This is a genomic window from Mycobacterium sp. NGS51, assembly GCF_059812525.1.
The window spans coordinates 1-224,770 of sequence record NZ_JCALCV010000004.1; the positions used below are offsets into that span (position 1 = coordinate 1).

220 protein-coding genes, 3 tRNA genes and 6 pseudogenes (1 of these 229 cut by a window edge) are annotated in these 224,770 nt (G+C 65.6%); 129 read left to right on the forward strand and 100 right to left on the reverse strand.

What is annotated here, in order from left to right:
• Window positions 1-48: 48 nt before the first annotated feature.
• The 4 genes from AC5Y5W_RS06080 to AC5Y5W_RS06095 all read right to left on the reverse strand — a co-directional run bounded on the left by AC5Y5W_RS06080 (window position 49) and on the right by AC5Y5W_RS06095 (window position 2,080).
• On the reverse strand, window positions 49-195 hold the full coding sequence (locus AC5Y5W_RS06080; RefSeq protein ID WP_500010613.1) for a hypothetical protein: 147 nt from the start codon (window positions 193-195) through the stop codon (window positions 49-51).
• Between the two features lie 176 nt (window positions 196-371).
• The gene (locus tag AC5Y5W_RS06085) at window positions 372-620 is read right to left on the reverse strand and encodes a hypothetical protein (RefSeq protein WP_500010612.1); all 249 of its coding nucleotides are present in this window, start codon (window positions 618-620) and stop codon (window positions 372-374) included.
• A 234-nt stretch (window positions 621-854) separates the two neighbouring features.
• Window positions 855-1,496, reverse strand: a complete 642-nt coding sequence (locus AC5Y5W_RS06090; protein WP_500010611.1) for a hypothetical protein — start codon at window positions 1,494-1,496, stop codon at window positions 855-857.
• 98 nt (window positions 1,497-1,594) lie between these two features.
• Window positions 1,595-2,080, reverse strand: coding sequence for a universal stress protein (locus AC5Y5W_RS06095; protein ID WP_500010610.1), 486 nt, complete (start codon window positions 2,078-2,080; stop codon window positions 1,595-1,597).
• Window positions 2,081-2,509: 429 nt separating this feature from the next.
• On the opposite strand from AC5Y5W_RS06095, the gene AC5Y5W_RS06100 reads away from it, so the two are divergent.
• Window positions 2,510-2,890 carry a DUF732 domain-containing protein gene (locus tag AC5Y5W_RS06100; protein ID WP_500010609.1) on the forward strand — a complete coding sequence of 127 codons (381 nt, stop codon included), beginning with the start codon at window positions 2,510-2,512 and terminating at the stop codon, window positions 2,888-2,890.
• Window positions 2,891-2,922: 32 nt separating this feature from the next.
• On the opposite strand, the gene AC5Y5W_RS06105 is transcribed toward AC5Y5W_RS06100, so the two are convergent.
• Window positions 2,923-3,375, reverse strand: coding sequence for a DUF1942 domain-containing protein (locus AC5Y5W_RS06105; RefSeq protein ID WP_500010622.1), 453 nt, complete (start codon window positions 3,373-3,375; stop codon window positions 2,923-2,925).
• A 212-nt stretch (window positions 3,376-3,587) separates the two neighbouring features.
• Here AC5Y5W_RS06105 and AC5Y5W_RS06110 point away from each other — a divergent pair, with 212 nt between their 5' ends.
• Together AC5Y5W_RS06110 and AC5Y5W_RS06115 are read left to right on the forward strand one after the other, a co-directional pair.
• Entirely contained in the window at window positions 3,588-4,442 is an 855-nt protein-coding gene (locus tag AC5Y5W_RS06110; protein ID WP_500010608.1) for a mycofactocin-coupled SDR family oxidoreductase, read from the forward strand.
• A gap of 88 nt (window positions 4,443-4,530) precedes the next feature.
• The gene (locus AC5Y5W_RS06115) at window positions 4,531-5,988 is read left to right on the forward strand and encodes a phospholipase D-like domain-containing protein (RefSeq protein WP_500010607.1); all 1,458 of its coding nucleotides are present in this window, start codon (window positions 4,531-4,533) and stop codon (window positions 5,986-5,988) included.
• Between the two features lie 7 nt (window positions 5,989-5,995).
• On the opposite strand, the gene AC5Y5W_RS06120 is transcribed toward AC5Y5W_RS06115, so the two are convergent.
• Window positions 5,996-6,850 (reverse strand): phytanoyl-CoA dioxygenase family protein, encoded by an 855-nt coding sequence (locus AC5Y5W_RS06120; protein ID WP_500010606.1) that lies wholly within the window; start codon window positions 6,848-6,850, stop codon window positions 5,996-5,998.
• A 712-nt stretch (window positions 6,851-7,562) separates the two neighbouring features.
• Window positions 7,563-8,351: an enoyl-CoA hydratase gene (locus tag AC5Y5W_RS06125; protein ID WP_500010605.1), complete on the reverse strand. Its 789-nt coding sequence runs from the start codon at window positions 8,349-8,351 to the stop codon at window positions 7,563-7,565.
• Between the two features lie 111 nt (window positions 8,352-8,462).
• Between AC5Y5W_RS06125 and AC5Y5W_RS06130 the strand changes: the two genes are divergently transcribed.
• Entirely contained in the window at window positions 8,463-9,050 is a 588-nt protein-coding gene (locus AC5Y5W_RS06130) for a LemA family protein (RefSeq protein ID WP_499900007.1), read from the forward strand.
• Between the two features lie 3 nt (window positions 9,051-9,053).
• Window positions 9,054-10,949, forward strand: coding sequence for a M48 family metallopeptidase (locus tag AC5Y5W_RS06135; RefSeq protein ID WP_500010604.1), 1,896 nt, complete (start codon window positions 9,054-9,056; stop codon window positions 10,947-10,949).
• On the opposite strand, the gene AC5Y5W_RS06140 is transcribed toward AC5Y5W_RS06135, so the two are convergent.
• Window positions 10,942-11,562, reverse strand: coding sequence for a TetR/AcrR family transcriptional regulator (locus AC5Y5W_RS06140; RefSeq protein ID WP_500010603.1), 621 nt, complete (start codon window positions 11,560-11,562; stop codon window positions 10,942-10,944). The genes AC5Y5W_RS06135 and AC5Y5W_RS06140 overlap by 8 nt on opposite strands.
• Window positions 11,559-12,887: an aromatic ring-hydroxylating oxygenase subunit alpha gene (locus tag AC5Y5W_RS06145; RefSeq protein ID WP_500010602.1), complete on the reverse strand. Its 1,329-nt coding sequence runs from the start codon at window positions 12,885-12,887 to the stop codon at window positions 11,559-11,561. The genes AC5Y5W_RS06140 and AC5Y5W_RS06145 overlap by 4 nt, the downstream gene beginning before the upstream one ends.
• 77 nt (window positions 12,888-12,964) lie before the next feature.
• On the opposite strand from AC5Y5W_RS06145, the gene AC5Y5W_RS06150 reads away from it, so the two are divergent.
• On the forward strand, window positions 12,965-14,725 hold the full coding sequence (locus AC5Y5W_RS06150; RefSeq protein WP_500010601.1) for an N-acyl-D-amino-acid deacylase family protein: 1,761 nt from the start codon (window positions 12,965-12,967) through the stop codon (window positions 14,723-14,725).
• Between the two features lie 4 nt (window positions 14,726-14,729).
• Complete coding sequence (locus AC5Y5W_RS06155; protein WP_500010600.1) at window positions 14,730-15,143, forward strand: DUF4267 domain-containing protein; 414 nt, start codon at window positions 14,730-14,732, stop codon at window positions 15,141-15,143.
• Here the strand turns inward: AC5Y5W_RS06155 and AC5Y5W_RS06160 are convergent.
• Entirely contained in the window at window positions 15,095-15,244 is a 150-nt protein-coding gene (locus AC5Y5W_RS06160) for a hypothetical protein (protein ID WP_500010599.1), read from the reverse strand. The genes AC5Y5W_RS06155 and AC5Y5W_RS06160 overlap by 49 nt on opposite strands.
• 9 nt (window positions 15,245-15,253) lie before the next feature.
• Window positions 15,254-15,820 (reverse strand): hemerythrin domain-containing protein, encoded by a 567-nt coding sequence (locus tag AC5Y5W_RS06165; protein ID WP_500010598.1) that lies wholly within the window; start codon window positions 15,818-15,820, stop codon window positions 15,254-15,256.
• A 140-nt stretch (window positions 15,821-15,960) separates the two neighbouring features.
• On the opposite strand from AC5Y5W_RS06165, the gene AC5Y5W_RS06170 reads away from it, so the two are divergent.
• Window positions 15,961-16,305, forward strand: a complete 345-nt coding sequence (locus tag AC5Y5W_RS06170) for a DUF488 domain-containing protein (protein WP_500010597.1) — start codon at window positions 15,961-15,963, stop codon at window positions 16,303-16,305.
• Here the strand turns inward: AC5Y5W_RS06170 and AC5Y5W_RS06175 are convergent.
• The 3 genes from AC5Y5W_RS06175 to crcB (AC5Y5W_RS06185) are packed head-to-tail and all read right to left on the reverse strand — an operon-like array spanning window position 16,302 to window position 18,132.
• Window positions 16,302-17,381, reverse strand: a complete 1,080-nt coding sequence (locus AC5Y5W_RS06175) for a DUF190 domain-containing protein (protein WP_500010596.1) — start codon at window positions 17,379-17,381, stop codon at window positions 16,302-16,304. The genes AC5Y5W_RS06170 and AC5Y5W_RS06175 overlap by 4 nt on opposite strands.
• The gene (gene crcB / locus AC5Y5W_RS06180) at window positions 17,378-17,737 is read right to left on the reverse strand and encodes a fluoride efflux transporter CrcB (protein WP_500010595.1); all 360 of its coding nucleotides are present in this window, start codon (window positions 17,735-17,737) and stop codon (window positions 17,378-17,380) included. The genes AC5Y5W_RS06175 and crcB (AC5Y5W_RS06180) overlap by 4 nt, the downstream gene beginning before the upstream one ends.
• Window positions 17,737-18,132 (reverse strand): fluoride efflux transporter CrcB, encoded by a 396-nt coding sequence (gene crcB / locus AC5Y5W_RS06185; RefSeq protein ID WP_500010594.1) that lies wholly within the window; start codon window positions 18,130-18,132, stop codon window positions 17,737-17,739. Before crcB (AC5Y5W_RS06185) ends, crcB (AC5Y5W_RS06180) begins: the two co-directional genes overlap by 1 nt.
• Before the next feature lie 38 nt (window positions 18,133-18,170).
• Here crcB (AC5Y5W_RS06185) and pgm point away from each other — a divergent pair, with 38 nt between their 5' ends.
• The 6 genes from pgm (at window position 18,171) to AC5Y5W_RS06215 (ending at window position 24,569) form a co-directional block, all read left to right on the forward strand.
• Window positions 18,171-19,805, forward strand: coding sequence for a phosphoglucomutase (alpha-D-glucose-1,6-bisphosphate-dependent) (pgm, locus tag AC5Y5W_RS06190; RefSeq protein WP_500010593.1), 1,635 nt, complete (start codon window positions 18,171-18,173; stop codon window positions 19,803-19,805).
• Complete coding sequence (locus tag AC5Y5W_RS06195; RefSeq protein ID WP_500010592.1) at window positions 19,802-21,028, forward strand: MFS transporter; 1,227 nt, start codon at window positions 19,802-19,804, stop codon at window positions 21,026-21,028. The genes pgm and AC5Y5W_RS06195 overlap by 4 nt, the downstream gene beginning before the upstream one ends.
• Before the next feature lie 40 nt (window positions 21,029-21,068).
• A complete protein-coding gene (locus AC5Y5W_RS06200) occupies window positions 21,069-22,622 on the forward strand; it encodes a PucR family transcriptional regulator (protein WP_500010591.1) in 1,554 nt (517 codons plus the stop codon).
• 63 nt (window positions 22,623-22,685) lie between these two features.
• The gene (locus AC5Y5W_RS06205) at window positions 22,686-23,924 is read left to right on the forward strand and encodes an NAD(P)/FAD-dependent oxidoreductase (protein WP_500010590.1); all 1,239 of its coding nucleotides are present in this window, start codon (window positions 22,686-22,688) and stop codon (window positions 23,922-23,924) included.
• A 59-nt stretch (window positions 23,925-23,983) separates the two neighbouring features.
• A complete protein-coding gene (locus AC5Y5W_RS06210; RefSeq protein WP_500010589.1) occupies window positions 23,984-24,433 on the forward strand; it encodes a GreA/GreB family elongation factor in 450 nt (149 codons plus the stop codon).
• A gap of 63 nt (window positions 24,434-24,496) precedes the next feature.
• Window positions 24,497-24,569: transfer RNA gene (locus tag AC5Y5W_RS06215), tRNA-Ala, on the forward strand.
• A gap of 192 nt (window positions 24,570-24,761) precedes the next feature.
• On the opposite strand, the gene AC5Y5W_RS06220 is transcribed toward AC5Y5W_RS06215, so the two are convergent.
• Window positions 24,762-27,515, reverse strand: a complete 2,754-nt coding sequence (locus AC5Y5W_RS06220; protein ID WP_500022261.1) for a type ISP restriction/modification enzyme — start codon at window positions 27,513-27,515, stop codon at window positions 24,762-24,764.
• Window positions 27,516-27,520: 5 nt separating this feature from the next.
• Complete coding sequence (locus AC5Y5W_RS06225; protein ID WP_500010588.1) at window positions 27,521-29,704, reverse strand: restriction endonuclease; 2,184 nt, start codon at window positions 29,702-29,704, stop codon at window positions 27,521-27,523.
• A gap of 131 nt (window positions 29,705-29,835) precedes the next feature.
• On the opposite strand from AC5Y5W_RS06225, the gene AC5Y5W_RS06230 reads away from it, so the two are divergent.
• From AC5Y5W_RS06230 to AC5Y5W_RS06245, 4 genes and pseudogenes are all read left to right on the forward strand, one after another.
• The gene (locus tag AC5Y5W_RS06230; protein WP_500010587.1) at window positions 29,836-30,324 is read left to right on the forward strand and encodes a hypothetical protein; all 489 of its coding nucleotides are present in this window, start codon (window positions 29,836-29,838) and stop codon (window positions 30,322-30,324) included.
• Between the two features lie 24 nt (window positions 30,325-30,348).
• A pseudogene (locus AC5Y5W_RS06235) lies at window positions 30,349-30,861 on the forward strand (terminase large subunit domain-containing protein); the annotation flags it as partial.
• 139 nt (window positions 30,862-31,000) lie between these two features.
• On the forward strand, window positions 31,001-31,855 hold the full coding sequence (locus AC5Y5W_RS06240) for a protein kinase domain-containing protein (RefSeq protein WP_500010586.1): 855 nt from the start codon (window positions 31,001-31,003) through the stop codon (window positions 31,853-31,855).
• Window positions 31,852-33,018, forward strand: a complete 1,167-nt coding sequence (locus tag AC5Y5W_RS06245) for a hypothetical protein (protein WP_500010585.1) — start codon at window positions 31,852-31,854, stop codon at window positions 33,016-33,018. Before AC5Y5W_RS06240 ends, AC5Y5W_RS06245 begins: the two co-directional genes overlap by 4 nt.
• Here the strand turns inward: AC5Y5W_RS06245 and AC5Y5W_RS06250 are convergent.
• Window positions 32,980-33,732 (reverse strand): winged helix-turn-helix domain-containing protein, encoded by a 753-nt coding sequence (locus AC5Y5W_RS06250; protein WP_500010584.1) that lies wholly within the window; start codon window positions 33,730-33,732, stop codon window positions 32,980-32,982. The genes AC5Y5W_RS06245 and AC5Y5W_RS06250 overlap by 39 nt on opposite strands.
• 1,309 nt (window positions 33,733-35,041) lie before the next feature.
• Between AC5Y5W_RS06250 and AC5Y5W_RS06255 the strand changes: the two genes are divergently transcribed.
• A complete protein-coding gene (locus AC5Y5W_RS06255; protein WP_500010583.1) occupies window positions 35,042-36,049 on the forward strand; it encodes a hypothetical protein in 1,008 nt (335 codons plus the stop codon).
• A gap of 390 nt (window positions 36,050-36,439) precedes the next feature.
• Here the strand turns inward: AC5Y5W_RS06255 and AC5Y5W_RS06260 are convergent, their stop codons facing one another.
• The 3 genes from AC5Y5W_RS06260 to AC5Y5W_RS06270 form a co-directional block, all read right to left on the reverse strand.
• A complete protein-coding gene (locus AC5Y5W_RS06260; RefSeq protein WP_500010582.1) occupies window positions 36,440-37,078 on the reverse strand; it encodes an 8-oxoguanine DNA glycosylase OGG fold protein in 639 nt (212 codons plus the stop codon).
• Window positions 37,079-37,185: 107 nt separating this feature from the next.
• The gene (locus AC5Y5W_RS06265) at window positions 37,186-37,470 is read right to left on the reverse strand and encodes a CDGP domain-containing protein (RefSeq protein WP_500010581.1); all 285 of its coding nucleotides are present in this window, start codon (window positions 37,468-37,470) and stop codon (window positions 37,186-37,188) included.
• A 419-nt stretch (window positions 37,471-37,889) separates the two neighbouring features.
• Entirely contained in the window at window positions 37,890-38,396 is a 507-nt protein-coding gene (locus tag AC5Y5W_RS06270) for a peptidoglycan recognition protein family protein (RefSeq protein ID WP_500010580.1), read from the reverse strand.
• 473 nt (window positions 38,397-38,869) lie between these two features.
• On the opposite strand from AC5Y5W_RS06270, the gene AC5Y5W_RS06275 reads away from it, so the two are divergent.
• On the forward strand, window positions 38,870-40,384 hold the full coding sequence (locus AC5Y5W_RS06275; RefSeq protein WP_500010579.1) for a serine/threonine-protein kinase: 1,515 nt from the start codon (window positions 38,870-38,872) through the stop codon (window positions 40,382-40,384).
• A gap of 283 nt (window positions 40,385-40,667) precedes the next feature.
• Here the strand turns inward: AC5Y5W_RS06275 and AC5Y5W_RS06280 are convergent, their stop codons facing one another.
• Entirely contained in the window at window positions 40,668-41,744 is a 1,077-nt protein-coding gene (locus tag AC5Y5W_RS06280; RefSeq protein ID WP_500010578.1) for a sodium:calcium antiporter, read from the reverse strand.
• A gap of 156 nt (window positions 41,745-41,900) precedes the next feature.
• Between AC5Y5W_RS06280 and AC5Y5W_RS06285 the strand changes: the two genes are divergently transcribed.
• The gene (locus tag AC5Y5W_RS06285) at window positions 41,901-42,278 is read left to right on the forward strand and encodes an ArsR/SmtB family transcription factor (RefSeq protein WP_500010577.1); all 378 of its coding nucleotides are present in this window, start codon (window positions 41,901-41,903) and stop codon (window positions 42,276-42,278) included.
• 57 nt (window positions 42,279-42,335) lie between these two features.
• Window positions 42,336-42,677 carry a YnfA family protein gene (locus AC5Y5W_RS06290; protein WP_500010576.1) on the forward strand — a complete coding sequence of 114 codons (342 nt, stop codon included), beginning with the start codon at window positions 42,336-42,338 and terminating at the stop codon, window positions 42,675-42,677.
• Window positions 42,678-42,728: 51 nt separating this feature from the next.
• Here AC5Y5W_RS06290 and AC5Y5W_RS06295 read toward each other — a convergent pair whose 3' ends face one another.
• A complete protein-coding gene (locus AC5Y5W_RS06295; RefSeq protein ID WP_500010575.1) occupies window positions 42,729-43,142 on the reverse strand; it encodes an ArsR/SmtB family transcription factor in 414 nt (137 codons plus the stop codon).
• An 88-nt stretch (window positions 43,143-43,230) separates the two neighbouring features.
• Between AC5Y5W_RS06295 and arsM the strand changes: the two genes are divergently transcribed.
• Both arsM and AC5Y5W_RS06305 read left to right on the forward strand, forming a co-directional pair.
• Window positions 43,231-44,025, forward strand: a complete 795-nt coding sequence (gene arsM, locus AC5Y5W_RS06300; protein WP_500010574.1) for an arsenite methyltransferase — start codon at window positions 43,231-43,233, stop codon at window positions 44,023-44,025.
• Window positions 44,026-44,035: 10 nt separating this feature from the next.
• Complete coding sequence (locus tag AC5Y5W_RS06305) at window positions 44,036-44,254, forward strand: hypothetical protein (protein WP_500010573.1); 219 nt, start codon at window positions 44,036-44,038, stop codon at window positions 44,252-44,254.
• 13 nt (window positions 44,255-44,267) lie between these two features.
• Here the strand turns inward: AC5Y5W_RS06305 and AC5Y5W_RS06310 are convergent.
• Window positions 44,268-45,185: pseudogene (locus AC5Y5W_RS06310) on the reverse strand (NAD(P)-dependent oxidoreductase); the annotation flags it as partial.
• A 94-nt stretch (window positions 45,186-45,279) separates the two neighbouring features.
• Here AC5Y5W_RS06310 and AC5Y5W_RS06315 point away from each other — a divergent pair.
• Window positions 45,280-45,759, forward strand: a complete 480-nt coding sequence (locus tag AC5Y5W_RS06315) for a VOC family protein (RefSeq protein WP_500010572.1) — start codon at window positions 45,280-45,282, stop codon at window positions 45,757-45,759.
• Here AC5Y5W_RS06315 and AC5Y5W_RS06320 read toward each other — a convergent pair.
• On the reverse strand, window positions 45,719-46,483 hold the full coding sequence (locus AC5Y5W_RS06320) for an SDR family NAD(P)-dependent oxidoreductase (RefSeq protein WP_500010571.1): 765 nt from the start codon (window positions 46,481-46,483) through the stop codon (window positions 45,719-45,721). The two genes, AC5Y5W_RS06315 and AC5Y5W_RS06320, sit on opposite strands and share 41 nt — an antisense overlap.
• 1 nt (window position 46,484) lies before the next feature.
• Window positions 46,485-47,456, reverse strand: coding sequence for an enoyl-CoA hydratase/isomerase family protein (locus tag AC5Y5W_RS06325; RefSeq protein WP_500010570.1), 972 nt, complete (start codon window positions 47,454-47,456; stop codon window positions 46,485-46,487).
• A gap of 115 nt (window positions 47,457-47,571) precedes the next feature.
• Here AC5Y5W_RS06325 and AC5Y5W_RS06330 point away from each other — a divergent pair, with 115 nt between their 5' ends.
• Entirely contained in the window at window positions 47,572-48,507 is a 936-nt protein-coding gene (locus tag AC5Y5W_RS06330; RefSeq protein ID WP_500010569.1) for a D-2-hydroxyacid dehydrogenase family protein, read from the forward strand.
• On the opposite strand, the pseudogene AC5Y5W_RS06335 reads toward AC5Y5W_RS06330, so the two are convergent.
• Both AC5Y5W_RS06335 and AC5Y5W_RS06340 read right to left on the reverse strand, forming a co-directional pair.
• Window positions 48,493-49,479, reverse strand: a pseudogene (locus tag AC5Y5W_RS06335) (phosphatase PAP2 family protein); the annotation flags it as partial. The gene AC5Y5W_RS06330 and the pseudogene AC5Y5W_RS06335 overlap by 15 nt on opposite strands.
• Window positions 49,480-49,706: 227 nt before the next feature.
• A complete protein-coding gene (locus tag AC5Y5W_RS06340; RefSeq protein ID WP_500010568.1) occupies window positions 49,707-51,245 on the reverse strand; it encodes an ATP-dependent DNA ligase in 1,539 nt (512 codons plus the stop codon).
• An 87-nt stretch (window positions 51,246-51,332) separates the two neighbouring features.
• Here AC5Y5W_RS06340 and AC5Y5W_RS06345 point away from each other — a divergent pair, with 87 nt between their 5' ends.
• Window positions 51,333-52,091, forward strand: a complete 759-nt coding sequence (locus tag AC5Y5W_RS06345; RefSeq protein WP_500010567.1) for an SDR family NAD(P)-dependent oxidoreductase — start codon at window positions 51,333-51,335, stop codon at window positions 52,089-52,091.
• A 74-nt stretch (window positions 52,092-52,165) separates the two neighbouring features.
• The gene (locus AC5Y5W_RS06350; protein ID WP_500010566.1) at window positions 52,166-54,331 is read left to right on the forward strand and encodes an acyl-CoA dehydrogenase family protein; all 2,166 of its coding nucleotides are present in this window, start codon (window positions 52,166-52,168) and stop codon (window positions 54,329-54,331) included.
• Here AC5Y5W_RS06350 and AC5Y5W_RS06355 read toward each other — a convergent pair.
• The gene (locus AC5Y5W_RS06355) at window positions 54,324-54,662 is read right to left on the reverse strand and encodes a Zn-ribbon domain-containing OB-fold protein (RefSeq protein WP_500010565.1); all 339 of its coding nucleotides are present in this window, start codon (window positions 54,660-54,662) and stop codon (window positions 54,324-54,326) included. The genes AC5Y5W_RS06350 and AC5Y5W_RS06355 overlap by 8 nt on opposite strands.
• Before the next feature lie 50 nt (window positions 54,663-54,712).
• Here AC5Y5W_RS06355 and AC5Y5W_RS06360 point away from each other — a divergent pair.
• The 3 genes and pseudogenes from AC5Y5W_RS06360 to AC5Y5W_RS06370 all read left to right on the forward strand — a co-directional run.
• A pseudogene (locus tag AC5Y5W_RS06360) lies at window positions 54,713-55,058 on the forward strand (thiolase family protein); the annotation flags it as partial.
• A 59-nt stretch (window positions 55,059-55,117) separates the two neighbouring features.
• Window positions 55,118-55,888: pseudogene (locus AC5Y5W_RS06365) on the forward strand (thiolase family protein); the annotation flags it as partial.
• A 64-nt stretch (window positions 55,889-55,952) separates the two neighbouring features.
• Entirely contained in the window at window positions 55,953-56,909 is a 957-nt protein-coding gene (locus tag AC5Y5W_RS06370) for an anti-sigma factor RsbA family regulatory protein (RefSeq protein ID WP_500010564.1), read from the forward strand.
• Here the strand turns inward: AC5Y5W_RS06370 and AC5Y5W_RS06375 are convergent.
• From AC5Y5W_RS06375 to AC5Y5W_RS06425, 11 genes are all read right to left on the reverse strand, one after another.
• The gene (locus tag AC5Y5W_RS06375; RefSeq protein WP_500010563.1) at window positions 56,860-57,159 is read right to left on the reverse strand and encodes a HypC/HybG/HupF family hydrogenase formation chaperone; all 300 of its coding nucleotides are present in this window, start codon (window positions 57,157-57,159) and stop codon (window positions 56,860-56,862) included. The genes AC5Y5W_RS06370 and AC5Y5W_RS06375 overlap by 50 nt on opposite strands.
• 3 nt (window positions 57,160-57,162) lie before the next feature.
• Complete coding sequence (locus AC5Y5W_RS06380) at window positions 57,163-57,654, reverse strand: hydrogenase maturation protease (protein WP_500010562.1); 492 nt, start codon at window positions 57,652-57,654, stop codon at window positions 57,163-57,165.
• Between the two features lie 19 nt (window positions 57,655-57,673).
• A complete protein-coding gene (locus tag AC5Y5W_RS06385) occupies window positions 57,674-57,793 on the reverse strand; it encodes a DUF6893 family small protein (protein WP_500010561.1) in 120 nt (39 codons plus the stop codon).
• Window positions 57,781-59,127 carry a hypothetical protein gene (locus tag AC5Y5W_RS06390; protein ID WP_500010560.1) on the reverse strand — a complete coding sequence of 449 codons (1,347 nt, stop codon included), beginning with the start codon at window positions 59,125-59,127 and terminating at the stop codon, window positions 57,781-57,783. Before AC5Y5W_RS06390 ends, AC5Y5W_RS06385 begins: the two co-directional genes overlap by 13 nt.
• Entirely contained in the window at window positions 59,124-59,771 is a 648-nt protein-coding gene (locus tag AC5Y5W_RS06395) for a DUF6084 family protein (RefSeq protein ID WP_500010559.1), read from the reverse strand. The genes AC5Y5W_RS06390 and AC5Y5W_RS06395 overlap by 4 nt, the downstream gene beginning before the upstream one ends.
• Window positions 59,771-60,394 (reverse strand): DUF5947 family protein, encoded by a 624-nt coding sequence (locus AC5Y5W_RS06400; RefSeq protein ID WP_500010558.1) that lies wholly within the window; start codon window positions 60,392-60,394, stop codon window positions 59,771-59,773. Before AC5Y5W_RS06400 ends, AC5Y5W_RS06395 begins: the two co-directional genes overlap by 1 nt.
• Window positions 60,391-61,320, reverse strand: a complete 930-nt coding sequence (locus tag AC5Y5W_RS06405) for a NifU family protein (RefSeq protein ID WP_500010557.1) — start codon at window positions 61,318-61,320, stop codon at window positions 60,391-60,393. The genes AC5Y5W_RS06400 and AC5Y5W_RS06405 overlap by 4 nt, the downstream gene beginning before the upstream one ends.
• 13 nt (window positions 61,321-61,333) lie before the next feature.
• Entirely contained in the window at window positions 61,334-63,133 is a 1,800-nt protein-coding gene (locus AC5Y5W_RS06410) for a nickel-dependent hydrogenase large subunit (protein WP_500010556.1), read from the reverse strand.
• A gap of 37 nt (window positions 63,134-63,170) precedes the next feature.
• On the reverse strand, window positions 63,171-64,226 hold the full coding sequence (locus AC5Y5W_RS06415) for an NADH-quinone oxidoreductase subunit B family protein (protein WP_500010555.1): 1,056 nt from the start codon (window positions 64,224-64,226) through the stop codon (window positions 63,171-63,173).
• 290 nt (window positions 64,227-64,516) lie between these two features.
• A complete protein-coding gene (gene hypB, locus AC5Y5W_RS06420; protein WP_500010554.1) occupies window positions 64,517-65,296 on the reverse strand; it encodes a hydrogenase nickel incorporation protein HypB in 780 nt (259 codons plus the stop codon).
• Window positions 65,297-65,305: 9 nt separating this feature from the next.
• A complete protein-coding gene (locus AC5Y5W_RS06425) occupies window positions 65,306-65,641 on the reverse strand; it encodes a hydrogenase maturation nickel metallochaperone HypA (protein WP_499885078.1) in 336 nt (111 codons plus the stop codon).
• Window positions 65,642-65,792: 151 nt separating this feature from the next.
• Here AC5Y5W_RS06425 and AC5Y5W_RS06430 point away from each other — a divergent pair, with 151 nt between their 5' ends.
• On the forward strand, window positions 65,793-66,200 hold the full coding sequence (locus tag AC5Y5W_RS06430; RefSeq protein WP_500010553.1) for a DUF302 domain-containing protein: 408 nt from the start codon (window positions 65,793-65,795) through the stop codon (window positions 66,198-66,200).
• A gap of 162 nt (window positions 66,201-66,362) precedes the next feature.
• On the forward strand, window positions 66,363-66,860 hold the full coding sequence (locus AC5Y5W_RS06435) for a homocitrate synthase (protein ID WP_500010552.1): 498 nt from the start codon (window positions 66,363-66,365) through the stop codon (window positions 66,858-66,860).
• Between the two features lie 4 nt (window positions 66,861-66,864).
• On the opposite strand, the gene AC5Y5W_RS06440 is transcribed toward AC5Y5W_RS06435, so the two are convergent.
• The gene (locus AC5Y5W_RS06440; protein WP_500010551.1) at window positions 66,865-68,340 is read right to left on the reverse strand and encodes a cytochrome P450; all 1,476 of its coding nucleotides are present in this window, start codon (window positions 68,338-68,340) and stop codon (window positions 66,865-66,867) included.
• A 100-nt stretch (window positions 68,341-68,440) separates the two neighbouring features.
• The gene (locus AC5Y5W_RS06445; protein WP_500010550.1) at window positions 68,441-69,919 is read right to left on the reverse strand and encodes a cytochrome P450; all 1,479 of its coding nucleotides are present in this window, start codon (window positions 69,917-69,919) and stop codon (window positions 68,441-68,443) included.
• 106 nt (window positions 69,920-70,025) lie between these two features.
• On the opposite strand from AC5Y5W_RS06445, the gene AC5Y5W_RS06450 reads away from it, so the two are divergent.
• Together AC5Y5W_RS06450 and AC5Y5W_RS06455 are read left to right on the forward strand one after the other, a co-directional pair.
• Window positions 70,026-70,685: a TetR/AcrR family transcriptional regulator gene (locus AC5Y5W_RS06450; RefSeq protein ID WP_500010549.1), complete on the forward strand. Its 660-nt coding sequence runs from the start codon at window positions 70,026-70,028 to the stop codon at window positions 70,683-70,685.
• A 22-nt stretch (window positions 70,686-70,707) separates the two neighbouring features.
• A complete protein-coding gene (locus AC5Y5W_RS06455; protein ID WP_500010548.1) occupies window positions 70,708-71,568 on the forward strand; it encodes an SDR family oxidoreductase in 861 nt (286 codons plus the stop codon).
• Window positions 71,569-71,652: 84 nt separating this feature from the next.
• Here the strand turns inward: AC5Y5W_RS06455 and AC5Y5W_RS06460 are convergent, their stop codons facing one another.
• Window positions 71,653-72,690, reverse strand: coding sequence for a DNA polymerase IV (locus AC5Y5W_RS06460; RefSeq protein WP_500010547.1), 1,038 nt, complete (start codon window positions 72,688-72,690; stop codon window positions 71,653-71,655).
• On the reverse strand, window positions 72,687-73,289 hold the full coding sequence (locus AC5Y5W_RS06465) for a TetR/AcrR family transcriptional regulator (protein ID WP_500022234.1): 603 nt from the start codon (window positions 73,287-73,289) through the stop codon (window positions 72,687-72,689). The genes AC5Y5W_RS06460 and AC5Y5W_RS06465 overlap by 4 nt, the downstream gene beginning before the upstream one ends.
• 92 nt (window positions 73,290-73,381) lie before the next feature.
• Here AC5Y5W_RS06465 and AC5Y5W_RS06470 point away from each other — a divergent pair, with 92 nt between their 5' ends.
• The 5 genes from AC5Y5W_RS06470 (at window position 73,382) to AC5Y5W_RS06490 (ending at window position 78,040) form a co-directional block, all read left to right on the forward strand.
• Window positions 73,382-73,936 (forward strand): NAD(P)H-dependent oxidoreductase, encoded by a 555-nt coding sequence (locus AC5Y5W_RS06470; protein WP_500010545.1) that lies wholly within the window; start codon window positions 73,382-73,384, stop codon window positions 73,934-73,936.
• 426 nt (window positions 73,937-74,362) lie between these two features.
• Window positions 74,363-74,602, forward strand: coding sequence for a glutaredoxin-like protein NrdH (gene nrdH, locus AC5Y5W_RS06475; RefSeq protein WP_500010544.1), 240 nt, complete (start codon window positions 74,363-74,365; stop codon window positions 74,600-74,602).
• A gap of 17 nt (window positions 74,603-74,619) precedes the next feature.
• Window positions 74,620-75,069: a class Ib ribonucleoside-diphosphate reductase assembly flavoprotein NrdI gene (nrdI, locus tag AC5Y5W_RS06480; RefSeq protein WP_499885103.1), complete on the forward strand. Its 450-nt coding sequence runs from the start codon at window positions 74,620-74,622 to the stop codon at window positions 75,067-75,069.
• Window positions 75,036-77,207, forward strand: a complete 2,172-nt coding sequence (gene nrdE / locus AC5Y5W_RS06485) for a class 1b ribonucleoside-diphosphate reductase subunit alpha (protein WP_500010543.1) — start codon at window positions 75,036-75,038, stop codon at window positions 77,205-77,207. The genes nrdI and nrdE overlap by 34 nt, the downstream gene beginning before the upstream one ends.
• 92 nt (window positions 77,208-77,299) lie before the next feature.
• Window positions 77,300-78,040 carry a TetR/AcrR family transcriptional regulator gene (locus AC5Y5W_RS06490; RefSeq protein WP_500010542.1) on the forward strand — a complete coding sequence of 247 codons (741 nt, stop codon included), beginning with the start codon at window positions 77,300-77,302 and terminating at the stop codon, window positions 78,038-78,040.
• Here the strand turns inward: AC5Y5W_RS06490 and AC5Y5W_RS06495 are convergent.
• Window positions 78,037-79,608 carry an MFS transporter gene (locus AC5Y5W_RS06495; protein ID WP_500010541.1) on the reverse strand — a complete coding sequence of 524 codons (1,572 nt, stop codon included), beginning with the start codon at window positions 79,606-79,608 and terminating at the stop codon, window positions 78,037-78,039. The genes AC5Y5W_RS06490 and AC5Y5W_RS06495 overlap by 4 nt on opposite strands.
• Before the next feature lie 103 nt (window positions 79,609-79,711).
• On the opposite strand from AC5Y5W_RS06495, the gene AC5Y5W_RS06500 reads away from it, so the two are divergent.
• Both AC5Y5W_RS06500 and AC5Y5W_RS06505 read left to right on the forward strand, forming a co-directional pair.
• A complete protein-coding gene (locus tag AC5Y5W_RS06500) occupies window positions 79,712-80,377 on the forward strand; it encodes a TetR/AcrR family transcriptional regulator (RefSeq protein ID WP_500010540.1) in 666 nt (221 codons plus the stop codon).
• Between the two features lie 39 nt (window positions 80,378-80,416).
• Window positions 80,417-81,961 (forward strand): flavin-containing monooxygenase, encoded by a 1,545-nt coding sequence (locus tag AC5Y5W_RS06505; protein ID WP_500010539.1) that lies wholly within the window; start codon window positions 80,417-80,419, stop codon window positions 81,959-81,961.
• On the opposite strand, the gene AC5Y5W_RS06510 is transcribed toward AC5Y5W_RS06505, so the two are convergent.
• The 3 genes from AC5Y5W_RS06510 to AC5Y5W_RS06520 are packed head-to-tail and all read right to left on the reverse strand — an operon-like array spanning window position 81,929 to window position 83,885.
• A complete protein-coding gene (locus tag AC5Y5W_RS06510) occupies window positions 81,929-82,486 on the reverse strand; it encodes a TetR/AcrR family transcriptional regulator (RefSeq protein WP_500010538.1) in 558 nt (185 codons plus the stop codon). The genes AC5Y5W_RS06505 and AC5Y5W_RS06510 overlap by 33 nt on opposite strands.
• Entirely contained in the window at window positions 82,470-82,916 is a 447-nt protein-coding gene (locus AC5Y5W_RS06515) for an SRPBCC family protein (protein ID WP_500010537.1), read from the reverse strand. Before AC5Y5W_RS06515 ends, AC5Y5W_RS06510 begins: the two co-directional genes overlap by 17 nt.
• A gap of 51 nt (window positions 82,917-82,967) precedes the next feature.
• Complete coding sequence (locus AC5Y5W_RS06520) at window positions 82,968-83,885, reverse strand: tocopherol cyclase family protein (RefSeq protein WP_500010536.1); 918 nt, start codon at window positions 83,883-83,885, stop codon at window positions 82,968-82,970.
• 228 nt (window positions 83,886-84,113) lie between these two features.
• Between AC5Y5W_RS06520 and nrdF the strand changes: the two genes are divergently transcribed.
• The 3 genes from nrdF to AC5Y5W_RS06535 all read left to right on the forward strand — a co-directional run bounded on the left by nrdF (window position 84,114) and on the right by AC5Y5W_RS06535 (window position 87,153).
• Window positions 84,114-85,088 carry a class 1b ribonucleoside-diphosphate reductase subunit beta gene (gene nrdF / locus AC5Y5W_RS06525; RefSeq protein ID WP_499885123.1) on the forward strand — a complete coding sequence of 325 codons (975 nt, stop codon included), beginning with the start codon at window positions 84,114-84,116 and terminating at the stop codon, window positions 85,086-85,088.
• An 89-nt stretch (window positions 85,089-85,177) separates the two neighbouring features.
• Window positions 85,178-86,719 carry an adenylate/guanylate cyclase domain-containing protein gene (locus tag AC5Y5W_RS06530; RefSeq protein ID WP_500010535.1) on the forward strand — a complete coding sequence of 514 codons (1,542 nt, stop codon included), beginning with the start codon at window positions 85,178-85,180 and terminating at the stop codon, window positions 86,717-86,719.
• 101 nt (window positions 86,720-86,820) lie between these two features.
• Window positions 86,821-87,153 (forward strand): DUF3349 domain-containing protein, encoded by a 333-nt coding sequence (locus AC5Y5W_RS06535; RefSeq protein ID WP_500010534.1) that lies wholly within the window; start codon window positions 86,821-86,823, stop codon window positions 87,151-87,153.
• Here AC5Y5W_RS06535 and AC5Y5W_RS06540 read toward each other — a convergent pair.
• Both AC5Y5W_RS06540 and AC5Y5W_RS06545 read right to left on the reverse strand, forming a co-directional pair.
• Window positions 87,150-88,190 (reverse strand): NAD(P)-dependent alcohol dehydrogenase, encoded by a 1,041-nt coding sequence (locus AC5Y5W_RS06540; protein WP_500010533.1) that lies wholly within the window; start codon window positions 88,188-88,190, stop codon window positions 87,150-87,152. The two genes, AC5Y5W_RS06535 and AC5Y5W_RS06540, sit on opposite strands and share 4 nt — an antisense overlap.
• Window positions 88,191-88,327: 137 nt before the next feature.
• Window positions 88,328-89,437, reverse strand: coding sequence for an iron-siderophore ABC transporter substrate-binding protein (locus AC5Y5W_RS06545; RefSeq protein ID WP_500010532.1), 1,110 nt, complete (start codon window positions 89,435-89,437; stop codon window positions 88,328-88,330).
• Window positions 89,438-89,591: 154 nt separating this feature from the next.
• Between AC5Y5W_RS06545 and ctaD the strand changes: the two genes are divergently transcribed.
• The 5 genes from ctaD (at window position 89,592) to AC5Y5W_RS06570 (ending at window position 95,091) form a co-directional block, all read left to right on the forward strand.
• Window positions 89,592-91,337, forward strand: coding sequence for an aa3-type cytochrome oxidase subunit I (ctaD, locus tag AC5Y5W_RS06550; protein WP_500010531.1), 1,746 nt, complete (start codon window positions 89,592-89,594; stop codon window positions 91,335-91,337).
• Window positions 91,338-91,362: 25 nt separating this feature from the next.
• Entirely contained in the window at window positions 91,363-92,598 is a 1,236-nt protein-coding gene (gene serB / locus AC5Y5W_RS06555) for a phosphoserine phosphatase SerB (RefSeq protein ID WP_500010530.1), read from the forward strand.
• 131 nt (window positions 92,599-92,729) lie between these two features.
• Entirely contained in the window at window positions 92,730-93,551 is an 822-nt protein-coding gene (locus tag AC5Y5W_RS06560) for an ABC transporter ATP-binding protein (protein WP_500010529.1), read from the forward strand.
• On the forward strand, window positions 93,548-94,342 hold the full coding sequence (locus AC5Y5W_RS06565; RefSeq protein WP_500010528.1) for an NUDIX hydrolase: 795 nt from the start codon (window positions 93,548-93,550) through the stop codon (window positions 94,340-94,342). The genes AC5Y5W_RS06560 and AC5Y5W_RS06565 overlap by 4 nt, the downstream gene beginning before the upstream one ends.
• Entirely contained in the window at window positions 94,339-95,091 is a 753-nt protein-coding gene (locus AC5Y5W_RS06570) for an enoyl-CoA hydratase (RefSeq protein ID WP_500010527.1), read from the forward strand. The genes AC5Y5W_RS06565 and AC5Y5W_RS06570 overlap by 4 nt, the downstream gene beginning before the upstream one ends.
• 13 nt (window positions 95,092-95,104) lie before the next feature.
• Here AC5Y5W_RS06570 and AC5Y5W_RS06575 read toward each other — a convergent pair whose 3' ends face one another.
• Complete coding sequence (locus AC5Y5W_RS06575) at window positions 95,105-95,965, reverse strand: enoyl-CoA hydratase/isomerase family protein (protein WP_500010526.1); 861 nt, start codon at window positions 95,963-95,965, stop codon at window positions 95,105-95,107.
• Between the two features lie 196 nt (window positions 95,966-96,161).
• Here AC5Y5W_RS06575 and AC5Y5W_RS06580 point away from each other — a divergent pair, with 196 nt between their 5' ends.
• The 4 genes from AC5Y5W_RS06580 (at window position 96,162) to AC5Y5W_RS06595 (ending at window position 99,685) form a co-directional block, all read left to right on the forward strand.
• Window positions 96,162-96,707: a VOC family protein gene (locus AC5Y5W_RS06580; protein WP_500010525.1), complete on the forward strand. Its 546-nt coding sequence runs from the start codon at window positions 96,162-96,164 to the stop codon at window positions 96,705-96,707.
• 101 nt (window positions 96,708-96,808) lie between these two features.
• Entirely contained in the window at window positions 96,809-97,777 is a 969-nt protein-coding gene (locus AC5Y5W_RS06585) for a class I SAM-dependent methyltransferase (protein WP_500010524.1), read from the forward strand.
• On the forward strand, window positions 97,774-98,934 hold the full coding sequence (locus tag AC5Y5W_RS06590; protein WP_500010620.1) for a class I SAM-dependent methyltransferase: 1,161 nt from the start codon (window positions 97,774-97,776) through the stop codon (window positions 98,932-98,934). Before AC5Y5W_RS06585 ends, AC5Y5W_RS06590 begins: the two co-directional genes overlap by 4 nt.
• Window positions 98,935-98,992: 58 nt before the next feature.
• The gene (locus AC5Y5W_RS06595) at window positions 98,993-99,685 is read left to right on the forward strand and encodes an esterase (protein ID WP_499900081.1); all 693 of its coding nucleotides are present in this window, start codon (window positions 98,993-98,995) and stop codon (window positions 99,683-99,685) included.
• 130 nt (window positions 99,686-99,815) lie between these two features.
• On the opposite strand, the gene AC5Y5W_RS06600 is transcribed toward AC5Y5W_RS06595, so the two are convergent.
• Complete coding sequence (locus tag AC5Y5W_RS06600; RefSeq protein WP_500010619.1) at window positions 99,816-101,069, reverse strand: outer membrane protein assembly factor BamB family protein; 1,254 nt, start codon at window positions 101,067-101,069, stop codon at window positions 99,816-99,818.
• A gap of 203 nt (window positions 101,070-101,272) precedes the next feature.
• On the opposite strand from AC5Y5W_RS06600, the gene AC5Y5W_RS06605 reads away from it, so the two are divergent.
• Window positions 101,273-102,010 carry an acyltransferase gene (locus AC5Y5W_RS06605; protein WP_499900082.1) on the forward strand — a complete coding sequence of 246 codons (738 nt, stop codon included), beginning with the start codon at window positions 101,273-101,275 and terminating at the stop codon, window positions 102,008-102,010.
• Window positions 102,011-102,025: 15 nt separating this feature from the next.
• Here the strand turns inward: AC5Y5W_RS06605 and AC5Y5W_RS06610 are convergent, their stop codons facing one another.
• The 3 genes from AC5Y5W_RS06610 to AC5Y5W_RS06620 all read right to left on the reverse strand — a co-directional run bounded on the left by AC5Y5W_RS06610 (window position 102,026) and on the right by AC5Y5W_RS06620 (window position 103,900).
• Window positions 102,026-102,346 (reverse strand): J domain-containing protein, encoded by a 321-nt coding sequence (locus tag AC5Y5W_RS06610; protein ID WP_500010523.1) that lies wholly within the window; start codon window positions 102,344-102,346, stop codon window positions 102,026-102,028.
• A 319-nt stretch (window positions 102,347-102,665) separates the two neighbouring features.
• Window positions 102,666-103,088, reverse strand: coding sequence for an Hsp20/alpha crystallin family protein (locus AC5Y5W_RS06615; RefSeq protein WP_499900084.1), 423 nt, complete (start codon window positions 103,086-103,088; stop codon window positions 102,666-102,668).
• A 128-nt stretch (window positions 103,089-103,216) separates the two neighbouring features.
• The gene (locus AC5Y5W_RS06620) at window positions 103,217-103,900 is read right to left on the reverse strand and encodes a PAS and ANTAR domain-containing protein (RefSeq protein ID WP_499900085.1); all 684 of its coding nucleotides are present in this window, start codon (window positions 103,898-103,900) and stop codon (window positions 103,217-103,219) included.
• Window positions 103,901-104,021: 121 nt separating this feature from the next.
• Here AC5Y5W_RS06620 and AC5Y5W_RS06625 point away from each other — a divergent pair, with 121 nt between their 5' ends.
• From AC5Y5W_RS06625 to AC5Y5W_RS06645, 5 genes are all read left to right on the forward strand, one after another.
• On the forward strand, window positions 104,022-104,357 hold the full coding sequence (locus tag AC5Y5W_RS06625; RefSeq protein WP_499900086.1) for a heat shock protein transcriptional repressor HspR: 336 nt from the start codon (window positions 104,022-104,024) through the stop codon (window positions 104,355-104,357).
• Between the two features lie 190 nt (window positions 104,358-104,547).
• Window positions 104,548-105,441, forward strand: coding sequence for a DUF1295 domain-containing protein (locus AC5Y5W_RS06630; protein WP_500010522.1), 894 nt, complete (start codon window positions 104,548-104,550; stop codon window positions 105,439-105,441).
• Window positions 105,438-106,571, forward strand: a complete 1,134-nt coding sequence (locus AC5Y5W_RS06635; protein ID WP_500010521.1) for an FAD-dependent oxidoreductase — start codon at window positions 105,438-105,440, stop codon at window positions 106,569-106,571. Before AC5Y5W_RS06630 ends, AC5Y5W_RS06635 begins: the two co-directional genes overlap by 4 nt.
• 84 nt (window positions 106,572-106,655) lie before the next feature.
• Window positions 106,656-107,270, forward strand: a complete 615-nt coding sequence (locus AC5Y5W_RS06640; protein WP_499900089.1) for a hypothetical protein — start codon at window positions 106,656-106,658, stop codon at window positions 107,268-107,270.
• 28 nt (window positions 107,271-107,298) lie between these two features.
• The gene (locus tag AC5Y5W_RS06645; protein ID WP_500022235.1) at window positions 107,299-107,622 is read left to right on the forward strand and encodes a DUF3253 domain-containing protein; all 324 of its coding nucleotides are present in this window, start codon (window positions 107,299-107,301) and stop codon (window positions 107,620-107,622) included.
• A 116-nt stretch (window positions 107,623-107,738) separates the two neighbouring features.
• Here the strand turns inward: AC5Y5W_RS06645 and AC5Y5W_RS06650 are convergent, their stop codons facing one another.
• Window positions 107,739-109,886, reverse strand: coding sequence for an MMPL family transporter (locus tag AC5Y5W_RS06650; RefSeq protein WP_500010519.1), 2,148 nt, complete (start codon window positions 109,884-109,886; stop codon window positions 107,739-107,741).
• Window positions 109,887-109,940: 54 nt separating this feature from the next.
• On the opposite strand from AC5Y5W_RS06650, the gene AC5Y5W_RS06655 reads away from it, so the two are divergent.
• From AC5Y5W_RS06655 to AC5Y5W_RS06675, 5 genes are read left to right on the forward strand one after another with little or no spacing between them, the layout of a single operon-like run.
• Window positions 109,941-110,531, forward strand: coding sequence for a MarR family winged helix-turn-helix transcriptional regulator (locus AC5Y5W_RS06655; protein WP_499900092.1), 591 nt, complete (start codon window positions 109,941-109,943; stop codon window positions 110,529-110,531).
• A complete protein-coding gene (locus AC5Y5W_RS06660) occupies window positions 110,491-111,129 on the forward strand; it encodes an SOUL family heme-binding protein (protein WP_500010518.1) in 639 nt (212 codons plus the stop codon). Before AC5Y5W_RS06655 ends, AC5Y5W_RS06660 begins: the two co-directional genes overlap by 41 nt.
• Before the next feature lie 21 nt (window positions 111,130-111,150).
• Complete coding sequence (locus tag AC5Y5W_RS06665; RefSeq protein WP_499900094.1) at window positions 111,151-111,654, forward strand: TspO/MBR family protein; 504 nt, start codon at window positions 111,151-111,153, stop codon at window positions 111,652-111,654.
• Window positions 111,651-112,697 (forward strand): type 2 isopentenyl-diphosphate Delta-isomerase, encoded by a 1,047-nt coding sequence (gene fni / locus AC5Y5W_RS06670; RefSeq protein ID WP_499987309.1) that lies wholly within the window; start codon window positions 111,651-111,653, stop codon window positions 112,695-112,697. The genes AC5Y5W_RS06665 and fni overlap by 4 nt, the downstream gene beginning before the upstream one ends.
• A 4-nt stretch (window positions 112,698-112,701) precedes the next feature.
• Window positions 112,702-113,940 (forward strand): nucleotide disphospho-sugar-binding domain-containing protein, encoded by a 1,239-nt coding sequence (locus tag AC5Y5W_RS06675; protein WP_500010517.1) that lies wholly within the window; start codon window positions 112,702-112,704, stop codon window positions 113,938-113,940.
• A gap of 9 nt (window positions 113,941-113,949) precedes the next feature.
• On the opposite strand, the gene AC5Y5W_RS06680 is transcribed toward AC5Y5W_RS06675, so the two are convergent.
• From AC5Y5W_RS06680 to AC5Y5W_RS06690, 3 genes are all read right to left on the reverse strand, one after another.
• Entirely contained in the window at window positions 113,950-114,516 is a 567-nt protein-coding gene (locus AC5Y5W_RS06680) for a MarR family winged helix-turn-helix transcriptional regulator (RefSeq protein ID WP_499900096.1), read from the reverse strand.
• Window positions 114,517-114,667: 151 nt separating this feature from the next.
• Window positions 114,668-115,057 carry an SRPBCC family protein gene (locus tag AC5Y5W_RS06685; protein ID WP_500010516.1) on the reverse strand — a complete coding sequence of 130 codons (390 nt, stop codon included), beginning with the start codon at window positions 115,055-115,057 and terminating at the stop codon, window positions 114,668-114,670.
• Between the two features lie 41 nt (window positions 115,058-115,098).
• Window positions 115,099-115,644 carry an STAS domain-containing protein gene (locus AC5Y5W_RS06690; RefSeq protein WP_500022236.1) on the reverse strand — a complete coding sequence of 182 codons (546 nt, stop codon included), beginning with the start codon at window positions 115,642-115,644 and terminating at the stop codon, window positions 115,099-115,101.
• A 228-nt stretch (window positions 115,645-115,872) separates the two neighbouring features.
• Here AC5Y5W_RS06690 and AC5Y5W_RS06695 point away from each other — a divergent pair, with 228 nt between their 5' ends.
• Window positions 115,873-117,231, forward strand: coding sequence for a cryptochrome/photolyase family protein (locus tag AC5Y5W_RS06695; RefSeq protein WP_500010514.1), 1,359 nt, complete (start codon window positions 115,873-115,875; stop codon window positions 117,229-117,231).
• A gap of 33 nt (window positions 117,232-117,264) precedes the next feature.
• Here the strand turns inward: AC5Y5W_RS06695 and AC5Y5W_RS06700 are convergent, their stop codons facing one another.
• On the reverse strand, window positions 117,265-117,480 hold the full coding sequence (locus AC5Y5W_RS06700) for a hypervirulence associated TUDOR domain-containing protein (protein WP_499900100.1): 216 nt from the start codon (window positions 117,478-117,480) through the stop codon (window positions 117,265-117,267).
• A gap of 242 nt (window positions 117,481-117,722) precedes the next feature.
• Between AC5Y5W_RS06700 and AC5Y5W_RS06705 the strand changes: the two genes are divergently transcribed.
• From AC5Y5W_RS06705 to AC5Y5W_RS06715, 3 genes are all read left to right on the forward strand, one after another.
• Window positions 117,723-118,673, forward strand: a complete 951-nt coding sequence (locus tag AC5Y5W_RS06705) for a methylenetetrahydrofolate reductase (protein WP_500010513.1) — start codon at window positions 117,723-117,725, stop codon at window positions 118,671-118,673.
• Window positions 118,670-119,425 (forward strand): class I SAM-dependent methyltransferase, encoded by a 756-nt coding sequence (locus tag AC5Y5W_RS06710; RefSeq protein WP_500010512.1) that lies wholly within the window; start codon window positions 118,670-118,672, stop codon window positions 119,423-119,425. Before AC5Y5W_RS06705 ends, AC5Y5W_RS06710 begins: the two co-directional genes overlap by 4 nt.
• Before the next feature lie 121 nt (window positions 119,426-119,546).
• Complete coding sequence (locus AC5Y5W_RS06715; RefSeq protein ID WP_500010511.1) at window positions 119,547-120,173, forward strand: flavodoxin family protein; 627 nt, start codon at window positions 119,547-119,549, stop codon at window positions 120,171-120,173.
• A 21-nt stretch (window positions 120,174-120,194) separates the two neighbouring features.
• Here AC5Y5W_RS06715 and AC5Y5W_RS06720 read toward each other — a convergent pair whose 3' ends face one another.
• A complete protein-coding gene (locus AC5Y5W_RS06720) occupies window positions 120,195-121,676 on the reverse strand; it encodes a cryptochrome/photolyase family protein (RefSeq protein WP_500010510.1) in 1,482 nt (493 codons plus the stop codon).
• Between the two features lie 195 nt (window positions 121,677-121,871).
• Between AC5Y5W_RS06720 and AC5Y5W_RS06725 the strand changes: the two genes are divergently transcribed.
• Window positions 121,872-122,258, forward strand: coding sequence for a PPOX class F420-dependent oxidoreductase (locus AC5Y5W_RS06725; RefSeq protein ID WP_499900453.1), 387 nt, complete (start codon window positions 121,872-121,874; stop codon window positions 122,256-122,258).
• Here AC5Y5W_RS06725 and AC5Y5W_RS06730 read toward each other — a convergent pair.
• The 9 genes from AC5Y5W_RS06730 to AC5Y5W_RS06770 are packed head-to-tail and all read right to left on the reverse strand — an operon-like array spanning window position 122,242 to window position 130,154.
• Window positions 122,242-122,682, reverse strand: coding sequence for a DUF2784 domain-containing protein (locus AC5Y5W_RS06730; protein ID WP_500010509.1), 441 nt, complete (start codon window positions 122,680-122,682; stop codon window positions 122,242-122,244). The genes AC5Y5W_RS06725 and AC5Y5W_RS06730 overlap by 17 nt on opposite strands.
• Before the next feature lie 11 nt (window positions 122,683-122,693).
• Window positions 122,694-123,695 (reverse strand): DUF5914 domain-containing protein, encoded by a 1,002-nt coding sequence (locus tag AC5Y5W_RS06735; RefSeq protein ID WP_500010508.1) that lies wholly within the window; start codon window positions 123,693-123,695, stop codon window positions 122,694-122,696.
• The gene (locus AC5Y5W_RS06740) at window positions 123,692-125,215 is read right to left on the reverse strand and encodes an FAD-dependent oxidoreductase (protein ID WP_500010507.1); all 1,524 of its coding nucleotides are present in this window, start codon (window positions 125,213-125,215) and stop codon (window positions 123,692-123,694) included. Before AC5Y5W_RS06740 ends, AC5Y5W_RS06735 begins: the two co-directional genes overlap by 4 nt.
• On the reverse strand, window positions 125,212-125,937 hold the full coding sequence (locus tag AC5Y5W_RS06745) for a class I SAM-dependent methyltransferase (RefSeq protein WP_500010506.1): 726 nt from the start codon (window positions 125,935-125,937) through the stop codon (window positions 125,212-125,214). The genes AC5Y5W_RS06740 and AC5Y5W_RS06745 overlap by 4 nt, the downstream gene beginning before the upstream one ends.
• Window positions 125,924-126,235 (reverse strand): lycopene cyclase domain-containing protein, encoded by a 312-nt coding sequence (locus AC5Y5W_RS06750; protein WP_499900448.1) that lies wholly within the window; start codon window positions 126,233-126,235, stop codon window positions 125,924-125,926. The genes AC5Y5W_RS06745 and AC5Y5W_RS06750 overlap by 14 nt, the downstream gene beginning before the upstream one ends.
• A complete protein-coding gene (locus tag AC5Y5W_RS06755; protein ID WP_499900447.1) occupies window positions 126,232-126,561 on the reverse strand; it encodes a lycopene cyclase domain-containing protein in 330 nt (109 codons plus the stop codon). Before AC5Y5W_RS06755 ends, AC5Y5W_RS06750 begins: the two co-directional genes overlap by 4 nt.
• Window positions 126,558-127,493, reverse strand: a complete 936-nt coding sequence (locus tag AC5Y5W_RS06760) for a phytoene/squalene synthase family protein (RefSeq protein ID WP_500010505.1) — start codon at window positions 127,491-127,493, stop codon at window positions 126,558-126,560. The genes AC5Y5W_RS06755 and AC5Y5W_RS06760 overlap by 4 nt, the downstream gene beginning before the upstream one ends.
• A complete protein-coding gene (gene crtI / locus AC5Y5W_RS06765) occupies window positions 127,490-129,010 on the reverse strand; it encodes a phytoene desaturase family protein (RefSeq protein ID WP_500010618.1) in 1,521 nt (506 codons plus the stop codon). Before crtI ends, AC5Y5W_RS06760 begins: the two co-directional genes overlap by 4 nt.
• Window positions 129,011-129,038: 28 nt before the next feature.
• Window positions 129,039-130,154: a polyprenyl synthetase family protein gene (locus tag AC5Y5W_RS06770; protein ID WP_500010617.1), complete on the reverse strand. Its 1,116-nt coding sequence runs from the start codon at window positions 130,152-130,154 to the stop codon at window positions 129,039-129,041.
• A 332-nt stretch (window positions 130,155-130,486) separates the two neighbouring features.
• Here AC5Y5W_RS06770 and AC5Y5W_RS06775 point away from each other — a divergent pair, with 332 nt between their 5' ends.
• Complete coding sequence (locus AC5Y5W_RS06775) at window positions 130,487-131,830, forward strand: DUF2867 domain-containing protein (RefSeq protein WP_500010504.1); 1,344 nt, start codon at window positions 130,487-130,489, stop codon at window positions 131,828-131,830.
• 47 nt (window positions 131,831-131,877) lie between these two features.
• On the opposite strand, the gene AC5Y5W_RS06780 is transcribed toward AC5Y5W_RS06775, so the two are convergent.
• The 5 genes from AC5Y5W_RS06780 to AC5Y5W_RS06800 form a co-directional block, all read right to left on the reverse strand.
• Window positions 131,878-132,273, reverse strand: a complete 396-nt coding sequence (locus tag AC5Y5W_RS06780; RefSeq protein ID WP_500010503.1) for a hypothetical protein — start codon at window positions 132,271-132,273, stop codon at window positions 131,878-131,880.
• A gap of 128 nt (window positions 132,274-132,401) precedes the next feature.
• Window positions 132,402-133,763: a TIGR01777 family oxidoreductase gene (locus AC5Y5W_RS06785; RefSeq protein ID WP_500010502.1), complete on the reverse strand. Its 1,362-nt coding sequence runs from the start codon at window positions 133,761-133,763 to the stop codon at window positions 132,402-132,404.
• A 27-nt stretch (window positions 133,764-133,790) separates the two neighbouring features.
• Complete coding sequence (locus tag AC5Y5W_RS06790; protein ID WP_500010501.1) at window positions 133,791-135,014, reverse strand: glycosyltransferase family 4 protein; 1,224 nt, start codon at window positions 135,012-135,014, stop codon at window positions 133,791-133,793.
• Window positions 135,015-135,120: 106 nt separating this feature from the next.
• Window positions 135,121-136,656, reverse strand: a complete 1,536-nt coding sequence (locus tag AC5Y5W_RS06795) for a 1,4-alpha-glucan branching protein domain-containing protein (protein ID WP_500010500.1) — start codon at window positions 136,654-136,656, stop codon at window positions 135,121-135,123.
• Complete coding sequence (locus AC5Y5W_RS06800) at window positions 136,653-137,441, reverse strand: class I SAM-dependent methyltransferase (RefSeq protein ID WP_500010499.1); 789 nt, start codon at window positions 137,439-137,441, stop codon at window positions 136,653-136,655. The genes AC5Y5W_RS06795 and AC5Y5W_RS06800 overlap by 4 nt, the downstream gene beginning before the upstream one ends.
• A gap of 208 nt (window positions 137,442-137,649) precedes the next feature.
• On the opposite strand from AC5Y5W_RS06800, the gene AC5Y5W_RS06805 reads away from it, so the two are divergent.
• The 5 genes from AC5Y5W_RS06805 to AC5Y5W_RS06825 all read left to right on the forward strand — a co-directional run bounded on the left by AC5Y5W_RS06805 (window position 137,650) and on the right by AC5Y5W_RS06825 (window position 143,807).
• Complete coding sequence (locus tag AC5Y5W_RS06805) at window positions 137,650-138,450, forward strand: electron transfer flavoprotein subunit beta/FixA family protein (RefSeq protein ID WP_499885218.1); 801 nt, start codon at window positions 137,650-137,652, stop codon at window positions 138,448-138,450.
• A 33-nt stretch (window positions 138,451-138,483) separates the two neighbouring features.
• Entirely contained in the window at window positions 138,484-139,440 is a 957-nt protein-coding gene (locus tag AC5Y5W_RS06810) for an electron transfer flavoprotein subunit alpha/FixB family protein (protein WP_500010498.1), read from the forward strand.
• A gap of 43 nt (window positions 139,441-139,483) precedes the next feature.
• Window positions 139,484-142,240 (forward strand): helix-turn-helix transcriptional regulator, encoded by a 2,757-nt coding sequence (locus tag AC5Y5W_RS06815; protein WP_500010616.1) that lies wholly within the window; start codon window positions 139,484-139,486, stop codon window positions 142,238-142,240.
• Between the two features lie 101 nt (window positions 142,241-142,341).
• Complete coding sequence (locus tag AC5Y5W_RS06820; protein ID WP_500010497.1) at window positions 142,342-143,085, forward strand: SDR family oxidoreductase; 744 nt, start codon at window positions 142,342-142,344, stop codon at window positions 143,083-143,085.
• Entirely contained in the window at window positions 143,082-143,807 is a 726-nt protein-coding gene (locus AC5Y5W_RS06825; RefSeq protein ID WP_500010496.1) for an SDR family NAD(P)-dependent oxidoreductase, read from the forward strand. The genes AC5Y5W_RS06820 and AC5Y5W_RS06825 overlap by 4 nt, the downstream gene beginning before the upstream one ends.
• On the opposite strand, the gene AC5Y5W_RS06830 is transcribed toward AC5Y5W_RS06825, so the two are convergent.
• Window positions 143,804-145,609, reverse strand: coding sequence for a flavin-containing monooxygenase (locus AC5Y5W_RS06830; RefSeq protein WP_500010495.1), 1,806 nt, complete (start codon window positions 145,607-145,609; stop codon window positions 143,804-143,806). The two genes, AC5Y5W_RS06825 and AC5Y5W_RS06830, sit on opposite strands and share 4 nt — an antisense overlap.
• Window positions 145,610-145,661: 52 nt before the next feature.
• Entirely contained in the window at window positions 145,662-146,513 is an 852-nt protein-coding gene (locus tag AC5Y5W_RS06835; protein ID WP_500010494.1) for a metal-dependent hydrolase, read from the reverse strand.
• A gap of 74 nt (window positions 146,514-146,587) precedes the next feature.
• Here AC5Y5W_RS06835 and AC5Y5W_RS06840 point away from each other — a divergent pair, with 74 nt between their 5' ends.
• The 3 genes from AC5Y5W_RS06840 to mnmA are packed head-to-tail and all read left to right on the forward strand — an operon-like array spanning window position 146,588 to window position 149,508.
• The gene (locus tag AC5Y5W_RS06840; protein ID WP_500010493.1) at window positions 146,588-147,226 is read left to right on the forward strand and encodes a TetR/AcrR family transcriptional regulator; all 639 of its coding nucleotides are present in this window, start codon (window positions 146,588-146,590) and stop codon (window positions 147,224-147,226) included.
• A gap of 21 nt (window positions 147,227-147,247) precedes the next feature.
• Window positions 147,248-148,426, forward strand: a complete 1,179-nt coding sequence (locus AC5Y5W_RS06845; protein ID WP_500010492.1) for a cysteine desulfurase family protein — start codon at window positions 147,248-147,250, stop codon at window positions 148,424-148,426.
• A complete protein-coding gene (gene mnmA, locus AC5Y5W_RS06850) occupies window positions 148,423-149,508 on the forward strand; it encodes a tRNA 2-thiouridine(34) synthase MnmA (RefSeq protein WP_500010491.1) in 1,086 nt (361 codons plus the stop codon). The genes AC5Y5W_RS06845 and mnmA overlap by 4 nt, the downstream gene beginning before the upstream one ends.
• A 50-nt stretch (window positions 149,509-149,558) precedes the next feature.
• Here the strand turns inward: mnmA and AC5Y5W_RS06855 are convergent, their stop codons facing one another.
• On the reverse strand, window positions 149,559-150,176 hold the full coding sequence (locus AC5Y5W_RS06855; RefSeq protein ID WP_500010490.1) for a sensor domain-containing protein: 618 nt from the start codon (window positions 150,174-150,176) through the stop codon (window positions 149,559-149,561).
• 40 nt (window positions 150,177-150,216) lie between these two features.
• On the opposite strand from AC5Y5W_RS06855, the gene AC5Y5W_RS06860 reads away from it, so the two are divergent.
• From AC5Y5W_RS06860 to AC5Y5W_RS06870, 3 genes are read left to right on the forward strand one after another with little or no spacing between them, the layout of a single operon-like run.
• A complete protein-coding gene (locus AC5Y5W_RS06860; protein WP_500010489.1) occupies window positions 150,217-151,230 on the forward strand; it encodes a uroporphyrinogen decarboxylase/cobalamine-independent methonine synthase family protein in 1,014 nt (337 codons plus the stop codon).
• A 39-nt stretch (window positions 151,231-151,269) separates the two neighbouring features.
• Window positions 151,270-153,336: an NAD-dependent DNA ligase LigA gene (ligA, locus tag AC5Y5W_RS06865; protein ID WP_500010488.1), complete on the forward strand. Its 2,067-nt coding sequence runs from the start codon at window positions 151,270-151,272 to the stop codon at window positions 153,334-153,336.
• 38 nt (window positions 153,337-153,374) lie between these two features.
• Complete coding sequence (locus AC5Y5W_RS06870; RefSeq protein WP_500010487.1) at window positions 153,375-154,265, forward strand: metal-dependent hydrolase; 891 nt, start codon at window positions 153,375-153,377, stop codon at window positions 154,263-154,265.
• 9 nt (window positions 154,266-154,274) lie between these two features.
• On the opposite strand, the gene AC5Y5W_RS06875 is transcribed toward AC5Y5W_RS06870, so the two are convergent.
• A complete protein-coding gene (locus AC5Y5W_RS06875; protein ID WP_500010486.1) occupies window positions 154,275-154,934 on the reverse strand; it encodes an ACT domain-containing protein in 660 nt (219 codons plus the stop codon).
• Window positions 154,935-155,019: 85 nt separating this feature from the next.
• Between AC5Y5W_RS06875 and gatC the strand changes: the two genes are divergently transcribed.
• From gatC to AC5Y5W_RS06945, 14 genes are all read left to right on the forward strand, one after another.
• On the forward strand, window positions 155,020-155,319 hold the full coding sequence (gatC, locus tag AC5Y5W_RS06880; protein ID WP_500010485.1) for an Asp-tRNA(Asn)/Glu-tRNA(Gln) amidotransferase subunit GatC: 300 nt from the start codon (window positions 155,020-155,022) through the stop codon (window positions 155,317-155,319).
• A complete protein-coding gene (gene gatA, locus AC5Y5W_RS06885) occupies window positions 155,316-156,797 on the forward strand; it encodes an Asp-tRNA(Asn)/Glu-tRNA(Gln) amidotransferase subunit GatA (RefSeq protein WP_500010484.1) in 1,482 nt (493 codons plus the stop codon). Before gatC ends, gatA begins: the two co-directional genes overlap by 4 nt.
• Before the next feature lie 96 nt (window positions 156,798-156,893).
• Window positions 156,894-157,925: an ATP-dependent 6-phosphofructokinase gene (locus AC5Y5W_RS06890; RefSeq protein ID WP_499900419.1), complete on the forward strand. Its 1,032-nt coding sequence runs from the start codon at window positions 156,894-156,896 to the stop codon at window positions 157,923-157,925.
• A gap of 234 nt (window positions 157,926-158,159) precedes the next feature.
• Window positions 158,160-159,239, forward strand: coding sequence for a MinD/ParA family ATP-binding protein (locus tag AC5Y5W_RS06895; protein WP_500010483.1), 1,080 nt, complete (start codon window positions 158,160-158,162; stop codon window positions 159,237-159,239).
• 192 nt (window positions 159,240-159,431) lie between these two features.
• A complete protein-coding gene (locus AC5Y5W_RS06900) occupies window positions 159,432-160,136 on the forward strand; it encodes a PAS and ANTAR domain-containing protein (protein ID WP_500010482.1) in 705 nt (234 codons plus the stop codon).
• 14 nt (window positions 160,137-160,150) lie between these two features.
• Window positions 160,151-161,653 carry an Asp-tRNA(Asn)/Glu-tRNA(Gln) amidotransferase subunit GatB gene (gene gatB / locus AC5Y5W_RS06905; RefSeq protein WP_500010481.1) on the forward strand — a complete coding sequence of 501 codons (1,503 nt, stop codon included), beginning with the start codon at window positions 160,151-160,153 and terminating at the stop codon, window positions 161,651-161,653.
• A 183-nt stretch (window positions 161,654-161,836) separates the two neighbouring features.
• The gene (hypF, locus tag AC5Y5W_RS06910) at window positions 161,837-164,161 is read left to right on the forward strand and encodes a carbamoyltransferase HypF (RefSeq protein ID WP_500010480.1); all 2,325 of its coding nucleotides are present in this window, start codon (window positions 161,837-161,839) and stop codon (window positions 164,159-164,161) included.
• On the forward strand, window positions 164,158-164,886 hold the full coding sequence (locus AC5Y5W_RS06915) for a HypC/HybG/HupF family hydrogenase formation chaperone (protein WP_500010479.1): 729 nt from the start codon (window positions 164,158-164,160) through the stop codon (window positions 164,884-164,886). The genes hypF and AC5Y5W_RS06915 overlap by 4 nt, the downstream gene beginning before the upstream one ends.
• Window positions 164,883-165,539, forward strand: a complete 657-nt coding sequence (locus AC5Y5W_RS06920) for a D-sedoheptulose-7-phosphate isomerase (RefSeq protein WP_500010478.1) — start codon at window positions 164,883-164,885, stop codon at window positions 165,537-165,539. The genes AC5Y5W_RS06915 and AC5Y5W_RS06920 overlap by 4 nt, the downstream gene beginning before the upstream one ends.
• Window positions 165,536-166,648 (forward strand): hydrogenase expression/formation protein HypE, encoded by a 1,113-nt coding sequence (hypE, locus tag AC5Y5W_RS06925; RefSeq protein WP_500010477.1) that lies wholly within the window; start codon window positions 165,536-165,538, stop codon window positions 166,646-166,648. The genes AC5Y5W_RS06920 and hypE overlap by 4 nt, the downstream gene beginning before the upstream one ends.
• A gap of 31 nt (window positions 166,649-166,679) precedes the next feature.
• Window positions 166,680-166,952 (forward strand): HypC/HybG/HupF family hydrogenase formation chaperone, encoded by a 273-nt coding sequence (locus tag AC5Y5W_RS06930; RefSeq protein ID WP_500010476.1) that lies wholly within the window; start codon window positions 166,680-166,682, stop codon window positions 166,950-166,952.
• Window positions 166,953-166,962: 10 nt separating this feature from the next.
• Window positions 166,963-168,093, forward strand: a complete 1,131-nt coding sequence (hypD, locus tag AC5Y5W_RS06935; RefSeq protein ID WP_500010475.1) for a hydrogenase formation protein HypD — start codon at window positions 166,963-166,965, stop codon at window positions 168,091-168,093.
• An 8-nt stretch (window positions 168,094-168,101) separates the two neighbouring features.
• Window positions 168,102-168,833, forward strand: coding sequence for a DUF6390 family protein (locus AC5Y5W_RS06940; RefSeq protein WP_500010474.1), 732 nt, complete (start codon window positions 168,102-168,104; stop codon window positions 168,831-168,833).
• Window positions 168,834-168,857: 24 nt separating this feature from the next.
• Window positions 168,858-169,346 (forward strand): flavin reductase family protein, encoded by a 489-nt coding sequence (locus AC5Y5W_RS06945; RefSeq protein ID WP_500010473.1) that lies wholly within the window; start codon window positions 168,858-168,860, stop codon window positions 169,344-169,346.
• Between the two features lie 13 nt (window positions 169,347-169,359).
• On the opposite strand, the gene AC5Y5W_RS06950 is transcribed toward AC5Y5W_RS06945, so the two are convergent.
• Entirely contained in the window at window positions 169,360-170,481 is a 1,122-nt protein-coding gene (locus AC5Y5W_RS06950; protein WP_500010472.1) for a PQQ-dependent sugar dehydrogenase, read from the reverse strand.
• A 136-nt stretch (window positions 170,482-170,617) separates the two neighbouring features.
• Here AC5Y5W_RS06950 and AC5Y5W_RS06955 point away from each other — a divergent pair, with 136 nt between their 5' ends.
• Both AC5Y5W_RS06955 and AC5Y5W_RS06960 read left to right on the forward strand, forming a co-directional pair.
• Window positions 170,618-171,505, forward strand: a complete 888-nt coding sequence (locus AC5Y5W_RS06955; protein WP_500010471.1) for a DoxX family protein — start codon at window positions 170,618-170,620, stop codon at window positions 171,503-171,505.
• A 101-nt stretch (window positions 171,506-171,606) separates the two neighbouring features.
• A complete protein-coding gene (locus AC5Y5W_RS06960) occupies window positions 171,607-172,482 on the forward strand; it encodes a DoxX family protein (RefSeq protein ID WP_500010470.1) in 876 nt (291 codons plus the stop codon).
• Between the two features lie 15 nt (window positions 172,483-172,497).
• Here the strand turns inward: AC5Y5W_RS06960 and AC5Y5W_RS06965 are convergent, their stop codons facing one another.
• The gene (locus tag AC5Y5W_RS06965) at window positions 172,498-172,839 is read right to left on the reverse strand and encodes a PH domain-containing protein (protein ID WP_500010615.1); all 342 of its coding nucleotides are present in this window, start codon (window positions 172,837-172,839) and stop codon (window positions 172,498-172,500) included.
• 329 nt (window positions 172,840-173,168) lie between these two features.
• Here AC5Y5W_RS06965 and AC5Y5W_RS06970 point away from each other — a divergent pair, with 329 nt between their 5' ends.
• From AC5Y5W_RS06970 to ilvC, 3 genes are all read left to right on the forward strand, one after another.
• Complete coding sequence (locus AC5Y5W_RS06970; RefSeq protein ID WP_500010469.1) at window positions 173,169-175,028, forward strand: acetolactate synthase large subunit; 1,860 nt, start codon at window positions 173,169-173,171, stop codon at window positions 175,026-175,028.
• Window positions 175,028-175,546 carry an acetolactate synthase small subunit gene (gene ilvN, locus AC5Y5W_RS06975; RefSeq protein ID WP_500010468.1) on the forward strand — a complete coding sequence of 173 codons (519 nt, stop codon included), beginning with the start codon at window positions 175,028-175,030 and terminating at the stop codon, window positions 175,544-175,546. Before AC5Y5W_RS06970 ends, ilvN begins: the two co-directional genes overlap by 1 nt.
• Before the next feature lie 92 nt (window positions 175,547-175,638).
• Window positions 175,639-176,640, forward strand: coding sequence for a ketol-acid reductoisomerase (gene ilvC, locus AC5Y5W_RS06980; RefSeq protein WP_500010614.1), 1,002 nt, complete (start codon window positions 175,639-175,641; stop codon window positions 176,638-176,640).
• A 24-nt stretch (window positions 176,641-176,664) separates the two neighbouring features.
• On the opposite strand, the gene wrbA is transcribed toward ilvC, so the two are convergent.
• Together wrbA and AC5Y5W_RS06990 are read right to left on the reverse strand one after the other, a co-directional pair.
• Window positions 176,665-177,264 carry an NAD(P)H:quinone oxidoreductase gene (gene wrbA, locus AC5Y5W_RS06985; RefSeq protein WP_500010467.1) on the reverse strand — a complete coding sequence of 200 codons (600 nt, stop codon included), beginning with the start codon at window positions 177,262-177,264 and terminating at the stop codon, window positions 176,665-176,667.
• Window positions 177,261-178,691: a phytoene desaturase family protein gene (locus AC5Y5W_RS06990; RefSeq protein WP_500010466.1), complete on the reverse strand. Its 1,431-nt coding sequence runs from the start codon at window positions 178,689-178,691 to the stop codon at window positions 177,261-177,263. Before AC5Y5W_RS06990 ends, wrbA begins: the two co-directional genes overlap by 4 nt.
• Window positions 178,692-178,753: 62 nt before the next feature.
• Here AC5Y5W_RS06990 and serA point away from each other — a divergent pair, with 62 nt between their 5' ends.
• Window positions 178,754-180,340 (forward strand): phosphoglycerate dehydrogenase, encoded by a 1,587-nt coding sequence (gene serA / locus AC5Y5W_RS06995; RefSeq protein WP_500010465.1) that lies wholly within the window; start codon window positions 178,754-178,756, stop codon window positions 180,338-180,340.
• A gap of 44 nt (window positions 180,341-180,384) precedes the next feature.
• Complete coding sequence (locus AC5Y5W_RS07000; protein ID WP_500010464.1) at window positions 180,385-181,398, forward strand: 3-isopropylmalate dehydrogenase; 1,014 nt, start codon at window positions 180,385-180,387, stop codon at window positions 181,396-181,398.
• Between the two features lie 133 nt (window positions 181,399-181,531).
• Here AC5Y5W_RS07000 and AC5Y5W_RS07005 read toward each other — a convergent pair.
• From AC5Y5W_RS07005 to AC5Y5W_RS07030, 6 genes and pseudogenes are all read right to left on the reverse strand, one after another.
• Window positions 181,532-182,587 (reverse strand): annotated as a pseudogene (locus AC5Y5W_RS07005) (MFS transporter); the annotation flags it as partial.
• 54 nt (window positions 182,588-182,641) lie between these two features.
• Window positions 182,642-183,541: an ectoine hydroxylase gene (gene thpD / locus AC5Y5W_RS07010; RefSeq protein WP_500010463.1), complete on the reverse strand. Its 900-nt coding sequence runs from the start codon at window positions 183,539-183,541 to the stop codon at window positions 182,642-182,644.
• A complete protein-coding gene (locus AC5Y5W_RS07015; RefSeq protein WP_499885312.1) occupies window positions 183,538-183,942 on the reverse strand; it encodes an ectoine synthase in 405 nt (134 codons plus the stop codon). Before AC5Y5W_RS07015 ends, thpD begins: the two co-directional genes overlap by 4 nt.
• Complete coding sequence (ectB, locus tag AC5Y5W_RS07020; RefSeq protein ID WP_500010462.1) at window positions 183,939-185,222, reverse strand: diaminobutyrate--2-oxoglutarate transaminase; 1,284 nt, start codon at window positions 185,220-185,222, stop codon at window positions 183,939-183,941. Before ectB ends, AC5Y5W_RS07015 begins: the two co-directional genes overlap by 4 nt.
• Before the next feature lie 279 nt (window positions 185,223-185,501).
• Entirely contained in the window at window positions 185,502-186,008 is a 507-nt protein-coding gene (ectA, locus tag AC5Y5W_RS07025) for a diaminobutyrate acetyltransferase (protein ID WP_499885317.1), read from the reverse strand.
• Between the two features lie 16 nt (window positions 186,009-186,024).
• Window positions 186,025-187,218, reverse strand: a complete 1,194-nt coding sequence (locus tag AC5Y5W_RS07030; protein WP_500010461.1) for an MFS transporter — start codon at window positions 187,216-187,218, stop codon at window positions 186,025-186,027.
• A gap of 86 nt (window positions 187,219-187,304) precedes the next feature.
• Between AC5Y5W_RS07030 and AC5Y5W_RS07035 the strand changes: the two genes are divergently transcribed.
• The 4 genes from AC5Y5W_RS07035 (at window position 187,305) to AC5Y5W_RS07050 (ending at window position 189,870) form a co-directional block, all read left to right on the forward strand.
• Window positions 187,305-188,096: a fumarylacetoacetate hydrolase family protein gene (locus tag AC5Y5W_RS07035; protein ID WP_500010460.1), complete on the forward strand. Its 792-nt coding sequence runs from the start codon at window positions 187,305-187,307 to the stop codon at window positions 188,094-188,096.
• A complete protein-coding gene (gene gltX / locus AC5Y5W_RS07040; RefSeq protein ID WP_500010459.1) occupies window positions 188,093-189,556 on the forward strand; it encodes a glutamate--tRNA ligase in 1,464 nt (487 codons plus the stop codon). The genes AC5Y5W_RS07035 and gltX overlap by 4 nt, the downstream gene beginning before the upstream one ends.
• Window positions 189,557-189,653: 97 nt before the next feature.
• Window positions 189,654-189,725 (forward strand) — tRNA-Gln (locus tag AC5Y5W_RS07045).
• A 72-nt stretch (window positions 189,726-189,797) separates the two neighbouring features.
• Window positions 189,798-189,870, forward strand: a tRNA-Glu gene (locus AC5Y5W_RS07050).
• A gap of 20 nt (window positions 189,871-189,890) precedes the next feature.
• On the opposite strand, the gene AC5Y5W_RS07055 is transcribed toward AC5Y5W_RS07050, so the two are convergent.
• Together AC5Y5W_RS07055 and AC5Y5W_RS07060 are read right to left on the reverse strand one after the other, a co-directional pair.
• Window positions 189,891-190,397, reverse strand: coding sequence for a pyridoxamine 5'-phosphate oxidase family protein (locus AC5Y5W_RS07055; RefSeq protein WP_500009115.1), 507 nt, complete (start codon window positions 190,395-190,397; stop codon window positions 189,891-189,893).
• 51 nt (window positions 190,398-190,448) lie between these two features.
• A complete protein-coding gene (locus AC5Y5W_RS07060) occupies window positions 190,449-191,150 on the reverse strand; it encodes an IclR family transcriptional regulator (RefSeq protein ID WP_500009116.1) in 702 nt (233 codons plus the stop codon).
• A 44-nt stretch (window positions 191,151-191,194) separates the two neighbouring features.
• On the opposite strand from AC5Y5W_RS07060, the gene leuC reads away from it, so the two are divergent.
• The 3 genes from leuC (at window position 191,195) to AC5Y5W_RS07075 (ending at window position 194,062) form a co-directional block, all read left to right on the forward strand.
• The gene (leuC, locus tag AC5Y5W_RS07065; protein WP_500009117.1) at window positions 191,195-192,601 is read left to right on the forward strand and encodes a 3-isopropylmalate dehydratase large subunit; all 1,407 of its coding nucleotides are present in this window, start codon (window positions 191,195-191,197) and stop codon (window positions 192,599-192,601) included.
• 22 nt (window positions 192,602-192,623) lie between these two features.
• The gene (gene leuD, locus AC5Y5W_RS07070; RefSeq protein WP_499885330.1) at window positions 192,624-193,220 is read left to right on the forward strand and encodes a 3-isopropylmalate dehydratase small subunit; all 597 of its coding nucleotides are present in this window, start codon (window positions 192,624-192,626) and stop codon (window positions 193,218-193,220) included.
• A gap of 200 nt (window positions 193,221-193,420) precedes the next feature.
• Complete coding sequence (locus tag AC5Y5W_RS07075; protein WP_499885331.1) at window positions 193,421-194,062, forward strand: HU family DNA-binding protein; 642 nt, start codon at window positions 193,421-193,423, stop codon at window positions 194,060-194,062.
• A 63-nt stretch (window positions 194,063-194,125) separates the two neighbouring features.
• On the opposite strand, the gene mutT1 is transcribed toward AC5Y5W_RS07075, so the two are convergent.
• The 3 genes from mutT1 to cofC form a co-directional block, all read right to left on the reverse strand.
• Complete coding sequence (mutT1, locus tag AC5Y5W_RS07080) at window positions 194,126-195,118, reverse strand: 8-oxo-(d)GTP phosphatase MutT1 (RefSeq protein ID WP_500009118.1); 993 nt, start codon at window positions 195,116-195,118, stop codon at window positions 194,126-194,128.
• A 73-nt stretch (window positions 195,119-195,191) separates the two neighbouring features.
• On the reverse strand, window positions 195,192-197,390 hold the full coding sequence (locus AC5Y5W_RS07085; protein ID WP_500009119.1) for an RNA degradosome polyphosphate kinase: 2,199 nt from the start codon (window positions 197,388-197,390) through the stop codon (window positions 195,192-195,194).
• A 55-nt stretch (window positions 197,391-197,445) separates the two neighbouring features.
• A complete protein-coding gene (gene cofC, locus AC5Y5W_RS07090) occupies window positions 197,446-198,099 on the reverse strand; it encodes a 2-phospho-L-lactate guanylyltransferase (protein ID WP_500009120.1) in 654 nt (217 codons plus the stop codon).
• Between the two features lie 66 nt (window positions 198,100-198,165).
• Between cofC and AC5Y5W_RS07095 the strand changes: the two genes are divergently transcribed.
• The 3 genes from AC5Y5W_RS07095 (at window position 198,166) to AC5Y5W_RS07105 (ending at window position 201,441) form a co-directional block, all read left to right on the forward strand.
• The gene (locus tag AC5Y5W_RS07095; RefSeq protein WP_500009121.1) at window positions 198,166-199,170 is read left to right on the forward strand and encodes an NAD(P)H-dependent glycerol-3-phosphate dehydrogenase; all 1,005 of its coding nucleotides are present in this window, start codon (window positions 198,166-198,168) and stop codon (window positions 199,168-199,170) included.
• On the forward strand, window positions 199,167-200,270 hold the full coding sequence (locus AC5Y5W_RS07100) for a cystathionine gamma-lyase (RefSeq protein ID WP_500009122.1): 1,104 nt from the start codon (window positions 199,167-199,169) through the stop codon (window positions 200,268-200,270). The genes AC5Y5W_RS07095 and AC5Y5W_RS07100 overlap by 4 nt, the downstream gene beginning before the upstream one ends.
• Before the next feature lie 61 nt (window positions 200,271-200,331).
• Window positions 200,332-201,441, forward strand: coding sequence for a D-alanine--D-alanine ligase family protein (locus tag AC5Y5W_RS07105; protein ID WP_500009123.1), 1,110 nt, complete (start codon window positions 200,332-200,334; stop codon window positions 201,439-201,441).
• 11 nt (window positions 201,442-201,452) lie between these two features.
• On the opposite strand, the gene AC5Y5W_RS07110 is transcribed toward AC5Y5W_RS07105, so the two are convergent.
• Entirely contained in the window at window positions 201,453-201,980 is a 528-nt protein-coding gene (locus AC5Y5W_RS07110) for a DUF3515 domain-containing protein (RefSeq protein WP_500009125.1), read from the reverse strand.
• A gap of 51 nt (window positions 201,981-202,031) precedes the next feature.
• Here AC5Y5W_RS07110 and AC5Y5W_RS07115 point away from each other — a divergent pair, with 51 nt between their 5' ends.
• Genes AC5Y5W_RS07115 through AC5Y5W_RS07130 form a run of 4 tightly spaced genes read left to right on the forward strand, consistent with a single transcriptional unit; the run spans window position 202,032 to window position 204,776 of the window.
• Window positions 202,032-202,976: a thiamine-phosphate kinase gene (locus AC5Y5W_RS07115; protein WP_500009126.1), complete on the forward strand. Its 945-nt coding sequence runs from the start codon at window positions 202,032-202,034 to the stop codon at window positions 202,974-202,976.
• 9 nt (window positions 202,977-202,985) lie between these two features.
• Window positions 202,986-203,276 carry a DUF1330 domain-containing protein gene (locus AC5Y5W_RS07120; protein ID WP_500009127.1) on the forward strand — a complete coding sequence of 97 codons (291 nt, stop codon included), beginning with the start codon at window positions 202,986-202,988 and terminating at the stop codon, window positions 203,274-203,276.
• Window positions 203,273-203,956, forward strand: coding sequence for a uracil-DNA glycosylase (locus AC5Y5W_RS07125; protein WP_500009128.1), 684 nt, complete (start codon window positions 203,273-203,275; stop codon window positions 203,954-203,956). Before AC5Y5W_RS07120 ends, AC5Y5W_RS07125 begins: the two co-directional genes overlap by 4 nt.
• 40 nt (window positions 203,957-203,996) lie before the next feature.
• Window positions 203,997-204,776 carry a DUF2127 domain-containing protein gene (locus tag AC5Y5W_RS07130; RefSeq protein WP_500009129.1) on the forward strand — a complete coding sequence of 260 codons (780 nt, stop codon included), beginning with the start codon at window positions 203,997-203,999 and terminating at the stop codon, window positions 204,774-204,776.
• Here AC5Y5W_RS07130 and rpmB read toward each other — a convergent pair.
• The gene (rpmB, locus tag AC5Y5W_RS07135; protein WP_065014327.1) at window positions 204,773-204,967 is read right to left on the reverse strand and encodes a 50S ribosomal protein L28; all 195 of its coding nucleotides are present in this window, start codon (window positions 204,965-204,967) and stop codon (window positions 204,773-204,775) included. The genes AC5Y5W_RS07130 and rpmB overlap by 4 nt on opposite strands.
• A 241-nt stretch (window positions 204,968-205,208) precedes the next feature.
• Here rpmB and AC5Y5W_RS07140 point away from each other — a divergent pair, with 241 nt between their 5' ends.
• The 3 genes from AC5Y5W_RS07140 to AC5Y5W_RS07150 all read left to right on the forward strand — a co-directional run bounded on the left by AC5Y5W_RS07140 (window position 205,209) and on the right by AC5Y5W_RS07150 (window position 209,909).
• Window positions 205,209-206,894, forward strand: coding sequence for a DAK2 domain-containing protein (locus tag AC5Y5W_RS07140; RefSeq protein WP_500009130.1), 1,686 nt, complete (start codon window positions 205,209-205,211; stop codon window positions 206,892-206,894).
• A gap of 2 nt (window positions 206,895-206,896) precedes the next feature.
• Entirely contained in the window at window positions 206,897-209,116 is a 2,220-nt protein-coding gene (recG, locus tag AC5Y5W_RS07145; protein WP_500009131.1) for an ATP-dependent DNA helicase RecG, read from the forward strand.
• A 79-nt stretch (window positions 209,117-209,195) separates the two neighbouring features.
• The gene (locus tag AC5Y5W_RS07150) at window positions 209,196-209,909 is read left to right on the forward strand and encodes an HNH endonuclease family protein (protein WP_500009132.1); all 714 of its coding nucleotides are present in this window, start codon (window positions 209,196-209,198) and stop codon (window positions 209,907-209,909) included.
• 8 nt (window positions 209,910-209,917) lie between these two features.
• Here the strand turns inward: AC5Y5W_RS07150 and AC5Y5W_RS07155 are convergent, their stop codons facing one another.
• From AC5Y5W_RS07155 to AC5Y5W_RS07170, 4 genes are read right to left on the reverse strand one after another with little or no spacing between them, the layout of a single operon-like run.
• Entirely contained in the window at window positions 209,918-210,577 is a 660-nt protein-coding gene (locus tag AC5Y5W_RS07155; RefSeq protein ID WP_500009133.1) for a DUF5134 domain-containing protein, read from the reverse strand.
• A 31-nt stretch (window positions 210,578-210,608) separates the two neighbouring features.
• Window positions 210,609-212,708: a heavy metal translocating P-type ATPase gene (locus AC5Y5W_RS07160; protein WP_500009134.1), complete on the reverse strand. Its 2,100-nt coding sequence runs from the start codon at window positions 212,706-212,708 to the stop codon at window positions 210,609-210,611.
• A 60-nt stretch (window positions 212,709-212,768) separates the two neighbouring features.
• A complete protein-coding gene (locus tag AC5Y5W_RS07165) occupies window positions 212,769-213,614 on the reverse strand; it encodes an aldo/keto reductase (protein WP_500009135.1) in 846 nt (281 codons plus the stop codon).
• A 4-nt stretch (window positions 213,615-213,618) separates the two neighbouring features.
• Complete coding sequence (locus AC5Y5W_RS07170; RefSeq protein WP_500009136.1) at window positions 213,619-214,452, reverse strand: aldo/keto reductase; 834 nt, start codon at window positions 214,450-214,452, stop codon at window positions 213,619-213,621.
• On the opposite strand from AC5Y5W_RS07170, the gene AC5Y5W_RS07175 reads away from it, so the two are divergent.
• Genes AC5Y5W_RS07175 through coaD form a run of 6 tightly spaced genes read left to right on the forward strand, consistent with a single transcriptional unit; the run spans window position 214,451 to window position 221,411 of the window.
• A complete protein-coding gene (locus tag AC5Y5W_RS07175) occupies window positions 214,451-215,518 on the forward strand; it encodes an alpha/beta hydrolase (protein WP_500009137.1) in 1,068 nt (355 codons plus the stop codon). The genes AC5Y5W_RS07170 and AC5Y5W_RS07175 overlap by 2 nt on opposite strands.
• 58 nt (window positions 215,519-215,576) lie before the next feature.
• Window positions 215,577-216,332 (forward strand): DsbA family protein, encoded by a 756-nt coding sequence (locus tag AC5Y5W_RS07180; protein WP_500009138.1) that lies wholly within the window; start codon window positions 215,577-215,579, stop codon window positions 216,330-216,332.
• Window positions 216,329-216,955, forward strand: coding sequence for a vitamin K epoxide reductase family protein (locus AC5Y5W_RS07185; protein ID WP_500009139.1), 627 nt, complete (start codon window positions 216,329-216,331; stop codon window positions 216,953-216,955). Before AC5Y5W_RS07180 ends, AC5Y5W_RS07185 begins: the two co-directional genes overlap by 4 nt.
• A 15-nt stretch (window positions 216,956-216,970) precedes the next feature.
• A complete protein-coding gene (locus tag AC5Y5W_RS07190; RefSeq protein WP_500009140.1) occupies window positions 216,971-220,354 on the forward strand; it encodes a pyruvate carboxylase in 3,384 nt (1,127 codons plus the stop codon).
• Window positions 220,351-220,905 (forward strand): 16S rRNA (guanine(966)-N(2))-methyltransferase RsmD, encoded by a 555-nt coding sequence (gene rsmD, locus AC5Y5W_RS07195; RefSeq protein WP_500009345.1) that lies wholly within the window; start codon window positions 220,351-220,353, stop codon window positions 220,903-220,905. The genes AC5Y5W_RS07190 and rsmD overlap by 4 nt, the downstream gene beginning before the upstream one ends.
• A 23-nt stretch (window positions 220,906-220,928) precedes the next feature.
• A complete protein-coding gene (gene coaD, locus AC5Y5W_RS07200) occupies window positions 220,929-221,411 on the forward strand; it encodes a pantetheine-phosphate adenylyltransferase (RefSeq protein WP_500009141.1) in 483 nt (160 codons plus the stop codon).
• Window positions 221,412-221,415: 4 nt separating this feature from the next.
• On the opposite strand, the gene AC5Y5W_RS07205 is transcribed toward coaD, so the two are convergent.
• Window positions 221,416-222,789, reverse strand: a complete 1,374-nt coding sequence (locus tag AC5Y5W_RS07205; protein WP_500009142.1) for an HNH endonuclease signature motif containing protein — start codon at window positions 222,787-222,789, stop codon at window positions 221,416-221,418.
• Between the two features lie 338 nt (window positions 222,790-223,127).
• On the opposite strand from AC5Y5W_RS07205, the gene sepIVA reads away from it, so the two are divergent.
• The 3 genes in view from sepIVA to rnc are tightly spaced (at most 44 nt apart) and all read left to right on the forward strand, a layout consistent with a single transcriptional unit that may run on beyond the window.
• Window positions 223,128-223,865 (forward strand): cell division protein SepIVA, encoded by a 738-nt coding sequence (gene sepIVA, locus AC5Y5W_RS07210; RefSeq protein ID WP_500009144.1) that lies wholly within the window; start codon window positions 223,128-223,130, stop codon window positions 223,863-223,865.
• 44 nt (window positions 223,866-223,909) lie between these two features.
• Window positions 223,910-224,494: a YceD family protein gene (locus AC5Y5W_RS07215; RefSeq protein ID WP_500009145.1), complete on the forward strand. Its 585-nt coding sequence runs from the start codon at window positions 223,910-223,912 to the stop codon at window positions 224,492-224,494.
• A protein-coding gene (gene rnc, locus AC5Y5W_RS07220; protein ID WP_500009146.1) for a ribonuclease III crosses the window boundary here: on the forward strand, window positions 224,491-224,770 show its start. 401 nt of this gene lie beyond the right edge of the window; the window shows 280 of its 681 coding nt (coding positions 1-280); it begins with the start codon at window positions 224,491-224,493; the stop codon falls past the right edge of the window. The genes AC5Y5W_RS07215 and rnc overlap by 4 nt, the downstream gene beginning before the upstream one ends.

The following is a 224,770-nucleotide window of genomic DNA, read 5'->3' on the forward strand; positions in this document are numbered from 1 at the left end:
TCCGACCAAGGGGACTTTTTGCGTTACGCGCGGCCAGATATCCGGTGGCTATGACGGGCTATCTTCAACTGGCTCAACGGTGATAGTGCTCTGGTCGACGGGGTGTGCGACGCCCTCGATGCTGCCGCGCAAGATCTCCTCGGCCTCTTCGCGTGAGTCGGCCTTCACGGTGACGGCAAAGCGAAACGATTCCATTTGCCGCATTCCTCTTGGTCAGCCAGCCGTAGCTGACGGATAGTCTCCGTATACGCCGCGGTCATCGCCGCTCATCAGCCACTGATGCTGTTGATCGGCTCGTACGACGACCAGGCCGGCGATGTCGCTGCCGTGCCGACGGCCCGCACGGCGACCGGCGTAGAACAGGGCACGATTCACGGCGTCACGTACTGCTGACACCGGTAGGTGACCGGGTCGCAAATCAGCGGGTTGGTTGTCGCGCCGCCGTAGGTGCCCGGCACATCCCAAGTGTTGAGCCCCGGGCCGTTGTATGTCGGGCAGGTATCACAGATCGGACTACCGGTGCCCCCATCGTCAGGGTCGGCATACGCGGCCGGAGCCAAGCCCAGAAGCCCCGGCGTCACCGAAACCGCCCCGAGCGCGGCCAGAACAGTTCGTCCCATATGCGGTCTTCCTTTCAGCACGTGTTGTCGTTGGGGAACCGCACGCACAGTGGTGGCAGCATCTGGTTGGGCCCATAGCCGTCGCCGCTGTCTGGGGTGAACGTCGCCGCCGGTGCCGCCGGCTTCGGCGGCGGCGATTGCCGGGGCGGAGGCCACGGGACACCTGGGTCCAGGACCTGACCCGGAGGGTCCGAGCAGTGCCCCGCGACAAAAGGCTCGCTAATGGACTCCGGCTCATCTAGCTGGCGCAGCGCCATATTGCCCGCACTTCTTAGGTCTTTTCCGGAACCGCTGGCCCACTTGGTACGCGAGCGCGATCATCGCATAACTGACGCAACCGTGATACATCCCGCCATTGATCAGTACGCAGTCGTCATTCCCGGCACCCTGACACAAGCCCAGTGCAATCTTGTTGGCTTTGTCCTGGCTGCCGGCGTCGCCATACCAGCCGTTCGCCTTGCCGAGCGAACCTAGCGATAGCGCCATTGCGACGTACTCGTTGCTGTCGGGTGGGGGCGCTGGCGCGGCAGCCGGGCCCGAAGCCTGCGGTGCTGGTGCTGCGGGCGGTTTAGGCGCCGGCTCTTTCCCCACAACCGCCACGTCGGTCGCTTGACGATCTTGACGATGTTGCCCGAAAGCGAACGCCCCTAACGCCACCGCGGCGACGGCCACGGCGCAGAGAAGCATCTTCAACGTACGCGGCAGCGGCCGCCGGTTGTCCTCGGTGAACTCGACGGTCGACGCGTCCTCGAGTTCGTACGCCAGTGGCGTGTCGACGGTCGGGCGTCCACCGAGGCTTGTAGTCGGGAGCGGGTCGACGGCGGCGCCACTACGGGTGTCATCGGCAGGGGAAGGTTCAGGGTCTTCCGACGTCACGAGAGCAGCGTAGTAGACTCCGGCAGCTTCACTGAGAAGGGCGGTCAGACGCCTTTCAAGCTCATCGGCCGCGCTCCACCGAAGACGCCCGCTCGCACCTATCCGGCGGTGTGGACGATCAAGATGTCTACTTTGGTTCTGCGGGCGACGGTGGCGGGCACTGAGCCCAGTAGCCGCCCGGCGACCGTGTCCAGTCCCACGTCGCCGACGACGAGCAGGTCCGCCTTGACCTCCTCGACCAATTTCACGAGCGCGTCGACTGCCGCACCGACGATCGCCCGCTCTGCGATGTCCGTGGCGCCGGCGGCTTTCGCCCGTTCGCGGGCGTCCTGAAGGATCGCATATACCGGGGCACTGCCATGCATCTTGTATCCCGCGTCCCCGAGGCTGTCGGAGGCGCGGGGGTCAGTCACACGATCGGGCGCAGGCGGTCGTGACCAGCCGCCCTTCTCCGCAGTCGAGAGATGCGCGCTCGCGATAATCAGCGTTGCGTTATCTTGCGCCGCGACCATGCCTGCGCGTTCGACTGCACGGAACGACGACGTCGAGCCGTCCGTCCCGACAACAATTGTCCGATAGCTCATGTCGCCTCCCAGCAGTCGGTTAACGACGACAACAAAACACTAATCTGCCCGACTTCGTAAATGAAGCTCATTGGGCTCATCTCGGCGACAACGTGCTATCTGCCCCGGCGTTCGTGACGCCGTCCCGCCTTGAGTTGCGTTCCCATATTCAGCCATGTGGGGCTGGTCAAAACCTTCCATGGCGTGATGTGGCGGAGCAGAATCTGATGCGTAAGGCCCCGAAAGGCCTGAACTCAGAGCCCTTAGCCGGGTGGCTGCCTCGACAGGAGGGAGTCATGACAACTCGTCGTCGAGCTAGCAGCAGGCTGTCAGTGACCTTGGGAGACAGCGCCGCCCGGCATATTTGCGCCTATTGAACTAGTGAGTGCCGCCGCCGGTCACCGACATCTCAGCCACTTTGGAACCACTCAATTGGTCAGGTGAGGACACATGACTACCCGAAACTGGAAGAGCAAGCTTATTTGGGCGGCCTCGGTAGTTTCAGCAGTCGCCCTCATCATCGTCGTGGTGTGGGCATTGGCTACCCGAACCGACAAGGCTCAGCACCCCTCGACGTCCCCGGAGGCAGTGCTCGTGCAGAAGGACTCCCGGTTTCTGGCCATTATGAGAGACAACGGGATCGTTGCCCGCGACGGCAACTCACAAGAACTCACGAGTACGGGCTACAAGATATGCAATGCGCTAGCCAACGATGAGGGACTAATTCTTATCGAGCAAGACATCCAGGAGAATGCCCCGTCGCTCAGCGACGCTCAGGTGGACACTCTCGTCGACACCGCGATCAACATCTACTGCCCGGGGGAGGGCTGAACGCGGCGTAGCGCTGAGTCAGGATGCGGCAGTTAGCCTTTCCAGACGACCTTGTCGACGCCGGCGGCATCCCGGTAGACGACGCTGTCGGGCGTTGTGCCGCCTCGAACGTCGAAGTAAAGCTTCCCGGTTGTTTGGCTGCCCGGCGCGATCGGTTGGTTGGGCAGGCCGTCGACCTCGTTCCCCTTCATCACCGCATAGGTCGAGCTGTTAACGGCACGCGCGTTGAAGTCGGCGATGACCGGAGTCGGGGAGCCGCTAACACCTTTGGCCGTGACATCGGAGTACCAGACGCCATCGTTGTGACCGCTGGGTTGCAAGTCGCCCACGGTGTAGTCGATGACTCCACCTGAGCTGGGAATTTCTGCCGATTGGCCAAACTGGACGACTTGCGGGTCGGCGAACGCCGGCGTCGCCGTCAGGATCCCTGCCGTCGCGATGCCGGCCGCAGCTGCCGTCGCCTTCATGGCGACCTTGGAGAACATCACGTCAGACTCCTTCGCTATGTTCCTGTGATCTAAAAAGTGGTAGCTGGTGCCTATCCAAATTCGCAGATTTCAAACCTGCCCGAACATTTTCATGGGGTTGACCTGTGACGATGGACGCGGTTCCGGTGAATTTATTCGCAATGCCATGCCATGCAATATCCACGTTCGCGGCAGAAACTCAACTGTAAGAAGGAAGAATTGAGCCAATCATGGCTGGGCGAGTGGATGGCAAGGTCGCGTTCATCACCGGTGCGGCGCGCGGTCAAGGTCGCGCGCATGCGGTGCGATTGGCGCAAGAAGGTGCGGACATCATTGCCATCGACATCTGCAAGCCGATCGAAGGGTTTCTGAATCCGCCGTCCACCCCGGAGGATCTGGCCAGAACTGCGGATCTGGTGCGGGGCCACAACCGTCGCATTGTCACCGCCGAAATCGACGTGCGTGATTACGAGGCCCTCAAAGCCGCAGTCGACGGCGCGGTGGAGCAGCTCGGCCGGCTGGACATCATTGTGGGCAATGCCGGCATCAGCAACGCCGGCAGCGACGACGGCGACACCCTCGACAAAGTCAGCGAAAGGGACTGGCAGGACATGATCGACGTGAACCTGTCAGGTGTGTGGAAGACCGTGAAAGCTGCTGTGCCCCATATGATCGCGGGCGGCCGCGGTGGCTCGATTGTGCTGACGAGCTCGGTCAACGGGTTCAAGGCATATACGTTTCCACGCCTCGGCCATTACGTGGCCGCCAAACACGGTGTGGTGGGTCTCATGCGGACGTTCGCGGTCGAATTGGGTCAGCACATGATCCGGGTCAACTCCGTGCACCCCACGTTCGTGAACACTCCGATGGTGCTGAACGAAGGCCTCTACAAAATGGTCCGCCCCGACCTCGAAAATCCTGGTCCCGACGATTTGGCCCCCTTTTGCCAAACGTTCCACACGCTGCCGATCCCCTGGGTGGAGGCGCAGGACATCAGCAACGCGGTGCTGTTCCTCGCGTGCGACGAATCTCGCTACATCACCGGTGTCACGCTGCCGATCGATGCTGGCAGCTGCCTGAAATGAACGGCGCTGTACGCCGTCGGGGGATCTGAACGTGGTAAACACGGGACTATGTCCGTCGTGAGCCGTCAACTTCGTTAAGAGATTGAGCGTGCACGAGGATCGACTGCTGATTCCCGGTCAGACATGCTGGGGCACCGCGCGGGCTGATCGGTTCGCCGGCATCATCGATGCGGCCGATTATTTCAAGCATGTCAAGGCGGCGATGTTGCGCGCTCGCCATCGAATCATGGTGATCGCTTGGGATTTGGACGCCAGGATGACATTCGAACGAGGCGACAAGACCCTTCCCGGTCCTAACCAGCTGGGCGCTTTTCTTTATTGGATGCTGTGGAAACGGCCCGCTCTCGAGGTCTACCTCCTGAAATCCAATCTGCGCCTGCTCCCGGCGTTCGATGGCATCTGGTTCGGGCTCACCCCGGTGGCGGTGGTCAACCAGATCAGCAGCAAGCGGATCCGCTTCGCCATCGACGGCACCCGTCCAATCGGCTCTGTCCATCACCAAAAGATTGTGGTCATCGACGATGCCGTGGCGTTTTGTGGCGGCGTCGACCTCACGATCGACCGATGGGACACGCCAGCTCATCCAGATGAGAGTCGCCGCCGTCGGACGCTGGGGCGCAGCTACGGGCCGCGCCACGATGTCATGGCAGCAGTTGACGGCGCGGCTGCGGGCGCACTCGGTGAGCAAGCGCGGGCTCGGTGGCAGTCCGCGACCGACCAATCGTTGGCGCCGGTTGATGCTAAGCACAGCGCCTGGCCCACGAGACTGGAACCCACTCTGCGCCACGCCAACATCGGAATCGCGCGCACCCTGCCCGAACTGGAGGATCGCGGCGAGGTTCGGGAAGTAGAGGCACTCAACCTCGCAGCCATTGCGGCAGCCCGTCATACCATCTACCTCGAAAACCAATATCTGGCGGCCCGGCGCATCGTCGACGCGCTGGCCGCCCGACTCAGCGAAGACGACGGTCCGGAGATCGTCGTCGTTCTACCGCGTAGCGGCAACAACCCCCTCGAGCGGGAAACGATGGACGGCGCACGCCAACGGCTGCTTCCCGTGCTCTGGGCCGCAGACGACCATCATCGATTGGGCGTGTACTTTCCGGTGACCGACCGCGGTGGCCCGATTTACGTCCATTCGAAGGTAATGGCGATCGACGATCGGCTGCTGCGCATCGGATCCTCGAACCTCAACAACCGGTCGATGGGATTCGACAGCGAGTGCGATATAGCCATCGAGGCGGACTCGAACAGCTCTGAACACGATGACGTCCGCCGCCAAATCACCTCCGTGCGCGATCAATTGGTGGCCGAACACCTCGGCGTGGCCGCCGACGAGTTCGAAAGCGCGATGCGCGAGTCCCCGTCGTTCCTGGCCGCCATCGAAACACTTCGGGGAGAGGGCAAGACCCTGCGGCCACTTACCGAACAGATTGTGGCCGATGAGGCGAGCCCGCTGGCCGAGACCGACCTGATGGATCCTGACCACGTCCCACGATCACTGGCGCGAAGCGTGCAGCGGTTCATATCGGGCCTTCGGGGCTGACCGAAACCTACGGTTGCTCCAATAGCCGCAGCGGATGTAAACCGTCGACAGCGCCGATGAACGGCGGGTGAATGCTGTAGCCGAGCATCCGCCGAATGTCGTCGGAGACCGTCCGCGCAAGCTCGCGCGACACCGACAGGGTGAAGGCCTCCATCGGTCGTAGCCACGGTTGGCAGTACTGGGCGGTGACGGCAAGACGATCACCGGTGGAGGTGTTGGCGCCGCCGCCGTGCCACAGGGTGCCCACAAAGAAGACGCACGAGCCGGCCGGCATCACCACAGTTTCCGCGCGATCCTCCGGGCCCGGTCTCCGTTTGCCCCAGCGGTGGCTGCCGGGGAAGACGACGGTGGCGCCGTTGTCTGCGGTGAAGTCATCGATCGCCCAGATCGTCGCGGCTGCCAACGGTTCTCGTGGGCGCGGAACGGGATAGAAGCCGTCGTCATGGTGGGCCAACTGCGCGGATTCTCCGGGCTGAATGTTGATGGCCTGCAATGTCGAAAGCAGGTAGTTGGGCATCAGCAACCGGTCCAACGCCGCCAGTACTCGCGGATGGTCGGCAATCCGGTCGCATAACCGCGTCCTGGTCAGCAGGCTGTAGATGCGCTGGGTGTGTCGGCCCTCGAAAGAGTTGCGTCCGGTGTGTCCCAGCGATGGCTGCACCACGTCGCGGATCTGCCTGCACTCCTCGGCACTGAGCAGGTTTTCCCAAATGACATAGCCGTCACGGTCGAGGGCCGCCAAGTCTGATTCGACGATCGCGCTGTCGACCGAAGCCCCGCCGCTCGGTTCCCGCTTGTAGCGAAGCGCCAAATCGCCCCTGAGGTCCTCCAGCGTTGTGAGGGACTCGTCATCGATGTTCATGGGGACTTGTCCTTGTCAGGCGTTTTACCTAACCACCACCCTAAGCCGAGTTCGAATCACTCCATGCCCGAATCGGCGCGCCCGCCGGCCACCAGGAGACGCTGCGTGTGAGCAGGATCGATGCACCGGAAACGCGAAGTTCAGAGTCGTGTTCTGAGCATCGGCATCGAACCGGTCAACAAACGGGCTCGAGCAGCGGGGAACCGCAGGTTCATGTGACCGTGCCGCTGCAGCGGGGGCAATACTTGTCGAACACACCATGCCGCAGAGGTAACCGCGCGAGAGGCGAAACGGTTTTTGCCAGCGGTCATCACCCCTGCCAGTGGACGGAAGTCAGCGCATCGAGAAGCGATTCGTGACATGTTTAGGTCACGACGCCGACGCAGCATCGCGCCCGCGACGAACCCGCAGAAGAAACCCAGAATCAAGTACCCGCGCGCCCGTCGCTTGTTCCTCTGCGCTGCAGCCGACACGACGAATCCGCTTGTCGCGGCAGCGACGGTGACCACGACGAATAGGAAGATCAAATCTGTTGGTCCGAGCGAACCCATATATTGTGACCTCCGGGCCGTCGTCTGCGTGGACCGCTTAGCCGATCCAATCACTGCCTTGCCGCAATTGCATTGCTGGCCGATGTTCGTGACCAAAGCGAGCACGAAGCGTTAACGATCTGCTGCTGGCGTGACCAGAACCGACGCCGCGATAAAGCCAGCTAGCGCCGGCGCCAGGTCGGTACACGCTTCTCGAGGAACGCACCCATGCCCTCTTGGGCGTCGTCGGCGCCGGCGTTCATCGCCATGACGGCCTTCGTCAAGTCGTAGGCCCGATGTTCGTCGAGCTCGATCTGCGCGTAAAAGGCTTCTTTGCCAAGCCCTACCGTGGTTGGGCTGGACGTCGCGATGGCGTCGACGAGGGAACCGAGCTCCTCTTCCAGCGATTCCGCCGGAACGACGCGGTTCACCAGGCCCCACTCGAGCGCGGTCAACGCGGTAATCGGCTGGCCGGTGAGCAGCATCTCCAGCGCCCGCTTCCTGCCGATCGCGCGTGACAGCGGCACCATCGGAGTCGAACAGAACAGCCCGATCTTGACTCCGGGTGTAGCGAAACTGGCGCCGTGGGCGGCCACGACCAGGTCACAGGCCGCGACGAGCTGACAGCCCGCGGCGGTAGCCAAACCCTCGACCTTCGCGATCACGGGTTGGGGAAGCCGGTGAATGGTTTCCATGAGCTCCGTGCACACCTCGAAGAGCCGCTGGTAGAAGGAAACATCGCGGCCGATCATCTCGGTCAAGTCGTGGCCGGCCGAGAACGCCGGGCCGACGGCATCGATGATGATCACCTGCACGTCAGGTTTCGCAGTGAGGCGGCGCAACGTGTCGATCAGCTCCTCCATTACCTCGAGGCTGAGCGCGTTACGTTTTTCCGGCCGGTTGAGGGTCAGGCGCGCCACCGGGCCGTCGGCGCGTACCAAGACGGGCGCATTTGCGGCGAGCTTGCTCATGCAGGCGAGCATATGTCCTGGTGCCGAGGCCGGCGATTGAACTCGAAGCCCTCCGGTGGTGGCTGTGGGACCATGGGTCAGACGGTTCCGTCCAGAGCAAAGGTGGAGTAAGTGGTCATCACCCTGATCGTCATCGGCGTAATCCTGGCAATCCTCGTGGTGGTTGCGCTCAGCGTCTACAACGGGCTCGTCCGTTCGCGGAACGCCTACAAGAATGCTTTCGCGCAGATCGACGTTCAGCTGACCAGGCGTCACGACCTGATTCCTAACCTCGTCGAAACGGCCAAGGCTTATCTGGCCCACGAGCGCGGCACCCTCGAAGCGGTGATTCAGGCGCGTAACTCCGCAATCAGCGCACAAGCGGCTGCCACCGCCAACCCGGGGGACCCCAATGCCATGGGCAAGTTGGCAGAGTCGGAAGGCGCGTTGACAGGAGCTCTCGGACGGCTGTTTGCGCTGAGCGAGTCGTACCCAGACCTCAAGGCCAACCAGAACATGATGCAGCTTTCCGAAGAGCTGACGTCGACGGAGAACCGTGTTGCATTCGCCCGTCAGGCCTACAACGACTCGGTCTTGACCTACAACAACAAGCGCGAAGTCTTCCCGGCGGCCATCTTCGCGGGCATGTTCGGCTTCACCGCGGCGGCACCGCTGGAGGCGGGGCCGGAGACGCGGGAAGTCCCGCGCGTCCAGTTCTGATTCGTGGATTTCTTCGAGCGCCAGCGGCAGGTACGCGCGGCGTCGAAAAGAATGGTGTTCCTGTTCATCTTGGCTGTACTCGGGATCACCGCGGTCGTGGATGCCGCAGTCATGGCATTCGTGCTGTCTGGAGCGGACGAGCCAATACCACCGGGAGAGTTGATCGGCATGGTGGTGATCATCAGCATCCCGGTGCTGCTGATGATTGGCACGGTGTCGGTTGTCAAGACGTTCATGCTGCGCCAGGGCGGCGGGACCAAGGTTGCCGAGAGCCTGGGCGGGGTGCGCGTACCGGACATGCCGACAGACCCACAGCTCAAGCGGTACCGCAACATCGTCGAAGAAATCGCCATCGCGTCAAGCACTCCAGTGCCGGTGCTCTACTACCTACCGCAGGAGCGGGGCATCAATGCGTTCGCCGCGGGATACACACCGGCAGACGCCGCCGTGTGCGTCACCCAGGGCTCGCTCGACCGGCTCAACCGCGACGAACTGCAGGGCGTGATCGCTCACGAGTTCAGCCACGTCGTCAACGGCGATATGCGGTTGAGCCTCAGACTGATTGGCGTACTGGCCGGGATCACCGCGTTGGCGGTGGTCGGGCGGGTGCTGTTGTATTCGGGTAACGGGCGCAACCGGGACCGCGACGGTGGTCTCCCGTTGTGGGCAGTCGGGTTGGTCGTTCTGGCGGCCGGCTGGATCGGAGTCTTCTTCGCGCGGCTGATCAAAGCAGCCGTCTCGCGTCAGCGGGAGTATCTCGCCGACGCATCGGCGGTCCAGTACACGCGGCAGCCGAGCGGGTTGTCGGGCGCGCTGAAGAAGATCGGTGGGCTGCAGGCCGGCTCAAAGCTGGCCAGCCCCAAGACCGAAAACGTCAGCCACATGCTGTTCGGCCCGGGCATGAACTTTTCCTCGCTGTATGCAACCCACCCGCCGCTCCTCAAACGCATCCAGGCCATCGAGCCCGACTTCACGCCGGACAACCTCGACCAATTGCGGCAGCGCTGGTCCCAACAGCCGCCGGACGGCTTGGCAGAGGACGCCCGGATGGGCTTGGCGGAGGCGCCAGCGCAGCAAATTGCCTCCCGCCGTCTCGATGCCCGCGAATACGCAGCGGCCGTTGGCAACCCGACCGCAGCATCGCACCAGGCAGGTGTGCGCATCCGCAAGGCGATCCCGGATAACCTGGCCGACCTTGCGCACAACCCGGCCACCGCGGTCCCGCTGATCTACGGCTTGATTTTCGACCGCAAACCCAACGTCCGGCAGTCCCAGTACGACATTGTCGCCCGCAATCACGGCAAGCAGGTGGCCGACGAGGCATGGCGATGCGGCGCGGAGTTGGTGCGCCTTGACCCAAGCCTGCGCCTTCCCGTCGCGTCCATGGCATTCCCTGCTTTACGCGGGCGGGCCGCGGCGGACATCCGACTGATGACATCGGTTCTGGGCCAACTGATCAATGCCGACGGCCAGCTCGACGTCTTCGAATACTGTCTGGGCACACTGGTTTTCGTCGGCTTGCACGAGGCTTTGACGTCGGGATCGCCGTGGAAGAGCAGGCGTCAGAATCTGGCCAGCGCCCAAAACGCCGTCTCGTGTCTGATTGCGGTGCTGGCGCAGACCGGTAACAGTGATCCGCGGGCGGCGGCAGCGGCCTTTCAGGCGGGCATCTCCGTCGCATACCCGCAAGCCCGCATCCCGTTCCTACCCGTCGACGGGGTATTCGCGCTGGAACACGTGTGGCCGGTGATCGACGGACTGGAAGGCAACGACAAGGCCACCGTGGTGGCGGCGGTCGTGACGACGGTCATGGCCGACAGGACGGTCACGGTACAGGAGTCTGAACTGCTCCGAACCGTGTGCGGTGTCCTGCATGCCCCGGTTCCACCGGTCATCTAGCGCGCAATGGCGCCAGCAGTGCCTGAAGTCCGTATTCGAAAACGGCGTCATAGTCGGTCGGGGCCTGTAGCGCTTCGACGAGCGCCCGGTCCGCCCAGTCGTCGGCCCACAGTGACGGGTCCTCCTCGTCGTGCTTGGCGCCCCGAACAGCCGAGAACTGCATCACCGCCGACGATATGACGTGAACCTGCACCGCCCGCAACACCAGTGCAGCCTCGGTGCCGGTGACACCCAATTCCGCGAGCTGCGCCGCCAACGTCTGCTGAATCGGCAGGAACAACCGCGGCGTCTGGTCGCGTTCATGCGCGATACTGAGCAGGTGCTGGCGCTCGATCAGCGCCGTGCGCTGCGAGCGGGCAAGCGAGGCAATGCGTTCGACGGCCGTGTCGCCCGCGATGGGGAGATTGGCCATCTGGCTGAGCAATCGGTCGACCAGGTTGTCGAAAAGTTTGTCGCGACCTCCGACGTGCCAGTAAATCGAGGTGACGGCCACCCCGAGCTGCTCGGCGAGGCCGCGCATCGTGAATGCCTCCACCCCGTGGAGTTCGATCAGTCGGGCCGCAGCGTCCAGGATCACCTCGGCGCTCACGGCCTGTTCGCCCTTGGCAGTCAAGGTGTTTCACCTCCGCTAACGCAATCCGACTCGGGCAACTCCAGATAACGTTCGAGGTTGCGGTGCATGTTGATCACCCGCCGTTCCTCATTAGACAACACCATATGGGTGTACCCAGGCTGGTGCAGACCACGCTGCAGTCCCGGCAACACCGTGAGGTCTTGGGACATCACCAGACCAGGGTGCGCCTCCTCGGCCGGCATCCGCACGTCGGCGGGCTTGCTGCGCGGCGCACCGGGCGGCATCCGGGTGAACAACACCATCACCAACTCGCCATGGTCGGGGTCAGGCCCTGGCCGTGCGGCCAGGACGGTCAGATGATCGGCGTTGGTCAGCAGTGACATGTTCGGGAAGATGTTGTACTGGTGCAGCCGCATCATCTGATCGGTGCTGGCCCAGCTGAGATCGACACCCCGCTCAGCAGCGAAAGCTCTTGTGTGATTGGCGATCATGTCGGCAACCGACTGCCCGGGTTGGCGATCATCGTGCGGGAACGGGGTGCCCTCGCCAACACCCATCAACGCGCCCTGGGTGTCGACATAGGCGTCCCAGACCTCGTCGTCGCTGGGCGCTTGTTTGATATGCGGGCTCGGCACTCCGTAGAGCTGCTCGGATTTACCGGTGTGTCCCCAGATCACCTGTGGCGCATGGACGTCGTCCACGCACCGGTGCAGCTCGGGATGCAACGTCTGGATGTGATAGGTCTCGCTGAAGCCGTCGGCGATCGTCTTCCAATTCGCCTCGACTTCGATGGTCATCGTCGCGTAGCAGCGGAAGTCGCCGAGCCCGCACCAGGCGATGTCGTCGGGCATCGCCTCCAGGAAGTCGGTCAACGGCATCGCGTCGCGGTCTAGGTTGACGAAGACCAGGCGCTCCCACACCTCGACGCGGGCCGCAAGCAAGGGAAACTCCGACATTGGTAACGCACCGAACCCCTTCCGGTTGGGAACCCGCTTGAGAACGCCGCAGAGGTCCCAGGCCCAACCGTGGTAACCGCATCGCAGTTCACGCAGGTCCGAGCCGGAGCCGGCGCACAGCGAGTTGCCCCGGTGCCGGCACACGTTCTGGAACGCACGCAGGGCGCCGTCGTCGCCGCGAATAATCAGTAGTGAGTAGGGCCCGCAACGATATTCGAAGTAGTCGCCAGGCTCGGCGACATGGTCCACCGTGCAGGCGAGCTGCCACACCTTCGGCCACATCCGCTCCACCTCGAGCTGGGCGAACGCCGGGGAGTAGTAGCGCTCCGCCGGCACCAGGGTGGGGCGCTGCGGCGGCGTGCCGATCGCGTCTTCCTGACGGACTTGACGCGCAGTTTCGGTCGTCATCGAAAGGCTCCCGTCGCCTCTGTAACGATGTTACATTGCTCACTGTAGCGGCTGGCGGGGGCAGACAAGGAGTAATCGTGTTCGACCTCAAGATTCTCGGCGGCGCCGTCGTTGACGGTACAGGTGCGGACCGATTCGACGCCGATATCGCTGTCAAGGACGGCAAAATCGTGGAGGTTCGTCGCCGCGGACCCAACGATCAGCCGCTGAACGGCGACGCCGCCGAGACGATCGATGCAACCGGAAAGATCGTCGCGCCGGGATTCGTCGACATTCACACCCACTACGACGGTCAGGTCAGCTGGGATGGCCTGCTGGAGCCGTCCAGTAGCCACGGTGTCACCACGGTGGTGATGGGCAACTGCGGTGTCGGCTTCGCGCCGGTGCGGCCGGGGCAAGAAGATTGGCTGATCGGCCTGATGGAGGGTGTGGAGGACATTCCCGGCGCCGCTCTCACCGAGGGCATCAGGTGGGGCTGGCAAAGCTACCCCGAATACCTCGACGTCGTCGAAAACCAGGAATTCGCTGTCGATGTGGGAAGCCAGGTAGCCCACGGCTCGGTCCGCGCCTACGCGATGGGGGAGCGCGGCGCCCGCAACGAGCCCGCCACACCGCAAGACATTGCGGCAATGGCGCGACTCGTGCAGGAGGCCGTCGAGGCCGGCGCGCTGGGCTTCTCGACGTCGCGCACCCTCGGCCACCGGGCCATCGACGGCGAGCCGGTTCCTGGAACCTATGCCGCAGAGGACGAGCTGTTCGGGCTCGGCCGGGCCATGGCGGCCGGCGGGCAGGCTGTCTTCGAGTTGGCTCCTCAGGGTGTGGCGGGCGAGGACATCATCGCGCCCAAGAAGGAGCTGGAGTGGATGCAGCGCCTGGGCGCTGAGATCGACCGGCCGATCTCCTTCGGCATGATCCAAGTTGACGCCGCCCCAGACCTCTGGCGCGAACAGCTCGACATCTCGGCGGCTGCTCACGCGGCGGGCAGTCGGTTGTATCCCCAGATCGCCGCGCGACCGTTCGGCATGCTGTTCGGCTTTCCCGGACATCACGCGTTCACCCACCGTCCGACCTTCCGCCGGCTGAAGGCCGATTGCAGCCGCGAGGAATTGGCGCAGCGCCTCGCCGAGCCGGGGGTCAAAGCGGCAATCTTGTCCGAGGACGATCTGCCGCCCGACCCAAACCGGTTGTTCGACAACATGTTTGCCCTCGCTCAATACTCGCTTGGTCGGCTCTATGCGCTGGGCGACCCCCCCGACTACGAGCCGACCGCCGAACGCACCGTGGAGAAAATCGCGGCCGAGCGCGGCGAGGACCCATTGGCCACGCTCTACGACCTGATGCTCGAGTCTGATGCAACGGCAATGCTGATGCTGCCGTTCTACAACTATTTCTACGGCAACCATGACGCGATCCGTGAGATGCTGTTGCATCCCGCGGCTGTGTCGGGTCTTTCCGACGGCGGCGCGCACTGCAGCATGATCTGTGACGCGTCGTATCCCACCTTCTTGCTGACGCATTGGGCCCGCGATCGCCACCGGGGTGAGAAGCTGCCGCTGGAGTACGTCATCCGCAAGCAGTCTCACGACACCGCGCAGCTGTTCGGGCTTTCGGATCGCGGGGTCATCGATATCGGAAAGAAGGCCGACGTCAACCTGATCGACATGGATGCGCTGACGTTGCATCCCGCGCGGATGGCCTACGACCTGCCGGCCGGCGGCAACCGCCTCGTTCAGGGTGCCTCCGGCTACAGCGCCACGATCGTCAGCGGCGTCGTGACCCGCCGCGACGGCGTCGACACCGGCGCGCGTCCCGGTCGGCTGGTACGCGGAGCGCGCTGAGCACATGTCGATCGATCGTGCCGCACTGGCAGCAGGCAGCATCCGGTTAGCCTCAGGCGTCTCGTTTCTCGTCGACCCGGTTCGTGCGAACCGGCTCTGGGGCGCTGAGGCGGAAGAGTCGTCGCCGACGGCGCGACTGCTGTTGCGCTCGATGGGCTACCGCGACGCATTGATCGGCGGGCTGCTCGCGACGGCAGCATTGCGCGGCAAGAACACTCGCGGCTGGTTTCTGGCGTCCGGCGGTGCCGATGCCGCCGACCTGCTCGGCGGGATGAGCGTGCATCACGAGATGAAGCGCTCACAACAGATCATCGGCTTGGGTGGCGCTGTCGTCGGCATTGCCGTCGGGCTCTGGGGCGCGGTACGCGCTCAGCCGTCTTCGCCGGTGTGCAGTCCCTCCGGGGGTGGCGTGGAATAGGCGGGATAGGTCGGCGGCTTCACCACGCTGTCGTCGTCGCCGTTTTCTTCGGATGCGGCCTGGGCGCCCTTTTCGTCGTCCGGCGGTTCAACAGTGCTCATCAGTTCTCCTTAGCCGATGCCGTGTTCGATGATGTCGCGGGCGCGGTCGAGCAACGAGGCGAACGGCCCCACGGCGAAGTTCAACTTCGCGGATTCCACACCGGCATGCGGACGGGTAGGCGCAATGACTTCAGCTGCTCGCACCGCTGTTCCCAGTCGTTTGAGTTCGTCGGCGTCCAGTTCACGCTGCAGCTTCGGGAACTCTCCGCTCTCCTCAAGCTCGGCGTGCTCCAGCACCGCGTCTCGCAGCTTGGTGAGCTCGTCGATGAACTGCTGCGAGGTGATGTCGATGTTCTCGATTTTTGACAGCAACTCCTTGGCGTTGTGCTCTTCCTGGAGTCGAGCGTCGACGATGACGTCCCCGGTATCCAGCTCGCGGCGCACCCGCGGGTGCACCAGCATTTCCTCGGCTGTCTCGTGGACGGCCAGCAGTTGGCGCAATTGCAGGAATGGCTTCTCGCGCGCCTGCGGGTCCGATGCGTACAGCACCTGGTCGAACAGGTCCTCGATGAGGTTGTGTTGTGCTTTGAGAAGCCCGACGACGTCATCGGGCGATTGAATAATCATCTCGGGCATGCCAGATACCTCCAGCGGTCAGGCAGATTCCGGACACGGCCAGGTGGCTGTGAGCCGCTCAGCGCCGCGCATACCCTGGTGCGACGGCGGTTAAACGCCGTGCGCCTGAACGGATCGGCGACGAGGACTACCCTGGCCTTATGGCCAAAAGCCGAGTCAAGGTGGCCCGGGTCTATGACGATCCCGGCGACGACGACGGCCAACGCATCCTGGTAGATCGGGTGTGGCCGCGAGGATTCCGCAAGGACGATCCCCGGGTGGGCACCTGGTACAAGGACGTCGCGCCGTCGAAAGAGTTGCGTGAATGGTACGGCCACAAGCCCGAGCGTTTCGACGAGTTCGCCAAACGCTACAAGAAAGAACTCCACGGCAGCGAGGCGCTCGACGAGTTGCGCAAGCTGACCAAACACGGGAGGGTCACGCTGGTGACCGCCACCCGTGAGCTGGACGGCAGCCAGGCCGCGGTACTGGCCAAGCTGCTCTAGTACTCGAATCGCGCCAGCTGGGTATCCCCGCGGCGACCCGATTCGTCGATCGACAGCACCGCCGGCACCATCTCGCTGGTGACCATGCCGTGCTCGGCGGTGAGCTCGTCGACGATGTCGAAGCTGCGCGCGATCCACTCCGGGGTATCCACGATAATCGTGACCACCGGCACCCGTCGCGCCAGCTGAAACAGCTTGTCTCCGTGGGGTTCATGGTCGCCGTGGAAGCCCCAGATGCCACGAAGCACGGTCGCACCGCGGGCCATCCCCGAGTCCAGCAGCCGGCGGACCAGCGCTCGGTGAATGGGCAGACCGCCGTGTCCGGTGGCCTCGCTGGTGTGCACCATCAGCTTCTGCCAGACCGCCCGCCCCTGCTCGTCGGTCGTCGGCAGACGATGCGGCCGGGCCAGCGCCTGGCCATCGCGTTTGCACAACCGCACCCGTTCGACGGTCAACAGCGGATGGGGCATGACGGCACTGAGCTCGGCGGCCGCCGCCGACACCTGCGCCGCGCTTCCGATCGAGATAATCATCATCGGAACATTGACGTTGCGGCTGAAAAACCGGGCGCGGTAGCGCTCGCCGTGCGCGGTGCCGTCGACACCGAGAAATACTGCGGCGCCAGCGAAACCATGCCGATGCAGCAGATCGCACACGGCGCGGTACGCGGGCAGCCCGCCGCTGCGCTCCTGGCGTCCGACGTAGACGGTGAGCTTGCTGGTGTCGTGTGTGTCGGAGGCCACGTCTGCGCGCACCAACTGGGCGCGTTCCAGGGTCATCAGGCCGCGGCCGGTCATCGCGATCACATCGTCGACCAGTCCGCTGATCTTCGACTCGAGATCGACCGCGGCGACCGTCACCGGTGGGTCCTCCGACAGGCTCAGCGATTCGTCGGTGCGCAGCACGTGCCGCGGACCGAAACTGGCGATGCCGCGCAGCATCACGCTGGTCGCGACTTCGCGTTCGCCGAAGAGGTTGAGCATCGAATCGGCCAAGAACCCGTGCCGTACCGCATCGTTGGCGGCACGCTGGCGTTCGCCGAAGTAAGTCGTCAGTTTCAGGTAGGAGTCGTTCATAGTCGGCCCACGATCCATTGGCCGAGTAGCGCTGCGGCCAGGCCCAGCACCATGCTGACGACGATATTGGCTGCGGCGGGCCAGATCTGGCGCTCTTCGCCGAGCCGTTGGGTTTCCAGCATCCAGGTGGAAAACGTGGTGTAGGAACCGATGAACGCGGTGTCGATGAGCAGCGCGGCGTGTCTGCTCAGCGCCAGTCCGCCGAGCAGGCCCAGCAGTGCCGCACCGCTGATGTTGACCGTCAGTGTCCCCAACGGAAACGCCCGGGCCGCCCGGCGGGCCACCGCGCCGTCGACCACAAATCGCAGCACCGAGCCGACACCCCCGGCGGCCAATACGCCAACCCAGATGAGCATCAGCGCACCCGCACCCGTCGTACCGCAGCGGTCGCGAGGTACACCGCCAACAGTCCCAGCACGATGCTGGCGACGGTGTAGCCGACTGCAAGGCCGTATTGCTGGTGTTCGACCATCCCCAGCGTCTCGACCTGCATGGTGGAGAACGTGGTCAGCCCACCGCACAGCCCGGTTCCCAGCAGCGGACGGCGATAGCTCGACAGCGGCAGCCGCTCCAGCAGCCGGGTGGTGAAGTAGCCGACCAGAAAGGCGCCGACGATGTTGGCGACGAACGTCGGCCACGGCCAGCGCGTCGGATCCGGCACGGCCAGGCTGTTCAGGCCCGCCCGCGCCGCCGCGCCCAGCGCGCCTCCGACAAAGACAGCGGCCAACTCCCGGTAGTCGCGACCTGGCATCCCAGCAGCGTATGCGCGGCATCGGCAGAATTGGTGTCATGGCGGCCAATCCACGCGCCGGTCAGCCGGCCGAGCCCGAAGACCTTGTCGATCTGCCTCACCTGGTAACCGCGTATTACACGCGGCAACCCGACCCGGATGACGTGGGGCAGCAGGTGAGTTTCGGCACGTCGGGCCACCGGGGTTCAGCACTGGACGGCGCGTTCAACGAGCCCCACATCCTGGCCATCACCCAGGCCATCGTCGAGTACCGCGCCACCGCCGGCACGACGGGCCCGCTGTTCATCGGCCGCGACACCCACGCTCTTTCCGAGCCGGCCTGGGTGTCGGCGCTGGAGGTGCTGGCCGCCAACGACGTAACCGCGATGATCGACTCGGCCGATCGGTACACGCCGACCCCGGCCATCAGCCACGCCATCCTCAACTACAACCGTGGCCGCGCCGACGGCCTTGCCGACGGGATTGTCGTCACCCCGTCGCACAACCCGCCCCGCGACGGCGGCTTCAAGTACAACCCACCGCACGGCGGCCCCGCCGACGCCGACGTCACCAACGCAATTGCCAAGCGCGCCAACGAGATTCTGCGTGACGGCGGTACCGCGGTGAAGCGGATACCGTTGGCCCGCGCGCTGCGCAGCACCTGGCGCCACGACTACCTCGATGCCTACGTCGACGATCTGCCCAGCGTGGTGAACATCGACGCCATCCGAAAGGCGGGAGTGCGGATCGGGGCCGACCCGCTCGGCGGGGCCAGCGTGGACTACTGGGGCGTGATCGCCGAACGGCACAACCTCGATCTGACCGTGGTCAATCCGTTGGTCGATGCGACGTGGCGGTTCATGACGCTCGACACCGACGGCAAGATCCGGATGGACTGCAGTTCGCCGGATGCGATGGCTGGGCTGATCGCCAACCGCGACGACTACGCCCTGGCCACTGGCAACGACGCCGACGCCGACCGGCACGGCATCGTCACTCCCGACGAAGGGTTGCTGAATCCCAACCACTACCTGGCGGTGGCCATCGACTATCTCTACACGCATCGACCGGCCTGGTCGGCCAGCATCGCCGTCGGCAAGACCGCGGTCAGCTCGTCGATCATCGACCGGGTGGTGGACGGCATCGGCCGCCGGCTCGTCGAGGTGCCGGTGGGCTTCAAATGGTTCGTCGACGGCCTACTGGAGGCCACCATCGGTTTCGGTGGCGAAGAATCGGCCGGCGCGTCGTTTCTGCGCCGCGACGGATCGGTGTGGACCACCGACAAGGACGGCATCATCCTTGCGTTGCTGGCCGCCGAGATCCTGGCGGTCACCGAGGAGACACCGTCGCAGCGTTACCGGGCGTTGGCCGGCAAATACGGCGCGCCGACCTACGCGCGGGTCGACGCGCCCGCTGACCGCCAGCAGAAAGCAAGGTTAGCTAAACTATCGGTTGACGAGGTAAGCGCCACCGAACTGGCCGGCGAAGAGATCACAGCAAAGTTAACCACCGCTCCTGGCAACGACGCTCCACTGGGTGGCCTGAAGGTGACAACCGAGAACGCGTGGTTTGCTGCACGTCCGTCGGGCACCGAGGATGTCTATAAGATCTACGCCGAATCTTTCCGGGGCGCGGAGCATTTAGCCGAGGTTCAGCGGGTGGCTCAGGACGTGGTCGGTAAAATCATCGGGTGACCCTCGTTGCCCGGCGCGCTCAAACGCCGCTGCCACGGGAAGCCTGGGCACTGATTTCGGCGAACGTGATGATCGCGATCGGCTACGGCGTGGTGTCGCCGGTGCTGCCCGCTTACGCCCGCACGTTCGGTGTCAGCATCAGCGCGGCGACGTTCGTCATCACCGTGGTCTCGGTGACGCGGCTGTGCTTTGCGCCGGTCACGGGCCTGATGGTGCAGCGGCTGGGGGAGCGGCGGATCTACGTAGCCGGGCTGCTGATCGTGGCGGTATCCACCGGCGCGTGCGCCTTCGTCCAGACCTACTGGCAGCTGCTGGTGTTCCGCGCGCTCGGCGGGATCGGGTCGACGATGTTCTTCATCTCCGCGCTGGGGCTGATGATCCGGATCAGTCCCGCCGACGCGCGGGGCCGGATCGCGGGCCTGTTCTCCACCGGGTTTCTGGCCGGCTCAGTCGGCGGCCCGGTATTGGGTGGTCTCACCGCCGGCTTGGGGCTGAGCGCGCCGTTCCTCATCTACGGGGTGGCCGTGTTGGCTGCTGCGGTAGTGGTATTCGCCAGCTTGCGCGGTTCCACGCTGGCCGCTCCCGCCGATGAGACCGAACCGACGGTGACGCTCCGGGCCGCGCTGCGGCATCGCGCTTACCGCTCGGCGCTGGTGTCGAATTTCGCGACAGGCTGGTCGGTGTTCGGCCTGCGGATCGCGTTGGTGCCGCTGTTCGTCTCGGAGGTTTTGGGCCGCGGCCCGCGGATGACGGGTTTGGTGCTGGCGACGTTCGCGATCGGCAACGTTGTCGCCGTGCTGCCCAGCGGCTATCTGTCCGATCGGGTCGGCCGGCGAGGATTGCTGATCGCCGGACTCGCGGTCTCGGGCGTGACGACCATGTGGGTAGGCGCCTCGACGTCGGTGTCGGTGTTTTTGGTCGCGGCGTATCTGGCGGGTGCCGCGTCGGGCACCTTCACCTCGCCGCAGCAGGCCGCGGTCGCCGACATCCTGGGCGGCACGGCGCGTGCGGGCACCGCAGTGGCCACGTTTCAGATGATGGCGGATCTGGGCGCGATCGTGGGCTCGGTAGTGGTCGGTGAGATCGCCGAGCACCTCAGTTTCGGCTGGGGCTTTGTGATCAGCGGGGCCATCTTGCTGGCCGCCGCCGTCGGGTGGGTGGTGGCCCCGGAAACCCGGCCGGTGCTCGCGCCGGCGGTGTTGGGGTTGGAAGGCGCGACGTGAGGACACCCACGCTCGGCTGACCCCCGGTTACGCTGCGGTGATGGTCACCTTGGACCGCCTAGTGAACGTGCTGGGCACCTATGGCGTTCAGCTGCGCTTCTGTTCGGTGCCGCGATCGACGGAATTGAGCAGCGTGGTGATGCACGAGACCATCGCCGGCCGCGCCGTCGTCGGCGACGTGCTGTTGGCCGTCGGTGCTGGCTCGGTGAAAGAAGCTGTGCGATGGGCGATGTCGGCGCATGCCGTGGCCGTACTGGTCCGTGGCGGCGACGACAAAACCGCGTTCGTCGGCGAAGGGGAGGCGGTCGCGGTGATGGTGATCGACGAGGCGTTGCCCTGGAGCGAACTGGCCGCGGTGGTCTACGGCCTGGTGCTCGAGGGCCGCGAAACCGAATCAGGCCGTGGCCCAACCGATTTGTTCGCGCTGGCCGACAATCTGGCAGACGCCGTCGGCGGCGCGGTCACCATCCAGGACGGGCTGGCCCGCGTGCTGGCTTATTCGCGGCGCCAGCAGCACGCCGATCCGGCACGCGCCGAAACGATTTTGACCCGCCAGATGCCGGAACGGTTGCGCGCCCTGCTCGAACAACGCGGAGTGTTCACGCATTTGGCGGCATCCGACGAGCCGCTGTTCGTTGCCGCAGACGACGAGCACGGCTTGACCGGCCGGATGGTGGTGGCGGTACGGGTCGGCCGCGAGTTACTCGGCGCGGTGTGGGTGGCCTGCCCGGAGCCGCTGGCCGCGGCCCGGCTGACTGCGCTGACCGACGGTGCGCGGACCGTCGCGCTGCATGTTCTGCGCTCCCGCGCGAGCGCCGACCTGGAACGTCAGGTGGAGTCGCAGTCGGTGACCGGGCTGCTGGAGGGCACCGCCGACGCGGCAACGGTGGCCAGTCGGCTGGGCTTGCCGCAGACGCCGCTGCGGGTGATCGCGGTGCACGCGCATCTGCCGTCCGAGCCGCACGCCGCACTGTTGCAGGCCTTCGAACGCGCCACCACTGGCTTCGGCTGGTCACGGCCCGGTCGCAGCGCGCTGGCCGCCAACACGGTGTACACGCTGCTGCCGGCCGAATCGGCGGCCCACGCGCGCCGCTGGGTGAGCGACTTACAGGCGGTGCTGCCGCCGCAGGCCAGCGTGGTCGCCGGGATCAGCGCCGTCGCCTCGGCCGACGAACTGGCCGCTGCGCGCCAAGAGGCTGATGAATGCCTGGCGCTGCACGAGGTACGGCCGGACGGCGCGCCACCGGCCTACGACGAATCCTGGGACGAGATCCTGCTGCAACGGCTGCGCGCGGCGGCGGGCGCGGGCCGGGCGCCGGCGCGCGGGCCGGTGGCCGAACTGCGCCGCCACGACCGTGACCACGCGACGCAGTACGTGGCCACGCTGCGGGCGTGGCTGGCCGCGCAAGGTGACCTGGCGCAGGCCGGCGAGCGGTTGGGCGTGCACGAAAACACCGTGCGCTACCGGCTGCGCCGGATGGCGGAAGTCACCACCCTCGGCCTGGACGACCCGGGTAAACGGCTGGCGATGACGATCGAGCTGGCCTCCAGTGACGACGAACCGGCCGTTGTGTCGGAAGCCGACAAACACTGACTTCGCCGTTGTCGGATTCCGGCAATCCAGTCAGCGGGTATCCGCGCCACCATGGATAACGTGATGGGTGATGGAGGTCCGCGGTCGGCGGTCGTGGTGGGCGCCGGTGTCGTCGGGTTGTCGACGGCCTGGTTCCTGCAAGAGCGCGGCGTAGACGTCACCGTCGTCGATCGTGTCGGCGTGGCCGCGGGTGCCTCGTGGGGCAACGCCGGATATATCGCACCGGGACTGACCATGCCGCTCAACGAGCCGCACACGTTGCGGTATGCCTTACGCTCACTGCTGAAACCATCTGCGGCCGTGCGCATTCCACCGTCCACCGATCCGGCGCTGTGGCGCTTTTTGATGCGGTTTGCGGCCAACTGCCGCAGCGCGTCATGGACGCGGGCGGTGCGGGCCAACCTGGCACTGAGCGAGGAATGCATCGAGGCCTACGACGTACTGGTTTCCAACGGTGTCGACGCGCCGATCACCGATGCGCCGGTCACCGCGCTGTTTCGGACGTCTCACGACGCCGAACACCTGTTGGCGGAATTGCGCCGCTTTCAAGCGGCCGGCCAGCCTGTTTCCACCACGGAACTGACCGGTGCGGCGTTGCGCGAGCAGGTGCCGCTGGCATCCGATGCGGCCGGCGCCGGTGTGCGCGTCAACGGCCAGCGCTTCGTCGACCCCGGCCGGTTCGTACAGGCGCTGGGCCGCTCGGTCGTCGAACGAGGAGCCACGCTGCACACCGCCGAGGTCGCCGATGTGGAGCCCGCCAGGGACGGCGTCGTCGTGCATACCCGCAGCGGTCCGGTGCTGAGTGCCGACGTGGCGGTGATCGCGGCCGGCGCTTGGTTGTCGCCGTTGGTGAGCCGCTGGGTGCGGGTTCCGGTGTATGCCGGGCGCGGCTACTCGTTCACGGTGCCGGTGGAACGGCCGGTTCCCTGCCCGGTGCATCTGCCCGACGCGCGGGTGGCCTGCACGCCGCTGAACGGGAAGCTGCGGGTCACCGGGACGATGGAGCTGCGCGATCCCGACGCGCCGGCGTCCGAGGCGCGGGCCGACGCCATCGCCGACGCGGCGCGCCCCTACCTCGACGGCGTCTGCTGGGAGCAGCGCAGTGAGGTGTGGGTCGGTCCACGTCCGCTGAGCCCCGACGGTCGTCCGCTGGTGGGGCAGGTAACCCACGGGATCTACGTTGCCGGCGGGCACGGCATGTGGGGCATGACCCACGGCCCGGTGACCGGCCGGTTGCTGACCGAGCAGATCACCACCGGCAAGCAGTCCGTCGCCCTGCGTGAGTTCGATCCCACGCGTTAAGAATCCAATTCCTGAGCTCCACCCCACGCGTTAACTATCCGATTTCTAGGAGGCATTACATGTCCAGTTCAGAAGGTGTGTGGATGACACCGGAAACCCGCGATCGGCTCGAAGCCGAGCTGGCCGCATTACTGGGGCCGCACGTCGACAACACGCTCGATCTGGACGAACAGCGCGCGCGCCGGGCGCGCGTCCGGCAGATCCACGATCTGCTGCAATATGCCGTCGTCGGCGAAGATCCGCCCGACGACGGGGTTGCCGAGCCGGGCATGGTGCTGACCGTCCGCTACGACGACACCGGCGAGACCGAAACGTTCCTGCTGGGGGCTCGCGGCGCCGAGCATGGCGATATGGAGATCTACTCCGCCCAGTCACCGCTGGGGACCGCGATCACCGGCGCGCGCCGTGGCGAGCAGCGCAGCTATCGGGTGCCCAGCGGCGCCACGGTTTCGGTCACGCTGGTCGAGGCCGTGCCCTACGGGCTGCATAGCAGTGACTGTCCGGCCTGACCGGGCGTGATCAGCGACTTTGAAGCCGTGTTGGCGGTGGTGTAGCTTCGATGGGCACACCATGGGGCTATGGCGCAGCTGGTAGCGCACCACACTGGCAGTGTGGGGGTCAGGGGTTCGAGTCCCCTTAGCTCCACTCCATTTTTTGGCGTTCACTCTGCGCCCACCAGGCAAAAGCGCGAGTAAGCAGTCTGGTCAGCGCATAGTCAAACGAGTGATCGATCAGGCTGAGTTGTCGTCGCTGGATCGAGCTGCCACGTCAGCCATGGCGGCCGGGATCGCTGGCGGCCATGTGAGCACAGTTGGCCGTCGAGCAGGCCAGAAGCGTCTAGCTGACGGGCACCGTCGCGCCGAGCTGGTCGACGATCTTCATGGTCTCGACGCCGACCGTGGTGACTTTTTTGATCAGGTCCACGATATAGGTCGGGTCGTCGTGTTCGTCGCACCAGTCGTTCGGGTCGTTGACGATGCCGGATGCCTTGTCGGTCTTCACCTGGTAGCGGTCGATGAGCCAGGCCAGGGCAGAACGTGAGCCGAGCATGTACCGCTCGGCGTCGTCGGGGATGCCCGCGACAGTGACCTTGCCGTTGTAGATGATTGCCGAGTGGTCGGTCTTCGACTTCCACTTCATCTTCTCGACTCGCCACGTTTCGCGGTCCGCCGGCTTCACCCCCGCCTTGAGTTGCACGTCAAGCGGATACGGCTCCACGGCCTCGTAGTCGACATGCAACTCGGCCAGTTTCCTTCCCGCGTCGGCGAACTGGCTGAACTGCTCTCGGCTCTCGGGCGTCGGGATGTGCGGAAGCATCTTCTTCAGGTCGGCGGCGTACTTGGTCCGGTAGTCAGGATCGTGCAGCAGACCGTAGACGTAGTAGAAGATGTCGTCCTTTGTCACCTGGTCGCCGATGGCCTCGCGGTACACGGCGAGGATGCTGTCGGTGATGTTGTCCACCCGTCGGTACCCATAATCGTCAACCGCGGTATCGCCGGCGGATGTGAAGTCCATGCCTCCGTCATCGGATTCGGCCTTCTTGTAGGTCCAGCGCGGGAAGAACTGTCCGGTGTCCAGAGTGTGCAGGTTTGGCAGCAAGTCCGTGATAAAGGGTGTGAACTCATAGTGCGACGCAGGGGCGGTGAGGACGATGCCGATGTTCCCGTGGTGTGGCGTCGGAAACATCGAAGGGAGCTGCGATCGCTCGTGGTTGAGGTCGCGGTCGAAGTAGGCGTGCTGCTTGGAAAACGGTCGGTATATCCCGAGCACGTAGCCGGCTGGGCGTTCAGCGATCGGGGTGTTCCGCGCCAGCGACGCGCGCAGGCTTCGCGACCATTTGATCTTTGTTTCGTCTGCCGCCTGTGGATGTTGGGTGAGGTATGCGCTGACGGTTTTCTCGTCACGGCGGGTCATCCCGTGGGTGCGGCAGTAGGTGTCGAAGGGGTCGAGTTGGTCATTGTAGTTTTCGATTAGCCGTGACACGTTGCCCTCGAGTTCGTGGCCGGAGTAGTTGTACACCCATGCATCACGGTTGGTTTGCAGCCCGGCGGAGTAGGCGTTGAAGATGGTGACCATCCCGGCGGTGGCTTTCCTGTCTCCGATGACCGGCCAGCTGGCGAAGGTGTCATCGCGTTGGCTGATCCAGTCACCGTGGCAGTTTGGGGTGATCGTCTGCCAGTCGATTGAGGTCAGTTCTGAGTGGTTGACGGCGCGGACTTTTTCGCCAGCAGAGAGGTAGTCGGCGACTTCGGTGTAGCGGATCGTTGCCGGGCCTGTCTGGCGCAGATCTTTGACAAGCAGCACTATGGCGATCGTTGCGCGAGAACCGCCTTCGGTGCTCTTGATCTCTGACCCGTCGGCGCGCCATCCCCCGAACTCGAATATTGGGCGGCCTTCTTTGCGGCCCTGTTCGCCGCCGATCCGACCGTTACCCCGCAGGTTGTAGATGTAGATGCTTGTGTAGTCGTCAGCCAGGGATAGGCGCATGCCGTCGGCGGTGTTGCCGTCGATGTAGCCGCCGTTGGTGATGAAACCGGCGACACCGGCGTTGCCGAGGCGGTCGGTGGCCCAGCGGATAGCGCGGATGTAGGAGTCGTAGAGGCTGTTCTTGTTGGTGGCGGTGGAGCGTTTGGCGTAGGTGGTCTCGATGCGTCCATCGAGGGTGGGGTATTTGATGTTGGCGTTGAGGTCGTTCGCTGAGGTTTGTCCGACCGAGTAGGGCGGGTTGCCGATGATGACGTTGACAGGCGTTTCCAGCTGCGCCTCGATGCGGGAATTGTTGTGAGGGAACATGATGCGGTCCATCGAATCCCCCGCTTCGCTGATCTGAAAGGTGTCAGCGAGCACGATGCCGGGAAACGGCTCGTAGGTGTCCGTGGCAGCGGTCTTGCCCGTCAGAGCGTGGTAGGTGGTCTCGATGTTGACAGCAGCGATGTAGTACGCCAATAGCATGATCTCGTTCGCGTGCAGCTCGACCGAGTATTTGCGCTCAAGGTCTTTGGCCGTGATCAGCCCTGATTCCAGCAGCCGGGTCATGAAAGTGCCGGTGCCGGTGAAGCCGTCGAGGATGTGCACGCCTTCGTCGGTGAGGCCGCGGCCGAAGTGTTTACGGGACATGGTGTCGGCGGCGCGCAGGATGAAGTCGACGATCTCGGTTGGGGTGTAGACGATGCCGAGTGCTTCGGACTGTTTCTTGAAGCCGATGCGGAAGAACTTCTCATATAGCTCGGCGATCACCTGCTGCTTGCCCGCTGCGCTGGTGACCTCGGATGCGCGGCGGCGGACCGACTCGTAGAACCCTTCCAGCTTGGCCGTCTCGGCTTCCAGCCCGGTGCCGCCGAGGGTGTCGAGCATCTTCTGCATCGTCTTGGAGATCGGGTTGTGGGAGGCGAAGTCGTGGCCGGCGAATAGAGCGTCGAATACCGGCTTGGTGATCAGGTGCTGGGCGAGCATGCTGACCGCGTCGGCCTCGGTGATCGAATCGTTGAGGTTGTCGCGCAGCCCGCGCACGAACTGACCGAATGCCTCGGCTGTCTTGGTGTCCGCACCATCGAGTGAGGCGGAGATCCGGGTGACCAGGGCAGCGGCGATGTCGGCTACATCGGACGCCCACTGCTCCCAGTAGGTGCGGGTGCCAACTTATCGACGATGCGGGCATATATGGCTTCCTGCCAGGCCGACAGGGAGAACAGGGCAATCTGGCGCACCGACTCGGCCTCGTCCTCGGCGGCGGTGCCGTCGCCGAGGACATCGAGGGTCGGACCGATGTGGGCACCGAGCAGTTTGTTGGTGCCGACCCCGCCCTTCTTGTTCGACTCGCTGTTGAGGGCAATCGAGTTGACCATCGCGTCGAAGCGTTCATCGTGGGAGCGCAGCGCGTTGAGCACCTGCCAGACCACCTTGAACCGCAGGTTGTCATCGAGTGCGGCGGACGGCTCGACCCCTTGCGGGACCGCAACCGGCAGGATGACGTAGCCGTACTCCTTGGCATCTGCCTTGCGCATCACCCGGCCCACCGACTGCACCACGTCCACCACCGAGTTGCGGGGGTGCAGGAACAGCACCGCGTCCAGGGCCGGTACGTCGACGCCCTCAGATAGACAGCGGGCGTTGGTCAGGATGCGGCACTCGTCTTCGGCGACAACACCTTTGAGCCAGGCCAGCTCGGCGTTGCGTTGCAGGGCGTTGTAGGTGCCATCGACGTGGTGCACCGCGCAGCTCAGCCCGCGGTTGGTGGCCTCGATGCGCTGGCCGTCGTTCTCGTGCTCGTCTAGCAGTTCCTGGTAGCGGGTGACCACGACCGGCAACATCTCGGCGACCTGCTTGGAGCTTTTGATGTCGCGGGCGAACGCCACCGCCCGGCGCATCGGGGCCTCGCCGGGGGCGAAGCCGGTGCCGTCGGGGGCGGTGCCTGCACGCTTGGCCAGCCCGTTCCAGCAGCCGATGAGTTTGGAGGCGTCATCGAGGGTCAGCTCGCCGTCAACGGCGGCGAACTGCTGTTGTAGCTTCGGGGCGATCACCGACTCGTCGATGGTGAGCACCAGCACCTTGTAGTCGGTGAGCAGCCCGCGCTCGACGGCATCGCCGAACGACAGTCGGTGAAACTCCGGCCCGTAGGTCAGCTCGTTGTCCATCGTCGCCAGCTCGGCGGAGTGTTGGGCGGCCTTGTCCTTGACCGACTCGGCGAAGATGCGCGGTGTGGCCGTCATGTACAGCCGCCGGGCCGCGTGGAGGTAGTCGGCGTCGTGGATGCGGACGAAGTTCGACTCGTCATCACCGGCCAGCGTGACCCCGGTGGTGCGGTGGGCCTCGTCGCAGATCACCAGGTCGAACGCATCGACGCCGAGCTTCTGCGCTTCGGCGACCACCGGCAGCGACTGGTAGGTGGAGAACACAACCGTCAGGCCCTTGGCGCGTTTGCGGTATGACATCTCGTCGGCGAGCCGCTGCGGGTCGGTGGTGACCGGGATCGGCACGTCGTGGATGTTGTAGTCCTCCACCGTCCTCGACACCTTGGTGTCTGAGCAGACCGCGAACGCTCGCAAGTCCAGCTCGGTTTGCGCGGTCCAGGCCCGCAGCGTCTGGCTCAACAACGAGATCGACGGCACCAGGAACAGGATGCGCGCCGCACCGCCATTCTCGACTGCGGTGCGCTCGGCGATCTTGAGGGCCGTGAAGGTCTTGCCGGTGCCGCACGCCATGATCAGCTTGCCACGGTCGTTACCGGCGGCGAACCCACCGAACACGGCGTCGATGGCCTGTTCCTGATGCGGTCGCGGCTGGTGCTTCTGCGCCGGGGCCAGTTCGATGCGGAGATCACCGGCAGGCCAGGCGATGTCCCAGTCGATCGGGGAGTCGGCGATCTCGGCCATCCCGATCCGCTGCACTGGCTTGGTCTGCCCTTCCAGGGCGGCTTCGGCGTTTTTGCCCCACCGGTCGGTGGTGGAGATGATGACCCGGTTGCTGAACGGCTCCTTGCCCGACGCGGTGAAAAAAGCATCGATGTCACCCTTTGCCAGGTGATGGGTCGGTTCGTAGAACTTGCACTGGATCGCGGTGTAATTACCGGTGTCGCGCTCGCGTGCCACCAGGTCGATGCCGGTGTCTGGCTTGCCCTGGCGTCCGGGCCAGTCGATCCACCGCCACACCTGGTCGTACTGCTGCGACAGCATCGGGTCCAGCTGGAAGTAGCGCACCATCAGCTGCTCGAACTTCGTTCCGCGCTCGGAGTTGGACGGCGCCTCCCGGAATGCCTCGATGACCTCATGTACAGAACCCATACCGGCTGGATTTTCCTGTCTGCTCGCTGCCAAAAGTGCCATGACCATACTGCACAGACCCGACAGGGGAGCGGTGCCGTAATCGTCGAGGTGCGGTGATCTTGTCGGGCTGCTGACCTACGCTGCCGGGCATGCACTGGGGAGATGTCTCGTCGTGGGTTGCAGTGGCCGTCTCCGTGGCTGTCGCCATTCGTGCCGTCATCTCGGAGAGACGGGCCAAGGCATCGGCGGATAGGGCCGATGAGCAGCGTCAACGGACCGTCGCAGCTGCCGAGCGATCAGCTAAGGCCGTCGAGGATGTTGCCGCCGCTATCCGCGACTCCGCTGACAGCAGCACCGCACCGGTGGCAATGCACCAAGGCCCAACATGGGGGATCGAATACCGCTCCGGCTCGGTGTACGCGCTCGTCAACAACACCGCGTTCCCGCAGACCGAAGTCATGGTGACGGGGCCTTCCGTTCGGCGCGGTGGTGGTCCGTATGACGAGATCAAGGCATTCAGCGAGGTTGAGTTCTTCGGTCTGTCAGCGTGGGGATTGGACCAGACTGTCACCGTGCAATGGACAGATCAGGACGGCGACCGGCAAGAGTGGTCCAAGCCGCTGCCCCCGAAACGGTGACTGCCGCGTGCCGTGTGATCGCGCACGTCCGATCAGTGGGCACGGGCTGCGGTCGAGCTGGCCGCCGACGTCGGCGCGTCTGAGATCGCCGTCGAAGGCTTCGCCGCCGGTGAAACGTACACACGCGTCGTCAATGACGCCTTGAAGCGGTACCGGATCGACCGGCCGGTGAAGGTGACCAGCTGGCCGCCCAAGGGGTCTGGCCGGTGCAGCGACGCGCTGGCGCGGTCGGCGGCGCTACTGCAAGGTCTGGGAGCCGGCACCTGTCGGCTGGCCGGCCACTTCCTAGCCCTCGAAGAAGCCGCCGTCACTTGGCATGCCGGGCAGCAGCGACCCGACGCCCTGGCCGCGCCGGTCGTCGCTAACGACGTGCTGGTGTACGCGGCCGGCCAGCGATGGTCGTTTGCTTCGCCCCTGGACTTGGAGCGACTCCTGGCCGATCGCTGGCCGGCGGCGTCGAGCCTGGCGCGTCGGGTGAGCGACCGCCCGGCCATCACACCGATAGGCGGTCACCTGCGCCGGCGAATCACCGAGTAGACCCGGCCCCGGTATCACCGCCCTGCAACGCGGTTGAAGTCCGGCTTCGCCGACGTGTCGGTGCCCGGTCCTAGACTCGTGCACCGGGCCTCCGCCCCCGGCGCAGGCGGTTACATCGAACCTTGTGGAAGGGGCTGGCTTGGGCCCGCAAGACATCCAAAAAATCATCGACGAGGTTCCGGCACACCTCGGGCTCGTCAACTCCAGCGTGCTCACCAGCGGTGGACAGAAAATCGTGCTCGCCGGGGAATTCGCCGGGGCACCTGCCGTTGCGAAGATCGTCGTAATCCCTGACGGCCCAACGGCAGATACCGTTATTGCACGCGCCCACCGCGAGGTCGATGTGTTGGCAGCGGTCTCGTCGCCGAACGTCGTTTCGGTGCTCACCGAGGCCGTCGAAATCGGCGATCGCCCCGACGCCATCTGCTGGGTCGAAGAGCGCCTATCGGGCGGCGACCTGACACGGCTGCTGGCAGCCAGGTGGAACGAGGCGGACGTCTGGTCGTTGCTCGCCGACCTGGCCGCCGGTCTGGCTGCGTGCCATGAACTCGAAGTGGTTCACCGTGACCTTTCGCCGGGCAACGTGCGCAAGACCGACGACGGGCGATACGTCCTGATGGACCCTGGCCTCGCACGGCACCTCGCCAAGACCGCACTGACCGGACAATTCCAGCCCGGCACAATGGGTTTCAAGTCACCCGAGCACGTACCAGGCGGCCGACCCACACCAGCGAGTGACATCTTCTCTTTGGGCATCCTCGCCTACATCGCCCTCACAGCGATATTGCCCGTCGCCCCGGGTACCAACGAGGCGGATTACTACAACCGGCTCCGCACGCAGTCCTGTCCAGACGTTGCAACCCAACGCACCGACATCACCGATGAACTCGCGGCGATCGTCAATCGCTGTCTGCACCGGCAGCCCGCACGGCGGTTCCTCGACGGGGCTGAACTAGCAGACGCCATCGCCACCGCCCAAGGGGCCACATCATGAGCGGCGTATTACTTCATGATGGCCGGGCGGGTGGGCATCGTAAGTGGTGCCGGGAGGCGGTGCAGGCCGGGTATTCCAGCGGCGTCATCCTCAATCCATTCACCACGCCTCGGATAGCGCAAGAACGGCAACCCAGCGCGACGACGCTCCGCAACGACATGGGCGACCTGAACGGGGATTTCATCTTCGATCCGATGACCCACTCTCGGTTGCTGGCCACGACGAACAAAGTCGACTTCTACGATCAGTGGGAGCTGTGGCCGAACGCGGCTCCCGCGCTGACAACGCCGGCTCAGTATCTCGACCACGTCGAGCGCGTCTTTGCACGCCAGAGTTCACTATCAGCGCCGCTTCTCGCGCCCACCGTGCAACTGTCGTCGCCGGTGGCGGCAGAAGTAACCACAGCGCTCGAACTCGCGCGAATCGCTCGCGGCCTTGCCGACACGTCCTGGCAGTCGCTGGTCGGTACGCGAACGTTCTGGGCCGCAGGCCCCGATCTCGACGCGTACGTCGGAGACCTGGTTGCGTTGCGCGCGCCGGTCTGGATGATCACCGTCGCGAACGAAGTCGTGCTCGACTCGCTTCCCGACGTGGCCGACGTCGCGGCGTTCGAGGGGCTGTGCCGAACGGTTAGATCGCTGTCGCTCAGGTCGAGGGTGATCGTCTGCTACGCGGACTACGCCGGTCTGCCAGCCATTGCAGCGGGTGCCGATACCCTCGGGGCTGGGTGGCATCGAGCCCAGCGGACTTTTGACCCGGCGGCGTTTCGCGTCGACTCCGACGGCGGTATCCGGCGGCCTGCGGCGTACGTAACACAGGGCGCGCTGCACGCGGTGCTGCGGCGCAACACTGCGGACCAGATTGCTCGCTGGGACGCGGACAGGGCCGCGCGCATCCGAGGGGGTCTGATGCCTCGAACGGATAACGAAGAGCGGGCGCACCACCTGCAGCAGCTCGCCTCTGTCGTGGCACTGCTTAATGGCGAGCAGTCCAGCCAACGAAGATTCGAGCTGCTCAGGGGCCGATACGCTTTGGCCGCAACAGAATTCGATGCTTTGATCGCGGCCATCCCGTCAGTGGGAAACAGGGATAAAGCTGTCTGGTGCACCGCGATGAGAGCGGTTTTAGACGCCTACGCCGGGGGTGAAGGGCTTCAACTCTAGATGGCTTACTTGTAGCGCCAGGCGCTCCGAGGCCGCAAGGCGAAGCGCGGGTTGGGGCCGACCGAGGCGTGGCCTTCGAACCCACTCGTCACGGATTGCCAGGCCGATATCAAACAGGGTGCAGCGCTCGATCAGACCACCCATATCCGCCGGGGCACGGAGAAGCACCAGCGACGAGGCATCGCACCAGGCGGAGTAACGAAGTGCCTGGTCCAGACCGCGCCGCCAGTCAGATACCTTGGCCTCGAAGGCGTAGGTCCTACCGATAGGTTCGACGTCGGCGCGGCGCCAGTAGCCCTGGCCCTGCGTGACCACTATTCCGGCGTGGGTGAGCGCCCGCAACCGGCGTTCGACCTGCTCCGGGCTCATCCCGGTCTCCGAAGCAACGCTGCTGCTGGTCATTGGCCGCTTGATGTTGAGGACGGCGACCACGGCGCAGTCGGCGGGGCTTTCGATGAACGGAGCACCGTTTTCGAGCCTGTGCTGGAGCGCCGCGAATCCCCTTGTCATAATCAGCAGGTCCGGGACTCCGCGCGGCCCGTGGAACTCAACGACAGCAAGTAAACCCTCACCGGCGCCGGGGAGTCCACTCGCAAGCGTCCGCAAATCTGCGTCAAGCTCGCGCTCCGCCGTGGGCTCGAACCGTTGGCCGCGCCCGCCAATGGCCTCGAACTCGGCAACTTCGGCTGCGTCGCGAACGGCAGTTGTGGTCACGCGTTGGACACTAGACGGGGCTTTCGGCTGCGAGGCCGAAACGCCCCACATCCACCGGGCAATGGATTGCAACCGAGACCACAACGTATTCATCCTGTGTAACTACCGCTTCCAGTCGATGTCCACGGTATCGGGGTTGATGCGCTCGCAGCCAGTCACGGGGTCGCACTTCAATCGGTCGCCGGGTGCCGGTTCGGCCGCACCGTGCATATTGCACCTAAGTTGCGCGCCAGACACGAAAACAGGCCGGCAGGGCGGCGGCAACCGTGGACGCGCCGAACACCTGTTCGGTGTGTCCTAACCGTGTCCTAAGACTCTCGATCACTGGCAAATACGCGCTGGACACATCAGCACAGACCAGCCTCTCAGACCTGGACTAATCGGCGCGGCGTGGACGCTGCAAAACAAGCCAGCACACCCGGTTTCACACTGGCAGTGTGGGGGTCAGGGGTTCGAGTCCCCTTAGCTCACACACTCTTAGCTCACGCGCCCTTAGCTCCACCCTTGAGCGGCATACGCGAATCTCGCGGCTCAGCCGGAACGTGTAACTGTTCGCTCTGACGGCAGTCTTCACAACAGTTGGCATTCGAACATCCAGACCACCCTCGAACGGCTAAGTGTGACGGCACTACCCGCCCAATCGCTCCGGGCCACCTGCGCCATGGGCGGCGGGGGCTTCGCTGCGCTGTCAGCTACGTACGCGGCTACGAGTGCGGGATCGCCGGCTCGCGCCATCGAACCACTTGCGCTCTGATCGCTTCTGCGATGGGTGTCGACCCCTCCGCGACGTCGCGAAATTTCTTGGCGGTGCGGGACCAGGATCCAACATGATAAAGACGTCGAGTCGGATACCGGATCTACACTCTGCGACCATGGGCGAATTTGAACTTATCGACATACGACGCGGCAGAGCGGACAAGTACGTCTGGGGTGGAGTCGCGTGCGTTGGAGATTCAGTTCATCGAAATCTCGGCCCACTTTCGTCGCAAGGGCTTCGGAACGAAGATCGTTCGACAACTGGAGGCGCGCCACCCAGATCGGGCGCTAGCGGCGTTTAGCGCGCAGGCGGACGACTTTTGGGCGTCACTTGGCTGGCAACGCTACGACCACCCCACCGAAGCACGGTTCTACCGCGCACTATTCATCCAGCAGCAAAGTTCACGCTCGACGATTCCGAGGATTTTACTCAATGTATCTGCAAAGCCGAACCAAGCGGTGGTTGCAAGCCCTGCGAAACTCAAGCACCCAACTTCATTCTGCCCAAGCCAGTGTTGCGACATTCACTGCGGCCAGGGGTCGGGGGGCTCGTGTGCTCGGCGAACAAGAGCACGAGGTTATGACCTGTCTTGCTCTCGATTACATCGATTTGACGCTGGAAAGTCAGCCGCTCAAGCCTGGATCGTGGCTCGAAACCACGCTCAGCGACGTCATCAAGGCGCGAAAAGAGTTCACCCACGGTGACCAGTTTGTCGGCAGCCTCGACCGGCTCATCGCCGCCATCGAAACTGCGATGCCAATCCTAGACGGGAACACAGCTGAGCCGGACGAAACCATCGACGACATTGCCGATGACCTTGAACAGGCCCTGCTGATCTCTCTACTCGTGACGTTGACCTCCCACAATGTCATCATCGAGATGATTTCCCAATGGGAGCAACCACATCAGCGTTTCCTGCAAGGCAACGTCCCCGACGACCCGGGCCACTACCTCGATATCAAGACATTCCAGACAGTCAGCGAGAGGGGGCCGGGACGAATCCACATGCGGCGCCTAGCCTCCGCTTCAGACTCGGGCACCTCGATACTTATGGCCGGGGCAGCCCGACAGACTGTGGAGAACTACCCTGAAGCGCAAGCATTCGCCTATGCGCAGTGGTTCACCTACGCGTTTGCCCTATGGGAGGAGCAATTCCGTGGACGCATCGTCACGTACTGGGACAGTCTGTCCCAGAGCAAAGTTCGTCGTAGCGACGTCTTGATCCCTTATTTCGGCGACGTTCGGCGAATCCGAAACGACTTCGTTCACAACAAGGGTATCTGCAAAGAGAGTGCCAACAACGAAATGTTGCGATGGGCTTTCGTCACGGGAAGCCCTCTGGAGATCACCCCCATGCAGATGTTGTCTCTAGTTGATCTGTTTCCGCACAGCGAATTGCGCATATCACCGACGCCGCAGCCACCGGGAGCGGTCACTCGCGTCTCCGGAAGGGTTGACTTACATCTGCAAGAAGATGTGATGGAACGTGCCAAAGAACTTGGTCTGACCGAAGACCAACTCGTAGCGGCGGCACTGCAGAGTTGGTTAGCGTCGGCCTGAAGGCGGCCCCGACCCGAAACTTCGACGATGGGGAACGGCCGCACCCTTCGCCCGCCTTTCGACACCGAGGACTTATTTCAGGTTATGAACCGCGTCGCGCGACCGGAGTGGAAGCTAGTCCGTGAACTCGTCAACGAATGGTTCGGCGACTACCCCGACTCATCCAAGGAGATCTGCGCAACCGCAGATGTGGCTGAAGTGTCAATGGCGGACGGCGACCGGCACGAGAGACCAATACCGACCGAGATTCCTACACGTGCCGCCCAAACCAATCCTTTCGCCGCGCGGAGATGGTACCCGCGTCAGTGCCCTCACTACGCGAAACGTCGTTGTGCACTGACGATTCGTGGCGAATCGTTACGTGAACGATCAGGCAAATGCTCTCTTGCCTCACGGCAAGTTGAAGAGGGCGTACTCGACGACATCGGGTTCCTGTGGCCAACTTGGCTCGGAGGCCCACTTTTCCGCTAGTTCGAGGTAACGCGTGTAGTCGGCTTGGCGCACCAGCCCTTTGGCGGGCACGGTCTCGGGTGCGACCTTGTTCAAGGACGCTCGGACCCGTTCGTCGAGGACCAGCGGGCGCGGCAGGTGATGGCTGGTGTATCCGGCGAAGTAGAGAAGCTTGGTGCCGAACGACATGTTCAGGCCGTTGACCTTGTGGGTGTTGAGCAGGGCGTGCCAGCCTGCTGCTGCGCCATCGCTTCGTGTTATCTCGACGATAGCTCTAATGCGGTCGACTGCTCCGTCGGTGGTGAGGATTGATTGGACGCGGTGCGGTCCATAGTCTTTCGGCTTGTATCCCCACGCCATGGCGATCAGGAACAGCTCCACTGGGTCAGCGTCTGCGTGGGAGTGGATGTACTTGCGGGCGATGCCGCCCTCTTGCTCGGAGTGAGCTTTCAGTTCGGTATGCGCCTTTTCATGCCCCGCGAACGCCGCCGTCCACCGTTCGGGCACCCATTGAATCCGCTGTGCGTTGACATCCTCGACACTGCACTTTCGGACGGGGTCGGGAACGGTATTGGTCATGTCGCGTCTCCTATCGCCGCTAGGCTGGGCATACGGCCACGTTAGATGACTCTCCGACAGCGATCTGTCGAGCTGACCGCCACGCCGGTATCAGTCCGTGTGACTCCCTAGTCGTCGACGTGGTACTGCGGCTGCCCGAGCGGCAAACGGGGAAAGCCCTGGGAGGGGTCGACCTGGAAGCAGTTGAGCTGCCCGGTATTCGTTATCAAGCATCGCTGCCAGGTGCCGTTCGGGCGGATCGGCTTATCGCAGTAGGTGTTCCAGGGGCTGGTGGATTCACACCCAGCCGAGGCGGGTGGGGCGGTGGCGACACCACCCACAGTGATCAGGGCGGCCGTGACGGCGCTGGCCATTGCTGTCAGCTTTAGTCCCTTATTGCTATTGCGCTTCACGCTCGAACGATAACGGAACGGCGCAGGAGATATGTGGCAAAAGTAGCCGCCTATCTTGGCGGTATGTCAGAGGAATCGAAGAACCGCTGGGGCCGACTGGCCGTCGTCGGCACCCACTACGAGGTTCCGACCCAACCGGCTCCCCACCATCAGTAACGATCACGTGGACTTCTCGGAGCCAGCGCTGCAGTACGCATTGGGTTAGCGACGCACGCAACGGTTTTCCGCATCCACGAGTGCGCTCGCAGCGTCGTGCTGTGTCGCTCGGGTCGCGGCGCATCAAGTCGGCGGACGCTATATACCCGTGAACGGGTATCCGCGATGAAGGTGCCTTCAAACTCTCCGGTCGTCCACGAGCCGGCGGTGCAGAAGGCATGTTGCTGGGAAGACTCCCCAGCGGCTCCACACAGAAGCGCTGGTTATCTGCCCCCCTCGATAGCCGCGACTCTTGCGGCAGCGTCGGGTCCGCAAAAGAGCTGAAGATCCACCCCGCCGGCGGCAAGCAGATCGTCAATGCTGCGCTTGAGGTCGCCTGAGGTGAGATAGGCATAAAGGTTTGCGCCCGGGCAAGAAGTTTGGGCTAGGTCCCGATGGCCTGCCAATGTGTCGGTTGCGATGCCAAAGTTTTGGGCCGCCCATGCGAATGCGAGAGCGGCTCCGTAAAGCTGGGCCTCCGGCACAACCTCTTGATCGAAATCTCCTAGGCAGAGGACCAGGAAATGGCCTTTTGTGTCGTAGTCCGTCGCGGTGTCGCCGGCGATCTCGGTGCTCCGCAACTCGTAGATGTTGCCATCGCGGTCGACGCCGACGTGATACGCGATGTCGATCCATCCCTGTTGTTCTTGGTGGTACCGCTGGTCCTGTCGGAGATGGCGGGGAGCATTGCGGTTGTCGCCGAGGACCACGGCCTCGTGATGGAGGGTCATGCGGGTGATGGTGTGGTGCTGCCCTCCTGGGCGGGGAGGCCGCGCCCCCCAAGCATCTCGGCATAGCAACAGTGCCGGAGTCGCACGTGGAGCAGGTCGGCGCGAGGTTATGGCCCCGGGTGGTGAAGTTGGATTCGGGATGGCACCGCTGGCCGTCGTCGGAGCGGGATTCGGAGGCGAAGGTGGTCTCGAGGCGGTCCCAGACGCCGAACCAGGGCCCATTCGTGCCCTATTTGAGCACGCGCTGACCATTGAGCCCAAACTGATGCTGGCAGCCAGCCCGAGCAACTGCCGACGGCTAACGGAATCTGGGCGTTCATCGGGCCCGTGGCGGCCGGGCACATCCATGGCCTCACGATACGGACGTAACAGTCGCTCGCGCGGCGTCTGTGTGTTTCTTCCGGTATTAGCGCTTGCAAGCGGAGCACTACCAGGCGCAGGTCTTCCATGTCGCGGCTCGGTAATATCCGAGCATGCCCATCGCCAATGGTGCAGTGTTCGCTGGGTACACCATCGTGCACTTGCTGGGCACCGGGGGGATGGGTGAGGTTTATCTGGTCCAGCACCCACGGCTGCCCCGCCAAGAGGCGCTGAAGATTCTCCCCGCGCGTGTGAGCGCCGACCCGAATTATCGCCAACGTTTCGCGCGTGAAGCCGACATCGCCGCATCCCTGTGGCATCCCTACATAGTCCAGATCCATGACCGGGGAGAACACGACGGTCAGCTTTGGATCACGATGGACTACGTCGAAGGCACCGATGCCGCCCAAGAAATGCGAGACCGATACCCGCATGGGATGCCGACACAGAATGCGCTCGAGATCGTGTCAGCTATCGCTGACGCACTCGACTATGCCCACGAACGAGACTTGCTGCACCGAGACGTCAAACCGGCAAATATCTTGCTCACCAACCCGCGCATGGGCGACCGCCGAATCCTACTGGCCGATTTCGGGATCGCACGCGCCGCCAACGACATCAACGGTATAACGGCAACCAATGTGAGAGTCGGATCAGTCGGCTACTCTGCGCCGGAACAGCTCACAGGTAAGGCGCTTGATGGCCGCGCAGATCAGTATGCCCTTGCTTCCACAGCTTTTCACTTTCTAACGGGTGCACCACCATTCATCAATTCGAATTCTGTCGTATCGCCGCCACCGCGATTACGAAGTATGCGCGCCGACCTCAGTTCGCTTGACGAGGTGCTGGCCAAGGCGATGGCGAAAGAGCCATTTCATCGGTTCGATACGTGCCGTGACTTTGCAGCAGCCCTCAGTCACGCCGCTGCCGGCGATGAGACGCAATTCGCAACAAACATCCCTCCACCGCTCTCGCAGGTCACAAGCCGCGAGCAACCGAACCGCAATGAATCAGACGCAGCCTCGACATGGCGTCGCGCGGCGCTGATCGCCGGCGGTATCGCCGTTTTGTTATCCGTGGGAGTGGTCGCCTTCATCGGTGCGCGCTTGGCGCAGCCGCCACAAGCGCCACCGACCGCATCGCCGCCTCAGCCGAGCTCAACATGGCAAGAGTCGCCGAATTGGCTCCCGCCACAGTCGGAGTCGCCCGCACCAGCACCCGCTCCAACCGCGCTTCCGCCTAGCCCATCGTCGCCCACTACGCCGCCCCCGCCGCGCTTGCCGACAAGGCTGACAGGTGATCTCGGGTTACCTACGCCGATAAGCAATCCGTCCTGCAACGGTCAAGGGGTCGTGATCTTGGGAAATGTCACCACCCCTGGCTTATACGCCGCGGGCGTTCAACGTCTACTGGACATCCACCCGGGTGCTTACTACCTGCGTACCGATCAATCTTGTCCATCTCTGCGCCGGGCAAGTGAAGCCGGCAATCCGATCTATGCCGTCTTCCAACCCGGCGGTAAAACTCAACCCGAGGTATGTGATGCCGTCCGCGCCGCAGGCGGTGGCGCATATGGGAAGTGGTTGGATTACACACACGATCCTGGGTACATCATCCCCTGCGGTTGAGGTCGGCAATCTGTTGCTTTTAGTCCCGCGGATCTTCGGCGAGGTGTGCATGAAGGGCGATCCAGAGCGACATTGGCGTATCGCCCGAGCCATAACGGCAACTGATGCCAGCGGTCAGACGGTAGCTTCGGTCTACCTATGGAGAAGGCGTTGTTTGTGTTGGGTGAATTCCTTGTCGTTGAGGGTGCCGGCGTCGTGGAGTAGGTCGGTGAGTTCGCTTAGCTTGGCGAATAGTTGTGTCGCCGAGGTATCCGCGGGTTTTGTCCGGGAAGGCGGAGGGTTATCAGGTGAGGATCGGGATGAGTCCGGCGGCGAAGACCAGGTAGAGCACTGCGGCCGCGGCCAGCCGGGTGGGGGTGAGTTTGTCTGTGCGCAGTGTGTACAGCAGGTAGCCGATCGCGGCCATGGTGATCGCACCGGACCAGAGCAGAGCGTGGTTGAAGCGCCAGTCGGTGAACAACAGACCCAGGCCGCTGGGCACAGTCGCCTGGATCATCATCGCCCCGGAGATATTGGCTAGGGCCAGTTGGGTTTTGCCCTGCCGGACCCAAATGACTGCGTTCATAATCTCGGGCAGCTCGGTGGCGATCGGCGACAGCAGCAAGGCAGTGACGGCCTCGGACAATCCGAGCATCGGGCCGATGGCATCGAGCTGGTGCACGAACACTTGCGAGGAGACAAAGATGACCGCCAACGCGCCTACCGTTTGCGCGATTACCACCGGGCTAGCCGGTCGCGCGGCACGGGGTTGCAGCTTCAGCGGTGCCAACTGCTCCTCGTCATGGGGGTCCAGAGTGTGGCCGCCACGCAGCTCGCGCCAAAAGTAGACGGCGTAGACGGCAAAAAACAGCAGCCCCAGCCATGGCTTGATCGCGAACGCCACCAAGCCCAACGCGACTTTGACCACGAACACCGTCATAAACCAGCGCTGATCGTTGGCCAGGCGTGCCGCTTGGACGGAATCAGCTAACACGCTGCCGCAGCTCGCCTCGCGTTCTGACCCAGGGTGCTCGAGGTCTGCGCCGCCGACGCCGGCGGCGACGAGTTCGCGGCTGCGGGTGTGGCGTCGCGCCAGCAGCATCGCACCGGTCACCCCATAGGCGACGGTCGCCAGCACCAGCGGGCCGCCCATCGCAGCGCCGACCCCGATGTCGCGGATCTGGGCGGTCGTGCCGGTGGTGACCGCAACCAACGTGACCACCGATTCTGGCAGGGCTGTGCCGAAGGCGGCCAGGATGGTCCCCACCGCCATCTTCTTGATATTGAGCCGCTGGCCCAGCCATTCCACGGCATTGACGAACCACTCGCACGACAGATAAATCGCCACGGCGCAGCCAATCAGCAACGCGACATGCAGCACGAAGAAGCCCTGCCTTCCTCACCCATACGCAGATCGGGCGTAGACCTCGGTTCGGATCTTGCCCATCCTGCCACTCATTTCGTTATATTCGCAAATATCAAAATGGTTTGATTGGGCGAATCTGTTCGTCGGGGGTGCGCCAGAATGGAGGCCGCCATGGCAAAACGAAAACAACGGCCACCCGAAACCCTTGACCTGGCCCTTGCCCCCACCGAGCCCACCGGCCCGCAGCTGACGTCAGCTGCAGCCACTTTCGCGCTGCTCGGCAACCCGGCACGACTGCACGTGCTGTGGCTGGCCGCCCAAGACGTGCACGACGTGACAGCCCTGGCCGACCGGGCCGGCGTCGGGGTAGCCACCATGAGCCAGCACCTGACCAAACTGCGCCTAGCCGGCCTGATCAGCGCACGCAAAGAAGGCCGCCACCACATCTACACCGTCGAGGACCCGCACGTCCTCACGCTGGTCCAGCAGATCTTCGCCCACATCGCCCCTGACGGCAGCCTTGCACCCGATCCTCCATCCACCCCTTGAGCCGGGGACGGCTGTGCATCTGCTTCTTTCGAATGGCCCCAAACTGAAGGAGCATCAGTGACTTTCGTCAAATCCGTTTTGTTGTTCATGGTCGCCGCGGTGTTCGAAATCGGCGGTGCGTGGCTGGTCTGGCAAGGCGTACGCGAACACCGCGGGTTGGTCTGGATCGGCCTGGGAATCCTGGCCCTGGGTGGCTACGGATTCGTCGCGACCCTGCAACCTGACGCCCACTTCGGTCGCATCCTCGCCGCGTACGGTGGCGTCTTTGTGGCCGGCTCCATTGCCTGGGGCATGGCACTGGACGGCTTTCGCCCCGACCGCTGGGACGTCATCGGTGCCGTCATCTGCCTTGCTGGAGTGGCGGTCATCATGTACGCACCCCGAGTCAATCCCGGTTAAAAATCCTCCGGATCTCCATAAATCTGTGAAACCTGGTGCGGCTCACAAATTTTAGTGCCGCTCAGCGTGAGGTGAGCCGATCTCAGCGATGCCGGCACCGGCGAATACGCCGGCCAGTGCATGCAGTGCCGGGGGCACTAACCGGTAATAAGCCCATTTGCCGCGCTGTGTTCGTTCAAGCAGACCCGCCTCGACCAGGATCTTGAGATGGTGCGACACCGTCGGCTGGGACAACCCGACTGGAGCGGTCAGGTCGCACACACAGGCCTCGGCGCCCTCATGGCCCGCGATCAGCGACACCAGCCGCAACCGGGTGGGCTCGGCCACCGCCTTGAGAACGGCGGCCAGTCGCTCGGCGGCCGCCTCATCCAGGACGGTGCCAGTAATTGGGCTGCAACACGTTTCGAGATCAGCCGCCAGCAGCGATCCATAGGGCTGCGTTGCGGGCGCGATGGTGGTGGGCATGACCACAGCATGACAAACGCATTGACAGCTGTCGATGCATCGTGCATCCTTGGTCGCATAGACGTCTGTCGATGGGAAGGAGCCTGGCATGGCCGAGAAGGCAGGTGCCGCATTGCGTAATCAGGTTCGCGCCCGCTATGGGGAGGCCGCCACGACGATCGCGAGCGGCGCCACCAACAGCGACGTGCTTACCGCAGCGAGCTGTTGTGGATCCAGCGATTCGGTTGACGTCGGTACCGTCTTCGGCGCCGGTCTGTATGGCGCTGACGACCACTCCGGGCTACCTGCGGAAGCCGTTGCGGCCAGCCTGGGATGCGGTAATCCGACTGCGGTTGCTGACCTGCGCGCAGGTGAACGCGTTTTGGACTTGGGCTCCGGCGGCGGGATCGATGTGCTGCTGTCAGCTCGTCGGGTTGGACCGGACGGGTTCGCCTACGGCGTCGACATGACCGACGAGATGCTCGCCCTAGCCGAGGCTAATAAGGCCAAAGCTGGTGTCACCAACGTCGAGTTCCGCAAGGGCACCATCGAGGACATTCCCCTCGCCGATGCGACCGTCGACGTGGTGATCTCCAATTGCGTGATCAACCTGTCGGTTGACAAACCGGCCGTGCTCGCCGAGATGTTCCGTGTCCTGGTTTCCGGCGGGCGGCTCGGGATCTCCGACGTCGTCGCCGAAGACCATCTCAGTAGTGCCGACCGCGCCGAACGCGGATCCCACGTTGGCTGTATCGCGGGGGCGCTGTCCAAACAGGAGTATCTCGACGGTCTCAGCCAAGCCGGATTCGTTGATGCCTCAGTGGCTTTCACCCACGAAGTTACCGACGGAATGCATGGCGCCATCATCCGCGCCACTAAACCCACCGCAGCCGCCAGCGACTAAACCGCAGGGCATGGGCAGGCGCGCCGCCGCGGCCCATCGCAGTGCTGCTGGCCGTCACGAAGAGTCGGCCCAAGCGCATGAACGGGCGGCACAAGTGCACGAGGAGGCAAACGACGCCGGCATAGGCGATGCCGGCGAGCACCGTGATGCCGCCGCCTCGCACGGCGAACGGGCCGCCGCGGACCGATCTGCGGCTGAGTCGTCTCGGCGCGCGGCCGACGAAGAGTAGTGAGGCGGCGCATTCATCGTGGGCCGGTTCCCACCACGACGCCCGCGGCTGCTTCGATCGGCTTGACGATCGACGTGAAGTCGGATTCGGGTCCCTCTGCGGTCAGGGTCGCCTCCCACAACTGAGCCACGGCATCGGCCAGCTGAGTCGGCATTCCCAGCGCGTGCGCCTCATCGAGATAGAGGCGCACATCTTTGACCATCAGACCCGTGGCGAACCCGTAGTCGAAGGTGCGCGGAAGCACCGCGCGTGGGAATTTCTCGCGACTTGCATGGGTGGCTCCCGATCCGGCGTTGAGGACATCGATCATGACCTGGGCATCCAGGCCTGCCTTCACACCCATCACCATGACTTCGGCGGTTGCGGCCAACGACGCGGCGGCCATCAAGTTGTTGACCAGCTTCATCGTTTGCGCGGCGCCGGGTTTTTCGCTGACGAAGATGGCGCGGCCGATGGCATCGAAAACAGCGGCGGCGGCGTCGAACTCGGCTCGCGGACCGGACACCATCACGGCAAGCGTTCCCGCTTGAGCGCTGTGCACCCCTCCGCTCACCGGGCTGTCCAGCATGGCCACATCATGTTCGGCAAGCAGCTCGTGATTACGTTGCGCTGCTTGGCTTCCCGCGGTGGACAGATCGACGAAGCGCTGGACGCGGTCGCCGCCGGCGACCGCATCAGCCACCTGCATCGATGTCTGTGGTGTCGGCAGGCTGGCCATGACGGTCGCCGCGCGATCAGCCACCTCCCGGGCCGACGCTGCCCGGTCGGCGCCTTCAGCCACGAGGGATTCGATCGCGGCACTGCGGGTATCGAAGACGACGACATGGTGCCCCGCGTCGACCAGTCGGCGCGCAATTGCAGACCCCATGTTGCCCAACCCGATGAATCCGATGTCCACGTCTTGGCCCCTATCCGCTCGATGTCGCTGTGCGTCGACGTTAGTGTGACCGCCCCCAGGGGCGCGTACACCAAAGCGGGGTGGCGCCCTTGACCTGAACTGCGGTTGAGGTTTTAGCGTCGACGTTGTGACACACGAACTGGCTTCCGTCGGCGCAATCCGCTTCGCGCGACGCTCAAGCAACTTCGAGCAGACCGTCGCGTTCTACCGCGATCTCGTCGGGCTGCCGTTGTGTGCCACGTTCGCCAATAGCTACGGCAGCACCGGAGCGATTTTCGGAATGCCCGGCACTGCCCTTACTTTCGAGATCGTCGAAGCAACTGAACCCGTCGCGGTCGACGCCCATGAGCAGCTGTGTCTATATTTCCCCGACGCGACAGCGCAACACGAAGCGACGGCTCGGCTGTGCACGGCCGGGATGGAGCCGGTGGAGTCCCATCCGTATTGGGATGCGGTCGGGGCACTCACCTACCGTGACCCCGATGGGCGTGAGATTGTGTTCGCGCCCTTCGTATTCGGAGCCAACGAACCGCCCGTGGGCAGCGCCTCGGGCGAACACTGGACAGTCACCAGGTCTGCTCGGCGGCGCGCACCAGCATGTGGTTGACCGCCACCCGCCGGTCGCGGGTCACCATGTAAAGCACCGCGTCGGCGATGTCCTCGGGTCGCAGTTGGACCATGCCCGCAGTCCGGCGGTCATACGCTTCGCGCGACTCCGCCGGCAGGTGGGTATTGATTTCGGTGTCGACGCTGCCGGGTGCAACGACGCCGACGCGAACCCTTTTGCCCAGCAACTCTTGTCGGATGCCTTCGCTGAACGCGTTGACACCGTATTTCGTCAGTGAGTAGACCGCGCTGCCCGGGCGGGCCACCCAACCGGCAGTGGAACTGATCGTGACCAGGTCGGCGACACCGCGCGGTGAGCTGGCGGCCGCGTCGACGAGATGCGGGATCGCGGCGTGGGCCACATACAGAACTCCATTCACGTTGACCGCCACCAGGTCATCCCAGTCCTGTAGCGGCGCTTGGGCGGCGGGTCCCGTCCGGACCAGCCCGGCGTTGTTCACCACGGTGTCGAGCCGACCCAACTCACGAACGGCGCAATCAATCGCCTCAGCCACTTGGTCCGCGTCAGTGACGTCGGCCGGCACCGCCAGCGCGGTGCCGCCCGTCGACTCGATCTCGGCTTGCAGTTGGTGCAACCGGTCAGCGCGGCGCGCGACCAGGGCAACCGCGGCGCCCTCGGCGGCCAGCGCCTTGGCGGTGGCCGCGCCGATGCCGCTGCTGGCGCCGGTCACCAATGCGACGCTATTGGCCAACTGCAGTGCCATGTCAGGGCTTGCTGCGTCCCGAACGGCTGAGCCGCCACTCGGGCGGGAAATTCATGTCGTTGTCCTTCACCACATTGTTCAAACCTTTACCAAAGGCGCCTTCGGTGAGGTCGACCTCGTTGTCCTGGTCGTTTTGAATCAGCGGCAGCATGCCTTCCACCATGCCGGTCAACAGGCTGCCGAAGTACTCGCCTTTGTGCTGCTTGTACAGCTCCAGGAAGGTTTTCTGCACCGCGACCGTGTCGGTGGGGCGAGACCGCGAGCACGCCATCGCATACTTCAGCGTTTCCTCTTCAAGCTTGTCGCGGGGCACCACACTGTTGACGAACCCGCACTCATACATTTCCTTCGCGCTGAAAGGCCTTCCGGTGAACAACATTTCGGAGAACTTCCGCAGACCCATGGTTTCCGCCCACCACCACAGCCGCGGCCCCCAGCCCACATAACGAAAAGCCGGGTGGCCGAACAGCGCGTCGTCTGAAGAGATGACCAGGTCGGCGTCGCCGGCCTGATAGAAGTGCCAGCCATAGCAGTACCCTTTGGCCTCGATGATGCTGATCTTGCGGAGTTCCTGCAGCGGGCGGTTGCCGGCCGGAGCCTTGGCGTAGAAGTCGGTCACGGTGGACAGATAGCGGTAGGAGCCCCCCGGCGGGTACTTGACGCGGTCGTCGTTGATCGCGAGCTCATGAAGCAGTGGCATACCGGGGTTTTCCAGCATGTCCCGCTGCTCGGGCAGATCGCCGCCGCTGCCGAAATCCTCTCCCTCGCCGCGGATCACGACGACCTTGACGTCGTCGTCGACATTGCATTTGTGGATCAGGTCGGCATAGTTCTGCCGCATGCCGAGCGTCGTCGAATTCTGCGCATCGGGACGATCGAAGGTGATGTAGGCAATCCGGTTTTTGACGTCTTTCTCGAACTTGATGAACGGCTCGGCCTCTTTTTTCATTCGTTCGTAGTCGTACTCAGGCATAAGGGTCTCCCATCCGTGCGCGGTGTCGCCGCCAGTGTGTCAGCGTCGGAGTGCGTTCGGGCAGTTTGTACTTTCCGCTTAAAACAACGGCGATGCGGTATGCGACATTGGCACGATGAAGGTCGCGATCCTCGACGATTACCAGAACGTCGCGCTGAGCATGGCCGACTGGTCGCAGGTGGCCGCCCGCGCCGACATCACCGTGTTCACCGATCACCAGGCCGATCACGACGCCGTGGTCGAGCGGCTTGCCCCGTTCGACGTGGTGTTCGTGATGCGCGAGCGCACCCCGTTGCCGCGCAGCATCATCGAGCGGCTGCCCAACTTGAAGATGATCGCCTCGACCGGTCCGTTCAACGCCGCCATCGACGTCGCGGCCGCCAAGGAGCGGGGGATCCATGTCAGCACGACCGGCGGATACCTGGAATCCACCGTCGAGCTGACCTGGGCGCTGATTCTGGCCGCCGCGCGCCGCATCGTCGACGAGTCCGTGTCGGTACGCGGCGGCGGGTGGCAGACCTCAGTCGGTCGCCAGCTGGGCGGAACTGTGCTGGGCGTGCTGGGGCTGGGCCGGATCGGCAGCCGGGTTGCGCGGGTCGGCGCGGCATTCGGCATGGACGTCATCGCGTGGAGCACCAACCTGACGCCGGACGCCGCCGAACACGCCGGGGCGACCTACGTCGGCAAAGAGGAGTTGTTCCGTCGCGCCGACGTGCTGACCATCCACTTGGTGCTCAGCGAGCGCAGCCGCGGGCTGGTGGGCGCCGGCGAACTGGCGTTGATGAAACCGACCGCGCTGCTAGTCAACACCTCGCGCGGACCCATCGTCGACGAGTCGGCGCTGGTCGAGGCGTTGCGCTCCCACCGGCTCGCCGGGGCCGGACTCGACGTCTTCGACACCGAGCCCCTGCCGGTCCGGCACCCGCTGCGCTCGCTGGACACCGTCGTCGCCACACCTCATATCGGCTACGCGGCCGACCGGGTCTATCGGACCTTCTACGGCGACGCGGCCGCCAAGATCGGCGGCTGGCTCGACGGCATCACGAGCTGAGCGTCGGCGCCGCCACCAGGACTCGAGACGACCGATCACCAGCAGCACTATCGCGGCGAACGCCCAGCCCAGCAGGATGTCGATCACATAGTGCTCGGCCGAGTACACCAGCGTGAACGCCATCGTCAGCACGTATGCCACCAGCAGCGGGCGCCACCACGACCGGACGCGGCGCCACAGAAACACCGCGATCATCGCCGACAGTGCGGCGTGCAGCGACGGGATGGCCGCTACCAGGTTCACGCTGGCCTGTCCGGAGTCCAGCAAGGCCCGCGCTGAGTGCAAATGCAGCGTGCCCCAGCCCCGGCCGGAGATCCGTTCCACAAACGGGTGGGCACCGGGGTGGTTGGGGTGCATGGGACCCAGCAAGCCGCCGTCGGGCACCCCCGCGGGGCTTCGGAACATGCACCGTGGGTTGGATGGGCCGTTGGCGATCTGGTCGGCGGTGCAGCGCGCGGCCGCCCACGGCGGCGCCGACGGCACCAGCACGTAGACGATCAGAGCGGCAAACGACAGCCCGACAAATCGCCGGGCGAACGCTGCCCAGTCGTCTCGGTTGCGCAGCCACAGCACCCCGGCGATCACGTACGGCAGGATGAAAAACGACATGTAGACGGCGCTGATGACCACCTCCCACCACGGCGGTTGGGCCAACTTGAGCTGTTCCTGCAGCCACACTGTCGGCACCACCCCGAAGAACATCCAGCGGTCCGCATCGACCTGGGGCCGCCACAGCGTGGGTGTTCCAACGAACGTGGCCGCATGGCGGCTGAGGTCATACAGCAGCAGATAAAGCGCGAACGGCAGCCAGTCGCGCAGGACGGCAAAAGCCCGGCGGGGACGTCCGATGCTGGCGGCGATCAGCCCGGTGGCGATGTAGAGCAGCAGCAGTTCACGGTTGAACGCGAGCCCTTCCGTCACCGTCCGGTACACCACAACGGCGGCCCATACCGCGATTGCCGCGCGTCGGATGAAGGTGAGCCGCCGCTCGCGCGGTGTAGCGGCAGCACCGCGCGCGGCGGCCGGTTGCCTCTCGCCTGTGAGCACCTGGACCTTTCGATCGGTCGTTACTGACACCGGGCGAAGACTTCCGGTGTTTCGCCGTCCTACATAGTCGCATTCTGCTGGGGATCTGGTAACCGGCGCGTCGATTGCTCTAAACGCGCTGTTTCCCGGCGCCTCCGGTCCAGTGATCGGAGTCAGTGCTGCTGCTCATGGAGGGCGCGCACGGTGTCGATGGTGTCGGCGTCAGCCGGGCCCTTGTCGTGGCGGTAGCGCAGCACCCGGGCGAACCGCAGCGCCAAGCCGCCGGGGTAGCGCGACGAGCGCTGCAGCCCGTCGAAAGCGATCTCGACCACCTGCTCGGGGTGCAACTGCACCAGATAGCCGTCGGTGCCGCCGACGGCCAGTTCGGTAAACCGCGCGGTCTGCCAGTCCAGCATGGCGTCGGTCATGCCTTTGAACGTCTTGCCCAGCATCACGTAGCCGCCGGCCGGATCCCGCGCGCCGAGATGGATGTTGGACAGCTTGCCGCGGCGGCGTCCCGATCCCCATTCGACGGCCAGCACCACCAGGTCGAGGGTGTGCACCGGCTTGACCTTCAGCCAGCCCGCGCCGCGGCGGCCCGCGGCATAGGGTGCCGTCAACGATTTGGCCAGCACCCCTTCGTGGCCGGCGGCCAGCGTCGCCGTCAGGAAGTCGGCGGCCGCCGCGGGCTCGGCGGTGACCAGCCGATCGACCCGGTGGTGCGCAGGCGTGATCTCGTCGAGGACGGCCAGCCGGTCGGTGGTCGGCGCGTCGAGCAGGTCGACGCCGTCGCGGTGCAAGACGTCGAAGAAAAACACCGACAGCGGCGCGGCGGCGCGGGCCGCCGCGACATCGACCGATCGGCCGAAGCGCGACCCGGTGACCTGGAACGGCTGCGGCCGGTTGTCCGGCCGCAGCGCGATCGCCTCGCCGTCGACGATCAGGTCGGTGACCGGTAGCGCCAGCGTCGCCTCGACCACCTCGGGTAGCCGGGCGGTGACGTCGTCGAGACTGCGGGTGTAGACCGTGGCCTGATCGCCGGCGCGGTGGATTTGCACGCGCGCGCCGTCCAGCTTTGCTTCGAAAATAGCTGTGCCGCCAAGTTTTTCGAGTGCTTGGCCGACGCCGGTGGCGGTTTGGGCCAGCATCGGCCCGACCGGCCGCCCCACTTGCAGGGTGAACGCGTCCAGTGCGGCCGCGCCACCGGCCAGGCCCGCCGCCGCCACCGCGGGCAGATCCCCGCCCAGCATCGCGGCTCGGCGCACCACCGCGGCCGGGATCAGCCCGGCCGCTGCCACCGCGTCGACCATGATTCCGGCCAGTGCGCCTTGGCGCAGCTCACCGGTCAGCAGTCGGCGCAGAAACGACTGCTCGGTGTCGGTGGCGGCGGCGAACAGTGCGGCGACGTGTTGGGCGCGTCGGGTCTGCGAGCCGGTGCCGGACAGTGCGCCGATCGCCGAGAACGCCGCGTCGACGTCGTGCACGGTCAAACTCGGGTGTGTCGCGGCCGGTGGCAGCGAGCGCAGGCTGGCCCAGCCCACTCCGATCTGGCGCTGCGGTAATTCGCCGGAAAGCCAGGAGACCACGATCGCGACGAGTTGCGGGTCGGATTTTGTTCCGATGAGCAGGTCGGCGATCCGCGCGATCTTGGCCCGTCGCGCGGAAGCGCCGCCTACGTCGACCCAGGCGGCCGCCACGTCGATCAGCAGCACAGCCCAGCTTTACACGCCTGGCCGACAACGTCACGTACGGCCGCGCTAACGTGCTGGACACAAGAGCTGTCAAACACGGAGGTTTGCATGGAGATCAACGGCAAGAAGGTGGTCGTCATCGGCGGCGCCTCGGGCATGGGACGGGCCACCGCCGAACTGCTGGCCGCACGTGGGGCCAGCGTCGCGGTATTCGACCGCGAGGGCTCCGACGGCAAGGACGTCGCGACCGCCATCAACGGCACGTTCTACCCGGTGGACGTGACCGACTTTGCCGGCACCGAGGAGACGCTGCAGACCGCAGTCGATGCGCTGGGCGGTTTGCACGTGATCGTGACGACGGCCGGCGGCGGTATCGCCAAGCGGACGATGTCGAAGTCCGGCCCGCATGATCTCGAATCCTTCCAGTCGGTGATCGATCTCAACCTCATCGCCACCTTCAACATCAGCCGGTTGGCGGCGAGCCACATGAGCACAAACGAACCGGAGGACGAGGAGCGCGGCGTCATCGTCAACACCGCGTCGATCGCAGCGTTCGAGGGTCAGATCGGGCAGGTGGCCTACACCGCGGCCAAGGCCGGCATCGCCGGCATGTGCCTGACCATGGCCCGCGACCTCGGATCGCTGGGCATCCGGGTGCTGGCGATCGCGCCGAGCCTGTTCGCGACCGGGCTGACCAAGGGCATTCCGGACGAGTACGCCACCGCGCTGACCAAGGACGCGGCATTCCCGAAGCGTTTAGGCCGGCCCGAGGAATACGCCAAGCTGGTCGCGGCCATCGTCGACAACCCGATGCTCAACGGCCAATGCCTGCGGCTGGACGCCGGGCAGCGCTTCGCCCCGAAGTGATGCCGTAACCCGCGGTCAAACCGCCTGTGAGTACGCTTTCTTGCACCGCCTGCAACGACGAGGAGGGCCCTCGAATGGGTATCGCACTGACCGACGACCATCGCGAACTCGCCGAGGTGGCCCGCGCGTTTTTGACCTCACAGAAGGCCCGCTGGGCGGCGCGGTCGCTGCTCGACGCGGCTGACGAGGCCCGCCCGCCGTTCTGGCAGGACCTCGTCGAGCTCGGCTGGCTGGGCCTGCACATCGACGAGGAGCACGGCGGCTCGGGCTACGGGCTGCCCGAATTAGTGGTGGTGGTCGAGGAACTCGGCCGGGCGGTGGCGCCCGGGCCGTTCGTGCCGACGGTCATCGCCTCGGCGGTCGTCGCCAATGAAGGCAGCACCGAGCAGAAGGGCCGGCTGTTGCCGGGCCTGATCGACGGCACGGTCACCGCCGGCATCGGACTGGGCGGTGAGGTCGTCGTCGACGGCGGAGTCGCCAACGGTGACGCCGGCATCGTGCTGGGCGCGGGCCTGGCCGAGTTGTTGGTGATCGCCGCCGGCGACGACGTGCTGGTGCTGGACCGCGGCCGCGACGGCGTCTCGGTCGAGGTGCCCGACAACCTCGATCCCACTCGGCGCTCGGGCCGGGTCAAGCTGCAGAATGTCAGCGTCACCGACGACGACATCTTGGCGGCGGGTCGGGAATCGTTGCTGGCGCGGGCGCGGACACTGCTGGCGACCGAGGCGGCCGGCGGGGCGTCGGATTGCCTGGACGCCGCGGTCGACTACGCCAAGGTCCGCCAGCAGTTCGGCCGCACCATCGCCACCTTCCAAGCGGTCAAGCACCACTGCGCGAACATGCTGGTGGCTTCCGAATCGGCGACGGCCGCGGTGTGGGATGCCTCCCGCGCGGCCGGCGAAGATGAGGAGCAGTTCCGGTTGATCGCCGCGGTCGCGGCAGCGCTGGCGTTCCCGGCGTATGCGCGCAACGCCGAACTGAATATTCAGGTGCACGGCGGAATCGGCTTCACCTGGGAGCACGACGCACACCTGCATATGCGGCGGGCGATGACGACCCGCGCGCTGTTCGGCGGCGACACACCTGCACAGGATGTCTTCGACCGCACCGCGGCCGGTGTCACCCGGGCCAACAGCCTTGACCTGCCGGAGGAAGCCGAAGAACTTCGCGACCGGGTTCGCGCCGACGCCGCCGAGATCGCCGCGCTGGCCAAGGAGGCACAGCGCGACAAGCTGATCGCCACCGGCTACGTGATGCCGCACTGGCCCAAACCGTGGGGTCGTGCCGCTGATGCGGTGGAGCAACTGGTGATTGAGGAGGAGTTCGTCGCGGCTGATATCAAGCGGCCCGACTATCAGATCACCGGCTGGGTGATCCTCACGTTGGTCCAGCACGGAACTGAATCGCAGATCGAAAGATTCGTCGAGAAGGCGTTGCGCCAGGACGAGGTGTGGTGCCAGCTGTTCTCCGAACCGGACGCGGGTTCCGATGCCGCCGCGGTCAAGACCCGCGCCACCCGCGTCGACGGCGGGTGGAAGATCAACGGGCAAAAGGTGTGGACCAGCGGCGCGCACTACTGCCGCCGCGGCCTGGCCACGGTGCGCACCGATCCCGACGCGTCCAAACACGCCGGCATCACCACGGTGATCATCGACATGAAGGCTCCCGGGGTGGAGGTGCGCCCGCTGCGCCAGATCACCGGCGGTTCGGATTTCAACGAGGTGTTCTTCAACGACGTGTTCGTCGCCGACGAGGACGTGGTCGGGGAGCCCAACACCGGCTGGACGGTGGCCCGCGCGACGTTGGGCAATGAGCGGGTCAGCATCGGTGGTGGCGGTTCGTACTATGCGGGCCTGGCCGGACAACTGGTGCAGCTGGCGGGGCAGTACGCAGATCGCTTGGCCGGGGCCAGCGTTCGGGTCGGCGCCTTCCTGGCCGAAGAACACGCGCTGCGGCTGCTGAACTTGCGCCGCGCCGCTCGCAGTATCGAAGGCGCGGGCCCTGGTCCCGAGGGCAACATCACCAAGCTCACGCTGGCCGAGCACATGGGCGAGGGCGGCGCCATCGCCGCGGCTCTGCTGGGGCCGGAGATCGCCTTGGGCGACGGGCCCGGCGCCCTGGTCAGCCGGCTGGTGATGGGTGCCCGCGGCATGGCCATCGCCGGCGGCACTTCGGAAGTCACGCGCAATCAGATCGCCGAGCGGATTCTCGGCATGCCCCGCGATCCGCTGATCAAGTAACCGGGGCGAACACCGGCGTCGCTCCCTCGAACCGGGCTTCGACCGGCATGCCACATACAACTGAATCCGGCTCGCAGTCAACGATATTGGCGGCCAGCCGAAGTCCCTGCTGTTCAGCCAGTTCGACGATCGCGATCACATAAGGAGTCGGGATGTCTGGGTTATACGGATGGAAGTTGACGGTGAAGGTGAACACCGTGCCGCGTCCCGACACCGGACGGGCCACCAGCGAGCTGTCACAGCCCGGGCAGGACTTGGCCGGCGGATGAACCCAACGGACACATGTGTCGCAATACTCGATGAGCAACTGCGACTTCGGTTCTGCGGTCACCGGCAATACAGTACGCCCTGTTGGACTGGCGGCGCGGACGGACGGTTCTGATGCGGCACTTCGAGAAGGACGCGATCTTTTCCGGTGCCGGGATCTCGCGAATCGGGCGCCGTACCGGCATCCCTTCGCTCGAGCTCACCCTCGAGGCGGTGCATGCGGCCATCGCTGACGCCGGGCTGAGCGCCACCGACATTGACGGCATCGCGACCCTCGGTGATACACCGGTGCCTGACGTCGCCGCGGCGCTGGGGATCGAACCCGTTGACTACAGTTCCGGTTTCGGCGCTGCCGGGCTGCTGACTCCGGTCACGTCGGCGTGTCGTGCGGTTGCCGAGAAGCAGAGCAGGCACGTCCTGGTCTATCGCACGGTCCAAATGATCGGTGGCTCGGTGCCGGCTGCGCCGACGTCGGACTCTTCGCCGTCGGCACAGCAGTCCCAGAACGAACAACCCAGTATCGGCGGGATGGACGATATCGTCGAACTCATTGCCGCCCATGCTTACTCGGCTGCGAACTGGCTGGCGTTGAATTGCCGGCGGCACATGCAACTGTACGGAACCACCAAGGAGCAGCTCGGCTGGTTGGCGATCAACAGCCGACGCTACGCGGCGTTGAATCCTCGTGCGGTGTACCGCGAGCCGCTGACTATGGCCGACTACCTTGCGGCGCGCCCGGTTTCGGCACCGTTCGGGTTATTGGATTGCGACGTCCCGGTCGACGGGTCGATCGCGGTGGTCGTCTCGGCTGCCGATTATGCTCGCGACTGCCCGCATCCGGCAGTGGCGGTGGAAGCCGTCGGCGGGTCCGACGGTGCCGGCGGCTGGTTTCACCGCCCGGACTACCCGAAGATGGCGTCCAGCGACGCGGCGGCGCAGATGTGGTCGCGCACCGATCTGACTCCGTCGGATCTCGACCTCGCCGAGTTGTACGACGGCTTTACCTTTCTCACACTGGCGTGGCTGGAGGCGTTGGGTATCTGCGGTGACGGCGAGGCCGGTCCGTTCGTCGAGGGTGCCGAGCGGATCGCACGCGACGGCATGCTGCCGCTGAACACCTACGGTGGGCAACTCTCGGCAGGCCGCATGCACGGCTACTGGGTGCTGCATGAAGCGTGTTTACAACTGCGCGGTCAGGCCGGCGACCGGCAGCTGCCTCGCCGGCCGGAAGTCGCGGTCGTCGCCGCGGGCGGTGGTCCGATCGCCGGGTGCATGTTGCTGACATGTTGACTTGGGACCGCCCGCGTAGTATCAGAGCGGATTGGGCTGCTGACGTCGCGATCAAGGGGCGATTATGCGTGAGAAGCGTGTCGAGCCGACTGGCTTGGCGCACACGGCGCTCTTCTACCGATCCGAGCAGGAATACCTCGACGCAGTAGTGCCCTTTGTACTCGAGGGATTACACAAGGAAGAACCGGTGCTAGTCGCGGTGCCTGCCGACAATCTGGCGCTGTTGGACGACGCACTGGGCGGGGCGTCGACAGAGGTGACCCTGGCAGATATCGCCGAGGTTGGACGCAATCCGGCGCAGATCCTCGGGTTGGAAGGTGCCTTCCTCGAGAAGCATCCCGGGCGGCCAGTGCGAATGGTCGGCGAAGTGGTGTGGCCCAGCCGCACCGACGACGAATACCCCGGCTGTGTCCAGCATGAGGCATTGGTCAACACCGCGTTTGAAGGACGCGACATGACAGGGCTATGCCCCTATGACGCCAGCAATCTGGACGACGATGTGCTGGCCGACGCCCGCACAACGCACCCGCTGTTATGGCAAAACGGGACAACGGACCGCAGCGCCGATTACCGGCCGGACGACGCGTTTGCCCGTTACAACCAGCCGCTACCGACGGATGCCGACGCGGCCGTTTATACGGTTCGGGAACTGGCGGATCTCACCGCTGCACGAAGCTTCGCCGGACGCTATGCGAGCTGGCTGGGCCTGTCCGTAGACGGCATCGCCAACCTGCTGTTGACGGTCACCGAGTTGGCAACGAACAGTCTGCAACATGCCAAAAGCGACTGCCGGCTGGCGTTTTGGCAGCACGATGGCCATCTCATTTGTCAGGCGCGCGATCGCGGACGGCTTGACGACCCGCTGGCCGGGCGCCGGTTGCCGGCCGCCAACGCCGTCACCGGTCGGGGATTGTTTCTGGTGAACACCATGGCGGATCTCGTTCGCACTCATGCTGCTGAGGCAAGCACCACTATTCAGGCGTACTTTCGGCTGACGCCGTCGCCGGCAACGATGAACTGAGGTCGTCGGGCTCGGTGCGTCCGCGCCCCATCAACTCCAGACCGGCCATCGCCGCATCGGCGCCGGCCTGGTCGGTTCTCTCCACCACGAAGCCCATGTGGATGATGACCCAGTCGCCCGGTGAGAACGTCTCCTCGGGCAGCATGCCGACATTGACCCGGCGATGCTCGCCGGCGACGTCGACCAGCGCGAGTTGCCCACTGTAGCCGTCGAGCATCTGTACGACTTGGCCCGGAATCCCCAGACACATCTGTCAAACCTCCCGTAGCTCGGCCTCGGCCCGCAACATCGCCACGGCGGACTCGACCGCCGTCACCGCTTCGGGGACGGCTTCCAGAACGGCGTCGGAAAGCCCGATTCCCTCATCGGCGTCGGCGACTTCGCATCCGACGACGACGGTCCGTGGCGGAGCGCCGCCCAGGGCCCGCAGACTGGCGAACACCGTCGCGGGGTCCATGCTGTGGGCGTCGAGACCGGCTGGGGCGTCCGGCGATTCGTGGTCGGCTTCGAAGACGTGCACCGCCCCGGGTGCGCCCCGGTCGGGCAGTGCGTCGACGAGCACCAGCGCGTCCCAGTCCTCCAGCAGGTCGTAGGCCAGGTGCATTCCGCCGATGCCGTAATCAGTGGCGCGCACCGCATCCGATCCCGGAATCCGTTCGCACACATGGCGCAACACCTCGGGACCGAAGCCGTCGTCGCCGAGGAAGATGTTGCCGATGCCGGCGATCAGGATCCGGGACGCCATAAAACTGTCGACACCCGCGCTACATGTGCCGGATCTTGAGGTAGCGCCGAGCATCCGGCAGCGACACGAGTCCCATCACGACTGCCGAGAACGCGATCAGCGCCAGGATGCCGATGAACACCCACCCTACGATTTCCATGTCGGACTCCCTTCTGCGGTGTGTTGAGCTTCGAGCGGTTCGACTTCGTCGGGCGCGAAATACAGGGAACGGCCATACCAGTCGTGCAGGTCGGCGGCCGGGTCATCCTCGATGACGACCCCGACGTGTTGGTTGCCATCGACGTCCTCATGCACCGAGGTGACGCGTGCGGTCCTGTCGGAGAAGAACAGGTCTTGCGCGTCGGCGCGACGCGATGGATGCAGGCGAACCCGGCAGCCCCGGGCGACTCGTACGCCGTTGACCAACACCGCATCGGTGTCGGGCTGTACCGCCTTGTCCGCCAGCGGTTCCCACCACCCCACACCGTCTGGCACCTCAGGCACCAGACTGGCGACCTGGTATGGATCGCGCAGCACGCCGTGCAACCGCTGCATCGCTTCGGGGGACATCGCATCGCACCGGTCGATGAGTTGGGCCGCCAACGGATCGGTAGCGCGAGCCTGTGCTTTCTCCTCGTCGGTCATGGTCATCACCCGCAGGGTCAGGATCTCGTCGATCTCGGTGGAATCGTAGAGTGCGCCCTCACTCTGCTCGGCGACCTCAGGGTGGTCGTACAGAATGATCGGTGACACCAGCAGCAGATCGAATTCGCCCGGCGGCCCGGCCAGCACCGGAAAGCAGCGGTGCTGTCGGCAGCGGGCCGCCGGGGCCGCCGCGCGTTCGGGTGGCTCCAGCAGCGAAACAAACTCGCCACCAACGGCTTCGATGATGAGATGGGTGCCGACCAGGGACCGCGCAATCGCATCGTCCTTGTCGCTTGCGGCCGGGCCGGTGTTGCGCACGGTGACCGTGACACGGTCAAGGCCACCGTCACGCTCGACGCCGATGGTCAACTCGGCGGACACCGCCCGCCGGGTGCGCACCAAACGCCCCCCGTCGACAGCTTCGATGTCGGTCGGCGCGGGCGCGCTCAACGGCAATGTCCAACACTCCGGCGTATCAGTCAAGCGCAACGGGCCGAACGGCAATTCGACTTCCACGGCTTCGTCCCAGGACAGCCACGAACCCGACGATGTGGTCAGCTCGTCGGTGAGTTCGAATCGCCCACTGTCGACCTCGCGTTCCACTCCGCGGTGCTGGAGGTGCAAGAACCGCGCCACCAGCGTGATCGCATCCGCACCGTCGAGCAGAAACTGCGCCGAAATGCGATCTTCCTCCCCGATTCCGGCGTCGGCTGCGCCGGGTGGTCCGAGAACACCCCACTGCCAACGTGATTGGTTCTTGCTCGACGACGCGCGGTACGGGTAGAGCAGGTAACCCTCGTAGAGCACGGCATCGGCGACAGCGCGGGCGCGGTTCCAGTTCGCGCTCATCGGACTTCCTCGTGCGTCGCGGCCAGCAGAGCGGTGACTGCGTCGTCGAGATTCAGCAGCCCGCGCCTGGACTTGTACTCGGTCAGCGCTGCCACCGTGTCGTGGTCGAGGCGTATCCATCCACTGTTGGGGAAGTGCTGACGCATCAGATCCCACCACACCGAGACCGGCATGGAATAACGGTCCTCGCATTCGTCGGGCACCGGACGCACCGAAAACCCACGCCCGCCTGCTGTGAAAACCATGCCGCTGAACAAGAATTGGAGTTGAATGCTGCCCTCGCGCAACGCGTGCAGGTATTTGTCAGCCGCGACCTGAAAGTCATACGTGCACGCCAGGGGGAGTGGCACCTCGGTGGTGCCGACAAATTGGGGCACCATCGTCGCGCAGTGCTGCCATAGGAAGGTGTGCTGCGTGGTCGCCCACCGTTCCCGCGGTCCGAACAAGTCGGCCAGGCCGGCGGCCTCTTCGTCGGAATAGCGCCGGCGCAACGGGTCGATGCGGACCTGGCAGCGCAGCGCGAGCGCGTGCACCGGTTCGTCGCCGGGCACCGAAACAGCGACTCGGGCGATCAGCACCGGGGAGACCGCATAGGGCTCCGGGGTGATGTCGACAACGCTGAACGACAGGCCCGTGGCAGTCATCAGCGCTGCTCCGTACTGCGGGCCGCCAGCGTCGCGAAGAAATCATCGATGAACTCGCGGGCTTCTTGCCCACCGTCGAAGCCGCGCCACAGTGTCCGTAGCCCGCCGACGAACTCGTAGCAGGTGTCGATCGGCACCAGGTAGCACTCGGGTGGACCGGTTTCACGGACCCGCATCAGCAGCGCCTCGACATCGTCGGCGAGCAGACCCACCCGGGGCTCGGCTGCGGCGATCGCCTGCCAGGCCTCCAGGTCGAGTTCTGACTCCGTGGCGCCGGCCGGCCCGGGGTAGAACGCGAGGGTGCGTTCCAGCGCGGAGTTGCGGAAGAAGAACGCCAGCCCCACCGGGATCTCCAGGGCTTCCCAACCGCGGCGGTCCAGCGCGAAGTCGGGGAACGCCAAATAGCGGTCCGGCACCGCGCGGTACCGCAGTTCGGCCTGGGGGTCGGTGAACAGTAGATAGCACGCGCGACAGACGCACATCAGTTGCCGTACCGCCACGTTCGCGACGTGCTGGTGCGTGTCTGAGATGGGCTCGGAGCACATTTCGCACTGTTGTCCGGCGGGCTCGGGTGCGCGCCGGTCGGCGGTGATACGGGCCAGAACCTGGTAGGGGCTGGTCATGCCGGTGCGCCCATCGCTTCGGCAGGCAGCGCCAGCGACAGCACACCGTCGCGGGTCAGCAGCGGCAACGGATCCAGGTGAACCCCCGCGTCGTCCAGACCGGCGCCGGCGTGCACGGCATCGAAATGGCTGCGACATCGCGGACAACGCAGGACCGAAGCGGTGCTGACCCCTCGGTGTAGCACCGCGCCGGCCAGGGTCTCATCGCACACCGGGCAGCGGTCACGGTAGGCATACAGCTGATCGCCGACCCGGCACGCCAGTACCGACACGTCGGCGACCACGAAACCGCCGACCTCCCCGGCGGATAGCTCAGCGAGTTCGGGCGCCCGATGCCACGTGGTCGAAGCGCCGGTGCTGCCGTCATGGGTATGGATTTTCGCGAACAGCGACTCAGCGGGAATCGCCGCCGAACTCGATTCCGGTTGTGCTGCCACGACTTCGACCGTCGAAATCTCCGGTGCGGCGGCGCGGATGGCATCCTCGACCGTTAGTTCCAACGTCACCGCAGACGACGGACAACCCTTGCAGCTGCCGGCGAACTCGAGTCGAACCGTGTCACCAGCGATCTCGAGTAGGTGGACATCGCCGCCGTGTGAACCAAGGTAGGGCCGGACCTGCTCGAGTGCGTCGAACACCCGGCGCCGGATGTCGTGCGGGTGCAGGTCGTGAACCAGCAGCAAACTGGCCACCAAGTCGTCGGCAGCCAACCGATCCAACACGTCGGCACCCTGCGGATCGCCAACCAGATCCACGATCCGGGTCAGACACGCGCCGTAGAGCTCGACGACCTCGCCGACCAACTGCTCGGCACGCTTACGTGCGGCCGTGCCGTCTACCGAGGAGGCGTCCAGCAGTGTCTGGATCCGGTCGCCCGCGGTTCGCCATTGCCCGTCCCCCTGAGATTCCTCCGCACGATCCGGCATGGCGCGCCCCGGCTCACTCCGCGGCGGCCGACTGGGTAGGTGAGTGCAACCGCTCCAGCGTCTTGCCCTTGCCGAGGTACATGTGCACGCCGCACGGCAGGCACGGGTCAAAGCTGCGCACCGTACGCATGATGTCGATGCCCTTGAAGTTCTCCCGGTTGTTCTCCTCGAAGATCGGTTGGCCCTGCACGGCGTCCTCGTAGGGCCCCGGGGTGCCGTAGGAATCGCGCGGGCTGGCGTTCCACGGGGTGGGCGGATACGGGTGGTAGTTGGCGATCTTGCCGTCACGGATCACCAGGTGGTGGCTGAGCACCCCACGCACCGCTTCGGTGAACCCGCAGCCGATGCCGTCCTTGGGCACCTCGAACTTCTCCCATGTCTTCGTACGCCCAGCGCGGATTTCCGCTAACGCCTTCTCGCAGAAATGCAGCGCAGACGCCGCGGCGTACGCCTGGAAGTAACTGCGCGCCCGGTCGCGTTCGATGGTGTTGGACCCGTACTGGGGGATCTTCCACTCCAGGTCGACCGGGCCCTTCAGCGCGGTCTTGGGCAGGTGGATCTGCACGCTGTGACCGGTGGACTTGACGTAGTCGTGGTCCACCAGGCCGGCCAGCGCCGTCGGCCACAGCCGTGCCAGTGGTCCGCCGCCGGTGTCCAGCGCCAGGTGGTCTTTGCCGTCGAACCAACGCGGTGACATCACCCAGGTGTACTTGCCGCCGTCCATGTCGCGTTTCTGCGGGTGCGGGTTGGTGTGCTGGTTCCACGGGTGCCGCCGATCCACCGTGTTGCCCAACGGGTCGGTTTTGACGAACATCTCCTGGTCGGTCCAGTCGTCGTAATACGAACTGCCCAAAAGGATCCGGATGCCCAGGTTGATGTCGACCAGCGAGTGGGTGACCAGCTTGCCGTCGACCACGACGCCGGGGGTGACGAACATGGCGTTGCCCCACCGCTCCATGTCCTTGTAGTCGAAGTTGCACACCTCGGGGTCCTGGAAGCTGCCCCAGCAGCCCAGCAGGGTGCGGCGCAGGCCGACCTTCTCATAGCCGGGGATCGCCTCGTAGAAGAAGTCGAACAGGTCATCGTGCATGGGCACGACCCTCTTCATGAACTCGACATAACGCATCAGCCGGCTCATGTAGTCGGTCATCAGTTGCACGGTCGCGGTCACGCCGATACCGCCGGGGTACAGCGTGGACGGATGCACGTGCCTGCCCTCCATCAGGCAGAACATCTCTCGGGTATACCGGCTGACCTGCAGTGCCTCCCGGTAATACTCGCCGGAGAATGGGTTCAGCGAGCGCATGATGTCGGCGATGGTCTTGTACCCGTGCATATCGGCATGCGGGGCCGGCGTGTTCTCTGCTCTGCTCAGCACCGCCGAATTGGTCTCGGAGACCATCTTCTCGCAGAAGTCCACCCCCACCAGGTTCTCCTGGAAGATGCAGTGGTCGAACATGTACTCCGCGGCCTCGCCGAGATTGATCAGCCACTCGCCGAGGTGCGGCGGCTGGACGCCGTATGCCATGTTTTGCGCATAGCACGAACAGGTGGCGTGGTTGTCGCCGCAGATTCCGCAGATGCGGCTGGTGATGAAGTGCGCGTCGCGAGGGTCCTTGCCCTTCATGAAGATCGAGTAACCGCGGAAGATCGACGACGTGCTGTAGCACTCGGCCACTTGGTTGTTGTCGAAGTCGATCTTGGTGTAGATGCCAAGGCTGCCCACGATCCGGGTGATCGGGTCCCACGACATCTCGACCAGTTGGCCGGGTTCCCTCTTCTCCTGCGTTGGCTGGGGGGTGATGGTTGTCATCGGATTTCACTCTCTTCCGAGTTGTGGCTGTCGGCGCTTACCAGGTACGGCGCGCGCCGGTGGTGAGTTCTGGGCGGCTGTGTCGCCATTTTGGCTCCTGGTCAAGGGTGTGCTCGGTGACTCCGCGCAGAGGGCGGATCAGCGAGCCGTACAGCTTCGACCCGGTAGTCGAGACGTGGCCGCCGGGCGGCTCGTCCATGAACGGCATGAACTTGTCCGGAAAGCCCGGCATGGTGCAGCCGATGCAGATGCCGCCGACATTAGGGCAACCACCAACGCCGTCCATCCAGCCGCGTTTGGTCACATTGCATTTGACGACAGGCCCCCAGCAGCCCAGCTTGACGATGCATTGGGGTGAGCCGTATTCGGTGGCGAACTGCCCCTGCTCGTAGTAGCCGCCGCGGTCGCAGCCCTCGTGCACTGTGGCGCTGAACAGCCAGGTGGGTCGTAGCGCTTCGTCGAGCGGAATCATCGGCGCTTGACCGGTGGCCATGTACAACAAGTAGGTCAGCGTCTCGGACAGGTTGTCCGGCTTGATCGGGCAGCCCGGAACGCAGACGATCGGGATCCCCGCCTTGCTCTTCCAGTCCCAGCCCAGATAGTCCGGCACTCCCATCGCCCCGGTCGGATTGCCGGCCATCGCGTGGATACCGCCGTAGGTGGCACAGGTGCCCGCGCAGACGATCGCGGTGGCCATGGGCGCCAACCGATCCAGCCACTCGCTGGTGGTGATCGGCTGGTCGGTCATCGGGTCATTGCCGAACCCGCACCAATAGCCTTCTTGCTTGATCTGCTCGTTGGGAATCGAGCCCTCGACGACGAGGACGAACGGATCGAGTTCCCCGCGCTCGCCCTTGAAGAACCACGACAGGAAATCGTCTGCGCCTCCATTGGGTCCGCATTCGAAATCGATCAGCGGCCAGTGCACGGCAACCTTGGGCAGCCCGGGCAGCGCCCCGAGCGCGATCTCTTCGATGGTGGGCTGGGTGGCGGCAGTCAACGCCACCGAGTCGCCGTCGCAACTTAAGCCCGCGTTGATCCACAACACATGGATCAAAGTTTCTTCCGCCTTGACTGCTGCTTCCGTTGGCATGCCGCAGCTTTCCGGGACCGGACTGAGGGTCCCTAACACCGCCGGAGTCGACCGTCGGCCCGCCTACGCGGCGCTAGTCTCCGCTCTACTCCCGCTTAGTTGCGTTGTCAACGGTCTCTCAGCAAATTTGGAACTGCGTCCAACTTTCCGGATGCCCAACGGCCTTGGAGCCTGCCATCGAGCTGTTGGCACTTGACGTGCAACAAGGGCTGAAGTTCCTGCGAATAACTTGCATGTGTTGTCATGCAAGCGATTTGCAGTGGTGTGGACGGCGTTGGCGGGCCGCGTCGTCAGGGCGGGCCGTCTGCCACGAACCTACGCAGCCAGCCGAACCAAGCCGACATCCCGTCCCCGGTGCGGGCGCTGACTGGCAAAACCGTCGCGGTCGGATTGACCTCGCGGACATGGGCGATATAGGAGTCGACGTCGACGTCCAAATAGGGCACCAGATCGATCTTGTTGAGCAGAACAACGTCCACGGCGCGGAACATCACCGGGTACTTCTGCGGCTTGTCGTCACCTTCGGTGACGGAATAGACCATCGCCTTGGCGTGCTCGCCCACGTCGAACTCGGCCGGGCAGACCAGGTTTCCGACGTTTTCGATGATGACCAGATCCAGCGTACTGAGCTCGAGGCCCTGCAGGGCGCGGTTGACCATCGGGGCGTCGAGGTGGCACTCGCCGCCGAACCCGTTGCCGGTGTTGAGAAGAGAGATCTGCGCGCCTCGTCCGCCGAGCTTGGCGGCGTCGAGATCGGTGGCGATGTCACCTTCGATGACTCCGACAGCAAACTCGCCGGCGAGTTCGTCGAGGGTGGCTCCCAGCACCGTCGTCTTCCCCGAACCGGGCGAGCTCATCAGATTTAATGCGCGAACACCGTTGGCTTCGAACGCATTTCGGTTGTAATCGGCACGGACGTCGTTTTCGGCGAAAATCGCCTCCAAGACGTCGATCCGCTGCGATCCGGTGTCGTAGCCGCTGTGGTCTCCGTGGTCGTGGTCGTGGTCGTGGTCGTGGTCGTGGTCGTGCGTGTGCACGGTGCCGTCGTCGTGTCGATGAAACCTGCCCATCGTCAGCCCCTATGAAACGTCCAGCGAGGTCACCAGAAACTCTTCGCCACGCAGCACCTCGACGTCTGCGCTCTCACACTGCGGACACAGCAGGCACCACTGCGAGGTGATCGTCGAGGGTTGGCCGCAGGAACGGCAACGCACCTCCGCGCTGACCAATTCGAGCTCCAGTTCGGCGTCGGGCATGTCCTCGTAATCTCGGACAAGCGTCCAGCAGAACGACAGCGATTCAGGGACCACCTGGCGAAGCGCGCCGATCCGGACGCGGACGACGTCGACGTGGCGGCCATCGGCATACGGCTTGACCGCCCCGGCGATCGCCTGGCACAGCGACAGCTCATGCATGGGCGGCCACCGCCGCGGCGAGCTGACGGCACGGGTGGTCCATGGGCACCGTTTTACACCTCGCAGCCCGCCAAGGTGGCCGAGTGGGCGCAACCCGTCGCCCTGGTTATCGGCGGCCGACGCACAATGGAAGACGAGAGAGGAGCCGACTATGGCCATTTCGTTATCGACCACCCTGCAGACCTCATTCGACGACGCGGTTGCTCGGACTCGGGAAGCGCTCGCTGCGAAGGGTTTTGGCGTGCTGACCGAGATCGATATGAAAGCGACGCTGAAAGCCAAACTCGGCGAGGACATGGAGGACTACCTGATCCTGGGCGCATGCAACCCGCAGTTCGCTCACCGGGCGGTCAACGTCTACCGGCAGATCGGGGTGTTGCTGCCCTGCAATGTCGTGGTGCGCCGAGATCCCGAGGCGCCCGACTGTGTGATCGTCGACGCGATGGACCCGCGACTGATGGTCGAGGTGACCAAGGAGTCCGGACTGGACGACATCGCCAATTCGGTGACCGGGCTGCTGCAAGAGGCCCTCGACGACCTCGCCGCGCGCCCGGCCTAACCACTTGCACGTGCCCGGCGCCGGCGACTAACCTCAATAACCGTGCAACATCTTGCCGTAGTAGCCAGCACCCGCAGCGGGGTCTGATCCAGACCGACCCCTCGCTGTGGGTCGGAAGCTACTACCCGTCGGTCATTCCTGCAGATCAGAGAAGACCGGCTCATGACAATCGATCTCGGCGCCGATACCGCGCCCGCCCCGCCCGAACCGCTACAGACCCGCTTTCGTGGCGTTCCACTGCCGCGTGAGCTCCGGGAGGACGCCAACACCATGTCGTGGAGCACATTCACCGCCGAATATGCGCCCACCGGCGGGCCGCTGCGGCTGGGCAACTGGGAATGTGCCGACACCGGCCGGCCCGCCACCCGGATGGGCCCCCAGGCCCGCACCTTTCAGGCCACCCTCGGTATCGGTGACCGCATTGAGACGTTGACTGCCACCGCGACGGGCCCGGTCGCCGCGCTGACCGAGATGCTCTACACGTGCGGCATCGCGGTCGAGACGCTGCACTTTCATCAACTGCGCTCAGACGATGCCATTGCGACGTTTATCCAGGGCAGCGACGGTGCCCACGCGGAGTGGGCGATGGGCTGGTCAGACGACGCGACGGACTCCGCGTTACGTGCGGTGATCGCCTGCGCCAACCGACTGTTGACCTGACCTACTACAGCGGGCGCAGCACGATCGGCATGCCGTCCATCGGGATCGGCATGCCGCCGTAGTCCCAGCGCGGCTGGTAACCCGGCCGGGCCAGCTCCAGGCGGTAGCGGCGCAGCAGCCGGTGGATGACGGTTTTGACCTCCAACCGGCCGAACACCATCCCGATACACTTGTGCGCCCCGCCGCCGAACGGCGCGAACGCGTAACGGTGCTTCTTGTGCTCAACGCGCGGCTCGGCGAACCGTTCGGGATCGAACTTCCTGGGCTCGGTCCACAGCTCGGGCAGCCAGTGATTCATTCCCGGCCAGGTGACCACATTGGTGCCGGCCGGTACGTAGTAGCCCAGCAGGTCGGTATCGCGCACGGTCCTGCGCATGTTGAACGGCAGCGGGGTCACCAGCCGCAGTGACTCGTCCATCACCAAGTCCAGTGTCTCGAGCTTCTCCAGCGACTCGATGTCCAGCGGGCCGTCGCCCAGCCGAGCCGACTCGTCGCGGCAGCGTTCCTGCCACTCCGGGTTGGCCGCCAGGTTGTAGGCCATCGTCGTGGTGGTTGACGTGGAGGTGTCGTGGGCGGCCATCATCAAAAAGATCATGTGGTTGACGATGTCCTCGTCGCTGAAGCTGTTGCCGTCGTCGTCGGCGGTGTGACACAGCACGGTGAGCATGTCGGTGCCCTCGGCGTTGCGACGCTCGGCGACCCGCTCGGTGAAGTAGTCCTCGAGCACCTTGCGCGCCCGCAGCCCCTGCCACCATTTGAAGGGTGGGACGGGCGTGCGGATGATGGCCCCGCCGGCGCGGGTGGTGGTGGTGAAGGCCTGATTCACCTTGGTGACGAGGTCATGGTCGGTACCCCGCTCGTGGCCCATGAAGACCACCGACGCGATGTCGAGGGTGAGTTCCTTCATCGCCGGATGGAACAGGAAGCGCGCGTCGTTGGTCGGCCAGTCGTGCACGATGGCCGTCGCGACCCGGTCGATGTGCTCGACATAGCCGGTCAGCCGGGTTCGGGTGAACGCCTCCTGCATGATGCGCCGGTGGTACATGTGCTCGTCGAAGTCGAGCATCATCAGACCCCGGTTGAAGAACGGGCCGATGACGGGATGCCAACCCTCCTGGGAGAAGTCCTTGTTGCGGTTGGAGAAGATGGCCTGGGTGGCGTCGGGGCCGACGGCGACGATCGACGGCAGGATTGGTGAATCGGCGAAGAAAACCGGGCCGCGCGTCTGATACAGGTGCAGCGGGAAGTCGGGGCCTTCCCGAAACATCTCGATGATGTGGCCCAGCAGCGGCAGCCCGGAATCTCCCATCACCGGCTTCAGCCCACTGCCGGGCGGCGGCTCGGCCAACTTGTGCTGCTTCCAGTCGACGGTCAGCAGCCGCTTCTCGATCACCCCCATCCCCGGGATGGTGTTTACCGTCGGAACCAGCCGGCGCTTGGCCTGGTCGAGCAGGTAGCGCGGGGTGCTGATGGTCGCCATCGAGGCTCCTTACGGGTTGTGGCAGCCGTCACTGAACCCCATCTTGACGCGCAAACTTGACACCTGTCAAGTTTGCCATTCTCGCTGGCGCGGCGCCGTCCTACAGGGGACGCAGCATGATCGGCATGCCGTCCACCGGCACGGGCATCCCGGCGTAATCCCACTTGCCCTGGTATCCCGGGTGAGCCAGCTCCAGCCGGTACCGCCGCAGCAGCCGGTGCAGGATCGTCTTGATCTCCAGTCGGCCGAACGCCATCCCGATGCACTTGTGCGCGCCGCCGCCGAACGGCGTGAATGCATAGTGGTGCCGCTTGTGCTCATTGCGCGGTTCGGTGAACCGGTCCGGGTCGAACGTGAGCGGATCCGTCCAGAGCTCCGGCAGCCGATGGTTCATGCCGGGATACGCGATGACGTTGGTGCCCTTCGGTAGGTAATAGCCCAGCAGGTCGGTGTCGCGCACGGTCTGGCGCATCGCCCACTGCACCGGCGTCACCAGCCGGATCGACTCGTTCATCACCAGGTCCAGTGTTTCGAGCTTCTCCAGCGCTTCGATGTCCAGCGGGCCGTCGCCCAGCCGGTCCGACTCGTCGCGGCAGCGGTCCTGCCATTCGGGATGCGCGGCCAGGTGGTAGGCCATCGTGGTGGCCGTCGAGGTGGAGGTGTCGTGGGCGGCCATCATCAAAAAGATCATGTGGTTGACGATGTCCTGGTCGGAGAAGCTGTTGCCGTCCTCGTCCTCGGTCTCACACAGCACCGTCAGCAGGTCGTTGCCTTGCTTGCCGCGCCGCTCCTTGACCCGGGCGGCGAAGTAGTTCTCCAGCAGTTGGCGCGCTTTGAGGCCACGCCACCACGTGAACGGGGGGACGCTGGAGCGGATGATGGCGTTGCCGGCGCGGGTGGTGATCGTGAAGGCTTTGTTCACCTTGGTGACCAGCTCGTGGTCGGTGCCCGGTTCGTGGCCCATGAACACCATCGAGGCGATGTCGAGCGTGAGCTCCTTCATCGCCGGGTAGAGCAGGAACCGCGCGTCGTTGACCACCCAATCGTTGGCGACCACTTGGGACACGACCTTGTCCATCTGCTCGACATAGCCGACCAGGCGGGAACGGACGAAGGCTTCCTGCATGATTCGGCGGTGAAACATGTGCTCTTCGAAGTCGAGCAACATCAGACCGCGATGAAAGAACGGCCCGATCACCGGAACCCAGCCCTGCTGCGAGTAATCCTTGTTGCGGTTGGAGTAGATGACTTGGGCGGCGTCGGGACCCAGCGCCGCGACCCCGGGCAGCACCGGCGAGTCGCCAAAGACGAGCGGGCCTTTGGTGCGGTAGATGAACATCAGATAGTCGGGTCCGCCCCGCAACATCTCGATGATGTGGCCGAGGATCGGCAGCCCGGCGTCGCCCACGACGGGTTTGAGCCCGCTGCCCGGCGGTGGATCCGCAAGCTTTCTCGGCGGAAACTCGGTGTTCAGCAGTCTCCGCTCGACGGCACCCATCCCGGGGAAATTGTTGAACGATGGAGTGAACCGGCGTTTGGCCTGGTCGAGCAGGTAGTTCGGGGTGCTGATGGTCGCCATTGACGCTCCTCACCGATTGTGGCCGCCGTCACTCAAAATCCATCCTCAAGACCGACTTGACGACTGTCAAGTTTCGTTTTTTCCTGGTGTAGTGCAAGGTCGAAGTGTGAGCACACAGCAGGAAGCTCGGCGGACCGCCGATCAGTCTGCAGCTGCGTCGGCCCCGACAAGGCGGGGCGACAGGCAGCGGCAGGCGATCGTGCAGGCGGTGCGTGAGCTGCTGGAGGAGAAGCCGTTCGCCGAGCTGTCGGTCAGCACGATCAGCGACCGTGCAGGCGTGGCCCGATCGGGTTTCTACTTCTACTTCGACTCGAAATACTCGGTGCTGGCCCAAATCCTGGCCGAGGCGACCCAGGAGCTCGAAGAGCTCACCCAGTACTTCGCGCCGCGCGGGCCCGACGAGTCACCGGCGGCATTCGCCAAGCGGATGGTCGGCAGCGCCGCGATTGTCTACGCGCACAACGATCCAGTGATGTCGGCCTGCAATGTCGCCCGCAACACCGACGCCGAGATCCGCGAAATCCTTGACCAGCAGGTCGACGGTGTGATCACGCAGATCATTGGGATCGTCGAGGACGAGTTGACGGCCGGCACCGCGCATCCGATCAGCGACGACATCCCGGCGCTGGTTCGCACGCTCGCGGTCACCACCGCGCAGATGCTTTCCGGAGACACCACCTACCTGGGCGCCGATCGCGACGTCCAGCGTGGGATCCGGGTGCTCGAGCAGTTGTGGCTGGCCGCGTTGTGGGGTGGCCGGAGCTAGCGCGCCGGTATTGTCTACCGCCATGGCTCAGACGACCTACGCGGGTAAGAGGTGTTTTCTCACCGGTGCGGCCAGCGGCATCGGCCGCGCGACCGCGTTGCGGCTCGCCGCCCAGGGCGCCGAGCTCTACCTGACCGACCGCAATGCCGACGGGTTGGCGGAGACGGTTGCCGACGCCCGCGCATTAGGTGCCCAGGTCCCCGAGCACCGGGTGCTGGATATTGCCAGCTACGACGACGTGGCCGCTTTTGCCGCAGACATTCACGCCAACCACTCGAGCATGGACATCTTGATGAACATCGCCGGAGTCTCGGCGTGGGGGACCGTCGACCAGCTCAGCCACGAGCAGTGGAGCAAGATGGTCGCGATCAACCTGATGGGCCCGATCCACGTCATCGAGACGTTCATTCCGCCGATGATGGCCGCCGGCCGGGGCGGACACCTGGTCAATGTGTCGTCGGCGGCGGGACTGGTCGCGCTGCCGTGGCACGCTGCTTACAGCGCCAGCAAGTACGGCCTGCGCGGGGTGTCGGAAGTGCTGCGCTTCGACTTGGCGCGGCACCGGATCGGGGTGTCGGTGGTGGTGCCCGGGGCGGTGCGAACGCCGCTGGTCAACACCGTCGAGATCGCCGGCGTCGACCGCGAAGACCCTCATGTGAGCCGTTGGGTGGATCGCTTCAGCGGGCATGCCGTCTCACCGGAGAAGGCGGCCGAGAAGATCCTGGCCGGAGTCGCCAAGAACCGCTTCCTGATCTACACCTCGGCGGATATCTGGGCGTTGTATACGTTCAAGCGGGCGGCGTGGTTGCCCTATAGCGTGGCGATGCGCCAAGTCAACAGGTTCTTCACGCGGGCGATGCGGCCCAACGCGGTGCCGCGCTAACGGGCTTTGCCGTCGAGATTGCGCTCAGGGCTGTTGATTTGGCGTCACCCACAACCCTGTGTGCAATCTCAACGCATGGTCGGGCTAAGCGGTCGGCATCTGCAGTTCCAGGCGCACTCCGAGCAGGCGAACCGGGCGATCGAGCTCGAAGAGGTCCAGCACCCGCAGGGCGGCAGCCACGACGACGTCGGGGTCGGTGCTGAGTTGGTCGAGCTTGCGGATCTTGGTGCGGGTGAAGAACGTTGCGGTGCGCACGGTAACGGCCACGCGGGTAACGGTCCGCTCTTGGGCGACGACTTCGCTGAGTGCGCGCTGCGCCAATTCGGTTACCGCTTCCTCCATTTCGTGTCGATCGGTGAGATCACGCGGGAAAGTGATGACGTGGCTGCGCGACCGCGGAACCCATGGCTCGGCGCTGACGGTGTCGTCGCCACCGCCGTTGGCTACCAGCAGCAGCCACAACCCTGTTCGTGATCCGAAGGCCGTCGTGAGCAATTCGGTATCGGCGTGAGCCAGTTGCCAGACGGTGGTGATGTTCAGGGCGGCAAGCTTTTTCGTGGTCTTGGGTCCGACACCCCAGAGCGCGTCGACCGGCCGGTCACCCATCACCGACATCCAGTTGGCATCGGTGAGCTGATAGATGCCGGCCGGTTTGGCGAAGCCGGTGGCGACTTTGGCGCGCTGCTTGTTGTCGCTGATGCCGACCGAACAGGACAACCCGGTTTCCGTCGAGACGACGGTACGGATTTGTTCGGCGAGCCCTGAAGGTTCGTCGACGTCGGCGCCTACGAATGCTTCGTCCCAGCCCCACACCTCCACTGGGTGTCCCAGATCCCGTAGCGCGCCCATGACCTCGTCAGAGGCGGCGTCATAGGCGGCGGAATCCGACGGCAGAAAGGTGGCCTCCGGGCAGCGGCGGGCGGCGGTGCGCAGTGGCATACCCGCGCGCACCCCTGACTGCCGGGCTTCATACGACGCGCAGGTGACCACCTTGCGCGGTTCGGTCGGATCACCGCTGCCGCCGACGATGACCGGCAGCCCCACCAACTCCGGATGGCGGCGCAGTTCAACCGACGCCAGGAATTGGTCGAGGTCGACGTGCAGAATCCAGCGGGCGGTCATTTCCCACAGAGCTTGCGCGCCAGGCTTTCCCAGCCGGCACCCAGCGTCTCGAGCGTCTGGCCGCGGGCAGCGAGCTGATGCTCGACGTAATCGACGTCGAGCAGAGCCAGCAAAGCATCGGTTTGCGCGTCCAGGTCGCCGGTGGTGCCGGCTGAGGCCAGCAGCATCCGGACATGGGTGCGTTGCACCATCGCAGCGGCGCTGTAGCGGGTCTGCGGATCGCGGTTGGCTGCCGACAGCAGTGCGTGGTGGCAATGGACAAAGCACAGCCGTTCACGCCCGAACGCCACCAGCCGATCCAGCGGCGGCGCATCGGGGCCCAATGGTGGCGGGCCGAACAAAAACGCTTGCTGACTGGACCGCTCGTCCTCGTCGAGCAACACCATCATCAATCCGGCCCGGCTGCCGAAGCGGCGGAACACCGTGCCCTTGCCGACCCCCGCGGCGGCGGCGATGTCGTCCATCGTGACCGCGTCGGCACCGCGCTCGGCGATGAGCCGGCGGGCGGCGTCCAGCAGCAGTGCGCGGTTACGGGCAGCGTCGCCACGCTCGTTGGGAGTGGAAACGGGCAGCCCACCTCGCCGGTCGACGACGCTCACCATTGCACTGTAACGCGACCGGAATAAACCGGACTGTGGTCCGGTTTGGCCATGCGAGGATGTAACACGGACAAGCGAAGGGGAATTCGAAGATGTCGGACATCAAGGTATTGGCGCTGGTCGGAAGTCTGCGGGCGGCCTCGGTCAACCGTCAGATCGCGGAGTTGGCCGCCGACGTCGCCCCCGACGGCGTCACTGTGACCGTCTTCGACGGGCTCGGCGCACTGCCGTTCTACAACGAGGACATCGACTCGGCCGATAACACCGACGTCGTGCCCGCTGCGGTAACCGCCTTGCGCACCGCGGCTGCCGAGGCCGACGCCGCGTTAGTGGTCACACCGGAATACAACGGCAGCGTGCCGGGCGTGCTCAAGAACGCGATCGACTGGCTGTCCCGGCCGTTCGGCAACAGCGCGTTGAAGGGCAAGCCGCTGGCCGTCATCGGCGGGTCGCTGGGCCGCTACGGCGGCGTCTGGGCACACGACGAAACCCGCAAGTCGTTCGGCATCGCCGGTCCGCGCGTCGTCGAGGCGATCAAGCTCTCGGTGTCGCTGGCGTCGCTGAACGGCGCGCACCCACGCGAACACGTTGACTTGGTTTCCAACGTGCGTGACGTGGTGGGCAAGCTGGCCGCCGAGGTGAGCTAGCGCTCAGCCGAGAGTTTGCTGTGGCGAGCCGGAGAAATTTCCTGTCGGTGGTCGGTGATAGACCTGGGTGCATAGTTCGCACCCGGCCCGAAGCAGCCGGATTGTGATCTACGACACGCCGACGGCAAGGGTCGCGGTGGGCTTACGACCAGGGAATTTCATGAATGTTGTTCAGAATATCTTGTATCCCTTCTTATTGACGGCCACTAGGTGTAGTGTTCCGGACACCGACAGACCCCAGGTTCACCAGGTCGGCCGGGCCCCGCCGGAGACTCGATATGTTCGACGAAGAGGCGCCGACGCGGCTGGCGAAGACGGGAATTTCGGGTCGTGGCGGGCTGCTGAACTAGCAGTGCAGATGCAGTACCACAGTAGTTGCCAGTCCGTGTCAAGTTCGTCATCTTCCACAGAGGAGTGGTATCGCCGATGAGCATCACCGTGTACACCAAGCCGGCGTGTGTGCAGTGCAACGCCACCTATAAGGCGCTGGACAAACAGGGCATCGCTTACGAGAAGGTCGACATCTCGATCGACAGTGAAGCGCGCGACTACGTGATGGCACTGGGTTATCTGCAGGCCCCGGTCGTGGTGGCCGGCACCGAGCACTGGTCGGGCTTTCGTCCGGACCGGATCAAGGCGCTCGCCAGCGCTGCGCTGAGCGCATAGCAGGTCAGGAGATCGCGGTGCAGTCGTGCAGCTTGGTGTATTTCTCCAGCGTGTCGGAGAACACCCATCGCTTCGTGCAGAAGCTGGGCATTCCGGCCACGCGGATACCGCTGCACGGCCGCATCGAGGTGGACCGGCCTTACGTTCTGGTGCTGCCCACCTATGGCGGCGGCCGGGCCACTCCGGATATCAATGACGGCGGATATGTGCCCAAGCAGGTCATCGCCTTCTTGAACAACGAACACAACCGCTCGTTGATCCGCGGCGTCATCGCTGCGGGCAACAACAACTTCGGTGCCGAATTCGCCTATGCGGGCAACGTGGTCTCCCGCAAGTGCGGCGTTCCGTACCTGTACCGCTTCGAACTGATGGGAACCCCGGACGACGTAGAGGCCGTCCGCGCCGGTTTGGCTGACTTTTGGAAGGACGACACGTGCCACCAACCGCCGCAACTGCAGAACGTGTAACGCCGGCCGGGCACAACACGTTGCCGGGCGAGACGGATTATCACGCCCTCAACGCGATGCTCAATCTGTACGACGCCGACGGCAAGATCCAGTTCGACAAGGACCGGGAAGCCGCGCATCAGTTCTTCCTGCAGCACGTCAACCAGAACACAGTGTTCTTCCACAATCAGGACGAGAAGCTCGACTACCTGATCCGCGAGAACTACTACGAGCGTGAGGTTCTGGACCAGTATTCGCGTAACTTCGTCAAGACGCTGCTGGATCGGGCCTACGCCAAGAAGTTCCGGTTCCCCACGTTTCTGGGCGCGTTCAAGTACTACACCTCCTACACGCTGAAGACCTTCGACGGGAAGCGGTATCTGGAGCGCTTCGAAGACCGGGTGGTCATGGTGGCGCTGACGTTGGCCGCCGGCGACACCAAACTGGCCGAGCAGGTCGTCGACGAGGTCATCGAGGGCCGGTTCCAGCCGGCCACCCCGACATTCCTCAACTCCGGCAAGAAGCAGCGCGGCGAGCCAGTGAGCTGTTTCCTAATTCGCGTCGAAGATAATATGGAGTCGATCGGCCGCTCGATCAACTCCGCGCTGCAGCTGTCCAAACGCGGCGGGGGAGTTGCCTTGCTGCTGAGCAACATTCGCGAGCACGGCGCGCCGATCAAGAACATCGAAAACCAGAGCTCGGGCGTCATCCCGATCATGAAGTTGCTGGAGGACTCGTTCTCCTACGCCAACCAGCTCGGTGCGCGCCAGGGTGCCGGCGCCGTGTACCTGCACGCTCATCACCCCGACATCTACCGCTTTCTGGACACCAAGCGGGAAAACGCCGACGAGAAGATCCGGATCAAGACGCTCTCGCTGGGCGTGGTGATCCCCGACATCACCTTCGAGCTGGCCAAGAAAAACGAAGACATGTACCTGTTCTCGCCCTATGACGTCGAACGCATCTACGGTGTGGCGTTCGCCGACGTCTCGATCACCGAGAAGTACTACGAGATGGTCGATGATGCACGCATCCGCAAGACGAAGATCAAGGCCCGCGAATTCTTCCAGACGCTCGCCGAGCTGCAGTTCGAGTCCGGTTATCCCTACATCATGTTCGAGGACACGGTGAACCGGGCCAACCCGATCGACGGCAAGATCACCCACTCCAACCTGTGCTCGGAGATCCTGCAGGTGTCCACACCGTCGCTCTTCAACGATGACTTGTCGTATGCCAAAGTGGGCAAAGACATCTCGTGCAACCTGGGGTCGCTGAACATCGCCAAGACGATGGACTCGCCGGATTTCGCGCAGACTATCGAGGTGGCGATCCGGGCCTTGACGGCGGTCTCCGATCAGACGCACATCACCTCGGTGCCCTCGATCGAGCAGGGCAACAACGACTCGCATGCCATCGGGTTGGGTCAGATGAACCTGCACGGCTACCTGGCCCGCGAACACATTTTCTATGGCTCCGACGAAGGCATCGACTTCACCAACATCTACTTCTACTGCGTGCTGTATCACGCGCTGCGGGCATCGAACCGCATTGCGCTCGAACGCGGTACGCACTTCAAGGGCTTCGAGAACTCCAAGTACGCGTCGGGGGAATTCTTCGATCGCTACACCGAACAGGTATGGGAACCGGCGACGCCCAAGGTGCGTGAGCTCTTCGCCGAGGCCGGCATTCGCATCCCGACGCAGGATGATTGGCAGCGGTTGAAGGAGTCGGTGCAGGCCCACGGCATCTACAACCAGAACCTGCAGGCGGTGCCGCCGACCGGGTCGATCTCCTACATCAACCACTCGACGAGTTCGATCCACCCGATCGTGTCCAGGGTCGAGATCCGCAAGGAAGGCAAGATCGGCAGGGCCTACTACCCGGCGCCGTACATGACCAACGACAACCTGGAGTACTACCAGGACGCCTACGAGATCGGCTACGAGAAGATCATCGACACCTACGCGGCAGCCACTCAGCATGTGGACCAAGGGCTTTCGCTGACATTGTTCTTCAAGGACACCGCCACCACCCGCGATGTGAACAAGGCTCAGATCTACGCCTGGCGCAAGGGCATCAAAACGCTGTACTACATCCGGCTGCGCCAGATGGCATTGGAGGGCACCGAGGTGGAGGGCTGCGTCTCCTGCATGCTGTAGGCGCCTTCAGTCGAGTGGCCACTTGATGCACGCGATTCGGCATTTCGTGTGACATACGTGGCCGCTCGACAGCAAAGGTAAAGTTGCTTGGCGTGGTGAGAATCCCCCGGCCCCATCCCGGCGCAAAGCCGGGCGGCAAGGTCGACGCGCGCAGCGAGCGCTGGCGCGAGCACCGCAAAAAGGTTCGGGGTGAAATCGTCGAGGCGGCCTTCCGCGCCATCGACCGCTTAGGACCGGATCTCAGCGTCCGCGAGATCGCCGAAGAGGCCGGCACCGCCAAACCCAAGATCTACCGACACTTCCACGACAAGTCTGATCTGTTCCAGGCAATCGGGGAACGTCTGCGCGACATGTTGTGGGCGGCGGTCTTCCCATCGGTCGACTTCGCCACCAACTCGGCCCGGGACATCATCCGGCGCAGCGTCGAGGAGTACGTCAACCTCGTCGACCAGCATCCCAACGTGCTGCGGTTCTTCATCCAGGGCCGCTTCCCGGAGCGGTCCGAGTCCACGATGCGCGCTCTGAACGAGGGCCGCGGCATCACCTTGGCCATGGCCGAGATGTTCAACAACGAGATGCGGGAAATGGACCTCGACGCCGCCGCGATCGAACTCGCCGCATTCGCCGCGTTCGGTTCGGCGCAATCGGCCACCGACTGGTGGCTGGGCCCCAAGCCCGACAGCCCGCGGCGCATGCCCCACGACGAATTCGTAGCGCATCTGACGACGATCATGATGGGCGTCATCAGCGGCACCGCCGAGCTGCTCGGCATCGACCTGGACCCCGATTTGCCGATCCACAAGGCGGCGCCGCGCGACACCGCCGCGAGCTAGTTGGCCCCGCGGCGGACGAACAGAGCGAGCAGCGCGCCGATGCCGGCCGCTACCGCGGCGACAACCATCGACGCGTGCAGCCCGACCATGAACGCGCCGTGGCTGCCCTGCGACACCGCGTGCGCCAGCGGGGCCGGCATGCCGGGTGTCACAGGCGAAACACCTTGGGCCACTAGCTCTTTGGCAGCTAACAACTTTGCGGCCACTGGTGCAGGTGTACCGGCGCTGGTGAGCTGGTCGACGAGGACCGAACCGACCCGGCTGGAGAGCACCGAGCCGAGAATCGTCGTGCCCAGCACCCCGCCCAGCTGCACAGCGGTGCTTTGCAGGCCGCCGGCCACCCCGGCGTCGTCGACGCTGGCGTTGGCGATGATGGCGTCCGCGCTGGCGGTCAGCACCAGCCCGATGCCCGCGCCCAGCAGTACAAATGCCGGCCACAACGCCGAATAGCCGGAATCGGCTCGCAGGAACGCCAACGAGAACAACCCGGCCGCAACGGCAACCAGCCCGACCACCATTGCCGGGCGCGGACCGAATTTCTCGGTGAGCCATCCGGACAGCGGTGCGGTGACCATCAGCGCCACGCTCAGCGGCAGTGTGCGCACACCGGTTTCGACAGGGGAGAAGCCCTGCACGTTCTGCAGGTACAGCGACAGGAAGAACACCGCACCGAACAGCGCGAAGAAGTCGATGACGACGACCGCGGTGCCGATCGACAGCGACCGGTTGGCGAACAGCCGCATCGGCAGCAGCGGTTCAGCCGTCCGCAACTCGATCAGTACAAACACGGCCATCGCGGCCAAGCCGGCGAGCAGTACCAGTAGCGTGCGGCCCGCCAGCCAGCCCCAGTTCTGTGCCTTGATCAGGCCGAAGACGATCAGGAACAGCCCACCGGACAACGTGGTGATGCCGGGAACGTCCAGGCGGTGTTCACCACCGCTGCGGCTCTCGACGATGGCCCGCCCGCCGATCAACAACGCGGCGGCGGCGATCGGCGCATTGATGTAGAAGACCGATTGCCAGCTGACGTGTTCGACCAGTAGCCCACCGACGATGGGGCCGGCGGCAATCGACACACCCGATGCGGCGCCCCAGATTCCGACGGCGGTGTTGAGCTTTTCGGGCGGGAAAGTGGCACGCACGATGGCCAGCGTGCTCGGCATCAAGAGTGCACCGAAGACGCCCTGCAGCGTGCGCAGCGCGATGACGCCGGCGACGCTGCCGACTAGACCAATCGCGACGGACGTTGCGGCGAAACCGAGCACGCCGATGAAGAACACCTGCCGGCGCCCGAAGCGGTCGCCGAGTTTTCCGCCGAAGATCAGCAGCGAGGCCAGCGCGAGCATGTAGGCGTCGGTGATCCACTGCAAGTCCGACAGCGACGCCCGCAGGTCGGTGGCGATGCGCGGGTTGGCGATGGCCACCACGGATGCGTCGAGGCCCACCATGATGACGCCGATCGACACGGCGATCAACGTCCACCACGGATTACCCCGTATCCCGCGGTGGCCGGGCGCCCGATGCCGGGCTCCGCGGGTCAGGTCGGGGGCGGTCAGGGTGACGGCCATGTATGAGCTCCATTCATATGTGGAGGGCGATTACCACTTACGTCCAGCTCGACGATACGCATAAGTGGATGCCGCCCTCCAGTTCAGCGGGTATGGTTGGCCTGTGATTTCAGGCGCACCCGGGCGCGCGAAGGGAGCCAGGCCACTTCGGGCCGACGCGAAACTCAACCGGGACCGGATTTTGGCCGCGGCCGCCGAGTTGTTCGCCGAGCGCGGCCTGTCGGTGCCGCTGGAAGAGATCGCCAACCGCGCCGGGGTGGGTGTGGCCACGCTGTACCGGCGCTTCCCGACCCGCGCCGATCTGGCGGCCGCCGCGTTCGAGCGCAACATGTCCCGCTACACCGAGGCGGTAGACGGGGCGCTCGCCAATCCCCGTGCCTGGGACGGCTTTCGGACGTTGGTCTTCGAGTTGTGCGCGCTACAGGCGAGCGACGCCGGTCTGCGTGATTTGTTGACGACGGCGTTTCCGGCCAGCAGCGCCGTTGAGCAACGCACCAACGAGACCGTCGAGAAGGTCAGGGTGCTGATCGGCCGGGCGCAGGCCGAGGGGAGGCTGCGGCCCGATGTGGCCGTCGCCGACATCGTCGTCATGCTGATGGCCAACGCCGGCGTGTTGAGGACCACTGGTAGCGCGGCCCCGGACACTTGGCGCCGGTTCGCGGCGTTGATAGTCGACGCGTTTCGCACCCGGCCCGACGTGCCGCTACCGCCCGCTCCGCCTGAGCAGCAGCTGCGTCAGTCGATCGCCTTGCTCACCGACGGACGCTGAAGTACCCGGTACCGGCGTTCCCAGGTAGGATCGACATTTATGACGATCGCCGAGTCGGCGCCGCAAACTCAGGCGCAGCAGAGCCCCGTGCATACCCGTGCAGTCATCATCGGAACCGGCTTTTCCGGCCTGGGGATGGCTATCGCGCTGCAGCGCCAGGGGGTCGACTTCGTCATCCTGGAGAAGGCCGACGACATCGGCGGCACCTGGCGGGACAACAGCTACCCCGGCTGCGCATGTGACATCCCGTCGCACCTGTATTCGTTTTCATTTGAACCGAAGCCGGACTGGAAGAACCCGTTCTCCTACCAGCCTGAGATCTGGGACTACCTGAAGGGTGTCACCGATAAATACGGCTTGCGCCGCCACATTCAGTTCGGTTCGCTGGTCGATCGTGGCCACTGGGACGATGACGAGCTCCGCTGGCATGTGTTCACCGCCAACGGACGTGAATACGTCGCCCAGTTCCTCATCTCGGGGGCCGGGGCATTGCATGTCCCATCTTTCCCCCAGATCGAGGGGCGCGACCAATTCGCCGGCCCCGCTTTCCATTCCGCGGAGTGGGACCACAGCGTCGACCTCACCGGCAAGCGGGTGGCGATCATCGGGACCGGTGCCAGCGCCATCCAGATCGTCCCTGAAATTGTCGGGCAAGTCTCCGAACTTCAGCTCTACCAGCGCACCCCACCGTGGGTAGTGCCCCGCTCGAATCCCGAAATCCCTTCGGCGCTGCGGACGGCCATGGAAAACGTTCCTGGGCTGCGTCCGCTGGTGCGCCTGGCGATCTATTGGGCGCAGGAGGCGTTGGCGTTCGGCATGACGAAGCGTCCTAATGCGCTGAAATTCATTGAGGCGTATTGCAAGTGGAACATCTGGCGCTCGGTGCGAGACCGAGAGCTGCGCCGCAAGCTGACCCCCAAATACCGCATTGGTTGCAAGCGAATCCTGAACTCCTCGACGTATTACGCGGCGGTGGCCGCCCCTAATACCGAAGTGATCACCGAGGGCATCACGCGCATCACGCGCGACGGGATCGTCACCGCGGACGGCACCGAACACCCGGCCGACGTGATCGTCTACGCCACTGGCTTCCACGTCACTGACTCCTACACCTACGTCCAGATCAAGGGGCAGCACGGCGAGGATCTGATCGATCGGTGGAACCGCGAGGGCCTCGGCGCCCATCGCGGTATCACCGTCGCTGACGTACCCAACCTGTTCTTCCTGCTGGGCCCGAATACCGGCCTGGGCCACAACTCGGTGGTGTTCATGATCGAATCGCAGATCCGCTACGTCGCTGATGCGATTAAGACGTGTGACAAGCGGGGAGCGCAGGCGCTGGCGCCGACGCGTGCCGCGCAGGACCAATTCAACGCGGAGTTGCAGCGCATGCTAGGTCCCTCCGTATGGAACACCGGCGGCTGCAGCAGTTGGTATCTCGACGAGCACGGCAAGAACACGGTGCTCTGGGGCGGCTACACCTGGCAGTACTGGCGGGCGACCCGCTCGGTCAAGCCGGAGGAGTACCAGTTCTTCGGGATCGGCGAGGGCTCACGCGCCGCCCGCAAGGCCGTCATCCAGTAGGCGCGCAAAAGCCGCCGCGGCCGCGTCGACGCCGGCTTCGTCGTCGGTGGCCACGAGGTCCAGCAAGAGCCCACGAATTACGGCCAGCCCGAGCCTTGCCATGGCGGGGTCGACCGGGCCGTCGGCGACTTGCTTGGCCTCGGCCAGCCAGCCGTCGACGGCGCCGGGAACCATTCGGACGAAAGGCTTTTCGCCCTGGACGGCGCGGGCGTAGCACTCAAAGAAGAGGCGCTCGAATTGCCGCAGTTCGGGCCGCCGCAAATCGTTCCACATAGCGGCAAAGCCCTCGGCCGGGTTGGTGGGCAGCTCGCGCAAGAGCGCCATCTGGCGGCGCTCGACGTCCTCGACGATCGCCACCAGCAGGTCCTCCCGAGAACCAAAGTGGTGCAGCAACATCCGATGGCTGGTGCCGACGGCGGCGGCCACGTCGCGCAGCGAACGGTCGCCCACGCCGCCCGCGGCGAACTCCGCGACCAGCGCGTCGAGCAGCTGCCGGCGCCGTTCCGCGTCAGGGGTGCGTGCCATTGGCCCGGCTGAGTTGCTCAGACCGGGCCTTGAGTCCCTGGGCCTCGAGCTTGAGATAACGCTTGGTCATCGATCCCATCAGCCGCGCGACCAGAGCGCCGAGCGGGCCGCGCTGGTCGAGCCGCTGGCGCACCAGCGTGCGGCCGCCGGGTTGGGGGATCACCTCGTGGCGGGCGCTGGTCGACGCGCCGGGGGCGCGCTGCACCCACGTCCACGATGAGCCCGGCTCGACCTCGGTGACCTGCCAGACCAGCTTCGACATGCGTGGCTGCTTGATCGCGAACCGCTTGCCGACCGCGAGCCCGGCGCCGTCCACCGCGGCCAACGACGTCACCGACGCCGTCCACTCGGGCCAGCGCTCGACGTCGCTGAATACCTGCCAAACCAGTTGCGGCGACGCATCGATCTCGACAGTGTCCTCGGTAATCATGTACCAAATGGTACATGTTGTGTCGTCCGTTGAACAGTGGCCTAGCGTGCGTCAGCCTGGGCGGCTGCCAATTTCCAAACCCGCCAACTGCGTTGTGCCATCGAAAATGATGCGGCCCCATTCGCGGACCGTGCAGCGCAGAGTCCCGGCCAGATATTGGTAGTCGGCGCCGATGTTGCGGCGTTCTGCGGGCAGCGGTACCGGAAGCACGTGGGGCCCCGCCTCATCGCCACGCCCATCTAGCTCAACGCGGTAGCGTGCGCTGTGGGCGTCAACCCGCCACCGCCGTCCATCGCAATTGGACGACACCCACGCGGGGGGAGTGATGCGCAGGACCCGATCCTGTAGTCGCACAACAACTCCGGTCACCTCCCGTCGCAGCGGCCCGAGCTCCAACAGGCCCCCTGAGAACACCACCGACACGTCGGCTTCACCGAAGTCGTGAGCCTGACCCCACCACCAGCGACGTGGGAAACCCGCTCCCCAATTGCGTTCGCAATACAACGTGGCGTCGGTAAACCGCCAACGTTGGTCTCCACACGTCACTGTTCCCGAAGCCTTAGCGTCCAGTCGGTACGGATGCCAGTATTGATTCAAGAAAGGCACCGACGAGACGGCTCCGCCGCCGGCAAATGCCTTCGGCCATCCGAATTCTCGGGTAACGGTGAGGTCCACTGCGCTGTCGTCGATGGCCATCGCCAACCGTTTGCCGTTGGCCTCGACGAAGTCGGCGCCCGCGCGGGCGATGACCGAAAATTTTGAGCGGTCAGCACTGACGCCGTCGATCGCGGCAGAACGCACCACACCGCCCGGATGTAGGGCGATCGCGGCAGTCAACCAGTCGCCATCGGGGTGTCGGTTTGCGCTGCACAGGGCGACTACCACCCGTCCGTCGGAGGGGTCGGAAAGTCGCCAGAACCAGCCTTCCATTTCGGTGCCATGCGAGGGCAGCGGATCGCCGAACGGCACATCCGCTCCCGTTCGGCGATAGACGGAAACAAGTCGCTGCGCCGCAGGTGTAATCGAGCCGAGGATGTTCACGGTTCTTGCGATACCCCCGCGCGCGGCGCTCGAACCTGGGCGGTTCGCACGACACGGCAACACAACTTCTTGTGTTGCGGCCACTTGTCGCACCCCAGGGGTAGTGTTTGAGGTCCGAACACGGCTGGCAATCCGTCCTGGTGAAGTGGGGTTCTGGTGACCGAAAAAGTGAAGCTGATCGATCGAGTCTCGGCGATCAACTGGAACCGGGTGCAAGACGAGAAGGACGCCGAGGTCTGGGACCGGTTGACCGGCAACTTCTGGTTGCCCGAGAAGGTGCCGGTGTCCAACGACATCCCGTCCTGGGGGACGCTCACCGCACACGAGAAGCAGCTGACCATGCGGGTGTTCACCGGGCTGACGCTGCTGGACACCATCCAGGGCACGGTCGGGGCGGTCAGCCTGATTCCCGACGCGCTGACGCCTCATGAGGAAGCCGTCTACACGAACATCGCGTTCATGGAGTCGGTGCACGCCAAGAGCTACAGCCAGATCTTCTCCACGCTGTGCTCGACCGCCGAGATCGACGACGCCTTCCGCTGGTCGGAAGAGAACACCAACTTGCAGCGCAAGGCCGAGATCGTGATGCAGTACTACCGCGGCGACGAGCCGCTCAAGCGCAAGGTGGCCTCCACGCTGCTGGAGAGTTTTCTGTTCTATTCCGGGTTCTATCTGCCGATGTACTGGAGCAGTCGGGCCAAGCTGACCAACACCGCCGACGTGATCCGGCTGATCATCCGCGACGAGGCGGTGCACGGCTACTACATCGGCTACAAGTACCAGCGCGGATTGGCGCTCGAAGACCCCGCCACCCAAGCCGAATTGAAGGACTACACCTACGAATTGCTCTTCGAGCTCTATGACAACGAGGTGGAGTACACCCAAGACCTCTATGACGAAGTCGGGCTGACCGAAGACGTCAAAAAGTTCTTGCGCTACAACGCCAACAAGGCGCTGATGAACCTCGGATACGAGGCGCTGTTCCCGCGTGACGAGACCGACGTCAACCCGGCGATCCTGTCGGCGCTCTCGCCCAACGCCGACGAGAACCACGACTTCTTCTCCGGCTCGGGCTCGTCGTATGTGATCGGCAAGGCGGTCGTCACCGAGGACGAGGACTGGGACTTCTGAACATCGCCCGCCATTGAGCTAGTCACGAAACTTGATGCGACTGCGGCTGGTAGCCCGCCGAGCAGTGAGATCAGCAGTACGCTCAACCCGTGCCGGAAACGTCATACGCATCGTGTGGCGATCTCAGCCTGGCGTATCAGGTATTTGGCGACGCGCCTGTCGAGCTCGTCGTCGTCAACCCGTTCGTCAGCCACATCGAGCTGGCCTGGACCCTGCCCCAATTCAAAGCGTTCATGGAGCAGCTCGCCACGTTCTGTCGCGTCCTTTTGTTCGACAAGGCCGGAGTCGGGCTTTCCGATCCGGTGCCGAAAGTTCGCACGCTGGATGATCGGGTGGCCGAGATTGAGGCCGTCATGGACGCCGTCGGTTTCGGACAGGCAGTCGTTTCCGGTCTGAGCGACGGTGGACCGGCCGCCATGATGTTCGCGGCAACACGACCGGAGCGAGTGCGCGCGCTGATCCTCTGCGCCACATACGCGTTCAATCCGGGCGAGTGGGACGACATGGAGCGGGGGCCGGCCGAGTTGCGGGCGCGCTACGTCGCCGAGGTGGGCGAGGACTACACGCCGTCGATTGAACAGCTCGCCCGCTGGTTGGAAGCTTGCCGCGCTGTGCGCTACGGGTGGGGCACCGGTGCGGCAGCCAGCATCAGCGCGCCGTCGGTCCGGTCGATACGCCAGCTCGCAATGCTGGAGCGCATGGCCGCCAGCCCGGGGATGGCGCGGGCGTCATTCGAAGCGGCCTTCTCGACCGACGTGCGGCCGATCCTGCCAACGATCACCGTGCCAACTCTCATCATCCATTCCCGCCAGGACCCCGCGGTCCCGGTGCAGGGCGGTCAGTATCTCGCCAGTCACATCCCCGGCGCGCGATACCTGGAGGTCGAGGGTGTGGACCATGCACCCTTCTTGACCGAGCCCGACAAGATCCTGACTGGGATCGAGGAGTTCCTCACCGGCAGCCATGCCGCGCCTGCGCAGTCGCATCGCGCCCTGCGCACCGTGTTGTTCACCGACATGGTCGCCTCGACCCAACATGCCGCGGCAGCGGGCGATGAGCAGTGGCGCGCGGTGCTGCACCGCTTTGGTGAGATCACCGCCGAACTCACGCAACGGTTCGATGGCACGGTGGTCAAGAGCACCGGCGACGGCCACCTCACCACGTTCGACGGCCCGACGCAGGCCATCCGCTGCGCCGAGGCGTTGCGCGCTGACGCCGAGACCCTGGGCATCCAGATTCGCGTCGGCATCCACACCGGCGAATGCGAACTACTCGACAATGACATCGGGGGAATCGCGGTACACATCGCGGCGCGGATCCTCGGGCATGCAGGGCCGGGCGACATTGTCGTGTCCCGCACCGTGCGTGACCTTGTCGTGGGCTCGGGCACTGGCTTCGAGGACCGTGGCAACGTCGAACTGCGTGGCGTGCCGGGCATTTGGCAACTGCTGGCGGTGGATCGCCGCGGCCCGCGGGCCGGATCGCCCGAGGCGGAACTGGCGTCAATGCCCACTCCTGGCCGTCGGACCGCGATGCACCGCTCGGACCGTGCCGTGGAGCTGATCGCGACGCGCGCACCGTGGCTTCTCCGCGGGGTGGCGCGCCTCGCCCCGGCCACCGGCCGCAGATGAATAGCCGGATCCGCGAAAGCCTGTGAACGACATATGAATTTCGCGAGCGGCCCTGCGTGTCAGGATGCGCGGGTGACCTCGGCGGCGGCAGACTAGATTCCATGGCCACCACGTCGTTTCTCAGCTCGGTGCTGCGTTGGCTGCAGGTCGGTTATCCCGACGGCGTGCCCGGGCCCGACCGGGTGCCGTTGCTGGCGCTGCTGCGCAGCACACCACTGACCGAAGAACAGGTCGCCGAGGTGGTGCATAACATCACCGCCGGCGGATCAAAGGCGTTGGACGGCGGCAAGATCCACCACGACGAGATTGCGGAGTTCATCTCGGACATGACGCACTATGACGCCGGTCCGGAAAACATCCAGCGAGTCGCCGGGATACTGGCCGCGGCCGGCTGGCCGCTAGTCGGCGTCGAGGTCGACGCTGAAAGCGCTTAGAGCGTCGAGGTGTCGATCACGAAGCGGTAGCGCACGTCGCTGGCCAGCACCCGCTCATAGGCCACGTTGACGTAGTCGGGTTCGATGACCTCGATTTCAGGTGTCACGTTGTGCTCGGCGCAGAAGTCCAACATCTCCTGCGTCTCGGCGATACCACCGATCAGCGAGCCGGAGAGGCTGCGCCGCCAGGCTGCCAGCGGGAACGCCGGTACTTCCATCGGGTGTTCGGGCATCCCGAGCTCGACCATCGTCCCGTCGACATCGAGGAGTTTGAGGTACTCGCTGAGATCCAAGTTGGCCGAGACGGTGTTGATGATCAGGTCGAAGCCGTCCCGCAACGCTTTGAAGGTCTCGGGATCCGAGGTGGCGTAGTAATGCTTGGCGCCCAGGCGCAGGCCGTCTTCCATCTTCTTCAGGGACTGCGACAGCACCGTGACGTCGGCGCCCATCGCGGTAGCGAGCTTGACGCCCATGTGTCCGAGGCCGCCCAGGCCGATCACCGCGATCCGCTTGCCCGGTCCGGCATTCCAGTGCCGCAGTGGGGAATACAGCGTGATACCGGCGCACAGCAGCGGCGCCGCGGCGTCCAGCGGCAGCGAGTCGGGGATGCGCAGCACGTAGTTCTCGTCGACGACGATCGCGCCGCTGTAGCCGCCCTGGGTCGGCTGGCCGTCCCGGTCGACGCCGTTGTAGGTGCCCATCGGTCCGCGCTTGCAGTACTGCTCCAGGCCGGCCAAACAGCTGTTGCACTCGCGGCAGGAATCCACGAAACAGCCGACCCCGACGCGGTCGCCGACGTTGTGCTTGGTGACCTCCGAGCCCACCGCCGTCACTACGCCGGCGATCTCGTGGCCGGGCACCACCGGGTAGTTCGGTTGACCCCATTCGGCTTTGACGGTGTGGATATCGGAGTGACAGATTCCGGCGAACTTGATGTCGATGGCCACATCATGGGGCCCCGGGTCGCGGCGGGTAATCGTCGTTTTGGTCAACGGTTCAGTCGCCGAGGTGGCGGCATAGGCGGAAACAGTGCTCATCACAAACCTCTTGAGTACGTCTTTTGTCAGCAGCAGATTGAGGGGGACCTGGCCAGAATAGCCTAGGTAAGCTATGTATTTCTTCCCCATGAGGGCAATCTCACAGGCGTGACGCTCGCGGACGACGTCACCGGCCGTCAGTTGATTGGCGCGTTGACCCACCGCAGGTCGTCGACAACACCGCGGGCCGCGACCAGACCCTGCCCGGTCTGCCACACCTCGTTGTTGACGATGAACACCCGGTTGTCGCGGTAGGCGGATAACTTGCGCCACGCATCGCTCTCCAGCACGGTTGGCGCGCGGTCTTTGGCGGCCGATGACGCGAAGGACACGTAGACAATGTCGGCGTCGGCCGCGCTGAGATCCGGCGTGCCGGCCAGGTTGGCGTCGGTGGTGCCGATCTCGATATAGGGCTTGTCAGTGAAGCGTTGCGCCGGCGGCCGGTCGACGCCGACGGCCTTCAGCACACTGGCCGGGAAGTTGTCGGCGCCATACACCCGCACGCTGTTCTCGGTGAACTGCACGACCGATGCCTGGAAGTGGGCGGCGTCGTGCGCGGCGCCGGTTTCGCCGGCTTTGGAGGTGAAATCGTGGATCAACGCAGCCGCGGCATCGGCACGCCCCGTGGCCGCACCGATACTGCGCAGGCTGTCCTGCCAGGCAGCCCCGGGTGCCGCGGTGAACACGGTCGGGGCAATGGCCGCCAGCTGCGGGTAGAGCTGCGGTGTTGCGGCTTGCGAGCCGAGGATCAGATCCGGCTTGGCCGCGGTGATGCCGGCCAGATCCGGAGCGCCGCGGGTACCCACCCCGGGCAGTTGGTGCACGACCCTGCCCAGATAGGACGGCTGGCTCGACGACCCGTCGGGCAAGGCGGCGGAAATGATGCGGGACTGCAGGCCCAGCGCACACAACGCGTCGAGCGCATCTCCGGACAGCGCGACGATGCGCTGCGGATCGGCGTGCACGTCGACCACGTCAGGATTTACGCCCGCAGCGTTGTGTGCCTGCCGCATCGGTGGGCCCGAGTCGGCCTGTGCCGGTTGGTTTGCACACGATTCGTCGGGTCTGCGCTGGTTGCCCAGCACGCCGGCGCCGGCGATTTGGGTGGTGCTGGTGATCACCGATCGCGACGACTCGGGCGACGGTTGTCCCCCGGAGCTGCAACTGGTGCACAGCGTGGCCGAAATTGCTGTCGCGCCAGCGGCTGCGGCAAGCAGAACACCTGGTCGCACACCGCTGAACAGCACGCGTCCGACGGTAACATCCGCGCAGCTCGCGACCAGCGCGACGAGGCTGCCCCGCCAATTACGACAGTTTGTAGGACCCGGGCCGTCACGTGGCCGATCAGAGGTTAGGATTCAGTGAGAATCCCGGTGCCTTGTTCGACGTTTGGAGGAGCTCTTGACAACCGAAGCGCCCCCGCTGGGAGAACTTGAGGCCAGTCGCCCCTACCCGGCCCGGACGGGACCTAAAGGCAACCTGATCTACAAGCTGGTGACCACCACCGATCACAAGCTGATCGGCATCATGTACGTCGTCACCTGCTTCGCCTTCTTCTTCATCGGCGGACTGATGGCGCTGCTGATGCGCACCGAGCTCGCCGCGCCGGGTCTGCAGTTCCTGTCGAATGAGCAGTTCAACCAGCTGTTCACCATGCACGGCACGATCATGCTGCTGTTCTATGCCACCCCGATCGTGTTCGGGTTCGCCAACCTGGTGCTGCCGCTGCAAATCGGCGCCCCCGACGTCGCGTTCCCGCGGCTGAACGCGTTCTCCTACTGGCTGTTCCTGTTCGGCGCGTTGATCGGAATGGCGGGCTTCATCACGCCGGGCGGCGCCGCGGACTTCGGCTGGACGGCCTACACCCCGTTGACCGACGCCATCCACTCACCCGGCGCCGGGCCCGACCTGTGGATCGTGGGCCTGATCGTCGCCGGTCTGGGCACCATCCTGGGTGGAGTCAACATGATCACCACGGTGGTCTGCATGCGCGCCCCCGGGATGACGATGTTCCGGATGCCGATCTTCACCTGGAACATCCTGATCACCTCGATCCTGGTGCTGATGGTCTTCCCGCTGCTGACCGCCGCGCTGTTCGGGCTGGCCGCCGACCGGCACCTGGGTGCGCACATCTACGACGCCTCCAACGGCGGGGTTCTGTTGTGGCAGCACTTGTTCTGGTTCTTCGGGCACCCCGAGGTGTACATCGTCGCGCTGCCGTTCTTCGGCATCGTCACCGAGATCTTCCCGGTGTTCTCTCGCAAGCCGGTGTTCGGCTACACCACGCTGGTGTATGCGACGATGTCGATCGCCGCGCTGTCGGTCGCGGTGTGGGCGCACCACATGTTCGCCACCGGAGCCGTTCTGCTGCCGTTCTTTTCGTTCATGACGTACCTGATCGCGGTGCCGACCGGAATCAAGTTCTTCAACTGGATCGGCACCATGTGGAAGGGCCAGATGACGTTCGAGACGCCGATGCTGTTCTCGATCGGCTTCGCGGTCACCTTCCTGGCCGGCGGTCTGACCGGGGTGCTGCTGGCCAGCCCGCCGCTGGACTTCCACGTGACCGACAGCTATTTCGTGGTCGCGCACTTCCACTACGTGCTGTTCGGCACCATCGTGTTCTCGACCTTCGCCGGCGTGTACTTCTGGTTCCCGAAGATGACCGGCCGGCTGCTCGACGAGCGACTGGGCAAGCTGCATTTCTGGTTGACGTTCATTGGTTTTCACACCACGTTCTTGATCCAGCACTGGGTCGGGGACGCCGGTATGCCGCGCCGCTACGCCGACTACCTGCCCACCGACGGCTTCCAGATGTTCAACATCGTTTCGACGATCGGGGCGTTCATCCTCGGCGCATCGATGCTGCCGTTCGTGTGGAACGTCTTCAAGAGTTGGCGGTACGGGGAAGTCGTCACCGTCGACGACCCGTGGGGATACGGCAACTCGCTGGAGTGGGCCACCAGTTGCCCGCCGCCGCGGCACAACTTCCACGAGCTGCCGCGCATCCGCTCCGAGCGTCCGGCCTTCGAGCTGCACTACCCGCACATGGTGGAACGGCTGCGCGCCGAAGCGCACATCGGCCGGGGACCACACCCCTCGGGCGGCGACGTCACCGAAGCCGACGACGTGAGCGTTCGCACCTGATGAGCGATAGCGGCTACAGCCGCGGGTGAGTACGCCCGCCAAGGTGCCGGTGCTGATCACCGTCACCGGTGTCGACCAGCCAGGTGTGACGTCAGCGCTGTTCGAGGTCCTCTCCGAGCACAAGGTTGAGCTGCTCAATGTCGAGCAGGTGGTCATCCGTGGCCGACTGACGCTGGGCGTGCTGGTGTCGGCCCCGGTGGAGGTGGCCGAGGGCCAGGCGCTGCGGGATGACGTCGAGGCGGCCATCCGCCGGGTGGGCCTGGACGTCACGATCGAGCGCACCGACGACCTGCCGGTCATCCGGGAGCCCTCGACCCACACCATCGTCGTGCTGGGGCGGCCGATCACCGCCGGGGCCTTCGGTGCGGTGGCTCAGGAGGTCGCCGCGCTGGGCGTCAACATCGACGTCATCCGCGGCGTGTCCGACTACCCGGTCACCGGTCTGCAACTGCAAGTGTCGGCGCCGCCCGGTATCGGCGGCAAGCTGCAGGCTGCGCTGACGCGGGTGGCCGCCGACGCGGGCGTCGATGTGGCGGTGGAGGACTACAGCCTGTCGCGACGCGCCAAACGGCTCATCGTGTTTGACGTCGACTCGACCCTGATCCAGGGCGAGGTCATCGAGATGCTGGCCGCCCGAAGCGGAGCCCAGGACGTGGTGGCGGCCATCACCGATGCGGCGATGCGCGGCGAACTGGACTTCGCCGAGTCGCTGCAACAGCGGGTCGCCACGCTGGCGGGTCTGCCCGCCGAGGTGCTCGACGACGTTGCCGCTCAGCTGGAGCTCACCCCGGGCGCTCGCACCACACTGCGCACGCTGCGGCGGTTGGGATTTCACATCGGCGTGGTGTCCGGCGGTTTTCGCCAGGTGATCGAACCACTCGCGCACGAGCTGATGCTGGACTTTGTCGCCTCCAACGAGCTGGAGATCATCGACGGCATGCTCACCGGCCGGGTCGCCGGCCCGATCATCGACCGGGCCGGAAAAGCCAAGGCGCTGCGTGACTTCGCGCACCAGGCCGGGATTCCGCTGGAGCAGACCGTCGCCGTCGGTGACGGCGCCAACGACATCGACATGCTGGCCACCGCCGGGATGGGGATTGCTTTCAACGCCAAGCCGGCGCTGCGGGAGGTGGCCGACGCGTCGCTCAGCTACCCCTACCTCGACACCGTGTTGTTCATTCTCGGGGTCACCCGCGGCGAGATCGAGGCCGCCGACGCGGTCGACGGCGTGTTGCGGCGCGTCGATATCCCGCCCGAGTAGCGCGGCGACTCGCGAAAGTGCAACTACCGACGCATTTTTCGAGTGGCGACGTCGATAACTGCACTCTCGCGGCATTAGATTACCGCCGGGTCGGGCGACTCGGCCCCCACTCGGTACGGCACGATGGTCGGGTGCCCGACCCCGACCTGCTGATCGACTTCCGAGAGGTTTCGTTGCACCGCAGCGGCCAGACACTGGTCGGGCCGGTGAGTTGGTCGGTGGAACTTGACGAACGCTGGGTGATCATCGGCCCCAATGGCGCCGGCAAGACATCGCTGCTGCGCATCGCCGCCGCCACCGAACACCCGTCGTCGGGTGTGGCCTACGTGCTGGGTGAGCGGCTGGGCCGAGTCGACATGTCGGAATTACGCGCCCGGGTGGGGTTGAGCTCGTCGGCGCTGGCGCAACGGGTGCCCGGTGCCGAAGTGGTGCGCGACCTGGTGGTCTCGGCGGGTTACGCGGTGCTGGGCCGCTGGCGGGAGCGCTACGAGGAGGTCGACTACCACCGCGCGATCGACATGTTGGAAAGCCTCGGTGCCGAACACCTGGCCGACCGCAGCTACGAGACCCTGTCGGAGGGGGAGCGCAAGCGGGTGCTGATCGCCCGAGCGCTGATGACCGATCCGGAGCTGCTGTTGCTCGACGAGCCCGCGGCCGGTCTGGACCTGGGCGGCCGCGAGGAGCTGGTCACCCGCCTGACCGATCTGGCCGCCGACCCGGATGCGCCGGCACTGGTGCTGGTGACCCACCACGTCGAGGAGATCCCGCCGGGCTTCAGCCACTGCATGCTGCTTTCCGAGGGGCAGGTCGTCGCGTCGGGTCTACTGGCAGATGTGCTGACCGCCGAAAATCTGTCCGCGGCATTCGGCCAGTCGATCGCCGTGGACGTCATCGATGGGCGCTACTTCGCCCGGCGCACCCGCACTCGCGCGGCCCACCGGAGGAATTTATGAGCACCCCGTTGCCCGTGCGGCCCGCGGCCACCGTGATGCTGATCCGCGACAACACCCAAGGACTCGATGTCTTCCTGATGCGGCGGCACGCGGCGATGCACTTCGCTGCCGGAGTGATGGTGTTTCCCGGCGGCGGCGTCGACGAGCGCGACCGCAACGCCGAAATCGTCTGGGCCGGGCCAGGACCGAGATGGTGGGCGCAGCGGTTCGGTATTGAAACCGACCTGGCCGAGGCCCTGGTGTGCGCAGCCGCCCGCGAGACCTTCGAGGAATCTGGCGTGTTGTTCGCCGGGCCGGCCGACGACCCGGCCAGCGTCGTCGGCGATGCTTCGGTCTACCGGGAATCCCGGCTCGCGCTGGCCGCGGGCACCCTGTCCTTCGCGGACTTTTTGCGCACCGAAAACCTGGTGCTGCATGCGGACCTGCTGCGGCCGTGGGCGAACTGGGTCACCCCCGAGGCCGAACGGACCCGCCGCTACGACACCTACTTCTTCGTCGGCGCACTGCCGGCGGGTCAGCGCGCCGACGGGGAGAACACCGAATCCGACCGGGCCGGGTGGACCACCCCGGAGGCGGCCATCGAGGACTTCGCGGCCGGCCGGACCTTCCTGTTGCCGCCGACCTGGACGCAGCTGGACTCACTGGCCGGCCACACCGTCGCCGACGTGCTCGCGGTGGAACGCCAGATCGTCGCGGTGCAGCCCGACCTGGCGGCCAACGGCGACAACTTCGAAATCGAGTTCTTCGACTCCGACCGCTATAACCAGGCGCGCGGCAAACGGTGGCCATGAGAGAGTTCGTCAGCGTCCACTCCGATGCCGCTCGCCCCGGCATCGCCACCCTGGTGCTCTCGCGGCCGCCCACCAACGCGATGACCCGCCAGATCTACCGTGAGCTCGCCGAAGCCGCCGGTGAGGTGGGGCCGCGCAACGACGTCACCGCGGTGGTCTTGTTCGGTGGCCATGAGATTTTTTCCGCCGGTGACGACATGGCGGCATTGCGGGCGCTGAGCCCGGCGGAAGTCGACAGCTGGATCCGGGCGCGGCGCGATGCCCTCGACGCGATCGCCGCGATTCCCAAGCCCACGGTTGCCGCGGTCACCGGCTACGCGCTCGGTGCCGGGCTGACGCTGGCGTTGGCCGCCGATTGGCGGGTCAGCGGCGACAACGTGCGGCTCGGCGCGACGGAGATCCTGGCGGGGCTGATCCCCGACGGCAGCGGCATGGCCTGGCTGACCCGCACCGTCGGAGTCAGCCGGGCCAAGGAGCTGGTGTACAGCGGGCGATTCTTCGACGCTGAGGAAGCGCTGGCCTTGGGCCTGGTCGACGACATGGTGGCCCCCGACGACGTCTACGACGCCGCCGCAGCATGGGCCAACCGCTTCATTGACCGCCCGCAGCCGGCGCTGGCCGCGGCCAAAGCCGGGATCGACGACATCTACGACCTGAGCCGCGAAGAGCGGTTGGCTGCCGAGCGCAGCCGCTACGTCGACGTATTCAGAGCCAGCCTCGGCGGCCTCGCCGAGCAGCCCGGCCGATAAGCCGCGACGCGTATCAGTCGAAGCTGTTTGGCCGGCCGGCTCGCACATAATCTGTGGTCGACGCTATATGTTCTCTGCTGTGGACCGCCTTGCCCTTTGCGAGGTGCCCGAACATCTGAATGCCGAATCCTCCGTCCAGGTCGTCGACGATTCTCTTTTTCCATGGCCGCCGGATGATCTGCGTTGTTAGTCGGCGGACTACGCGTGGTTGCGACATGATGTGGTCGGCTAGCACAAACGCCCGGTCGATCAACTGATCCCGGGGGAGGACTTCGTTGACCATCCCGTACTCCAGTGCGGTTTGTGCATCGATTGACTGCCCGGTGAGCAGCGCGTAGGCGGCGCGCTTTACGCCGAGCAGTTCCTGAAAGCAACTGTGGATACCGTCTCCGGGCACTGAACTGATTGCGTAGTGCAAGTCGAATATCTTTGCGTCGGTGCTGCAGAGGGTTAGGTCACACATGAGCAGGATCTCGGAATGGAATCCGGAACCGTTAATGATGCCGATCGTCGGTATTTGGAGATCATTGATCAGCGAACTGACGTTTATCCGTCCGTCTTTGTACGCGTATTCGTAGGCCCAGTACTCGAGGTCCTCCTCCTCGAGGGCGAACCCGTCTGGGTCGGAATCCATCATGAACTCCTCACCGCTACCCGTCAGGATCAAGACCTCATTCTCGGGGTCGGCGCCGACAACCTTCAGAAACTCTCCCAACGCTCGGTGGTTTTGCACGCTCAGTTGTACCGGGCCGCCGGCGGTGTGCGCTTTCGCCAGGAGAACGCCGTCCGCGCGCCGTTCCAGGGTGAAGAAATCCTTGAACCGCTCTCGGTACTCGTCAAATGTGGCTGTCCGGGGAAATTCTTGAATAGACATGGAGTAGCGGCCTTTCGGATCCAGATTGATGGGACAGCGGGTCGCTGCGTCGGTGCACCGCTGTTATCAGTTCGTTGAAGTGGCTGACTCCGGGTTTTGTTCCCTGGTGGTTGCGACGGCTGGCTTGGCGGATTGTGAGAGACCGATTAGGCGGCTACGTTCGAACCCACGCGGCGACGAAAAGGACGTAGGCACGATGCACCCACCTGCCCTCGCCATCAATCACATCGGCGTGACCGTGCCCGACGTCTTCGCTGCCATCGACTGGTACGGCGAGGTTTTCGGCTTTACCTGCATTATGGGTCCTCGCCTTCTCGAGCCGGCACAGCACGGTGAGGCTGCGTCGGTGTTTGGTCCACGCTTTCGCACGGCGTGGCAGGCGCATCTGCTGTGCGGCAACAGTGTCGGCATCGAACTCTTCCAATTCATCGAACCGCCTGTCGACGGCAACGACGATTCAGAGCGTGTCCCATTCACTCGCCGTGGGCCGTGGCATGTCTGCATCACACATCCCGACGTAGCCACGATAGCTGCGCGCGTTGCCGATAACGGTGGCGCGGTATTGTCGCAACCCGCGCGGTTCGTCGCGGGACGGCCGTGGGTGCTGGCGTACGTGTCCGATCCGTGGGGAACGGTGCTCGAAGTTATGAGTCACACCTACGCCGAAGTGTTCTCGAATTGGCCGCAACCGGGTCAACAAGATGCACCCACATTCATTCGTCGACCGCAGGACGTCGAATAGACGGTGTGGCGAGCTGAACCAATGCTTGGGACCCGGATCGTCAATACGTCCGCGGCGGTGGCTGCCCAGCGCGAGCAGCCCGGCCGATAGGCTGGGGCACCATGACGAGTATCGATCCGTCTCCCCAGCCGCACGCCACGGCCGAGCAAGTGGAGGCCGCCCGGTATGACAGCAAGCTCGCTCAGGTGCTCTACCACGACTGGGAAGCCGAAAACTACGACGAGAAGTGGTCGATCTCCTACGACCAGCGCTGCGTCGATTATGCCCGCGGCCGGTTCGACGCCATCGTCCCCGACGACGAGATCCGTCGGCTGCCCTATGACCGTGCTCTGGAATTAGGTTGTGGCACTGGGTTTTTCCTGCTCAACCTGATCCAGTCCGGGGTCGCGCGCCGCGGATCGGTGACCGACCTGTCGCCGGGCATGGTCAAAGTCGCCACCCGCAACGGCCAGTCGCTGGGTCTGGACATCGACGGGCGGGTTGCCGACGCCGAGGGCATCCCCTACGACGACGACACGTTCGACCTGGTGGTCGGCCACGCGGTGCTGCACCACATTCCCGACGTCGAGTTGTCGCTGCGTGAGGTGCTGCGGGTGCTGCGCCCGGGCGGACGGTTCGTGTTCGCCGGTGAGCCCACCACCGTCGGCAACGGCTACGCGCGTGCGCTGGCCGACCTGACCTGGAACGTCACCATCCGGGCGATGAAGCTGCCCGGGTTGGGCAGTTGGCGTCGCCCGCAAGCCGAGCTCGACGAGAACTCCCGGGCGGCGGCCCTGGAGTGGGTGGTCGACCTGCACACCTTCGATCCGCGCGATTTGGAGCGGATGGCGACCAACGCCGGTGCGGTGCAGGTGGCCACCGCCAGCGAGGAGTTCACCGCCGCGATGCTGGGCTGGCCGGTGCGCACCTTCGAGTCGACGGTGCCGCCGGGGAAACTCGGGTGGAACTGGGCGAAGTTCGCGTTCGGTAGCTGGAAGGCGCTGAGCTGGCTCGACGAGAACCTCTGGCGACAAGTCGTGCCCAAGGGCTGGTTCTACAACGTGATGATCACCGGGACGAAGCCGTCCTGAACTTCGGGCTCGACGACGTCGGCTATCTGACGTCGGACGCCGGTTCGGCGGGGCTGGGCGTGGTGGCTGCGCTGCCGCTGACCGATCGGGTGGCCGACATCGCCGCGGTCCGCGCGCGGTTCGGAGACCGCACATCGGCGCTGGTGGAAACGGTGCTGCTGCGCCGGCGTGCGGCGGCCAAACTGCCGGGTACCGGTGACTGGCTGTTCACCGACGAAGCACTGCAGCAAGCCAGTGCTGCGCCCGTGGCGGCACACCGGGCGCAGCGGCTGGCCGGCCTCCTGGTACACGACGTGACCTGCTCGATCGGTACCGAACTGGCTGCCCTGCGCCTGTCGGTGGCCCGGGTGGTGGGCAGTGACATCGACCCGGTACGGCTGGCGATGGCGCGGCACAATTTGGCCGGCGCTGCCGATCTGTGCCGCGCCGACGCGCTGCACCCGGTGACGCGCGGCACCACCGTCGTCGTCGACCCGGCCCGGCGCTCTGGAGGGCGCCGGCGCTTCAAACCACGCGACTACCAACCGGCGCTGGACCAGTTGTTCGATGTCTACCGCGGCCGAAACATTGTCGTAAAATGCGCTCCCGGAATCGATTTCGACGCGGTCCGGCGGCTCGGCTTCGACGGCGAGATCGAGGTGAGCTCGTTTGGCGGGTCGGTTCGGGAGACGTGTTTGTGGTCGGCCGGTTTGGCCGAAGCGGGCGTGCGGCGACGAGCCAGCGTCCTCGACCGCAGTGAACAAATCACCGACGCCGAGCCGGACGACTGCGGCGTGCGGCCGGTCGGCAGGTGGATCGTCGACCCGGACGGCGCGGTGGTGCGAGCGGGTCTGGTGCGTCATTACGGTGCGCGGCACGGGTTGTGGCAACTCGACCCCGACATTGCTTACCTGTCCGGCGACCGACTGCCGCCGGCCGTGCGCGGTTTCGAGGTCCTGCACCAGTTGCCCTTCGATGAGCGACGCCTTCGGCAGGCATTGGCGGCGCTGGACTGCGGCGCACTGGAGATCCTGGTCCGCGGTGTGGATGTCGATCCGGACGCCTTGCGCAAACGGCTCCGGCTGCGCGGTGAACAACCGTTGGCGGCGGTCATCACCCGTATCGGCTCAGGCAGGACCAGCAGTGTGACGGTGTTCGTTTGTCGTTCGTCGCGATGAGGGCCCAGGTAGGCTCACGTGGACGGCGGTTGCGCCGTCTTTCCGTTTGTGAGGGTGAATGCGCAATGTGATGGTGGCCGCGGTGCTGGCGGTCGCAGCCCTGGTGGGCTGGCCGGATGGGCCGGTGGCGGCGGCAGATCCGTCGTGCGCCAGCCTGGGCGGCAGCGTGGAGAGCGGACAGATGTGTCACGTGCACACGTCGAATGCCACCTACACCCTCGACATGAGGTTTCCGGTCGACTACCCCGACCAGCAGGCGCTGATCGATTACCTGACCCAGAATCGGGACGGGTTCGTCAGTGTGGTGCAGACGTCCGGACCGCGCGATCAGCCCTATCAAATGGACGTGACCTCTGAGCAGTACCGCTCCGGGCAACCGCCGAAGGGCACCCGCAGCGTGGTGCTCAAGATTTTCCAGGATGTCGGTGGCCCACGCCCGTCGACCTTCTATAAGGGGTTCAATTACGACCTCGAGCGACACCAGCCGATCACGTTCGACACGCTGTTCGCACCGGGCAGCAAGCCGCTGGATGCCATCTATCCGATCGTGCAGCGCGACCTGGGACGCCAGACCGGACTGGGCGCGGCAATCCAACCCGGTTCCGGCCTCGACTCGTCGCACTACCAGAACTTCGGTATCACCGACGACCAGTTGATCTTTTACTTCGCGCCGGGAGAACTGCTGCCGCCCTTCGCCGGTGCCGCCCAGGCCCAAGTGCCGCGTAATGCCATCCCGCCGCTGACGGTTTAGGTCGGCTGTACCGGGTCGGCCCCTCGCGGCCCGGCCGTCGAAACTGCGTGTACTGCACGAATTCGCCGCCAAGGGCGCTCTGTGCGCAGGTTGGACGCAGTGAGCGCAGACTCGGCGCGAGTGGCGGGCCTCAGCCCGGGGCGTAGCTGTACACCTGCCCGGCGCTGGTGGTGGCAACCACGCGGCGATCGTTGCCGACCACCACACCGACCGGGTAACCAGTGGCCTCCGGCAGCGGATAGCTGTTGAGGGTGTGGCCGTCCTTCGGGTCGAAAACCAGCAGCGACATGCCGTCCCCGTTGCGGGCCACGGTGTAGCCGGCGCCGGGACCGGCCAGGCTCGACGACGACAGTGGCGTGACGTCGTCGCGGCGCCACACGTGCTCGGCGTGGTCGCCGGCGTCCTTGAACGCGACCAGCTGTGTGTCGGGGCCGCCGCCGGACACGATCAGCCCGCCCGGTGTGACAGCGGGCGGTGTCTGCGCCAGGAATTTCAGCGGCGCCGACCATTTCGGCTTTCCGTCGGAGGCGTGCAGCGCCCATAGCTGTTGGTCGCGGCCGTTGACGTAGACGGTCGAACCGTCGGCGGACAGCACCGGGCTGGCCAGCACGCCGGCGGTGACGGCGTCGCTGGTCCAATCCCGGGTCAGCAGCGGGTCTTGACCCCGGTGGTATTTCAGCCCGACCAGCACCGGCGCCGCCGCGCCCGGCTCCCACAGGCTCACCACCACCGTTTTGCTGGCCGCCGAAAACGCCGGCGCCGCGGCGACCGGGCAACCGGAACGCGCCGGCGCGCAATCGGACAGGCCGCGGGTGAAGTCGGTCGGGTCAACCCCGTCGACCAAGTCCAACGGGCTGCCGGCCGTGATGCCGCGGCGGGCGTCGAATACCAGTACCTGGCCCAGATGGGTGATCACCAGCAGCTGGCCATCGTCGAGAAACCTTGGGGTGGAGGGCATTCCGATCACCGGTGCTCGCCAACGGATCCATTGCGTGGGTGGGAAGGACAGCATCGCGCCGGGCTGGCCAATGTAGACGTTGTCAAAGCCGTCGAAGAGCGGACCGAAAAATCCACCGCCCTGAAACAGCCGGGTGCACCAGCGCTGTCGGCCGTTGTCGTCGTTCTCCCATTCCATCAGCGAGCAGCCGCCCGGAGTCTGGGCGTTCAGCACCAACCAGCCGCGCCCGCTGAGTGCCGGGGCGGCCGCCAAGCTGCCTTTGACCGAGCGGGTCCAGCGCAGGCTCAGCGTGGTCGCCCCGGCTGTCGGGGTGTAGCTGCTGTTGGCGGCATCGCCGTATTGGGCCGGCCAGGCCGGGGCCGGTGCGGCGTCGACCCACGAGTCGGTGTTCTGGCATCCGGCCAGCATGACCGCCAAGAGCATCATCACCGTCGCCGCGAGGTGTCGGGTGCGGGGGAGATGACGAAGCATGGCGCGTCTTGAGGCCGCAATCCGCGCACTCGGCGAGACGGACGTCGGCCAGAACACGGTGCCGAGAGTAACCGAGGAGGGCCGGCGAATGCCTGATTGCCCGGGTTGCCTGTGGGACTTGTGCGGTCTGCATCGGCGCCGGACTAGGATTTCCGGCCATGACGACCATGTGGGGAGCACCCCTGCATATCCGGTGGCGGGGTTCGCGGCTGCGTGACCCGCGCCAGGCCAAGTTCTTGACGCTGGCATCGCTGAAGTGGGTGCTGGCCAATCGCGCCTATGGCCCGTGGTATTTGGTCCGCTACTGGCGGCTGCTGAAGTTCAAGTTGGCCAACCCGCACATCATCACCCGCGGCATGGTGTTCCTCGGCAAGGGTGTGGAGATTCACGCGACCCCGGAGCTGGCGCAGCTGGAGATCGGGCGCTGGGTGCACATCGGCGACAAGAACACCATCCGCGCCCACGAAGGCTCGCTGCGGTTCGGGGACAAGGTGGTGCTCGGCCGGGACAACGTCGTCAACACCTATCTCGACATCGAGATCGGCGATTCGGTGCTGATGGCCGACTGGTGCTACATCTGCGATTTCGACCACCGGATGGACGACATCACGCTGCCGATCAAAGACCAAGGCATCGTCAAAAGCCCGGTGCGGATCGGGCCGGACACCTGGGTCGGGGTGAAAGTGAGTGTGCTGCGGGGCACCACGATCGGCCGCGGCTGCGTGCTGGGATCGCACGCCGTGGTCAGGGGCGACATTCCGGACTACTCGATTGCGGTCGGCGCGCCGGCCAAGGTGGTCAAAAACCGGCAGCTGGCCTGGGAGACCTCGGCCGCCCAGCGCGCCGAACTGGCGGCGGCGCTGGCCGACATCGAACGGAAAAAGGCGGCCCGCTGAGCCGCGCATGACCGCTCAGCGGTGCCAACACACCGGTCCGGCCCAGAGTGGCACCTGCTCATCGGGGGTGTCGGTGCGGGTAACCGTCATCGTGATGGGGTGGGCGTCGGCCTTGGTCACGCTCGCGATGTGGTCGTAGTGGGCGCGACGGGTCTGGTCGCGCAACAACGCATAGGCGGCAAGAATCTGCCGCAGCCGTTCGTCGGCAGCCGAACTCGACGTGCCCGGGCGCACATCTGGATGATAGGTGCGCAGTTGGTGACGATAGGCATGCGTAATTTCTGCTTGCGTCGCCGTCGGCGACACACCCAGCACCGCATAGGGATTGGTTATCATATTTTCACCGCGTTGCAGTCGCGCCATCAGTGATATATGCGGGAGGGACGCGCATAGTGGTCGTGCTGTGCGCGCCCCTCCCGGTCGATGACCTCCGATGCGGTTCGCCGACCATGCCACGACAAGTGGCGGTGCGCGGGGTAAGCGAGATGGCTTCGGGCGCCTTGCGATTCGCTTCAGGATGGCGGAGGGCACGAGGTCATCGGGTGTTTCGCACTCGTCGCGCTATGGTCACCTCCCGTCGTCGGTTATCTGATGGGCAGCCGCCCGCAGGCAGTCGCGTTGATGTTCCACCCCAACAGGTATGCCGTGCCGCGCTTTAGGCGTTGATCGATTGGCGTTCGGCGTCGTGGCTGATTTCGATCCGTCGTGGCTTGGCCCTTTCGGCCACCGGGATTGTGAGCCGCAAGACGCCATCGCGATAGCTGGCCTCGATCTTGTCAGTGTCCAAGGTTTCGCCGAGGAACAGCTGCCTGCTGAACACCCCGCGTGACCGCTCCGCCGAGACCATGTCCCGATTTTGGTCGAGGGCAGGACGTTCGGCGCGGACCGTAAGCACGTTGCGCTCGACGTCGAGGTCGAGTGAATCCGCATTCACACCAGGCAGGTCGAACTCGACAATGAACTGCCCATCCTCGCGCCACGCGTCCATCGGCATTACCGCCGGACGGGCCGCAGTCCCCAGCACCTGCTGCGTCAGTCGATCGAGATCGCGAAATGGATCTGTTCGCATCAACATCATGTTTCACCTCCGCAGTGAGACGATTACCTATGTCTGACGACATAGATAATAGATAACATAGGCCGGAGTCCTGCGCAAGTCGTGCGGTGAGTTTGGTGGCATGCTCGCGAGATCAGACGGCGCGTGCATTACCGCAGGGTGAGCAGAGCATGGTCGACATGAGTCAGCGTGTCCGGCGTCATCCTGCCGCTGCAGGCAGCCAGAAATCGAGCGGCCAGATCCCGAACCTTGATGTTGGTTTCCTGCGAACGCCACACCAGGATGTCGAACGCTCGTTCCGCAGTGATGCCGTATGCGGCCATGAGCACGCCCTTGGCCTGCTCGATGACGGCGCGCGACGTCGTGACGTCGGAGACCAACGCGCTGATATCGGACTGCACGGCATCGGTGACGTCGATGTAGAAGCCGGAACTGCCCGTTACGCTGCCGGCCTCGTCGACCGTACGATCGCCCACCACGATCACCCAGTGGATGTGACCAGCAGTGTCGATGATGCGGTGGCGGCTGCTGAACGGTTCTCCGTTGCGCACCCGATCCAGGGCCAGCGCCACTTGCTGGCGGTCGTCGGGGTGCTTGTGTTCGAGTAGAAGCTCAGTGGTGGGGGTTACCGCACCTGGCCGGTAGCCGTGCATCCGCGCTACCGCATCCGACCACTGCCAGCGTTGATCCTCGAGAAAGAACTGGAACCTGCCTACCCGCTGCGGTTCGCCGTGATTGAGAACCGGGTCGATCTCGTTGGCGTCATGTCTATCCGCTTCGAGCAATGCCTCGCCGGATTGTTGCCCATTGAGGGGTTCTGTGTGTCGGAACATCACAATTACCTCTCGAACTCACAGATGATAACCTATCTTTGCGCCTACAGATTTCTCATACCAGTTATAGTATCCTTGCGCAAGTCCCAGTAACAGGTTCCCTCGTCGAACGGAGCAACGATTGACGAAAGATCCGGCATCTCGGTCGACCCGGGGCGTCTACGGCATCTCGGTTGCATCGGAGTTGTCCGGGATCGGGCCGCAGACACTGCGGCTCTATGAACGCTGGGGGCTGCTGACACCGTCACGCACCGCCGGAGGCACTCGTCGTTACAGCGACGACGACCTCAAGCGACTCAAGCAGATCGCCGAACTCGTGGACCAGGGCGTCAACCTCGCCGGAGTTGTCCGAATACTTGACCTGTCGAGCAGAAACAGTCAACTCGAGGCCGACAACACGCAGTTACACGACGACAACGCCAAGCTGAAAGCCGACCAGGCGCCGGCATCTGGGTAACGCCGCACCCACGTCGGGGGAAAGCCCCGCCTATGCTGGACGACCGGGCAGTCGGAGCAATCGGCCCGACCGCCGGCGTAGTCAACGCGACGGAGCAGATTGATTCCCACATGTGGTCAGCGCGATCATGTCGTCGACCTCACTGAATGGCAGGAGAGTTCGCCAAAGCCGCCCGTCGGACGGTTCCTCGGTGGTTGAGGCAATCAGCAAGCGTCGGTCGTTGTGGCTCATCGGTCTGGCGTATTCCGTGGCGATCGTGGTTGCCGCTGTCTGGCTGTCGCGGGGACCCGCCACCGGGCGATTGTGGTTGGACACTCTTGTCGCCGACGTCGTGGCGACTGTCGTCGTGTTCGGCTTCAGCCGGTGCTTTGGCAATTCCAGCTTCTACGACGCCTACTGGAGCGTTGCCCCACCGCTGCTGATGCTTTACTGGTGGAGCCAGACCGGCAACGGCGTAAATGGGTTGCGCTGCTGGCTGATTGCTGTCGTTGTTGTCGTTTGGGCGGTGCGTCTCACCGCTAACTGGGCCTACGGGTTTCCCGGGCTGCATCATGAGGACTGGCGCTACGCGTTGCTGCGGGAGCGCGCGGGGGGATGGGAGTTCGTCGCTGACTTGCTCGGTATTCATCTGGTACCGACCCTTCAGGTGTTCGTCGCGATGGTCCCGGTCTACGTCGCCGTGACCCGGCCCGGTCCGGGTCTGCCGTGGCTCTGGGGTGTGGCGCTGGTGCTGGGTTTGGCCGCGGTGGTTGTGGAACTCGTCGCGGGTGTTCAGATGCACCGATTTGTCCGCCATAGGCGCCCCGGCGACGTGATGGATCGCGGGCTATGGAGTTGGTCGCGGCACCCGAACTATTTCGGCGAGTTGGGATTCTGGTTTTCGCTGGCGGTGGTAGGCGTCGCTGCCGCGCCCGCCGACGCCTGGTGGCTGTTTTCCGGTGTGCTGGCGATGCTGGCCATGTTCCTCGGTGCCAGCATTCCGATGATGGAGCAGCGCAACCTGCAACGCCGACCCGGCTATCAGGACGTTGTTGATCGCGTGCCCCGCTTGATACCGCGCCCGCCACGACGGCTCGCGGCGTGAACCGCAAACGCGTTGTGATCGCGGGTCTCGGCGACACCGGTGTCCTTACCGCGATCCGTCTTTCGAATCATGTTGATGTGGTCGGAGTCTCGCCCAAACCGGGCTTGGTCAGCGGCCAAGAACTGGGTGCGCGACTGGCCCGGCCGGAAGACTGGGCACGCGACTACTGGATACCGTTCGACCAATTTCGCCGACTGGATCGGGTGCGGATCATCCACGGCGCCGTGACGGGGGTGGACCTCGCGGCGCGTGCGATATTCGTCGACGGCGGCAACGGCGCATCGGGTGTCGAGACGTACGACGCGCTGGTCATCTCGACCGGGGTCACCAATGGTTTCTGGCGGGTCCCGACCGTCCAAACGCCTCTCGACGTCAGCGCCGATCTGCGTGCCGCCCACCACCGACTGGCCGCGGCCGCGTCGGTGATCGTGGTCGGTGGGGGTGCCGCCGCGGTCAGCAGTGCCGCCAATATCGCGACGCGATGGCCGGAGAAACGCGTCGACATCTATTTCCCGGGGACGCGCCCGCTGCGCGAACACCATCCGCGGGTTTGGACAACCATCCGGCAGCGGTTGGACGACCTTGGTGTGGTGCTACATCCGGAGCACCGCGCCGGGGTGCCCGACGGGTTCACTGACGATCAGATCACCCGGGGGCCGGTCCGATGGACCACCGGACAACCATCGGCATGCGCCGATGCGGTGGTTTGGGCGATCGGGCGGGTGCGCCCCAATACCGGCTGGCTGCCGGATGAGTTGCTCGACGACCATGGCTTCGTTCGGGTAAATCCTGATCTGGGGGTGCCCGGGCACCCCGGTGTCTTCGCGGTAGGGGACGTTGCGGCCAGCGATCCGCTTCGCAGCTCGGCCCGCAACAGAGCAGATGGCTTGCTGGCCCATAACATTCGCGCCTGGTTCGCAGGCCGATCGCTGCGCTACTACCGGGCGCCGAAACGGCGCTGGGGCTCGGTGCTCGGCGTTCAGCCCGATGGGCTTCAGGTGTTCGCTCCGACCGGACATGGCTTTCGCTTTCCCGCGTGGTCGATCGATGCGGTATTGCAGCCGTGGATCGTCCGCAGGGGCATATACCGGGGAGTGCGGAAAAACGACCCGTTTGCCCAACATCGGTGAAGGTTGAGCACCGGTAGGGGATCGCCGAGTCGCGCAACAACGGTCGACGTCGGGTGGTCGAGGCGAACGCTACCCTCGGACATGATGAGCGCCGACCACCTCGTTTTCCGGGGCCACATCGCGGGTTTTGGAACCCGGTTGGGGGCACGAATCGTCGTCGGATGCTGGACCGAGTCGCCGTTCGGCCGCTTCACCGACGCGATGGTGCAGACCGCCGACGACGAACGCATCCTGTTGGCGCCCTGCGATGACGTCGCCGACTTCGTGTCGTCGACTTATCACTTCGAGCGAGTCATGGTGGGACCGGTAGACGCACGGCTGACGGGCGAGACATTGACCTTATCGGCGAGTGAACTGGATGTCGTGGTGTCCATCGGGGGTCCTACGGGAATCAATCGGCTTCTTCGATTGATACCGGTGCGGTTAGCCGCCGCCCGATGGTGGTTATCGACCATCGATCCGATAGTGGCCCGGATCTTGCCCGGTGTCCGCACGGCGGGTACCGCGGGCCGCGGTCGCCGGGAGTATTACGGCGTCCATCGCTCCCGGCGAATCACGAGTGTCACCGGGCGGTTGCACGGCGCGGACCTTGCCGGGCTGGCCCCGCTTGAGCCACCCGTCCAGTTCGGGTTCGGGTCAGCCCCGGCGACGCCACAAATCGTCGCGGTGACGACGCGCATCGACCTCGGGCGGGAGTGATCGCTTCGTGCCTGGCGAAAGGTCGACTGTGCGGGACGAACTGGCGCGACTTGCGGCGGGCTCGAGCCCCGCAGCGGGTGCCGCCCGAGTTGCCCTTGGCGGTGGATCAGAGTCGGCGCGGCTGCGAGCGGCAATACTTGCCCTGGCGCAGCACCGCGCACCGGCCGGCTCCACATGTCCCTCCGATGCGGCCCGGGCCCTCGGAGGCGCTGGTTGGCGTGACCTGATGCAACAGACTCGCGACATCGCCGTCTCGTTGGCACGGAATGGCCAGGTAGTCCTCACTCAACGCGGCGCCGTGCTGGACCCAGATGCACCGTGGCGTGGACCTATCCGCATCAAAGCGGTGTAGGTAAGCGCGTTCTTCCATATCACGCATCAGCGCGGGTGCCATGATGACATCTCGAGCCCACGAAGTCCGGCGCAGCACGAACGTCGATGCGTCTACCGGAAACCGCCAGCATGCACCTACTTACGTTGACGGTGGCGTCGATGACGGCCGTCTGCAATGGGGCTACCGTCGGCGGCCGCGTTGTGAACCGGTCGCCGGGCAAGAGCAGCCGGCCACCAGATTCGGTCGCCGATCAGCGCGAAAAGTGCCGGAATGACCAGGGTGCGAACGACAAAGGTGTCTAAGAGGATGCCGAGTCCGACGATGATGCCCAGCTGGGTCAAGACGATCAACGGGAGCACACCGAGTACACAAAACACCGCTGCCAGAACGACTCCGGCGCTGGTGATCACCGCACCGGTGGCCGACACGGCTCGGATCATGCCCTCGCGCGTGCCGTGCTCGCGAGCCTCCTCGCGGGCGCGGGTAACCAGGAATATCGTGTAGTCGACCCCCAGCGCCACCAGAAACAAGAAGGCGAACAGTGGGGTGCTGTTGTCCAGGGCCGGAAAGCCGAACAGATGGATGCTGACAAACCCGCCCAGGCCCAGCGCGGCCAAAGCACTCAGCACAGTGGCTGCGACCAGAACCGGAGGCGCCAGCGCAGCGCGCAACAGCAGGTACAGCACCGCCAGCACGACAAGCAGGATGACAGGGATCAACACGACGCGGTCGCGTCCGGCGGCCTCGCGGATATCGAGTGCCTGCGCATCTGAACCACCCACCAGCGCACTCTGTTCCACCGAACCGACTGACTCGCGCAATGCACGAACGGCCGCGAAAGCCCGGTCTGTCGACGGGGCCGCATCGATGACCACCGACCACTGGGTCAGCCCGTCAGCTGATTGCCCCGCGGGGGTCGCCGAGACAACACCGGGGACTGTGGTGATGCGCTGCTGCAGCTGCGGGGCTCGCACGGTGGAACCAATCACTACGGTCGGGTCGGCAACCCCGCCGGGGAAATGCGCTGCAAGCGTGCTGAATCCGATCACTGAATCGGCTTGGATGCGGAACTGCTGGGTCTGCGACAATCCGACGTGGATCCCGAGCAGACCGCTAGCCAGCGCAGTCAACGTGAGGACCGCGCCGGGGCACACCGGCCCGGGCCGATGGCCGACCGCATCGGCTACTCGGTGCCATCCGCCGTTGGCCGTTGTCGGTGGGTCGCCGAGGCGAGGAATGAACGGCCAAAACATCTTCCTGCCGCCCAAAGCCAACAGCGGCGGCAGGATCAATAGAACGAACGCCGCTGCCACCAGCAGGCCACACCCAGCACACACCCCCAGGCTGCGGGTGCTCGGAGTCACCGCAAGCAGTAGCGTCAGCAGGGCCAGCACCACGGTGGCGTTGCTCGCCAGGATCGCCGGGCCAGACGCGGCCACCGCCCGGCGTAGCGCCTCGCGGTGGCCGGGCACGCTGCGCAGTTCCTCGCGGTAGCGCGAGATCAGCAACAGCGCGTAATTGGTGCCGGCCCCGAACACCAGCACGCTGGTGATCCCCGAGGTTGAGCCGTCGAACGTCACGTTGGCCACTGCTGCGACGTCACTGCCCAGCACGTTGGCCACCCGGTCGGCGAAGCCGATCACGCCCAGCGGTGCCAGCCACAACACCGGTGAGCGGTAGGTAGCGATCAACAACAGCGCAACGACCAGAGCGGTGACCACCAGAAGCGTGACGTTCGCGCCCGAAAATGCGTCGGCAATGTCGGCGCCGAAGGCCGGCCCACCGGTGAGATGGGCGGACAGCGTTGACGGCAGACCGTCGGCGCTGGCCGCCCGCAATGATTTCACCGCGGCATCGAGCTCAAACCCCGAAAGCCTGCGGCTCAACGAGACCGTGGCGATTGCCGCTTTGCCGTCGGCCGACACGATGACGGGCGGTTCAGTTCCGGAAAACGCCTGGGGAACCCGTTGCATCCGGTTTCGCGCCTGTTCGGTTGCCACCAGGTCGGCGGTTCCCAGCGGGAATCCGTCGTTTCGGGTGATTACCAGGATAGCCGCCACCCGGTCACCTTCGGGGAAGTGAGTCAGCAGCGCCGCCGCTTCGGCCGAAGCTGACGAGCTCGGAACAGACACCGGCGACTGGCCCGCGGCTTTATTGGGCCCCGACACTGTCATCAATGCACCCGCAACCAGCATGAGAGACAGCGCCAACAGCCAAGAAAGGCGCCCCGTCACGGCAGCGGACAGACGCTCCCACACCACGCCCAAGAGCATTTCATCCATTTAACGATTAATCAACTTAACAATCTCGGCCAATCGCGCTATGCTGCGATTCTGATGAACTCGGGCCTGGGAGCTGACCGAGCAGGTCTGGAAGAACTGATTTCGGCCGACGCGCGGGCCCTGACCGCGGAATCCGAGCAGATTGGCCGGTTGTTCGCCGATGTTCATGATGTGCATGCCACCGACTTTCGCGCGCTGCTACAGATTCTGGTGGCTGAGCGGGCCGGCACGCCGCTGACGTCGGGGGAGCTAGGCCAGAGGCTGGGCCTGTCCGGGTCTGCGATCACCTACCTGGTCGAGCGGATGATCGCATCGGGCCATGTCCGACGGGACTCCGACGTAGCCGACCGGCGCAAGGTCATACTGCGTTACTCCGATCACGGACGTGAGACTGCCGGTGCTTTTTTCATTCCGTTGGCAACGCATACCCGCGCCGCGATGGTTGACATATCCGATTCCGACCTGGTGGCTGCGCACTCGGTTTTCGCCGCTCTCATCGACGCGATGCGGACGTTCAAGCACGAACTCACCGCTTCAATGCGTGATCAGCCACCAGAGACGGGTACCACTTCGTCACATCCACACACGTCGAAAGGAGGCGGTAATGCTGGGATCGATCGTCTCGCTGGCCCGCCAACTGCTTGAAGCCGGTGGTGCGGTGGTAGGGCTGCGGCACGGCACCGAGGAACCCGACCACAAAGTCGAGCAGGTAATCGGCGGCGTCGAAATCCGCCGCTACGGCGAGCGAATCGCGGCCGAGACAACCGTGGTCGCCGGAGAAGAGGCAGCGCGCAACGCCGGTTTCCGCCGGCTGGCGGGCTACATCTTCGGTGGAAACCACACCAACGCCACAATCGCGATGACCGCACCGGTAGCACAGCAGACCGGCAGCGGTGAGAAGATCGCTATGACGGCACCGGTCGCGCAGCGGGCTGGTGATGACGGCAGCTGGGTGATCCGCTTCTTCATGCCCGCCGATAAGACGATGGAGTCATTGCCCCGACCTGACGATGCAGCCGTCAAGCTCGTGACCGTTCCAGCGGAAACCGTTGCGGTGCTGAGGTTTTCGGGCAGCCGCAGCCCCCGCGCGGTCGCATGCAAGACCGACGAGCTGATGGGAATACTGGGGGAGAATGGACGCGAGCCCGTCGGAAGACCCACCACGTGGTTCTACGATCCGCCGTGGACCATCCCGATGCTACGGCGCAGTGAGATCGCCGTTCCCGTCAAACCCGCCTTATAACTTGTAACTGGAAGGATCTGCATGCGAGTCTCTACCTTGATCGCCACCACCGTGTCGGTGGCCGCTGTTTCGTTGGTCGGTGGTCTGGCCAGCGGGCCGTCGGTCCAGTCAAAGTGGTACGCACGGCTTCGCAAGCCGCCGTATCAACCGCCCCGGCAGGTGTTTCCCGTGGTGTGGCCCGCGTTGTATGCCGACATCGCGGTGGTGTCGGCGTCCACCATCGACGACCTGAACCGCGCTCACAACGATACCGACGCCCGGGCCTACCAGCTGGCGCTTGGCCTGAACTTACTTCTCAACGGTAGTTGGTCCTGGTTGTTCTTCAATCGTCATCGCCTCGGGGCGTCGGCCGTCCTCGCCGCTGCGCTGACCGCCAGCAGCGCCGACCTGACCCGCCGGACGATCGCTGTGCGTGGCTTTCGCGGGGCGCCGTTGGCGCTCTACCCACTGTGGTGCGCATTCGCGACGGCGCTTTCCGCACACATCTGGCTGCTCAATCGCGGGCGCCACCGCACTTCGTCGTGACTGTCGACCCGGACGGAGTCACGCGGCGCAAACGCAGGCATATCGACGTCTGTCTGGACGGCGACGTGTCCCACCGGGGTGTGACGACTGGGCTCGAGCGCTACCGTTTGCCCTACAACGCGCTGACCCAGACCAGTCTCGGTGACATCGACTTGTCCACTCGATTCATGGGTGCCGCGCTGCGCGCCCCGGTGATCATTGGCGCGATGACCGGTGGCGCCGAATTGTCCGGCACCATCAACCGCAACCTCGCGGTGGCCGCCCAACGGCTCGGCATCGGGCTGATGCTGGGCTCGCAGCGGGTCATGCTCGACAGCGTGCGCGGCGAACATGCGGCGGCGAGCTTTACGGTGCGGGACGTGGCACCCGACGTACTACTGTTCGGAAACATCGGTTTGTCGCAACTGACCAAGGACGCGACGCCCGATATCGCGAAGGCCCTGGCCCACGTCGGTGCCGACGTGCTTGCTGTGCATACGAATCCATTACAGGAGGCAATGCAGTACGGGGGGGACACTAATTTCTCCGGATCACTTGATCGACTGTGTGATGTCGGTGGGGCAGTGGGCTATCCGCTACTGCTCAAGGAAGTTGGCCATGGTATCGGCGCCTCGGCCGTCGCGGAGTTGATGCAGCACGCCGCACAGCTGCCAGTCGATGCCATCGATGTGGCGGGGGCGGGCGGGACGTCTTGGTCGCGGGTGGAACAGCTCGTCCGTTACGGTGAGCTGCGCTACCCGGAACTCGCCGACTGGGGTGTTCCGACTGCACGCGCGGTCATCGAAGTCCGAGCGGCGCTGCCGGAGATCCCGCTGGTGGCCTCAGGGGGAATTCGTACCGGCATGGACGCGGCCAAAGCGATTGCGCTGGGTGCCGATGTCGTTGCGATCGCACTCCCGCTCTTGCTTCCAGCGACTGAATCCGCTGCGTCCGTGGAGGACTGGCTCCAACACTTCATCGAGGAGCTGCGGATCTGCTTGCACGGGTGCGGCGCGGCCAATATGGCGGCGCTGCGCAACGTGCGGCTCACGGCCGTCAGTTGACGATATGGCGGTCATTCTCGCCTACGGCTCCCCGGCGTTGGGGCACCAGCTGCCGCTCAGTGCGCTGTTGGGTGAGTTGGCCGAACGTGGGCATGAGGTCCACGTGCGCACCATGGCGGCGGGTGTCGACCAGGCACGAATGATGGGACTACACGCCGAGGCCGTCGACCCCCGGATCGAAGCCATCAGCGGTGAAGACTGGCTGGCGTCAGATGCACTGGGAGTACTGAAGATATCGATCGAGGTGCTTTGTCGACGCGCAGTATTCGAAGTCGACGACGTACGGCGAGCTGTCGCGACGGTACAGCCAGATGCGGTGGTCGTCGACGCGAATTGCTGGGGGGCTTTGTCCGCAGCCGAGGCCGGCGAAACGCCGTGGCTGGTGTTTTCACCCTTTACCCCATACCTGAGGTCACCCGGGGTGCCGCCATTCGGTCCCGGACTGCGGCCGCTGCGCGGTGCTGTCGGCACTCTTCGCGACGCGTCGGTACGCCCAATTGTGAGTCGACTGTTCGATCGTCGAATCCTGCCTGCGGTCAATGCCATTCGGGGGCAGCTGGGTATCACGGTCGTCGACTCGGTTGACGGATTGATGCGGCGCGCGCCGCTGCTGTTGGCTGTGGGTGGTGAGCCGTTCGAATACCCGCACCCGGGCTGGGGTGATGCTGTCCACCTGATCGGAGCGTGCGCCTCGGAACCTGAACCGGCAGCGATGCCGTCGTGGTTTGCGCGGATCGACCGCCCGATCGTGCTGGTCACCACGTCCTCACTCAAGCAGGCAGACACCACGTTGGGGCGAATGGCCCTGGAGGCCCTGGCTGATGAGCCGGTCCACGTGGTAGCGACGTTTCCGGCGGGCGTCCCTGCCGGTCTTCCCCGGCCCTCGAATGCCACCGTGTGCCGTTTCGCCTCGCATGGTGCGGTGCTCGAGCGTGCCTGCTGTGCAATCACCCACGGCGGCATGGGCACTACGGTCAAGGCGCTCGACCGCGGTGTGCCGGTGTGCGTCGTGCCGTTCGCCCGCGATCAGGCCGAAGTTGCCCGCCGGGTACAGGTTGCCCGCTGCGGCACTCGACTGCCCGCAAAGAAACTGTCTGTGCGCCGACTACGCGCAAGCGTGCGCGCGGCGATGACGATGACCGACGGCGCCCATCGCGTTGCTCACGGTTTCGCTGCGACCGGCGGCGTCGCGCGAGGGGCTGACCTGATCGAGCAGCGGGTGCTCGGGTCGGAAATCCAATAGACCGAAACCTCAGCGGACGCTTTTTCGTAGTCCTGCGGTGGTTTTCGTCGGACGCTTAGCGCTCGTTGACCGATGGGAGCGCGGTTTGGTGAGGTCCTCTTCGAACGTGGACATCGCCTCCGTCATCGCCGAGAAGACGCGATGCGCGGCAACTAGGTCTTTGTCGCTCAAGTGAGCGACCGCAGAACGCAGATGTGCACCGAGGGGATTGAAAAACGCCCGGGCCAACCCCATTCCTTGCTCTTCGTAGCGCAGCAGCGACTTGCGGCGGTCCTCGGGATCGGGCTCCCGTCGGATATGCCCGGCCTCGATCATCCGGTCGACGAGGTAGGTGATAGCTGCCGGCGACACGTCCATACGCTGCCGCAGCTCAGTCGAAGTCAACGGCTTTCCTGTGGTTTCAGCCACCATGATGTGCAGCAGTGCCTGGCAGTCGCTGCTGTTCACACCCTGTTGGCGGGCGAAGTACCGGGCTATGCGGTCAGATTGCGCGGTTATCGCTCGCATGTCCGCCGACATCAGCTTTTCCAGCTCCGCCCGACTCGGCGCCGGATTCTTAGCGCCCCGCTTGGTCACCTGGCCGCTTCCTTACTCAGCGATACGCCCCACAGCGGATGAGACATCTGCTGAGACGGTCGTGAAAGCTCGCACTGCTGCACTAGTCGTGTCGCGGTGGCATTACACCACAGCTTGCCACCGTGTTGGTATGTCGACAGCGTAGCGAGCTTCAGCTACCGCGACGTGAACCAAGCACAAGCTGTTCGATGCGGCGTAACGCGATAAAGCACACCGGTAGATAGGCCGTGGCCCACCAGGGCACCGCGAACATGGCGCGGGTTCCACCGTCGACGGCATCGACGTAGTGACGGGTTGCCGGCACGTCGGCGACCCGCCAGGCCCACGACCGGCCGGTATCGAACTCAGTGATCAGGAAGGGCACTGCAACTCCGAGTGGTCCCGAAATTGCACCGGTAGTCCCGAGTTGTAAACCGGCTTCCGGCTTGTCAAGCCGGGCATTGGTGATGGAAGGTCCCCATGTCGGCCATGCCTCGACATCAACCAGCACGTCCCAGACCTCGGCCGGTGGTGCCATGATCATCCGGTCCGCGGTCAGCATCGTCTGACGTCGCGGCAACCGGCGTAGTTCACGATTGCGCCCTATGAGGTTATCGATCGCGCGGACGACGTCCGCCTATCGGCGGACGCGAGTCTTTCGGATGCCACTGCCGGTGAACTGCGGGTGGGCAGCAATGTGTCGCAATCCAGCACGTGCAGTAGGTGACTTACAGCCTTACTGGGCACGAGAGCCCATGTCAGACCAGCCTTCTGGCATTGCTCGTCGATGGCGGTCAAGGCGCGGAAGCCCGATAGGTCGATGAACGCAACTCCGCTGAGGTCGAAGACAAAATTGCGGCGGGTTGACACGAGCTCGCCGACAAACGCTTGCACATCGGTGGAGTTGCTGGCATCGATCTCGCCACTGACTTCGTAGACGGCGATCGGATGTTCCCGCCGCGCGAGCAACGACAACGTCGGCGCAGCGAAAATTTGGGCGGGGAGACGTATGTCGGGGTGGGCCATTTGGAAGCTCCGGTAACCGATCAGGGGTGCGGACGGATTGGGCATCGACCTGATGGCCGTTGGCTTGTGGTCGACTGCAATCAAACCGTAAGTCTTGTCGCTGCCCGAGAGCTGGAAACTCAACCCTGCGACTCAGTGTAGCCGAGTAACGTGAATCGGGTATCCCAGCCGCTAAATCAGGTGCTATCCGATTCCGGCATGCTCTCGGTGTTTGCTCCAGTTGGCCTATCGCACCGTCCATCACCTGGGCTTATTAAATAACTTAACTTTTAAGCAATGGCATTCGAGGGTATGCACACGTCTTGGCGCTTGACGGCATTGATGTGCCTCCGGAAGGCAGGACCGACAATCATGGCAGTGGCGATGGCGTTGTTCACCAGAGATCTCCGGATCCGCGACAACCCCGTTCTGACGGCGGCACAGCGGGCCGGCGACGCCGTCGCACCGGTATTCGTCCTTGACGAGGCGATACTCGCCAGCAGCTACTTCACCCCCAACAAGGCTGCTTTCTTGAGCTCAGCGCTTGCCGAACTCGACGAGGAATTACGTCGGATCGGCGGACGGCTCGTCGTTCGACGCGGTGAATGGCTGCATGAAGTGCTGCGGTTGGTTGGTGAGCTCTCGATCGATGAAGTCCACATCGCCGCCGACGTGAGCGCCTACAGCCAGCGGCGCGAACGGCGGCTAAGCCATGCTCTGCAGAAAGAAGGGTGCCGCCTGGTTGTCCATGCCGCAAGCGTGACAGTCTGCGACCCCGGTGAGCTCGCTCCCGCAGGATCTGACCACTTCGCGGTCTTCACCCCGTACTACCGACGATGGAGTCGGGCTTCCGCCCGGAAGGTGCTGGCCGGACCGCGGTCGCTGACCGTACCGGACGTAACGAGCGAGCCGCTGCCCGACGCCGGGCAGCTGTGTAAGGGAGAGCCGTCGCCGCAGTTGGCCGTCGGCGGGGAGCGCACCGGCCGCCGGCTGCTGCAGAACTGGCTTAGCGGCCCGGTTGACCGCTACGACACCCGTAATGACGACCTCGCCGCCGACGCGACGTCGCGGTTGTCGCCGTATCTGCATTTCGGATGCCTTTCGTCGAGTGAGATCGTGCACCGGGCCGGGCGCTCGACAGCGGGCCGAGAAGCCTTTGTCCGCCAACTCGCCTGGCGAGACTTCCACCATCAGGTCCTGGCTGCCCGCCCCGACGCGGCGCGAGCGGACTACCGCGCCCACGCGGACCGCTGGCGCCGCGAACCGGAATTGCTGGACGCCTGGCGGGACGGGCGAACCGGCTACCCGATTGTCGACGCCGGGATGCGCCAATTGGCCGCTGAGGGATGGATGCACAACCGGGCACGGTTGATCACCGGCAGCTTTCTCACCAAGACCATGTACGTGGACTGGCGGCAGGGAGCCGAGCACTTCCTGAGCCTGCTGGTAGACGGAGACATCGCCAACAACCAGCTCAATTGGCAGTGGGTCGCCGGTACCGGCACTGACACCCGACCCAACCGGGTGCTCAACCCGCAACGTCAGGCCGAACGTTACGACCCCACCGGCGACTACGTACGCCGCTGGGTTCCCGAGCTGGCGCACATCACCGGCGCGCACGTGCACGCGCCATGGGAACTGGACTCCACGCAGATCGACTATCCCAAGCGGGTGGTCGATCATCTCGAGGGCGCACGCCGCTTCAAGGCAGCCCGCTCCGGCAGCAAGTAACATGTTTTCGGTCTCCCCGAAGCCGGCAGCAATTTACTTTCTCCGCTTCAGCGCATCCGGCTTGTGCACGGCGTCGGCACCGGTCTTGCTGCTCCGCACGCGGTACTGCGGCTGGTCGGGTGTCGCACGGACCGTTCGGCCGGCGGCTTCGGTGTCGGAGGTCAACTTCTCCTCAACCGTCCCTTGCACGGTGCTGCCGTGACTCTGCCACTCGACCTTGTCTCCTTTACGAAATTCATTGCCGGACATCGGCTCACCTTTCGTCAGTGCGCTGGGTTTGGCCAGCGCTCCGCAGCTGGGCGGGGTCTGAAGTCGGGCATACCCAAGATGCCGGTTAGTTAACATGTTGATCAGAACCGGATATAGACTGCCGAAACCTCCATCGGAAACCCACATCACATGATCTGCCCTACCGAGCCGTTGACGAGCACCCGACCAGTTGAGCCGACACCACGGTGAACGACGCGGCAGGCCAAACGTGTCCAAAACGAATGGAATTTGGGCCATGCGGAGGTGTGCGAACCGACGGCCAATGCGAAATGAGGCCCGGTGCTTGTGCTTTCACTGATGCTGTGCCTTGGCCCGGCCCTGCAATGCCCGTGCCGCCGGTGAAAGCGCCGCTGATACTCACCGACTTCAGTTGCACCCCGTTCGATCCGGCCGACGTCGCGGCGACGGCCAAGATCTTGGCCTCGTCCTGCGACGCAGTGTTGGTCGGCGAGCACCAGAACCGGCCCGATTTTCCGCCTGCGGTGATAAGCCGCCTGCTGCTTGACAACGGTGCTTTCCCGTGGATCACGCTGTCATGCCGGGACCGCAACCGGGTCGTGCTCGAGCAGGAACTACGTGGTTTGTCGTTGACCGGCACACCGACCGTGTTGTGTGTGACCGGTGACGGGCGTGGTTACGACGTGCGGCCAGACGTCACCCAAACGTTCGACCTGGACGGGCCGCGGCTCGTCGCTCTCGCAGCCAGCCTGGGTGTGATCGCGGCCGTCCCCGAAACGCCGACCGCTCCGCCACTGCATGCTCGACCCATTCGCCTCGTCTACAAGCAGCAAGCCGGCGCGAGCCTTGCGGTTCTCAACCACGTGCCGCGTCCCTCCGCGGTGGCCGAGTTCGTGCGTGAGGCTCGGTCGGTGGGCCTTTCGATTCCAGTGCTCGCCGCCGTCGCGGTGTTCACCGACGTTGTCTCTGCCGCAATCCTGCAGGGGTTGCCGGGTCTTCACATGGATCAAGACCTGATTGACGATGTCGTCAACGCACCTGACCCGGTCGAGGCAGGCATACAGGCCGCGGTCACCGAGGCGCGCGCACTGTTGTCGATCGAAGGTGTTGAAGGAGTGAATATCTCCGGCGTTGCCTCAGGTGCCGGAACGAGAATCGGAGCCCGGATCAAGGCGGAAGTCGGTGCTCGTATCCGCTCGGAGGCTGCCTCGTGAATGAGGCGATGGAAGCGGAATTCGACACGGTCGCGGAATGGACTGCCCAGGTCGCCCTCGACTTAGGGCCCTCCTACCACATCCCGGCGGCTTGCCGAGGCAGCGGCAGCCCGGCAGCACTGGACTGGCTCATCGATTCGCTGCGACTCGATTCCGGGCAGGTGCTCCTGGACTGTGGGGCCGGTCTGGGAGGACCGGCGGCGTACGCCAGCCGGCGACGAGCTGTACGGCCGGTGTTGCTGGAACCCGAACTCGGCGCCTGCCGTGCGGCCCGCAAGCTGTTCGGCTTCCCGGTGCTGCAAGGTTCGGCGTCGGCGATTCCTCTTGCCGACGAAAGTTGCGATAGCGCGTGGGCGCTGGGAGTGTTGTGCACGACGTCATCGCAATTGGCGCTACTCGAAGAACTGTGCCGGGTCGTACGGCCGGCCGGCGGCATCGGATTACTGGTGTTCGTCAAGCGAATGCCTGAGCACGACGAGCAGCCGGACGGCAACAACTTCCCTTCCGAGGAAGCGCTGGATGACATGGTGTGCCAGGCCGAGATGCGCATAACCGCCCGGCGTGGCCTGGTGGACATGCCGCCCGCGAGGCCAGAATGGCAAACTCAAGAAGAGACCGTGAGTGCCGAACTGGGCCGCCGGCATGGTGGCAAACGCGCCTGGTGCTTGGCGGAGGATCAGAGCGGACGCATGGCGAAACTGCTTGCAGCATCCCGGATTGCGGGTGAACTGCTCATTCTGCAGCGACGGTAAGCGCCGGCATCGACCTCCACCAGGCCACTCGGTCGACCGCGTTCGGTGGCCAACGCAGCTTCGACGTCCGAAACCATTGCGGCATCGTTTCGTCGCCGCACTGTCGGGGTATGCGGCTGTCGTGGCACCAACGCGACGACGGGGCCTTCGCGCCCTTGCGGTGATCTGCACGTTGAAGCCCGGCGGAACACCGTCGAGCAGCGAACTCATGGCGACTCAACTGCTGGATCAACTGCGCCGTTACGATGTCGAGGGCGAATCGATACGGGCCGTAGACTTCTCCGTCTTGCCCGGCGTCGAGGCAGACATGGGCCCTGGTGACCAATGGGCACCAATCCGCGAAAAGATTCGCGCCGCAGACATCCTGATCGTGTCCACCCCGACATGGGTGGGGCACATGTCCAGCGTCGCACAGCGGGTCCTGGAACGGCTGGACGCGGAGTTGTCCAACACCGACGACGCGGGTCGGCCGGCTATGGTCGGCAAGGTAGCGCTGGCGGCCGTGGTCGGCAACGAAGATGGCGCGCACAAGGTCGTCGCCGACCTCTTCCAGGCGCTCAACGACATCGGCTTCAGCATTCCGGCGCAGGGCTGCACTTACTGGAACGGTGAAGCCATGCAGGGCAACGACTTCAACGATCTCGATGGGGTGCCCGAGGCAGTGGCCACTACCACTGCCGCCGCTGCCCGCAATGCCGCCCACCTGGCCGACGTGCTACGCGGAAACGAGTACCCCTCCTACCGGTAATCGCCACCGCCGAACCGAAGGCTATGGCGCGTGATCGCCTAACCGGCGCTGTTGCCTGATCACCGCGTCGAGGTCTGAGAGTCGTTGCAACCCCGCCAAGGGCCGCGACATCCGCTTATTTCCGGCAAGTCGATCGCGGTTGCGGTGCATAAACCACCAATAGCCGCCCGTAAAGGGGCAGGCATCCTCACCGATCCGCTTTTTCGGGTTGAAACGGCAGTGCCGGCAGTAGTTGCTCATCCGGTCGATGTAGGCACCGCCGGACGCATACGGCTTGGTTGCCATCAGGCCACCGTCGGCATGCTGTGACATGCCAATGACGTTGGGTACCATCACCCAGTCGTAGCCATCGACGAAACAGCGGTGAAACCAGTCGGTCAGCGCGGCGGGATGCCAGCCGCGCTGTAACGCGTAGTTGGACAGCACCATGAGTCGTGGGATGTGATGCACCCATCCGTGGTCGCGGACGTCGGCCAGCACGTCGCGCAGGCAGCAGGCCTGCACTGCGTCGGCGTCCAACTCGGCGAACCACCTGGGCAGCGAACCTCTTGCGGCCAACGCATTTCGCGTGCGGTACCTCTCGCCGAAGTGCCAGTAGACGTGCCAGACATAATCGCGCCAACCGATCAGCTGCCGGATGTAGCCTTCGACGCTGTTCAGTGGCGCCGATCCAGCGCGGTATGCGTCCTGCGCCGCGTAGGCACAGTCCAGCGGATCGAGCAGACCCAAATTCATCGGAGCTGACAGCAGGCTGTGCGACATCCACCAGTCGTCCTTCATCATCGCGTCTTCATAGCGGCCGAAGTCGAAGAGCCGCCGTCGAACGAAGACATCGAAGGCGTGCTGAGCTTCCTCCTGCGTGACCGCGAATTCACGGGGGCCGTCGCGCCCGACAAACGACACCGTGCCGTCGCGTTCCCAGCGGTCTAAATCGGCTCGGACGCGCTCATCGATCTCGTCTTCCTCGGGAAACCAGGGTGCGGCCACCTCGAGTCGAGTCGACTTCCCGGGCGGCGGGTCGCGGTTGTCGGCGTCGAAATTCCAGCGCGAGCCTGTCGGGTCGGCGCCGTCCATCAGGATGCCTAAGCGGCGGCGAGCATCGCGGTAGAAGTTTTCCAGCAGCAAACTGCGCTGACCGGCCGCCCATTGCTCGAATTCGTCTCTGCTCGTGGCGAAACCGCGGGCGGGCAGTACCTGGACCGACGGCTGCGTTCGGACAAACCGATCCGCCACCCGCGACGTCGGCTGGCATACCGTGATCGGGTCGCCAACGCCGGCCAACGCATCCCGATATGTGTGCGCCTGGATGAACTGGGCTTGATCACCGAGCTCGGCGGCGCGGTGGCGGATGGCGGACAAAACCAGGTGGGCTTTACGCCGGTGAAAACGCCGGCGTGCAAAGACTGCGCGTGACTCGATCAACAGCACCGGCTGATCGGGTTCGTCGAGAAAGTGCGGACCCAACTGGTCCGCGAAACACCACCGCCTGCTGAGTCCTTTCAACGCAAGCTCACGCCCTGCGGTGTAGGTGATGGGTTGACGGGCACCCGGCCGAGATTGAACACGACATGGATGTTCCCGTTCTGAGCCGGCCCAACCAGGTGAACCCGAGGTCTGGACGGCGGTCCGGCACGGTCCGTTAGTCTGCGTTGGGAACCGCTGCCATGAGGCATAAGTTCGACCACTGGAGGAAAGGGCGTGGCCGCCAACTTCACGGACGTTATCAAATCCAAGTATCTGCTGCTGACGACGTTCACAAAGGATGGCCGTCCCAAGCCGACACCGATCTGGGGCGTGCCTGCCGGCGACCGGCTCCTCGTCATCACCGACGACGACTCGTGGAAGGTCAAGCGGATCCGCAACACCCCCCGGGTGACACTCGCTACCAGCGGGGCATTGGGTAAGCCCACAAGCAAAGAAGTCGAGGCGACTGCCACGGTGCTGCCGAAGTCGGAGACGCGCCGCGTCTACAACGCCGTGCTCAAACGCTACTGGTACCACGCCTGGTGGTTTTATGCGCACTCGATCGTTCGCGGCGGTATCGACAAGGTGCACATCGGGATCGAAGTCAAAGCCGCTGGTTAGGACGTCGGCCGCGGTGGCTGGCGACGACGACCCATGACAGGCCCGCTGCGAATAAGGCACTGGCCTGCGCGACACGAGTACGGCCGGTGGGGTAGAAAACACCGGCAACGTAGCGGTCGATGAAGCCGGTTGCGGGCAGCGGATCCATGTTCGCCTGAGCTCGGGCCCACTGTTCGAGATATGTCGACGGACAAGGCAATCGGAAGCAAATCACCGCCACGGCCCACACGACCGCCAGCACGTGCAGCAGGAGGGTGCGTGGCCAGCGCAATGCCAGAAATCCGCCGCTCGGCACATAGATGAGGTAAGCAAGGTGCGCGCTGACGATCAGCAACACAGCGGCGGCGAAATAAGGTTTGTCGGGGACTGAATGGCGTTGGAGCAGGGGAGTGGCCGCACGCCGAGTGCATGGCTGCCTGCACATGTTCGGCGGTCCTATTTCGCCGGATTGCGCCGGACCTGATAGCGACGCTCGGCATACGCGAGATCATCCCGCCACAGCCGGCTGGCGGTGTAGCGCATAAGAGGTCTCAGCAACGGGGCCGCCCGGCGTGCCCGGGCGAACCCGGCCCGGTCTGACTGTGCGATGGTGGCCTCGATGACGGCCGTGCGCGGTTTGCCGTCCTCTCCGAAACCAATGGGCGTCGCGTGGGTTTCGACAACGCTGCCAGCGCCCTCCCCGTCTACGATGCGCATCACGATAGTGCGTGCCGCCGGGCTGGTGAATTCCGCGATGACTGGCACGCCGAATCCGCCGACGCGGAAGGTCACCGCAACCAAAAAATGATCGGCTTGTTCGCTGGGAGTAGCCAGCACTTCGAGCCGGGCGAACGAGTATGGGTGAAACCACGCTCCGTGCCAGGGGTCGAGGCGGTTGGCGATGATGTCGCACGGCTCGCACACACCCACGAGGTGGGTGACGGCGGGTAACGTCTCGCCGATCGGTCTGGACGGGATCACCGGCGTGTCCAGCGGTGGTTCACCGCCGGCACCATCGAGTCGAACCCATGCCAGTACACCGTCGTCGTGACTGGGCAACGGTTTCCAGCCGAGTTTGGCGGTATCGCCGTCCAGGGTTAGCCCATGCCATCGGCAGATCAACGAGCCCTGGTGCACCGTGCCGGTTGCGAGGTCGGCACCGAGGTGCGGGCAGCTTTGCGGGCCGACGCAAAGCACGCCGTGCCGGTCACGCCATGCGACGACGTCGACACCGGCAACAGTCGTCCCGAACGGGCGATCCCGACGAACCGCGCGGCTGTCGGCAAACACGTACCAGTTACCGGTCGGTCTCTGTTCAGCGCGGTGCAGTGCCGCGTTGATGATGGCCGGTTGGGCCTCGCGATACGTGGGCCGCTGCGTGGGCCATGACGGTTGTGCCATGAGTTGCAGCGGCCAGTCTTTAGGCCAATGCCCGCGTAACTTCTGCAGAACGCTCATTGTCGTTGGGCTTTCTCACGGGTCGCGAGCCAGCGCAGCAGCGGCGACCGGCCTCGGTTGGGAACAGTATGCAGCGGGTGCCCGGCGACGTCCCATCGGGCCAACAGTTGGTTGGCGGCGCACCAACCGGTCGTGGCCGCGCGTTCCATCAGTGCGACGGGTAAGTCGATGCGAATTCCGTCTCCGGCCAACACCAGTCCCCGTTGCGGAGTGCTGACAGTGGGTCGGTCAGCGTGGGAGCCCGGCGCGAACAGCGCGCAGTCGCTGCGCTGGAGAACACGCTCGACGACCACCTGCGCCGTCGCGGTCTCCGGGTAAAGCTCGTGTAGTTGCCCGAGCACCGTGTCATGCAGCGGTGGGGAACCAGCGGCATAGCAATGTAATTCGACAACAGAACCGTGATGCTGCTGCGACCAGTCAGCTGCTTCGCGTTCGTAGCGCTCCAGGACGCTGACGTTGTCGAGCGGTTTGCGGCCGGCGGTGCCCAGGAATGCCGGACGGCCGGAAGCCACTGGCCGGTCGAGCCATAACCGATGCACCACAAAGGGCGGCGCGGTACGCAGCCGTGCGATCCGGTCGCGCCATACGTCGTCGGCCAGGCCGGGCGACGCTGCCACGATCTGCTGCAAACCCGTGACGTCGGTCGCCAACACCACCGCATCGGAGTCGATACTTTCTCCTGAGTCCGTGTGCACGCGAAACGGCTGTGCTGCATCGGTTTCGATGCCGGTCACGGTTGTGCCGAGCCGGAACCGCACGCGATGAGACTCCAGGTGGCGCCGCAGCGGCTCCCACAGTGCAGTGTCGTAGTTCGAGGTCGGGACGTCGAAAACAAGTCCTTCGCTGGACCCGAGAAAGTAGATGTGAAACATGGTCGCCAACTCCGCAGCCGACAATTGCGAAGGGTCGGCGAAAAAACTGCGCGAGAACACTTCAAAGGCGAGATGGCGTGCATCCTCGGGAAAGTTGATGCTCTTCAAAAATGTTTCGGCGTCGATGTGGTCGAGCTCAGCGTAGACCTGCGGTACCGATACCGCCGCCAGCGGTGCGGCGGCCCGCGCATCGAGGCGGGCCAGGTCGGCAAGACGGAAGGTGGGACTGCGGATGGCGAACGCCAGCGCGTTCCAGGGTGGGGTGCGCGGCAGATTGCGGAAACTGTCGCGTCGGCCCGCGCCATCGACCAGCGGATAGTCGTGGACAGGCGTGAGCATGCTCAGTCGAGCGTCAACTCGGCGCAGTAGTGCGCGCAGGTTGTAGTACTGCCGAAAGAAAGCGTGGAAGCCGCGATTCATCGCTAGGTGGCTGCCATCCTGCGATTCGGTCCAGCCGCCTACCCGTCCACCCAAGTAGTGCTCTCGCTCGATCACCTCGACGGCGACACCGCGTTCGGCCAGACCGGTCGCGGCGGCCAGACCGGCGATGCCGGCGCCCACGACGACAGCGCTGGGGCGGCACGGCAGCGCATCGACACTCGGCAAACCCTCTGGTGCCAAGTGAGTTTCGTGGCGGCGATCCATCATTGCGGCGTGTGAGCGAGAAAAGTGTGGACGATGTTGGCCTCCCACCCGGGCATCGTTTCGCTGTGCACGGCGGTGAACCCGGCTTCTGACAGTCGGCGCCGGAAGCTCGCCGCCCCGTCGAAAGCCAAAACGCTGCGCCACAGATAGCGATAAAGCGTGGCGTCGCGGGTGCGCCACCATCCGGTGGGGATGATGATCCCCCAGCAGACCGCATGCCAGATGCGGGTGGCAGCAGGGGAGTCGCGCACCGAATACTCGTGAATCGCCAAGATGCCCCCCGGCCGCAGCAGCGCGCGAAACTGCCGCAACTGGGCATCGGCGTTATCCAGGTTGCGCACCAGGTACGCCGCCAGGATGCCGTCGAACGGTCCGGTGACGCCATGACGTGCCAATTGCTCGATGGGCGTGTGCACGAAGCGCACCGAGGCCGGCCAGTCCTTCGCCCGTGCTGCATCGAGCATTCCACCCGACGCGTCGACCGCGACGATGTCCGCCTCGGGCGCGACCGTGAGCAGCGCTGCGGTTGACGCGCCGGTACCGCACCCAGCGTCGAGCAGTCGCAGTCCCTTGCCATTGTTGGCCAGTCGCATTCGGCGTGCCGAACGCCGCAAGTTCGGGTGGTAGCCGGGATTGGCGCTGACCAGTCGATCGTAGGCCGCTGCGCCGGCGTCGAATGCACGCGCTAAACCGCTGGCGCGCAACGAGATTCTACCGGCGCTCACGCTGGCGCTCCCACAACAGCAGCACCGCAGTGAGCAGCGCGAAGCCGAACAGAAAATCTTCGACTGGGATATCGAACGGGAAGCGTACGCCGCTGGTCTGGCGATTGTCATAAACCACGATCGGTGCGCTGAGCTTTGTCAGCCAGCCGTCGACGAGGACCTGAAATCCCAGCACGATCAGCATCGACAGCCAGTAGGCCGGGCGCTGAAACAGGCCGGTGCGCAGCACCGCCAGTTCGATGGCACAAACGGCGACAACGGCCAGCACGGCCGGTGCCGTGTATCCCAGCCCCGTCATCGGCGATTCACCTTCACCCGATCGAGAATGGTGCTCACCGCGTTGTAGGTCAGCAGTGCGCACAACGGGATCACGACGAAGAACAAGACCTCTTCGATCGGAACCCCGAATGGAACGTGTACACCGGTGATGTAGGCCGGGTTGTACGTCCAGAAATGCGCGGCGACCGCGACTTCGTCCCAGATCAGAAATATCGCCGCAGCGGGCAGCACCGCACCAACGAGTCGTCGCGGTTGCCGATAGACACCCCGGCCGAACAACTCCAATGGGAGGGTGATCGCCAGGCAACCGGCCAGCACCACAAGGTATTGCCAGCGATCGCTCATGCGGCGTGCTTTTGACCAGTGCGTGCGCGCCATGCCTGGAAGAGGCCGACGCCGGCCACGTGAAGCCGTCGCCCCATGCCGACGTTGGCCCGGCGACTGAACACCGCGAAATCACACGCCTCGATGCGCTGCAAGATCTCGGAATACAAGGTCATGGCGGTTGTCACGCAGGGGCGTGAACGCGGAGCAAGCAATGCTATGCCGTCGCCGGCGTACCGATAGATCTGCCGGGTGATGTCGTGCTGGTCGGCCAGTGCGTGACGCACCCTGACATCGGTACGACGATGGTCGTGACACCACATCAGCAGATCCCGGTCGACATCGTAGGCGGCAAGTTCGTCTGCCGGCAGATAGATCCTACCTCGCATCAGGTCCTCATCGACATCACGCAGGAAGTTGGTCAGTTGGAATGCCTGACCGAGGGCCGCCGCGTACGGTGCCGCCTCCTCGACGGAGCTGACGGTTCCGAGTATCGGAAGAAGCTGTAACCCAATTACTTCCGCCGAACCGCGCATATAACGGTTGAGGGCTTTTCGGTCGGGATAGTCGGTAACCGTCAGATCCATGCGCATCGACGCCAAGAAGTCATCGAAGAGATCCGAGCCGATACCGTAACGGCGCGCCGTGTCGGTAACCGCCGCGAGCACCGGGTCGTCGGCCCGGCTGCCGGTGAAAAACCGGTCCGAGAGCCGGGCAAGCCGTTCGGCCCTGATGGTGTTGGTCAGGGCCGGGTCCAGATCGTCGAGAATGTCGTCGGCGTGCCGGGCGAAGCCGTATAGCGCATGAACCGGCGGTCTTTGGTCCGGGGCCAGCAACCGGGTGGCCAGAAAGAAGGTGCGTCCGTGGGCGGCGTTGATTTCGCGGCAGCGGCGATATGCTGCGCGAAGCAGTCGGTCGTCGATGCCGGCAGCGTCCAACTCGTTGCGAATCATGGCAAGTGGGCTTTCATGTCGAGGTGGCGTCGGGGTCGGTCCACGACGCCGGTGATCCGGTCGGCGGCGAGCCGTCCGGATATCAGCGCGGTCGGCACGCCCACGCCAGGCACTGTCGAGGATCCGGCTAACACCGCGTTGTCGATACCACGCACGAGGTTTGCCGGGCGGAAAGGCCCGGTCTGACCGAAGGTGTGCGACAGCGCAAATGGCGTGCCGGCCGCCATGCCCTGACGAGCCCAGTCGGTGGGGTCGACGACGTCGAGCAGTTCGACACTGTCACGCAGATCGGGCAGCAGCCGGTCGCGAACGGTATCGATAAGCTTGTCGGCGTAGGGTTTTGCGACGTTGGACCAATCCACGTTCCCGCGGTCCAGGTTTGGTGCAGGGGCAAGCACATACAGCAGGTCGTGTCCGGCAGGAGCCAGACCCGAGTCGCTGGTTGTCGGTCGGGTGACCAATAACGACGGATCGCGCATGAGTTGCCCGTCGCGGATGATGTCGGTGAATGTCTGGTCCCACGCTTCGCCGAACAGAATCGTGTGATGTGCAGTCGCCGACGTCAGGCTGCGGCAGCCGGCATGAACCACGACCGCCGAGGGCGATGCCCGCAGCGGCCGGAAGCGGCGGGGCGTGCGGCCGAGCAACTCGTACGTGGTGGGCAGTTCGCTGGTCAGCACCACGGCATCACAGTCAATGCGCTCACGACTGCTGGTTTGGACTGCCTTGATGCGCGTGCCGTCGCGCTCCAAGCCGGTGACAGTCGAGTTGTAGCGAAATCGCACACCCGCGTCGACACCAGCAGCGGCCAACGCATCCGGTAGTGCACGGATCCCGCCGCGAGGAAAGAACACCCCGGAAACGGTGTCCATGTAGGCGATCACCGCATAAGCTGCCAGCGCATCCTGCGGGGCCACGCCGGCATAGAGGGATTGGAAAGTGAACACCCGCCGCAGCCGCGCGTCGCTGATGTAGCGCTTGACCATGGTGTCCCACTTGCGGAATCCGCCGATCACAGCCAGCCGGGCCAGTTGTGGGGTCAGCAGCGCCAGCGGCGAATCAAAATTCGCGGAGATGAACCCGTCGAACTCGACGCGGTACAGGCGGGCTAACCAATCGCGCAGCCGGCGATAGCCGGCAGCTTGCCGGGAACCGGCGAATGTCTCGATTGCGTTTGCCATTCGATCGGCGTCGCTGTGGACGTCGATACTGCTGCCGTCGGCGAACACGGCTCGATATGCCGGATCGACCGGAAGCAATTCCAAGCGGTCGGAGAGCGCTTCACCGACGGCACCGAACACCTCATCGATGATTTCGGGCATGGTGAGCACTGTGGGCCCGGTATCGATCCGGTAGCCACCGACGTCCAGCCGGCCGGCACGTCCACCCGGCCACGCCTCACGTTCTACTACCGTGACCGAGCGACCACGACCGGCCAGATGCAGTGCCGCCGACAGACCGGCCAAACCGGCGCCGATTATCACGACGTGGCCGTCGCGTCCCCGGGTTGTCCGCATCACCGACAGATCCTCGGGCCGGCGATTCTCATTCCGCCCGCTCCGTGCAGGCGGTCGCCATCTTGTCGAGTGCGAGGCAGACGGAACTGTCGATAACATCGTGATCCAGCACATTTCGGGCCAACGTGACGCGGCGGCCGATCAACTCTTCGATCCACTGCGCAGCTCCCGTTTGGACGATCAGCGTTTTCCACCGGTCGAGCGCGCCATCGTCGAGATACTCGCTGTTCATCAGTTGGGCGAGTTCGCGGCGGGTGCCCGCGTCTGCCATGTGGTGCGCGGTCACCAGCACGCTGGTCGCCTTTCGTTCCAGCAGGTCCCCTCCGCTGGGCTTGCCGGTGACTTCGGGTGACCCGAAGACGCCCAGCATGTCGTCGCGGAGCTGAAACGCCTCACCGACAGCGGCACCGTAACGGCCAAGCAACGACAAGGTGCACTCGTCGCAGCCGGCCATCGCCGCGCCGATTTCCAAGGGCCGGCGCACTGTGTAGTTGCCTGACTTGCGCCGCGCCACGTCCAGCACGGTGTCCAGGGGTGGCAGATCGCGGACATCGCTTGACAGGTCGGCGAACTGGCCCACCGCCAACTCGATGCGCATCGCGTCGTAGCGCGGCCAAACCCGCTGGAGACTGCGAGAGTCCACTCCGCTCTCCCTCAGCATCTGTTCGGCCCAGATCAGGCACAGGTCCCCCAGCAAGACCGCGCCCGACTCGCCGAATCGGCGTGGCGAACCGGCTAACTTCCGGTCGCGGTGCCAGTCGGCGAACGTGATGTGCGCGGCTTGACGGCCGCGCCGTTCGGGGGAACCGTCCATCACGTCGTCTTGCAGCAGCGCAAAGGCGTGCAGCAACTCCAAACTGGCCGCCGCCGCCAGAGCAGCATCGCTTGGCGCGTCACCGCACAACCAGCCCAGGTACATAAAGGTCGACCGCAGACATTTGCCGCCGGAAACGAAATCGACCAGGGTATCGCCAGCCGAGTCGACTCCTGATCTGTCCAGCTCAGCAACACAGTGCTCATCGACGAATGCTGCGACGCTGGCCAGCACGGCCTGCCGGACACCCGATCGCCAACCGACAAAATTGTCCGCATCCGACCAGAGCTTGGTGACAGCTGGAGACACCTCATCCGGAACCAGCGACAAAGTACTCACTTCGCGCACGGTCGCCCCTCCCGGCAGCCATTTCAGTCGCCGACTCGAACGGCTCAAGCTCACGCGGTGATACCCCTCTGCCCGTGTCGACAAACATGACGACATAGCTGGCCGCGCCGGCGACCTCTGTTAATTTGCTTAAACATTAACTTAGTGAAGTTCAGTGCCGAGCGCCAGCAATCGCCGACAACCGACGCGACGGGATGCCGGCAGCAGAGCCCAACGAGTACGTTCGTGTCAAGGACGGCGACGAACGGGCGTCCGACGTCGGGCCGACTCCGAATAACAGGTGGGAATCTGATGGGCGGAGGTGACGATCAAGAGTGCGCTGCTTGGTGACTGGAGCGACGGGATACGTCGGTGGTCGTCTGGTGCCCCGGCTGTTGAATCGGGGTTACCAGGTGCGCGCATTGGCTCGCAGCCCGGCAAAACTCGACGATGTTCCGTGGCGGAACGTCACCGAAGTGGTGTGTGGCGACCTGAGTGACCCGCAGTCGCTGGCGTCAGCGTTCGAAGACGTCGACATTGTGTATTACCTGGTTCATTCAATGGGGACTTCCGCCGATTTCGGCGCCGAAGAACGACGATCGGCGAAGAACGTGGTGGCCGCCGCTCGGGCTGCCGGTGTGCGCCGCTTGGTGTACCTCAGCGGTCTGCATCCCGCGGGAGCGCGACTATCACCACACCTCGAGTCGCGCACGGCTGTCGGTGACATCTTGCTGAGCTCGGGCATCGAAACCCTGGTATTGCAGGCCGGAGTCATCATCGGTTCTGGCTCGGCCTCGTTCGAGATGATCCGGCACCTGACCGATCGACTGCCGGTCATGACGACACCGAAATGGGTGCACAACAGGATTCAACCCATCGCGGTTCGCGACGTCATGCATTATCTGGTCGAGGCAGCGGCCGCCGATGTGCCGACCTCGCGAACCTGGGATATCGGCGGGCCGGACGTTCTGGAGTACGGCGAGATGATGCAGATCTACGCGGAGACCGCCGGATTGCGCCGACGCGTCATCGTCGTGCTGCCGTTTCTGACACCGACGATCGCCAGTTGGTGGGTGGGTCTGGTGACGCCGATCCCACCGGGGCTCGCGCGACCGCTGGTGGAATCTCTGCACTGCAATGCCGTCATGGCCGACCACGATATCGACGGTGTGATCCCGCACCCGGCGGAGGGCCTTATCGGCTACCGGGAGTCCGTCGAGCTGGCGCTGACGCGTATCGCGCACGGTGTGGTGGAAACGTCCTGGTCGACCGCAACGCACGATGGCGAGCCGTCGGTGGCGCTTCCGAGCGACCCCGCTTGGGCCGGCGAAATCACCTACATCGCAAGAACATCAGCGAATACCAATGCGACACCTTCCGAGCTCTGGAAGGCGATCGAAGCGACCGCGATCCGGCGCGGGTGGCACGAGCAAGGCGGCACACCCGGCGAGTTGTTGCGCTTTCAGACCCTTGGCCGCCAGCCCGGTCAGATGTGGCTGGAGATGCGGGTGTCCGACGCTCCCGGAGGGCACAGCCGCTACGAGCAACGGATGATCTTCTATCCGCACGGTATCGCCGGCCGAATCTACTGGTATGCAGGAATTGTGTTGCAGCGGCGTTGGTTTCGTCGACTATTGCAGGATGTCACCGCCAGCGCGGCGGCTGCCGCTCGTGGCTAAGGTGCGTCACCGAAATACGTCCGCGCCCGGCTGTCGATGGTCCAGCGCTATTGGGCTTGGAGAGCCGTCAGGAGACCGTCCGGGTCCGCGACGGTCACCGTGAGTGCGGAGTGGTCCCGCAGCCCGATGACCCGATGGATTCGTGGGCTGAAGTGGACGCAGACGCCCGCGGCCGCGTTGGTGCCAAAGGTCAAACCGTCGTCAGCCATGGACAGCCGGGGTCCGACAGCGGTCCACCAGCGGTATGGGCCGGTGATGTGTGCATCCTGTACCTGACGCATCGGCACGTCGACCCGCAGAGGTCCGTAGCGGGCGATGAAACGGCCGTGGTCGAGCGTTACCCCTTGAGCTTTGCGCCAGGCTCGGAACGGAAGCCAGAACGGAGCCAGACGACGGTCGTATCGGTAGGGAAAAAATTGGACCTGCGGCGTTGGCTGTTTCATACTCCATCCTTACTACGAAAAGCGAGCCCGCAAACGGCTCTGGCCAGGGCGGGCCGCGGATAGCGTTTATCGAGTATCAGTCGGCTCTTCGCGCTATGCCCTGCTGCGCATGCCGGGAGGTTGCCAGGTCATTTGGGTGCGGCACGGCCCAGGACGTGCCGCAATGCCTGTTCCAGACTCGGGTGGCGAAACCGATGCCCCACTTGGTTGAGGCGGGACGGGATCACCCGTTGGCTCGCGCAGGCGAGTTCGCGGGCCCCCTGGGCGCCCAGTAGCACCTTGGGACCCAGTGCCGGCACCGGTAACAGCGCCGGCCGCCGGACCACGCGTGCCAGGGTGCGGGTGTAGTCGATGTTGCGGACGGGTTCCGGGGCGACCGCGTTCACCGCGCCCGCCAAGGTCTCGTCCCACAGTGCCCGGTGATAAATGTCCACGAGGTCGTCAATGCCGATCCAGGGCAGCCATTGGTTGCCGTCGCCAACCCGGCCACCAAGTCCGGCGCTGAACAACGGCCGAAGCAGGTGGAGAGTGCCGCCGCGCGGTGATTGGACAATGCCGGTGCGCACGTGTACCACCCGAATTCCGGCTTGTTCGGCCGATGCGGTCGCGTGCTCCCAGTCGGCGACGACGTCGGCCAGGAAGCCGTCGCCGCGATCGCTCTGCTCGGTCACGATGTCATCACCGCGGTCATAACCGTAATAGCCGATCGCGGACGCTGAAAGCAGCACCGCCGGACCGTCCGGGGTTTCTGCCGCCAGCTCGGCCAGGCGTCGAGTCGGGCCGATTCGGGTGTCGCGGACCGCGTGTCGGTGGGCGTCGGTGAACCGGCCTGCTATCGACGCGCCGGCCAGGTGGATCACCGCATCGATGCCGGCCAGTAGATCAAGTGCAGGATCATCCGGATTCCACTGCCGCTCATCACTGCTCGCAGGTTCATGACGGACCAGCCGGATCACCCGGTGACCGCCCGTCGTCAAGAAGGCGGTCAGTGCGGAGCCGACCAGCCCGGAGGATCCGGTGACGGCAATGGTCTTTGGAGTCAGACCGTGCTCGGCGGCGCGTCGGTGGGCGGCCAAGTCGTCGGCCAGCTGGCGATGCCGGTAGACAAACATCGCGTGCAGCATGCGCTCCGGCACCCGCGTCGCGACGCGATCGGTCACGCGGGTCCGGTTTGCGTCGACCTCGTCGAATTCATGCGTGTGACGCCACCGCACCGCGGCCCGGGCGGGAAGCGACGCGAGCCCGTCCGCGCTGAGTTCGTCGACGAAACACCGTGGCGGATCGTAAACGCGCGGTTGGTGCTGTGCGACCCAGCGCAACCCACCCGGGAGCGCCAGCACGGCGCGGCCGTCTTCGAGTGAAGTCGCCTCGGCGACAATTCGCATCGGCTGCCACGGCGGGGACAATCGGGCAAACGCGCCCGGCCGACCGTGCCAGGCAAAGACTTCTTCGCGCGGAGCGTCGATGACGCTCGAGTACACCAGGCCCATTGTTTCGACGGTACCGGCCCTTTCGGACTACCGGTCCAGCAGCGCGTGTTCGACGATCGGCAACCGGGGCAGCGGCTGGCGTTCGCGGCGCTTTGCCGCCAGGTACACCTGCGCGGTCTCCTCGGCCACGGTGTGCCAGTCGAAGTCCGAAGTCAGCCGCCGCCGGGCGGCGTGCGCACGGCGCTGCGCGGCGGCCGGGTCGTCGAGCACGGCACTGACCGTCTTGGCCAGCTGGAGCACGTCGCGCGGTGGGCAGGACATGCCGGTCTGGCCGTTGATCACCGCCTCGCCCAAGCCGCCGATGTTCGACGTCACCAGCGGAGTGCCGGCCGCGGCGGCCTCCAGCGCCGCTAGCCCGAACGGCTCGTAGTGGCTGGGCAATACGGCTGCGTCGGCGTGGTGCAGCGCGGCCAGCAGGTCGGCATGGTCGAGGCGTCCGACGAAGTTGGTGGCCTTGAGCACCCGGTGTTTTCGCGCCTGGTCGACGAGCCAGTCCTGCTGGGTGCCCTCACCGGCAACGGTCAGCGTCGTTCCGGGGTGGGCGCGCCTGATCCGCGGCAATGCGGCGATCGCGTCGTGTACGCCCTTCTCGTATTCCAGCCGGCCCACATACAGCAGCTCCGGTGGGCCGGTGCGGGGCCGACGGGCCGCGAAGGGCCAACGCCCCGCGTCGATTCCGTTGCGGATCACCGTGATCTGGCTCAACCCCGGACCGAACAGTTCGGTGATCTCGTCGCTCATCGACGCCGAACAGCTGATCAGCGAGTCGGATTCGCGCACCAGCCATGACTCGAGGGCGTGCACCTGGCGGCTGACGGGACCGGACACCCAGCCGGAATGCCGGCCGGCCTCGGTCGCATGGATGGTGGAAATCATTGGCACGTCGTGGAACTCGGCTAGCGCCATGGCAGGGTGGGCCACCAGCCAGTCGTGTGCGTGCACAACATCGGGGGTGAAATCCAGCAACAGCCCGGCGCGGGTCATCGCGTGTCCCATGGCAAGGGTCCAGGCCATCATGTCGTCGGCGAAGCTGAACTCATGCGGGTCCTGGGCGGCCGCAACCACCCGCACGCCCTCGCTGAACTCTTCTGTCGACGGGTGCGTGCTCGGGTCGGTTCCCGTAGGCCGCCGGGAGAGGACGACGACCTCGTGGCCGGCCACGGCCAACGCTGTCGACAGGTGGTGGACGTGGCGACCCAGGCCGCCGATCACCACCGGCGGGTACTCCCACGAGACCATCAAGATCCTCATGCGGTTGCCCACTTTTGGCGCGCCCACCTTGGGCGCGAGCGTGCGTGTCCCCGGTCCGACACGCCGCTTTCGGACCGGGGACACGCACGCTCGCGGGAGACGGGAATCAGCATGGCAGCCGCCGGGCGTCGAGGGCGCCGAACAAACCGTCGGCGCGATTCCAGCCGTCGGCCAGCCGCTGGGCGACCTCGCGGCGGCCCGACGCCAGCGCATCGGCGATCTCCCGGGTGGCGTGGGCGTGCAGATGTGCGCGGTAGCGGGCATAGTCGGCCGCGGAATCCTTGCTGACCATGAACGGCCAGTCGCTGGAGACCGTCAGCAGCGTCTCGCGCAATATCTGGTCGGCGACCTGATCGCGGGGGATCGGCCCATCCAATGACGCGTTCTGGGTCAGCGCCTTATCGACCGTACTCAGCGCGGTGTCGACCACCTCGGTGTTGAGCTGCACCAGATCGGCCACTTTGTCCCCGGACCACACCTGCCAGTCCTTGCCGGAACCCCAAGAGCTGGGCGGCAATTCGACGGCAGAGCCGACGAAACCGTCGGCGATCGCGTCGCTCAAAGTGCCGACCCGCACCCCGGCCTCGGGCAGGGCCCGCAAGACCCGCTCCAGCCACACCGGTCCCTCGTACCACCAATGGCCGAACAACTCGGTGTCGAACGCGGCGATGACGTGGGCCGGCCGCCCGATCCGGTCGGATTCGGCCAGCAGCCGGCCGCGGACGACGTCGACGAAGTCGGCGACGTGGACGTCGACCGCACGGTCGGCGCGCTCGGGATCGTAGGGTGCTTTGGCGTCCGAGGGCACATTGCGGCCGGTGACTCGGGCCGGCTTTAGGCCGGTGCGATGGTCGTAGGTGTGGAAGTCACGGTAGGCGGCATGACCGGGGTAGCCGGATTTCGGCGACCACACCCGGTAGCTGACGTGCAAGTCACGCCCGAACGCCACCACATCGGTGTCGCCGACCGGCCGTCCCAACGCGGTGTCGCCGTGCAGCGAGGGGCCGTCGACCATAAAATGCCCGACTCCGGCTGCGGCGTAATCGTTTTCCATGCCCGGGGCGTAGGCACATTCGGGAGCCCAGATGCCGCGCGGGGTGTGCGCAATCCGCTGCCGGGCGTCGGCCAGCCCTTCACGCAGCGCGAATTCCCGCAGCCGCGGCGCCAGCAACGGCTGAAACGGGTGCGCCAGTGGGCCGCCGAGCAACTCCACCGTGCCGGCGTCGACGAGGCCGCGCAGCAGCGGACTGCCGCCGTGGTGCCACACCGTGGCGAAGTCCTCGAGAGCCTGGTCGGCTTCGGCGCGCTCGCGAATCCCGAAGTCCCGCAACGGTTCCGGCAGGCTGGCGGCCTCGGTGGCGCGGAGCCCCCAGTTGGCCAGCCAGTGGTACATGCCGTCGAGGCAATAGGGGTCGTCGAGTTGGGCGGTCACCACCGGTGTCATCCCCAGCGTGACCACCCGGTACCGGTCTTCGTCGGCCAGGGTGTGCAGTACCCGCAGTAGCGGTAGGTAGGCCGCCGACCATGACTGGTAGAGCCACTCCTCGCCGACCGGCCAGCGGCCGTGGTGGGCCAGCCACGGCAGATGCGTGTGCAGCACCAGGGTGAACAAGCCGGGAACCCGGTCGGCGGAATAGTTCACGGGCGCACCGCGATCGCGACGAGATCCAGGCTGGTGTCGATATCGCGGTCGGCCGTGTCGACGATCTCGAAGTCGGCGGCACTGACAGCGGCCACATCAGCCAACAGCTCGGCCGGCCAGGGCGCATCGGCCACCGCCCGGGCAACCTGGGCATCGATGATCGAGCCGCCGTGCCGGGCATCCATGTCGGCCAGCCGCGGCCCGTGGAAGACCCCGCTCAACGTCACTGTCGCGAAGCCGGTGTCGAGCAGCAACTGCCTGAGCTCGTCGGCATTGAGCTCGCGGGTATGAAACGGGTTGATCGGGGTGTCGCGGCCCGGTGAGAACGTGATCCGGTTCGGCGTGGACACCATCAGTACCCCCGACGGGCGCAACACCCGGGCGCATTCGGCGACGAATTGTGTCTGATCCCACAGATGCTCGATGACCTGGAAGTTGACCACGGCATCCACCGAACCGTCCGGCAATGGCAGCGCAGCGAGGTTGCCGTGCATGACCTGCACCCGTGGATAGCGCGACCGCACATGAGCGACCGTGGACTCGTCGTAGTCCAGCGCGACCACCCGGCGGGCCACCGCGGCGATCAAGTCGGCGCCGTAGCCTTCGCCGCAGCCCGCCTCGAGCACTTCGCGGCCGGCGCAGCGCGAAGCCAACCGCTGGTAGACCACTTCGTGGCGGCGAAACCAGTAGTTCTCCACGTCCAGGCCGGGAATGGTGCGCTCACCGGTCAACGGCAATGCCGTGTCGACCGGGGTATGCGGAACGTCGGGAACTAATGCGCTCATTGAGTAGGCAGGCTAGCCCCTGTCGCGCCGATCGCGAACGGGTCACCGCAGACGGGCGGGCAATCGGGCCTAGCACGACCCGCTATGGTGTGAGAGCGAACCGCACAAAGTTACCGCTCAGTAACATGCGTGTGTGGTGGCGTAAGACGTGACCGAGGTCCTGCAGTCGACGGCTGCGGGACTCCTTCGAGGAGGACGAACCACACTTATGACGAACATCGTGGTCCTGATCAAGCAGGTCCCAGACACCTGGTCGGAGCGCAAGCTCACCGACGGCGACTACACGCTGGATCGCGAGGCCGCCGACGCCGTGCTGGACGAGATCAACGAGCGCGCCGTCGAAGAGGCGCTGCTCATCCGGGAGAAAGAGGCCGCCGACGGCACCGAGGGGTCGGTGACCGTGCTGACCGCGGGCCCGGAGCGGGCCACCGAGGCGATCCGCAAGGCGCTGTCAATGGGCGCCGACAAGGCCGTCCACCTGCTCGACGACGGGATGCACGGCTCCGACGTCGTCCAGACCGGCTGGGCGCTGGCCCGTGCGCTGGGCACCATCGAGGGCACCGAGCTGGTGATCGCCGGCAACGAATCCACCGACGGCGTCGGCGGAGCGGTGCCGGCCATCATCGCCGAGTACCTGGGCCTGCCGCAGCTCACCCACCTGCGCAAGTTGTCGGTCGAGGGCGGCAAGATCACCGGCGAGCGAGAGACCGACGACGGCGTGTTCACCGTGGAGGCCTCGCTGCCGGCCGTGGTCAGCGTCAACGAGAAGATCAACGAGCCACGCTTCCCGTCCTTCAAGGGCATCATGGCCGCCAAGAAGAAGGAAGTCACCAACTTGACGCTGGCCGAGATCGGTGTCGAGGGTGACGAGGTCGGGCTGGCCAACGCCGGGTCGAAGGTGCTGGCGTCGAACCCGAAGCCACCCAAGACGGCCGGTGAGAAGGTCACCGACGAGGGCGATGGCGGCACCAAGGTCGCCGAATACCTCGTCGGCCAGAAGATCATCTAAGACCCCTAGACCCGAAAGATACGGACATAACTCATGGCTGAAGTACTCGTGCTCGTCGAGCACGCTGAAGGTGCGCTGAAGAAGGTCACCTCCGAACTGATCACCGCCGCCCGTGCGCTGGGTGAGCCGGCCGCCGTCGTGCTCGGTGCGCCCGGAACGGCCGAGCCGCTGGTCGACGGCCTGAAGTCGGCTGGCGCCGCCAAGATCTACGTCGGCGAATCGGAGACGGTCGACAACTACCTGATCACCCCGGCGGTCGACGTGCTGGCCGCATTGGCCGAATCGGCGGCGCCGGCGGGCGTGCTGCTGGCCGCCAGCGCCGACGGCAAGGAAATCGCCGGCCGGCTGGCCGCGCGGATCGGCTCGGGGCTGCTGGTCGACGTCGTTGACGTCCAGGCCGGCGGCAAGGCGGTGCACTCCATTTTCGGTGGCGCCTTCACCGTCGAGGCTCAAGCCACCGGTGACACCCCGGTGATCACCGTGCGGGCCGGTGCAATCGACGCCGAACCGGCCGACGGCGCGGGAGAGCAGGTCACCGTCGAGGTGCCCGAGCCGTCCGAGAACGCCGCCAAGATCACCTCCCGTCAACCCGCGGTCGCCGGCGATCGCCCGGAGCTGACCGAGGCCACCTTCGTGGTCTCCGGCGGTCGTGGTGTCGGCAGCGCCGAGAACTTCAGCGTGGTCGAGGAATTGGCCGACGCGCTGGGCGCTGCGGTCGGTGCCTCGCGTGCCGCGGTGGACTCCGGCTACTACCCGGGCCAGTTCCAGGTGGGCCAGACCGGTAAGACGGTGTCGCCGCAGCTCTACATCGCGCTGGGCATCTCCGGCGCAATCCAGCACCGCGCCGGTATGCAGACCTCCAAGACGATCATCGCGGTCAACAAGGACGAAGAGGCGCCGATCTTCGAGATCGCCGACTACGGCGTGGTCGGCGACCTGTTCAAGGTCACCCCGCAGCTGACCGAGGCGGTCAAGGCCCGCAAGGGATAGCTTTTGCTGCGTGACCAGACGTAAAAGCCCCCGCACACCCGGTGTGTCGGGGGCTTTTACGTCTGCTCGGCACGAGCTCACCGGCCGTGGCGCCGAGTGCGCGCAGCTGGCCGAACTCCTTACGGCGGCCCGCGCCGGCCACAGCCAGATACTGGTCCTGCGCGGCGAAGCCGGCATCGGCAAGACGGCGCTGCTGGGATATCTCAGCGACGCTGCCGCCGATTTCGAGGTGATCCGCGCGGCCGGGGTGGAGTCCGATATGGAACTGGCCTACGCCGGGCTGCAGCAGCTGTGCGCCCCGCTGATGGACCGCCTCGGAATACTGCCCGAACCGCAGCGCGAGGCGCTGTGCATCGCGTTCGGGTTGAGCGCCGGGCCCGCCCCGGACCGGTTTCTGGTCGGGCTTGCGGTAATGGGATTGCTCGCCGCGGCCGCGGGGGAGCAGCCGGTGTGCTGCATTGTCGACGACGCCCACTGGCTGGACCGGGTTTCCGCCCAGACGCTGGGATTCGTCGCACGCCGGCTGCTGGCCGAGCCGATCGCGCTGGTGTGCGCGCTGCGCGAACCCGTCGACGGACTGATCGGGCTGCCGAGGCTGATGCTGCGCGGCCTGGCCGACGCGGACGCCCACGCGCTGCTGGAATCGGCGCTGCCCGGCCCGATCGACCCGCAGGTCGCCGACCGGATCGTCGCCGAAACCCACGGCAATCCGCTGGCGCTGGTGGAGCTGCCCCGCGGGTTGTCGGCGGCCGAGTTGGCCGGCGGCTACTACCGCCCGGACGTGCAGCCCGTCGCCGGGCAGATCGAGCGGCACTTCCTGGCCCAGATCCGGTCGTTGCCCGACGACACCCAACGGGTGCTGCTGGTGGCCGCCGCGGAGCCGGTGGGTGATGCGACGCTGCTGCTGCGCGCGGCCGAGTCGCTGGGGATTGCGCCTGGTGCGTTGGCCCCCGCCGAGGAGGCCGGACTGCTCGAAATCGGTGCGCGGGTGCGGTTTCGCCACCCGCTGGTGCGGTCGGCGACCTACCGCGCGGCAACGGGCGCCGATCGCCGCGACGCCCACCGCGCCCTGGCCGAGGCAACCGACACGGCGCACGACCCCGACCGTCGCGCCTGGCATCGCGCCTACGCGGCGGCCGCTCCCGACGAATCCGTCGCTGCGGAACTGGAACGATCCGCGGGCAGGGCTGCGCTGCGTGGTGGAACCGCCGCGGCGGCAGCGTTTTTGATCCGGGCTACCGAACTGACTCCCGACGCCGCCGTGCGCGGAGCCCGCGCGCTCGTCGCCGCCGAGACCAAGCGGGCGGCGGCTGAACTCGACGCCGCCGGTGAGTTGCTGGCCATCGCGGAGCTGGCGCCGTTGGACGAGCTGCAGCGGGCCAGGTTGGCGCGGATGCGCGCGCAGCTGGCATTCACCCGCAGCCGCGGCAGCGCTGATGCGCCCGCGCTGATCGGTTCGGTGCATCAATTCTTCGACGCCGCAAAGACTTTAGAGCCGCTCGACGCCGCTATGGCGCAGGAGGCCCTGTTGGAAGCGGTCAGCGCGGCCATGTATGCCGGTCGGCAGTTCGGCGCCGCGGCGCGTGCGGACACGGTGGCGGCCCTGCTCGCTCGGCCGGACACCGACTCCACCCGCCCGGCCGATCTGCTGCTGCGCGGCTTGACCACCCGGATCAGTAAAGGCTGCGCGGCCGGTGTGGCGCCGATGCGCGCGGCGGTTGCGGCGATGACCCGCGAAACCTGGTCGTGGCAAGCGTTTCCGATTGCCCACGAAGCTGTCGTGCACGACCTGTGGGACGACGAGTCCTGGTACCGGATCGCCACCGACGCGGTGCGGGTCGCCACCGACGGCGGCGCGCTGGCGATGCTGCCGGCGGCCTTGACGACGCGCGCCGGGGTGCACGTGCAGGCCGGTGAATTCGCGTCAGCGCGGGCGCTTATCGCCGACGCCCGGACGCTGTCCGCCGCTGCCGGGCATACGCCGGTGCGTTACCACGAGTTGGCCTTGGCGGCCTGGGTCGGTGACGAAGCGGAGACCACCGAGCTGATCGAGGCCGCCACGCGGGACGCGGCCGCCCGCGGTGAGGGCCGGGTCAACGCCTTAATCGGATATGCCACCGCGGTGTTGCGTATCGGCCTGGGCCACTACCCGGTGGCCTGCGCCGCGCTGTGCCGGGCCTGTGAATACGAAGATCTGGGTCTGTACGGATGGAATCTCTTCGAGCTGGTGGAGGCCGCCGTGCGCGCCGACGAACGCCCGATCGCTCTCGATGCGCTGACACAGCTCGAGGAACGCACCGTGGCCGCCGGTACCGATTTGGCACTGGGGGCGCGGGCCCGGTCGCGGGCGCTGCTCAGCGACGGCCGCACGGCCGAGAACCTCTACGTCGAGGCGATCGAGCGGCTGGGCCGCACCCGCATCGTGGTGCAGCTGGCCCGCGCCCACCTGGTGTACGGGGAATGGTTGCGCCGAGAAAAGCGCCGCACCGATGCGCGCGTCCAACTGCGGACCGCCCACGAGATGTTCAGCCGGATGGGAGCCCACGCGTTCGCCGACCGCAGCCGGCGCGAACTACAGGCAGCTGGGGACAGCACCAGCAAACGACCAAGCGCCTCCGGCGACGTGCTGACTCCCCAGGAACAGCAGATCGCCGGACTGGCCGGCGCGGGTCTGACCAACCCCGAAATCGGCGCGCAGTTGTTCATCAGCGCACACACCGTCGAATGGCACTTGCGCAAAGTGTTCGCCAAGCTGGGAATCCGGTCCCGCCGCGAACTGCGCGACGGATCCTGGCGTTAGACCATCCGCCAGACCACGGACTTTCCAGGGTTCCCCCGCAGCCACCGCGGTGCCAGTGTTGTCCCATCACCACCGGGATTCACGAACTGGGAAGGGAACCAATGAAGATCACAGTGATGGGCGCCAGCGGGCAGATCGGCTCCAAGGTCGTCGCGCTGCTGGGCGCCGCCGGCCACGAGACCGTGGCCGCTTCCCGCAATACCGGCGCCGACGTGCTCACCGGCAACGGCCTGGTGGAGGCGCTGTCGGGCGCGGACGTGCTCATCGACGTGGTCAACTCGCCAAACTTTGACGACGACCCGGTGATGGAGTTCTTCACCAAGTCGGCGACCAACCAGGTGGCCGCGGCCAAGACCGCCGACGTCAGCCACTACGTCGTGCTGTCCATCGTGGGGTGCGACGGCCTGCCCGCCAGCGGCTACATGCGCGCCAAGGTGGCCCAGGAACGCATCATCACCGAATCGGGGCTGCCCTACACGATCGTGCGCGCGACCCAGTTTCACGAGTTTGCCGACGCGATCACCGCGTCGCTGACCGTCGACGGGGAGGTGCGGGCCCCCGACGGGCAGATCCAGCCGATCGCCGGCGCCGACGTGGCCGCCGAGGTGGCCCGGGTCGCCCAGGCAGCGCCGGTCGACGGCATCGTCAACATCGGGGGACCGGAGAAAATGAGTTTTGCCGAGCTGGCCAAGCTGGCGCTGGCCCACCGCGGCGAGGACCTGCCGATCGTCGTCGACCCGTCGGCGGTCTACTTCGGCACCCAGGTTGGGGACACCGGCCTGGTCACCGGAGAGGGCGCCGTGTTGGCCAGCACCCGGTTGGCCGACTGGCTGGCAGCGCAGTGAGCGAACTGCACGGCCAGACCGCGCTGGTGACCGGGGGCACGGCGGGCATCGGCATCGAGTCCGCGCGGCTGCTGGCGGCCGAGGGCGCCGCGGTGATCATCACGGGTCGCTCCCGTGACCGCGGTGCCGCGGCCGTCGCCGAGTTGGGCGCCGGGGCGCGTTTCGTGGCCGCCGACCTGTCGGACCTGGAGTCGGTGAAAGCCCTTGTCCGGCAATGCGGTGACGTCGACATCGTGGTGAACAACGCGGCCAGCTTCCCCGGCGCGTTGACCGTGGAACAGGACGTCGCATCATTCGAGTCGACCTTCGACACCAACGTGCGCGGCGCCTACTTCCTGGTTGCGGCGTTGGTGCCGGGCATGTTGCGTCGCGGTCACGGCAGCATCGTCAACGTCACCACGATGGCCGCGTTCAAGGGCATCCCCGGCGCCTCGAGTTACAGCGCGTCCAAAGCCGCGCTGGAATCGCTGACCCGCACCTGGGCGGCCGAATTCGGGCCACGCGGGGTACGGGTCAACAGCGTCGCGCCTGGGCCCACCGCCACTGACGGGGTCGCCGCCGAGTGGGGCGACACCAACGACGAGTTGGGCCGGGCGTTACCGCTCGGCCGGACCGCCAAGCCAGCCGAAATCGCCCAGGCCGTGCTGTTTTTGGCATCGCCCCGCTCGAGCTTCATCACCGGTTCAACACTGCACGCCGACGGCGGCGGTGCCGCCGCCTAAACACCGCCGTCGCCGGGGGCCGTCGTCGTCAGCGGGCGGTCGCCAGCGGCCCGGATGTCAAGCCCGTCGAAGGTGCCTGCGGACCGCCATGCGGCAAGGATGTCGGCGTATTCGGTTGGGCTGCCGAAAAAGAAGCTGTCCTGATTCAGTCTCTTGGTCGCTTGGCCCTCGCGGTTGTAATAGCCCGGCGTGCACGCCTCACGCCGTCCGGCGATGACGCTGGAGCGTTGCACGACAGCGTCGACCCAGGCTGCTTCGGCGCCGGCAGTGGCTTCCAGCTCCGCCACGCCGCGCTGTAGTGCCCAGGCGATCACCCAGGCGATGTGTTGGGACTGGGTGTCGATGAGGTAGGGGAAGTTCACCGTGAAGCCGGACTGCGCGATGCTTTCGATGAAGCAGTTCGGAAAGCCGTTGATCTGCAAGCCGTGAAAAGTGCATATCCCGTCGGCCCATTTGTCGGTGAGGGTGGCGCCGTCGCGACCGACAACTTCGAAGCCGGTCCGTTGCCGGTAATCGGTGCCGACTTCGAACCCGGTGGCGAAAATCAGGCAGTCCAGGCCGTATTCGACACCGTCGACGACGACGCCGCTTTCGCTGATCTGCTCGACCCCGCGGCCGCGAGTATCGACCAGGGTCACGTTGGCGCGGTTGAATGCCTGCAGGTATTCGTCGTGGAAACAGGGCCGCTTGCAGTAATACCCGTACCAGGGTTTGAGCGCTTCGGCGGTGGCGGGATCGGTGACCAGCGAATCCACCCGCGCCCGAATCTCTTCCATCTTCGCGAAATCGGCCAGCTCCGCTGCGTTCGGGCCATCGGCGTTCACGATCGGCATCTTCTTGGTGAGGCTGGTCCAGGCGTCGTCGACCAGATCCTCGTCGGCTTGGCCGCCCGCCGTGAGGATTTGGAAGTTCTCCATGCGCCGGCGTTGCCAGCCCTGCTGTAACGTCGCTGCCCATTGCGGGTCGGTGGGCCGATTGGCCCGTACGTCGACAGTTGACGGGGTCCGCTGGAAGACGACGAGGCGCCGGGCCGCTTCGGCGAGGCGGGGAACACACTGAATAGCTGTCGCGCCGGTCCCGATGATGCCCACCCGCTTGTCGGACAGCTCGGTGAGCTCTGAGCCGGTGTAACCGTAATCCCAGCGGCTGGTGTGGAAAGCATGGCCGTTGAAACTCGTAATGCCCGGGATACCAGGGAGTTTCGGCTTCTGCAGGTACCCGTTGGCCATCGCCACGAACCTGGCGCGGATACGATCACCACGATCGGTGCTGATGATCCATCGCGATTCGGCTAGGTTCCAACGAATTTCACGTACCTCGGTGTGCAGACACGCGTTTCGGTACAGGTCATAGTGCTCGGCGATGCGTCGGCAGTGGGCGAAGATCTCCGCCCCCTTGGCATACTTCTCGGTCGGGAGATAACCGAGCTCCTCCAGCAACGGCAGGTAGACGTAGGATTCGACGTCACAGGCAATACCGGGATAGCGATTCCAATACCAGGTACCGCCGACGTCGGCGGCTTTGTCGATCAGTCGCACATCGTCGACGCCGAGTTGTTTCAAGCGCGCTCCGATGAGTAGCCCACCGAAACCCGCGCCGACGACCGCCACGTCAACCGCGTCGGCCAGCGGGTCGCGGGTGAAGCCGGGATCGGCCCACGGATCGTCGCCGAAGCGGGCGAAGGCGCCGCTGATTTCGACATATTGATCGATTCCGTCCGGCCGCAACCGTCGTTCGCGCTCGTGGGCGTATTTGGCGCGCAGCGCAGCGGGATCGAAAGCCGCGCCGTCGACGTTAGCCACGGCTGAATAGTGAACTAATTTTCACGACACGGCAATGCCTGCCGCGGCAGGCCTACTGCGCCTGAATGAGCTGGGCCCCGTCCGCGTCGAAGAGTTCCTTGGACCACTGGGCGAGCAGTTCGGTGCTGTCCCAGTCATCGGGGTGGAACCCAGGGCGGGTGTAGGCGGCGATGCGACGACGGGTCTCGGCGCTCAGTAACGGCGATTTGCGGAAATCGTTGAGGCTGCGCAGCAGCCGCCGCGGGTTGTAGGACGCGCGATCCCGCGCCATCGACCGGACCGTCTGGATGACCATCTCGGCCAGGAAGATCGCGGTGCCTATCCGCATGGCCCGCACCCGGGTCCGCTCGGTTCCGCCGACCGCCTGGAAGACATCGAAGGCCACCGCTTTGTGCTCGCACTCTTCGAAGGCGTGCCACAGCAGTATTTGGCGCACATCCGATCGGTCGAGCAGGTCCAGCATCTCGTCGTCGGTGAGCAGAAGCTCCGCCAGCGTCGCCGTGTAGTGCTCCAGGGCGGCGGTACCAGCCAGGGCCATCTCCGTGGAGAACACCTTTTCCAGCTTGGCCAGCAACCACGTGACGTGGCGGTCCAGCCGCGTGGTGGGATAACCCATTTCCTGGAGACGCTCGTTGAGCATCCGGTGTTGCTGGCGGTGGGTGGCCTCTTGGGCGATGAACCCTTTGACCGCCTGCTGCAGTTCCGGGTCGGTGACCTGGTCGCGGTAGTTGCGCACCGACCGGATGAAAAAGTCCTCACCCTCGGGAAACACCGCAGACAGCACTGCGACGAAGTGGCTCATCACCAGGTCGTCGCCGGCGAAATGTTTCCGGGTGCCGGTGGGAAGCGTGAACTGGACCCGACGGGCTTTCAGTGCCGGGCGCTTGGCAGGTGTGCTGGACATCTCCGGTCTCCTGTCGTTACGAAGCTCACATCTGACTTTACGCCTAGTCAGATAAAAATGACAGACTTAGCCTCGTGAGCCCGGCGCGGATCTATGGCGGCTTGACCGCCGAACAGCGTGAAGCCGGGCGCCGGGCGCGCCTGATCGACACGGCGATCGAGCTGATGGGCACCCGAGGCGCCGCCGACACCACCGTGACCGCGGTCTGCGCCACCTCCGGGGTCACCTCGCGCTACTTCTACCAGCACTTCGCTGACCGCGACGCACTGCTGCGCGCGGTCGCCGAGCAACTGCGCACCACCATGCAAGAGGCCATCGTGGCGGCCATCCCCGAGGGGAGCGCCACGCCCGATGCATTGGCGCAAGCCCCGATTCGCGCGCTGCTGACCATGATGCGCAATGATCAGCGGCTGGGCCGGATTCTGTTCGTGGAATCCGGCACCGAGCCCACCCTGCGCCAACTCCGCAGCGAGCTGATGGCCAGCTTCGCCGATTTGGTCTGGCATCAGGCCCGGCTGCACCTGAACATCTCCGATTCCGCGGTCAAGATCGGCGAGTTGGCCGCCATCCTGGGTGTCGGTGGGGTGTTCGAAGTGTTGCGCCGCTGGGCCGACGGCGAACTCGACTACACCGCGGACCAACTCGTCGAGCACTGCGCCGGGTTGCTGGGCAGCCTCGCCGGCTACGTCCTGGCGGACCGTGCCGCCGAATAGCGTCGGTATTCTGGGCGGGTCATGGTCTACCTGGATCACGCCGCCACCACCCCGATGCATCCCGCTGCCATCGAGGCGATGACGGCTGTGCTGGGTACCGTCGGCAACGCCTCTTCGCTGCACACCACGGGCCGGGCGGCGCGACGGCGGATGGAGGAGTCCCGCGAGCTGGTCGCGGCCAAGCTGGGTGCGCGCCCGTCCGAGGTGATTTTCACCGCGGGCGGCACCGAGAGCGACAACTTGGCCGTCAAGGGCATCTACTGGGCACGCCGCGACACCCAGCCGCGCCATCGCCGCATCGTCACCACCGCCGTCGAGCACCACGCCGTGCTGGACGCGGTGGGCTGGCTGGCCGAGCATGAAGGCGCCGAGATCACCTGGTTGCCCACCGCCGCCGACGGGTCGGTGTCACCGGCAGCACTGCGCGACGCGTTGGAAGCCCACGACGACGTTGCGCTGGTGTCGGTGATGTGGGCCAACAACGAAGTCGGCACCATCATGCCGATCGCCGAGCTCGCCGCGATCGCCGCTGAATTCGATGTTCCTATGCACAGCGACGCGGTCCAGGCGGTCGGTCAGCTGCCGGTCGACTTCGCAACCAGCCAACTGTCCGCGATCAGCGTGGCGGCGCACAAGTTCGGTGGCCCACCCGGCGTCGGTGCATTATTACTTCGCCGAGACGTCTCCTGTGTCTCGCTGTCGCACGGCGGCGGCCAGGAGCGCGACATCCGCTCCGGCACACCAGATGTCGCCGGCGCCGTCGCAATGGCCGCCGCCGTGCAGATCGCGGTCGACGGGCTGGAGGCAAATAGTGCGCGGCTGCGCGCCTTACGTGACCGGCTGATCGACGGTGTGCTTGCCGAAGTCGACGAAGTCCGCCTCAACGGCGCCCGCGAGCCGCGGCTGCCGGGCAACGCCCACTTCACCTTCGATGGCTGCGAAGGCGATGCGTTGCTGATGTTGTTGGACGCCAACGGGATCGAGTGCTCGACCGGCTCTGCCTGCACAGCCGGGGTGCCGCAGCCGTCGCATGTGCTGCTGGCAATGGGCGCCGACCCGGCCAGTGCCCGCGGGTCTTTGCGACTGTCGTTGGGGCACACCAGCACTGACGCCGACGTCGATGCCGCACTGCGGGTGCTGCCGGGTGCGGTATCGCGCGCGCGGCAGGCTGCGCTGGCCGCAGCGGGGGTACCGCGATGAAGGTCCTGGCCGCGATGAGCGGCGGCGTGGACTCTTCGGTGGCCGCCGCGCGCATGGTCGATGCCGGCCACGATGTGGTCGGTGTGCATCTGGCGCTGTCGCAAGCGCCCGGGACGCTGCGTACCGGCTCGCGGGGCTGCTGCTCCAAGGAGGATGCCGGCGACGCCCGCCGTGTCGCCGACGTGCTGGGAATCCCGTTCTACATTTGGGATTTCGCGGACAAGTTCAAAGAAGACGTGATCGACGACTTCGTGTCGTCCTACGCGCGGGGAGAAACGCCGAACCCGTGTGTGCGGTGCAACGAGCGGATCAAGTTCTCGGCGCTGGCCGCTCGTGCGCTCGCGCTGGGCTTCGACACGGTGGCCACCGGGCACTACGCCCGGCTGGCCGACGGGCGGCTGCGCCGCGCGGTCGACCGCGACAAGGACCAGTCCTACGTGCTGGCGGTGCTCACCGCCGGGCAGCTGCGCCACGCCGCGTTCCCGATCGGCGACACCGCCAAGCCGCAGATCCGCGCGGAGGCCAACCGTCGCGGCCTTGCCGTGGCCGAGAAACCGGACAGCCACGACATCTGCTTCATCCCGTCCGGCGACACCCAGGCCTTCCTGGGTGCCCGCATCGGGGTGCGGCGGGGCACCGTGGTCGACGGCCAGGGCACCGTGCTGGCCGAGCATGACGGGGTGCACGGCTTCACCATCGGACAGCGCAAGGGCCTGGGCATCGCCGGCCCTGGCGCCGATGGCCGCCCGCGCTACGTCACCGCCATCGACGCTGACAGCGGCACAGTGCGGGTCGGTGCGGCCGCCGACCTCGACGTGTGGAAGCTGACCGGGCACCAGCCGGTGTTCACCGCCGGCACCGCACCGTCCGGGCCCGTCGAATGCGCGGTCCAGGTACGCGCGCACGGCGAAACCGTCGACGCCGTCGCGGCATTGGACGGTGACCGGCTCGAGGTGGATTTGCGGGCTCCGCTGCGGGGGGTGGCGCCCGGTCAGGCATTGGTGCTCTACCGTCCCGATCCCGACGGCGATGAGGTGATCGGCAGCGCCACCATCGCTGCCGCAACCCTTCGCCGAGCGTGAAGCTGTTGCGAAATTCTGACCCGATTTTCGCAACCATTTCACGTTCGCTGCTAAGAGACGTTCGCGGCGATGTTGGTCATCACCATGTCGGATACCGACTCCGGGAAGCCGCAGAAGGTGACCTCCATCAACACCACCGACTTGACCCGGTAGTCGCGGCCGCAGTCGCCCGGACGGGTCTGCAGCGACTGGGTGTCGGCGCGCCAATGACCGACGAATGCCTTCCCGACCGAACTGGACCCGCAGTGATCGACGGTTTCGACCAGGGCGTCGAAGGCGTGCTGAGCGGTGTCGGCGTCACGGTAGGCGGCGGCGCCTTCGGAGATCAGCCCGCCCCGGGGCGGGTACTGGAAGGTGGTCTTGTGGAACTCCTCGACGTCGGGCCCGAAGGTAACGGTCTCGGCGTAGACAAACCGGCACTCCGGCGGCGCTGTGTCGGCGAGCGTGTCGATGTCGATCGGCGACTTGCCATCCATCGACGGGATGATCGTCAGGCGCTCGTCGGCGCCGGTGATCGCGCGCATCCGAAACTGATCGAGTAGGACCCGGTCGACGTCGACACCTAAAACGGGTCCCGCGCCGAACGCCGGTAGCGCCGTGCCGCCCACCACTCGGGTACATGCTGCGGCCAGCAACGCCGCACCACATATCAGCAGTGGGCGCCACATTGTCTCAAGGGTAGTCGCGAGGTGCCAGTACGGTTGGCCGGTGAGCGTTTTCGCAACCGGCAGCGGAACCGGGTCATGGCCGGGGACTTCTGCCCGGCAGGCCGCCGAGGTCGTGGTCGGCGAGTTGGCCGGCGCGCTGGCCCATCTCGTCGAATTGCCCGCCAGGGGAGTGGGCGCCGACACCATCGGGCGAGCCGGCGGGCTGTTGATCGACGTGGCCATCGACACGGTGCCGCGCGGCTACCGCATTGCAGCGCGACCCGGCGCGGTCACCCGCCGGGCGGCCAGCCTGCTCGACGAGGACATCGACGCGCTCGAAGAGGCCTGGGAAACCGCGGGCCTGCGGGGCAGTGGGCGTGCGGTCAAGGTGCAGGCGCCCGGGCCGGTCACGCTGGCCGCCGAATTGGAACTGGCCAACGGACACCGGGCGATCACCGACGCCGGCGCGGTGCGCGATCTCGCCGCGTCGCTGGCCGAAGGTGTCGCCGCACACCGCGCCACGGTGTCGCGCCGGCTGGACACTCCGGTCGTGGTGCAGTTCGACGAGCCGTCGCTGCCGGCGGCGCTGGCCGGGCGGCTGGCGGGCGTGACCGCGCTGAGCCCGGTGCACCCGATCGACGAGGCGCTGGCCACCACGCTGCTCGACAGCTGCGCCGCCGCCGCCGGAGCCGACGTGATGGTGCACAGCTGCGCGGCCGAACTGCCATGGAAGGTGTTGCTGCGTAGCAGTATTCACGCGGTATCGGCGGATGCCGCAACATTGCAGGCCGCCGATTTGGACGGGGTCGCCGAGTTCGTCGACTCGGGTCGTACGGTCATGCTGGGGGCGGTCGCCTCGGTGCCGCCGGCGCGGCGGCCCTCGGTAGAAGAGGTCGCGGCCGCCGCCGTCGCGGTGATCGACCGGCTCGGCTTCGCTCGGTCGGCCGTGCGCGAGCGGATCGGCATCAGCCCGGCCTGCGGCCTGGCCGGCGCGACCCCCGAGTGGGCCCGCGCGGCCGTCGAGCTGGCCCGCAATGTTGCCGAGGCGTTCGCCGATGATCCCGACGCGATCTGAGGTGGTAGCCATGTCAGCGCCCTCCGATAGCCTGCGGGGGTGAGCTCACCAGAAGCTGACCCGGTCCCGCCCGACATTCGGCGGCAATGGCGGGAACTGGCCGACGAGGTGCGTGAACACCAGTTCCGCTACTACGTCCGCGACGCGCCGATCATCACCGACGCCGAGTTCGACACGCTGCTGCGGGAGTTGGCCGCGCTCGAGGAGCGCTACCCCGAGTTGCGGACCCCGGATTCGCCCACCCAACTCGTCGGCGGCGCCGGGTTTGCCACCGACTTCACCGAAGCCGAGCATCTGGAACGGATGCTGTCGCTGGACAACGTGTTCAGCACCGAGGAGTTCGACGCCTGGGCGGCCCGGGTGCGAGCCGAGATCGGTAACGATGCGCATTACCTGTGCGAGCTCAAGATCGACGGTGTCGCGCTGTCATTGGTGTACCGAAAGGGGCGCCTGGCTCGCGCGGCGACCCGCGGTGACGGCCGCACCGGCGAAGACGTCACGCTCAACGCCCGCACCATCGACGACGTGCCGCACCGACTGACCGCCAGCGACGATTATCCGATACCCGATGTCCTCGAGGTGCGTGGTGAGGTGTTTTTCCGGCTGGCCGACTTCGAGGCGCTCAACGCCGCGTTGGTCGAGGACGGCAAGACCCCGTTTGCCAACCCGCGCAACAGCGCCGCGGGCTCGCTGCGCCAGAAGGATCCCGCGGTGACCGCTCGCCGCAAGCTGCGGATGATCTGCCACGGACTGGGCCGCACCGAAGGATTTCGACCGGCCACGCTGCACGATGCCTATCTGGCGCTGCGGGCCTGGGGTTTGCCGGTCTCCGAGCACACCACCCGTGTAGACGGGCTGGCCGGCGCACACGAGCGCATCACCTACTGGGGTGAGCACCGCCACGACGTCGAGCACGAAATCGACGGTGTCGTCGTCAAAGTCGACGAGGTGTCGCTGCAGCGCCGGCTGGGTTCGACGTCACGCGCGCCGCGTTGGGCGATCGCCTACAAGTACCCGCCACAAGAAGTGCAGACGAAACTGCTGGACATCCGGGTCAACGTCGGCCGCACCGGGCGGGTCACTCCCTTCGCCTACATGACACCGGTGAAGGTAGCCGGGTCGACGGTTGGGCTGGCCACTTTGCACAACGCGTCGGAGGTCGGGCGCAAGGGCGTGCTCATCGGTGACACCGTGGTAATCCGCAAGGCCGGTGACGTGATTCCCGAAGTGCTCGGTCCCGTCGTCGACCTGCGGGATGGCTCAGAACGCGAATTCGTCATGCCCACAACATGTCCCGAATGCGGGACGAGGTTGGCTCCGGCCAAGGAGGGCGACGCCGACATCCGCTGCCCCAACTCGCGGTCCTGTCCGGCGCAGCTGCGGGAGCGGGTTTTTCACGTCGCGGGCCGCGGCGCGCTCGACATCGAGGGACTGGGCTACGAGGCGGCCATCGCGCTGTTGAAGGCCCACGTCATCACCGATGAGGGCGACCTGTTCACCCTCACCGAAGACGACCTGCTGCGCACCGAATTGTTCACCACCAAAAGCGGTGCGCTGTCGGCCAACGGCAACCGGCTGCTGACCAACCTGGACAAGGCAAAGAAGCAGCCGTTGTGGCGGGTGCTGGTCGCGTTGTCGATCAGGCATGTCGGCCCGACCGCCGCACGTGCGTTGGCCACCGAGTTCGGCAGTCTGGATGCGATCACGTCGGCGTCGACCGAGCAACTGGCAGCCGTGGAGGGGGTTGGCCCGACGATTGCCGCCGCCGTCACCGAGTGGTTCACCGTCGACTGGCACTGCGCGATCGTGGACAAGTGGCGCTCTGCCGGGGTGCGAATGGCCGACGAGCGCGACGCCAGCGTGCCGCGCACTCTGGAGGGGCTGTCCATTGTGGTCACCGGCTCGTTGACCGGCTTTTCGCGCGACGACGCCAAGGAGGCCATCGTGGCCCGCGGCGGCAAGGCGGCCGGCTCGGTGTCGAAAAAGACCGCCTACGTGGTTGCCGGTGATTCACCCGGATCCAAATACGACAAGGCCGTCGAGCTGAGTGTGCCGATTCTCGACGAGGACGGATTTCGAAAGTTGTTGGCGGAAGGGCCGGACTAACCTGAACGGGTCGGGGCCATTTGGGATGGGGATTGCCGATGACTGACGTTGAGGTGCATCACGACGGATATCCGGCCTATCGCCGGAAAGTTCGCTTCGACTGGTCGAATACCCCGCTGCACTGGGTGCCCGGCGACCCGTTCGCCACGCACATGATGAACGTGTTGCATCTGCTGCTGCCGGCCGGCGAGCGGTGGTTCATCCAGGTCGTCAACGAGGCCGAACCGATGGTGGACGATCCGGAATTGCGGGCGGCGATCAAACCCTTCATCCAGCAGGAATCCTGGCATGCCTTTGCGCACCAGTTGGTGCTCGACCACTTGGCGGAGCAGGGCATCGATACCACTGCGTACACCGCAAACCTCCAAAAATGGTTGTCCAGACTCGGTGATCAGCGTCCGAATTGGCCGAAGCCACTGCAGCGGTGGTGGCTGTATCGGCGGCTTGCGGTCGTCGCTGCGCTTGAGCACTTCACCGCCGTGTTGGGGCAGTGGGTCATCCAGAACCGTGGCCTCGACTACGCCGGAGCCAACCCGGCCATGCTCGACTTGCTGCGCTGGCACGGTGCTGAGGAGATCGAGCACCGGTCGCTGGTTTTCGACGTCTACCAGAACCTGTGCGGCAACTATCTGCTACGGGCGTCGACGATGCTGTCCACCGCGCCGATTTTCCTGATCCGCTGGCTCGCGGGCGCGCGGTTCTTGATGGCGCGTGACCCAACCGTCGACGCCAAACCGCGCTGGCGAGACTGGCTACGCGCCGCCCGACAGTACCGACTGCCGGGACCGTGGCAGCTGATCGTGAGCGCACAAGTCCGCTATCTGCGGCCCAGCCATCACCCGAGCACCGAGGCATCGACCCAGATGGCGATGGAGTATCTGGCGCATTCGCCTGCGGCGCAGGCTGCCCGCGAACGGGCCAAAGGCTAAGTCGCGCCGTCAGCGCAGCAGCGTCGCCACGATGCCGGCCAGATAGCCCAGCCGCGCCACCTCAGACGGCCGGAACACCGGGCCGCCGGGGCGACCCAGCATCACCGCGGTGTGCGGTTCGCCCAGCGGCGCCGCGACCAAAGTGGTGTCCATGTCGCGCCACAGCTGCGGCACCCAGCCCGCCGTGCCGTCCAGGGCGGTCGCACGTTCGAGCGGTAGCCATGGCGCTTCGTCGGGCTGAGTCTCCGGCGCGCCGCGGCTGCCGACGACGAACTGAAGCTGTTCGCCCGAACGGCGCAGCACCGCACACCAGCCCACCCGCAGCACGCGCGGCGCCTCGTCGGCCAGCACCTGCAGCTTGGCCGCCGTGGCGCCGGCAGCAGCGATGTGGTCGATGAGCTCCAACTCGCGGTGTGCCTCCAGCAGCCCGGTGTGCGGGCGAACGCTGTCGACCCACACTCCGTTGAGCGCTTCGGCGGCCGTGATCAGCCTGTCCGGCATCGACCCGGCCGGCAGTTCGACCACCAAGTCGTCGATCGCATAGCCGGAGCCACGCTCGACCACGTCGAGCGACAGGATGTCGGCGCCCGCCGAGCCCAGCGCGACCGCCAGCGAGCCAAGGCTGCCCGGTCGATCGGCCAGCCGGACCCGCAGCAGATAGGAAGGCACGCGCACACTGTCGCACAGCCGTCGGCGCCCTGCCCGCCGAGCGTGACGGCAGCCTGACCCTCACCGCCCATTAGGCTGAATCCTCGTGTCCCAGATCTCCCGTGACGAGGTGGCCCACCTGGCCCGGCTGGCCCGGCTGGCGTTGACCGATGCCGAACTTGATAGCTTCGCCGGTCAACTCGACGCCATCCTGACCCATGTCAGCGCCATCCAGGCCGTCGACGTCACCGGCGTCGAACCGACCGACAACCCGCTCAAGGACGTCAACGTCACCCGGCCCGACGAGCCCGCGCCGTGCCTGACTCAGCAGGAGGCACTCGACCAGGCCCCCGAAGCCGTCGACGGCCGCTTCGCCGTCCCGCAGATCCTCGGAGAAAGCCAGTGAGCGACATTCTCCGGTTGGACGCGGCGACGTTGGCGGCCAAAATCACGGCCAACGAATTGTCGTCGGTGGAAATCACCAAGGCCTGCCTGGACCAGATCGAGACCACCGACGACCGGTATCACGCGTTCCTGCACGTCGCAGCCGACACCGCGCTGCAAGCCGCCGACGCGGTCGACAAGGCGGTCGCGGCCGGCGCGCAGCTGCCGTCCCCGTTGGCCGGGGTACCGCTGGCGCTCAAGGATGTGTTCACCACCGTCGACATGCCCACCACCTGCGGGTCGAAAATCCTGGAGGGCTGGCGCTCCCCGTACGACGCCACCGTCACCGCAAGACTGCGCGCGGCGGGCATTCCCATCCTCGGCAAGACCAACATGGACGAGTTCGCGATGGGCTCGTCGACCGAAAACTCGGCCTACGGCCCGACCCGCAACCCGTGGGACGTCGAGCGGGTGGCCGGTGGTTCGGGCGGTGGCAGCGCCGCCGCGCTGGCCGCGTTCCAGGCGCCGCTGGCCATCGGCACCGACACCGGCGGCTCGATCCGCCAACCGGCCGCCTTGACCGCGACCGTCGGCGTCAAACCCACCTACGGCACCGTGTCGCGATACGGGCTGGTGGCCTGCGCGTCGTCGCTGGATCAGGGCGGTCCGTGCGCACGCACCGTGCTGGATACCGCGCTGCTGCATCAGGTGATCGCCGGCCACGACGCCAAAGACTCGACGTCCATCGACGCGCCGGTGCCCGATGTCGTGGCCGCCGCGAAGGCCGGCGCGTCCGGCGACCTCTACGGGGTGCGGGTCGGCGTGGTGCGGCAGCTGCGAGGCGAGGGTTATCAGCCCGGTGTGCTGGAGTCGTTCCACGATGCCGTCGAGCAGCTGACCGCGCTGGGCGCCGAGGTGATTGAAGTCGACTGTCCGAACTTCGATCACGCGCTAGCGGCCTACTACCTGATCCTGCCGTCGGAGGTCTCCAGCAACCTCGCCCGCTTCGACGCCATGCGCTACGGGCTGCGGGTCGGCGACGACGGCACCCACAGCGCCGAGGAGGTGATGGCGCTGACCCGCGCCGCCGGATTCGGCCCGGAGGTCAAGCGGCGCATCATGATCGGCACCTACGCGCTCTCCGCTGGCTACTACGACGCCTACTACAACCAGGCGCAGAAGGTGCGCACGCTGATCGCTCAAGATCTCGCCACGGCCTACCAATCCGTCGACGTGCTGGTGTCGCCGACCACGCCGACCACCGCGTTCCGGTTGGGGGAGAAGGTCGACGATCCGCTGGCCATGTACCTGTTCGACCTGTGCACGCTGCCGCTGAACCTGTCCGGCCACTGCGGGATGTCGGTGCCGTCCGGGTTCGCGCCGGACGACAACCTGCCGGTCGGGCTGCAGATCTTGGCGCCGGCGCTGGCCGACGACCGGCTCTACCGGGTGGGCGCGGCCTACGAGGCCGCCCGCGGCCCGCTGCCATCGGCGATCTAAGGGCGAGCAGACAGAGAATCGCATTTCCCGCGGGGGTTTTGTGCGATTCTGCGTCTGCTCGCCACTGCAGGGCCGTCCACCCGGCAAGATGGGGCTATGCGGATCGGGGTTCTTACCGGAGGTGGCGACTGTCCAGGGCTCAACGCGGTCATCCGGGCGGTGGTGCGCACCTGCGATGCCCGGTACGGCTCGTCGGTGGTCGGATTCCAGGACGGCTGGCGGGGACTACTGGAGAACCGCCGCCTCCAACTGCGCAACGACGACCGCAATGACCGGCTGCTGGCCAAGGGCGGCACGATGCTCGGGACAGCCCGGGTACACCCGGACAAGCTGCGCGCCGGGCTGAACCAGGTCAAGCAGACGCTGGATGACAACGGCATCGACGTGCTGATCCCGATCGGCGGCGAGGGCACGCTGACCGCCGCGCATTGGCTGTCCGAGGAGAACGTGCCCGTCGTCGGCGTGCCGAAGACGATCGACAACGACATCGACTGCACTGACGTGACTTTCGGCCATGACACCGCGCTGACTGTGGCCACCGACGCCATCGACCGCTTGCACAGCACCGCCGAATCGCATCAGCGGGTGATGCTGGTGGAGGTGATGGGCCGGCATGCCGGCTGGATCGCGCTGAACGCCGGGCTGGCTTCCGGCGCCCACATGACCCTCATTCCTGAACAGCCCTTCGATATCGAAGAAGTGTGCCGGCTGGTCAAGCAGCGTTTTCAGCGCGGCGACTCGCACTTCATCTGTGTGGTCGCCGAGGGCGCCAAACCGGCCGCGGGTTCGATGACGCTGGCCGAAGGAGGCCTCGACGAGTTCGGTCACGAGCGGTTCACCGGGGTGGCCGCGCAGTTGGCGGCCGAGGTTGAAAAGCGCATCAACAAGGATGTGCGGGTGACCGTGCTGGGCCATGTGCAGCGTGGCGGCACCCCGACCGCCTACGACCGGGTACTGGCCACCCGGTTCGGGGTGAATGCGGCGGATGCCGCCCACGCAGGCGAATACGGCCAGATGGTGTCGTTGCGGGGTCAGGACATCGGCCGGGTCGCGCTGGCCGACGCGGTGCGACAACTCAAGCTGGTCCCGCAGAGCCGCTACGACGACGCTGCGGCCTTCTTCGGCTAGCGCAGGCGGTGTCGCCTGCTGTTTACCCGCGGGCCATGAATTCTTCACGAAAATCCGGATATTCCTTGGGTTTTCGCCCCGCCAACCGGTGCTACGGTCGAAATTATGAATATCCGCGGTAGTGGTCGCGGCGTACTTCAACAGCCGGCCCCGTCGACGCAATCGCAAGGTCCGCCGCCGCGGCGCCGGCCATCGCCTGGTCGACCGGTTCGGGCGCGGTCCGCGCCGGGTGCCGTGCCGCAGCCCCGAGACGATGCCCGCGCCTACCGATCGCCGTCGCCGGCGGACATTCGCGCCACGGTGCCGGTAAGACAGGCGCAGGCGCAGGCGCCGGCGGTTGATCGGCCGGCGCCGGCGGTTGATCAGCAGGTGCCTGACTATGTTGCCCCCGACAGGCGCCAGGAGCGCGACACCCAGGCCACCGCCAAACGCGACTGGCGGAGCCTGCTGGTCCGGCTGACGCCGATCGACCGCGGCCCCAGAAAAGCGCGGGCCGATGAACTCGCACTGCGCAACCGGATCCGAGCATCGGTGGGCAGCGCATTCCCGATCGCGGTTCTCAACCTGAAGGGAGGTGTCGGCAAGACGGTCGTCGTCGAGGCGTTGGGTTCGACGTTCGCCGACGTGCGCGACGACCACGTCCTGGCCGCAGACCTCGACGCCGGCGGCCTCGCCGATCGCCATGGCCGCCACAACTCGCTGAACATGGTCGACCTACTCGCCGATCGCTCGGTCACGCAGTATCCGGACCTGCGAGCTCACACATATCAAAACAGTTCTGGCTTGGAGGTTTTGGGAATACCAGACTATGCGTACAGCGATTGGCGGATCGCGCATGACGATGTTGTCAAGACATTTTCGAAACTGCGGCAACACTATTCGGTGATGCTGATCGACTGCGGCCGGGACCTGAAATCGGGTATGACGGAGGCGGTTTTGCGCGAGTCACAAGCGCTGGTGGTGGTCACCAGCGCCTCCGTCGACGCGATCAAGAAGACCCGAACCACCATGCAGTGGCTGGCAAACAACGAGTATCGGAAACTGATCGACGCAACAGTCCTCGTGATCAACCACACCGAGCCAGGAAAGCCGAGCCCCGTCGCGAGCAGGGAATTACAGCAGTTGGCCCAGCGGTTCCCGTCCGAACGGGTGGTGGAGCTGCCGTTCGACCGGCACGTGTATGAGGGCAAGGAAATCACGTTGCAGCGGTTGAGCAAGGAGAGCAGGCGGCGTTACCTGAAGATGGCGGCCTCGCTCGCCGATCTGTTTCCCACCGGGGACGGCGCGACGGCCGCCGGCGGCGAATTCCGCTGAACATCAGCCGTTACGTAACACTCAACTGTAACGTAACGGCTATGGTTGCGAAGGCGCTGACCTGCGGCGCGCCGGGCTCGACTACCTGGGGCAGAGACGAAGTAGTGCCGCCGCGAAGCGACGACGCGCCGAACACCAGTCGCCGACAAGCCAGACGCGCGACGGCCAACCGACCAGGACAGGGCGCGCGTGGTGGCTGCCGAACTAGACGGTGAGACCGCCGAGACGGAGCAGGCTCTTGCCGGCGGCGCGCCGCAACGCGTCGGATCCTTCCGCTTCTATTTCGAAGACCAGCGCTGGGAATGGTCGGACCAGGTGCAACGCATGCACGGCTACGAACCCGGGACGGTGACGCCCACCACCGAATTGGTGCTGTCGCACAAGCATCCGGATGATCGGCGTGAGGTGGCGGCAACCATTGACAACATCCTGCACACGCATCAAGCGTTCAGCACTCGCCATCGCATTCTCGACACGCGCGGCACCGTGCATCACGTCGTGGTGGTGGGGGACAAGCTCAGCGATGAGACCGGTGCAGTCATCGGCACCCACGGCTACTACGTGGACCTCACCCCGGCCTCCGGGCCGTCGCGCGACGACGACATCATCTCCGCCCGGGTCGCGGAGATCACCGGCAACCGGGCCACTATCGAGCGGGCCAAAGGAATGCTGATGCTGGTGTACGGGATCGACGCCGACGCCGCTTTCGACCTGCTCAAATGGCGGTCCCAAGAAACCAATGTCAAGCTGCGGTTGCTCGCCGAGCAGGTCGCCGAGGACTTCTGCGTGGCAAGTCGTGACATCATCGCGTCACGGTCGATGTTCGACCATATTCTGCTCACCGCACATGAACGGATCGTCGACGGTTCCGACGAGCAGGCCGACGCAACCGCCTGACTAGGATCGGGTCTGTGACTGTTGCCGCGGCTGAGTTGCTCGACTACGACGATGTCCTGGCACGCTACGAGCCGGTGCTCGGCTTGGAGGTGCACGTCGAGCTGTCCACGGCCACCAAGATGTTCTGCGGCTGCCTGACGACCTTCGGCGCCGAACCCAACACCCAGGTGTGCCCGGTATGCCTGGGCCTACCCGGTTCCCTGCCGGTGCTCAATCAAGCCGCAGTAGAGTCGGCGATCCGGATTGGGCTGGCGCTGAACTGCCAGATCGTGCCGTGGTGCCGGTTCGCCCGGAAGAACTACTTCTATCCGGACATGCCGAAGAACTACCAGATCTCGCAATACGACGAGCCGATCGCGGTCAACGGCCATCTTGACGTGCCGCTCGACGACGGCAGCACCTGGCGCGTCGCGATCGAACGCGCGCACATGGAGGAAGACACCGGCAAGCTGACGCACCTGGGCAGCGAAACCGGACGCATCGAAGGCGCCACGGGTTCGCTGATTGACTACAACCGTGCCGGAGTTCCGTTGATCGAGATCGTCACCAAGCCGATCGAAGGAACCGGTGAGCGGGCCCCGCAGATCGCCCGGGCCTATGTGACAGCTCTGCGGGACCTGTTGCGCGCGTTGGGTGTTTCCGATGTGCGGATGGATCAGGGTTCGATGCGCTGCGACGCCAACGTGTCGCTCAAGCCGATCGGGGCGAGCGAGTTCGGTATCCGCACCGAGACCAAGAACGTCAACTCGCTGCGAAGCGTCGAGGTCGCCGTGCGCTACGAGATGCAGCGTCAAGGCGCGGTGCTGAGCGCCGGTGGCCGGGTCACCCAGGAGACTCGGCACTTCCACGAGAGCGGATACACCAGCCCGGGACGCACCAAGGAAACCGCCGAAGACTACCGCTATTTCCCGGAGCCCGATCTGGAACCCGTCGCGCCCGGCGCCGAGCTCGTGGAGCGGCTGCGCCACACTATCCCCGAACTGCCGTGGTTGCGCCGCAAGCAAATTCAGCAGGAATGGGGCGTTTCCGACGAAGTGATGCGCGACCTGGTCAACGCCGGCGCGGTCGACTTGGTGATCGCGACTGTCGAACACGGCGCGCGGAGCGAGGCGGCGCGTGCGCTGTGGGGCAACTTTTTGGTGCAAAAGGCCAATGAGGCCGGCGTCGACCTCGACGAACTGGCCATCACCCCCAAGCAGGTCGCGGCGGTGATCGCGCTGGTGGACGACGGCACATTGTCCAACAAGCTGGCCCGCCAAGTCATCGAGGGCGTATTGGCCGGGGAAGGCGAACCCGAACAAGTGATGACCGCCCGAGGCTTGGCCGTGGTGCGTGATGACTCACTTATCCAGGCCGCGGTCGACGAGGCGCTGGCCGCCAATCCCGACGTGGCCGAAAAGATACGCGGCGGCAAAGTCGCCGCGGCGGGCGCGATCGTCGGTGCGGTCATGAAGGCCACCAAGGGCCAGGCCGACGCGGCGCGGGTGCGCGAGCTGGTGCTGGCCGCCTGCAGTTAGCGCGAACTCTCGCCTAAACCTTTACACCTGCGGGTCGTACGCGCCTACGATGGGTTGGGTCGGGGAAAGCCGTGACTGACGAAACGGTGTGATCGCGACGTGTGCTGACGGGCGGAGATATCGGTGCGGCGGCGTACTTGAGCCGCCCGGCTCCCTACTGTCCACCGGCCTCCGGCGGATGCCATGACCGGCACGCTGTTGCTGCACCCCGGCGACGTTCGGCAGCGATTCACCGTGACCGGTGTCGTCCAGGGCGTCGGATTTCGCCCGTTCGTCCACCGCACGGCGAGCGAACTGGGCCTCGTCGGGTTCGTCGGCAACGATTCCGGTGCAGTGTTCGTCGAGGCGCAGGGCCCCGCTGCGCGCCTAGACGAATTCGGCCGCCGGCTGCGGGCCGACGCGCCGCCGCTGGCGCGGATCAGTGCGGTCTCCGTCGTCGACATCGAGGCAACCGGCGATACCAGATTCCGCATCGTGGACAGCCAAACCGCCCCGGGTGCCGGCACGCCGATTCCGCCCGACATCGCGGTGTGCGACGAGTGCCTCGCCGAGTTGTTCGACCTCGCCGACCGCCGATACCGGCACCCGTTCATCACCTGCACCAACTGTGGACCGCGGTTCACCATCATCCGCGAACTGCCCTACGACCGTCCGGGGACCACCATGTCGGCCTTCGCCATGTGCGAACGCTGCGCCGCCGAATACCACGACCCGGGCAACCGCCGGTTCCACGCCCAGCCGATCGCCTGCCCGGACTGCGGGCCGTCGTTGTGGTGGCAGCGGGGCGCCGAGCGGATCCAGGGATCCGACGCGGCGCTGGCCGCCGCCCAGCAGGGGCTGATCGAGGGGGCCATCGTCGCGATCAAGGGTATTGGCGGCTACCACCTGGCCTGCGTCGTGGACGACCAAGCGGTGGTGGCGAGGCTGCGGGCCCGCAAGGCGCGCGGCGCCAAGCCTTTCGCGATGTTGGTCCGGGATCTCGACGTCGCCCGTCGCTACGCGCACATCGATGACACCGAGGCCGCGATCATGCTCAGCCCGGCGCGGCCGATCGTGTTGCTGCGCCGGCGCGCGGATGCCCCAGTCGCCGACGCCGTCGCGCCGGGCAGCCCGCTGCTCGGAATGATGCTGCCGTACACACCGATTCATCACTTGCTGCTGGCGTCTGGACTTGATGCGCTGGTAATGACCAGCGCCAACCGTTCCGACGAACCCATCTGCTTCACCGACGACGATGCGACCCGGCGCCTTCCGCCGCTCTGCGACGCGGTGCTCGACCACAACCGGCCGATCCACGTGCCGTGCGACGACTCGGTAGTCCGCGTCGTCGACGGCCGCGAACTGCCGATCCGCCGTTCCCGTGGCTATGCGCCGCTGCCCGTCGATCTCGGCTACGAAGCGCCTTCGGTGCTGGCCGTCGGCGGGGAACTGAAGAACACCTTCTGCCTGACCGACGGTTCACGCGCCTACCTCTCTGGGCACATCGGCGATATGGAAACCCTGGAAACCCTGCGGGCGTTCGAGCGCGCGGTGCGCCAGCTCAGCGAAATCCGTTCTCGGCCGGTCCGATTGGCCGCTGACCTGCATCCGGGTTATCAGACCCGAAGCTGGGCCGAGCGGCATGTCGGTGCGCGCCCGCTGGACCTCGTGCAGCACCATCACGCGCACGTCGTCTCGCTGTTGGCCGAGCACGGCCGGCTCGGCGAACCCATCATCGGCGTCTCGTTCGACGGCACCGGCTACGGTTGCGATGCCACCATCTGGGGCGGTGAGGTCCTTGCCCTCGGACCAGACAGCCATCGGTTCGCCCGGGCCGGTCATCTGCTGCCGGTGCCGCTGCCCGGCGGTGACGCCGCAGTGCGCAATCCGTGGCGAATGGCACTGTCGCAGTTGTGGGCGGCCGACATCGACTGGGCCACCGACCTGCCGCCGGTCACCGCCGCCACCCAGGCCGAACTACGAGCTACCCGTTCGCAATTGGAAACCGGTTTCGGGTGCGTGCCGTGTTCGAGCATGGGCCGGTTGTTCGACGCCGTCGCTTCCCTGCTGGGGGTGCGACACCACATCGACTACGAGGGGCAGGCCGCCATTGAACTCGAAGTACTGGCCGAGTCCGCGGACGCGTCGGCCCAGCTGCGCCTGGCGGTGCACGACGACGGGGTGATCGACCCGCGCGGCATGATTGGCGCGATGGTTGCCGCGCTGCGCGCAGGTGTCGAAACCGCTTCGCTGGCAGCCGGCTTCCATCACGCGGTCGCCGTCGCGGTCGCGGCGGTGGTGGGCCGGGCCGCCGGCGACGTGCGATTGGTTGGTCTTACCGGCGGCGTATTCCAGAACGTGCTGCTGCTGCGTGCATGCCGTCAGCGGTTGCAGCAGGCCGGTTTTGAGGTATTGACACACCGGGCGGTCCCGCCTAACGACGGCGGGCTCGCGCTCGGCCAGGCCGCGGTGTCGGTGCTGACCGCGCTGGCATCGCAATCCGAATTAAGGGGGGCTGATTTGTCATGACTACCACCGCGATTGACCGCGGGCTGGACGCCGAGCTGACCGCTGATCTCGCGGCCACCGCACTCACCCTGGCCCGGCGGTTTGCTGCGGGCGCCACTATGTGGTCGATAGCTCCGTCCTGGGAGCCGCATGCCTTGCACATCGCCGTCGAGTTCGTGCACCCGGTGATCATGGGCAAGCGGGCACTGCCGGCGGTCGCTCTGATCGGATCCGACTTGGTTGATCTGGTTCGGGTTTCGGTACGCCCGGGCGACATCGTGATCGCGGTGTCGGGTGCCGACGACCCCGACGTGCGCTCGGTGATGCACCGCTGTCCGGCCTGGGGCGCCACCACCATCTGGATCGGCAGTGGCGAGCGACCTGAGGCGGGAATGGCCGACCATGTGCTGTGGCTCGACGACCCCGATCCCAGAGTGCCGGCAACCGGTGGCTTCGTGCTGTTCTACCACCTGCTGTGGGAGCTGACCCACGTCTGCTTCGAGCATCCCGGCCTATTGAAGGACGACGCCGCGTGCACCGACGACGTATGCGTGACCTGCAGCGACGAAGGTCGGCTCGGTGAGGTGGTGACGGCGTCGACCGACGGCATGGCCGCGGTGCGCACCGCTAAGGGCGTCGAGTCGGTCGCCACCACCCTCGTCGACCCAGTCGCCGCCGGCGAGCTTGTGTTGGTGCATGCCGGTATGGCGATCAGCCGCGTTAGTGAGGAGGAGCGGCACGAATGACTGAGGAGCCCACCAACTTCCTGTATCCGTTCATCGACGCTCAGGAGGACGACCCCAAGTCGCTGCTTGCCGATCTGACCGCGTCGGCACAAGCGAAGGCGACCGAAAGCCTGAGGCTGCGCCGCTCCACGCTGACGGAAAACACCGAACTGATTGCCACCGCGGCCGCGGAGATGGCAGCTCGTTTCGCGGCGGGGGGCCGACTGTTCACCTTCGGCAATGGCGGGAGTTGTACCGATTGCACCACGTTGGCGCGGCTGTTCGCCCGCCCGCCGCTCGGAAAGCCGTTGCCGGCCTGGTCGTTGACTGCCGACCAGGCGATCATGACCGCGCTGGGCAATGACGTCGGGTTCGAGTTGGTGTTCGCCCGCCAGTTGATCGCGCGCGCGAAGGCGGGCGACATCGCGATCGCGATGTCGACCAGCGGCAGTTCCCCAAACCTGATGGCAGCACTGGCCGAAGCCCGTCATCGCGACATGTACACCATCGGCTTCGCCGGATACGACGGCGGTGCATTCGCCAAAAGCCTGGACGTCGACGCCTGCTTCGTCGTCCACTCGCAAAGCGTGCACCGGATACAGGAATCGCAAGCGCTGCTGGGCTACGAGCTGTGGTTGAAGGTCCACGAAGAGCTGGGGGTGGGAGTGGCATGACGAAGTCCGCCAATGAATACTTGTCATCGGGGCCGAAATTCGCCGAAGGCGAGGTGATCGAGCGGATCGAAACCTTCCGCAAGCGCCGGCCCCGGTTGCTTGACGATCACGTGACAACCGCGCACGGCGCCGGCGGAAAGGCATCGGCGGCGCTGGTGGATGCGGTGTTCATGGAGGCCTTCCGCAATCCGCTGCTCGAGTCGCTCGGCGACGGCGCGGTCCTCACCCTGCCCAGCGGCGAACGGCTGGTCATGTCGACCGATTCGTTTGTGGTGCAGCCCAGGCGATTTCCTGGCGGTTCGATCGGCGAACTCGCCGTGCACGGCACCGCCAACGACCTTGCGGTGGCCGGTGCGGTGCCGCAGTGGATCTCGGCGGCGTTCGTGCTCGAAGAGGGATTTCCGATCGCGGAATTGAAGGAGATCGTCGCGGACATGGCCGCCGCGGCGTCCGCGGCAGGTGTGCAGATCGTCACCGGCGATACCAAGGTGGTGCCCAAAGGTGCCGCCGACGGGATGTTCGTCACCACTACCGGCGCCGGCGTCATCCCGGCGGACCGACGGCTCTCAGCGGAGTCGGTCCGTCCGGGCGACAAGCTGCTGTTGTCCGGTTCGATGGGCGATCACGGCATGGCGGTGATGCTGGCCCGCGGCGATTTGGCCATAGAAGCCGACATCCATTCCGACACTGCGTCGGTGAGCCCGCTGGTGGAACTGCTGTTGGCTGCCGCACCGTCCACCCGCTGGCTTCGCGACCCGACTCGCGGCGGCGTCGGGACAGTCTGCAACGAACTGGCCCAGGCGTGTGGGTTGGCGGTGGTGCTCGAAGAGGACAAGTTGCCGATCCACCCGATGGTCAGCGGTGCTTGCGAGCTGTTGGGCATCGACCCGCTCTATGTCGCCAACGAGGGCAAGTTCGTCGCCGTCGTCGCCGCCGACGAGGCGGAGGCCGGGCTGGCCGCCGTGCGCTCGCACCCGCTGGGCGCCGAAGCGGCTGAGGTTGGAGAGATCGTCGAGGAACCCGCGGAAACCGTGGTGGTGCAGACCGGGTTCGGCGGTTCCCGGATCGTCGACATGCTCGTCGGTGACCCGCTGCCGCGGATCTGTTAGGCGCAGCGATCGCAGAGAAAGGAACTCTGATATGTGTCTTGGTATTCCGGGGCGGATCGTCGAAATCACCGATGTCGACAACTATTTGGCTAAGGTCGACGTCAGCGGTGTGCAACGCACCATCTCGGTGCGGCTGCTGGAAAAGGACATGCCGCAACCCGACGACTGGGTGCTGGTGCATGTCGGTTTCGCGATGGCCAAGATCGACGAGACCGAAGCGTTGCTGACGCTCGCGGCCGTCAAGAAACTCGGTGACGCCTACACCACCGAAATGGAAGCGTTCGATTCGTCGGCCATCGTGTGAAGGGATAGCTATGAAATTCGTTGACGAGTTCCGTGATCCGGCGGCGGCGCGCAAACTGATCGCCGCGATCAAACGGTTGGCCGGTGAGGACGAGCACTTCAAGTTCATGGAGGTGTGCGGCGGACACACCCACACCATCTACCGGCACGGCATCGAACACCTGCTGCCGGAGAACGTCGAGTTGGTACACGGGCCGGGGTGTCCGGTATGCGTGATCCCGATGGGCCGCATCGACGACGCCATGTGGCTGGCCGAACAACCCGACGTGATCTTCACCTGCTTCGGCGACATGATGCGGGTGCCCGGCTCCAACGGAAACCTGCTGGACGCCAAGGCGCATGGCGCCGACGTGCGGTTCGTCTACTCGCCGCTGGACGCGCTGAAGATCGCCGTCGACAACCCGGACAAGCACGTGGTGTTCTTCGCCGTCGGGTTCGAGACCACCGTGCCCTCCACCGCGGTGACGCTGGTGCGGGCCCGCGATATGGGCCTGACCAACTTCAGCGTGTTCTGCAACCACGTCACGATCGTGCCGCCGATCAAAGCCATCCTCGAATCACCGGACTTGCGACTGTCCGGCTTCATCGGTCCCGGACATGTGTCGACTGTCGTCGGCAACCGGCCGTATCGGTTCGTCAACGACGTCTATCACAAGCCGTTGGTAATCGCCGGATTCGAGCCGCTGGACATCCTGGCATCGGTCGCGATGCTCCTCACCCAGATCCGGGAGGGCCGCTGCGAGATCGAAAACCAGTACTCGCGGGTGGTGCGTCCAGAGGGCAACCCGGCGGCGTTGAAGTTGATGGGCACGGTTTTCGCGCTGCGCCCGCACTTCGAATGGCGTGGGCTGGGCTTCATCTCGCAGAGCGCGCTGCGGTTGCACGACGATTTCGCCGAGTTCGATGCCGAACTGCGCTACGCGATGCCCGGCGTGCGGGTCGCCGATCCCAAGGCATGCCAATGTGGCGAGGTGCTCAAGGGCGTGCTCAAGCCTTGGGAATGCAAGGTTTTCGGCACAGCCTGTACCCCCGAAACCCCGATCGGCACCTGCATGGTGTCGCCGGAGGGCGCCTGCGCGGCCTACTACAACTTCGGCCGGATGCACCGCGATGCCGTCAAGCTGGTGGGGTCCCGAACCTGACCGTGTCGGTGGATGCCCGTGGGGCGGAGATGTTCGCCCGCTACGCCTACGCTCCCAACGCGCTGGGGTATTGCGGGCCGCCTCTGGGCGCCACGCTGCGGGACGGGTCGGTCGACGACGTGCGAATCGCCGCGCGGAAGTTCTCCGGGGCATGGCCCTACTTGCAGGTGCTTGCCAGGATGACCGGCATCGCCGATCCGCTGGACTACCGACTTGTCGAGTCGTACTGGCTCGGCGGCGGTCTCGGCGCCGATCTGGACCCGGCTGAGTTCGTCGACGAGTTGCTTGCCATCATCGGTCCGCAGGCCGGCCGCTACTGGTCACATCTCGACTCCGATTTGGTGGGCGAGGCGGCGGCCAATCACTGCTTCCACGTATTTGCGGTGTATCCGTGGTCTCGGCTGTTGGGTCGCGGGCTTGACGAGCACCCGTTGCACGTGCTGGACAGTTGCCGAATTACCTGGGGCACAGTCATTTCCCGCGACGGCGACGACGTCGACGTATCCTGCCGTGCTTTGCTGTGGGACGGTCACGTGCTGGAACTGTCCGAACCGGCGAACCGCCGGCTCGACGTGTGGGCCGACGGATACAGCGCAGTGCCCGACGTGGCCGTTGGCGACGAGGTCGCGGTGCACTGGGGCCGGTTGTGCGGCCGGCTGGCGCCCGAGCAGATACAGGCGCTGACCGATGCGACGGCGCACCAGTTGAAGGCGACCAATCAGCGACTCGCGCGCGGGTAGCCGTCGGCAGTCCATGATGGCTGTGTGGACGATGAATCATTCGACCGGCTGGTCGGCCTACTGGACTACACGATGTTCGTCGTCACCACCCAAGCCGACGGCCACTCGTCGGGCTGTCTGGTCGGCTTCGCCACCCAGACCAGCTTGGCGCCGCCGAGGTTTCTCGTCGGCATCTCCAAACGCAACCACACCTTTCGAGTGGCGAGCCGAGCCGACCACGTAGCGGTCCATGTGTTGTCGCGGCGCGACATCGAGTTGGCCCGGCTCTTCGGCGGCCAAACCGGGGATGAGGTCGACAAATTCGAGCGGTGCGCCTGGCACAGCGGCCCGGCCGGGATGCCGATTCTCGACGATGCGGTCGCCTGGTTCGTCGGAAAAACACTGAGCCGGCTCGACGTCGGCGATCACATGGGGTACCTGCTCGAACCGATTGCAGGGTATGCGCCGGAGCGCGCCGGCGATCTCGTCAGTTTCTCCGACGTGCTCGACATGGAACCGGGCCACAAAGCCTAAGACCAAACGCGCGTTACGTCTTGTCCTCGTTGGCCCGGGGGAATCCGCCGCCCTGCGGGAACAGCGGGAAGACCACGTCGTCGAGTTTCTCGGCGTCTCCGGCTGTCTTGTTGACCGTCGCGCCCCACACGTTGCCGTCCGGTGACATCCGCAACGCCCAGGCGTGGGCGTGCGTGTCCTGACGGACCACGTCGGGTTCGCCGGTGACCGCGCCGGTCGCTGGGGCAAGGTGGATGGCCACTGTCTGCTTGGTGTTAATCAGGTTGACGAGCACGGTGCCGTCCAACGCCGCACATCCGGCAACGCCGGGCCGGTCCGGCCAGGTCCAGACCGTGGAAACCTTCGAATCGCGAGTGATGCGCTGCAAACGGTCTGCAGTGGGCGCGCGGTCGACCACGTACAGCGAGCCGTCAACCGGGTCGGTGCACACCCCGCCGGCGGCGCCGAGTCCGCTGAGCGCGGTGGTCGGCGGCGCCTGGTTCAGGGTGGTCGGCTGTTCGATCCGCAGCACCTTGCCCGCCATCGAGCCTGGGTCCTCGGCCATCGCGGGATTGCCGGCGTCGCCGGTGAGAACGACCAGCGTGGTGGGGCTGGTGAAGATCAGTGCTCCGGTATTTCCGTTGGCGCCCTTGGGGATTCCGGTCAGAATATCTTTGGGGATATCGCCGTCGGCGATGCGAATGACCCGGTTGTCGCTGGGCGTGCTGATGTAGGCGTACATCAACCGGTCTTGCTGATAGGTCGGCGACAGCACAATGTCCATCAGCCCGCCGTCGCCGGCGGGATCGACCGGGATTACCAATTTGACCTTGGGCTCGGCGCTGACCGAGACCTCTTTGACGGCGCCGGTGGTGCGCTCGGCGACCAGTGCCGACTTGCTGTCGGGGCCCATGATGAGACCGCTGGTGCTTTCCAGGCAGCCCTGCATCACGCCCGGAGCCGGGCACTTTTTGGGGAATGGCTTGGCCGGCAGCGGTGGCGGCGGGGGAGGAGTCGAGCTTGCTGGCGCATGCCGCTGCGGCTCGGTGGTGAACGGTTCCGACTGAGCGTCGTTGAAGCGTGCGCATCCGCTGACGACGAGCAGCGCCGTGGACAGCGCGACAAGCGCGTACCGCACCGACCGTCGTACCTGCATGTCCGCAAGGGTACGGACAACGCTGCGGCCCTCGCCATGGCGTCCCATCGACGCGCCGACAGCGGCGAATAACGGACCGATCAAGCCGTGATACAAAACCGTCGTCTTGCCGGTTCCTTGCACTTAGGCTGGCACGGTGACCGGCGACCCCTATGGCTTTACCCGCTTTCACCGGCTTGAGGACGCGCAGGCGTCACCGGCGCGCAAGCCCGCTCCGCCGCCGCGGGAGACCCGTCCGCCGGAGCCGCCGCGGGAGTCCCGTCCGCCGGAGCCCCCGCCGCAGTCCGCTGAGCCGGAGGCGGTCGAGCCTGACGACGAGCTGGAGCCGATCGTTGACGACGATGACTCCGAAACGACCGCGATCGCACGCGACGAGCCAACTGACGAGCCGGCCGAAGATATCGATGAGGACCTCGACCCGTCGCCCGCCGCCGACCGCGAACTGCCGCCGTCTGTGCAGCCGCGGCTGTTAGACGACCCACGGCTCAAAATGGCGCGGCAACGCGGCACCCAGCATCTGGGCCTCATGGTGCTGCGGGTGGGTGTCGGTGTCGTGTTGGTCATTCACGGTATGCAGAAGATGTTCGGCTGGTGGGACGGACCGGGGATCGACGGATTCAAAAACTCGCTGACCGAATTGGGGTATCAGCACGCGGACATCCTGAGTTATCTGGCCGCCGGTGCCCAGATCGTGGCCGGCGCACTTTTGGTCCTCGGGTTGTTCACCCCGGTGGTCGCTGCCGGCGCGCTGGCCTACCTGGTCAACAGCCTGTTGGCGGACATCGCGACACAGCGACAGCACGGGCACCTGAACTTCTTCCTGCCCGGCGGCAACGAATACCACCTCGTGCTCATCATCGCGCTGGTCGCGATTATCCTTGCCGGCCCGGGCCTTTACGGGTTCGATGCCGGCCGCGGCTGGGCCCGTCGCCCGTTCATCGGATCGTCCGCAGCGCTGCTCATAGGTGTCGGCGGCGGAATCGGGTTCTGGGCGCTATTCAACGGTGTCAATCCGCTGACGTGAAGCGCGGCGGCGGCCGTCGCGGCGGCCCCGACGTGCATCAGTCTGGTAAAAGCGCCGCTCAAATCCCCAATCTCGGCCCAACTGCCCTTACCCTGACACGCGTGACGAGTCAATCGCATGACACACGATGGCGGCGGCCGGACAGCTCCGAGGCGCCAACTCCGGGACGCCAGGCCGCAGCGAGCCTGGTCGACCCGGAAGACGACCTGCCGTCAGCCACCTATGCAGGCGATTTCGAGACGACCACCATTCCGCACTACGACGCCGCCGCCGGCATGTCCCCAGACTCCGGCAATCTGCGGCTGCCCGGCAACGGATACGGCGCGATCGGCGGCCAGGAGCCACTGGGCGCCCTGCCGTATGTCCAGCCGCGGAACAACGGCCATCATTCGGTATTCGGGCCGGCCGAGCTCGAGACGGGCTTCGACGACGAGCGTGTCCGTGCAGCCGGCCGGCGCGGCACCCAGAACCTCGGTTTGCTGTTGCTGCGGATCGGGCTGGGCGCGGTGCTGATCGCCCACGGCCTGCAGAAACTGTTCGGCTGGTGGGGCGGCCAGGGACTGACCGGGTTCAAGAATTCACTGGCTGACGCCGGCTACCAGCACGCCGACATCCTCACCTACGTCGCCGCGGGCGGTCAGATCCTGGCCGGAGTTCTGCTGGTGCTGGGACTGTTCACCCCGGTCGCCGCCGCCGGCGCGCTCGCGTATCTGATCAACGGCCTGATCGCCGGGGTGTCGGCGCAATCCGACTCGCAATCGATTCCGTTCTTCCTGCCTGATGGGCACGAGTACGAGCTCACGCTGATCGTCATGGCCGCCGCGGTCATCTTGATCGGCCCGGGACGGTATGGATTCGACGCTGGTCGTGGCTGGGCGCGGCGGCCGTTCATCGGCTCGTTCGCGGCCCTGCTGTTGGGGATCGGCGCCGGTGTCGGCATGTGGGTATTGCTCAACGGTTCGAATCCGCTGACGTAAGCCAGACCAGCGGGTCTAGCCGGCGTACGGGTTAGGTACCCGGCCCCCGCTGGCTTCGGTCAACACCGGGAGCGTCGCGAAGGTGACCGCGGGCAACCGCAGTTCGCCGTCGCCCTTGAGTTGCGCCCGCGCCCACAAACTCTTGGTGAACCGCAGCCCGTCGATCTGATCCCAGCGCACGGCCCGGCTGCCGAGCAGGGTGCGGACCGTCACGCCTTGTTGGTCCGCCACGGTGCGCAGCCGAATGATCAACGCTGACAACACAACCGGGATCACCAATAGCGGCGCGCTCAGGGGCCAGGTCAGTACCGGTATCAGCAGACCCAACGCGAAGAAGCCAACCGCAAAGTGGGCCATCGGTGAAATCTTGATCACCGCCGGGGACGTCGCGGGTGAGCTGGCAGCCACCGCTGCATTGTGTCACCGCCCGATGAGATTGCGTCCAGCGCTGTGCCGGGATGGGCAGTCACGACCCTGTGCGCAATCTCAACGCTAAACGGGTTTCCATCCGGATTTGACGGCTGACCTGTGCAGAGACTACCGTCGAACGCTATGTACAGCCGCGAAATGCTCGTAGTACTTGGTCGGCGCGTTGGTAGCTGATTAGCTTTCGAGCACCAACGCGCAACCCCTCGTGCAGCAGAGCTGGCGGGGGTTTTTTGTTGCCAGCACCTGAAGAGGACACAGTGAGCGCACCCATAACGCGACCATCGGAGCGATCGGCGAGACCGCCGGTTGCCAACGGCGCGTCCGCCGCAGCCAAACCCGTCGGCCCCCAACCGAGCCACGTTGCGCCGCACCAGCTTACCGGTGCGCAGTCGGTAATCAGGTCGCTGGAGGAACTCGACGTCGAGGTCATCTTCGGCATTCCGGGCGGCGCCGTGCTGCCGGTGTACGACCCGCTGTTCGACTCGCAGAAGCTGCGCCACGTGCTGGTGCGTCACGAGCAGGGCGCCGGGCATGCCGCCAGCGGCTACGCGCACGCCACCGGCAAAGTCGGCGTGTGCATGGCCACGTCGGGTCCCGGTGCCACCAACCTGGTCACTCCGCTGGCGGATGCGCAGATGGACTCGGTCCCGGTGGTGGCGATCACCGGGCAGGTCGGCCGGTCGCTGATCGGCACCGACGCCTTCCAAGAGGCCGACATCTCCGGTGTGACCATGCCGATCACCAAGCACAACTTTCTGGTCCGCGACGGCGACGAGATCCCCCGGGTGATCGCCGAGGCCTTCCACATCGCGGCCACCGGGCGTCCCGGTGCGGTGCTCGTCGACATCCCCAAGGACATCCTGCAAGGCCAGTGCACGTTCAGCTGGCCGCCGCGAATGGATCTGCCCGGCTACAAGCCCAACACCAAGCCGCACAACCGGCAGATCCGAGAGGCCGCCAAGCTGATCGCGGCCGCCCGCAAACCGGTGCTCTACGTCGGCGGCGGGGTCATCCGCGGCGACGCCACCGAGCAGCTGCGCGACCTGGCCGAGCTGACCGGCATCCCGGTGGTGACCACGCTGATGGCGCGCGGCGCCTTCCCCGACAGCCACCCGCAGCACCTGGGCATGCCGGGCATGCACGGCACGGTTGCCGCGGTCGCGGGCCTGCAGCGCAGTGACCTGTTGATCGCGCTGGGTACCCGATTCGACGACCGGGTCACCGGCAAACTCGAATCATTCGCGCCGGAGGCCAAGGTCATCCACGCCGACATCGACCCGGCCGAGATCGGCAAGAACCGCCACGCCGACGTGCCGATCGTCGGCGACGTCAAAGCCGTCATCACCGATCTGATCGCGGCGCTGCACCATGACGGGACCACCATCGACGTCGACGACTGGTGGGAGTACCTGCGCGATGTGCGGTCCACTTACCCGCTGTCCTACGGGCCGCAGAGCGACGGCAGCCTCAGCCCCGAATACGTGATCTCGACCCTCGGCAAGATGGCCGGACCGGACGCCGTCTACGTGGCCGGAGTCGGGCAGCACCAGATGTGGGCCGCGCAGTTCATCTCCTACGAGAATCCGCGCACCTGGCTCAATTCCGGCGGTCTGGGCACCATGGGCTTCGCCATCCCGGCGGCGATGGGCGCCAAAATCGCCCGCCCGGACGCCGAGGTGTGGGCGGTCGACGGCGACGGCTGTTTCCAGATGACCAACCAGGAACTGGCCACCTGTGCGATCGAAGGCGCTCCGATCAAGGTGGCGTTGATCAACAACGGCAACCTGGGCATGGTGCGTCAATGGCAGTCGCTGTTCTATCAAGAGCGCTACTCGCAGACCGATCTGGCGACCCACTCGCACCGCATCCCGGACTTCGTCAAGCTGGCCGAGGCGCTCGGTTGCGTCGGATTGCGCTGCGAGCGTGAGGAAGACGTGGCAGACGTCATTGCCCAGGCCCGCGCGATCAACGACCGACCGGTGGTGATCGACTTCATCGTCGGGGCCGACGCGCAGGTCTGGCCGATGGTGGCCGCCGGCACCAGCAACGACGAGATCCAGGCCGCTCGCGGAATCCGACCGCTGTTCGACGACGAGGGCAACGAGGGGCACGCCTGATGAGCGCTCTGGATTCTGCGAAGACGCATACACTTTCGGTGCTGGTCGAAGACAAACCCGGCGTCCTCGCGCGAGTGGCGGCGCTGTTTTCCCGGCGCGGGTTCAACATCGAGTCGCTGGCTGTCGGCGCGACCGAACAAAAGGACATGTCCCGGATGACGATCGTCGTCTCCGCCGAGGACGCCGTGCTGGAACAGATCACCAAGCAGCTCAACAAGTTGGTCAACGTCATCAAAATCGTCGAGCAGGATGACGACAATGCGGTGGCCCGCGAGTTGGCGCTGATCAAAGTGCGCGCCGACGCCAATACTCGCGGCCAGATTATCGAAGCGGCGAACCTGTTCCGCGCCAGGGTGATTGACGTCTCCCCGGAGTCGCTCATCATCGAGGCAACCGGCACCCCGGCGAAGTTCGAGGCGCTGCTGCGGGTGCTGGAGCCCTACGGGGTGCGCGAGATTGTCCAGTCCGGATTGGTGTCGCTGTCCCGCGGTCCGCGGGGTATCGGCACCGCAAAATAATTCATCGAAAAATGGGAGTGGCGATCGCAAGCGCGGCGAAGCCGGGCGCAGCGGGTCGCCACAGATAGGGAGAAGTCACTGTGGCAGTGCAGATGTTCTACGACGACGACGCCGACCTGTCGATCATCCAGGCCCGCAAGGTCGGCGTCATCGGATACGGCAGCCAAGGCCACGCGCACTCGCTGAGCCTGCGCGACTCCGGCGTCCAGGTGAAGGTGGGCCTGAAGGAGGGCTCGAAATCTCGGGCCAAGGTCGCCGAGCAGGGACTCGAGGTCGACACCCCGGCCGAGGTGGCCAAGTGGGCCGACGTGATCATGCTGTTGGCACCCGACACCGCGCAGGCCGACATCTTCACGAACGACATCGAGCCCAACCTGCAGGCGGGCAATGCGCTGTTCTTCGGCCACGGGCTCAACATTCACTTCGACCTGATCAAGCCTGCCGCTGATATCACCGTGGGGATGGTCGCGCCGAAGGGCCCGGGGCACTTGGTGCGCCGCCAATTCGTCGACGGCAAGGGTGTGCCCTGCCTGATCGCCGTGGACCAGGACCCCAGCGGGGAAGGCGAGGCGCTGGCGCTGTCGTACGCCAAAGGCATCGGCGGCACCCGCGCCGGCGTCATCAAGACCACGTTCAAGGAAGAGACCGAGACCGACCTGTTCGGTGAGCAGGCCGTGTTGTGCGGCGGCACCGAGGAATTGGTCAAGGCCGGGTTCGACGTGATGGTCGAGGCCGGTTACGCGCCGGAGATGGCCTACTTCGAGGTGCTGCACGAACTCAAGCTGATCGTCGACCTGATGTACGAGGGCGGTATCGCACGGATGAACTACTCGGTGTCTGACACCGCGGAGTTCGGCGGCTACCTTTCGGGTCCGCGGGTGATCGATGCCGACGCCAAAGAGCGGATGCGCGCCATCCTGCGCGACATTCAGGACGGCAGCTTCGTCAAGAAGCTGGTCGCCGACGTCGAGGGTGGCGGCAAGGAACTCACGCGGTTGCGCAAGGAAAACGCCGAGCATCCCATCGAGGTGACCGGCAAGAAGCTGCGCGATCTGATGAGCTGGGTCGACCGCCCGATCACCGAAACCGCCTAGCCCGTCCCTTGGCGCTCGGTGCGGTCAAGGTGCCAGTTGGCCGGCGACCGCCACCACGCGCCGAGCCAGGTGGTCGAGCGCCGCGTTTGTCGCGTCGTCGAACTCGTTGATGTTGTCGTGGGTGGAGACCAGGCTCACCCCGTAGGGGTTGCCGTCCACGAACTTCAGCGGATCGGTGTACCCCGGTGGCACGAGAATCCCGCCGAAATGCATCAGCGTGAGGTAAAGCGCCAGCAGCGTGGTCTCTTGGCCACCGTGGACGGTGTTCGACGACGTGAAGCCCGCATACACCTTGTCGGCGAGCTTGCCCTCGGCCCAGAGCCCGCCCAGCGAGTCGAGGAAGTTGCGCAACTGCGCTGCGGGAGAGCCGAATCGCGTCGGTGAGCCGAAGATCACCGCGTCGGCCCAGACGATGTCGTCGCCCGTCGCGACCGGCAAGTCCTTGGTGGCGTTATAGTTCGCCGTCCAAGCCGGATTGCCGGCAAACGATTCCGGGTCGCGGGTTTCGGCGACGGGGCGAACCCGCACCTCGGCGCCCGCGGACTCGGCCGCTGCGGCGACGTGTTTGGCCATCGTCGTGCCGTGACCGGTAGCGGAGTAATAGATGACCGCGAGTTTCGTCATGGCGCCATCGTAGGCATCGCGGTGATCCCGAACTCGCGCTTGAGCACACTGCGCGCGGCGTAGTAGCCGCACATGCCATGCACGCCGCCGCCCGGGGGTGTGGCCGCCGAACACAGGTACGCCTTGGGAATCGGTGTCGCCCAGGGATTGAGTCGTGGGGTCGGGCCGACGATCGCACGCCAGGCGGAATTCCCACCCATCCCGATGTCACCGCCGACATAATTCGCGTTGTGATCGGCCAGTCGCGCTGCGGGCACGCTGCGGGCGGCGACCACGATGTCGCGGAAGCCGGGCGCAAATCGCTCGAATATTGTTGTGACGGCTTCGGTTTGGTCAACGGTGGAACCCGAGGGGACATGCGCGTAGGTCCACAGCGGCCGACGTCCGTCGGTATCGATCCGGCCCGGGTCGCAGACGTACGGAGTAGCAGCCAGCACCATCGGCCACTCCGCATGCCGTCCGGCGGCCACCTCCGATTCGGCTCGCGCCATTTGCGCACGGGTGCCGCCGAGGTGGAAGGTGGGTACCTGCGCCAGTCGCGCATCGGACCACGGAATGTCGTCGCTGAGCACGAAATCGACCTTCGCAACCCCAGGGCCAAAGCGGTAGCCACGCAATGCTTTCGCGTAGCCGGCCGGCAGCGTGTCGCCGTAGATGCGCAATAGCGCCGTCGGAGCGGTGTCATACAACACGACACCGCCGGGTGGTTCGGCGATCTCCACCCCGGCGGTCAATTCGCCGCCGTGCGCCCGCAGATCGGCGATCAGCGCATTGGCGATCGCCTGGCTGCCGCCCACCGGGATGGGCCAGCCGACCGCATGGCCCAGCGTCGCCAGCATCAGCCCGGCGGCCGCCGACACCAGCGACGGCATGCGCGAAATCGTATGAGCGGCAACACCACTGAACAGCGCTCGGGCGTCCTCGCCGGCCAACGACCGCCACGCGGGAGTGGCTTGCGCGAGCATCCGTAAGCCTAGGTGCAGCGCCGGCAGCACATCTGTCGGCACCGAGCGTTTGTCGCCGAGCAGCAATCCCACCACCGCCTCGGAGTCAGCCACCAGCGGGCCCAGCAGTCGCCGCCATGACGCGCCGTGCTCTAGGCCGTCGCAGGTCCGTTCCAGATCGTGGTAAGCAATCGCCGCCGGCCGGTCCGGTAGCGGATTGGCATAGGCCAGCTCTGGTACCGCCAACTGCACACCGCGCGCGGGCAGGTCGAATTGCGCCAGGAACGGCGACGCGAGCGCCAGCGGGTGCACCGCCGAGCAGATGTCGTGCGATACCCCGGGGAACTCTGGGTCGGCGGCGGTGCGGGCGCCACCACCGAACGTCGGCTGCGCCTCGATGACTTGCACGCTCAAACCGGCGCGTGCGCAGATGACGGCGGCGGTCAGCCCGTTGGGTCCGCTACCGACGACAGTGACGTCCATCCGTTGATTACAACCCATGAGGCTCCAGGCGCCGCGCTGACGGTCGCCGCTACGCTGGCCGGGTGAGCCTGCCTGTTGTCTTGATCGCCGACAAACTTGCCGAATCAACCGTCGAAGCCCTGGGCGACCAGGTCGAGGTGCGCTGGGTCGACGGCCCGGATCGCGAAAAACTGTTGGCTGCGGTACCGGACGCCGACGCGCTGCTGGTGCGCTCGGCCACCACCGTCGACGCCGAAGTGCTGGCCGCCGGGTCCAAGCTCAAGATCGTCGCCCGCGCCGGCGTCGGGTTGGACAACGTCGACGTCGAGGCCGCCACCGCCCGCGGCGTGCTGGTGGTCAACGCACCGACATCGAACATCCACAGCGCCGCAGAGCATGCGATCGCGCTGCTGCTGGCCGCGGCCCGCCAGATCACCGTGGCCGACGCCTCGCTGCACGCGCACGAGTGGAAGCGCTCGTCGTTCTCCGGCACGGAGATCTTCGGCCACACCGTCGGCGTGGTCGGACTGGGCCGCATCGGGCAGCTGGTCGCGCAGCGGCTGGCGGCTTTCGGCGCCCACGTCGTCGCCTATGACCCGTACGTGTCGCCGGCGCGGGCCGCGCAGCTGGGTATTGAGCTGCTGGCCCTCGACGAGCTGCTGGGCCGCGCCGACTTCATCTCGGTGCACCTGCCCAAGACACCGGAGACGGCCGGCCTGATCGGCAAGGAGGCGCTGGCCAAGACCAAGCCGGGTGTCATCATCGTCAACGCCGCACGCGGCGGGCTGGTCGACGAGGCCGCATTGGCCGAGGCGGTGTCCAGCGGGCATGTCCGCGGCGCGGGTATCGACGTATTCGCCAGCGAGCCGTGCACCGACAGCCCGCTGTTCGACCTGCCTCAAGTCGTGGTGACTCCCCACTTGGGCGCCTCGACCGCCGAAGCTCAAGACCGGGCCGGCACCGATGTGGCGGCGAGCGTGCAGCTGGCACTGGCCGGCGAGTTCGTCCCCGACGCGGTCAACGTCGGCGCCGGGGTGGTCAACGAGGAAGTTGCGCCGTGGCTGGACCTCGTCCGCAAGCTCGGTGTACTGGCGGGCGCACTGTCTGACGAGCTGCCGGTGACGCTGTCGATACAGGTACGGGGCGAGTTGGCTGCCGAAGACGTTGAGGTGCTGCGACTTTCGGCTCTGCGCGGTCTGTTCTCGGCGGTGATCGAAGACCCGGTGACATTCGTCAATGCGCCGGCGTTGGCCAGCGAACGCGGCGTCGCCGCCGACATCAGCACCGCCACCGAAAGCCCCAACCACCGCAGTGTCGTCGACGTGCGCGCGGTCGGCTCCGACGGCTCGGTCGTCAACGTGGCCGGCACGTTGTCCGGGCCGCAGCTGGTGGAAAAGATCGTGCAGATCAACGAGCGCAACTTCGACCTGCGGGCCCAGGGCACCAACCTGGTGATCAACTATGTCGACCAGCCCGGGGCGCTGGGCAAGATCGGCACCCTGCTGGGCGGGGCCGGGGTCAACATCCACGCCGCGCAACTGTCCGAGGATGCCGAGGGCCCGGGCGCGACGATCCTGTTGCGCCTGGATCGCGATGTGCCCGAGGATGTCCGGTCGGCGATCGGCGCGGCCGTCGAGGCCAACAAACTCGAGGTGGTGGACCTGTCGTGACGAGCGACGGCGACAACACAAGGCGAAACGAGGAGCGGCGCCAAATGAAATTGGCGATCATCGGCGGTGACGGTATCGGCCCAGAGGTGGTGGCCGAAGCGGTCAAGGTCCTCGACACGGTGCTTCCGGGTGTGGAGACGACGAACTACGACCTGGGCGCTCGGCGCTTTCACGCCAGCGGGGAAGTGCTGCCCGACTCGGTGCTCAGCGAGTTGCGCGCGCACGACGCGATCCTGCTCGGCGCAGTCGGTGATCCGTCGGTGCCCAGCGGCGTGCTCGAGCGTGGCCTGCTGCTGCGCCTGCGCTTCGAACTCGACCACTACGTCAACCTGCGGCCGGCCCGGCTGTACCCGGGGGTCAGCAGCCCGCTGGCGGGAGACCCGAAAATCGACTTCGTGGTGGTGCGGGAGGGCACCGAGGGTCCCTACGCCGGCAGCGGCGGCATCATCCGGCGCGGCACTGCGCAGGAGATCGCCACCGAGGTCAGCGTCAACACTGCCTACGGGGTGCGGCGAGTGGTGCGGGATGCGTTCGAACGCGCCCAGCGGCGGCGCAAACACCTGACCCTGCTGCACAAGACGAATGTGATCACCTTCGCCGGAGACCTGTGGTGGCGCACCGTGCAGCAGGTCAAGGCGGAGGAGTATCCCGACGTCGAGATCGCCTACTGCCACACCGACGCCGCGACCATCTACATGGTCACCGATCCCGGCCGGTTCGACGTGATCGTCACCGACAACCTGTTCGGCGACATCGTCACCGACCTGGCCGCCGCGGTATGTGGCGGTATCGGGTTGGCGGCCAGCGGCAACATCGACGCCACCAGGACCAATCCGTCGATGTTCGAGCCGGTGCACGGCAGCGCGCCCGATATTGCCGGGCAGGGCGTCGCAGACCCGACTGCGGCGATTATGTCGGTGGCGCTGCTGTTGTCCCACGTCGGCGAAGACGCCGCTGCTGCGCGAGTGGACCGGGCAGTGGCGACCCATCTGGAGACTCGGGGGACGCAGCGGTTTTCGACCCGTCAGGTGGGCGACCGGATCGCTGCTGAGCTTTAGCCTCCAGTTCGGGCGGCAGCACGGAGGCCGGCACCAGCGGCGTCGCGACCAACGGAAACAACCCGCACACCAAGAAGGCCGCCGGATAGCCGCTGGCCACGATCAGCGCGCCGAACACCGGGGGCCCGCCGGCGGCCATCAACCGCTGATAGGTGTTCTGCAGACCCAGCGCACGTCCGCTCCAATACGGTCCGGCGTATTCGGTGATCGCGGTGGACTCCAGCCCATTGTCGAGCACCGCGATCACCGATGCGGCCACCATCAGTGGCACGGCATATGCCGACTTCAGATGATCGGCGATCGCCAGCAACACCAGCGCCAGGCCGCCGGCGATGCCGATCATGCGTACCGGCCGCAACCGGGAGCCGACGCGATCCGACCACCGCCCGACCAGGACGCGGCCCACCGCACCGAGTAGCTGCGAGACAGTGACCAGCGTCCCGGCCGACGCGATCGTCCAGCCGTGCTTGTTGATCAACCACACCAGCATGAACGTTACGGTCACCGTCTGCGGCATCATCAGCAGCGCCGACGACGCGTGGATTCGGCGCAGCACCTGCGGTCCGCGGTACGGATTGGCCAGCTCTTCCTTGCTGGCCGCCGTGCGTGGCTTACGCGGCGGGTCGATCACACCGATCGCGCTGGCCACCGCCGACACGGTGCACATCAGCGCCGGAAATGTCAGTCCGGCCATTGGCCCGTGTTCGGCCAGCTCGGGAATCACCAGCGCGCCCAACGCGATTCCCAGCGGCTGCGCGGTCTGCCGGATCCCCATCGCCAACCCGCGCTGGTGCGGGGGAAACCACCCGGAGACCAGCCGCCCGCCGGCCGCGTTGCAGCTGGCGGCCGCCATGCCGCCGACGAACAGGAACGCACCGATCGCCATCAAAGAATGCATGGTCGTCGCGGCGTAGGCGGCCGCCGCGGTCAGCACCGAACCGACCGTGAGCACGATCCGCTCGCCGATCCGGTCGAGCAGGTAGCCCCAGGCGATCAGGGTCACCACCATGCCGAAGCTCGGCATCGACGCCAGCAGGCCGGCCTGCGCCAGCGGCGTGCCGCGGTCGTTTTCCAGTGCCGGAATCAGAAAGGCGACGCCGTTGATGAAGATGAAGGCGCTTGCCGTGACCGCCAGCGAGATGGCCACCATCGACCAGCGCGCTCCGGTACCGATCGAGTCCGTCGCCATTCAATCCATCGTTCCACACGCATTCGCGGCGTGCGGTTGGCGAAACACCGGAGATCAGAGCGGATGGAAGCTGCGACTGGCGATGAAGCTGGGACGAGGATCGGCGGCACCGAACGGTTCGACCAGCGTGTTTTCCACGCTGTTGTAGACGACGAACACGTTCGAACGGGGGTAGGGCGTGATGTTGCTGTTCGACCCGTGCATGCAGTTGCTGTCGAAGAACACCGCCGATCCCGCCGGACCGATGAACTGGCGGATGCCCCGCTCGTTGGCCAGCCAGGTCAGGCTGGCGTCGTCGGGGGTGCCGATCTCCTGACGGCGCAGCGACGAGCGGTAGTGGTCGGGCGGTGTCTCGCCCGGGCAGGACACGAACCACTTGTGTGAGCCGGGCATGATCATCAGCGAGCCGTTGCAGTCAAGGTTCTCGGTCAGCGCGACCGAAACGCTGACCGCGCGTGGGGCGGGCATGCCGTCCTCGGCGTGCCAGGTCTCGAAGTCGGAATGCCAGAAGAACTCCTGGCCGTTGAAACCAGGCTTGAAGTTGATCCGGCTCTGGTGCACGTACACATCCGAGCCGAGCAGCTGACGGACCGGGCCGACCAGCCGCGGATCGGCGATCAGCGCGGCGAACGCCGGACTCACCTTGTGGACCTCGAAGATCGACCTGATCTCGCGGCTGTCGGGCTCGAGCACCGAGCGTTCGTCGTCGGCCAAGATCGGGTCGGTGCGCAGGGTGTCCAGCTCGGCCCGCAGGTCGGCAACGACGTCGGGGTCGAGCAGGGTGTCCACGCTCAGGAACCCGTCGGCGTCGAAACGGTCGACCACCGCCCGCTCGAGCGGACCGCTGACACGATCGGGAGCCCACACCACGGGGTCGTGGCGTGGTTCGATCCCGATCTTGACGTCGCTGCGAGTCGGGTAGCGGTCGTAGCGATCGGTCACTGTGGCCGTCACGCGGTCGCCTCCGTCTCTTCCACGATCAGCGGATAAGCCCCAGTCTCGTCGTGTACCTCGCGGCCGGTCACCGGCGGAGTGAACACGCACACCATGCGCAGGTCGGCGTGGGCGCGGACCCGGTGATGCTCGTGGCCGTCAAGTAGATACAAGGTCCCATCGCGCAGCGGGTGTACTTCGCCGGTCTCGTCGTTCACCAGTTCGCCTTCGCCGCCAACGCAGTACACCGCTTCCACGTGGTTCGCGTACCACATGGTGGTTTCGGTACCGGCATACAGCACGGTCTCGTGCATCGAGAACGACTGCCCATCACGCGCCAGCAGCAGCCGCTGGCTGTTCCAGGTTTCTGCCTGAACGTCGCGGTCGGTGCCGCTGATCTCGGACAGGGTACGGACGATCATCGGTCGCCTTTCCCGTTCGCGCCGACCCCGGCCAGCGGTCGCGCAGTAGCCGCCTTGATCGACTCCGACAGGATCGCCAGGCCCTGCTCGATCTCGGTGTCCTCGATCACCAGCGGCGGCATCATCTTGACCACCTCGCTCTGCGCGCCGGACGTCTCGAGCAGCATCCCGCGCTCGAAGGCCGCTCGGCACACCGCGCCGGCCAGTTCGGGACGATCGAACGCCAGACCCTGCACCAGACCGCGTCCGCGAACGTGGACCCCGTCGACGGGCGCGACGACGTCGCTCAGCGTCCGCTCGATCTGTTCGCCCTTGCGCAAGACGCTTTTGCTGAGCTGGTCGTCGGTCCAGAAGTCCAGCGCAGCAGTGGCGGTGACGAACGCCGGGTTGTGACCGCGGAAGGTGCCGTTGTGCTCACCGGGTTCCCACTGGTCGAGTTCGGGCTTGAACAAGGTGAGTGCCATCGGCAGCCCGTAGCCGCTGATCGACTTGGACAGGCACACGATATCGGGCACGATGCCGGCGGCCTCGAAGCTGAAGAACGGCCCGGTGCGCCCGCAGCCCATCTGCACGTCGTCGACGATCAGCAGCAACTCGTGGCGACGGCACACCTCGGCCAGCCCGCGCAACCACTGCAGCCGGGCGACGTTGATGCCGCCCTCGCCCTGCACGGTCTCGACGATCACCGCGGCCGGTTGGTTCAGCCCACTGCCGTTGTCATTCAGCAGCCGCTCGAACCACATGAAGTCGGGCGTGGTGTCGTCGAGATAGTGGTCGTAGGGCATCGGGGTGGCGTGCACCAGGGGAATGCCGGCCCCGCCCCGCTTCATCGAGTTGCCGGTGACGCTCAGTGCGCCCAGGGTCATGCCGTGAAAGGCGTTGGTAAAGCTGATCACGCTCTCCCGGCCGGTGATTTTGCGGGCCAGTTTCAGCGCCGCTTCCACCGAGTTAGCGCCGGTGGGTCCGGGGAACTGCACTTTGTAGTCCAGCCCGCGGGGGCGCAGGATCACCTCGTCGAAACGTTGCAGGAACCGCGCCTTGGCGACGGTGTTCATGTCCAGGCTGTGCACCACCCGGTCGGCGGTCAGATACTCCAGTAGCGCCGCTTTGAGGTCGGGATGGTTGTGCCCGTAGTTGAGTGCGCCGGCACCGGCGAAGAAGTCCAAATATTTCCGTCCCTCGGTGTCCCACATGTGACTGCCGGATGCCCGGTCGAATACCACCGGCCACGAGCGGCAATAACTGCGTACCTCGGATTCAAGTGCCTCAAAAATGGACAATGTGGTTTAGCCTTCCGTCCGTTCGAGCAACACGACGGAACGAGAGCGATAAAGCCGAATCCGCACGGCGACGGTGCGGCAGCGGGGTTCCGGTTCGTCTTCGACGTCGGTAACAGCGAAGACGACTGGGCTCCGTTGCCAGTCGTCGATCTGTTTCGGCTTACCACCCCGCTCGGACGCCCCGACTCGGTCTGCCGGGGGCTTCACGTCGCGCAATCAGCAACCTTACCGAGAACCTGCAGCCGGTCTCAAGCTCCTCCGTCGGCGGGTCTGCTCGGCTCAGCCGTGCTGGGGTACCCCCAAAGGACCAATACGAAACAGCTGTTCAGAGGCGTGATCGTTCGGAAATAACTCTGAGCCGAATAGCTCATCACGTTCGAGCGGCGCATTCCAGCGGCGAGCGAATGCGCTGAATAACCGCTGGCTGGCAACGTTGTCCGGTGTGATCGACGCCTCAACATTCGTGACGCCCGCGGGCTGCAACCGCTCGGCTAGATGGTCAAGCATGCGCCCGGCGGCCCCCGCGCCGCGGTGCGCGGAACTGACCGCGATCTGCCACACCATCACGGTGTCCGGGTGTTCGGGGCGGCGGTAGCCGGTCAGGAACCCCGCCGGCCGGCCGTCGATATGGGCGATCACCGAGGTGGCCGCGAAGTCCCGGCACCACAGCAGGTAGGCGTAGGGCGGGTTGACGTCGAGGGTGGCGCTGTCGGAGGCCATCCGCCACAACGTCGGCCCGTCGGCCACGGTAGGTGCGCGCAAGTCGAGGTCCACGGAATTGGTCACCGCGCCGACAGTAGTGTCAGCTCTTCGCGCGCAGTCGCGCGCCCACCGGCACCAACGGCAGGGCCAGTAGCGGGAACAGCGCGCACACCGCGAATGCCAGCGGATAGCCAGCGACGTCGATCACCTCGCCGAAAATCGGCGGTCCGGCACCGGCGGTCAGCCGCTGGCTGGTGTTCTGAGCGCCCATCGCGCGTCCGCTCCAGTACGGCCCGACGACTTCGGGGATTGCGGTGAACGCCAGCCCATTGTCGAGCACGGTGACCACCGAGGCGGCGACCATGGCCAGCACCGCAAGCGACGATCCCAGCTGGTCGGTGAGCGCCAGCAGCGCCATGACCACCGCGGCGATCATCGCGATCGTGCGGATCGGCCGCATCCGGGAGCCGACCCGGTCCGACCATCGTCCGACGGCGATTCGGCCCAGGGCGCCGAGTAGTTGCGACACGCTCACCAACGCACCCGCCGAGGCTGTGGACCAGCCATGATCCCGCATCAGCCAGACCAGCATGAACGTCAACACCACCGTCTGCGGCACCATCAGCAGTGCCGAGGCCAGGTGGATGCGCCACAACACCGCCGTGCTGCGGTATGGATTGGCCAGCTCGTCGTCGTTGGCCGCCCCCCGCTTCTTGCGCGGCGGATCGAGCACGCCGATCACGCTGAGCACCGCGGCGCCCGCGCACAGCGCCGCCGGGAACAGCAGCGCCACCGAGAAGTCGCGTTCGCCCAGCTCGGGCAGCACCAGCGCCGCCACGGCGATCCCGAGCGGTTGGGCGGTCTGGCGGATACCCATAGCCAAGCCGCGCTGGTCCGGCGGGAACCAACCGGTCACCAGCCTGCCGCTGGCGGTGTTGGCGCTGGCGGCGGCCATCCCGCCGACGAACAGACACGGCGCCTCCACCAGCATGGAAGGAGGAACCGAGGCCGCGGCGACGGCGGCCGCCGCGGTCAGCGCCAGACCGACTCCCAGCACGATCCGCTCGCCGACCAGATCCAGCAGATAGCCCCAGGCGATCAGCGTGAGCACCATGCCAAAGCTGGGCATCGCCGAAAGCAGGGCGGCTTGGGCCAGGGTGATGCCGCGTTCGGCGTCCAGAGCGGGGATCAGGAACGCGATGCCGTTGACGAAGACGGTGGCTGACAATGTCGCCACCAGCGAGATTCCCAGCAATGACCAACGCCGTGTCGAGCTGAGCGAAGCTGTCACCACTTTTCCAGGGTTCCAGGTAGTCGGTTCTTCCGTGTCGGCCCATGGCGCCGGCGCGTCATGGCCGCATCGTCATTAGGCTCTGACGAATGCGCCTTGGCCGAATTGCCAGTCCCGACGGCGTCGCCTTCGTCAGCATCGAAGGCGAGCCCGGAGATCCCGACGGGATGACCACCCGCGAGATCGCCGAGCATCCGTTCGGCACACCGACGTTCACCGGTCGCAGCTGGCCGCTGGCCGACGTGCGGCTGCTGGCCCCGATGCTGGCCAGCAAGGTGGTCTGCGTCGGCAAGAACTACGCCGCGCACATCGCCGAGATGGGCGGCGGTGCATCCGCTCCCGACCCCGTGATCTTCCTCAAGCCCAATACCGCGATCATCGGACCCAACGTGCCGATCCGATTGCCCGCCACAGCATCTCCCGTCCATTTCGAAGGCGAGTTGGCCGCAGTCATCAGTCGCCCGTGTAAAGACGTCACGGCTGACCGCGCCGCCGAGTCCATCCTGGGGTACACCGTCGCCAACGACGTGACGGCCCGCGATCAACAGCAGTCCGACGGGCAGTGGACGCGGGCGAAGGGCCACGACACGTTCTGCCCGGTGGGACCGTGGATCGTCACCGACGTCGACCCCTCCGACATCGAGCTGTGCACGGAGGTCAACGGGCAGGTCAAGCAACGGAGCCGCACTTCGCTGATGATCCACGACATCGGAGCGATCGTGGAATGGATCTCGGCGGTGATGACCCTGCTGCCAGGCGATCTCATCCTCACCGGCACGCCCGAAGGAGTCGGGCCCATCGAGGACGGCGACACGGTGACCGTCGCCGTCGAGGGAATCGGTACGTTGACCAATCCTGTTGCTCGCAAAGGGAAGTCATGACCGACGAGGTGCGGGTCCGGTTCTGCCCGTCGCCGACCGGCGTGCCGCATGTCGGGCTGATCCGCACTGCGCTGTTCAATTGGGCCTATGCCCGTCACACCGGCGGCACCTTCGTCTTCCGCCTGGAAGACACCGACGCTCAACGCGACAGCGAGGAAAGCTATCTGGCGCTGTTGGACGCATTGCGCTGGCTCGGCCTGAATTGGGACGAGGGCCCCGAAGTCGGCGGTGATTACGCTCCCTACCGGCAGTCGCAGCGGGGTGACATCTACCGCGACGTGGTGACCCAATTACTGGCGGCAGGCGAGGCCTACCAGGCCTTTTCGACGCCCGAAGAGGTCGAGGCACGCCATCTCGCGGCCGGGCGCAGCCCCAAGCTGGGTTATGACAACTTCGACCGAGATTTGACCGCGCAACATCGCGCGGCTTATCTGGCCGAAGGTCGCCAACCGGTAGTGCGCTTGCGGATGCCCGACGAGGATCTCGGCTGGGACGATTTGGTCCGCGGACCGACCAATTTCGCGGCCGGCGCCGTACCTGATTTCGCCTTGACTCGCGCCAGCGGAGATCCCTTGTACACCTTGGTCAATCCCGTCGACGACGCGCTGATGAAGATCACCCACGTGCTGCGCGGTGAAGATCTGCTGCCGTCCACCCCGCGGCAGATCGCGCTGTACCAGGCGCTGATTCGCATCGGGGTGGCCCAGCGTGTTCCCGAGTTCGCCCACCTACCAACGGTTTTAGGCGAAGGAACCCGAAAGCTCTCCAAGCGGGACCCGCAGTCGAATCTTTTCGCGCACCGGGACCGCGGCTTCATTCCGGAGGGACTGCTGAACTATCTGGCGTTGCTCGGCTGGTCGATCGCCGGTGACCGCGACGTGTTCAGCCTTGCGGAGATGGTGGCCGCGTTCGACGTCGCCGACGTCAATGCCAATCCGGCCAGGTTCGACCAGAAGAAGGCCGACGCAATCAACGCCGAGCACATCCGGCTCCTCAACCCGGACGAGTTCACCGACAGGCTGCGCAACTACTTCGCCGCCCACGGGTATCGGACCGGGTTGGACGACGCGGCTTTCGCCACGGCGGCCGGACTCGTGCAGACCCGCATTGTCGTGCTCGGTGACGCCTGGGCGCTGCTGAAGTTTCTGAATGACGACGAGTATGCAATCGACCCGAAGGCCAACGCCAGAGAATTGGGTCCGGATGCCGGTCCGGTGCTCGACGCCGCCGCTGCTGCCCTGGACGCCGTGACGGAATGGACCGCGGCCGGCATCGAAACTGCCCTCAAGGATGCGCTGCTGGATGGTCTGGGGCTCAAACCGCGCAAGGCCTTCGGCCCGATCCGAGTCGCGGCCACCGGGGCGTTGATCAGCCCACCGCTGTTCGAATCGCTGGAGCTGTTGGGACGTGACCGCAGTCTGCACCGAATCCGCGCCGCTGGCACCCGGGCACAGCCGTGAGCATGGCGGCTGGATTCTTTGGTAGTCTGCACGTCGGCCCACAACCGTTGGCAGCAGCCGCCCCATGATGCGCTGACCAGCAGTTATAGGCAGCCAATGGGGTATGGTGTAATTGGCAACACAGCTGATTCTGGTTCAGCCATTCTAGGTTCGAGTCCTGGTACCCCAGCAAAGTTTGTCCACCACAAGCAATTAGGTGGGTATACCGCTGTGAGCTATGCTGACAGCTCGGATCGGTTCTGGCCCCGTCGTCTAGCGGCCTAGGACGCCGCCCTCTCACGGCGGTAGCGTGGGTTCGAATCCCATCGGGGCTACTTATCCGGTCGTTGCGCTGTTACGGCGCGACCACACTCGGCGCAGTCGAACCGCCCACCGGCATATGCGGCAGCCCGAGCTTGCGATGATCCCAGGAGCGGGTGCGCCGCGCGGCGATGCGCACCGCGACCCGCTTGTTCATCATCTGGTCCACCGCGGGTTTCATGTCGTCGGTGTACGGCCCGGTGTAGCGCTCCCATACGCTGACGCCGACCCGGAAGATCGCCTCGGGGTCATCGACAATCTCGGCGTGTCCTTCGAAAGAAACCCCGCGCAGCGTGTCGTAGGTGTTGCCGTCCTCGAGTAGGAAACTCACCCGCGGGTCACGCCGGAGGTTCACCGCCTTCTGCGACTTCGCCTTGGTCTCCAGCCAGATCTCGCCATCGACCACGCCGTACCACATGGCGGTCAGATGCGGTTGTCCGTCGGGCCCCACGGTGGCCAACGTGCCGGTGCGGCTGGTGGCGACGAAGTCGGCGATCTCGGCTTCGGACATGACAATTTGCGCGCGCTGGTTGCTACCCATGGCTTGACAGTGTGGCAGGTCGGCGGTTCGAGACTGCGGCGACGCCGAAGATCACAGCCGGTGAGTCAACGCGTCGGCCGCGGCCAGCAGGTCGGCCGCCCACCGCACACCGGGTCGTCGTCCCATCCGGTCGATCGGTCCGGACACCGAAATAGCGGCGATCACCCCACCGCGGCCATCGCGCACCGGCGCCGACACGCTGGCTACCCCGGGCTCGCGTTCGGCGGCGCTTTGGGCCCAACCGCGCCGGCGCACCTCGGCCAGTGTCCGGTCGGTGAATTTCGCATCCGCTAACACCGCCCGCTGGGTGGCGGCATCGGCGTAAGCCAACAGCACTTTGGCGCCCGACCCTGCGGTCATCGGTAGCCGCGTCCCGACCGGAACGGTATCGCGAAGGCCCGCAGGCGGTTCCAGCGCCGCAACACAGATCCGCCAGCTGCCCTCGCGGCGGTACAACTGCACGCTTTCACCGGTGATCTCGCGCAGTTGCGGCAGCACCGCTGCGCCGGCCGCCAGCAGCGGGTCGCTGACCGCAGCCGCGAGTTCGCTGACCGCCGGTCCCAGCAGCCACCGACCCGCGCCGTCGCGCACCAGCAGCCGATGGACCTCCAGGCCGACGGCCAACCGGTGCGCAGTCGCCCTGGGCAGACCGGTGCGGTCGCACAATTCGGCTAATCCGCATGGTGATTCCGCAATCGTGTGCAGCACGCCCACGGCTTTGTCGAGGACGCCGATGCCGCTATCATGTCTCACATAGAGATACTAACGTCTCATATAGTGAGAACAAGGAATTTGAGATGACAGCACGCACTCTGGCGGAGAAGGTTTGGGACGACCACGTTGTGGTTTCCGGCGGCGGCACCGAACCGGACCTGATCTACATCGACTTACATCTGGTGCACGAGGTCACCAGCCCGCAGGCTTTCGAGGGTCTGCGGCTGGCCGGACGTCCGGTGCGCCGACCCGATCTGACGCTTGCCACCGAAGACCACAACGTGCCGACCATCGACATCGACAAGCCGATCGCCGACCCGGTATCGCGGACTCAGGTCGAGACACTGCGGCGCAATTGCGCCGAATTCGGTATCCGGCTGCACCCGATGGGCGATATCGACCAGGGCATCGTGCACATCATCGGGCCGCAGCTGGGTCTCACCCAGCCCGGCATGACGATCGTGTGCGGCGACAGTCATACCTCTACCCATGGCGCATTCGGTGCTTTGGCAATGGGTATCGGCACGTCGGAAGTCGAACACGTGTTGGCCACCCAGACGCTGCCGCTGCGGCCGTTCAAGACGATGGCAGTCAACATCGATGGGCAATTGCCGCCGGGCGTGACCGCCAAAGACATCATCCTGGCGGTGATCGCCAAAATCGGCACCGGCGGCGGCCAGGGTCATGTCATCGAATACCGCGGCAGCACCATCGAATCGCTGTCGATGGAAGCACGGATGACGATGTGCAATATGAGCATCGAAGCCGGCGCCCGCGCTGGAATGGTGGCCCCCGATGCGACGACGTACGAGTTCCTGCGTGACCGACCGCACGCGCCGACCGGGGCCCAATGGGACGCCGCGATGGCCTACTGGGAAGGGCTGCGTACCGACGACGGAGCCGAATTCGACACCGAGGTCTATCTCGACGCCGCCGAGTTGAGTCCATTTGTCACCTGGGGCACCAACCCCGGGCAGGGCGTCCCGTTGGCCGCGGTGGTGCCGGACCCCGAGTTGATGACTGACGACGCGCAGCGTCAGGCCGCAGAGAAGGCATTGGCCTACATGGACCTTCGACCCGGGATCCCGATGCGGGAGATCGCCGTCGACACGGTGTTCATCGGATCCTGTACCAACGGCCGCATCGAGGACCTGCGTGCGGTGGCCGACGTGTTGCGTGACCGGCACATCGCCGACGGTGTGCGAATGCTGGTGGTTCCGGGGTCGATGCGGGTGCGTGCGCAGGCCGAAGCAGAAGGGCTGGCCGAGGTTTTCACGGCGGCAGGCGCCGAATGGCGTCAGGCGGGTTGCTCGATGTGTCTCGGGATGAACCCCGACCAACTTGCGCCAGGGGAGCGATGCGCCGCGACTTCCAACCGCAACTTCGAAGGGCGGCAGGGCAAGGGCGGCCGCACGCATCTGGTGTCTCCTGTGGTGGCCGCCGCCACGGCCGTGCGCGGGAAACTGTCGGCCCCCGCCGACTTGGACTGAGCTAGCAGGGAAAGGAACGGGCATGGAAGCATTTCGTACCCACACTGGTATCGGAGTTCCGCTGCGGCGGTCCAATGTCGACACCGATCAGATCATTCCTGCCGTCTATTTGAAGCGGGTGACCCGAACGGGTTTCGAAGACGGATTGTTCGCGGCCTGGCGCAGCGATCCGTCATTCGTGCTCAATCTCAGCCCATTCGACAGGGGCTCAGTACTCGTCGCCGGTCCTGATTTCGGAACCGGATCCTCACGCGAGCACGCGGTGTGGGCGCTGATGGACTATGGATTCCGGGTGGTGATCTCATCGCGCTTCGCCGATATTTTCCGGGGGAACGCGGGCAAGGCAGGCCTCTTAGCGGCCGAAGTCGCCCAAGATGATGTCGAACTGCTCTGGAAGCTCATCGAGCAGCATCCGGGGTTGGAAATCACTGTCAATCTTCAAGATCGGAATGTGTCCGCCGGAACGGTGGTGGTGCCGTTCACGATTGACGATTACACCGCTTGGCGACTGGCCGAAGGCCTCGACGATATAGGTCTTACGCTGCAGAAACTCGATCACATCGAGTCTTTCGAGGAGGCGCGGAAAGCCTGGAAACCGCGCACTCTTCCGGCTTCCTAACCCGCCCGGAAAGGCCCGAATTCCGGCGTTACACCGGGACCATTTGGCCGCCTCGCCACCGGCCAAGGGCGGCAACCGGATTGCAAAAAAGTCCGTTATTGCCGCTTGAAATTGCGCGTGGCTCTTGGAAATCAGTGGTGTCAGGGTTTACCGTGTCCACTAGTCGGTCCAACAAGGGCCACTGGCTTCGGAGGGTTTGCATGAACAAAGCAGAGCTCATTGACGTACTCACAGACAAATTGGGCTCAGATCGTCGGTCGGCTACCGCCGCCGTGGAGAACGTCGTCGACACCATTGTGCGCGCGGTGCACAAGGGCGACAGCGTCACCATTACCGGCTTCGGTGTGTTCGAACAGCGGCGTCGCGCAGCACGCGTCGCCCGTAATCCCCGCACCGGCGAGACGGTGAAGGTCAAGCCGACATCGGTGCCGGCATTCCGCCCCGGCGCACAATTCAAAGCCGTTGTCTCTGGCGCACAGCGTCTCCCATCGGAAGGACCTGCCGTGAAACGTGGTGTGGTAGCAAGCGGCGCCAAGAAGGCGGCGAAGAAATCACCGGCCAAGAAGGCGGCCAAGAAGACGGCTGCCAAGAAGGCTGCGAAGAAGGCTCCGGCCAAGAAGACCGCCGCCAAGAAGGCTCCGGCCAAGAAGGCCGCAACCAAGCGGACACCGGCTAAGAAGGCCGCAACCAAGCGGGCGCCAGCCAAGAAGGCCACTAAGTCGACGGCACGGAAAGCGACGAAGTCGACGGCGCGCAAGACTGCAACTAAGGCTCCGGCCCGCAAGTCTGCCGCCAAGAAGTCGCCGGCCAAGAAGGCCACCGCCCGGCGCGGGCGCAGGTAATCACAGCACGCAGATTCGCCGCGGTTCGGCCCTAGCCTGGGCCGGCCGCGGCGAATCCGCGTGCTAGGTCACCACGTTGGTGGCCAGCGCGCTGCCGATGTGATCGGCCGCCACCAGACGCCCCGCCGATAGCGACAGCACCCAGGTGCTGCCCTTGCGGTTGCGCGATTTGTCGGGGCGCACGCCGTCGCGGTCACACCACCAACCGATCAGATCCGGAATCACCTTGCCCTGCGTGCAGATCACCGGAGTGCGCGTCGGACCCGGCGCCGACCGCCTGCCCTGCCCTCGGGCCGTTTGACGGCGCGCACCGTCGCGCAGGCCGGCGATTTCCAAAACCCGGCGCCGGGCTTGCTTGGGATTATCGGCATAGGCTTCCTCGGTGAGCATGGGCTCGTTGCAGATGACCACACCCAATTCTTCGGCCAGCGGTTCCACCGTCTGGTGGCACCGCACCCGGTCGGCCGCGTAGACATCGTCGGCGCCGAAGGCCAAGAGCTGACCGACCAGTGCCTCGGCCTGCGCACGCCCCTTCTTGTCCAAGGGGCGCTTGGTGTCATCCCCGGAGAACCGCTTCTTGCTGCCCGCGGTACCGTGCCGGACCACCAATACGGTCTGGGTATCGGCCGGATGTTTGGCGAACCGGCGCAGAACTTTTCGATCCTGCGGGTAGGACACCTTCTTCATCGCCGCTGCGACGGGCAACCACAGCAACTCGTCGACTTCGCGGTTCGGGCTGAAATTCCCGCCGAGGCTGCACGCCGCCCAGTACAGCACTTTCTTGGTGCCTTGCTCGATCGGGTAACTCACCGTTGCGATGCGTCTACCCAAATGTACGCGGTGGCCGGTTTCTTCGAAGACCTCCCGCACGGCGGCAACCGGCTCGGTCTCACCGGCATCGACTTTGCCTTTGGGCAGTGACCAGTCGTCGTAGCGCGGGCGGTGGATGAGCGCGATTTCGACATCGGCCTCGTGGTGCCCGGGCCGCCACAGCACCGCGCCACCGGCACAAACGATCTTGCTCGCTGGACGCTCCGGCGAGTTCTGTGTCGACACCCTCACTCCTGCAGGTCAATCGGGGCGCCGCTGGTACACAGCGCCTGGCCGGTCGGTCGGGTAGAGATTTCCGTCAAGGACTGCGGTGCCGCTCCATCAGCGATACCTGATGGTCGCGCACGGTGTGACCGGCCTGCGGCGACGCGGTCCACTGACCGTCCGATCCCAATTCCCAGCAGCGGGTGGCCGGGTCCAGTGCCGACTCGAACATGTCGTTCATTTGTGCTGTCAGCCGGGGATCTTTGACTTGGGCCATCACCTCGACACGCCGGTCGAGGTTGCGGTGCATCATGTCGGCGCTGCCGATCCAGAACTCGTCGATGGCGCGGAAGTGAAAGACCCGCGAGTGCTCGAGGAAGCGACCGAGAATCGAGCGGACGGTGATGTTTTCGGAGAATCCCTCCATGCCGGGACGCAGTGCGCAAATTCCGCGCACTACCACCTCGACGCAGACCCCGGCCTGCGACGCGTGATAGAGCGCATCAATGACCTGCTCGTCGACGAGTGCGTTGGCTTTCAGCCGGATCCATCCGTCGCCGCGTTCGCGGTGCGCCTCGACCTCTCGTTGCACGCGTTCGATGATGCCGGTGCGAATGCCGTGCGGAGCCACCAGCAGATTGCGGTAGGTCAGTTTTCGTGAGTAGCCGGTGAGCGAGTTGAACAGGTCGGTCAGGTCCGCACCGATGTCAGGGTCTGCGGTGAGCAAGCCGATGTCCTCGTAGAGTCGCGCGGTCTTGCTGTTGTAGTTACCGGTGCCGACGTGGCAGTAACGCCGGATCGTCGAACCCTCACGACGCACCACCAAACATGTCTTGCAATGTGTCTTGAGCCCGACAAGCCCGTACACCACATGCACGCCGGCCTGCTCGAGCTGACGCGCCCACTTGATGTTGGCCTGCTCGTCGAAGCGCGCCTTGATCTCCACGAGCGCCACCACCTGCTTGCCGGCCTCGGCAGCGTCGATGAGCGCAGTGACGATCGGCGAATCACCCGACGTGCGATACAGCGTTTGTTTGATCGCGAGCACGCCCGGGTCGGCGGCCGCCTGCTCGATGAACCGCTGCACGCTCGTGGAAAACGAGTCATACGGGTGATGCACCAAGATGTCGCCTTCGCGCAGGGTGGCGAAAATACTTTTGGGCGTCTCCCGCTCGGCGAACGCCGGATGAGTGGCCGGCACGAATGTCGGATCCTTCAGTGCCGGACGGTCGAGGTCGTAGATCTGCCACAGCGACGACAGGTCCAGCAGCCCGGGCACGTTGATCACGTCGCCGGGATGCACGTCGAGTTCGCGCAGCAGCAACTCCAACATGTTCTCGGTCATGTCGTCGGCGACCTCGAGCCGCACCGGCGACCCGAATCGCCGGCGCGCCAGTTCCCGCTCGAGGGCTTGCAGTAGGTCCTCGTCGCGGTCTTCTTCGACCTCGAAGTCCGCATTGCGGGTAATGCGGAACACGTGGTGCTCCACGATTTCCAAGCCGGGGAACAGCACCGGCAGGAAAGCCGCAATCAGCTCCTCCATCGGCAGGAACCGGACTTGCGCTTTGCCGTCAGCATTTTCGCGGGCAGCGAGCTCGACGAAGCGATCGACATTGTCGGGCACTTTGACCCGGGCGAAGTGAGTGCCGCCGTCGTCGGGTTGCTTGACGGTGACCGCCAGATTCAGGCTCAGGCCACTGACGAACGGAAACGGGTGAGCCGGGTCAACGGCCAACGGTGTCAGAACCGGGAAGACCTGCTCGTGGAAATACTCCGACAGTTGTTTGCGCTCATCCTCGTTCAGCTCGGTCCACGTGACGACGTGGATACCGTGCTCGGCGAGTGCGGGACGCACCGAATCGAGGAACACCCGTGCGTGCCGGCTGGCGATGTGCTGGGTTTGCTCCCCGATGCGACGCAATTGTTCGCGTGGGGTCAAGCCATCGGCCGACCGCACCGACAGTCCCATTTCGTCGCGGCGCTTGAGGCCGGCCACCCGGACCATGTAGAACTCGTCGAGGTTGGAGGCGAAGATCGCCAGAAACTTGGCTCGCTCCAGCAACGGCAGCGACGTGTCGGCGGCCAGGGCCAGGACGCGCGCGTTGAAATCCAGCCAACTCAGCTCGCGGTTGAGATATCGGTGCTCGGGAAGCGCGTCCTCGATTGCGGCAGCAGCAGTTGCTGCGGGCGGTGCGCCCGGTGCCGAGTCGCCCGGGTGCCACACCGTGGCGTCCGGGCGCGCCTCGGCTGCCTCCCTGGCTTCGGTTTCGGTCACTGTTCGATCATGACTCATCGACGGGTGTCACTGCCACCAGCCGACTGACATCCATCCGCCGTTGGTGCGCTGTTCACCTGACGCCGCCGATCGCGCGAGCTGTCGCCGGACCCACACCGAGGCTGCGAGCGGCAGCCAGATCGTCGGGGGTGTCGATATCGCAGCGCAGGCCCGGCCACGCGCCGGTCAGCTCGATAGCGCCCGAACGCCGATGCTGCGCGGCTGAATCCGGTCCGAACCGCGGGTCGAGCGCCGCGCCGAACGCGCACAGCGCCGCCGTCCCGCTGCCGAGCCGGTCAGCGACGAAGCTGCGTCGGTAGCTGCGTGCGGCGGCGATCGCCTCCGCAAGTTCCTGAGTTTGCAATGACGGCAAATCTCCTTGCAGCACAACGACATTCGGGGTGGAGTCGACTACCACCCGTTCGGCGGCCGCGATCGCGTTGTTCAACGGATCGCGATGACCTTCGGGCGTGGGGTCGAACAGCACCTCGGCTCCGAGGGCGGCCGCCGTGTCGGCAGCAGCATCGTCAGGGGTGATGACGGTGATCGAGCGCACCGACCCAACACCGGCTGCCGCGGTCAAGGCGTCGGCCAGCATGGCCAGCACCACGTTTTCACGGGTCTGCGCTGAGAACACCGGCGCCAGCCGGGTCTTGGCGGCCGCCAACCGTTTGACGGCGATGATCAAGCCGACATCGGCCTCCGCGTCGGCGTGCCTGCCGTTCATGCCGCAATCCTGCCAGCCCGGCTTCGTCGCCCGGCGCAGTCCACCGGGCAGACTAGGGTGAACGCAATGACTGAGGGCTCCATCGCAGTGATGGGCGCCGGCGCGTGGGGCACGGCGCTGGCCAAGGTGCTGGCCGACGCCGGCAGTGAGGTGACGTTGTGGGCGCGCCGCGCCGACGTCGCCGCGGAAATCAATGCCACCCGGTGTAACTCCGATTACCTGCCGGGCGTGCGGTTGTCACCGGCTATCCGGGCCACCTCCGACGCCGCCGAGGCGCTCAGCGGTGCGTCGACGGTGTTGGTCGGTGTCCCGGCGCAGACGATGCGGAGCAACCTCGAGCAGTGGGTCGGCTTGGTCAGCGAGGGCGCGACGCTGGTCAGTCTGGCAAAGGGCATCGAGCTGGAAACCCTGATGCGGATGAGCCAGGTGATCGTCGCGGTCACCGGTGTCGATCCGGCACAGGTCGCGGTGCTGTCCGGACCGAATCTGGCCACCGAGATCGCGGCCGGCCAACCCGCCGCCACCGTCGTCGCCTGCAGCGACTCCGGACGCGCCGTGACAATACAGCGCGCGCTGAACACCGGCTACTTCCGCCCGTACACCAACGCCGATGTCATCGGGACCGAGATAGGCGGCGCATGCAAGAACGTCATCGCCCTGGCCTGTGGGATGGCGGTCGGCGTGGGCCTCGGCGAAAACACCGCGGCAGCGATCATCACTCGCGGGCTCGCGGAGATCATGCGCCTCGGGATCGCAGTGGGAGCAAAGGGCGCAACGCTGGCCGGCCTGGCCGGAGTGGGGGACCTGGTGGCCACCTGCACGTCGCCGCATTCGCGGAACCGATCGTTCGGTGAATGCCTAGGTCGCGGCGGAACGATGGAATCGGCGCTGCAGGCCAGGGACGGCCAGGCCGTCGAAGGTGTGACGTCGTGCAAATCGGTGCTGGCCCTGGCCTCCAGCTACGACGTCGAGATGCCGCTCACCGACGCGGTTCACCGCGTCTGTCACAAGGGGCTGTCGGTCGGCGAGGCTGTACTGCTGCTGCTGGGTCGCAGCACCAAACCAGAATGACGCGTTACGGCGATTCCACTCGCACCTTGAAAGCCGTCAGTTCGCCGGCGGTGCCGGGGCTGCCGATGGCACCGTCGCCGGTGCTGGCGTCGGCCTACCACTTGTCCAACGACGAGTCCGCGCAGCTGGACGCCTATGGGCGCAAGTCGAACCCGACCTGGCGGCAGCTCGAATCGGCGTTGGCTGAGCTGGAAGGCGCCGCTGCGGCATTGGTGTTCGGCTCCGGCATGGCGGCGATCAGCGCCGTGCTGCGGGTGTTGGCCAAACCCGGGGCGGTGCTGGTCATTCCGGCCGACGGGTATTACCAGGTGCGCCACTATGCCGCCGAATACCTGGCGCCGCTGGGTGTGACGGTCATCGAAGCGGACTGTGCGCAGATCTATGAGGCAGCCGAACGCGCCGATGTGGTGCTGGCCGAGACACCGGCCAATCCACGGCTGGACGTCGTGGACCTACGACGGCTGGCCGCGGTCTGCCACCGACGCGGTGCCCGCCTGGTCGTCGACAACACCACCGCGACACCGCTGGCGCAGCAGCCGCTGGCGCTGGGCGCCGAGCTCGCGGTCGCAAGCGCGACCAAGGCTCTGTCGGGTCACAGTGATGTGGTGGCAGGATATGTCGCCGGCAACCAGCCGGAGTTGATCGCCGCCGTCGAGCGCGAACGGCTGCTTGCCGGGGCCATCCTGGGTGCTTTCGAGGCCTGGCTGGTGCTGCGCAGCGTGGGCAGCGCCGGGCTGCGTTTCGAGCGTCAATGCCGCAACGCGCAGGCCCTCGCGACGATGCTGCGTGACCATCCGGCCGTGCGTGCAGTCCGGTACCCCGGGCTAGCCGACGACCCGGCCCACCCGGCCGCTGCGGCGCAGATGAGCAGATTCGGCGGCATGGTGTCCGTCGAGTTGGCCGACGCCGCTGCGGTGCATCGGCTCGTTGAGCGCAGCGGGCTGCTGACCGCGGCCACCAGCTTCGGAGGGCTGCACACCTCGGTCGATCGCCGGGCTCGCTGGGGAGATCGTGTCCCGGATGGTTTCGCGCGCATCGCGCTGGGCATCGAGGACACCGACGACCTGCTGGCCGACATCGAACACGCGTTGGCACACTGAATCCGCAGGCAGCAGCGCCGTACCCGGCATCGGCGCGCCGACCCGGTAGCCTCTCTAGGTTGTGAGTGCCCGTGACCGTATCCGCGTCGCCGTCGTGTTCGGCGGACGCAGCAATGAGCACGCCATCTCGTGCGTGTCGGCGGGCAGCATTTTGCGCAACCTCGATCCGCGGCGGTTCGAGGTCCTGGCGGTCGGTATCACCCCGGAAGGGTCGTGGGTGCTCACCGACGGAAATCCAGACGCGCTGGCGATCACCAACCGGCAGCTGCCCGGGGTTACGTCGGCATCGGGAGCCGAGTTAGCACTGCCGGCCAGCCCGGAGCGGGCCGGTCAACTGGTGTCGCTGTCGCCGGGAGCCGGCGAGGTGCTGGGCTCCGTCGACGTCGTGTTTCCGGTGCTGCATGGCCCCTACGGCGAAGACGGCACGATTCAGGGACTGCTCGAACTCGCCGGGGTGGCCTATGTCGGCGCCGGAGTGCTGGCCAGCGCGGCGGGCATGGACAAGGAGTTCACCAAGAAACTGCTGGCGGCCGAGGGGCTTCCGGTGGGCGCTCACACCGTACTGCGGCCAGCGCAGAAGACACTGGATCTCGCCGACCGTGAGCGACTCGGCCTGCCGGTCTTCGTCAAGCCCGCACGTGGCGGCTCCTCGATCGGCGTGAGCCGGGTGACCAGCTGGGACCAGCTGCCCGCCGCCGTCGCCGACGCCCGGCGACACGACCCCAAGGTGATCGTCGAAGCCGCGATTGTGGGCCGGGAATTGGAGTGCGGAGTGCTCGAATTCCCCGACGGCACAATACAAGCCAGCACACTCGGCGAGATCCGGGTGGCCGGGGTGCGCGGCCGCGAAGACCCCTTCTACGACTTCGCCACCAAATACCTCGACGACGCCGCCGAACTTGACGTGCCCGCCAAAGTCGACGACGAGGTGGCTGACGCAGTGCGCGAACTGGCGATCCGGGCGTTCAAGGCGATCGACTGCCAAGGACTGGCCCGGGTGGACTTCTTCCTCACCGAGGACGGGCCGCTGATCAACGAGGTCAACACCATGCCCGGATTCACCACGATCTCGATGTATCCCAGGATGTGGGCGGCCAGCGGCGTGGACTACCCGACGTTGTTGGCGACCATGGTCGAGACCGCATTGGCCCGCGGAGTCGGCCTGCGCTGACTCGCGGCGAATCAGCCGGCCGGCGCCGGGCTGATCGGCACCGCGGCCATGGTGTGGTCGAGCACATCCGATATCTGTTGGATCGGCGCGGGACCCGAGCCGGGCGGCAACGTGAGCGCCACATACACCGGTCGGTCGACGGCGTACCAGGTCGACCGGTCATCTTGGCGCACCTCGAACCACTGCACCCGGTTGACGACCTGGATGGGAGCGCCCACCAGGAAATCGGCCGGCCGGTCGAGACCACACCGCAGCACGACGGGTTCGCCGTCGCTCCCGGTCTGCCACGCGGCGGTACCGGCGGGCGACGGCTGCACGGTCGCGGCGCGCTGGTAGTCGCCGAGTCGCTCCGGCAGCGCAGCCACTAACGCCTGGCAGGCCGGATTCTGCGCCTGCGGCGCGGGCGCAGCGGCGATGGCGACTGGTTGTCGGGGCGGGTGGCGGGTCACGGCGATCGCCAGCACCGCACCGATCGCACCGACCGCCAAGACCAGCGCCACGATCAACAGGGCGCGCGGCGGTCCGTCGTGGTTGTCCATCGGTGCTTACACTCCCCGCAGTCCTACAAAACGTACCCGCCAGGAGGTGGCGTGAGCACTCTGGGCGACCTCGGCGAGTTCGGCATGATCGGCCAGCTGGTGGCTGGCCGACGGCAGCCGGATGCCGTTGCTCTCGGACCGGGTGATGACGCCGCGCTGGTGCTCGCCGGCGACGGACGTGTCGCGGTGTCGACGGACATGCTCGTGCAGGGGCGCCACTTCCGGCTGGACTGGTCGACACCGCACGACGTCGGCCGCAAAGCCGTCGCCCAAAACGCCGCCGACATCGAGGCAATGGGTGGGCGGCCGACCGCGTTCGTCGTCGGCTTCGGCGCCCCACCGCAAACACCGGTCGCAGACGTCAGCGCGTTGGCGGATGGGATGTGGCAGGAGGCCGAACGGGTGGGCGCCGGCATCGCCGGCGGAGATCTGGTCAGCTGCCCACAGTGGGTGGTCGCGGTGACGGTGCTCGGTGACCTCGGCGGCCGCGCGCCGGTGCGGCGCGCCGGGGCGCGGCCCGGGTCGCGTATCGCCGTCGCCGGTCAGCTCGGGCGATCGGCAGCCGGATATGCGCTGTGGCACAGCGGTATCGAAGGTTTCGACGACTTGCGGCGGCGACATCTGGTGCCGCAACCGCCCTACGGGCAGGGCCGCGCCGCCGCCGAGGCCGGTGCCGAGGCGATGATCGATGTATCCGACGGTCTGGTAGCCGATCTGGGCCATCTGGCCAAATCGTCGGGCGTTGGCATCGACCTGGACACCAGCGCATTGTCGGCCGACCGCGACGCGGTGGCGGCCGCCGCCGAGACCATCAGCGCCGACCCGTGGTCGTGGGTGCTCGGCGGGGGAGAAGACCACGCCCTGGTCGCCGCGTTCGCCGGCCCGGTCCCAGCTGAGTGGCGTGTCATCGGGCGGGTGCTCGACGGCCCGGCCCGCGTGCTCGTCGACGGGAGCGACTGGACGGGATATGCGGGCTGGGAATCCTTTGCCCGCTAAGGTGACGCGGTGACCGTCTATGCCATTGCCCAGCTGCGGTTCACCGATCGAACCGCCTACGACCGGTATCAGTCGAAATTCATGGAGGTGTTCAATCGCCATCCGGGAACGTTGTTGGCGGCCGACGAGTCACCGCAGGTGGTGGAGGGCCGCTGGGATCGGGAGAAGGTGGTGCTGATGTCCTTCCCCGACGAGCAGGCTTTCCGCCGCTGGGCCGAATCGCCGGAGTACCAAGACATTTCGGCGGATCGTCGTGCGGGTGCCGATACGGTGGTGCTGCTGGTGAAAGGCCTGACGTGACCGCGCTGCCGCTCGCCGAGCTCGTCGAAGACGGCTGGGCAGGTGCGCTGGAACCGGTAGGCGCAAAGGTCGCCGAGATGGGGCAGTTCCTTCGCGCGGAGATCGCAGCCGGGCGGCGCTACCTGCCGGCAGGACAGAATGTCTTGCGCGCCTTCACTTTCCCGTTTGACCAGGTGCGGGTTTTGATCGTCGGCCAGGACCCGTATCCGACGCCTGGGCATGCAGTCGGCTTGAGCTTTTCGGTGGCCGAACAAGTCCGGCCACTGCCGCGCAGCCTGGACAACATCTTCGCCGAATACACCAAAGACCTTGGCCATCCCGCGCCATCGTGCGGTGATCTCACGCCGTGGGCGCAACGCGGGGTGATGCTGCTCAACCGGGTGCTGACAGTGCAGCCGGGCAAGGCGGCGTCGCACCGGGGTAAGGGCTGGGAGGCCGTCACCGAGTGCGCCATCCGCGCGCTGGTGGATCGGCGCAAACCGATGGTGGCTATTTTGTGGGGCCGCGATGCCTCGACGCTCAAACCGATGCTGGCCGGCCAAGACTGTGTCGCAATCGAATCGCCGCACCCCTCGCCGCTGTCGGCCTCGCGCGGATTTTTCGGCTCGCGTCCGTTCAGCCGCGCCAACGACTTGCTGACCCAGATGGGCGCCGAACCAATCGACTGGCGATTGCCCTGACTCGCTGCGGTTCCCGTCGCCAGAACACTAGCGTTCGAGCATGGTGGATTTCGCTTTGCGCTCATGCGGATTGCGCGGGCATGCGACATTTGCGCCCGATGAGCCGGCGCTTCGGGAGCGGCTGAAGGTCGATACCCCGGTCGGGGAGGCATGGCGTTGTTTGCGATGCGAAACCTTTGTGGTCGGTGCACCACGCCAGCGCGGTCCGGCAGACACCGCACCGGAAGTGCCGCGCGGGCGATTGTTACGGGACCGGACATTGATGCGGGCGCTCGCCGTGGAACGCGCGATTCGCGGCATCATCGTGCTGCTCGTAGCAGGCGGTGTGCTCAAGGTCCGCGGTTCACGCGAACGGTTGCAACAGGCCTTCGAGCAGGATCTCCCACTGCTTCGTCCGCTGGCCAACCAGCTCGGCTGGGATCCGGACAACTCGAGAATCGTCCGCCACATCGGTCACGTGCTCACGCTGTCGTCGTCGACGTTGCTGCTGATCGTGCTCGGACTCGCCGCCTATGCCCTGATCGAGTTTGTCGAAGCCGTCGGATTGTGGCTGGTGCAAAGGTGGGGCGAGTACTTCGCGGTGATCGCGACCAGCGTTTTCCTTCCGCTGGAAATTTACGAACTCACCGAAAAGGTGACAGCCCTGCGAGTAGCCGCGCTGCTGGTCAACATCATCGCGGTGATCTGGCTGCTGTGGAGCAAACGACTGTTCGGGCTCAACGGCGGCGGGCAGGCCTACCACAAGGAACATAGAGAAGAAAGCTTGTTGACCGTCGAACGTGCCGGTCTACGGGAAGCAGGCCGGGCTGAGGACAGCTAACCGCGGCTGACTTTGCCCGCCTTGATGCACGAGGTGCACACGTTGAGCCGCTGCTTGTTACCGCCGGGGCGAGTCACGGCGCGCACGGTCTGGATGTTGGGATCCCAGCGACGGCTGGTCCGGCGATGCGAGTGCGACACCGACTTGCCGAAGCCGGGGCCCTTTCCGCAGATGTCGCAGACGGCGGCCATGTGTATAACTCCTCAAGTCTCTTGGGCCAGGGCAGGTAGCCCTGCTCCTCCTCAGGCCGTTCCGGCCTGCATCGTCGCAGCGCGCAACCGTACGCCGGGTGGCCCGAACAACCTGGCCAGAATAGCCGCCGTGCGGCGCAAGCGCCAAAACGACCAACAACCCCAGGACACCTTATGACCAGTCCTGTCGTCGTCACTGGTTAGGCTTGCGCCCACCGGAGGAGGCGGGAGGAGGTGACAGATGGGCGCCGAGGTGGACACGTCGGATCGCCTGCTGGACGCGTCTGCCCTGCGAGACTGGGCGCATACCGCGGTCAGCGACCTGATCACCCACATCGACGAGATCAACCGCCTCAACGTGTTCCCCGTCGCCGATTCCGACACCGGCACCAACATGCTGTTCACCATGCGCTCCGCGCTGGCCGAGGCCAACACCGAAGCCGGCTCCGGCGACGTTTCGCGAGTAGCAGCGGCGCTGTCGGCCGGGGCCCTGAACGGCGCCCGCGGCAACTCCGGAGTGATCCTGTCCCAGATCCTGCGCGGCATCGCCGACGTCACCGCGGGCGCCGCCGCCGAGGCCGAAGGTGAGCTGCACCACATCGACGCAGCGGTTCTCGGCTCGGCGTTGCGGCACGGGGTGGCTCTGGTCGTCGCCTCGATGGGCGGCCAAGAAGTTGCCGGGACAATCGTCTCCGTGCTGCAGGCCGCCGCCGGCGCCGTGGAGGCGTGCGCGAACGCCGGTGACGGGTTGGCCCGGGCAACTAGCGCCGCCGGGGATGCTGCGGTGATCGCGCTGGAGAAGACCCCGGAACAGCTCGATGTGCTCGGCAACGCCGGCGTGGTCGACGCCGGTGGGCGCGGTTTGCTGGTTCTGCTGGACGCTTTGCACTCGACCATCACCGGCCAGGCATCCGCCCGCACCGTGTACGAGCCGTCGCCGCGCCGGGCACCGGCCGAGCCGGTCGCCGAGCAGCGCGCTCCGAAGTTCGAGGTGATGTACCTGTTGGACGGTTGCGACGCCGATGGCGCGGATGCGCTGCGGGATCGACTCGCCGAGCTCGGTGATTCGGTGGCGATCGCCACCTCGGCGTCGGAGGCCTCGGATGCCGTCGGCGGCTACTCGGTCCACGTGCACACCGACGATGCCGGGGCCGCAGTCGAGGCGGGTCTGGCATTCGGCAGCCCGCGCCGGATCCAGATCTCGGCGCTGACCGGCGGCGCGACGGGGATACCGCCGGGCAGCTGGACGCGGGAACGGGCCGTGCTGGCCGTCGTCGACGGGGAAGGCGCGGCACAGTTGTTCGCCGGCGAGGGCGCCTGTGTGCTGCAACCGGACCCGGACGCCGCCGACCCATCCACCGTCGTCAGTGCCCAGCAGCTGCTGCGCGCGGTGGTGGACACCGGTGCGGCACAGGTGATGGTGCTGCCGAACGGGTATGTGGCCGCCGAAGAACTGGTGGCCGGCTGCACCGCGGCCATCGGTTGGGGCATCGACGTGGTGCCGTTGCCTACCGGGTCGATGGTGCAGGGGCTGGCCGCCCTCGCGGTCCATGAACCCGGCAGGCCGGCCGTCGACGACGGCTACACCATGGCCCACGCCGTCGGGGGCGCGCGGCACGGGTCGGTGCGCATCGCGACCGAGAAGGCGTTGACGTTCGCCGGACCCTGCGAGCCCGGCGACGGCCTGGGCATCGCGGGCGACGAGGTGCTGATCGTGGCCCCGGACATCACCGCGGCGGCAATCGGTTTGATCGATCTGCTGCTGGCGGCCGGCGGTGAGCTGATGACGGTATTGACCGGTGCCGCTGTCGACGTCGCGGTCGGGGACGCCCTCCAGCAGCACGTCCACGACGACCATCCGGGCACCGAGCTGGTGACCTACCGCACCGGGCATCGGGGTGACGCGCTGCTGATCGGGGTGGAGTAGCGATGGCGGTGCTGACCGACCGACTGGATTACGTTCTCGGCGCCAAAGCCGCCGGCCCCCTCGACGACGTGTTCGGCATCCGCACCGTCGACGATCTGCTGCGGCACTACCCGCGCAGCTACATCGAAGGCACCACGGTTCGCGGTGTCGGCCCCGAACGGCCGCCGGCGGGCGAGCACGTCACGCTCGTCGACACCATCGCCGGCGCGGAGACACGGTGGACGACCAAGAAGCCCAAGAAAAAATATCTGGTCATCACCATCGGCTCCGGGCGAAACAAGGTGACCGCCACGTTCTTTCACGTCAAGAAGTGGACCGAGCAGCGGCTCGCCAAAGGAGCGCGAGTCATGCTGTCCGGGGAGGTGGGGTATTTCCGGAACGCCATGCAACTCACCCACCCCGACTTCCTCGTGCTGAACTCACCAGACGGCAAGGACCACGGCAGCAGGTCACTGCGCAGGATCGCTGAGGCTTCGCAGGCAGTCAGCGGCGAGGTGCTGCAGTCGGCGTTCGAGCGGGCGTTCTACCCGATCTATTCGGCTAGCACGAAAGTGCAAAGCTGGGACATCTACTCATGCGTGCGTCAGGTGCTCGCGGTGCTCGACCCCGTCCCCGATCCGCTGCCTGACGTGGTGCTCGCCGAGCACGGACTGATCTCCGAGGACCGCGCGCTGCGGGCGATTCATCTGGCCGAGGACGAAGCCGAGCGGCGACGCGCCCGGCAGCGGCTGACCTTCGACGAAGCGATGGGTCTGCAATGGGCGCTGGTGACGCGCAGGCACGGAGAGCTGTCGGAATCCGGTCCGGCCGCACCGCCACAGCCGGACGGCTTGGCGCAAGAACTGTTGCGGCAGTTGCCGTTCGAGTTGACCACCGGCCAGCGTGACGTGCTCGAGACGTTGACTCGCGAAATCGATGCGACCCGCCCGATGAATCGGCTGCTACAGGGTGAAGTCGGCTCGGGCAAGACCATCGTCGCGGTGCTCGCCATGTTGCAGATGGTCGATGCCGGCTACCAGTGCGCGCTGTTGGCACCGACGGAAGTCCTTGCAACACAGCATGCCCGGTCTATCCGCGATGTGCTTGGCCCGCTGGCGATGGGCGGCCAGCTTGGCGGAGTGGACCACGCGACCCGGATCGGGCTGCTCACTGGGTCGATGTCGGCAGGGCAGAAGAAACAGGTTCGCGACGAGATCACCTCCGGGCAGGTGGGTGTCGTCGTCGGGACTCACGCGCTGTTGCAGGACGCGGTCGAATTTCACCGGCTGGGCATGGTGGTGGTCGACGAGCAGCATCGGTTCGGCGTCGAGCAACGAGACCAATTGCGCGCCAAGGCTCCCGCCGGTATCACGCCGCACCTGCTGGTGATGACCGCAACGCCGATCCCGCGGACCGTTGCGCTGACAGTCTACGGCGATCTGGAGACTTCGACCTTGCGTGAACTGCCCCGCGGGCGGCAACCGATCACCACCAAAACGATCTTCGTCAAAGACAAGCCCGCCTGGCTGGACCGCGCCTGGCAGCGCATCATCGAGGAGGTTTCCGCCGGCCGCCAAGCCTATGTGGTCGCACCCCGCATCGATGAGACCGATGAGGGCCAGACTGAGGAAGGCCAACGGCCTTCAGCGACAGCGGTAGAGCTGTTCGCTCGGTTGCAGCGCCGTGAGCTGGCCGGCGTGCGACTGGGGCTGATGCACGGTCGGTTACCCGCCGACGAGAAAGACGCTGTGATGACAGCGTTCCGTACCGGTGCAATCGATGTGCTGGTGTGCACCACGGTGATTGAGGTGGGCGTCGACGTCCCGAACGCAACGGTGATGCTCGTGATGGACGCCGACCGCTTTGGCATCAGCCAGTTGCATCAACTGCGGGGCCGCATCGGCCGCGGTGCGCATCCCAGCCTGTGCCTGCTGGCGAGCTGGTCGTCGCCGAATTCGCACGCCGGAGCGCGACTGGCTGCCGTCGCCGAGACGCTGGACGGGTTCGCATTGGCCGACCTCGACCTCAAGGAGCGGCGCGAAGGCGATGTACTGGGCCGCAACCAATCCGGCCGTGCGATTACCCTACGGCTGCTCTCACTGGCTGATCACCGGGAAATTATCGAGGCGGCGCGGGACATCTGCGAGCGCGCCTATGACGAAGACCCGGCGGACGCCGGGCTGGCGCTGCTGGCCGCACCGTTCACCGGCACCGAGCGCATCGAATACCTGGACAAGTCATGACCGCCGGCGCCGATGCACTGGGGGCACCCCCAGCCGCGCAGCGGCGAGGGGGCCGAAGCGATGAGGAGAAGCGGCGCATATGAAGGGCAGGACGCTGCTGTGGCTTTTCGCGATCGCGGTGCTGGCGGTGGTGATCGCCTATCAGGTGCTGGCATCGTCGGCCGGTGATCGCGCAGAGGAGTTCGCCGCGCGCGCCGACGTCCCGACGGTGCAACCCGGCGTCGACGCACTGGCCGGCATTGCGCTGGTGCCCAGCAGGATCCATCGCTATGACTATCGGCGCGAGGCGTTCGGCGACGCCTGGACTGACGACAACGACGCGCCCGATGGGCACAACGGATGCGACACCCGCGACGACATCCTCAACCGTGATTTGGTCGACAAAACCTATGTTTTCATCAAACGCTGCCCGGACGCCGTGGCGACCGGCACGCTGCACGACCCCTACACCAATGCCACCGTCGACTTTCGGCGCGGCGCGCGGGTGGGTGCGTCGGTGCAGATCGACCACATCATCCCGCTGGCGCTGGCCTGGGACATGGGCGCCTATGCCTGGCCGTTTCCCCAGCGGCTGCGCTTCGCCAACGATCCGGCCAACCTGCTGGCGGTGGCCGGAAAGGCCAACGAGGACAAGAGCGATTCTCAGCCGGCGTTGTGGATGCCGCCTAACACCGCGTTCTGGTGCCAGTACGGCATGCAGTTCATCGCCGTGCTGCGTGGTTACGCGCTGCCCATCGACGAGGCGTCGGCCGAGGTGCTACGTCAGGCGGCAGGCAAGTGTCCGATCGGATAGCGATGGCTCTACATCATCAGCCCGAACATAATCGCTATGCCGGCGGCGATGAACGCCTGACATAGCAATCCCAACTGCGCCAAACCCGGGTGTGCTGGCTGTGTGGTGTGCGACAGCGGGTTCGTCCTACACGCCACGAAGTAGCGGTAGAGCCAGTACCCCGTCGCTATCACGAACCCGGCGGTCGCGCTCCAGTTGACCGCGGCGATCCACCCGGGTTCGGGCCCAGTCAAAAACATCTCCTGTCCTCGCATGTCCATCGGGGGCATCTCCATTCCCAGCGAGCCCGAATGGATGTGAGCGGATGAGTTACTTGTCTGGCCCGGCAGGCTGCCATCCATCACTGCGTACATCCACGCCATCGCCGCCATCATCACGGCGTTGTAGGCGTTGGCAAGTCGGTCAGGGATACCGCAGGACACCCGCCTGGCCGCAAACATGAACCAAACCGCCGCCAGCAGGAAGAAGGCTGTCGGTGCGATGTTGGGGAGGTCGATGGCGGCACGCCACGCCATCTCAACCATTGCCAGCGACATCGCTAGGTGCAACAGGTGATCGATGGTGCCGGTCCATCGACCATGGTGCGCGACAAGGATATACAGGTACCCGGAGATGCTGATGCCGAACAGGGCAGTGACGATCCAGCGCAGCGCGAGGTCGGCGGTCAAGAAACCGGACCCCGAGTCGGAGGGGGCACGGCTACCGGCGGATCGCAGCCGGTGCGGCGGCCGCGTCGACCCGAGTGGTAACCGAATCTCCGCGCGCCGCATGGGCACTCGACTCCGGATGGAGATCCAGCCGGCGCAACAGTTGTGCGTTGAGCGCGACGATGACCGTCGACAGGGACATCAGGATTGCGCCAACCGACATCGGCATCACAAAGCCCACGGGGGCCAGCACACCGGCGGCCAGCGGTACCGCAATGAGGTTGTATCCTGCGGCCCACCACAGGTTTTGCTTCATCTTGCGGTAGCCGGCCGCCGAAAGTTGGATCACCGACAGCACCGAACGCGGGTCGGAGCTGGCCAGGATCACACCCGCTGAGGCGATCGCCACGTCGGTGCCCGCGCCGATGGCGATACCGACATCCGCCTGCGCCAGGGCCGGAGCGTCGTTGACACCGTCACCGACCATCGCGACCTTCCAGCCTTCAGCCTGCAACTCCGATACCTTGGCCGCCTTGTCCTCAGGCCGGACCCCGGCGAATACCCGGTCGATGCCGAGTTCGCCGGCGACCGAGTGTGCGACGGTCTCGGCGTCACCGGTGATCATGACCACCTGGATACCCAGCCGATGCAGCGCGTCGACTGCCTGGCGTGACTCCCGGCGCACTTCGTCGGCGAGCGCCAGCGCCCCGATTACAGCGTCGTCGCAGAGCACATGAAGGATCGTGGCGCCATCGTCACGCCAATGCGTAGTTGTCGCTAATTCCGCAAGCCGGGCCTCCTCGAGTAGCCGCGGACCGCCAACCCGGATGCGTCGACCGTCGACCGTCGCGATGACCCCGACCGCGGGAGACGACGCGAAATTCGTTGCGGCGGAAACACTCAGACTTCGCTCGCGGGCTGCGTGCACGATCGCGCGAGCCAGCGGATGCTCGGAATCAGCCTCGGCCGCGGCGGCCAGCGCCAGCACCTCGTCCTCGTCGTAGCCGTCGATGGTCGCGACACCGACCACCGCGGGCTCCCCCTTGGTCAGAGTGCCGGTCTTGTCGAACAGCACCGCGGTGACGGTGCGCATGCTCTCCAGCGCGAGGCGGTCCTTTACCAGGACGCCGCCGCGAGCCGCCCGCTCGGTGGCGATGGACACCACCAGCGGGATGGCCAGGCCCAGTGCATGCGGGCAGGCGATCACCAATACGGTGATTGTCCGGATCACGGCTTGGTCGGGATGGCCAAGGAACCCCCAGACGATCGCGGTGAGCACACCGGCGCCCAACGCGAACCAGAACAACCAGCCCGCCGCTCGGTCGGCCAGGAGTTGCGCGCGCGACGACGAACTCTGCGCCTCGGTCACCAGTCGCTGAATGCCGGCTACCGCGGTGTCGTCACCGACCGCGGTCACTTCCAGGCGCAACCCCGAGTCGGTCGCCACGGTGCCGGCAACGACGTGATCGCCGACCGTGCGTCGCACAGTGCGTGACTCGCCGGTCACCATCGACTCATCCATCTCGGCCGCGCCATCGGTGATCCGGCCATCGGCCGGCACACTCCCACCCGGACGGACGACCACGACGTCGCCCACCTCTAGCTCAGCGGGGGTCACGCTGACGACGGAATCACCCTCGACACGCTCGGCCTCGTCCGGCAGTAATGCGGCCAGGGAGTCAAGCGCCGATGTCGTCTGTGCCAGCGAGCGCATCTCGATCCAGTGCCCGAGCAGCATGATGACGATCAGCAGGGCCAGTTCCCACCAGAAGTCGAGCCCGTGTGCCACCCAGCCCAGGGTCGACGCCCACGACGACACGAACGCCACCGTGATCGCGAGCCCGATCAGCAGCATCATTCCCGGTGCCCGCGACCGGATTTCGCTGACAGCACCGGTCAGGAATGGTTGGCCGCCCCACGCATACATGATGGTGCCGAGTACCGGCGACACCCATGTCGAGCCGGCGAAGCTGGGCACGGTGTAGCCGATGATCGTGGCGAACATGCCCGAGAGCCCCACTGTGGGGATCGCCAGCACCAGCATCGTCCAGAACAATCGGCGGAACTGTGCAACATGGTCGCCGTGACCCGCATGCCCCTGATGCGACTCGTGCCCGGCATGGTCGACATGGCTGGTCTGCGGCTCGGTCATGCCAGCCACTATATACCCCACTGGGGTATATAGTGAGGCTGACGGAATCGGTGGCCCGGATTACACGCCGGTGTAGGTCAGCGGATCCTCACGCACCCGGGTGCCGTCGTTGAGCCCGTTGAGGGCATCCATGTGCTCGGTGGCCAACTCGAAATCGAACACGTCGAAGTTTGCCGCGATGCGTTCGGGCTTGCTTGATCGGGGGATGACGACATTGCCCAATTGCAGGTTCCACCGGATCAGCACTTGCGCAGGTGTCCGGCTGTACTCGCCGGCTATCGACGTCACCGTCGGATGGTCCAGCAGCCTGCCGACCGCCAGCGGGCTGTAGGCCTCGGTGACGATGTTTTGCCGGGCATTGACCTCGCGCAACTCGACCTGGCTGAGCAGTGGGTGCAGCTCGATCTGATTGACCGCCGGTGTCACAAAGGTGAGGTCGGTGACCATCGACAGATGCTCCTCGGCGAAGTTGCAGACGCCGATCGACCGGGTAAGGCCGTTTCCGCGGGACTGGATCAGGCCGCCGAAGCTATCCACATATTTGCCCAACTGCGCAGCCGGCCAATGGATCAGATACAGGTCGACATACTCGAGGCCCAACCGTTCCAGGCTGGCGTGGCAGGCCTCTTGTGAGGTACTGAAGCCCTGGTCGGCGTTGGCCAATTTGGTCGTGACGAACAGTTCGGCGCGCGGAATCCCCGACGCTGCGATCGCGCGGCCGACGGCGGCCTCGTTGCCGTACACCGCCGCGGTGTCGATCAACCGGATCCCGATCTCCAGCGCCGCCGATACCGCGCGTTCGGTCTCGTCGTCCGACAATTCCGCGACGCCGAGGCCGAGCACCGGCATTGTGTTCTCGTCATTGAGTAATACGGAAGGGATAGAAGGGCCAGCGGCGCCCGTCATCGTCTCACCTGCCTGTGAAATTGAAGGTACGTGGATCAGGACCAAGCCGGGTCCCGTCGTCGAGCGAGGAGATCGACGCCATCTGCTCTGCGCTGAGTTCGAAATCGAACACGTCGAAATTGCTCACAATCCGCGAAGGGTTTACCGACTTCGGGATCACGATATTACCGAGTTGGATATGCCACCTAATCAACACCTGGGCAGGCGTGCGGCCGCAGCTGTCGGCGACGGCGGTAATGGTCGGGTCGGTGAGCAGCGAGCCCTGCCCGAGCGGGCTCCAGGCTTCGGTCGCGATGCCCAGGCGGGCGTGGACTTCCCGCAGCGCCATCTGAGGCAGCCGTGGATGCAGTTCCACCTGGTTGACAGCGGGCACGATGCCGGTGGCATCGATCAGAACCTGCAGGTGCTCGGGCTCGAAATTGCTCACCCCGATGGACCGGATCCGGCCCTGGTCGCGGAGGTTGGCGAACGCCTTGAAGGTGTCGACGAATTTGTTGAGCTCAGGCAGCGGCCAATGCACCAGGTAGAGGTCGAGATAGTCGATTCCGAGCCGATCCATGCTGGCGTCGAAAGCCGCCAATGTGCTGTCGTAGCCTTGGTCGGCGTTCCACAACTTGGTGACCAAGTAGAGTTCGTCGCGGGGCACACCGGAATCCGCTACCGCACGCCCGGTCTCACGTTCATTACGGTAGGCCGCCGCTGTGTCGATATGCCGGTAACCGGCTCGCAGGGCGGCGCCCACCGCCTGCTCGGTGTCCGCAGGTGGAATTTGGAAAACACCGAATCCGACCGCCGGAACGCAATTACCGTCGTTCAGCCTGACTAGGGGAGCAGCCATGACAAGGAGTCTGCCAGGCCGCCTGCAGAACACCGCTACCAACATCGGCGTCAAGATCATCCCCTGGATCCCGACCCGCGCCAAGCGACTGCTGACCGGCGGCCGTTCGGTCACCATCGACGGCAACACACTGGATCCCACACTGCAGCTCACGCTGGCTGCGCAACGCGCGGCGCGGATCAACAGCCTGGTCGTCGACAACGACCCGAGCGCCTCGCGGGCCCAGGCACGGATGATGTCCCTCGGGTTCGGTGGATCGCAGATTCACGTCGAAGTCACCGATGTGTTGATACCGGGACCGGCCGGCGACATTCCGGCCCGCCATTACCGCCCGGCCAGCACCGAGCCGGCGCCGCTACTGGTCTTCTACCACGGCGGTGGCTGGGTGATCGGCGACCTGGATACCCATGATGCGCTGTGCCGGTTGGCTTGCCGCGACGCCGATATTCACGTGCTGTCGATCGACTACCGGCTGGCGCCTGAGCACCCGGCGCCGGCCGCGGTCGACGACGCCTATGCGGCCTTCCAATGGGCACATGAGCACGCTGGCGAACTCGGCGCCTTCCCCGGCCGGGTCGCGGTCGGCGGCGACAGTGCGGGTGGCAACCTGGCGGCGGTCGTCTCACAGCTGGCACGCGACGACGGCGGCCCGGCCCCGGTGCTGCAGTGGCTGATCTACCCGATCACCGACCACACCCTTCCGACCCGCTCACGCACCCTCTTTGCCGACGGTTTCGTGCTGACCAAGCACGATATCGACTGGTTCCATGAGCAATACCTCGGCGGTTCTGGCGTCGAACCGGACGACGCGCGGGTGTCGCCATTGCAAGCCGACAACCTGTCGGGGCTGCCGCCCACGCTTATCGCGATCGCGGGCTTCGACCCATTGCGCGATGAGGGCGAGCGCTATGCGAGGGCCCTGCAAGCCGCCGGCAACGCCGTCGACCTGCGTTGCTTCCGATCACTTACCCATGTATTCGCGAATCTGTTCCCGCTCGGCGGCGGCAGTGCGACCGCGACGACCGAACTGGTCTCGGCGCTGCGCGCCCACCTCAGCCGGGTCTGAGCTCCGTTACTCTAGTGTCGATCGCCAGCGCCATCGACAACGGAGGATCAGCAAACCTGTGGCCGACAAACCGAAACGCCCCGCCTATGACCTGAAGAAAGCCGGACGGCGACGCGACATCGCGATCCGGACCGGGCTGACGGCGATCGTGCTGATCTTCGCCGTCGTGCTGGTCGGCTACATCGTCATCTCGCACGACAAGAAGGGTGACCGCGAGAGCCGGGCGGTGCGGGTGACCTCGAGCGCGCTGGTCACCAAGGACGGAACCAAGGACCCCAAAGCCGTCGTGTCGTTCTACGAGGACTTCCTGTGCCCGGCGTGCGGCAACTTCGAGCGGACGTTCGGTCCGACGGTGTCCAACCTGATCGAGTCCGGCGCGATCGCCGCCGACTATTACATGGTGGGCATTCTCAGCAGGCCGCAGAACGACGACTATTCGACGCGGGCCGGATCGGCGGCCTATTGCGTCGCCGACGAGTCCATCGACGCCTTCGGCCGCTTTCACGCCAAGCTGTTCACCAAAAACGTGCAGCCCGAGGAAGTGGGTGGCACCTACCCGGACAATGCGCGATTGATCGAACTCGCCCGCCAGGCCGGTGTGGTCGGCAAAGTTCCCGATTGCATCAATAGCGGCAAATATGCCCCGATGGTCGACGGGATGGCATCGGCCAGCGATATCCATGCCACCCCGACTATCCGCATCAACGGTCAGGATTACGAGTGGTCGACGCCTGACGCCCTGGTCGCCAAGATCAAAGAGATCGTCGGGAATGTGCCGGGCCTCGACACGGCGGCGAGTCCGCCGGCGCCGTGACCACCGCGGTGTCGGCGCAACCCGGTGAGCCGCTCGAGGATTCGGCGTCCAACGTTGCGGTAGCGGCCAGCAGCGCGTGGTGGGTGCTGATCGCCGGAGTGGTCGGGCTGATCGCCTCGGGGACACTCACGGTCGAGAAGATCCACCTGTTGATGAACCCGTCGTATGTGCCGTCGTGCAACCTCAATCCCGTGCTGTCATGCGGCTCGGTGATGGCGACCCCGCAGGCATCGCTGCTCGGCTTCCCCAATCCGTTGATCGGGATCGTCGCTTTCAGTGTCGTCGTGGTCACCGGTGTGCTGGCGATCGCCAAAGTGGCCCTGCCGCAGTGGTATTGGATCGGACTGGCGCTCGGTAGCTTGGCCGGCACGGGATTCGTGCACTGGTTGATCTTTCAGAGCCTGTACCGGATCGGGGCGCTGTGTCCGTACTGCATGGTGGTGTGGGCGGTCACCGTCCCGCTGCTGGTGGTCGTCGGGTCGATCGCTTTCAATCCTGCCGACGGGGGCCCGGTCGTCCGCGCGCTCTACCATTGGCGGTGGTCGCTGACCGCGCTCTGGTTCACGGCGCTCATTCTGCTGATCTTCACGCGGTTCTGGGATTACTGGTCGACACTTCTCTAGAACGAAGGGGCGCGCGTGATTTCCAAAGTGCTGGTCGCCAATCGCGGTGAGATCGCGATCCGCGCCTTCCGCGCCGCCTACGAACTGGGCGTGGGCACCGTCGCGGTCTACCCATACGAGGACCGCAATTCGGTGCACCGGCTCAAGGCTGACGAGTCCTACCAGATCGGCGATGTCGGACATCCGGTGCGGGCCTACTTGTCCGTCGACGAGATCGTCGAAACCGCCCGCCGCGCAGGCGCCGACGCGGTGTATCCCGGATACGGATTCCTGTCGGAGAACCCCGAATTGGCAGACGCCTGCGCACGGGCCGGGATCACGTTCGTCGGCCCGAGCGCCGCGGTGTTGGAGCTGACCGGCAACAAATCCCGCGCGATCGCGACGGCGCGCGAAGCGGGCCTGCCCGTGCTGATGTCCTCGCAGCCGTCGGCATCGGTCGACGAGTTGGTGGCCGCCGCCGGCGATATGCGGTTCCCGATGTTCGTCAAGGCGGTCGCGGGTGGCGGCGGCCGCGGGATGCGTCGCGTGGACGACATCACCGCGCTGCCTGAGGCCATCGAAGCGGCCAGCCGCGAAGCCGAATCGGCGTTCGGAGATCCGACGGTTTATCTCGAGCAGGCAGTGATCAACCCGCGCCACATCGAGGTGCAGATCCTGGCTGACACCCACGGAAACGTCATCCACCTCTACGAGCGGGACTGCAGTGTGCAGCGTCGCCACCAGAAAGTCATCGAACTGGCGCCGGCGCCGAACCTCGACCCGCATGTTCGGGAGAAGATCTGCGCCGACGCGGTCGCCTTCGCCCGCCACATCGACTACAGCTGCGCGGGAACCGTGGAGTTCCTGCTCGACGAGCGTGGCGAGCATGTCTTCATCGAAATGAATCCGCGCATCCAGGTCGAACACACCGTCACCGAGGAGATCACCGACGTCGACCTGGTTTCCAGCCAGCTGCGCATCGCCGCGGGGGAGACTCTCGACGACCTGGGCCTGCGCCAAGAGGCGATTCGGCCGCACGGCGCAGCGCTGCAGTGCCGGATCACCACCGAAGACCCGGCCAACGGGTTCCGGCCCGACACCGGACGAATCAGCGCCTACCGCAGCCCGGGCGGGGCGGGCATCCGGCTGGACGGCAGCACGCATCTGGGTGCGGAGATCAGCGCGCATTTCGACTCCATGCTGGTCAAGCTGACCTGCCGGGGCCGTGACTTTTCGACGGCGATGAACCGTGCCCGGCGCGCGCTGGCCGAGTTCCGGATCCGTGGTGTGTCGACGAATGTCCCGTTTTTGCAAGCAGTGTTGGACGATCCGGACTTTCGCGCCGGCCGCATCACCACGTCGTTCATCGATCAACGTCCGCAACTGCTGACGGCGCGTGCGTCGGCCGACCGCGGCACCAAAATCCTCAACTACCTGGCCGACGTCACCGTCAACCAGCCGCATGGCGCTCGGCCGTCGACGGTGTACCCGCACGACAAGCTGCCCGAGGTCGACCTCGAGGCGGCCCCGCCGCCGGGCTCCAAGCAACGGCTGGTCGAGTTGGGGCCGGAGGGTTTTGCGCGCTGGTTGCGGGAGTCCGCAGCAGTCGGGGTCACCGAAACCACCTTCCGCGATGCCCACCAGTCGCTGCTGGCCACCCGGGTGCGGACTCTCGGGCTGCTCACCGTGGCGCCCTACATTGCGCGGCTCACACCGCAATTGCTGTCAATGGAGTGCTGGGGCGGCGCGACCTACGACGTGGCGCTGCGCTTTCTGAAGGAGGATCCCTGGGAGCGGTTGGCGGCACTGCGTGAAGCGCTGCCCAACATCTGCCTGCAGATGTTGCTGCGTGGCCGCAACACCGTGGGCTACACGCCGTACCCGGAAGTTGTCACCACGGCTTTCGTCGAGGAAGCCACCGCAACCGGAATCGACATCTTCCGGATCTTCGACGCGCTCAACAACGTCGAGTCGATGCGTCCGGCGATCGACGCGGTACGCGAAACCGGTTCTGCCATCGCAGAAGTCGCGATGTGCTACACCGGCGACCTGGCCGATCCGGATGAGAACATCTACACGCTGGATTACTATCTCAAGCTCGCCGAGCAGATCGTCGATGCCGGCGCACATGTGCTGGCCATCAAGGACATGGCCGGGCTGTTGCGGGCACCCGCCGCGACAGCACTGGTGAGCGCATTGCGGAGTCGCTTCGACCTGCCGGTGCATGTGCACACCCACGACACCCCGGGCGGGCAGCTGGCCAGCTATGTCGCGGCCTGGCATGCCGGGGCCGACGCTGTCGACGGTGCGGCCGCCCCATTGGCGGGAACGACCAGCCAGCCCGCGCTGAGTTCGATCGTGGCTGCGGCCGCGCACACCGAATACGACACCGGGCTGTCGCTTGCTGCGGTGTGCGATCTGGAGCCGTACTGGGAGGCGCTGCGAAAGGTGTACGCCCCCTTCGAATCCGGGCTGCCCGCACCGACCGGCCGGGTCTACGACCACGAGATCCCCGGCGGCCAGTTGTCCAATTTGCGTCAGCAGGCCATTGCGCTGGGTCTGGGCGATCGTTTCGAAGAGATCGAAGTCAATTACGCCGCCGCCGATCGGCTGCTGGGCCGGTTGGTCAAGGTCACGCCGACCTCGAAGGTGGTCGGCGACCTCGCACTGGCGTTGGTCGGCGCCGGAGTCAGCGCCGAGGAATTCGCCTCGGAGCCGGCCCGATTCGACATCCCCGAGTCGGTGCTGGGTTTTCTGCGTGGCGAGCTGGGTGATCCGCCCGGCGGCTGGCCGGAGCCGCTGCGCACCGCGACGCTGGCCGGCCGCGCGCCCGCCAAACCCGCACCGGAGCTCTCCGCAGAAGACGAGGCGGTGCTGGCACAGCCGGGGCCCAAACGACAGGCCACCTTGAACCGATTGCTATTCCCCGGTCCGACAAAGGAATACGAATCGCATCGGGAAGCCTACGGTGACACGTCGCAGCTGTCGGCCAACCAGTTCTTCTACGGTCTGCGCCAAGGCGAGGAACACCGCGTCCAACTGGAACCGGGTGTGGAACTGCTGATCGGGCTGGAGGCGATTTCCGAACCCGACGAGCGCGGCGTGCGAACGGTGATGTGCATCATCAACGGCCAACTGCGACCGGTGGAGGTGCGTGACCGCAGCATCGCCAGCACGGTGCCGACGGCAGAAAAGGCCGACCGTGGCAATTCCGGTCATGTCGCGGCGCCCTTCGCCGGCGTCGTCACTATTGGCGTGTCCGAAGGCGACCGGGTGAGCGCCGGGCAGACCATCGCAACCATCGAAGCGATGAAGATGGAAGCGCCGATCACCGCCCCCGCCGATGCGACGGTCGAACGGGTGGCGGTATCGACCACCGCCCAGGTGGAGGGCGGTGACCTGCTGGTGGTGCTGCGCTGACCCGCATCATCGGCGGTATGGCCGGGGGCCGGCGCATCGCGGTGCCATCGCGGGGAACCCGGCCAACCACCGATCGGGTCCGCGAATCGCTGTTCAACGTGTTGACGGCCAGGATCGATCTGACCGGCATGTCGGTGCTGGACCTTTACGCGGGCTCGGGTGCTTTGGGTTTGGAGGCGTTGTCGCGGGGCGCGGCGTCGGTGCTGTTCGTCGAGTCCGATCGGCAGGCCGCGGCCGTCGTCGAGCGCAACATTGCGGCCCTCGGACTGCCCGGCGCGACACTGCGCCGCGGAAACGTGTCGACGGTGGTGGCAGCCGGCGCCGCCACGCCGGTCGACCTTGTGCTGGCCGATCCGCCCTATGACGTCGACGCCACCGACATCGAGGCGCTGCTGGATGCACTGACCGATTGTGGGTGGACCAGCGCCGGAACCGTCGTTGTGCTGGAGCGGGCCGCCGGCGCCGTTTCGGTGACATGGCCGGCCGGCTGGCGGCCCTGGCAGCAGCGGGTTTACGGCGACACCCGGTTGGAGCTTGCCGAGCGGTCCTGAGCCGGCGTGTAGCGTCGTGAGCCATGAGTGGCGCGGTATGCCCAGGATCCTTCGACCCGGTGACGCTGGGGCACGTCGACATCCTCGAGCGCGCGGCCGTGCAATTCGACGAGGTGGTGGCCGCCGTACTGGTCAACCCGAACAAAAAGGGCATGTTCAGCGTCGACGAGCGAATCGCGATGATCGAGGAGTCCACTTCGCATTTGGCGAATGTTCGGGTGGAGTCGGGCGAGGGCCTGGTGGTCGACTTCGTCCGGTCGCGCGGGCTCACCGCGATCGTCAAGGGGCTGCGCACCGGCACCGACTTCGAGTACGAGTTGCAGATGGCGCAGATGAACAAGCACATCGCCGGCGTGGACACGTTTTTCGTCGCGACCACGCCGCGGTATTCCTTCGTGTCGTCGTCGCTGGCCAAGGAGGTCGCGTCGATGGGCGGTGACGTGTCGGAGCTGCTGCCCGAACCCGTCAACCGTCGGCTGGCCGAAAAGCTATCGCGCGGTAGGTAATTCGTTACGGAACGTCGTCATCCTCGCCGTCGCCTTCGCGCAGGAGCCGCTCGGGGTGGTGGTAGCTGTTGGTTCTTGGTTGGCCGTGGTCGAGGTGTGGGGGTGGGATCCATTCGGTGTCACCGTTTTTGAGTTTGCGGGTTTTCCATCCGCCGGAGGTGACTAGTTTGTGGTGGGGCCCGCATCCCAGGGTGAGATCGTCGATGTCGGTTTCCCGGCACTGGGCGTAGTCCGTGACGTGATGAACTTCGGTGAGGTAGCCGGGCACGTCGCAGTTGGGGAAGCTACACCCACGATCTTTGGCGTGCAGCACGATTCGCTGCCCCAGTGAGGCCAGTCGCTTGGTGTGGTAGAGGCCGATCGCTGTGCCCTTGTCGAAAATCGACAAGTAATGGTGGGCATGGGAGGCCAGGCGGATCACATCGCTCATCGGTAGCAGGGTGCCCCCGGCGGTGAGGGCTTTACCGGTGCCGGCTTGCAGTTCGGCCAGCGTGGTGGACACGATGATGGTGGCGGGTAGTCCGTTGTGCTGACCCAGATCACCGGAAGCCAACAGCGCGCGCCCGGCAGCATTGAGCGCGTCGTGATTGCGTTGGCCAGCGCTGCGGGTGTCGCCCTGGATAGCTTCCTGCGACGGCGTGCCGCCGAGACACGGCGTGGAATCCTCCGGGTTGCACATGCCCGGGGCGGCAAGCTTGGCCAGCACGGCATCCAGGGTGGCGCGCGCCTCGGGGGTCAAATACCCGGTGATCGGGCTCATCCCGTCGACGTCCTGTTTGCCGAGCGTGAGGCTGCGGCGCCGGGCCCGATCATTGTCAGTGAAATCACCATCGGGATTGAGGCAGTCGGTGAGTCGGTCGGCCAACTTGCTCAAGTCATCGGGGCGATGCTCGCCCGCCAGCTGCGCCAGGTGCGCTTCAGCGCGCTGGCGGGTTTCCACGTCCACGGCATCGGGCAGCCGGTGAAAAAAGCTGCGGATCACCGCCACATGCCCGGCCCCGATGCGTCCGGCGCGCTGGGCGGCGGCGGTCGCCGCCAAAACCGGCTCCAACGGTTCGCCGGTCATCGCCCGGCGTGACCCCAGGTCGGCGGCCTCACCGATACGCCGTGAAGCGTCGGCGCGGGTGATCTGTAACCGCTCGGCCAACGCAAACGACAGCTTGCCACCCAGCTCGGCTTCGTCGGCCTGCTCGCCGAGTTGGTTGATCAGCGGATGTTCGACGGCGGGCAGCTGGCGGCGCAGCGTTTCGGTGCGCTGCAGCATGACCAGCCGCTCGGGCGTGGTCAGCCCGTCGAAGCAGAGGTCCAGAGCCCGTTTGAGGTATGTCGCCAGCCCGTCGAAGACCTCGTCGATCTCTTCCCGGCTACTCGAACGCATATTCGAATCATACCTGAAGACGGCGACAAGCGCTGTGGTTATCTACAGGCAAAACTACAGTGACACAAGTGGTTTGAGGGAAACAAGTGGTGAAAATTCGGGGAGCTGACGACCATGCCCAAGGTGTGGCCGGAACGTCTGGCAAAGGAAGGGGCGGGTGGCCGGCCGGCCGTGCGCGGGCCACGTTGCCGCGAGACCCCACTGGCCGACATAATGACGCCAAGTGTGCAGGTGAGCGGCATAGCAGCCAATGTCCGACACACCGGGCACGGCAACCCAGTCACAGAAGCAACACCAGGCACACTGGTAACAACAAACGATGCCGGAAGGGTGTTGCCGTGTACCGAGTTTTTGAAGCCCTGGACGAACTGGGCGCGATTGTCGAAGAAGCCCGCGGAGTACCGATGACGGCCGGCTGCGTGGTTCCGCGCGGTGACGTGTTGGAGTTGATCGACGACATCAAGGACGCCATCCCCGGTGAGTTGGACGATGCCCAGGATGTGCTCGACGCCCGCGATTCGCTGCTCCACGACGCCAAGACCCACGCCGAGTCCATGGTGTCCTCGGCGACCACCGAATCCGAGTCGATGCTCAACCACGCCCGCTCGGAGGCCGATCGGATCCTGTCCGACGCCAAGTCGCAGGCCGACCGGATGGTGGGCGAGGCGCGCCAACACAGCGAGCGGATGGTTGGCGAAGCTCGCGAGGAGGCGGTCCGCATCGCGGCCGCGGCCAAGCGCGAGTTCGAGGCCACCACCGGCCGGGCCAAGGCGGAATGCGACCGATTGGTCGAAGAGGGCAACATTTCCTACGAGAAGGCCGTGCAAGAGGGCATCAAAGAGCAGCAGCGGCTGGTCTCGCAGACCGAAGTCGTGGCGTCGGCCCACGCGGAGGCCACCCGGCTCATCGACTCCGCGCACGCCGAAGCCGACCGGATGCGCGGCGAGTGCGATATCTACGTCGATGCCAAGCTCGCGGAATTCGAGGAGTACCTCAACGGCACGCTGCGCTCGGTCAACCGCGGTCGACACCAGCTGCGGACCGGGGCCGGCACCCACGACTACGCAACGCGTTAGTTCGGATTCGGACCCCTGCCTGCCCCGCCCGTAAAATCGCGGGCATGCCTAGGCAGCACAGCTCGACACGGCACCGGCAGCCAACGTCACCGCTCGCGATCAACGTCGCGCGGCTGCCGCGACGGCCGGGGGCGATGTTCTCGCTGCATGACACCGTGGCCAGCCCGTCGCGCATCGGGCTGGACTTGATCGCAATCGAGCGCGGGGCGCCGATGCAGCTGGATCTGCGGGTGGAGTCGGTGTCCGAAGGCGTGCTGGTGACCGGCACGGTGGCCGCGCCCACCAGCGGCGAATGCGCTCGTTGCCTGAGGTCGGTCACCGGGCAGGTGCAGGTTGACCTGACTGAGCTGTTTGCTTACCCGGACAGCGCCACCGACGTGACCACCGAGGACGACGAGTTCGGCCGCGTCGTTGACGACATCGTCGACCTGGAGCAGCCCGTCATCGACGCCGTCGGGTTGGAACTGCCGCTGTCGCCGGTGTGCCGCACGGATTGCCCGGGGCTGTGCCCGGACTGCGGGGTTCCGCTGGCCACCGCCGAACCCGGCCACCACCACGACCAGATCGACCCGCGCTGGGCCAAGCTGGCGGGCATGGTGCGCCCGGACGAGGACGCGGCGCAGTCGTGAACAGTCTGCTCGAGGCGCTCGGGACGGACCTGCCCGACGAGCTGCTGACACTGGCGCTGACGCACCGCAGCTACGCCTACGAGCACGGCGGGCTGCCCACCAACGAGCGCCTGGAGTTCCTCGGCGACGCGGTGCTGGGACTGACCATCACCGACGAACTTTTTCGCCGCCACCCCGACCGTTCGGAGGGCGATCTGGCCAAGTTGCGATCCAGCGTGGTCAACACCCAGGCGCTTGCCGACGTCGCACGTGGGCTGACCGACCAGGGGCTGGGCG

Excerpts from the sequence above, each read along its gene's own strand:
- AC5Y5W_RS06080 (WP_500010613.1), bottom strand. The coding sequence starts at position 195 with ATGGAATCGTTTCGCTTTGCCGTCACCGTGAAGGCCGACTCACGCGAA.
- AC5Y5W_RS06085 (WP_500010612.1), bottom strand. The coding sequence starts at position 620 with ATGGGACGAACTGTTCTGGCCGCGCTCGGGGCGGTTTCGGTGACGCCG.
- AC5Y5W_RS06095 (WP_500010610.1), bottom strand. The coding sequence starts at position 2,080 with ATGAGCTATCGGACAATTGTTGTCGGGACGGACGGCTCGACGTCGTCG.
- AC5Y5W_RS06100 (WP_500010609.1), top strand. The coding sequence starts at position 2,510 with ATGACTACCCGAAACTGGAAGAGCAAGCTTATTTGGGCGGCCTCGGTA.
- AC5Y5W_RS06105 (WP_500010622.1), bottom strand. The coding sequence starts at position 3,375 with ATGTTCTCCAAGGTCGCCATGAAGGCGACGGCAGCTGCGGCCGGCATC.
- AC5Y5W_RS06110 (WP_500010608.1), top strand. The coding sequence starts at position 3,588 with ATGGCTGGGCGAGTGGATGGCAAGGTCGCGTTCATCACCGGTGCGGCG.
- AC5Y5W_RS06120 (WP_500010606.1), bottom strand. The coding sequence starts at position 6,850 with ATGAACATCGATGACGAGTCCCTCACAACGCTGGAGGACCTCAGGGGC.
- AC5Y5W_RS06125 (WP_500010605.1), bottom strand. The coding sequence starts at position 8,351 with ATGAGCAAGCTCGCCGCAAATGCGCCCGTCTTGGTACGCGCCGACGGC.
- AC5Y5W_RS06145 (WP_500010602.1), bottom strand. The coding sequence starts at position 12,887 with ATGACGACCGAAACTGCGCGTCAAGTCCGTCAGGAAGACGCGATCGGC.
- AC5Y5W_RS06155 (WP_500010600.1), top strand. The coding sequence starts at position 14,730 with ATGTCGATCGATCGTGCCGCACTGGCAGCAGGCAGCATCCGGTTAGCC.
- AC5Y5W_RS06160 (WP_500010599.1), bottom strand. The coding sequence starts at position 15,244 with ATGAGCACTGTTGAACCGCCGGACGACGAAAAGGGCGCCCAGGCCGCA.
- AC5Y5W_RS06165 (WP_500010598.1), bottom strand. The coding sequence starts at position 15,820 with ATGCCCGAGATGATTATTCAATCGCCCGATGACGTCGTCGGGCTTCTC.
- AC5Y5W_RS06170 (WP_500010597.1), top strand. The coding sequence starts at position 15,961 with ATGGCCAAAAGCCGAGTCAAGGTGGCCCGGGTCTATGACGATCCCGGC.
- AC5Y5W_RS06175 (WP_500010596.1), bottom strand. The coding sequence starts at position 17,381 with ATGAACGACTCCTACCTGAAACTGACGACTTACTTCGGCGAACGCCAG.
- crcB (WP_500010595.1), bottom strand. The coding sequence starts at position 17,737 with ATGCTCATCTGGGTTGGCGTATTGGCCGCCGGGGGTGTCGGCTCGGTG.
- crcB (WP_500010594.1), bottom strand. The coding sequence starts at position 18,132 with ATGCCAGGTCGCGACTACCGGGAGTTGGCCGCTGTCTTTGTCGGAGGC.
- pgm (WP_500010593.1), top strand. The coding sequence starts at position 18,171 with ATGGCGGCCAATCCACGCGCCGGTCAGCCGGCCGAGCCCGAAGACCTT.
- AC5Y5W_RS06200 (WP_500010591.1), top strand. The coding sequence starts at position 21,069 with ATGGTCACCTTGGACCGCCTAGTGAACGTGCTGGGCACCTATGGCGTT.
- AC5Y5W_RS06205 (WP_500010590.1), top strand. The coding sequence starts at position 22,686 with ATGGGTGATGGAGGTCCGCGGTCGGCGGTCGTGGTGGGCGCCGGTGTC.
- AC5Y5W_RS06210 (WP_500010589.1), top strand. The coding sequence starts at position 23,984 with ATGTCCAGTTCAGAAGGTGTGTGGATGACACCGGAAACCCGCGATCGG.
- AC5Y5W_RS06225 (WP_500010588.1), bottom strand. The coding sequence starts at position 29,704 with ATGGGTTCTGTACATGAGGTCATCGAGGCATTCCGGGAGGCGCCGTCC.
- AC5Y5W_RS06230 (WP_500010587.1), top strand. The coding sequence starts at position 29,836 with ATGCACTGGGGAGATGTCTCGTCGTGGGTTGCAGTGGCCGTCTCCGTG.
- AC5Y5W_RS06245 (WP_500010585.1), top strand. The coding sequence starts at position 31,852 with ATGAGCGGCGTATTACTTCATGATGGCCGGGCGGGTGGGCATCGTAAG.
- AC5Y5W_RS06260 (WP_500010582.1), bottom strand. The coding sequence starts at position 37,078 with ATGACCAATACCGTTCCCGACCCCGTCCGAAAGTGCAGTGTCGAGGAT.
- AC5Y5W_RS06270 (WP_500010580.1), bottom strand. The coding sequence starts at position 38,396 with ATGACCCTCCATCACGAGGCCGTGGTCCTCGGCGACAACCGCAATGCT.
- AC5Y5W_RS06275 (WP_500010579.1), top strand. The coding sequence starts at position 38,870 with ATGCCCATCGCCAATGGTGCAGTGTTCGCTGGGTACACCATCGTGCAC.
- AC5Y5W_RS06285 (WP_500010577.1), top strand. The coding sequence starts at position 41,901 with ATGGCAAAACGAAAACAACGGCCACCCGAAACCCTTGACCTGGCCCTT.
- AC5Y5W_RS06295 (WP_500010575.1), bottom strand. The coding sequence starts at position 43,142 with ATGCCCACCACCATCGCGCCCGCAACGCAGCCCTATGGATCGCTGCTG.
- arsM (WP_500010574.1), top strand. The coding sequence starts at position 43,231 with ATGGCCGAGAAGGCAGGTGCCGCATTGCGTAATCAGGTTCGCGCCCGC.
- AC5Y5W_RS06305 (WP_500010573.1), top strand. The coding sequence starts at position 44,036 with ATGGGCAGGCGCGCCGCCGCGGCCCATCGCAGTGCTGCTGGCCGTCAC.
- AC5Y5W_RS06320 (WP_500010571.1), bottom strand. The coding sequence starts at position 46,483 with ATGGCACTGCAGTTGGCCAATAGCGTCGCATTGGTGACCGGCGCCAGC.
- AC5Y5W_RS06325 (WP_500010570.1), bottom strand. The coding sequence starts at position 47,456 with ATGCCTGAGTACGACTACGAACGAATGAAAAAAGAGGCCGAGCCGTTC.
- AC5Y5W_RS06330 (WP_500010569.1), top strand. The coding sequence starts at position 47,572 with ATGAAGGTCGCGATCCTCGACGATTACCAGAACGTCGCGCTGAGCATG.
- AC5Y5W_RS06345 (WP_500010567.1), top strand. The coding sequence starts at position 51,333 with ATGGAGATCAACGGCAAGAAGGTGGTCGTCATCGGCGGCGCCTCGGGC.
- AC5Y5W_RS06350 (WP_500010566.1), top strand. The coding sequence starts at position 52,166 with ATGGGTATCGCACTGACCGACGACCATCGCGAACTCGCCGAGGTGGCC.
- AC5Y5W_RS06370 (WP_500010564.1), top strand. The coding sequence starts at position 55,953 with ATGCGTGAGAAGCGTGTCGAGCCGACTGGCTTGGCGCACACGGCGCTC.
- AC5Y5W_RS06375 (WP_500010563.1), bottom strand. The coding sequence starts at position 57,159 with ATGTGTCTGGGGATTCCGGGCCAAGTCGTACAGATGCTCGACGGCTAC.
- AC5Y5W_RS06380 (WP_500010562.1), bottom strand. The coding sequence starts at position 57,654 with ATGGCGTCCCGGATCCTGATCGCCGGCATCGGCAACATCTTCCTCGGC.
- AC5Y5W_RS06385 (WP_500010561.1), bottom strand. The coding sequence starts at position 57,793 with ATGGAAATCGTAGGGTGGGTGTTCATCGGCATCCTGGCGCTGATCGCG.
- AC5Y5W_RS06390 (WP_500010560.1), bottom strand. The coding sequence starts at position 59,127 with ATGAGCGCGAACTGGAACCGCGCCCGCGCTGTCGCCGATGCCGTGCTC.
- AC5Y5W_RS06395 (WP_500010559.1), bottom strand. The coding sequence starts at position 59,771 with ATGACTGCCACGGGCCTGTCGTTCAGCGTTGTCGACATCACCCCGGAG.
- AC5Y5W_RS06400 (WP_500010558.1), bottom strand. The coding sequence starts at position 60,394 with ATGACCAGCCCCTACCAGGTTCTGGCCCGTATCACCGCCGACCGGCGC.
- AC5Y5W_RS06405 (WP_500010557.1), bottom strand. The coding sequence starts at position 61,320 with ATGCCGGATCGTGCGGAGGAATCTCAGGGGGACGGGCAATGGCGAACC.
- AC5Y5W_RS06410 (WP_500010556.1), bottom strand. The coding sequence starts at position 63,133 with ATGACAACCATCACCCCCCAGCCAACGCAGGAGAAGAGGGAACCCGGC.
- AC5Y5W_RS06415 (WP_500010555.1), bottom strand. The coding sequence starts at position 64,226 with ATGCCAACGGAAGCAGCAGTCAAGGCGGAAGAAACTTTGATCCATGTG.
- hypB (WP_500010554.1), bottom strand. The coding sequence starts at position 65,296 with ATGGGCAGGTTTCATCGACACGACGACGGCACCGTGCACACGCACGAC.
- AC5Y5W_RS06425 (WP_499885078.1), bottom strand. The coding sequence starts at position 65,641 with ATGCATGAGCTGTCGCTGTGCCAGGCGATCGCCGGGGCGGTCAAGCCG.
- AC5Y5W_RS06430 (WP_500010553.1), top strand. The coding sequence starts at position 65,793 with ATGGCCATTTCGTTATCGACCACCCTGCAGACCTCATTCGACGACGCG.
- AC5Y5W_RS06435 (WP_500010552.1), top strand. The coding sequence starts at position 66,363 with ATGACAATCGATCTCGGCGCCGATACCGCGCCCGCCCCGCCCGAACCG.
- AC5Y5W_RS06440 (WP_500010551.1), bottom strand. The coding sequence starts at position 68,340 with ATGGCGACCATCAGCACCCCGCGCTACCTGCTCGACCAGGCCAAGCGC.
- AC5Y5W_RS06445 (WP_500010550.1), bottom strand. The coding sequence starts at position 69,919 with ATGGCGACCATCAGCACCCCGAACTACCTGCTCGACCAGGCCAAACGC.
- AC5Y5W_RS06455 (WP_500010548.1), top strand. The coding sequence starts at position 70,708 with ATGGCTCAGACGACCTACGCGGGTAAGAGGTGTTTTCTCACCGGTGCG.
- AC5Y5W_RS06460 (WP_500010547.1), bottom strand. The coding sequence starts at position 72,690 with ATGACCGCCCGCTGGATTCTGCACGTCGACCTCGACCAATTCCTGGCG.
- AC5Y5W_RS06470 (WP_500010545.1), top strand. The coding sequence starts at position 73,382 with ATGTCGGACATCAAGGTATTGGCGCTGGTCGGAAGTCTGCGGGCGGCC.
- nrdH (WP_500010544.1), top strand. The coding sequence starts at position 74,363 with ATGAGCATCACCGTGTACACCAAGCCGGCGTGTGTGCAGTGCAACGCC.
- AC5Y5W_RS06495 (WP_500010541.1), bottom strand. The coding sequence starts at position 79,608 with ATGGCCGTCACCCTGACCGCCCCCGACCTGACCCGCGGAGCCCGGCAT.
- AC5Y5W_RS06505 (WP_500010539.1), top strand. The coding sequence starts at position 80,417 with ATGACGATCGCCGAGTCGGCGCCGCAAACTCAGGCGCAGCAGAGCCCC.
- AC5Y5W_RS06510 (WP_500010538.1), bottom strand. The coding sequence starts at position 82,486 with ATGGCACGCACCCCTGACGCGGAACGGCGCCGGCAGCTGCTCGACGCG.
- AC5Y5W_RS06515 (WP_500010537.1), bottom strand. The coding sequence starts at position 82,916 with ATGATTACCGAGGACACTGTCGAGATCGATGCGTCGCCGCAACTGGTT.
- AC5Y5W_RS06535 (WP_500010534.1), top strand. The coding sequence starts at position 86,821 with ATGGCCACCACGTCGTTTCTCAGCTCGGTGCTGCGTTGGCTGCAGGTC.
- AC5Y5W_RS06540 (WP_500010533.1), bottom strand. The coding sequence starts at position 88,190 with ATGAGCACTGTTTCCGCCTATGCCGCCACCTCGGCGACTGAACCGTTG.
- AC5Y5W_RS06565 (WP_500010528.1), top strand. The coding sequence starts at position 93,548 with ATGAGCACCCCGTTGCCCGTGCGGCCCGCGGCCACCGTGATGCTGATC.
- AC5Y5W_RS06570 (WP_500010527.1), top strand. The coding sequence starts at position 94,339 with ATGAGAGAGTTCGTCAGCGTCCACTCCGATGCCGCTCGCCCCGGCATC.
- AC5Y5W_RS06575 (WP_500010526.1), bottom strand. The coding sequence starts at position 95,965 with ATGTCTATTCAAGAATTTCCCCGGACAGCCACATTTGACGAGTACCGA.
- AC5Y5W_RS06580 (WP_500010525.1), top strand. The coding sequence starts at position 96,162 with ATGCACCCACCTGCCCTCGCCATCAATCACATCGGCGTGACCGTGCCC.
- AC5Y5W_RS06585 (WP_500010524.1), top strand. The coding sequence starts at position 96,809 with ATGACGAGTATCGATCCGTCTCCCCAGCCGCACGCCACGGCCGAGCAA.
- AC5Y5W_RS06595 (WP_499900081.1), top strand. The coding sequence starts at position 98,993 with ATGCGCAATGTGATGGTGGCCGCGGTGCTGGCGGTCGCAGCCCTGGTG.
- AC5Y5W_RS06600 (WP_500010619.1), bottom strand. The coding sequence starts at position 101,069 with ATGATGCTCTTGGCGGTCATGCTGGCCGGATGCCAGAACACCGACTCG.
- AC5Y5W_RS06605 (WP_499900082.1), top strand. The coding sequence starts at position 101,273 with ATGACGACCATGTGGGGAGCACCCCTGCATATCCGGTGGCGGGGTTCG.
- AC5Y5W_RS06610 (WP_500010523.1), bottom strand. The coding sequence starts at position 102,346 with ATGATAACCAATCCCTATGCGGTGCTGGGTGTGTCGCCGACGGCGACG.
- AC5Y5W_RS06615 (WP_499900084.1), bottom strand. The coding sequence starts at position 103,088 with ATGATGTTGATGCGAACAGATCCATTTCGCGATCTCGATCGACTGACG.
- AC5Y5W_RS06620 (WP_499900085.1), bottom strand. The coding sequence starts at position 103,900 with ATGTTCCGACACACAGAACCCCTCAATGGGCAACAATCCGGCGAGGCA.
- AC5Y5W_RS06640 (WP_499900089.1), top strand. The coding sequence starts at position 106,656 with ATGAGCGCCGACCACCTCGTTTTCCGGGGCCACATCGCGGGTTTTGGA.
- AC5Y5W_RS06650 (WP_500010519.1), bottom strand. The coding sequence starts at position 109,886 with ATGGATGAAATGCTCTTGGGCGTGGTGTGGGAGCGTCTGTCCGCTGCC.
- AC5Y5W_RS06655 (WP_499900092.1), top strand. The coding sequence starts at position 109,941 with ATGAACTCGGGCCTGGGAGCTGACCGAGCAGGTCTGGAAGAACTGATT.
- AC5Y5W_RS06660 (WP_500010518.1), top strand. The coding sequence starts at position 110,491 with ATGCTGGGATCGATCGTCTCGCTGGCCCGCCAACTGCTTGAAGCCGGT.
- AC5Y5W_RS06665 (WP_499900094.1), top strand. The coding sequence starts at position 111,151 with ATGCGAGTCTCTACCTTGATCGCCACCACCGTGTCGGTGGCCGCTGTT.
- AC5Y5W_RS06675 (WP_500010517.1), top strand. The coding sequence starts at position 112,702 with ATGGCGGTCATTCTCGCCTACGGCTCCCCGGCGTTGGGGCACCAGCTG.
- AC5Y5W_RS06685 (WP_500010516.1), bottom strand. The coding sequence starts at position 115,057 with ATGCTGACCGCGGACCGGATGATCATGGCACCACCGGCCGAGGTCTGG.
- AC5Y5W_RS06695 (WP_500010514.1), top strand. The coding sequence starts at position 115,873 with ATGGCAGTGGCGATGGCGTTGTTCACCAGAGATCTCCGGATCCGCGAC.
- AC5Y5W_RS06700 (WP_499900100.1), bottom strand. The coding sequence starts at position 117,480 with ATGTCCGGCAATGAATTTCGTAAAGGAGACAAGGTCGAGTGGCAGAGT.
- AC5Y5W_RS06705 (WP_500010513.1), top strand. The coding sequence starts at position 117,723 with ATGGAATTTGGGCCATGCGGAGGTGTGCGAACCGACGGCCAATGCGAA.
- AC5Y5W_RS06730 (WP_500010509.1), bottom strand. The coding sequence starts at position 122,682 with ATGTGCAGGCAGCCATGCACTCGGCGTGCGGCCACTCCCCTGCTCCAA.
- AC5Y5W_RS06735 (WP_500010508.1), bottom strand. The coding sequence starts at position 123,695 with ATGAGCGTTCTGCAGAAGTTACGCGGGCATTGGCCTAAAGACTGGCCG.
- AC5Y5W_RS06740 (WP_500010507.1), bottom strand. The coding sequence starts at position 125,215 with ATGATGGATCGCCGCCACGAAACTCACTTGGCACCAGAGGGTTTGCCG.
- AC5Y5W_RS06750 (WP_499900448.1), bottom strand. The coding sequence starts at position 126,235 with ATGACGGGGCTGGGATACACGGCACCGGCCGTGCTGGCCGTTGTCGCC.
- AC5Y5W_RS06755 (WP_499900447.1), bottom strand. The coding sequence starts at position 126,561 with ATGAGCGATCGCTGGCAATACCTTGTGGTGCTGGCCGGTTGCCTGGCG.
- AC5Y5W_RS06760 (WP_500010505.1), bottom strand. The coding sequence starts at position 127,493 with ATGATTCGCAACGAGTTGGACGCTGCCGGCATCGACGACCGACTGCTT.
- crtI (WP_500010618.1), bottom strand. The coding sequence starts at position 129,010 with ATGCGGACAACCCGGGGACGCGACGGCCACGTCGTGATAATCGGCGCC.
- AC5Y5W_RS06780 (WP_500010503.1), bottom strand. The coding sequence starts at position 132,273 with ATGAAACAGCCAACGCCGCAGGTCCAATTTTTTCCCTACCGATACGAC.
- AC5Y5W_RS06785 (WP_500010502.1), bottom strand. The coding sequence starts at position 133,763 with ATGGGCCTGGTGTACTCGAGCGTCATCGACGCTCCGCGCGAAGAAGTC.
- AC5Y5W_RS06790 (WP_500010501.1), bottom strand. The coding sequence starts at position 135,014 with ATGAGGATCTTGATGGTCTCGTGGGAGTACCCGCCGGTGGTGATCGGC.
- AC5Y5W_RS06800 (WP_500010499.1), bottom strand. The coding sequence starts at position 137,441 with ATGAGCGCATTAGTTCCCGACGTTCCGCATACCCCGGTCGACACGGCA.
- AC5Y5W_RS06805 (WP_499885218.1), top strand. The coding sequence starts at position 137,650 with ATGACGAACATCGTGGTCCTGATCAAGCAGGTCCCAGACACCTGGTCG.
- AC5Y5W_RS06810 (WP_500010498.1), top strand. The coding sequence starts at position 138,484 with ATGGCTGAAGTACTCGTGCTCGTCGAGCACGCTGAAGGTGCGCTGAAG.
- AC5Y5W_RS06820 (WP_500010497.1), top strand. The coding sequence starts at position 142,342 with ATGAAGATCACAGTGATGGGCGCCAGCGGGCAGATCGGCTCCAAGGTC.
- AC5Y5W_RS06835 (WP_500010494.1), bottom strand. The coding sequence starts at position 146,513 with ATGTCCAGCACACCTGCCAAGCGCCCGGCACTGAAAGCCCGTCGGGTC.
- AC5Y5W_RS06845 (WP_500010492.1), top strand. The coding sequence starts at position 147,248 with ATGGTCTACCTGGATCACGCCGCCACCACCCCGATGCATCCCGCTGCC.
- mnmA (WP_500010491.1), top strand. The coding sequence starts at position 148,423 with ATGAAGGTCCTGGCCGCGATGAGCGGCGGCGTGGACTCTTCGGTGGCC.
- AC5Y5W_RS06855 (WP_500010490.1), bottom strand. The coding sequence starts at position 150,176 with ATGTGGCGCCCACTGCTGATATGTGGTGCGGCGTTGCTGGCCGCAGCA.
- AC5Y5W_RS06870 (WP_500010487.1), top strand. The coding sequence starts at position 153,375 with ATGACTGACGTTGAGGTGCATCACGACGGATATCCGGCCTATCGCCGG.
- AC5Y5W_RS06890 (WP_499900419.1), top strand. The coding sequence starts at position 156,894 with ATGCGGATCGGGGTTCTTACCGGAGGTGGCGACTGTCCAGGGCTCAAC.
- hypF (WP_500010480.1), top strand. The coding sequence starts at position 161,837 with ATGACCGGCACGCTGTTGCTGCACCCCGGCGACGTTCGGCAGCGATTC.
- AC5Y5W_RS06915 (WP_500010479.1), top strand. The coding sequence starts at position 164,158 with ATGACTACCACCGCGATTGACCGCGGGCTGGACGCCGAGCTGACCGCT.
- AC5Y5W_RS06920 (WP_500010478.1), top strand. The coding sequence starts at position 164,883 with ATGACTGAGGAGCCCACCAACTTCCTGTATCCGTTCATCGACGCTCAG.
- hypE (WP_500010477.1), top strand. The coding sequence starts at position 165,536 with ATGACGAAGTCCGCCAATGAATACTTGTCATCGGGGCCGAAATTCGCC.
- AC5Y5W_RS06930 (WP_500010476.1), top strand. The coding sequence starts at position 166,680 with ATGTGTCTTGGTATTCCGGGGCGGATCGTCGAAATCACCGATGTCGAC.
- hypD (WP_500010475.1), top strand. The coding sequence starts at position 166,963 with ATGAAATTCGTTGACGAGTTCCGTGATCCGGCGGCGGCGCGCAAACTG.
- AC5Y5W_RS06950 (WP_500010472.1), bottom strand. The coding sequence starts at position 170,481 with ATGCAGGTACGACGGTCGGTGCGGTACGCGCTTGTCGCGCTGTCCACG.
- AC5Y5W_RS06965 (WP_500010615.1), bottom strand. The coding sequence starts at position 172,839 with ATGGCCCACTTTGCGGTTGGCTTCTTCGCGTTGGGTCTGCTGATACCG.
- ilvN (WP_500010468.1), top strand. The coding sequence starts at position 175,028 with ATGAGCGCTCTGGATTCTGCGAAGACGCATACACTTTCGGTGCTGGTC.
- ilvC (WP_500010614.1), top strand. The coding sequence starts at position 175,639 with ATGTTCTACGACGACGACGCCGACCTGTCGATCATCCAGGCCCGCAAG.
- wrbA (WP_500010467.1), bottom strand. The coding sequence starts at position 177,264 with ATGACGAAACTCGCGGTCATCTATTACTCCGCTACCGGTCACGGCACG.
- AC5Y5W_RS06990 (WP_500010466.1), bottom strand. The coding sequence starts at position 178,691 with ATGGACGTCACTGTCGTCGGTAGCGGACCCAACGGGCTGACCGCCGCC.
- AC5Y5W_RS07000 (WP_500010464.1), top strand. The coding sequence starts at position 180,385 with ATGAAATTGGCGATCATCGGCGGTGACGGTATCGGCCCAGAGGTGGTG.
- AC5Y5W_RS07015 (WP_499885312.1), bottom strand. The coding sequence starts at position 183,942 with ATGATCGTCCGTACCCTGTCCGAGATCAGCGGCACCGACCGCGACGTT.
- AC5Y5W_RS07035 (WP_500010460.1), top strand. The coding sequence starts at position 187,305 with ATGCGCCTTGGCCGAATTGCCAGTCCCGACGGCGTCGCCTTCGTCAGC.
- gltX (WP_500010459.1), top strand. The coding sequence starts at position 188,093 with ATGACCGACGAGGTGCGGGTCCGGTTCTGCCCGTCGCCGACCGGCGTG.
- AC5Y5W_RS07055 (WP_500009115.1), bottom strand. The coding sequence starts at position 190,397 with ATGGGTAGCAACCAGCGCGCGCAAATTGTCATGTCCGAAGCCGAGATC.
- leuC (WP_500009117.1), top strand. The coding sequence starts at position 191,195 with ATGACAGCACGCACTCTGGCGGAGAAGGTTTGGGACGACCACGTTGTG.
- leuD (WP_499885330.1), top strand. The coding sequence starts at position 192,624 with ATGGAAGCATTTCGTACCCACACTGGTATCGGAGTTCCGCTGCGGCGG.
- AC5Y5W_RS07075 (WP_499885331.1), top strand. The coding sequence starts at position 193,421 with ATGAACAAAGCAGAGCTCATTGACGTACTCACAGACAAATTGGGCTCA.
- AC5Y5W_RS07085 (WP_500009119.1), bottom strand. The coding sequence starts at position 197,390 with ATGAGTCATGATCGAACAGTGACCGAAACCGAAGCCAGGGAGGCAGCC.
- cofC (WP_500009120.1), bottom strand. The coding sequence starts at position 198,099 with ATGAACGGCAGGCACGCCGACGCGGAGGCCGATGTCGGCTTGATCATC.
- AC5Y5W_RS07095 (WP_500009121.1), top strand. The coding sequence starts at position 198,166 with ATGACTGAGGGCTCCATCGCAGTGATGGGCGCCGGCGCGTGGGGCACG.
- AC5Y5W_RS07100 (WP_500009122.1), top strand. The coding sequence starts at position 199,167 with ATGACGCGTTACGGCGATTCCACTCGCACCTTGAAAGCCGTCAGTTCG.
- AC5Y5W_RS07110 (WP_500009125.1), bottom strand. The coding sequence starts at position 201,980 with ATGGACAACCACGACGGACCGCCGCGCGCCCTGTTGATCGTGGCGCTG.
- AC5Y5W_RS07130 (WP_500009129.1), top strand. The coding sequence starts at position 203,997 with ATGGTGGATTTCGCTTTGCGCTCATGCGGATTGCGCGGGCATGCGACA.
- rpmB (WP_065014327.1), bottom strand. The coding sequence starts at position 204,967 with ATGGCCGCCGTCTGCGACATCTGCGGAAAGGGCCCCGGCTTCGGCAAG.
- AC5Y5W_RS07140 (WP_500009130.1), top strand. The coding sequence starts at position 205,209 with ATGGGCGCCGAGGTGGACACGTCGGATCGCCTGCTGGACGCGTCTGCC.
- recG (WP_500009131.1), top strand. The coding sequence starts at position 206,897 with ATGGCGGTGCTGACCGACCGACTGGATTACGTTCTCGGCGCCAAAGCC.
- AC5Y5W_RS07150 (WP_500009132.1), top strand. The coding sequence starts at position 209,196 with ATGAAGGGCAGGACGCTGCTGTGGCTTTTCGCGATCGCGGTGCTGGCG.
- AC5Y5W_RS07160 (WP_500009134.1), bottom strand. The coding sequence starts at position 212,708 with ATGACCGAGCCGCAGACCAGCCATGTCGACCATGCCGGGCACGAGTCG.
- AC5Y5W_RS07165 (WP_500009135.1), bottom strand. The coding sequence starts at position 213,614 with ATGACGGGCGCCGCTGGCCCTTCTATCCCTTCCGTATTACTCAATGAC.
- AC5Y5W_RS07175 (WP_500009137.1), top strand. The coding sequence starts at position 214,451 with ATGACAAGGAGTCTGCCAGGCCGCCTGCAGAACACCGCTACCAACATC.
- AC5Y5W_RS07170 (WP_500009136.1), bottom strand. The coding sequence starts at position 214,452 with ATGGCTGCTCCCCTAGTCAGGCTGAACGACGGTAATTGCGTTCCGGCG.
- coaD (WP_500009141.1), top strand. The coding sequence starts at position 220,929 with ATGAGTGGCGCGGTATGCCCAGGATCCTTCGACCCGGTGACGCTGGGG.
- AC5Y5W_RS07205 (WP_500009142.1), bottom strand. The coding sequence starts at position 222,789 with ATGCGTTCGAGTAGCCGGGAAGAGATCGACGAGGTCTTCGACGGGCTG.
- AC5Y5W_RS07215 (WP_500009145.1), top strand. The coding sequence starts at position 223,910 with ATGCCTAGGCAGCACAGCTCGACACGGCACCGGCAGCCAACGTCACCG.